Origin of the sequence: Antiquaquibacter soli (assembly GCF_030580675.1) — a bacterium.
GTDB classification, from domain to species: domain Bacteria; phylum Actinomycetota; class Actinomycetes; order Actinomycetales; family Microbacteriaceae; genus Rhodoglobus; species Rhodoglobus soli.
Genome location: NZ_JAUQUB010000001.1, coordinates 1,236,792 through 1,464,167, shown reverse-complemented (window position 1 = coordinate 1,464,167; position 227,376 = coordinate 1,236,792). Strand labels below are relative to the sequence as shown.

Sequence of the window (227,376 nt, the reverse complement as noted above, 5' to 3'; positions counted from 1 at the left end):
GCCGAGTAGTCGCCGGTCTCGGAACTCCCGGACATGAACATCGTCGTCGGTATCACCGGCGGCATCGCGGCGTACAAGGCGGTCGGGGTCGTCCGTGCCCTCGTTCTCGCCGGGCACGACGTGCACGTCGTCGCGACGGAGAACGCCCTGCGTTTCGTTGGGCGTCCTACACTCGAGGCGATCAGCCGCAACCCGGTGCACAGCGACCTCTATGAGGGTGTCGCAGAGGTGCGCCACGTCGCGATCGGCCAGGCCGCCGACCTCATCGTGGTCGCCCCGGCGACGGCGAACTCGATCGCCAAGCTCGCTGCCGGGCTCGCCGACGACTTGCTCGGGAACACCATCCTCGCGAGCACGGCTCCCGTGGTCATCGCCCCCGCCATGCACACCGAGATGTGGCAGAACCCCGCGACGGTCGCGAACATCGCTACTCTGCGCAGCCGCGGCGTCACGATCGTCGGTCCCGCCGTGGGCCAGCTGACGGGCAAGGATGCTGGGCCGGGCCGCATGTCGGAGCCCGAGGAGATCGCGGCGGCGGCACTGGCCGCGGTCGCTCCTGTTCGCGACCTCGAGGGACGTCGCATCCTCATCAGCGCGGGCGGTACGCGGGAACCTCTCGATCCGGTGCGATTCATCGGCAATCGATCGAGCGGCAAGCAGGGAGTCGCTCTCGCGCTAGCGGCGGCGACCCGCGGCGCCGAAGTGGTGCTTGTCGCTGCCAACCTCGAGGTGGATGCCCCGGCTCATGTCTCGGTCGTGCCGGTCTCCACGACTCTCGAACTCGAGGCCGCCATGTCGGTCGCGGCCCCCGATGCCGACACTGTGATCATGGCGGCGGCCGTCGCGGATTACCGGCCCGAGTCCGTCGCGGAGAGCAAGATCAAGAAGGAGACGCAGGGCGACAGACTCACCCTGTCACTCGTGAAGAATCCGGACATCCTCCGTGGCCTGGTGGATGCTCGCCGCCCCGGTCAAGTCGTCATCGGCTTCGCCGCGGAGACCGAGCCGGACGACGAGAAGCTCCTCGCGGTCGGGCGGGCGAAGGTCGCCCGCAAGGGCTGCGACTACCTCGTCCTCAACAGGGTGGGCTGGACCGAGGGTTTCGCCGCAGAGCGCAACACGGTCCTGATCCTCGATTCGGCCGGGGATATAGTGGGCGAAGCCACCGGCCCGAAGCGGGCCGTGGCCGACCGTGTTCTGGATCTGCTGGCCGATCGGCCCTGATCCGCCCGACGTGCCTGGAGCCCCCTTGAGCAACTCGCTGCGCCTGTTCACCTCCGAGTCGGTCACGGAGGGGCACCCGGACAAGATCTGCGATCAGATCAGCGACAGCATCCTCGACGCGCTCCTCGCGGTCGACCCTCAGGCACGCGTCGCTGTGGAAACCCTCGTCACCACGGGGCTCGTCCATGTCGCCGGAGAGGTGACGACGAGCGGGTACGTCGACATCCCGTCGATCGTGCGCAAGCGCATCTCGGACATCGGCTACAACTCGTCCGACGTCTGGTTCGACGGTCGCTCGTGCGGCGTCTCCATCTCCATCGGGGGCCAGTCGCCGGACATCGCGCAGGGCGTCGACTCCGCCTTCGAGACCCGGGAGGGGTCGAGCTCGGACGCCGACGACCTTCAGGGCGCCGGCGACCAGGGCATCATGTTCGGCTACGCGACGACCGAGACCCCCGAGCTCATGCCTCTGCCCATCTGGCTCGCGCATCGCATGGCCGAGCGTCTCGCCGAGGTGCGCCACGACGGGGTCGTGGACTACCTGCGACCCGATGGCAAGACTCAGGTCACGATCGGGTACGACGGGTCCGCTCCGCGAACCGTGAACACCGTGGTGCTCTCCACGCAGCACTCCCCGCGCGTGAGCACCGAGCAGCTGCGCGCGGAGATCGAGGAGCTCGTCATCCGGCCCACCCTCGCCCGCACCGACCTCGACACTGCGGGGCTCCGCGTCCTCATCAACCCCACGGGCCGCTTCGAGATCGGCGGACCCCAGGGCGACGCCGGGCTCACCGGGCGCAAGATCATCGTCGACACCTACGGTGGCGCATCCCGGCACGGCGGCGGCGCCTTCTCGGGCAAGGACCCGTCGAAGGTCGATCGCTCGGCCGCGTACGCGATGCGCTGGGTCGCCAAGAACGCCGTGGCCGCCGGTCTCGCCGACCGGCTCGAGGTCCAGGTCGCCTATGCGATCGGCACGGCGCACCCGGTGGGCCTGTACGTCGAGACGTTCGGCACCGCTCACGTGGCCGAGGAGCAGATCATCGCGGCGATCGACGAGGTCTTCGACCTGCGACCGGGAGCGATCATCCGCGAGCTCGACCTTCTCCGGCCGATCTACGCACAGACCGCGACCTACGGGCACTTCGGTCGTGAGCTCCCCGACTTCACGTGGGAGCGAACGGATCGCGTGGAGGCCCTGCGCAGCGCAGCCGGACTGTAGCCGTGGTCCCCGCGCTCATCGCCCGGGTGCTCGTCGACTCGCCCCTGCCGCAACTGGACCGGCTCTTCGACTACGCGGTGCCCGAGCGCCTTCGGGAGAGCGCGGTTCCCGGCGTGCGAGTCCGGGTTCCCCTGCGCTCGGCGGGGCGGATCGCGGACGGCTTCATCGTCGAGCTCGTGGACTCGGCCGACTTCCCGGGAGTGCTGAGCGAGCTCGACGAGGTGCTCTCGCCGATCCCCGTGCTCGCCCCCGAGGTGTGGGCGCTCGCGCGGCGCGCCGCCGACCGCGCCGCCGGGTCCGCCATCGACATCGTGCGACTGGCGGTGCCCCATCGACAGGTTCGGGTGGAGAAGGCGTTCCTTGCTGCCGTGGAGTCGGAGCCGATCCCCGTCGTCGACCGGCCCGAGATCGATGGCTACCCGGCAACGCTCGGCGAGAGCCTCGCGGCAGGAAGTCGGATCGCGCTCGACGCGATCCCCCTGGTCACGGAGCTTCCGGGCGGGGGATGGGTCGGCTCGTGGGCCCTGTCGTTCGCGCAGGCCGCCGCGCGTGCCGTGGCATCCGGTCGTTCCGCGATCTTGTGCGTCCCCGACTATCGCGACCAGGACCAGGTGGAGGCCGCCCTCGCGACGCTCTTGCCGCCCGATCGCATCGTGCGCCTCGACGCTCGGCAATCGAACCCCGATCGGTACCGCGCCTTCCTGAAGTGCCTCGGGGACGCGCCGCTCGCGATCGTCGGCAACAGGTCGGTCGTCTACGCTCCCGCGCGGGACCTCGGGCTCCTCGCGCTATGGGACGACGGTGACCCGCTGCACAGCGAGCCGCTCGCTCCCTACGTCCACTCGAGGGATGCCGCCCTCCTCCGTCAGGAGCAGCAGGGGTGCGCGCTCCTGATCGCCGGGCACTCCCGATCCACCGAGGTGGAGCGGCTCGTCGAGGTCGGCTGGTTCACGTCCGTGTCGCCGTCGCCGGGAATCCGGCCCCGGATCGTGCCGACCGCCCAGCAGGTCGGGGGAGACCGGCTCGCGGAGCAGGCCCGAATCCCGTCGTCGGCGTGGCGCGAGGCAAGGGCGGCCCTCGAGACCGGGCCTGTCCTCATCCAAGTCGCTCGACCGGGATATGCCCCTCGACTCGCGTGCGCCGACTGCGGTCAAACCGCTCGCTGCCTGAGGTGCGAGGGGCCGCTCACGAAGCGATCGGCGTCGAGCACCCCGGCGTGCTCGTGGTGCGGCGCCCTCGCCGTCGGCTGGCGCTGCTCCCACTGCGAGGGGGAGCGCCTGAAGTCCGTCGGCGCAGCAGGAGCAACCCGAACGGCTGAAGACCTCGGGCGGGCCTTCCCCGGCGTGCGGGTCGTGATCGCCGACGGCGAGCGGCAGGTGCAGCACGTGGATGCCCGACCCGCACTCGTCATCGCGACGCGGGGTGCCGAACCCATTGCCGCAGGGGGTTACCGCGCTGTGCTCCTCCTCGACGGTGAGCAGATGGTGGCGCGAGAGTCCCTGCGGGTGGCGGAGGACTGCCTGCGCTGGTGGTCGAACGCCGTCGCCCTCGCGGCGCCGGGGGCGCCGAGCATCCTCGTCGGTGTGGGGGGAGCACTCGCATCAGCACTCGTGACCTGGCGGCACGCCGCCTTTGCGGCCGCCGAGCTCGCCGATCGACGCCGATTGCGGTTTCCGCCGGCTGTGCGGGTCGCCACCCTCACGGGGGCCGTGGAGGCGGTATCGCGCGCGGTGTCGGAGAGCGGTATCGACGCGGCGGATGTGCTCGGCCCGGTCGACGTCGGTCCCGCTGCGGTTCGCACCATCCTTCGATTCGACTATGCCGCGGGAGCGGAGATGGCATCGACGCTGCGATCGGAGGTCATCCGGGCAGCGACCAACCGCCGGCGTCCCACCGTCGGCGCCGGCCCGCGCCGTGCTCCGGCCCCGACGCTCAAGGTGCGGTTCGACGATGTCGAGCCGTTCCTCGAGCAGTAGCGTGCTCGGAGCAACCTCCGCGTCGGGGAGAATAGTCGCATGAGGATCGTCTTCGCGGGGAGTCCCGCCGCCGCGGTCCCGAGCCTGCGGGCCCTCGCCTCCAGCGATCACCGGGTCGTCGCGGTCGTCACCCGCGAGGACTCGCCCCAGGGCCGCCGGAGAGTGCTGACGCCCACTCCCGTCGCCGTGGCCGCCGCCGAGCTCAGTATCCCGGTACTGCGCGCGAACCGACTCACGGACTCCATCTCGAGCGAGATCGCCGCGCTCGACGCCGACCTCGGGGTGATCGTCGCCTACGGGGCACTCGTTCGGGAGCCGTTGCTCTCCACTCCTCGCCTCGGGTGGATCAATCTGCACTTCTCCCTGCTTCCGCGTTGGAGGGGAGCCGCCCCTGTGCAGCACGCGATCATCGCCGGCGACGAGCACACCGGGGCGACCGTGTTCCAACTGGTTCCCGAACTGGATGCGGGCGACATCCTCGGTCAGCTCGGCGAGACGATCGGCGGCATGCAGACCGCCGGGGCACTGCTCGAGGAGCTCGCCGTATCCGGAGCGGACCTCGTGGTTCGGGTCGTCGACGCCCTGGAGAGCGGCGCCGCACGACCGGTTCCCCAAGTCGGCGAGGTCACTCTCGCCCCGAAGCTCTCGCTCGAGGACGGGCGGATCGACTGGTCCGAGCCCGCCTCGTCGGTCCACAACCGCGTGCGCGGCGTGACACCGGAGCCCGGCGCCTTCACCATGGTGGGCGACGACCGGGTCAAGGTGCTCGCCACCGCGATCGCCCGGGACGCGCTCCCGCTGCCCGCTGGCGAGATCGAACTGCGGGGTAAGACCGTGCACATCGGCACCGGTACCGAGCCGATCGAGCTTCTCACGGTGCAGCCCGCGGGACGGACAGCGATGGATGCCGCGGCCTGGTGGCGGGGACGCCCGCCCGGCTCAGTGACGAGTGCCTCGTGAGCCGCGCCACACCCGCGCGACGGGTCGCCCTCGACGTCATTCGTGCGGTTCGCGAGTCGGACGCCTACGCGAACCTGCTCCTGCCCGTCCGCATCGGCCGTGCAAAGCTCTCCGACGCCGACGCGGGGCTCGCCACCGAGCTCACCTACGGCACTCTGCGCATGCAGGGCTATTACGACGCCGTCATCGCGATCGCCTCGGGCCGGTCGGTCGACCGGATCGACCCTCCGATTCTCGACGTGCTCCGATTGGCGTGCCACCAGTTGCTGTCCTTGCGTGTCGCGACTCATGCCGCCGTCGACGAGTCGGTGGAGCTCGCGAAGGAGGTGGGCTCGCGCTCCGCAGTGGGCTTCACCAACGGAGTGCTCAGGACGATCTCCCGGTCCAACCCGGAGGAGTGGCGCGAGCGGGTGCTCGCCACCGCCCGCTCGGGCGAGGAGGCTCTCGCTCTCGAGCACTCGCATCCGCTGTGGGTGACTCGGGCGATCCGGCAGGTCCTCGTCGCCGAGGGCCGCGAGTCCGAGCTCGAGGCCGCGCTGATCGCCGACAACGTAGCGCCCCGCGTGAGCCTCGCCGTGCTCCCGGGCCTCGCGCACCGCGTCGAGCTCCCCGGCACCCCGGCTCCTTACTCACCCCTCGGCGTCCGGCTCTCGGGCGGCGACCCGCTCCGCGTCCCCGCAGTCACAGAAGGCCGCGCTCGTGTCCAGGACGAGGGATCACAGCTCGCCGCACTCGTTCTGTCGCGCGCGCGGCCCGTCGAACCCGGCGAGCTGTGGCTCGATCTGTGCGCGGGCCCCGGCGGCAAGGCCGCACTCCTCGCCGCCGAAGCGGCTGGCGGCGGGGCGACCCTCATCGCCAACGAGGTGGTCCCGGCCCGCGCCGAACTCGTGCGCTCCGCCGTCGCCGCGATCTCCCCGGCCCCCGAGGTGCGGGTCGGGGACGGCACGACAGTCGGCTCGGAGCATCCCGCGCACTTCGACCGCATCCTGCTCGACGCGCCGTGCACGGGACTCGGCGCGCTTCGTCGCCGACCGGAGGCCCGCTGGCGGAAGCAGCCGGGGGATGTCGCGGGCCTCGGGCCCCTGCAGTCGGCGCTCCTCGAGTCGGCGATCGCCGCGCTCAAGCCGGGCGGGCTCCTCGCCTACGTCACGTGCTCGCCCCACGCGGCGGAGACCAAGTCCATCGTCGCGTCCGTGCTGCGCAAGCACCCGGAGGTCTCCCGGCTCGACACGCCGGCCGTCCTCCAGGCTATCGCGAGCGAGCCCCTCGACCTCGCGCCCGGCGATCACGTTCAGCTGTGGCCCCACCGCCACGGCACCGACGCCATGTTCATCCAGCTACTCACGAAGGCCTGATCCCTATGGTCCGCATCAATCCGAGCATCCTTGCCGCCGACTTCGTCAATCTGCAGCGCGATCTGGCCCGCATCCCGAGCGCCGACTTCGTTCACGTGGACGTCATGGACAACCACTTCGTCCCCAACCTCACGTTCGGACTCCAGATGGTCGGGCGCATCCAGGACGTCTCGTCGCTCCCGCTCGATGTGCACCTCATGATCGACGACGTCGACCGCTGGGCGCCGGAGTACGCCAAGCTCGGGGCGTTCTCGGTGACGTTCCACGCGGAGGCGACGGATGCCCCAGTCGATCTCGCCCGGAGACTGCGGAGCCTTGGCTCCCGCGCGGGTATCGCGCTCAAGCCGGGTACGCCCGCCGAGCCGTATCTCGACGACCTGGCCGAGTTCGACCAGGTGCTGGTGATGACGGTGGAGCCAGGGTTCGGGGGGCAGGGCTTCCTGGCGGAGACGATGCCGAAGCTCCAGCAGGTGCGCGACGCCGTCGACGCCGCCGGCGTCGACGTCTGGCTGCAGGTCGATGGCGGAATCGATCTGTCCACCATCGCGGTGGCACGGGATGCCGGTGCCGACACTTTCGTCGCGGGTTCAGCCGTCTACGGCGCGGCCGACCCGGACCTGCGCGTCTCGGCATTGCGTGAGGCGGCCCTGCGCCACGGCGAGCAAGGGCACACCCACTAGGTCTGGTTGACTGGACGTATGACAGACACACCCAAGACCAAGCCCGAGGTGGACTTCTACGAGGGCCCCGAGCCGACCGAGCTCGTCATCATCGACCTCGAGGAAGGAACGGGCGCCGAGGCGTACCCGGGCGCGACCGTCGAGGTGCACTACCTCGGCGTCGACTTCGAGACCGGCGAGGAGTTCGACTCCTCGTGGAACCGCGGCCAGTCCATCGAGTTCCCGCTCAGCGGGCTCATCAAGGGCTGGCAGGACGGGATCCCCGGCATGAAGGTCGGGGGACGCCGGCAGCTCATCTGCCCGCCGCACCTGGCCTACGGACCCGCCGGGGGCGGCCACCGCCTCTCGGGCCGCACGCTCACGTTCGTGATCGACCTGCTCGGCGTCAATTAGTCAGGAGTCGGCTGGCCGGGGCACCCCCGGCCAGCCGATATCGTTAAGCCGTGAAGACCTTCGACGAGCTGTACTCCGAGCTCCAGCAGAAGGCCGCGGCGCGCCCTGACGGCTCGCGCACGGTCGAGCTGCTGGACGGCGGGGTGCACGCGATCGGCAAGAAGATCGTCGAAGAGGCCGCCGAGGTGTGGATGGCGGCGGAGTACCAGTCCGACGAGGAGACGGCCGAGGAGATCTCGCAGCTCGTCTACCACCTCCAGGTGCTCATGGTCGCGAAGGGGCTGGCGCCCGCAGATGTCTGGCGACATCTGTAGGAGAGCCGCAGCATCCCCTTTCCCTCCGACCCAAAGGATCCCTTCGCCATGCTGAGAGTCGCCGTTCCCAACAAGGGCTCGCTGAGCGAGACCGCCGCCGAGATGCTCGCCGAGGCCGGATACGCCGGCCGTCGCGACCCGCGAGCCCTGAGCGCCCTCGACTCGCGCAACGACGTCGAGTTCTTCTATCTCCGTCCCCGCGACATCGCCACCTATGTCGGCTCCGGCGCCCTCGACGTGGGCATCACCGGGCGCGACCTGCTGCTCGACTCGCGCAGTGAGGCACGGGAGATCGCGACGCTCGACTTCGCCCAGTCCACTTTCCGCTTCGCGGCCCCTCCGGGGCGCTTCGCGGAGCTCTCCGATCTCGCCGGGGTGCGCATCGCCACGAGCTATCCGGCGCTCGTCGGCGACTTCCTCGCTCGCAATGGCGTCCAGGTGACCATGGTCGGGCTGGATGGCGCAGTCGAGTCCGCGGTCAAGCTCGGAGTCGCGGATGCCGTCGCCGATGTCGTGGAGACCGGGTCGACGCTGCGCGCCCAGGGCCTGGAGATCTTCGGACCGGTCATCCTCGACTCGACGGCCGTCCTCGTGAGCGCGAAGCCCGACCTCCCCGGCATCGCCACGCTCCAGCGACGGCTGCAGGGCGTGCTCGTGGCTCGCCAGTACGTTCTCCTCGACTACGACGTGCCGCTCGATCACCTCGAGGCCGCGACCAAGATCACTCCCGGCCTCGAGAGCCCGACCCTGTCGCCCCTGCACGACCCCCAGTGGGTCGCGGTCCGCGCGATGGTGCCGCGGGCCGAGACGAACCACGTCATGGACGAGTTGTACGAGGTCGGCGCGCGCGCGATCCTCGTGAGCGCGATCCACGCGGCCCGGATCTGACATGGGCGTCGCAGTCCGCGTGATCCCGTGCCTCGACGTCGCGGACGGGCGCGTCGTCAAGGGCGTCAACTTCCTCAACCTGCGGGATGCGGGCGACCCGGTCGAGCTGGCCCGCAAGTACTACGAGCAGGGTGCCGACGAGATCACCTTCCTCGACGTGACGGCGACGGTCGACAACCGCGCGACGACCTATGACGTCGTGCGCGCGACGGCCGAGCAGGTGTTCATCCCGCTCACGGTCGGGGGAGGCGTGCGGTCGGCCGAGGATGTTGCGCGACTGCTCGCGAGCGGCGCGGACAAGGTCGGGGTCAACAGCGCCGCGATTGCGCGCCCCGACCTCGTCGGCGAGATTGCCGACCGATTCGGTGCCCAGGTGCTGGTGCTGAGCCTCGACGTCAAGCGGTCTGGGGGACGGTTCGTCGTGACGACGCACGGCGGCCGGACGGAGACAGATCTGGATGCGCTGCAGTGGGCGCGCGAGGCGATCGAGCGTGGCGCGGGGGAGCTCCTCGTGAACTCCATCGACGCCGACGGCACGAAGCGGGGATTCGACCTCGAGCTCATCGAGGCGATGCGCGACGTGAGTTCGGTTCCAGTGATCGCCAGCGGCGGTGCCGGAGCGGTGGGGGACTTCGCCCCGGCGATCGGCGCGGGCGCTGATGCCGTGCTCGCGGCATCCGTGTTCCACAATGGGGAGCTCACGGTGGGCGACGTCAAACACGCCCTCGACGCGGCGGGAGTGGTGACTCGATGACGGCGATCACGGCGGACACGGTCGGCGAGGTGCTTGCGCGCACCCGGTTCGGAGAGGGCGGCTTGCTTCCCGCGATCATCCAGCAGGAGGGTACGAAGGACGTCCTCATGCTCGGGTACATGGATGCGGAGGCGCTGCGCCGAACCCTCACGGAGGGCCGGGTCACGTTCTGGAGCCGCAGCCGCCAGGAGTACTGGCGCAAGGGCGACACGAGCGGCAATCGCCAATTCGTGCGCGGCGCCGCTCTCGACTGCGACGGCGATGCCCTGCTCGTCACCGTCGTGCAGCACGGCCCCGCGTGCCACACCGGCGCCCACTCCTGTTTCGACGTCGATTCCCTCGAACCCCAGCTCGGAGAAGCCGATGACTAGCACGACGACCCGCGAGGACTTCCAGTCGAGACTGGCGGCCGGCCACCGCGTTGTCCCCGTCCTGCGCGAGCTGTTCGCGGACGGGGAGACCCCGGTCGGCATCTACCGCAAGCTCGCCGCGGGCAAGCCGGGGAGCTTCCTGCTGGAGTCGGCCGAGCAGGGCGGTATCTGGTCGCGGTTCTCCTTCGTGGGGGTCTCGAGCTTCGGGGTGCTGACCCAGGACGGCGACACCGCGGCGTGGCTCGACTACGGTCTCGGGGCCGACCGCGCGCTGGGGGAGTCGCCGACCGCGCCCCTCGAGGCGCTCGCTCACCTCTACGAGCGATGGAGCACGCCGCGTGTCGACGGGCACCCGCCCCTCACCGGCGGCCTCGTGGGGTTCATCGGGTGGGAGGCGATCCGCCAGATCGAGCGCCTGCCCCACGTCCCGCGCGCGGACTTCTCAGTTCCGGGACAGGCCCTTTCCTTCGTCTCCGAGCTCGTCGTCATCGATCACCGCTTTGGTACGGTGCTCCTGATCGCCAGCGCGCTCGGCGACGGCGTGCAGTCCGAGGAGGAGCTCTGGCTGGATGCCCAGTCCCGGCTCGACTCGATGCAGGCGGGACTCGGCGAACCGAGCGAGGCCTGGTTGGCGGAAGTCGACCTGTCGATCGCTCCGAAGCCGATCCCGCGCGTGCCGAAGTCTGACTTCGTGGCGGCGATCGAGCGCTCGAAGGAGTACATCCGCGACGGCGACGTCTTCCAGGTGGTGGTCTCGCAGCGGTTCGATCACGAGATAACGGCCGAGCCGATCGACGTCTATCGAGTGCTTCGGACGCTGAACCCCTCTCCGTACATGTACCTCTTGACTCTCGTCGATCCCGCGGGGGAGCCGTACTCGATTGTCGGCTCGAGCCCCGAGGCGCTCGTGAAGGTGTCGACGGGCCGCGTCTACATGCACCCGATCGCAGGATCTCGGCCGCGCGGCGCGGCTCCCGAGGAGGACCTCGACCTCGCCGAGGAGCTCCTCGCCGACGACAAGGAGCGTGCCGAGCACCTCATGCTCGTGGACCTCGCCCGCAACGACCTCCAGAAGGTCTGCCTGCCCGGCACTGTCGAGGTGACCGAGTTCATGCAGGTGGAGCGGTTCAGCCACATCATGCACCTGGTCTCGTCGGTTGAGGGCGATTTGCGACCCGATGCGAGTGCGGTGGATGTCTTCCGCGCCACGTTCCCCGCAGGCACTCTCTCGGGCGCGCCGAAGCCGAGAGCGCTCGAGATCATCGACGAGCTGGAGCCAGCACAGCGCGGCGTCTACGGTGGGGTGGTCGGCTACCTCGACTTCGCGGGCGACGCCGACCTCGCCATCGCGATCCGCACGGCGACGATCGTCGGCGGTCTCGCGCGCGTTCAAGCCGGAGCCGGTCTGGTGGCCGATTCCGACCCGGACGCCGAGCACCTCGAGTCCCAGAACAAGGCCGCAGCGCCCTTGCGGGCCGTCGCGGTCGCGAACGCGATGCGCCGCATATCGTGACCGGTCAGCGCGTCAAGCTCGCGATCCTCCTCGGAGGACTGATCGCGAGCGGTCTCGTGCTCGTCGGGTGGACGCAGTCGTGGTTCGCTCTCGAGCTGTCGTCCGGCCCGTCACTCGCTGTCACGGGAGATGTCGCTGCCGGGGGCCTCGCCGCGCTCGCCCTCAGCGGCCTCGCCCTCGGCGCCGCCCTCGCGATCGCGGGACCGGTGTTCCGGGTCATCCTCGGCGCGCTCGAGGTGGCGATCGGCGGTCTCGTCACGCTCTCGGCGGCTCTCGCGATCACCGACCCCGTGCGGGCGTCTCTCACCGCGATCACCGCCGCGACGGGGGAGAGCGGCGAGGAGTCGGCGAGACAGCTCGTGTCGGAGGTGACGGCCACGCCGTGGCCGGCCCTCGCTCTCGCGCTCGGCGTCGTCCTCGCGCTCCTCGGACTCCTCGTCGTCATCACCTCGCGGCGCTGGCCCCTGTCGTCGCGCAAGTATCAGGCCGCTCGGCTCGAGCCCGCCGAGAGCGAGCGCTCAGCGGTGGGGGATTGGGATGCGCTCAGTGACGGTCGCGATCCGACATGAGCGCGACCGAGCATCCCGCTAGAATCGACGCAAGCCTCAACGAACGGAGATCGATGAACGAGTCAGACCCCGGCCACGGAAACTCGCCGGCCGCCTGGACCGCCGTCATCATCATGCTGCTCGGCTTCGCGGTCGGCACCGTCGCCTTCTTCCTGGACGTGGCGTGGCTCGTCGTCGCCTCCGCAGGTCTCGTCGTCGTCGGCGCCCTCGTGGGCTGGATCCTGGCCAAGCTCGGCTACGGCGTGGGCGGGTCCCGACTGACTCCCAAGGCGCACCACTAGAGTGCTCGCCGACCTCGTAGCCGGAGCTCTCCACGACGCTTCGGAGCGTCGTGCTGCTCGCAGTCTCGCCGACGTCGAGACGGATGCCCTCGCGCGCCCCGCGGCCCTCGACGCGCTCTCGGCGCTCGCGCCCCGCGACACAGTCCGCGTCATCGCGGAGGTGAAGCGCGCGAGCCCCTCTCGCGGTTCGCTCGCGGACATCCCCGATCCTGCCGCTCTCGCCGCCGCCTATGAGACGGGCGGGGCGAGCGCGATCAGCGTGCTCACCGAGGGTCGCAAGTTCAAGGGCTCTCTCGCCGACCTCGAGGCGGTCCGGGCGTCGGTGGCGGTCCCGGTTCTCCGCAAGGATTTCATCGCCGACCCGTACCAGGTCTTCGAAGCCCGCGCCGCCGGAGCCGACCTCGTCCTCCTGATCGTCGCGGCCCTCGAGCAACCCCTCCTCACGGAGCTGTTCGACCTCGTCAACCAGCTCGGCATGACACCGCTCGTGGAGACGCACTCGGCCGACGAGGTCGAGCGCGCACTCGATCTGGGTGCTGATCTCGTGGGAGTGAACGCCCGCGACCTCAGTACTTTCGAGCTCGATCAAGACCTGTTCGGCCGACTCGTCGACCGCATCCCCTCGGGCGTCATCCGCGTCGCGGAATCGGCCGTGAAGACCCCGGCGGACGTCGCCCACTACCGGAGGGCGGGCGCCGACGTGGTCCTCGTCGGCGAAGCCCTCGTCACCGGCGACCCCGTCGCCACTCTCACGGAATTCCTGGCGGTCTGATGGCACTGCGCGAAGAACTCGGTCCCTACTTCGGCGAGTACGGCGGCCGCTTCGTCCCCGAATCGCTCATCGCGGCGCTCGACGAGTTGGACGCCGCCTACCAGGAGGCGAAGACGGACCCCGCCTTCCAGGCCGAGCTCGCCGCCCTGCACCAGTCGTACACGGGTCGGCCGTCGATCATCACCGAGGCTCCGCGATTCGCGGAGCACGCGGGCGGCGCGCGGACCATCCTCAAGCGCGAGGATCTCAACCACACGGGCTCGCACAAGATCAACAACGTGCTCGGCCAGGCGCTCCTCGCGAAGCGGCTCGGCAAGACGCGGCTCATCGCCGAGACCGGAGCCGGCCAGCACGGCGTCGCGAGCGCGACGGCGGCAGCGCTCTTCGGCATGGAGTGCGTCGTCTACATGGGCGAGGTGGACACGCAGCGTCAGGCCCTCAACGTCGCGCGCATGCGGCTGCTGGGAGCCGAGGTCGTTCCCGTGAAAACGGGCTCACGCACCCTCAAGGACGCGATCAACGACGCGCTGCGCGACTGGGTCGCCAACGTGGACTCGACCCACTACCTGCTCGGCACGGTTGCCGGGCCGCATCCGTTCCCGGTCATGGTGCGCGACTTCCACAAGATCATCGGGGAGGAGGCGCGGCAGCAGGTGCTCGACCTCACCGGTCGTCTGCCCGACGCCGTGACGGCATGCGTCGGCGGCGGCAGCAACGCAATGGGCATCTTCCACGCCTTCCTGGACGACCCGGACGTTGCCCTGTACGGGTTCGAGGCAGCGGGCGAGGGACACCTCACCGAGAAGCACGCCGCGACGATCACGCGCGGTCGGCCGGGTGTGCTGCACGGCGCCCGCAGCTACATGTTGCAGGACGAGGACGGCCAGACGATCGAATCGCACTCGATCTCGGCGGGCCTCGACTATCCGGGAGTCGGTCCGGAGCACGCGTGGCTCAATGACATCGGTCGAGCCAGCTACCTGCCCGTCACGGACGCCGAGGCGATGGATGCCCTGCGCCTGCTCGCGCGGACGGAGGGCATCATCCCCGCGATCGAGTCCGCCCACGCTCTCGCCGGTACCCTGCGGCTCGGTCGCGAGCTCGGTCCGGATGCGATCATCCTCGTGAACCTGTCCGGCCGCGGCGACAAGGACATGGAGACCGCGGGAGCCTACTTCGAGCTCTTCGACGCGAACGGAGCCGCCGAGTGAGCGCCGTCGAGTCGGTCATCGCCGCGCGCAAGGCCGCAGGCTCCGGCGCCCTCGTGGGGTACCTGCCCGTAGGGTTCCCGACCTTCGACTCGAGCGTCGACGCTGCGGTCGCTCTCGCGGACAACGGCGTCGACGTCATCGAGCTCGGTCTGCCGTACTCCGATCCGGTGATGGACGGCACGGTCATCCAGGAGGCCACTCAGACGGCACTCGCCGGCGGCTTCCGCCTTCGCGACGGTTTTGAGGCAGTCCGCCGGATCACGAGCCGCACGGACGTGCCCGTCCTGGTAATGACCTACTGGAACCCCGTGGTGCAGTACGGGGTCGACCGCTTTGCGGACGATCTCCTTGCCGCCGGGGGAGCGGGGCTCATCACCCCCGACCTCATCCCGGACGAAGCAGGCGACTGGCTGTCCGCCTCGGATCGGACGGGTCTCGACCGCGTCTTCCTCGCGGCGCCCTCGTCGACGGATGCCCGACTCGCGCAGTCCGTCGAGTCGAGCCGGGGCTTCGTCTACGCCGTCTCCACCATGGGCATCACGGGCGCACGGTCGGACGTCGACTCGGCCGCCCGATCGCTCGTCGCGAGACTTCGTGCGGCCGGCGCGACGTCGACGTGTGTGGGGCTCGGCATCTCGACCGCGGACCAGGTGCGCGAAGTCCTGGAGTACGCGGACGGCGCGATCGTCGGGTCCGCGCTCGTTCGCGCTCTCGCCGACGGCGGCGTCGACGCCGTCGCCCGCACGGCGGCCCAGCTCGCAACCGGTACTAGACTCGCGTAGTTCCCCTCCCTAGAAAGGTGATCGGCTTGTCGATCGTGCCGCTCAGCATCCCGAGCCCTCCCGATGACTGGAAGGAGCTCAACATCACGTCGTGGTTGGAGAGCACCTTCGGGTGGGATCTGCCCTTCACCTTCCGAATCACGACGTACGCGCTGATCATCCTCTTCGGCATCATCGTCGCGACGTTCTGGACGAACCGGCGCCTGCGCGCCAAGGGCGCCGAGCCGTGGATCGTGCTCGACGTCATCATCTGGGCGGTGCCGCTCGGGCTCGTCGGAGCGCGCGCCTACCACGTGCTCACTCACCTGAGCGACTACTTCTATGAGGGCTCCGACCCGTGGAGCCTGTTCAACGAGAGCGGGCTCAACCCGAACAGCGTGTGGGCGATCTGGAGCGGCGGCAACGCCATCATCGGGTCGCTCATCGGCGGCGCGGTCGGCGCATGGATCGGCTGCCGGCTGACGGGCTTGCGCTTCTGGACCTTCGCGGATGCCCTGGCCCCCGCCATCCTCCTGGCCCAGGTATTCGGGCGCCTCGGCAACTACTTCAACCACGAGCTCTTCGGCCTGCCCACCGACCTTCCGTGGGGCCTCGAGATCGAGGCATCCAACCCGGCGTTCCCCGTCGGTCTGCCGGAGGGAACGCTCTTCCACCCGACGTTCCTCTACGAGATGATCTGGAACACCGTCGGCATCGTGTTCCTGCTCACGATGGAACGCCAGTTCCGGCTCGTGAAGCGCACGGTGCTCGGGCTGACCGTGCCCGTTCCGGTGGGCGACGCGAAGCCGCGCCTGCAGTGGGGCACGCTCTGGGCGCTCTACATGGTCTGGTACGGCGTCGGCCGCATCTGGTTCGAATCCATCCGGGTCGACCCGAGCCAGGTCTTCCTCGGCATTCGCGCGAACGTGTGGGGCGCCATCGCGCTCGTCGTTGCGGGCATCATCCTGTTCCTCGTTCAGCGCCGACGCCACCCGGGTGTTGAGCCGAGCCCGTATCGGCCGGGTCGCGAGTGGACTCCCGAGGGTGCTGTAGACTCCGAAGCGACCTATTCGGACACCGACGATGACAGCGATGAGGCTGCGACGGGGTCTGAACTGGCCGCCACAAGCGGAGCCAAATCCTCGCCCTCATAAATCAGGGGGTCGTTTCCCACTTGGGCCGCCGACGTCCCGCAGTTCCAGCACCATCGTGAGGACGGTAGCCATGGCTCTCACGCCAGTATTCGAGCGGTTCAGCTCCACCCCGGAGGCGACGGGTCTCTATGACCCGCGCAATGAGCGCGACGCCTGCGGCCTCGCCATGGTTGCGACGCTGCGCGGAAGCGCGGGGCACGACATCATTCAGACAGCCCTGAGCTCGCTGCGCAACCTCGAGCACCGCGGTGCCGTCGGGTCCGATGCGGGGACCGGCGACGGCGCCGGAATCGTCACGCAGATCCCCGACGGCTTCCTCCGCGAGGTCGTCGACTTCGCCCTGCCACCGGTCGGCCGCTATGCCGTCGGAATGGCGTTCCTGCCGACGGACGACTCCGAGCGCGCCGCCATCAAGTCCGGCGTCGCCGAGCTCGCTGCCGCGGAGGGCCTCACTGTGCTCGGCTGGCGCGCAGTGCCCGTGGAGCCGAGCAATCTCGGGAACCTCGCCCGCGGAGCCATGCCCGCGTTCGAGCAGCTCTTCCTCCAGTCGCTGCGCACCGATGAGAAGGGGCCGATTGGCGGCCTCGACCTCGAGCGCCAGGCATTCCGGCTGCGCAAGCGCGCCGAGCACACCCTTCACGTCTACTTCCCGTCGCTCTCGTCGCGCACGCTCGTCTACAAGGGCATGGTCACGACCCTCCAGCTCGAGCCGTTCTACCCGGACCTCTCGGACGAGCGCTTCGTATCGAAGCTCGCCCTCGTGCACTCCCGGTACTCGACGAACACCTTCCCGTCCTGGCCGCTCGCCCAGCCGTTCCGGATGATCGCCCACAACGGTGAGATCAACACCGTGCAGGGTAACCGGAACTGGATGCGCGCCCGTCAGTCCCAGCTCGAGAGCGAGCTGCTCGGCGACATCCGGTCGATCCTGCCGATCAACACGCCGGGCGCGTCCGACTCCGCCTCCTTCGACGAGGTCGTGGAGCTTCTGAACCTCGCGGGGCGCAGCCTCCCGCACGCGATGATGATGATGGTTCCGGAGGCCTACGAGAACCAGGTCGACATCGACCCGGCTCGTCGCGCCTTCTACGAGTACCACTCGACCCTCATGGAGCCGTGGGACGGCCCCGCCGCGCTCGTCTTCACCGACGGGTCGCTCGTGGGGGCCACGCTCGACCGAAACGGATTGCGCCCGGGGCGGTACCTGGTGACCGACGACGGTCTCGTGGTCCTCGGCAGCGAGATCGGTGTTCACGACGTCGAGCCGAGCAAGATCGTGCGCAAGGGCCGACTGCGCCCGGGCAAGATGTTCCTCGTCGACACGGCCGAGGGCCGCATCATCGAGGACGACGAGGTGAAGTCCCAGCTCGCCGCCGCCCAGCCGTGGGGAGAGTGGCTGGAGACCAACCGGATCGCCCTCAAGGATCTCCCGGAGCGCGAGCACATCGTGCACACCCCGGCCTCCGTCGTCCGCCGGCAGCGCACCTTCGGGTACACCGAGGAAGAGGTGCGCATCCTCGTGTCCCCGATGGCCCAGAACGGCGCTGAGCCGCTCGGCGCCATGGGGTCGGACACCCCGATCGCGGTCCTCTCGGAGCGGCCGCGCCTGATCTTCGACTACTTCACGCAGCAGTTCGCTCAGGTCACCAACCCGCCGCTGGACTCGATCCGTGAAGAGGTCGTCACCTCGATGCGCCTCGGCCTCGGCCCGGAGCGCAACCTGCTCGCGGCCACCCCCGAGCATGCTCGGCAGGTCGCCCTCGACTTCCCCGTGATCGACAACGACGAACTCGCGAAGATCCAGCACATCGACGCTCACTCGGGCGCGCGGCGGGCGGTCACCATCAAGGGGCTCTACCGCGTCGACAAGGGCCCGAAGGCGATGGAGAAGCGGCTCGCGAAGATGTGCGAGGAAGTCGACGACGCCATCCGGCAGGGTGCGGAGTTCATCGTGCTGTCGGACCGCGACTCCAACAAGGACTACGCTCCGATCCCGTCGCTGCTCATGCTCGCGGCGGTGCACCATCACCTCATCCGCGAGGAGACCCGGATGCGGGTGGGCCTCATCGTCGAGGCCGGGGACGTGCGCGAGGTGCACCATGTCGCGCTCCTCGTCGGCTACGGGGCATCCGCGATCAACCCGTACCTGGCGATGGAGACCGCAGAGGAGCTCGTCCGCTCCGGGATGATTCAGGGCATCACCCCCGAGAAGGCCGTCAAGAATCTCATCAAGGCTCTCGGCAAGGGCGTTCTCAAGATCATGTCCAAGATGGGCATCTCCGTCGTCGGCTCGTACGCCGGCGCGCAGGCATTCGAGGCGGTCGGTCTGTCCCAGGAGTTCGTGGACCAGTACTTCACCGGCACCTCGAGCCTCTTGGGCGGAGTGGGAATCGACGTGATCGCCCGCGAGAACGCGGAGCGCCACGCGGCGGCCTACCCCGAGGACGGCGCGACGAGTGCCCACGAGCGACTCGCAACCGGAGGCGAGTACCAGTGGCGTCGCGAGGGACCGCCGCACCTGTTCAACCCGGACACCGTGTTCCGGCTCCAGCACGCGACGCGGTCCAAGCGCTACGACATCTTCCGCGACTACACCCGGCTCGTCGACGAGCAGGCCGAGAACCTCATGACGATGCGCGGGCTCTTCAAACTTCGCACCGGGGTCCGACCTGCCGTGCCGATCGACGAGGTCGAGCCGATCGAGTCCATCGTCTCGCGCTTCAACACGGGCGCGATGAGCTACGGCTCGATCAGCAAGGAGGCGCACGAGACGCTCGCGATCGCCATGAACCGCCTCGGCGGCCGGTCGAACACCGGGGAGGGCGGCGAGGACGTGGAGCGACTGCTCGACCCCGAGCGCCGCTCGGCGATCAAGCAGGTGGCGTCGGGGCGCTTCGGCGTCACGAGCATGTACCTCACGCACGCGACCGACATCCAGATCAAGATGGCCCAGGGTGCGAAGCCGGGCGAGGGCGGGCAGCTGCCCGCCGGCAAGGTGTATCCGTGGATCGCGCGGACGCGCCACGGGACGGCGGGCGTCGGTCTGATCTCGCCGCCGCCTCACCACGACATCTACTCGATCGAGGACCTCAAGCAGCTGATCTTCGACGTCAAGCGCGCCAACCCGCAAGCCAGAGTTCACGTGAAGCTCGTGAGCCAGAACGGCATCGGTGCGGTAGCGGCCGGTGTCACGAAGGCGAAGGCCGATGTCGTGCTGGTCTCCGGCCACGACGGGGGCACGGGCGCTAGCCCGCTGAACTCCCTCAAGCACGCGGGAACGCCGTGGGAGATCGGCCTCGCGGAGACGCAGCAGACCCTCATGCTCAACGGGATGCGCGACCGCGTCGTCGTGCAGGTCGACGGCCAGATGAAGACGGGCCGCGACGTCATCGTCGCCGCGCTCCTGGGCGCCGAGGAGTACGGCTTCGCGACCGCGCCGCTCGTCGTCTCGGGCTGCATCTTGATGCGCGTCTGCCATCTCGACACGTGCCCTGTGGGTGTGGCCACCCAGAACCCCGAGCTGCGCTCGCGCTTCACCGGAAAGCCGGAGTTCGTCGTCAATTTCTTCGAATTCCTCGCACAGGAGGTGCGCGAGTACCTGTCGGAGCTGGGATTCCGGTCGCTCGACGAGGCGATCGGCCACGCCGAGCTGCTCGACGTGGACCGCGCGGTCGAGCACTGGAAGGCCGACGGCCTCAACCTGGAACCCATCCTCGTAGGCCCCGAGTTCGATGAGGACGAGCCTCGCTCGAACCGGGTCGGCCAGGACCACGAGCTCGATGAGCACTTCGACCGCCACATCATCGCCCAGGCGCAGGGGGCTCTCGAGAGCGGTACCCCGGTCGTCGTCGAGCTCCCGATCCGCAATACGGAGCGTGCGGTCGGCACAATGCTCGGTCACGAAGTCACCCTGCGTCACGGCGAGAACGGACTGCCGTCCGGCACGATCGATGTCCGGCTGACGGGCACGGCCGGTCAGTCGCTCGGGGCCTTCATGCCCTCCGGAATCACCCTGCGTCTCGAGGGGGACTCTAACGACTACGTCGGCAAGGGCCTGTGCGGAGGGGAGATCGTCATCCGTCCGCACCGCGACAGCGTCTTCCCCGCCGAGCGCAACGTCATCGCCGGCAACGTGATCGGCTACGGCGCCACGCAGGGCAGCATGTTCCTGCGCGGCATCGTGGGCGAGCGGTTCCTCGTGCGCAACTCGGGCGCGACGGCCGTCGTCGAGGGGGTGGGGGACCATGCCCTCGAGTACATGACGGGAGGACTCGCCGTCATCCTCGGCGGGACGGGCCGCAACCTCGGAGCGGGTATGTCGGGCGGAACCGCCTACATCTACGACCTGCGACCCGAGCGCGTGAACCCCGACTCGATCGCCTCGGGCGAGCTCGAACTGCTCCCGCTCGGCAGCGGGGACATCGAGATCCTCCGCGACCTGCTCCAGCGGCACGTCGACGAGACCGACTCCGCCGTCGCGGCGAGGATGCTCGAGAACCTCGAGGAGTCCGCTCAGCGGTTCACGAAGGTTCTGCCTCGCGACTACGCGGCGGTCATGCAGACGCGACAGACCGCAATCGACGAAGGACTTGACCCCGACGGTGACATCGTCTGGGGACGCATTATGGAGGTGACCGGTGGCTGACCCGAAGGGCTTCCTCAAGGTCCAGGAGCGGGAGCTTCCCGCTCGACGCCCCGTCGCGCTGCGGCTGATGGACTGGAAAGAGGTCTACGAGCAGCAGGACCCGTCGCAGCTTCGGCGACAGGCCGGCCGCTGCATGGACTGCGGAGTGCCGTTCTGCCACCAGGGCTGCCCGCTCGGCAACCTGATCCCCGAGTGGAACGACCTCATGTGGCGTGGCGAGAGCGCCCAGGCGATCGAGCGGCTCCACGCGACGAACAACTTCCCGGAGTTCACCGGTCGCCTCTGCCCGGCTCCGTGCGAGAGCTCGTGCGTGCTGGGGATCAACCAGCCACCGGTGACGATCAAGCAGGTCGAGGTCTCGATCATCGACCAGGCGTTTGCGAACGGGAACGTCACACCGCACCCGCCGGAGCGCCTCACGGGCAAGACCGTGGCGGTCGTGGGGTCCGGTCCCGCGGGTCTCGCAGCCGCCCAGCAGCTGACGCGCGCGGGTCACACGGTCGCGGTGTTCGAGCGGGATGACCGCATCGGCGGTCTGCTGCGGTACGGCATCCCGGACTTCAAGATGGAGAAGAAGCACATCGAGGCGCGGCTCGCCCAGATGCAGGCCGAGGGCACCCGCTTCCGAGCCGGTGTCGAGATCGGTGTGGACATCTCCTGGTCGGACCTGAAGGCGCGCTACGACGCGGTCGTCATCGCCACCGGAGCCATGGTGCCGCGCGACCTGCCGATCCCGGGGCGCGACCTCCTCGGCGTCCACTTCGCGATGGAGTACCTCGTCCAGGCGAATCGCGTCGGCGCCGGAGACTCCGTTCCGGACCAGATCACGGCCGAGGGCAAGCACGTCGTCGTCCTCGGCGGTGGCGACACCGGAGCCGACTGCATCGGCACCGCGCACCGTCAGGGCGCCCTCTCCGTCACGAACCTCGCGATCGGCAAGCAGCCTCCGTCAGAGCGACCCGAGCACCAGCCGTGGCCGATGTCGCCGACGCTCTTCGAGGTCTCGAGTGCGCACGAGGAGGGCGGCGAGCGGGTGTACCTCGCGTCGACCGTCGAGTTCCTGCGCAATGACGCCGGGGAGGTTCGAGCGATCCGCGTGGCCGAGACCGAGTACCTCGACGGCCGCCGTGTGCCGAAGTCGGGAACCGAGCGAGAGATCCCCGCCGACCTCGTCCTCCTGGCCCTCGGGTTCACGGGACCGGAGCAGGAGAGCATCGCCGAGCAGCTCGCTCTCCCGTTCGAGGCGACCGGCACCGTCGAGCGCGACGCCGACTACCAGACGAGCGAGTCCGGCGTCTTCGTCGCCGGCGATGCGGGTCGCGGTCAGTCGCTCATCGTCTGGGCGATCGCCGAGGGGCGCGCTGCCGCCGCCGCGGTCGACCGGTACCTTGAGGGGCACACGCAGCTGCCGTCGCCGGTGCGCCCCACCGATCGGGCAATCGCTCTCTAGACCAGCACCACCCCACCACCACACAGCAGTACCACCACCACAGAAGGAAGTCATGAGACGAGCCAAGATCGTCGCGACCCTCGGGCCCGCGACATCGAGCTACGAGAACATCCGGGCCATCATCGATGCAGGTGTCGATGTCGCTCGCATGAACCTCAGCCACGGGTCCTACGCCGTGCACGAGGAGGTCTACGCGAATGTGCGCAAGGCCGCTGACGACTCGGGCCGCGCGGTCGCCGTGATGGTCGACCTCCAGGGCCCGAAGATCCGCCTCGGCAAGTTCGAGAACGGCCCCCACGAGCTCGCCGTCGGCGACATCTTCAAGATCACGACCGAGGACATCCTCGGGACGAAGGAGATCGTCGGCACGACCTTCAAGGGGCTTCCGCAGGACGTCGCCCCCGGGGACTTCCTCCTGATCGACGACGGCAAGGTCAAGGTCCGGGTCGTTGAGACCGACGGCGTCGTCGTGACCACCGAGGTCATCGTCGCCGGACCCGTCTCGAACAACAAGGGCATCAACCTTCCCGGCGTCGCCGTGAACGTCCCGGCCCTCTCCGAGAAGGACGAGGATGACCTGCGCTGGGGCCTCAAGCTCGGAGCCGACCTCATCGCTCTCTCGTTCGTCCGCAACGCCGACGACGTGACCCGTGTTCACGAGATCATGGCCGAGGAGGGCCGCCGCGTCCCCGTCATCGCGAAGATCGAGAAGCCGCAAGCGGTCGACCACCTCGAGGGGATCATCGACGCGTTCGACGCGATCATGGTCGCGCGAGGCGACCTCGGCGTCGAGCTGCCTCTCGAGGCCGTCCCGATCGTGCAAAAGCGCACCGTCGAGCTCGCCCGCCGCATGGCCAAGCCGGTCATCGTGGCCACGCAGATGCTCGAATCGATGATCGGCAGCCCGGTTCCCACGCGCGCCGAGACATCCGACGTCGCTAACGCGATCCTCGACGGCGCTGACGCCGTGATGCTGTCGGGCGAGACGAGCGTCGGCGAGTACCCCGTGATCACCGTGCAGACGATGGCGCGAATCGTCGCCTCGACCGAGGACCACGGGCTCGAGCGCATCCCGCCGCTCGGGACGAAGCCCCGCACCCAGGGTGGAGCGATCACCCTCGCCGCCGCGGAGGTCGCCGACTTCGTCGATGCCAAATACGTGTGCGTCTTCACCGAGTCGGGCGACTCCGCCCGCCGCATGTCGCGGCTGCGGTTCCGTATCCCGATGAAGGCGTTCACGCCCGACGAGGCCATCCGTCGGCGCATGGCGCTCATCTGGGGTATCGAGTCGTTCATCGTCGACCGTGTCACGCACACCGACGAGATGTACGCACAGGTGGACTCCGTGCTGCTGGAGCAGGGCCTCGCCGAGATCGGCGACAAGGTCGTCGTGATCTCCGGTTCCCCTCCCGGCATTCCCGGCTCGACCAACGACCTCCGCGTTCACGTCGTGGGCGACGCGATCAACGCGGTCGCTCCCGCGTGGGAGTCGGGCGAGCACGCCGACTAGCTGTAGGGCATCACCAGGGCCGGGGCATCGCTGGATGCTCCGGCCCTCGTGTATCAGCGCGAGGCAGCGATCGCGTCTGCGGCACGGACGAGCGCGAGGTGGGACAGCGCCTGGGGAGTGTTTCCCATGTGGTCGCCGGTCGCGACGTCGACCTCCTCCGACAGCAGGCCGACGTCGTTGGCGAAGCCGACCAGGCGATCCATGAGAGCCTCCGCATCCGCCAGTCGACCGGAGCGCGCGTACTGCTCGACGAGCCAGAACGAGCACGCGAGGAAGGGATGCTCGCTGCCCTCCAAGCCGTCAACGCCGGATTCGGCGCGGTATCGCATCAGCAGCCCGTCACGCATGAGTTCGCGCTCGATCTGCGCGACCGTTCCGAGCATCCGTGGATCGTCCGCCGCGACGAATCCCACCTGAGCGATCTGGAGGAGCGACGCGTCGACGGCGGGGGAGCCGTAGGACTGCACGAATGAGCCGAGGCCTTCGTCATAGCCGTGGGCCCAGATCTCCTCCCGCAGCTGATCGCGGCAGTGGCGCCAGTGCTCGGCAGGGGCCTCGAAGCCGAAGCGCTCGACCGCCCGTATTCCGCTATCGAAGGCCGCCCACATCATCACGCGGGAGTGGGTGAACTTGCGCTCGGGGCCGCGGATCTCCCAGATGCCGTGGTCCGGGTCATCCATCGTCTCCTCCAACCGACCGAGAAGGGCGACCTGCAGGGCCCACGAGAAGGAGTCCTCAGCGACGCCGAGGTCGCGGGCCTGCTCGAGGGCTCGCATGACCTCGCCGAACACATCGCCCTGGTACTGGGTCGACGCGGCGTTGCCGATGCGAACGGGCGTGGAGCCGCGGTAGCCCGGAAGCGAATCGAGTTCCCACTCGGCAAGACGCCGCTCACCCGCGAGGCCGTACATGATCTGCATGTCCGCGGGGTCGCCCGCGATGGCCCGGAGCAACCAGGAGCGCCACTCCTGGGCCTCCTGCTCGTAGCCGTGGGTCATGAGTGCCTCGAGGGTGAGTGCGGCATCCCGCAGCCAGACATAGCGGTAGTCCCAGTTCCGCTCGCCGCCGATGAGCTCGGGCAGGCTCGTCGTCGGAGCCGCGACGATGCCCCCGGTGTCCTCGTGGGTGAGGGCGCGGAGCACGAGCAGCGACCGCAGGACGTGCTCGTCGTATCGACCGGTGGGCTCGAAGTGGGTCGCCCACTCGTGCCACCACGTTTCGGTCGCGGCGATCTGCGCATCGACGTCGAGCGCCGGCGGCGGCGGTCGGTGCGCGGGATGCCAGGTGAGCACGATGTCGACCACCTCTCCCTGACGGACGACGAACTCACCGCGGTGCACATGGTCGGCGGCTGTCAGCCGGGGGCCGCGAACGATGACCGCGTCCGGACCCGCGACGGCGAGCAGCGCGTGGCGTCCGGGTTCGGCGTGCTCGGGGACCTGCCGCATCCAGGGGATCGAGTCCGCGTAGTCGAACCTGACCCTGAGAACCTGCTCGACGGCGACCTCGCCCGAGATTCCCCGTACGCGGCGCACCACATCCGCGCGGCGATCGCCGTGGGGCATCAGATCGACCACCTCGATGACGCCGCTCGGAGTCTCCCACCGCGACTCCAGGATGAACGTGCCCTCGCGATACCGCCGCGACGTGCACACCCCGCCGCCGGCCGGCGCAACGCTCCAGTGGCCGTGGCTCTCGTCGCCGAGCAGCGCACCGAACGTGGACGCCGAGTCGAACCGCGGCAGGCAGAGCCAGTCGATGCTGCCGTCCCTGGCGACGAGGGCGGCGGTGTGGCAGTCGCCGATGAGGGCGTAGTCCTGGATGGGGCGGGGCACCGCTCCATCTTCGCAGCCGCACCGGCCGGCGACGGTGTCACCGTGCCCCTCGCCGCGACTAGCCCTGCGGAGTGCGCGGCGGCTCCGTCTCGCGGACGGCATCATCGTCGGGCGCAGCGTTCGCAACTCGCCGTCGCAGGATCAGCACGACCGCGAGAGCCACTCCCAGCACAACGGCGAGGGCAATGAGGAGCACGATCAACGGACCTGTGTTCCCTGCGTCGCCCGAACTCGACGCGAGCGTCGCGTCGTCGTCATCCGTCGCCCTGGGGCTGGGTGTCGGGGCGGGGCTCGCGGTGGGGGAGGGTGTGCGTGTGGACGTCGGCGCAGCGCCGGCGCTCGGTGGAGTCCCGCTGGAGACGAACGTCGTCGAGTAGGTGGTGGCTCTGACGGACGACGAGAGCGGCCGCCAGACCACGGTGAGCTCGAACTCCGTACCGGGGAGGGTGGGGTACCACTCGACTGTCACCGGTCCCGTCTCGAGGCCGACGCGCGAGAGCGATTCGACCACTTCGCCGTCGACGGCAAACGAGATGAGCCACGAGCCGGCATCGGCGACGTGCGGGATGAGACCGGGGATTCCTGCGGTGACTACTACGGCGTCGCCTGACTTCTCGACCCGAACGTCGGGATCGACGGTGACGGCGAGTACGGTGATTTGCACCGAGTTGGCCGATTCGAGCGTTACACTGGCTCCGGTCGCATCTGTCCCCTGCACGCTCACCCGCACACTCCACGTCCCGATCGGAAGGGTGTACTCGGGCGTGAGCTGCAGGGCGACGTCAGTACCGCCTGTCGGTGTCGCGACGATCTGAGCCCACTGATCTTCCACTCCTTCGGCCGACACCGTGGCCCACTGGCCGACTGTGACGTCGCCCGTGACGACAGCACCGATCGTCCACGGTGTGCCATACGACATCGTGCTCGGAGCACTGACGATCGTGAGGGCTCCGGAATCCGCTGCGGCCGCTGAGACAGGGACGGCGAGCGAGGTCAGAGCCGCTACCAGCAATGTCGGGACAGCGAGGGACCGAATCGTGAGCACAGCACAATTATCGTGCACGCGCCCTCGGTCGCGCAGTAGCCTCAACGGGTGACCCACGTGCTCACTCGCGAGGATGCCCGGCGCATCGCGGTGCGCGCTCAGCTCCTCGATGCGAATCGGCCATCCGACGTCGTCGGCGTCGCCGAGCAGCTCGGCGCCATCAAGATCGACCCCACGGCAACGATCGCGCCAGCGGAGCTCACCATCCTCTGGTCGCGCATCGGCTCGTCCTTCGAGAGCCTGCAACTGACCAAGGCTGTGGAGATGGATCACCAGCTCTTCGAGTTCGACGGGGCGTTTCGTCCGCTCAGCCTCCTTCCGCTCATGCGCCCGGCCATGCGACGCTGGCCCACTCGCGAGAGCTCGAGGCGGTGGCTGAAAGCCAATGCCGTGTTCCGCGGCGAGGTGCTGGCGCGCCTGCGGGCGGAGGGGCCGCTCACGGCCTCGGAGATTCCCGATACGGCGGAGGTGAGCATCCCGCCCGATGGGTGGTACGGGTCGAACCAAGTCGTTCACATGCTCGACTTCCTTCAGCGTCAGGGGGAGGTCGCAGTCGTGGGTCGCGAGGGACGCACCCGCCGCTGGGACCTGGCGGAGCGCGTCTACCCCACGGACCTCCCCGAGTACTCGGACGAGGAGGCGGAGCACCTGCTGAACGAGCGCCGACTTCACGCGGCCGGTATCGCGAAGCAGAAGTCGCCGTGGACGCCGGTCGGCGAGGCGGGCGAGCCCGCGGTGGTCGAGGGCCTCAAGCAGAAGTACCGAGTGGACCCGGAGGCGGTCGCCGCCCTCGACCACGACGACGGGGGCCGAGTTGCGCTCCTGAACCCGTATGACGGGATGCTCTTCGACCGTCCCCGCCTCAAGGAGCTCTTCGAGTTCGATTATGTTCTCGAGCAGTTCAAGCCGAAACCTCAGCGCCGATTCGGCTACTTCGCACACCCGATCCTGATGGGGGACCGATTCGTCGGGATGCTCGATGCCAAGGTCGACCGAACCGCGGAGCGCCTGGTCATCAACGCCGTGCACGAGTTCCTCTCCTTCGACGAGGAGGAGACGGAGATGCTGCGGGCGGAGGTCGACGACCTCGCTGCCTGGCTAGGGGTCGACCTGGGGGAGTGGTGAGCAGGGACGCGTCCCCACGCGTCCCTGCATCGGTGCCGGATGTGGGACTTGAACCCACACACCCTTCCGGGCGGAGCATTTTGAGTGCCCTGCGTCTGCCATTCCGCCAATCCGGCGACGCCTCCCAAGATACCGTAGGCTTTTCCCGTGACTGACCAGGATGCCGCACCCACCACGCCTCGGCGCGTCGTGGTCGCCGAAGACGAATCGCTGATCCGGATGGACATCGTGGAGATCCTCCGCGACAACGGCTACGAGGTCGTCGGCGAGGCGGCGGACGGCGAGTCCGCTGTGGCCCTCGCCACGGAGCTGCGTCCCGATCTCGTCATCATGGACGTCAAGATGCCCCAGCTGGACGGCATCTCCGCGGCCGAGCGGCTCAGCAAGAACCACATCGCCCCGGTCGTGCTGCTCACGGCGTTCAGCCAGAAGGAGCTCGTGGAGCGGGCGTCCGAGGCGGGCGCCCTCGCCTATGTCGTGAAGCCCTTCACACCCAACGACCTGCTGCCCGCGATCGAGATCGCCCTCAGCCGCTACACCCAGATCATCACGCTCGAGGCCGAGGTCGCCGACCTCGTCGAGCGATTCGAGACCCGCAAGCTCGTCGACCGGGCCAAGGGCCTGCTCAACGAGAAGATGGGCCTCACCGAGCCCGAGGCGTTCCGCTGGATCCAGAAGGCGTCCATGGACCGCCGCCTCACGATGCACGACGTCGCTCAGGCGATCATCGAGCAGCTCAGCGCGAAGAAGTAGCGCCCTAGCCCTGTCGGTCGCGCAGGATGTTCGTCATCCGCACCGTCGAGAGGCGCCTGCCCTCTTCGTCGCGCACGACGATCTCGTGGGTGGCGAGCGTGCGGCCGAGAACGAGGGCGTCACACGTCGCGACCACCCACCCCTCGGAGATCGACCGGCTGTGCGTCGCGTTGATCTCGATGCCCATCGCGACGCGACCGGGGCCGGCGTGGATGGCCGAGGAGATGGAGCCGAGCGACTCCCCGAGCACGACGTGCGCGCCGCCGTGCAGGATGCCGACCACCTGCCGATTGCCCTCGACGGGCATCCGCGCCACCGAGTGCTCAGCGGACAGCTCGAGGTACTCGACGCCCATCTTGGTCGTCAACTCCCCGCCGTTCGTGTCCACGAGGCGCTGGTAGAGCTCGGGGTCAAGGTTGTCGGGCAGCTTCAGCATCGCATCCTCGTCGTCTGATTCGCTGTCGGTCGCCGCAGCTAGGCTGGCAGGCGTGTCGGACTCCGAAAAGCCTACCCTCCTCGTCGTCGACGGCCACTCGCTCGCGTTCCGGGCCTTCTACGCCCTCCCGGTCGACAGCTTCGTCAACCGCGACGGGCAGCACACGAACGCCATCCACGGCTTCCTGTCGATGCTCATCCTGCTGCTTCAGAACGAGAAGCCGACGCACCTCGCCGTCGCGTTCGACATCTCCCGCTACTCGTTCCGCACCCGCGAGTACGCGGAGTACAAGGGCACGCGCGGCGAGACCCCGCCGGAGTTCGTCGGCCAGGTGCCCCTGCTCGAGGAGGCGCTCAAGGCCATGGGTGTGCAGACGCTCAGCAAGGAGGACTTCGAGGCCGACGACATCCTCGCGACCCTCGCGACCCGCGGGGCGGCGGAGGGCTTCAACGTCCTCGTCGTCTCCGGCGACCGCGACACGATCCAGCTCGTGCAGCCCGGCGTGACCCTGTTGTACCCCAACGCCCGTGGCGTCTCCGAGCTCAAGCGGTACGACCGCGACGCGGTGGTCGAGCGCTACGGCATCGAGCCGGAGCAGTACCCCGACATTGCGGCGCTCGTGGGCGAGACATCCGACAACCTCATCGGCGTCGACAAGGTGGGGGAGAAGACCGCGGTCAAGTGGCTCAAGCAGTACGGCAGCCTCGACGGCATCCTCGAGCACGCCGACGAGATCACCGGGGTGGTCGGGCAGAACCTGCGCGATCAGAAGGATCGGGCCATCCGCAACCGCCGGCTCAACCGGCTGGTGACCGACGTCGAGCTTCCCGTCGGCCCCGCAGACCTCGCCCGGCGCCCGATCGACGAGCGCGCGGTGCGCGACGTCTTCGACAAGCTCCAGTTCAAGACGCTCCTCGAGCGAGTGCTCAAGATCGCCGCGGCGGAGCGTGGGGATGCCCCCGCGGCCGTCGCCGACACGCCCACGGGGCACGACATCCCGGTCATCCACACGATGATCGACGAGGAGCTCGCGAAGTGGATCCGGACGCAGTCCGCGGACGGCACGAAACCGCTGGGCCTCCGCGTCGCCACGCAGGGCGGGGAGGTGACCGGCTTCGGGCTGGCCTCGCTGAGCGAGACTGCATTCGTGCCGTGGGCGGCGGGCCGACCGGACTACGCCGCGCTCGAGGCGTGGCTCGCGAGCGACGCCCCCAAATACCTCTACGGCTCGAAGGCCCAGCTCAAGGCGCTCGCGTCGGCGGGCATCCCGCTCGGCGGCATCGCGTTCGACACCGTCCTGGGCGCCTGGCTGCTCCGTCCGGGAGCGAAGCCCGAGAGCCTCGAGTCCCAGGTCTACGACTACCTCGGCGAGACCCTGCAGGTGTCCGACCCCAACCAGCTCGTCCCCGAGAACGAGGGCGCGAGTCCCGCGACCGAAGCGTGGTACGTCCTGCGCATCGCCGAGTACCTCGCCGATAAGCTCGACGCTGGCTCGCGGAGCGTTCTGGACGACATCGAGCTTCCGCTCGTCCCCGTGCTGGCCGGGATGGAGCGGACCGGTATCACCGTCAACAGTGGGATCCTCGGCGACCTGACGAGCCAGCTGGGGCAGACGGCCGCGGAGGTCGCCTCACGTGCTTTCGCTGAAATCGGTCGCGAGATCAATCTGGGGAGCCCCAAGCAGCTGCAGGAGGTGCTCTTCGATCAGCTCGGGATGCCCAAGACCCGGTCGAACAAGACCGGGTTCTCGACGGATGCCGCGAGCCTCGCCGACCTCCAGGAGCAGAACCCCCACCCGTTCCTCGATCTGCTCCTCCAGCATCGTGATGCGACGAAGCTCATGCAGATCATCGCGTCGATCGACAAGGCGGTTGATGCGACGGGCCGGGTCCACACCACCTACGAGCAGGCCGGCTCGGCCACGGGCCGCATCGCCTCCAACGATCCAAACCTCCAGAACGTGCCGATCAAGACAGAGATCGGCCGACGCATCCGGTCGGCGTTCGAGCCCAGCCCCGGCTTCGAGACGCTCCTCACCGCGGACTACTCGCAGATCGAGATGCGCATCATGGCGCACCTCTCAGGCGACCCGGGCCTCATCGAGGCCTTCAACGAGGGGGAGGACCTGCACCGTTTCGTGGGCGCCCGGATCTTCTCGGTCGCACCCGAGGACGTCACGCCGACGATGCGCACGAAGGTCAAGGCCATGTCGTACGGCCTCGCCTACGGGCTCAGCGCGTTCGGGCTGAGCAAGCAGCTGCGCATCGAGACGAGCGAGGCCAAGGAGCTCATGGCGGACTACTTCGCCCGCTTCGGGGCTGTCCGTGACTACTTGCGCGACGTGGTCGAGCAGGCGAAGGTCGACGGCTACACGACGACGATCTTCGGACGACGTCGTCCCTTCGGCGACCTGCACTCGTCCAACCGCGTCCTCCGCGAGAACGCCCAGCGCCAGGCGCTCAACTCGCCGATTCAGGGCTCGGCTGCCGACATCATCAAGCGCGCCATGCTGACGATCGCCGCCGACATCGACGGCATGGAGTCGCGGATGCTCCTGCAGGTGCACGACGAACTCGTCTTCGAGGTGGCCCCCGGCGAGCTCGACGCCCTCACGGAGATCGTGCGACACCGGATGGGCACGGCTGCCGACCTGACCGTGCCCCTCGAGGTGCAGGTGGGCACAGGCCCGAACTGGGACGCCGCCGCGCACTGACCATCGCACCCATGAACCCCGAGCCCCCGGAGGCGGCGGGGTTCAACCGCACGCCTGCGACACGCCAAGCTGAAGATTCGCCGTGAGTTGACAATCGGACACAAACGGACTTACATAAACCCAGAACCACATTTGGTTTGTCCGTTTGAGAGTGACAACGAGGTCGGGATTGTACGCACCGGAGCGGCACCAGCAGATCCTGGAGACTGCTCGTGCTCAGGGCCGCGTCGATGTCGCAGGGCTCGCGAAGGAGCTCGCGGTGACGCCCGAGACCGTTCGTCGCGACCTCACGGCTCTCGAGCGGCGCGGAGTCCTGCGGCGCGTGCACGGCGGCGCGATCCCGGTCGAACGTCTCGGGATCGAACCGGGCGTCGCCGATCGCGAGAGCCACGCCTCCGGACAGAAGGAGCGCATCGCCCGAGCTGCCCTCGATGAGCTGCCCGATGGCGGCTCGGTCATCCTCGATGCCGGCACGACCACCGTGCGACTCGCGGAGCTTCTCCCCATGGACCGGGAGCTCACGGTCGTCACGCACTCGATCCCCGTGGCGAGCATCCTCGTCTCGCGACCGAACATCAGCCTGCACCTGCTCGGGGGCGTCGTCCGCGGTCGAACCCTCGCCGCCGTGGGCGACTGGACGAAGGCCCAGATCGCCGATGTCTTTGCCGATGTGGCGTTCATGGGCACCAACGGCATCAGCGTCGAGCGCGGACTGACGACTCCCGATCTCGCGGAGGCCACGGTCAAGCGCGCCCTGATCGACGCGGCCCGCCGCACGGTCGTCCTCGCCGACCACTCCAAGTTCGGCCGCGAGGACTTCGCTCGAGTGGCCCCGCTGAGCGACGTAGACACGGTGATCACCGATGTCGAGCTCGATGTCGAGCTCGCGGAGGACATCGAGAACGCCGGACCGCGGATGGTGATCGTGTGATCGTCACGGTGACCCTCAACCCGAGCCTCGACCGCACTCTCGAGGTCGAGAGCCTCGATGTCGGCTCCGTGGTCCGGACGTCGCCTCCGACGCTGCAGGCCGGGGGAAAGGGCGTCAATGTCACTCGGGCGCTCACCGCCAACGGAGTGCCGAGCGTCGCTATCCTCCCGACGGGAGGGGCCGAGGGCGCCGAGCTCGGCCGCCAGCTCGACGAGGCTGGCGTCGCGACGAGGCTCGTCCCTGTTTCGGGGCGCACCCGGTCGAACATCACCATCGCGGAGTCCGACGGCAGCGTGACGAAGCTCAACGAGCCGGGCGAGCCGCTGAGCGCACTCGAGCTCTCGGCCATCTCGTCCGCCGTCGCGACTGCGGTCTCCACCGACGACTGGGTCGTCATCAGCGGGAGCGTCCCGCCCGAGTTCACCCCCGAGCAGATGGGCGCCCTCGCCGGCGATGTCGCCTCGCTCGGCGCGAATCTCGCCATAGACACGAGCGGCGATGCGCTAGTTGCCTCGCTCGCCGCTCGGCCCCGCCTCATCAAGCCCAACCGTGCCGAGCTCGCCGAGGTCACCGGTCGCCCGCTCGGCTCCATCTCGGAGGTCATCGCCGCAGCGAAGGACGTGCGCGACCGAGGGGTGGAGCTCGTGCTCGTGAGCCTCGGCGCGGATGGGGCGGTCCTCGTCGGATCGGCCGGAGTGCTCGTGGGGGAGTCGCGCGTGCCGCGACCCCGGAGCACGGTCGGTGCAGGGGACTGCTTCCTCGCCGGGTTCCTCTCGAGGTTCTCGGTCGACGAGGCCGATGTGGAGGGCGCGATGCTCGAAGCCCTCGCGTGGGGTGCTGCCGCGGCATCACTCCCCGGGACGTCGGTGCCCGGTCCCGACGACATCGACCACTCACACGTCCAGCTGGTGTGGCAGCCAGACCTGGATCGGCCCCTGGTGGCCAGTTGAACACCCAACCCTCATCCGTACGAAGGAGTACCCACAGAAATGTCTGATTACACCCCCGCCGCCACCGGAACCGGTGTGCGCGCTCGCATCCAGCGGGGCGGTGCGTTCCTCGCGGGCATGGTGATGCCGAACCTGGGCGCATTCATCGCCTTCGGTCTCATCACCGCGCTGTTCATCCCCACCGGCTGGATCAACACCATCGCCGGGACGACGGATGACCCGCTGCCCATCACCACCCAGATCGGCTCGATCGTCGGACCGCTTATCTGCATCCTGATCCCGATCCTCATCGGGTACACCGGAGGCAAGATGGTGCACGGCACGCGAGGTGCGGTCGTCGGTGCGGTCGCGACGGTCGGAGCAATGATGGCCCCCGTCGCGCTGCAGCTCGTCGGTCTCGCCCTCAATGCGGACGAGCCGGCTCCCGCGCCGGCGTCGATCGCCGAGATCGCGCCGAACATCCTCGCCGCGCTGTTCATGGGTCCGTTCACGGCCCTGCTGCTGAAGTGGTGGGACCGCTTCATCGACGGCAAGGTCAAGGGCGGATTCGAGATGCTCGTCGACAACTTCTCCGCCGGCATCATCGGAGGCGCTCTCGCGGTCTTCGGCATCTACGTGATCGGCCCGATCACGTTCTGGATCGCCCAGGGTCTCGGTTGGCTTGTCAACACGCTCGTCTCGACGGGGCTGCTCCCGCTCGCCTCGATCCTCATCGAGCCCGCGAAGGTGCTGTTCCTCAACAATGCGCTCAACCACGGCGTGCTGACCCCGCTCGGTGCGGCCGAGGCCGCCGAGACCGGCAAGTCGATCATGTTCATGCTCGAGTCGAACCCCGGCCCCGGTATGGGCATCCTCATCGCGATGCTCCTCTTCGGCCCCCGCGCCATCCGTCCGACGGTCCCCGCCGCGATGGTGGTTCACTTCCTCGGCGGCATCCACGAGATCTACTTCCCGTACGTGCTCCTCAAGCCGATCCTCGTGATCGCCGCGATCCTCGGCGGTGCGACGGGCGTGCTCTGGGAGACGCTCTTCGGGCTCGGGCTCGTGGCCCCGGCGTCACCGGGATCGATCTTCGCGTGGATCCTGGTGTCTCCGCCGGACAACCTCCTGCTGAACATGGTCGGAATCGTCCTCGCTGCCGCGGTGTCGGCGGTCGTGGGCTCGGTGCTCCTCGGCTTCGGCCGCAAGGAGTCGGCGACCGACGCGGCCATCGACCTCGAGGCCGCGCAGGAGCGCAGCGCCGAGAACAAGAAGGCCTCGAAGGGCCAGCCCGCTTCGGCGTAGCGTGGTCAGTACCTACTGAAGGGAACGAAACTATGGCAACCATCGACGGATCCAGCATCAAGAAGCTCATCGTCGCGTGCGACGCGGGTATGGGGTCGAGCGTGATGCTCGCGTCCCAGCTCAAGAAGCAGCTCGCGAAGAGCGGCGTGACCGTGGAGCACTCCCCGGTCGCGACCATCCCTGGCGACGCCGATGTCGTGGTCACCCAGGCCGGGTTGGCCGATCGGGCTCGCGGCGTCGTGCCGGATGTCCCGGTCGTGCCGTTCCAGCTCTTCCTGGGCGACCCCGCCGTAGCGAAGGTGGTCAAGGCCATCCTCGACGGCGACACGATCGAGGTCTGATTGTGTCGGAGGAGACCACACCCCTCACCGAGCTGCTCGCCGAGGCGTCGATCGATCTCGACGCCTCGGCGGCCAGCCGCGACGAGGCCATCCGCCTTGCGGGAGCAGGGCTGCTGGCCGTCGGCGCTATCGACGAGTCCTACGTCGACGCGATGATCGACCGCGAGAACTCCGTCTCGACCTTCATGGGCGAGGGCGTGGCGATTCCTCACGGCACTCTCGCGGCCAAGGACTCCGTCAAGTCGGACGCGCTCTCACTAGTCCGCTTCCCCGCAGGAGTGGACTGGGACGGCAACGATGTGCGCATCGCCTTCGGGATCGCGGCGAAGGGCAACGGCCACATCGCGCTGCTCTCGCAGCTCGCGACAGTGCTCATGGACCCCGAGAAGGCGGCCGCGCTCCGTGCCGCGGAGACGACCGAGCAGGTCTACGCGCTGCTCGAGTCGGACGAGGACGAGTAGCAGTCCCGCAGTGAAGGCAGCCACGTTCTACGCCCCGGGAGACATCCGCCTCGAGGACGTCGAGGAGCCGCGGGTCTCGGCCGGCGAGGTCAAGATCCGCGTCCGCAACTGCTCGACGTGCGGCACGGATGTCAAGATCGCCCACTCCGGGCATCCCAACATGTCGCCGCCCCAGGTGATGGGGCACGAGATCGCGGGCGAGATCACCGAGGTGGGGGATGGCGTCGAGGGCTGGGCCGCGGGCGACCGTGTGCAGGTCATCGCCGCCATCCCCGACGGAACGTGCGAGGACTGCCTCGCGGGTCGTCTCACGGTTTGTCCTCACCAGAAGTCGATGGGCTACCAGTTCCCCGGCGGGTTCGCGGAGTTCATGATCGTGCCGCGGGAGGTGCTCGCCGTCGACGGTCTCAACCGCATCCCGGACGGGCTCAGCTTCGCGGAGGCATCCATTGCCGAGCCTCTTGCGTGCGTGCTCAACGGCCAGGAGCTCGCTCGGGTGGGGGAGGGCGACACGGTCGTCGTGGTGGGATCGGGGCCGATCGGCTGCCTCCACGTGCGACTTGCGCGGTCACGAGGCGCCGCCCGTGTCATCCTCGTCGACCTGAACCCCCAGCGGCTCGCGCAGGCGGCTGCTCTCGTGCATCCTGACATCACGATCGCGTCGTCCGAGACCGATCCCGTGCAGGCCGTGCTCGACGCTACGGGCGGACGCGGTGCGGACGTCGTCATCACTGCGGCCGCGTCGGGCGCCGCGCAGGAGCAGGGCCTGCGGATGCTCGCCCGCCAGGGCCGCATCAGCCTCTTCGGCGGCCTGCCGAAGGACAACCCCACCATCACCGTGGACGCGAACCTCGTGCACTACCGCGAGCTCAGCATCATCGGCGTCAACGGCTCCAGCCCGGAGCACAACAAGCGCGCCCTCGACCTCATCGCCTCGGGCGCCGTGCCCGTGGCCGATCTCATCACGCACCGGCTCCCGCTCGACCGCGTCCTCGACGCGATCGATATCGTGGGTCGGGGCGAAGCCATCAAGGTAACAATCGAGCCCTAGGCACGAGAAGGAGCACCACATGTCCGAGAGAACTGTCACCGTCGCCTCGAGCGTGGGCCTGCACGCGCGTCCCGCCTCGCTCTTCGCCCAAGCAGCCGCCAAGGTCGGAGTGCCCGTGACCCTCACCAACGCGGCGGGCAAGAGCGTCAACGCCGCGAGCATCCTCGGAGTCCTCTCGCTGGGCATCGGCCACGGCGAGACCGTCACGATCGCCGCGGAGGGCGACGGAGCGGATGCCGCGCTCGACACGCTCGCCGAGGTGCTGAACACCGACCTCGACAAAGAGGAGTAGGCCCGTAGGCTCGATGCATGAGCACTGACGCTGACACGGCCCACGAGGCCCGCACCCCGACCGAGATCGACCAGATCGCCGAGGACTGGGTCACCACCCTCGCCGACCTCGACCCGTCCATTGCGACGTGGATCGGAATCCCCGGTCGAGTGGACGACTACGAGGACCTCTCGCCGGCGGGCCACTCAAAACTCGTCTCCGAGGCGAAGGCCGTCCTCGCGAAGATCCAGGCCGCGACTCCCGTCGACGATGTCGACCGCGTCACGCAGACGGACCTCGCCAACGACCTCCAGCTCGCCCTCGAGCAGGACGAGGCAGGGCTGTGGATGCGCGACGTCAACGTGATCGCGAGCCCGGCCCAGGGCATCCGCGACGTCCTCGACCTCATGCCGACCGACACCGAGCAGAACTGGCGCGACATCGCCGGCCGCCTCGGCAATCTGCCGAAGGCGATCGACGGCTACATCGAGACCCTGCGCCTCGGCATCTCCGAGGGGGTCACTCCGGCGAAGCGACAGGTGCGGGAGGTCGCTGACCAGGCGCGCAAGCACGCCGCCTCGGACGGATTCTTCGCCTCCTTCACCTCGGGCGCCTCCCTCGCCGACGGCGACCTGCCCGACTCGCTCGCCTCCGACCTCGCGCGCGGAGCCCAGGTCTCGGCTGCCGCCTATGCGAAGCTCGAGCGGTTCCTGACCGATGAGCTGCTCCCGGCTGCACAGGAGCAGGACGGCGTCGGGCGCGAGCTGTACGCCCTCCAGTCCCGTCGATTCCTCGGGGCGAAGATCGACCTCGACGAGACCTACGAGTGGGGCATCGAAGAGCTCGCGCGCATGGTCGAGGAGCAGGAGTCGATCGCTCATGAGATCAAGGCCGGGGCATCCGTCGAGGAGGCCATCGCCGTTCTCGACGCCGACCCCGCCCGCAAGCTTGAGGGAACGAAGGCGCTGCAGGAGTGGATGCAGCAGCTCAGCGACCGCGCGGTCGAGGAGCTCTCGCGCTCGCACTTCGACATCCCCGACCCGATCAAGCGCCTCGAGTGCATGATCGCTCCCACGCAGGAGGGCGGCATCTACTACACGAGCCCGAGCGACGACTTCTCGCGCCCGGGCCGGATGTGGTGGTCGGTGCCGGAGGGCGTGACGGAATTCAACACCTGGCGCGAGACGACGACGGTGTACCACGAGGGCGTCCCCGGGCACCATCTGCAGCTCGGCCAGGCGGTCTACAACCGTGCCAAGCTCAACACCTACCGCCGGCAGCTCGCGGGAACATCGGGGCACGCGGAGGGCTGGGCGCTGTACGCGGAGCGGCTCATGCAGGAGCTCGGCTACCTCGACGATCCGGGCGACCGACTCGGGATGCTCGACGGCCAGCGCATGCGCGCCGCCCGCGTCGTCCTCGACATCGGCGTGCACCTCGGCAAGCAGCGACTCGACGGCCAGGGCGTCTGGGACTGGGACTACGCGCTCGACTTCATGGGTAAGAACGTGAACATGTCGAAGGAGTTCGTGCGCTTCGAGGTGAACCGCTACTTCGGGTGGCCGGGGCAGGCGCCGTCCTACAAGGTCGGCCAGCGCATCTGGGAGCAGATCCGCGACGCCTACAAGGCCGCCGAGGGACCGGACTTCTCGATCAAGGAGTTCCACCGCAAGGCGCTCGACCTCGGCGGAGTCGGACTCGACACACTTCGCTCGGCGCTGCTCTCGTAGTGCGGGAGTCGCCGTGGGTAGAGGCGCTCGGGAGCGATCTCGAGCGCCTCCACCCACGGTTACGCGCCTATTTCGGCACGATCCCCGAGGGGTCGATCGGCCACGGTAGGGGAGTGTTCGACGTCGTCGGCACACCGCGGCGCTGGCTGTGGCCGCTGGTGGCGCTGCTATCGCTCGACGCGGTGCTCTTCCCCGTCTGGGAGCGGGACGTGCCCTTCCGGGTGCGCAATGCCCCGGTCGACGGTCGGGTGGACGCGCTCCGACGGTTCGAATTCGCGCGCGGCGCCCGCACGATGGTCGACTCGACGTCGTTCGAGGGCGCACTCGTCGACCGGCTGGGCAGGCGCGGCCTCATCTCCGCTCAGCTCGTCGCGAGGGTGCGCGACGGGATGCTCGTGCTCGAGTCGTCGCGCACGCGGGTTCTGGGCATCCCGGTCCCCGTGGCGCTGTCGCCGCGCATCACCCTCATCGAGCGGTGGGATGACGCGGCCGAGCGCCAGCACGTCTCCCTCGTACTCGACGCGCCTCTGATCGGGCGCCTGTACGAGTACTCCGGACACTTCGACTATCGGGTGGTGGCTCATGACTGACCGCATCGTGATCACGGGAGCGTCGGGCTTCATCGGCTCGTACCTCTCCCGGGAGTTCCGTCGGAGTGGCGCCGAGGTCGTGACGATCGGTCGATCGGGGCATGCGACGTGGAGCGATCCTGCGGCGATCGCCGCCCTCGTCGACGGGGCGTCGCTCGTGATCGGGCTTGCCGGCAAGAGCGTGAACTGCCGGTACACGCCCGAGAACCGCGCGGAGATCCTCCGCTCCCGTGTCGAGACGACGCGCGCGATCTCCACCGCGATCGCCGCGGCCGCGAACCCGCCCGCGCTCTGGATCAACTCGTCGACCGCGACCATCTACCGGCACGCCGAGGACCGTCCCATGACCGAGTCGACGGGGCAGCTGGGGGAGGGCTTCTCGGTCTCGATCGCGCGAGCTTGGGAGGAGGCACTGTTCGAGGCAGAGTTGCCGGCCACCCGGCGCGTCGCCCTCCGCACCGCGATCGTGCTGGGGGACGGCAGCGCTCTCGCGCCCCTCGCGATGCTCGCCCGATTCGGTCTGGGCGGACCGCAGTGGGACGGCCGCTGGCCAGCGACCCGGGCACGCCTTGCCGCGGGCACCTACCACCGCTTCGGGGCGCGCTGGGGTCGGCAGAAGTTCAGCTGGATCCACCTCGAGGACGTGCTGCGGATCATCCTGTTCCTCCGCGAGCATCCCGAGCTGGAGGGAGTGGTCAACGCGAGCTCACCGAACCCGAGCGACAATGCGACGGTCATGCGCAGCATCCGGCGCGTCCTCGGCGTTCCCGTCGGCATTCCGCTTCCACGATTCGCGCTCGAAATCGGCTCGGCGGCTATCCGCACCGAGACAGAACTCGTGCTCAAGAGCAGGTGGGTGGTGCCGGAGCGGCTGACTGCCGCGGGCTTCGAGTTCACCCACCCCCAGTTGGAACCCGCGCTTCGAGACATCCTGCGTTCATAGCCGGCCCACAGGACGCGTCCAGCGTCGGCTTGCCGCCCGCTTAGACCGGCTCCGTAAACAGGGGGCATGACTCAGAAACGACCCTGGAGCCGTCGGCGCCGAATCGTTGTCGCCGCAACATGCGCCGTGACGCTGCTCGCGGTATCCGGCAGCGCGTGGGCGGTCGACCGGTATCTGGTACCGCACGTCCAGATCAGCGATGTGTCCGAATACGAGGCGGAGAACTCGACCGTCGCCGCGACCGATGACGAGCCCGCTCGTGACGCGGTCACGACCGCGACGAGCTACACGTCCGACGACGCGGCGATCAGCATCTCGACCGTCACGACCGGCTCGGGGAGCAGCACCGTCACCTACTACGTCGCCGACGTCGTGCTGTCGGATGCCACCGCGCTGAGGTCGGCGTTCGCGAACGACAGTTTCGGCGAGAACATCATCCAGACGACCTCCGAGATCGCCGCCGCGAACGACGCCGTCTTTGCGATCAACGGCGACTACTACGGGTTCCGCGATACGGGAATCGTGATCCGCAATGGGGTCGTCTACCGCGACGAGGGCGCGCGCGAGGGGCTGGTGTTCTACTTGGACGGTACGGTCGAGGTGTACGACGAGACGAGCACGAACGCCGACGAACTGCTCGCCGCGGGCGCCTGGAACACTCTGTCGTTCGGGCCCGCGATTCTCGAAGGCGGCGAGGTGGTCGACGGAATCGAGAGCGTCGAGGTCGATACCAACTTCGGCAACCACTCGATCCAGGGCGACCAGCCGCGCACCGCCGTCGGCGTCATCGACTCGAACCACCTCGTGTTCGTTGTCGTCGACGGTCGTTCGCCCGGGTACAGCGAGGGAGTGACGCTCACCGAGCTCGCCGGGATCCTGCAGGAGCTGGGCGCGACGACCGCCTACAACCTCGACGGTGGCGGCTCGTCGACCATGGTGTTCGACGGCGAGCTCGTCAACAACCCGCTCGGCAAGGGCACTGAGCGGGGCACTTCGGACATCCTCTACGTGGCGGGGTGAGCAGGATGATCGTGCTGATCCCGTCCTTCGAGCCGAGCACCGCGCTTCCGGACTTGGTGCGCGCTCTTGTCGCGCACGACATCGACGTGCTCGTCGTGGACGACGGGAGCGGCCCCGACTACGCCGCTCGCTTTTCCGAGTCGATCGACGCTGGCGCACTTGTCGTTCGACACGACCGAAATCTCGGCAAGGGCCGGGCGCTGAAGACCGGGTTCGCCGTCGCCTCGGAGGTGTGGCCGGGGCAGCCGGTCGTGACCGCGGATGGGGACGGTCAGCACCGCGTCCGTGACATCCTGCGCGTCGCCGCGCTCACGGCCCCCGACGGCGGACTCGTGCTGGGGGTCCGGGATTTCGCGGGCGACGTTCCTGCTCGCAGTCGTCTCGGCAACCGTGTGTCACGGCTCCTGTTCCGGGTGGTGACCGGCGCGCGCCTGCGGGACACCCAAACGGGTCTGCGCGGGCATCCCGCTCGGCTCCTCGACTGGCTCACCAGTCTCCCGGGCGAGCGGTTCGACTTCGAACTCATCGTCCTCATGGAGGCCACGGCGCAGCGCGTTCCACTCGTGGAAACGACGATCGAGACGGTCTACCTCGACCACAACGCGTCCTCGCACTTCCGGCCGGTCGTGGACTCGCTCCGAGTCTTGTGGCCGCTCCTCGGATTCGCGCTCTCCTCCTTCGGAGCATTCCTCCTCGACACCCTCGCCCTCCAGGTCCTCGTCAGCGCGTCGGGATCGCTCCCGCTGGCGGTCCTCGGCGCACGACTCATCAGCGGCAGCGCGAACTTCCTCGTGAACCGGTACGCCGTCTTCCGGCTCCGCAGCCGTCGCGGCATGGTGCGGGATGCCGTCCGCTACGCACTCCTCGCCCTCGCCCTCGCCGCGGGGAGCTACGCCGGACTCGCCCTTCTCACAAGCATCGGGGTGCCCCTGCTCGCGGCGAAGGTGCTGACGGAGGTCACCCTCTATGTCCTGAGCTTCCAAGTGCAGCGCCTGGTCGTCTTCGCGAGAGGCCGACGCGGGAGCGCGTCAGCTGTCGGCGGGGCCTCCGCCGCGTGCGTTGTAGACGGTGGCTTCCGACTTTCCGTACTCGGCGAAAATGCCGATCGCCTCGTCGCGCAGGATGCCGTCGACCACACCGATGCCGCGGGCCTCGAGCTCCTCCGCCCACGCCTCGTGCAGGGGACCCTCGTCGAAGCCCGTGAGGTCCTCGCACTCGGGCCCCGAGCCGGCGATGAGCAGGTGGCGCACCCCCGACCAGATCAGCGCGCCGTAGCACATGGCGCACGGCCGCCAGTTGACGACGAGTTGAAGATGAAGCGTCGAGCCCAGATCCCAGTCGCCCGCCCTGACCTGAGCGAGTGACAGGGCCACGACCTCGGCGTGCGTGGACGACAGACCGCTCGAGAGCACGACGTTTACGCCGACCGAGACCACCTTGCCGGACTCGGTGTCGACGACGGCGGAGGCGAACGGACCCCCGTTCCCCTCGCGCCAGTTCCGGTCGGCGAGGCGGTTTACGAAGGAGACGCGGTCCTCGGCAGTCGGCAGGAAGTCCGGGATGCTGTCGGCCTCGGCGAGGAGCCAGTCGGGCAGTGAGGCGGAGAATCCGGTGGCGAGACGGTCGGTCATCCGCCCACCCTAGCCGCCCCGCTGGCATCGCTGGCCGCCAGACGCTAAGCTGGAATGTCACATTCGTGACGTTCTATTCGCTTGCCACGGCGAACCACACACCAGCACCACCTCGTCGTGGCCCGACCATGTCCCATCCGGAGCAACTACTACATGACTATCGTAACGACCGCCAAGGCACCCAAGCAGGTCGCCGTCAACGACATCGGATCTGCTGACGACTTTCTCGCCGCGGTCGAGAAGACGCTGAAGTTCTTCAACGACGGAGACCTCATCGAGGGCACCGTCGTCAAGATCGACCGTGACGAGGTCCTCCTCGACGTCGGTTACAAGACGGAGGGCGTCATCCCCTCCCGCGAGCTTTCCATCAAGCACGACGTGGACCCCACCGAGGTCGTCCAGGTCGGCGACTCGGTCGAGGCGCTCGTTCTCCAGAAGGAGGACAAGGAGGGCCGCCTCATCCTGTCGAAGAAGCGCGCCCAGTACGAGCGCGCGTGGGGCGACGTGGAGAAGATCAAGGACGCCGACGGCGTCGTGACCGGTTCGGTCATCGAGGTCGTCAAGGGCGGCCTCATCGTCGACATCGGCCTCCGGGGCTTCCTCCCCGCGTCGCTCATCGAGCTGCGCCGTGTCCGCGACCTCACGCCGTACCTCGGCCAGGAGATCGAGGCCAAGATCCTCGAGCTCGACAAGAACCGCAACAACGTGGTCCTCTCGCGTCGCGCGCTCCTCGAGCAGACCCAGTCCGAGAGCCGCACGACTTTCCTCAACAACCTCGCCAAGGGCCAGGTCCGCAAGGGTGTCGTCTCCTCGATCGTCAACTTCGGTGCGTTCGTGGACCTCGGCGGCGTCGACGGCCTCGTGCACGTCTCCGAGCTGTCCTGGAAGCACATCGAGCACGCCTCCGAGGTCGTCGAGGTGGGCCAGGAGGTCACCGTGGAGATCCTCGAGGTCGACCTCGAGCGCGAGCGCGTGTCGCTGTCGCTCAAGGCGACGCAGGAGGACCCGTGGCAGGTCTTCGCCCGCACCCACGCCATCGGCCAGGTCGCGCCCGGAAAGGTCACCAAGCTCGTCCCGTTCGGCGCGTTCGTGCGTGTCGCGGAGGGCATCGAGGGACTCGTCCACATCTCCGAGCTCTCCGGCAAGCACGTCGAGCTCGCGGAGCAGGTCGTGTCGGTCGGCGACGAGGTGTTCGTCAAGGTCATCGACATCGACCTCGAGCGCCGCCGCATCTCGCTGAGCCTCAAGCAGGCCAACGAGGGCGTCGACCCCGAGGGCACCGAGTTCGACCCGGCGCTCTACGGCATGCTCACCGAGTACGACGAGCAGGGCAACTACAAGTACCCGGACGGCTTCGACCCGGAGACGAACGAGTGGAAGGAAGGCTTCGAGGAGCAGCGCGCGAAGTGGGAGGCCGACTACGCGGCCGCCCAGGCGCGCTGGGAGCAGCACAAGAAGCAGGTCGCTGCTGCTGCCCTCGAGGAGGACAACTTCAGCTCGGTTCCCGCCGGCGCCTCGTCGTTCGGCGGAGACGACTCGTCGAGCGGCGGCGGAACCCTCGCCGACGACGAGTCCCTCGCGGCGCTCCGCGAGAAGCTCTCGAGCAACTCCTAAGCAGTACGGCGAACGGCCGGTCCTCTCGCGGGGGCCGGCCGTTCGGCGTTTAAGCGAGTACCCGGTCGGTCGCTCAGAGCACCGGCTCGTCGAGGGCGGCCTTACGCCGGCGTCGCCGGAACAGCACCACCAAGCCGGCGATGAGGCCGACGATCGCCAGGAGCACCAGGATGGGCAGCAACAGGGCGAGGATGCTGAGCGTCACGCTGCTGATGTCCTCAGCGGTGCTCACGACCGGTGCGCCCGTTCCGACGGTCGCCGCGTTGATGACGGGACGCGCCAGCATCTTCGCGCCGTGAGTGGCGAGCGCAAGGAGAACGCCGATGGCGATGGGGATCCACGAGCCGGAGGTGAAGAACTCGGCCGGGTCCGTCACGACCGCCGTGCCGGACGCGGCGCCGGACCCGAAGGCGATGCCTCCCGACACCGGACGGACGATCGTCTGGATCCAGTCGTTGATCGAGTCGACGACGGGAATCTTGTCGGCGATGATCTCGATGACGAGCAGGACGCCGAGAATCCCGAGCACCCAGGGATTCTCGAGCCAGGCCCAGTTCGAGGGGAGATCGACGAAGTCCAGGAATCGACCGGCGAGGCCGAGCACGAGAAGGGGGATGTAGGCGTTCAGTCCGGCCGCGAGTGCGAGGCCGGTTCCGGTGAGGAACTCCATCGTCGGTCCTTTCCGCGCTCGGGAGCGCCGGCGGTCGCTGTCACCGCCGAGGCTAGCATTGGCGTCATGTACCTCATCGGGCTCACGGGCGGAATCGCCTCCGGCAAGTCCGTCGTCACCCAGCGGCTGGCGTCCCACGGCGCCGTCGTCGTCGACGCGGATGTCCTCGCCCGAGAGGTCGTCCAACCCGGACAACCGGCGCTCGAGGACATCGTCCGCGCATTCGGGCCCGGGATGCTGCAGCCCGACGGCACCCTCGACCGCGCCGCCCTCGGTGCCCTCATCTTCACCGATCCGGATCGCCGCGCCGAGCTCAACCGCATCACGCATCCCCGGATCCGCGAGCGGGCGGGCGAGCTCATCCGCGAGGCGGCCGTCCGCGATCCGGACGCGGTGATCGTGCACGACGTGCCGCTCCTGGCGGAGACTGTCGGCCACTGGCCCTTCGAGTACGACCTCGTGGTCGTCGTCGAGGCGAGCACGGAGACCAGACTGCGCCGACTCGTCGAGTTGCGCGGGATGACTCGGCAGGAAGCCCAGCACCGCGTCGGGTCGCAGGCGACCGACGCCGAGCGGCTCGCGATCGCCGACGTCGTGATCGACAGCGACGGCGCGCTCGACGACACGCTGAGGCAGGCCGATGAGCTATGGGCGATGGCGGCCGCGTCCGCTGTGAGCAAACGGCCCGAATAGTGTCAGCGGCCCTGCCTAAGCTTTAAGCCATGGATGCCAGACGCTCGGTGCGCCCCTTCGAGGTGGTGAGCGAGTACGCGCCCGGCGGCGATCAGCCGCAGGCCATCAAGGAGCTCGCGCACCGCATCAACGCGGGGGAGACCGACGTCGTCCTCCTGGGAGCGACGGGAACGGGTAAGTCCGCGACAACCGCGTGGCTCATCGAGCAAGTGCAGCGTCCCACCCTCGTGCTCTCGCACAACAAGACGCTCGCCGCGCAGCTCGCCAACGAGTTCCGCGAACTCATGCCGAACAACGCGGTCGAGTACTTCGTCTCGTACTACGACTACTACCAGCCCGAGGCCTACGTCCCCCAGACGGACACCTTCATCGAGAAGGATTCGTCCATCAACGCCGAGGTCGAGCGCTTGCGCCACTCGACGACGAACTCGCTGCTCAGCCGCCGCGACGTCGTCGTGGTGTCCACCGTCTCCTGCATCTACGGACTCGGTGCCGCGGAGGACTACCTCGACGCGATGATGGCGCTCCAGGTCGGGATGCGGATCGATCGCGAGACACTCATCCGCAAGTTCGTCTCGATGCAGTACCAGCGCAATGACTACGACTTCTCCCGCGGCACGTTCCGCGTCCGGGGCGACACCATCGAGATCATCCCGGTGTACGAGGAGCTCGCGATCCGCATCGAGATGTTCGGCGACGAGATCGAGGCGATCTACGCGCTGCACCCTCTCACCGGCGATGTCGTGCGGGCGATGGACGCGGTATCCGTGTTCCCCGGCACGCACTACGCTGCGAGTCCTCAGACCATCCAGCGGGCGATCGGATCCATCCAGGAGGAGCTCGCCGAGCGCCTGCAGGAGCTCGAGCGGCAGGGCAAGCTGCTCGAGGCTCAGCGGCTGAGGATGCGCACGACCTTCGACATCGAGATGATGGAGCAGCTCGGCTTCTGCAACGGCATCGAGAACTACTCCCGGCACATGGACGGGCGCGCCCCGGGCGAAGCCCCGCACTGCCTTCTCGACTACTTCCCCGAGGACTTCCTCGTCGTGATCGACGAGTCGCATGTCACCGTTCCGCAGATCGGCGCCATGTACGAGGGGGATGCATCGCGCAAGCGCACCCTCGTCGAGCACGGCTTCCGGTTGCCGAGCGCCCTCGACAACCGCCCCCTCAAGTGGGAGGAGTTCCTCGAGCGCACCGGGCAGAAGGTGTACCTCTCCGCGACGCCCGGCCGGTACGAGCTCGGTATCACGGACTCGGTGGTGGAGCAGGTCATCCGGCCGACCGGCCTCGTCGACCCGCAGATCGTCGTCAAGCCCTCCAAGGGCCAGATCGACGACCTGCTGGAGCAGATCCGCACCCGCGTGGAGCGTGACGAGCGGGTGCTCGTGACGACGCTCACCAAGAAGATGGCGGAGGAGCTCACCGAGTTCCTGGGCGAGCACGGGGTTCGCGTGCGGTACCTGCACTCGGACGTCGACACGCTGCGCCGCATCGAGCTGCTCACGGAGCTGCGCCAGGGCGTCTTCGACGTGCTCGTCGGCATCAACCTGCTGCGAGAAGGCCTCGACCTTCCGGAGGTGTCCCTCGTCGCGATCCTCGACGCGGACAAGGAGGGCTTCCTCCGGTCGGGCACGTCGCTCATTCAGACCATCGGTCGCGCGGCACGCAATGTGTCGGGCGAGGTGCACATGTACGCCGATGTGATGACGGACTCGATGGCGCAGGCGATCGAGGAGACCAACCGTCGGCGCGAGAAGCAGATCGCCTACAACGCGGAGCGCGGGATCGACCCGCAGCCGCTGCGGAAGAAGATCGCCGACATCACCGACCAGATCATGCGGGAGGCCGGGGACACCGCCGCAGTACTCGCGGGCAAGAGCGATCCGAGCCGCAAGCGCGCACCCACCCCCAACCTCAAGCGAGAGGGCCTCGCGGCCGCAGGCGGAAACGATCTTGAGAAGATCATCGCCGACCTCAACGAGCAGATGCTCCAAGCCGCCGCGGAGCTCAAGTTCGAGCTCGCCGGCAGGCTTCGCGACGAGGTCGCCGACCTCAAGAAGGAGCTTCGGCAGATGGAGCAAGCCGGTCACTTGCGCTGACGGTGGCGTGATCGCGCTCGGCGGACACCGAGCCCCCGAGTAATGTCGGTGGCTTCCGTAGAATGGATGGAGTGTCAATCACAGAAGTCGGTGCGAGTGACGATCTCGACGAGAAGGCCATGCTCGACGCCCTCGAGAGGCGGCAGATGACCTCCGGAAAGCTCAGTGTCCGCGGAGCGCGCGTTCACAACCTTCACAACGTCGACCTCGAGATCCCGCGTGACTCGCTAGTGGTCTTCACGGGGCTGTCGGGCTCCGGCAAGTCATCCCTCGCCTTCGACACGATCTTCGCGGAGGGTCAGCGCCGCTACGTCGAGTCGCTGTCCGCGTACGCGCGCCAGTTCCTGGGGCAGGTCGACCGCCCCGACGTCGACTTCATCGAGGGGCTCAGCCCCGCGGTCTCCATCGACCAGAAGTCCACCAACCGCAACCCGCGATCCACTGTCGGCACGATCACCGAGATCTACGACTACATGAGGCTCTTGTGGGCGAGGATCGGCGTGCCGCACTGCGCGGTCTGCGGAGAACTCATCTCGCGCCAGTCGGTGCAGCAGATCGCCGACCAGCTCATGACGCTCCCCGAAGGCACCCGCTACCAGGTGGTGAGCCCGGTGATCTCGCAGAAGAAGGGCGAGTTCGTCGACCTCTTCAAGGAGCTCGCCTCGAGCGGGTATTCGCGTGCCATCGTGGATGGCGAGCAGGTGCAGCTGAGCGACCCCCCGAAGCTCAAGAAGCAGTTCAAGCACGACATCTCCGTCATCATCGACCGGCTCGTGGCGAAGGATGACATCCTCACGAGGCTCACCGACTCTCTTGAGACGGCGCTGCGCCTGACGGACGGACTGGTGTCCATCAACTTCGTCGACGAGACCGGGGATGCCGCGTGGCGGACGTTCTCGGAGAAGCTCTCGTGCCCCAACAACCACCCCGTCCAGCTCACCGAGATCGAGCCGCGCACCTTCTCCTTCAACGCGCCCTTCGGTGCCTGCCCGGAGTGCTCCGGCCTGGGAACCCGGATGTCGGTCGACCCGGAGCTGCTCATCGCGGACGACTCCGTGAGCATCGCCGACGGCGCGATCCTGCCGTGGACGAGCGCAGGCAAGGGGCTCTTCAACTACTTCGAGAAGCTCTTGATGGGGCTCGCCGGCGACCTCGGCTTCTCCCTCGACACCCCGTGGGGCGAGCTGAGCGACGACGTGCGCGAGGCGATCCTCCGCGGCAACAACTTCCAGGTCACTGTGCGGTGGAAGAACCGGTACGGGCGCGAGATGAAGTACTCGACCGGCTTCGAGGGCGTCATCCCGTACATGGAGCGCAAGTACCTCGAGGCCGAGACCGATACCCAGCGCCAGCGCGTGGCCGAGTACCTCCGCGAGATCCCGTGTCCCGTATGCGACGGTAAGCGCCTCAAGCCCGAGGTCCTCGCTGTCACGGTCAACGACCACAGCATCGCGGACGTCTGCGAGCTCAGCCTCGTCGACGCCCACGCCTTCATGCAGCAGCTCGTACTCTCCGAGCGCGATGCCCGGATCGCGTCGCAAGTGCTCCGCGAGATCCGGCTGCGCCTCGAGTTCCTCATCGAGGTGGGGCTCAGCTACCTCGACCTGATGCGCGCGGCCGCGACCCTGAGCGGCGGCGAGGCCCAGCGCATCCGGTTGGCGACGCAGATCGGCTCGGGTCTCACTGGCGTGCTCTACGTGCTCGACGAGCCCAGCATCGGCCTGCACCAGCGTGACAACCGCCGGCTCATCGACACGCTCGTCAAGCTCAAAAACCTGGGCAACACGCTCATCGTCGTCGAGCACGACGAGGACACCATCCGCACCGCCGACTGGGTCGTCGACATCGGTCCGGGCGCGGGCGAGCACGGCGGCACAGTGGTGCACTCGGGCTCGTACGACGCGCTCCTCGAGAACACCAAGTCGATCACGGGCGACTACCTCGCGGGCCGTCGCGCGATCGAGACCCCGAAGAAGCGTCGACCGGTCGACCCCAAGCGGCAGATCGTCGTCGAGGGCGCTCGAGCGAACAACCTCAAGAACGTGACCGCGAGCTTCCCGCTCAGCACCTTCACCGCAGTGACGGGCGTGAGCGGCTCAGGCAAGTCGAGCCTCGTCAACGACATCCTCTACAAGGTCCTCGCGAACGAGCTCAACGGAGCCCGGCAGATCCCGGGTCGGCACACCCGCGTTACCGGCCTCGACGATCTCGACAAGGTCGTGCACGTCGACCAGGCGCCGATCGGCCGCACCCCGCGATCGAACCCGGCGACCTACACCGGCGTCTTCGACAAGATCCGCACGCTCTTCTCGGAGACGGCGGATGCGAAGGCGCGCGGCTACCAACCGGGGCGGTTCAGCTTCAACGTCAAGGGCGGTCGCTGCGAGAACTGCTCGGGTGACGGCACGATCAAGATCGAGATGAACTTCCTGCCCGACGTCTATGTCGCGTGCGAGGTGTGCGGGGGAGCGCGGTACAACCGCGACACGCTCGCAGTGAAATACAAGGGCAAGAACATCGCCGAGGTACTCGACATGCCGATCAGCGAGGCCGTCGAGTTCTTCGAGGCGATCTCGTCGATCCACCGCTATCTGAAGACGCTCGAGGAGGTCGGTCTCGGCTACGTGCGACTCGGCCAGAGCGCGACGACGCTCTCCGGTGGTGAGGCGCAGCGCGTCAAGCTCGCCACCGAACTGCAGCGTCGTTCGATGGGGCGCAGCGTCTACGTGCTCGACGAGCCCACGACGGGTCTGCACTTCGAAGACGTCCGCAAGCTCCTGCTCGTCCTCAACGGTCTCGTTGACAAGGGCAACACCGTCATCGTGATCGAGCACAACCTCGACGTCATCAAGTCGGCGGACTGGCTCATCGACCTCGGTCCCGAGGGCGGCGCCGGAGGCGGCACGATCATCGCCACCGGCACCCCGGAGGATCTCGCGCGCACTCCCGGCAGCCACACGGGCGTCTTCCTCGCGGAGACGCTCGAGGGCGTCCGCGTATAGCGCGAGCTAGGCTGCGGTAATGGCGACCGACCTGAGTTGGCGGCCGAAGGCGGGGGACATCCCTCAGCAGCCCGGCGTCTACCGATTCCGGGACGCGACCTCACGCGTTCTGTACGTCGGCAAGGCGCGCAACCTCCGTCAGCGCCTCAGCAACTACTTCGCGCCGCTCGCGACCCTGCACGACCGCACTCGCAAGATGGTGCAGACCGCCGCATCCGTCGAGTGGACAGTCGTCGCGAACGACTTCGAGGCACTCCAACTCGAGTACACGTGGATCAAGGAGTTCGATCCGCCGTTCAACGTTCAGTACAAGGACGACAAGTCCTACCCGTACCTCGCGATCACGCTCGGCGACGCCGTGCCCCGCGTGTTCGTGACCCGCAACAAGGGCATCCCGAAAGCGCGCTACTTCGGGCCGTACTCCCGGGCGTGGGCGATCCGCGACACCGTGGACGTGCTCCTCAAGGCCTTCCCCATGCGCAGCTGCTCCGATGCGACCTACAAGCGGGCAGCGCAGACCGGCCGACCGTGTCTGCTCGGTGACATCGGCAAGTGCGCGGCACCCTGCGTGGGCCGCGTCACCCCCGAGCAGCACAAGTCGATCGCGGTCGATTTCGCGTCGTTCATGGGTGGCAACGACACGGGGTTCGTCGCCTCCATCACCAAGAAGATGCGGGATGCGGCCGCGGTTCAGGACTACGAGTCCGCCGCGCGCTACCGCGACCAGGTCCAGGCGATGGAGACAGCCCTCGAGAAGAACGTCGTCGTGCTGGATGACGGGGTCGACGCCGACCTGTTCGGTATCGCGCACGACGAGCTCGCCGCCGCCGTGCAGCAGTTCATCGTGCGCGGTGGGCGCATCCGAGGCGTTCGGGGTTGGGTGGTCGACAAGGAGCTCGACCTCGAGCTGCCCGAGCTCGTCGAGTCGGTGCTCCAGAACGCCTACGACGAGGAAGTGCCTCCGCGAGACGTGTTCGTGCCCGCCCTGCCCGAAGACACCCCCGAACTCGAGAAGTGGTTGGGGGAGCGACGGGGGCCGGGGCACCGCGTCGAGCTGCGCGTGGCCAAGCGCGGAGACAAGGCGGCACTCGCCCAGACCGTCGCGACGAACGCGGTCAACGCCCTCATCCTCTACAAGTCGAAGCGGTCGGCGGACTTCGTCGCCCGGTCTCAGGCGCTGTCCGACATCCAGGAGGCCCTCGGCATGGCCGAGGCGCCGTTGCGCATGGAGTGCTTCGACGTCTCGCACTTGAGCGGCACGAACATCGTCGCCTCGATGGTCGTCTTCGAGGACGGTCTGCCCAGGAAGGACCAGTACCGGCGCTTCAGCATCCCCGAATCCGCGGACGACACGGAGTCGATCTACCAGGTGCTCACCCGTCGGCTCGCCTACCTGACGCCGTCCGCGCAGGACGAGTCGGATGACCCAGCGCTCGACGGCCGTCGCCGCAAGTTCGCCTATCCGCCGCAACTGCTCATCGTCGACGGCGGTCAGCCGCAGGTCGCCGCCGCGCAGCGTGCGCTCGAGGAGATGGGGGTGTCGGGCATCCAGCTCTGCGGGATCGCGAAGCGGCTGGAGGAGATCTGGCTCCCGGACTCCGACTTCCCGGTCATCCTGCCCCGCAACAGCGACGCGCTGTTCCTCATCCAGCGCATCCGCGACGAGGCGCACCGCTTCGCGATCAGCTACCAGCGCCAGAAGCGGCGGGGCGACATCCAGTCCGTGCTGGGGGAGATCCCGGGGCTCGGCCCGAGTCGGGTGAAGGAGCTGCTCAAGCACTTCGGCTCTGTCGCCCGGCTGAAGGCCGCCGATGAGGCCGCAGTGGCGGAGGTGCGCGGAATAGGCCCGTCGCTCGCCTCGACGATCGTCGAGCGCCTGCGGGGGTGACCCGCGGCGGGTACGCTGGAAGCACGATGCCAGAGAGCAAGTCCCAGGAGCTGCTGATCGTCACCGGCATGTCCGGCGCCGGTCGCTCGACAGTCGGCAACGCGCTCGAAGACCTCGGCTGGTACGTCGTCGACAACCTTCCGCCCCAGATGCTCATGCCGCTCGTCGAGCTCGCGGAGCGCGCGGGCAACGCGCTCCCGAGGATCGCGGCGGTCGTCGACGTGCGGGGCGGCAAGCTCTTCTCGGACGTCCAGGCCGCGATCGAATCGCTCCGGGAGGGCAACGCGGCGGTCCGTGTCCTCTTCCTCGACGCGACGGATGCCGCGCTCGTGCGCCGCTTCGAGCAAGTGCGTCGCCCGCACCCGCTGCAGGGCGATGGAACCCTCCTGGACGGCATCGCCGCGGAGCGCGCGCGGATGGCGGAGATCCGCGAGTCGAGCGACATCGTCATCGACACGTCCGAGCTCAATATCCACCAGCTCGCAACCCAGGTCACGGAGCAGTTCTCGGAGGAGAACGCCGCTGGCGTCCGAGTCACGATCCTCAGCTTCGGCTTCAAGTACGGACTCCCGACTGACGCCGACCTGGTCGCCGACGCGAGATTCCTGCCGAACCCGTTCTGGGTGCCGGAGCTCAAGTCGCTCACCGGGCGGGACGAGGCCGTGCGCGAGTACGTCCTCGGGCAGCCGGGGGCGATCGACTTCGTCGATGCCTACGGCGCAGCGCTCGCCCCCGTGCTCGCGGGCTATCAGCGTGAGAACAAGCGCCACGCTACGATCGCGGTGGGATGCACGGGCGGCAAGCACCGCTCCGTGGCCATCGCCGAGGCACTCGCCGATCGACTGGCCGCCGTACCCGGAGTCGCCGTGAGCGTCCGACATCGGGATCTCGGGCGCGAGTAGCAGTCCCGCGCCGACATCCCACTGAAACCGCACGAAGGAGACGGCCCGTGGCACTTACCGCCGAGGTCAAGGAAGAGCTGGCGCTGATCCAGTCCGGCAAGACGACCGTCCGCGCGGCGGAGCTCGCGACCATCCTGCGCTTCTCCGGGGGACTGCACCTCATCTCGGGGCGGATCGCCGTGGAATCGGAGCTCGAGTCCGAGCTCCTCGCCAAGCGCGTGCGCCGGGACATCGCCGAGCTGTACGGCGTCCGAGCGGACATCTCGGTCGTCTCGGCGTCGGGCGCCCGCAGGACTCCGCATTACCTCGTGCGCGTCGTCGACGGGGGAGAGACCCTCGCGCGCCAGACCGGTCTGCTGGATGCTCGGCGCCGCCCGATCCGCGGACTGCCTAACCGTCTCACGACCGGCAACCGGGAGGACCTGGCGGCCGTCTGGCGCGGAGCGTTCCTCGCCGCCGGCGCGCTGAGCGATCCGGGACGCTCTGCCGCCCTCGAGGTGACGTGCCCCGGCAATGAAGCGGCGATGGCCCTCGTCGGTGCAGCAGGACGCCTCCAGATTCCGGCGAAGGCGCGCGAGGTGCGGGGCGTGCATCGCGTCGTGGTCCGCGACGGGGAGGCCATCGGGGCGATGCTCGAGCTCATGGGCGGGCGCAAGTCCGTCGCGGCGTGGAGCGAGCTGCGGCAGCGCCGCGAGGTGCGCGCCACGGCGAATCGCCTCGTCAACTTCGACGACGCGAATCTGCGACGCTCTGCTCAGGCGGCCGTCGCCGCGTGCGCCCGGGTCGAGCGGGCGCTCGAGATTCTGGGTCCCGAGGTGCCGGAGCACTTGCGCTACGCCGGAGAGCTGCGGCTGCGCTTCCGCGACTCGAGCCTCGACGAGCTCGGCCACCACGCCGACCCGCCCATGACGAAGGACGCCGTGGCCGGCCGCATCCGCCGACTCCTCGCCATGGCCGACAAGAAGGCCGTCGACGAGGGAATCCCGGGCACCGACGCGAACCTGCCGCCGGACTTCGAGGACGAGTGATCGGGCGCGGGAATCCTCCCGCAGTGCCCGCAGTTGTCGTGACTAGACTGGAAAAGTCACCCCGAGAGCAGGCCCGAGTGGACTGCCGGGGCCTATCTGCTAGGAGAACACCGATGGCTGATTACACCCTCCCCGAGCTCGCCTACGACTACTCGGCACTCGAGCCGAGCATCAGCGGCGCGATCATGGAGCTGCATCACAGCAAGCACCACCAGGCCTACGTGACGGGCGCCAACACCGCCCTCGCCGCTCTCGCCGAGGCGCGCGACTCCGGCAATCTCGCGAACGTGAACAAGCTCGAGAAGGACCTCGCGTTCAACCTCGGCGGGCACGTGAACCACTCGATCTTCTGGACCAACATGTCCCCTGACGGCGGTGACAAGCCCGTCGGCGACATCGCGAGCGCGATCGACGACCAGTTCGGCTCCTTCGACAAGTTCACCGCCCACTTCACGGCTGCCGCGCTCGGCGTGCAGGGCTCGGGCTGGGCGGCGCTCATGTACGACTCGATCGGCCAGAACCTGCTCATCAACCAGTTCTTCGACCAGCAGTCCAACTTCGCGGCGGGGACGGTGCCGCTTCTGCTGCTGGATGTCTGGGAGCACGCCTACTACCTCGACTACAAGAACGTGCGTGCCGACTACGTGAAGGCTTTCTGGAACATCGCCAACTGGTCCAACGTCGAGGCCCGCTTCGCCGCCGCGCGCGAAAAGACCGACGGCCTGCTGGTACTGTCATAGCGGCATCGTGGCCGGGGCGAGAGCCCCGGCCACTCTTTTCCACCACCACAATCGCCAATGAAGCGTCGAGCGACGCGTGAGCAACAACGGAGCCACAGTGACCGTCAAGATCGGTATCAACGGATTTGGCCGCATCGGCCGTAACTTCTTCCGGGCCGCACTCGCCAAGGGCAGCGACCTCGAGATCGTCGCGGTCAACGACCTCACCGACAACAAGACTCTCGCGCACCTCCTCAAGTACGACACGACCACGGGTCGTCTCGACGAGACGGTCGACTACGACGGCGAGCAGATCGTCGTGGGCGGCAAGGCGATCCGCGTCTTCGAGGAGCGCGACCCCGCGAACCTGCCCTGGGGCGACCTCGGCGTCGACATCGTCATCGAGTCGACCGGTCGCTTCACGAAGTCCGACGACGCGCGCAAGCACATCCAGGCCGGCGCGAAGAAGGTCATCGTCTCCGCGCCCGCGAGCGGATCGGATGTCGCGACCCTCGTCCTCGGCGTCAACGAGGGCACGTACGACCCCGCCACCCACGACATCATCTCCAACGCATCCTGCACGACCAACTGCCTTGCGCCTCTCGCGAAGGTGTTCATGGAGAACTTCGGCATCGAGCGCGGCCTCATGACCACCGTGCACGCCTACACCGCCGACCAGAACCTGCAGGACGGCCCGCACAGCGACCTCCGACGCGCTCGCGCCGCCGCCGCCAACATCATCCCGACGTCGACGGGTGCCGCCAAGGCGCTCGGCCTCGTCATCCCGGAGCTCGTCGGCAAGCTCGACGGCTACGCGCTGCGCGTGCCCGTCATCACCGGTTCGATCACCGACCTGACGGTGACCGCCTCGAAGTCGGTCACGATCGAGGAGATCAACGCCGCCTACAAGGCCGCCGCCGAGGGCCCGCTCAAGGGCATCCTCAAGTACACCGAGGACGAGATCGTCTCGAGCGACATCGCGGGCGACCCGCACTCGTCGATCTTCGACGCCGGCCTGACCAACGTCATCGGCAACCAGGTCAAGGTCGCGTCGTGGTACGACAACGAGTGGGGCTACTCGAACCGCCTCGTCGACATCACCGAGTACGTCGGCGCGCGCCTCTAGTCGCGCACGGCCATGTCGATCCGCACCCTCGCCTCGCTCGGGGATCTGCGCGGAAAGCGGGTCATCGTCCGGTGCGATCTGAACGTCCCCCTCAAGGACGGTCAGATCACCGACGATGGCCGCATCCGCGCGTCCCTGCCGACGCTCAACGCCCTCATCCACGCCGGCGCGCGCGTCATCATCGTGTCGCACCTCGGCCGGCCCGACGGCGAGCCGGATGCCCGGTACAGCCTCGAGCCCGTCGCCCAGAGGCTGTGCGAGCTCCTCGGCAAGCCTGTCGTGTTCGCGCACGACACGGTCGGATCCGCCGCTGAGGAGGCCGTCGACGGCCTCGAGGACGGGGGAGTCGCCCTCCTGGAGAACCTGCGCTTCAACTCCCCGGAGACGTCCAAGGATGCCGAGCAGCGCGCCGCCTTCGCCGCGAAGCTCGCACGATTCGGCGACGCCTTCGTCTCGGACGGTTTCGGCGTGGTTCATCGGAAGCAGGCGAGCGTGTTCGAGCTCGCGGAGGCGCTGCCGAGCGCGGCGGGACTGCTGATCGAGCAGGAGCTCGGGGTGCTCGAGCGCCTCACGGTGTCGCCGGAGAAGCCCTACACGGTCGTCCTGGGCGGCTCCAAGGTCTCCGACAAGCTCAGCGTCATCGACGCGCTCCTACCCCGCGTGGACGCCCTGCTCGTCGGCGGGGGGATGCTCTTCACCTTCCTGTACGCGCAGGGCCACGCCGTGGCATCCAGCCTGCTGGAGGCCGACCAGGTCGACACGGTGAAGGGCTACCTGGCCCGGGCTGAGGAACTCGGCGTCGACCTCGTCCTGCCCACGGACGTCGTCGTCGCGTCGAAGTTCGGCGCGGACGCGGAGCACGTGGTCGCCCAGGCCGACGCGATCGAGCAGACCCCGTTCGGGGAGTCCGGGCTCGGTCTCGACATCGGTCCCCAGTCCGCCGCTGCTTTCGCCGAGCGCATCCGGTCGTCGAAGACGGTCTTCTGGAACGGCCCGATGGGCGTGTTCGAGCTCGCCCCCTTCGCCGCGGGAACGCGCGCTGTCGCTCAGGCGCTCACGGAGTTCGACGGCTTCGGCGTGGTCGGCGGCGGCGACTCCGCAGCGGCGGTACGCGCACTAGGGTTCTCGGACGACGAGTTCGGCCACATCTCAACCGGCGGCGGCGCGAGCCTCGAGTTCCTCGAGGGCAAGCGGCTGCCTGGACTGGAGGTCCTTGGATGGCAGTGAAGCACTCCCGTGTCCCGCTCATCGCGGGCAACTGGAAGATGAACCTCGACCACCTGCAGGCGATCGCGACGGTGCAGAAGCTCGCGTGGACCCTGAAGGACGCCAACCACGACTTCGACGCCAAGGGCGCCGAGGTTGCGGTGTTCCCGCCGTTCACCGACCTGCGCTCGGTGCAGACCCTCGTCTCCGCCGACAAGCTCGACGTCGTCTACGGAGCCCAGGATGTCTCGGAGCACGACTCCGGCGCCTACACGGGTGAGATCTCCGGCGCCTTCCTCAAGGCGTTGGAGTGCACCTACGTGATCATCGGCCACTCCGAGCGGCGCACGTTGCACGGCGAGACCGACGAGCAGCTCGCGCGCAAGGTGGCCGCCGCCATCCGCCACGGTCTCGTGCCCGTCCTGTGCGTCGGAGAGACGGCGGAGGACCTCGAGCAGCACGGCCCCAGCGCGGTCCCCGTCGCCCAGTTGAGGGCCGCCCTCGAGGGTCTGTCCGGGTCTCCCGAGATCGTGGTGGCCTACGAGCCCGTCTGGGCGATCGGATCGGGCCAGGCGGCGACTCCGGAGCAGGCCGAGCAGGTCGCGGTGAAGCTTCGTGAGACGCTCGCGGAGCTCTTCGGGCAGGAGACGGCGGATGCGACCCGCATCCTCTACGGGGGTTCGGTCAAGGCGAACAACATCGCGTCCCTCATGCGGGAGCCCAACGTCGATGGTGCGCTCGTCGGCGGCGCGAGCCTCGATGTCGCCGAGTTCGCGAGCATCGCGCGCTTCCAGAAGCACGTCGGCACCTGACATATACTTGTCGCTGGCCTTGCCGGGCCGCATCGAAAGGTTTCCCGTGGAAATTCTCCAGGTAGTGCTGCAGGTCATCCTGGGCATCACGTCCCTGCTGCTGACCCTGCTCATCCTGCTGCACCGCGGCCGCGGAGGCGGTCTGTCCGACATGTTCGGCGGCGGCGTGACCTCCAACCTGGGCGCGTCGGGCGTCGCTGAGCGCAATCTCAACCGCATCACGGTCATCCTCGCGGTCGTCTGGATCGCGTGCATCGTGGTCCTCGGCCTCATCACCAAGTTCAGCGCGTAGTCGCTCAGCGAAAGGACACCAATGGCTTCGGGAGGCAGCGCAATCCGAGGGTCCCGCGTCGGCGCGGGTCCGATGGGCGAGCAGGACCGCGGGTATCACGCGGACCGGATCGCCGTCTCCTACTGGGATGAACTCGGCAACGAGACCGTCCGCTACTTCGCGGCGAACCTCCCGGACGAGGAGATCCCCGACATCATCGACTCCCCGTCCACCGGTCTGCCGGCCGGGCGCGATAAGGACAACCCTCCGTCGGTGGCGAAGCTCGAGCCGTACAAGACCCACCTCGCCTACGTGAAGGAGCGCCGCTCCGAGTCGGAGGCGGAGCAGCTCCTCGAGGAGGCGCTCACCCAGCTGCGCGAGCGCCGCGGCACCGCGGGCTGACGTCCCTTTCGTCTATCCCTCGTCGGCCCCGGTCCAGAATTGACCGGGGTCGATCAGGTTCTCGGGAACCTCGGCCGCGGCCTCTCCGTCGACGAAGAACAGGGTGCGACGACGGCCCTCGACGCCGGCAGCGGGAACCTCGTTGATGCTCGCTCCCGCGAGAGTAAGTCCCAACGCCGCAGCCTTGTCCTGGCCCGCGACGACGAGCCAGATGCGCGCGGAGGAGTTGATCACCGGCAGAGTGAGGCTGAGCCGCTCCGGCGGCGGCTTGGGGGAGTTGCGGACCGCGAGGACGGTGGCCTCCCGCTCACGGATGCCCGACCGCTCTGGGAAGAGCGACGCGATGTGGCCGTCGGGGCCCATCCCGAGGAACGTGATGTCGAAGTGGGGCTGGCGCGAGTCGCGGGCGGCGTGCTCGGCGAGCTCCTCCGCATACGCCGCGGCCGCAGCATCCAGGTCGATACCCGCGTCGGATCGGGCGAACGGGTGGACCCGAGCGGGGTCGAGCGGCACGTGGTCGAGGAGAGCCTCGCGCGCCTGGGTCTCGTTCCGCTCGGGATCGCCCTCGGGGAGAAATCGCTCGTCACCCCACCACACGTTCACTCGCGACCAGTCGACGCTGTCGCGTGCCGGAGAGGCGTTGATCGCGGCGAGGACCGCGATTCCCATGGACCCTCCCGTGAGCACCACGGTCGCCTCGTCGAACTCGGCGATGAGGTCCACGACCTTGGTGAGGAATCGGGCGGCGACGGAGCCCGCGAGGGTCTCCTTGTCCGGGTGCACGATCACCCGGCGTTCGTTGCTCATACCTTCGACCTTACGCGACCGGGTGCGAGAGAGCGGGAACGCCCCGGCGGATGACCTCGCCGTACAGGTCATCCGGGTCGAGGCGGCGCAGCTCCTCGGCGAGGCAGTCACGCAGGTTGCGTCGGGGCAGCGAGATGTCGTGCGTCGGCTGGTCGGGCTGAACGAGGGTGGCGATGTTGACCGCCGTCCGGTCGAGGCGGATCTGGCCGTTGGACCGGGTGAGATGCACTCCGACGATCCCCGTCGAGCCGCGGGATGCCTCGCCCATGACAAGCTCGACCTCCACACCGAGCTGGAGCTGCAGCCACGCGGCGAGCAGCACCGTGGAGGGGGAGTCCGACGCGCCGTGGACTTCGATCGCCGTGACGGGAACGTACGGAGGCTGGTCGAGCACAGCGGCGAGCTGGGCGCGCCACAGCGTCAACCGGGTCCAGGCGAAGTCGGTGTCACCGGGCCGGTACGCGCCGGCGAGCCGGTCCAGCGCGGCAAGCGGGTCATCGCTCGCCGCGGCATCCGTGATCCGGCGCTGGGCGATGCGTCCGATCGCCGATTCGGAGACGCGATCCGGGGCCTCGCCGGGCCACCACGCCACCACAGGGGCGTCGGGGAGCAGGAGACCCATGACGAGGCTCTCCTCGTCGAGAGCGGCGTCTCCGGTCGCGCGGACGACGATGACCTCACTCGCTCCGGCGTCGCCGCCGACGCGGATCTGGGCATCGACACGGGAGTCGGACGATCCGACATCTCCGCGGGAGACCACGATGACGCGCATCGGGTGCTCGCGGGAGGCGTCGTTGGCGGCCTCGATCGCCTCCTCCTCGTTGCCCGGCTTGGTCGAGATGATGAGCGTCAGCACTCGACCGAGGGCGACTGCGCCACCCTCTTCGCGGATCTTCACGAGCGTCTTCGAGATCGCGCTCGTCGTCGTGTTGGGCAGGTCGACGATCATGGACGCCTCCAGGTACGGCCGTCGCGAGCCATGAGGTCGTCGGCGGATGCCGGTCCCCACGTTCCCGGACGGTACTGCTCGGGCTGACCCTGCGTCGCCCAGAACTCCTCGATCGGGTCGAGGATCTTCCAACTGAGCTCGACCTCCTCGTGCCGCGGGAAGAGCGGCGGGTCGCCGAGCAGGACGTCGAGGATGAGCCGCTCGTATGCCTCGGGGCTCGCCTCGGTGAAGGCGTGCCCATACCCGAAGTCCATCGTCACGTCGCGCACCTGCATCCCGGCTCCCGGCACCTTCGAGCCGAAGCGGATGGTCACACCCTCGTCGGGCTGGACGCGGATGACGAGCGCGTTCTGACCGAGAGCAGCGGTCTGGCTCTCCTCGAACAAGTACTGCGGGGCACGCTTGAAGACGACGGCGATCTCGGTGACACGGCGGCCGAGTCGCTTGCCCGTGCGCAGGTAGAACGGCACGCCTGCCCACCGGCGGGTGTCGATGTCGAGCCGCATCGCGGCATATGTCTCCGTGGTCGACTGGGGGTTCATCCCCTCCTCGTCGAGGAAGCCGATGACCTTCTCGCCTCCGGCCCAACCGCCGGAGTACTGGCCGCGGGCGGTGTGGGCGGCGAGGTCCTTCGGCAGTCGCACCGCCGAGAGCACCTTCTCCTTCTCGGCCCGCAGGTGCGAGGCCTCGAAGGAGACCGGCTCCTCCATCGCCGTGAGAGCGAGGAGCTGAAGCAGGTGGTTCTGGATGACGTCGCGCGCCGCGCCGATGCCGTCGTAGTAGCCGGCACGACCGCCGACGCCCACGTCCTCGGCCATCGTGATCTGCACGTGGTCGACGTAGTTGGCGTTCCAGATGGGTTCGTAGAGCTGGTTCGCGAAGCGCAGCGCGAGGATGTTCTGGACCGTCTCCTTGCCGAGGTAGTGGTCGATGCGGAAGACGCTGTCCGGCGGGAAGACCGACTCGACGACGTCGTTGAGCTCGCGCGCGGTGACGAGGTCGCTCCCGAAGGGCTTCTCGATGACCACCCTGCGCCACTGCCCGTCTTTCTGCTCAGCGAGTCCCGAGTTGCGCAGCTGCTCGGTGACCTGAGGGAACGACTTCGGCGGGATCGAGAGGTAGAAGGCGTGATTGCCCATCGTCCCGCGATCCCGGTCGAGCTCGTCGATCGTCTCCTTGAGCCGGCCGAAGGCTGCCGCGTCGTCGAACTCGCCCTGGACGAAGCGGATGCCCGTCGCGAGCTGGTTCCAGACGTCCTCATCGAACGGGGTGCGCGAGTACTGCTTGACCGCGTCGTGGACGACCTGGGCGAAGTCCTGGTCCTCCCACTCTCGGCGGGCGAATCCCACCAGAGCGAACCCGGGCGGGAGGAGTCCGCGGTTGGCGAGGTCGTAGACGGCCGGCATGAGCTTCTTGCGCGACAGGTCGCCCGTCACTCCGAAGATGATGAGGCCGCTCGGGCCGGCGATCCGGTTCAGCCGCCGGTCCGACGGGAGCCGCAGTGGGTTGAAGCCGGCCGTGATCTGCACGGGTGACATGGAACTCCTGGCCCCGCGCTACGCGAGCGCGTCGAAGACGAGCGGGATGGATGCCGCGGGGTTGCGCAGCGTCAGGCTGAGCACGGGCCGGCCGTGGTCGGCGAGCACGCTCGCGTCGCCATCGGCCTGCGCCCGGATGAGCTGGCCGAAGGTGAACGGGCGGTCCGGGATCTGCAGGTCCTCGTCCTCCACCGTCGTGATCTGGAGGAACACACCGACAGCAGGACCACCCTTGTGGAACTGACCCGTGGAGTGCAGGAATCGCGGCCCCCAGCCGAAGGTCACCGGTCGGTGAGCGCGCGCTGCGAGCTCGTCGCGCAGGGCGGCAAGCCCGGGGTGGGCGACGCGGTCGACGTAGGCCTGGATCGCCACGTAGCCGTCCTCGGTCAGGTGCGACAGGAGGGCCGAGACGGCCCCCGCAAGATCGGTCGCGTCGGAGACGACGTCAGCCGTGCCGCGCACCTCGATGTCGCCCACGACGAAGGCGGGCGCCGGGGGAGCGGAGGGGTGGTCGATGAGGGCTCGCGTCGCAATCTTCGCCGACTCGACGTCGGGCTGGTCGAACGGGTTGATCCCGAGCAGTCGGCCGGCGACCGCGGTCGCGTACTCCCAGGTCAGGAGCTGAGCGCCCAGCGTGCCCGTGATCTCGATCTCGCCCTCGGCGACCTCGCGCGTGTCATCCCAGTCTCCGACCAGGCGGACGATCTGCAGGTCGGCGAGGTTCTCCGAGAGCTCGGGCGAGTCGACGTCGAGGACGACGGGCAGGATGCCCGTGCCGAGCTTGCCCGTCGACTCCGCGATGAGCTGTTCCGCCCAGTCGCCGAAACCGAGGATGTGGGTGCCGTCAGGCACGATGCCGAGCTTGTCCTTGAGCGGCTTGGTGCCCGCAATGGCAGCCCCGAGCACAAGTCCGGGGTTCGTGGGGGAGTCGATCGCGAGCTCGATGGACATGGCCTCGGCCTCGTCGAGTAGCTCCTCGAGGTCGACGCCGGCGAGACCCGAGGGGACGAGCCCGAAGGCGGTGAGAGCCGAGTAGCGGCCTCCGACGGTCGGGTCGGCGTTGAACACCCGGTACCCGGTCTCCCGAGCGGCGACGTCGAGCGGGGAACCGGGGTCGGTAACGACGACGATGCGCTCCAGGGGGTCGATGCCGGCCTCGGAGAAGTACTTCTCGTAGATGCGCTTCTGGCTGTCGGTCTCGACGGTGGAGCCCGACTTAGAGGAGATGACGACGGCGGTCGTCGCGATACGGTCGCCGAGCGCGGAGAGCACCTGGGCGGGGTCCGTCGAGTCGAGGACCGTGAGGTCGACACCGGCGGTGCGGGTGATGACCTCGGGTGCGAGGGACGATCCCCCCATTCCCCCGAGGACGATGTGGTCCACTCCCGACTCGCGCAGCTTGTCCCGCAGCGCGTAGATGTCGTCGACGAGGGGACGGGAGACAGAGACGGCCTCGACCCAGCCGAGCCGCTTCGACGACTCGTCCTCGGCGTCGGGTCCCCACAGGGTCGCGTCACCGCCGGTGATCCGGCTCGCGACGAGGTCGCTCACGAGCTGGGGGACGACCCGGTCGACCGCCTCCGCCGCGGCGCCGGAGACCGCGATCTTGACGCTCACTTGGCGGCCTCGAGGGCCGCAGAAACGGTGTCCAGTAGCTCATTCCAGGAGACGATGAACTTCTCGACGCCCTCCTTCTCGAGCAGCGCCGTGACCTCGTCGTAGGAGATGCCGATCGCCGAGAGGGCCTCGAGTGTCGCACCCGCCTTCTCGTACGAGCCGGTGACCGCGTCGCCTTCGACCACGGCGTGGTCGAAGGTCGCCTCGAGCGTCTTCTCGGGCATGGTGTTGACGGTCTCGCGAACGGCGAGCTCGGTCACATAGAGGGTGTCGGGCAGCGCCGGGTCCTTGACGCCGGTCGACGCCCACAGCGGACGCTGCTTGTTGGCGCCCGCCGCGAGCAGCGCGGAGGCGCGCTCGGTGGCGAAGGCCTCCTCGTAGACCTGGTAGGCGAGCTGCGCGTTCGCGACGCCCGCCTTGCTCTTGAGCGCGAGTGCCTCGTCCGTGCCGATCGCCTCGAGGCGCTTGTCGATCTCCGTGTCGACGCGCGACACGAAGAACGAGGCGACCGAGTGGATCGTCGAGAGGTCGATGCCCGCGGCCTTCGCCTGCTCGAGTCCGGCGAGGTAGGCGTCGATGACCTCGCGGTGCCGCTCGAGGCTGAAGATCAGGGTCACGTTGACGCTGATCCCGGCCCCGATCACGGCGGTGATGGCCTCGAGTCCCTCGACGGTGGCGGGAATCTTGATCATGGCGTTGGGGCGGTCGACCTTAGCCCACAGCTCCTTCGCCTGCTGGATCGTCCCCGCGGCGTCGTGCGCGAGACCCGGCTCGACCTCGATCGACACGCGGCCGTCGAATCCGTCCGTCGAGTCGAAGATGGGACGGAAGATGTCGCTCGCCGCCGCCACGTCGTCCGTGGTGATCTCGAAGACCGCCTCGGTGACGCTCTTGCCCGCGGCGGCGAGCTCGGCGACCTGCGCGTCGTAGGTCGTGCCCTTGGCGAGCGCCGTCGCGAAGATCGTCGGGTTCGTGGTGACGCCGACGACATTGCGCTCGGCGATCAGCGACTGAAGGCCGCCGGACTGGATCCGGTCGCGCGACAGGTCGTCGAGCCAGATGCTGACGCCGAGCGCGGAGAGAGCGGCGGTGGGGGACTCGGTGCTCATGGTGCTTCTTTCCTCTGACGTCACTGACCGCGAACGGCGGCGAGCGACTCCTTGGCTGCGGCCACGGTGGCCTCGGTGGTGATTCCGAACTCACGGAACAGGGTCTTGTAGTCGGCCGACGCACCGAAGTGCTCGATCGACACGCTGCGGCCGGCGTCGCCGATGTACTTCGACCAGCCGAGCGAGAGCCCCGCCTCGACCGACACGCGTGCCTTCACCGTGGCGGGGAGGACCGACTCGCGGTAGTCGGCATCCTGCTCCTCGAACCATTCGAGGCTCGGCGCCGACACGACGCGGGCGTTGATGCCCTCGGCCTGGAGGGCCGAGCGCGCCTCGACGGCGAGCTGGACCTCGGATCCCGTCGCGATGAGGATCACGTCGGGCGTGCCGCCGGGGGCCTCGGCGAGCACGTAGGCGCCCTTCGCGGTGTTCGAGGCGGCAGCGAAGGTGTCGCCGGATGCCGCGCCATCACCGCGCTCGAAGACCGGGAGGTTCTGACGCGAGAGAGCGATGCCCGCCGGTCCCTGCCTGCGCTCGAGGATCGTCTTCCAGGCGTACGCGACCTCGTTGGCGTCGGCCGGGCGGACGATGTCGAGACCCGGGATCGCGCGCAGCGTCGAGAGCTGCTCGATCGGCTGGTGGGTGGGTCCGTCCTCGCCGAGCGCGACGGAGTCGTGCGTCCACACGAAGATCGACGGGACCTTCATGAGTGCCGCGAGTCGAACCGCAGGTCGCATGTAGTCGCTGAAGATGAGGAACGTGCCGCCGTACGCGCGGGTGTTTCCGTGGAGCACGATGCCGTTGATGATCGCGCCCATCGCGTGCTCGCGAATGCCGAAGTGCAGGACCCGGCCGTACGGTGTGCCCGTCCACTCGTGCGTCGAGTGCTCGGCGGGGATGAACGACGCGGCTCCCTCGATTGTCGTGAGGTTCGACTCGGCGAGGTCGGCAGAGCCGCCCCAGAGCTCGGGGATGACGGCGCCAAGCGCCCCGAGCACCTTGCCGGACGCGGCGCGGGTCGAGACATCCTTGCCGGCCTCGAAGACGGGGAGGGCTTCCTCGACGCCGTCGGGCAGGGCGCCCGACAGAATCCGGTCGAGGAGCGCCTTGCGCTCGGGGTTGGCCGCAGCCCACGCCTCGAACTGCTCATTCCATTCGGCGTGCGCCTGCGCACCGCGCTCGAGCGCCTTGCGAGTGTGAGCGATGACCTCGTCGGCGACCTCGAAGGTCTGCTCGGGGTCGAAGCCGAGCACCTCCTTGACGCCCGCGAGCTCCTCGGCACCGAGAGCGGAGCCGTGGATCTTCCCGGTGTTCTGCTTCTTCGGGCTCGGCCAGCCGATGATCGTCTTGAGGATGATGAGCGACGGCTTGTCGGTCACGGCCTTGGCCGCTTCGATCGCGTCGAACAGGGCCTGGACGTCTTCGACGTACTCGCCGGTCTTCTTCCAGTCGACGACCTGGACGTGCCAGTGATAGGCCTCGTAGCGCCCCTTCACGTCCTCGGTGAAGGCGATGTTGGTGTCGTCCTCGATCGAGATCTGGTTGGAGTCGTAGATCGCGATGAGGTTGCCGAGCTGCTGGTGGCCGGCGAGCGACGAGGCTTCGGCGGACACCCCCTCCTGCAGGTCGCCATCGCCGGCGATGACGTAGACGAAGTGGTCGAAGGGGCTCGATCCCGCCGGGGCGTCCGGGTCGAAGAGCCCGCGCTCGAAGCGGCTCGCGTAAGCGAAGCCGACTGCGGACGAGATGCCCTGGCCGAGGGGGCCCGTGGTGATCTCGACGCCGTCGGTGTGACCGTACTCGGGGTGGCCGGGGGTCTTCGAACCCCACGTGCGCAAGGCCTTGAGGTCGTCGAGCTCGAGGCCGTAGCCGCCGAAGTAGAGCTGGACGTACTGCGTGAGCGAGCTGTGGCCCGCGGAGAGGATGAAGCGGTCGCGACCCAGCCAGTGCTGGTCCGCAGGGTCGCGGCGCATGACCTTCTGGAAGAGCAGGTACGCCGCGGGGGCGAGGCTCATCGCCGTTCCCGGGTGACCGTTGCCGACCTTCTCCACGGCGTCGGCGGCGAGGATCCTCGCGGTGTCGACGGCCTTGTTGTCAATGGGATCCCATTGGAGAGCTGCCACGGTGTTGATGACCCTTCTGCAAGCGGCGCCGCCCGGAAGGCTGGTGCACGGCGATACGAAAGCCCGCCGCGGACATCATCGGCGCTGCCGACGGCAGTCGCATCCGGAACAGTGGTGGGGGATGGGCCGCGTGGTGGTGTCGGCGGGCAGGCGCTATCAGTATAGGGAGTCACCGGGGTGGGATGCGGTCGTGTGACGGGGCCTTGACGCGGGAGCGCCAGCCTGCGTCGCCTATCATCGTGACTATGGATGTCGCGCTCGAGAACCGCCCGGAGACCGGTCGGATCGGCGTCGTCCGCAAGATCAGGGCCTACGTCGCCCTCACGAAGCCTCGCGTCATCGAGCTGCTGCTCGTGACGACCGCCCCCGTGATGATTCTCGCGGCGCAGGGCATCCCGAATCTCTGGCTCGTGCTCGGCACGCTCATCGGCGGCTCGCTCTCCGCGGGCTCGGCCAACGCCTTCAACTGCTACATCGACCGCGACATCGACCGGGTGATGAACCGCACGCAGAAGCGTCCGCTCGTCACGGGAGAGCTGAGCGATCGCGAGGCCCTCGCCTTCGCGTGGATCACCGGGATCGCCTCCGTGCTGTGGCTCGGCTTCCTCGTCAACTGGCTCGCGGCCGCACTGTCGCTCGCCGCCATCCTCTTCTACGTCCTCGTCTACACGCTCGTCCTCAAGCGCCGCACGCCGCAGAACATCATCTGGGGCGGAGCGGCAGGATGCATGCCCGTCCTCATCGGCTGGGCCGCCGTCACCGGGTCACTGAGCTGGACCCCGGTCATCCTCTTCGGGATCGTCTTCCTCTGGACGCCGCCGCACTACTGGCCGCTCTCGATGAAGTACCGCGCGGACTACCAGTCGGTGAACGTGCCGATGCTCGCGGTCGTGCGCGGCCGCACCGTCGTCGGCCTCCAGGTCGTCCTGTACGCGTGGGCGACCGTCGCGTGCTCGCTCCTGCTGATCCCGGTCGCGCCGATGGGCGTGTTCTACTCGGTCGTGGCGATCGCCAGCGGCGCGTGGTTCATCGTCGAGTCGCACCGCCTGTACAACACGGCGATCCGGCACGGAGAGGTGCGACCGATGCGGGTCTTCCACTCCTCGATCACGTACCTGACGCTCGTCTTCCTCGCGGTCGGCGTCGACCCGCTCCTGCCCTTCTAGGCCGAAGGAGCCGCGGACTCGGGGCTCGATTCGCGCAACGCGCACACCACCGCAGTCATCGCCGCGGCGAGGCAGCAGGCGAGCACCATGTGGATGCCCACGAGGATCTCGGGGAGGCCGAGGTTGGCCTGGGCGAGTCCGACGACGATCTGCGCACCCTCGACACCGAACAGCGCGACCGTCAGGGCGAGGAGCCGGCGCGAGCGAAGGCGCCATGCCCCGACGACGAGGGCAAGGGTGGCGGCGAAGGTGGCGTAGGCGGGCCAGCTGTGCACGTGCTGCAGGAACTCCGGGTCGAGTCCGTTGCGGGCGGCGCCGCCGTCCCCGGCGTGCGGTCCTGACCCTGTGACGAGGATGCCCACGAGGATCGTCACCGCGACGAGAAACGCCGTGACGATCGCGAGAGCCCGGTACCAGCCGGGTACCGCGAGGGCCTGGCCGCGCGGGCCCACGAACACCCGGTAGACGAGCACCGCCGAGAGCGCCACGAGGACGACCGACGCCAGGAAGTGCAGGCCCACCACGTAGGGGTTGAGGTTGGTGAGCACGGTGATCCCGCCGATGATCGCCTGGATCGGCACGTAGAGGCCGATGAGCAGCGAGAGCACGAACAGGTCGCGGCGCTCGCGTCGGATGCGCAGGACCAGGACGAACATGATGATCGCGATCGCGACGAGCACGAACGTGAGGAGCCGGTTGCCGAACTCGATGATGCCGTGGATGCCCATCTCCGGGGTCGTGACGAACGACTCCGCCGTGCAGCGCGGCCACGTCGGGCAGCCGAGGCCGGATCCCGTGAGGCGGACCGCGCCACCGGTCCCGACGATGAGGATCTGCGCCACGAGGGTGGCAATCGCGAAGACGCGGATGCGGGCATCCACGCGCTGGGGCAAGCGGGCGAACACGGCTTTCACGGCCGAACCTCCTGTTATTTCCTGCCGCTGTCTGTAGAATGTTGGGGTTCTCAGAACACGCCCAAGCCGGGGAGTCAGCGTAGACACCGGAGCGACCCGCTCCTTGTCCTGGTTCAGTCTAAGCAAGCCCCAGCGTGTGCACTCGCCAGAGCCACACACTCGTCAGCCTGCAGGCCGAAGCCCGGCTCTGTGCTGTGAATGGGAATGCCGGCGCAACCACCGAGGTTGGCACCGGTGGGAAAGAGGTAACTATGGCTGACGTGCTGATCGACCGACCCGAGCTGGGCAGTCTGGGCCAGTATGAGTTCGGATGGTCCGACCCCGACGCAGCGGGCGCCTCGGCGCGGCGCGGTATCAACGAGGAGGTCGTGCGCGACATCTCGGCCCTGAAGAACGAGCCGGAGTCCATGCTCAAGACCCGCCTCGCGGGGCTGAAGAACTTCTTCCGCAAGCCCATGCCCCTCTGGGGTGCCGACCTGTCGGGCATCGACTTCGACAACATCAAGTACTTCGTGCGCTCGACGGAGAAGCAGGCCCAGAGCTGGGACGACCTGCCCGAGGACATCAAGGCGACCTACGAGAAGCTCGGCATCCCGGAGGCGGAGCGGCAGCGGCTCGTCGCGGGCGTCGCCGCCCAGTACGAGTCCGAGGTCGTGTACCACGCGATCAACGAGGAGCTCGAGCGCCAGGGCGTCATCTTCATGGACACCGACACGGCGCTGCGCGAGCACCCCGAGTTCTTCGAGGAGTACTTCGGCACGGTCATCCCGGCCGGCGACAACAAGTTCGCGGCGCTCAACACGGCCGTGTGGTCCGGGGGATCGTTCGTCTACGTCCCCAAGGGTGTCCACGTCGAGATCCCGCTGCAGGCGTACTTCCGCATCAACACGGAGAACATGGGCCAGTTCGAGCGGACCCTGATCATCGCCGACGAGGGCTCGTACGTCCACTACATCGAGGGATGCACCGCCCCGATCTACAAGTCCGACTCCCTGCACTCGGCCGTCGTGGAGATCATCGTCAAGAAGAACGCCCGCGTGCGCTACACGACGATCCAGAACTGGTCGAACAACGTCTACAACCTCGTCACCAAGCGCGCCATCGCCCACGAGGGCGCGACGATGGAGTGGATCGACGGCAACATCGGCTCGAAGGTGACGATGAAGTACCCGTCGATCTTCCTCGCCGGCGAGCACGCGAAGGGCGAGACGCTGTCCGTCGCCTTCGCCGGGCCCGGCCAGCACCAGGACGCCGGCGCGAAGATGATCCACATGGCGCCGTACACCACCTCCTCGATCGTCTCCAAGTCGATCGCCCGGGGCGGTGGCCGCGCCGGCTATCGCGGCGAGGTGCGCGTCGATGAGAAGGCGCACCACTCCGCCAATACGGTGCGCTGCGATGCCCTGCTCGTGGACACGATCTCGCGGTCGGACACCTACCCCGCCATCGACATCCGCGTCGACGACGTCCAACTCGGGCACGAGGCGACGGTGTCCCGGGTCAGCGAGGAGCAGCTCTTCTACCTGCAGTCGCGGGGTCTTCCCGAGGACGAGGCGATGGCGATGATCGTGCGCGGCTTCATCGAGCCGATCGCTCGCGAGCTGCCCATGGAGTACGCACTCGAACTCAACAAGCTCATCGAGATGAGCATGGAAGGCTCCGTCGGCTAAATGAGTATCGCCACTACCCAGACGTCCGCAGCGGGGTCCGAGCAGCACGGCGCGCGAGCGCACAGCGACGGCGGTTGGGGCGCCGCGACGGTGCCCGTCCAGACCCGTTCCGAGCGCTTCAGCTCGACTCGCCACGAGGACTTCGCTCCCGTTCTCGGCGTCGAGATCGACTGGAAGCTCACACCGGTCTCCCGCGTGAAGACCCTCATCGACGATGAGCTCGACGGCTCCGCCTACGACCTCGCCGACCGGGGCAGCTCATCGGGGGCCGCCGTCGAGTGGATCGGTATGGACGACCCGCGCGTGGGCTCCGCCGGAACCCCCGAGGACCGTGCCGCCGCCAACGCCTGGTCGAGCACCCAGAAGGCCCTCTCGGTCACCGTCTCCGGCGACGAGCGGATCGCTGTCGGTCTCGACCGGTCCGGTTTCGGCAGCGCGCCCCGAGCGGCGCACACGGTCATCACCGCGAAGCCGAACAGCCAGGGTCACGTCGTGCTGCGCAGTTCCGGCCCCGGCGTTCTCGCAGAGAACGTCGAGATCGTCGTCGAGGACGGCGCACGCCTCACCGTCGTCTCCCTTCAGGAGTGGGACGACTACGCGCTCCATCTCGCGAGCCACTTCGCGCGCGTCGGCCGGGATGCCTCGCTCACGCACATCGTCGTCTCCCTCGGCGGTGCCATCGTTCGGGTGAATCCCTCCGTGCACCTGAGCGGGGAGGGCGCTAACGGCGACCTCTATGGCCTCTACTTCGCCGACGCGGGCCAGCACCTCGAGCAGCGCGTCTACCTCCACCACGAGGCGGCCCACACCGTGGGCCGCGTCAACTACAAGGGCGCGCTCCAGGGCGATGGCGCCCGCACGGTGTGGGTGGGCGACGTCCTCATCGGTCGGGACGCGACCGGCACCGACTCGTACGAGCAGAACCGCAACCTCGTGCTGAGCGAGGGTACCCGGGCGGACAGCATCCCGAACCTGGAGATCGAGACGGGCGACATCCTCGGCGCCGGCCACGCGAGCGCGACCGGCCGGTTCGACGACGAGCAGCTCTTCTACCTGCAGGCACGCGGGATCAGCGAGGCGGAGGCCCGCCGCCTCGTCGTGATCGGCTTCCTCAACGAGATCGTGCAGAAGGTCGGCGACCCGGAGCTCGAGTCCTACCTCGCCGGTCGCATCGTCGACGAGCTGGGAGCGGCGTCATGAGCGCCGAACGCGTCTGCACCCTCGACGAGCTCGAGGTGAACAAGGCCTTCCGGGTCGTGCTCGACGGAACGGCCATCGTCGTGGTGAAGGACTCCGCCGGCGACGTTCATGCGATCGGCGACACGTGCACCCACGGCGACATCTCGCTCGCCGAAGGCTTCGTCGAGGATGACGCGATCGAGTGCTGGGCGCACGGCTCCACCTTCTCGCTGCGCACCGGAAAGCCCCAGAACCTCCCCGCCTACGAGCCCGTCCCGGTGTTCGTGGTGAACGTCGACGCCGACGGCGTCGTCTCCATCGACCCCCACGAGATCGTCTCGGTCTGAGCATCCGGCCGACGAAGGAATAGAGCAATGTCAGTACTTGAAGTCAAGGACCTCCACGTCAGCGTCGAGACCGAGCAGGGCACGAAGCAGATCCTCAAGGGCGTCGACCTCACGGTCAAGCAGGGCGAGATCCACGCGATCATGGGCCCCAACGGCTCGGGTAAGTCGACCCTCGCGTACTCGATCGCGGGTCACCCGAAGTACCACGTCGAGAGCGGGTCGATCCTGCTCGACGGCGCCGAGGTGCTCGAGATGAGCGTCGACGAGCGTGCCCGCGCCGGCATCTTCCTCGCGATGCAGTACCCGGTCGAGATCCCCGGCGTGCGGATGACTGACTTCCTGCGCACCGCGAAGACGGCGATCGACGGCGAGGCCCCCGCGATCCGCGGCTGGGTCAAGGAGGTCGGCGAGGCCATGGGCGCGCTGCGCATGGACAAGTCGTTCGGTGAGCGCAACGTCAACGAGGGATTCTCGGGAGGCGAGAAGAAGCGGCACGAGATCCTCCAGCTGGAGCTCCTCAAGCCGAAGTTCGCCGTGCTCGACGAGACCGACTCCGGTCTCGACGTCGACGCGCTCAAGATCGTGTCCGAAGGAGTCAACCGCGCCCACGCGGCCACCGACCTCGGAGTGCTCCTCATCACGCACTACACGCGCATCCTGCGCTACATCAAGCCCGACTTCGTGCACGTCTTCGTCGACGGCAAGGTCGCCGAGGAGGGCGGCCCGGAGCTCGCCGAGCGACTCGAGAACGAGGGCTACGATCGATTCCTCCAGCCCTCGGGCGTAGCGTAGAGCCATGGCTACAGCGCTCGCACCCGCGCTCTTCGACCAGGTCGAGGAGGCGCTCAAGGACGTCGTCGACCCCGAGCTCGGGGTCAACATCGTCGACCTGGGTCTCATCTACGACCTCAGCTGGGACGACGAGAACAACGCGCTCATCATCAGCATGACCCTCACGTCGGCGGGCTGCCCGCTCACCGACGTCATCGAGGAGCAGACGGCGCAGGCCCTCGACGGGATCGTCGAGGCGTTCCGCATCAACTGGGTGTGGATGCCGCCGTGGGGCCCCGAGAAGATCACCGAGGACGGCCGCGACATGATGCGCGCCCTCGGCTTCTCGATCTAGACCGCACAGCGAAAGGCCCGGACGGAGGTTCTCCGTCCGGGCCTTCGTCGTTCGAGGAGCGCTACTCGGCGCTCGACTCGGCACGGGCATCCCGGCGACGCACTCCGAACCACGCGAGCGAGATGATCCCCGCACCGAGCGCGGCCTTGATCACGCCGCCCAGGATGAACGGGTAGAGCCCGCTCTGGAGGACCGCGCCGAGGGAGTTGTCGAGGCCGAGGTTGCCGAGGGCCGCCGCGAGCCACGGCAGGCCGAAGGCGAAGGGGATGACCGAGCCGACGAGGAAGGCGAGGAAGGCCCACACCGGCTTCCGGTCCCACTCCCGCTGCGCGAGCCAGCCGGTGAATGCCGCCGCGAAGACGAAGCCGATGATGTACCCGCCGGTGGGTCCCGCAACGACGTGCCAGCCCGAGGACGCGTCGCTGAACACCGGCAGGCCGACGATACCGAGCACGGCGTAGAGCGCGAGCGACGCGGCGCCGCGCGTGGCGCCGAGGAACACACCGACGAGCAGCACGGCGAGCGTCTGGCCCGTGATCGGAACCGGCCAGAGGGGCACGGCGATCTGCGCGGCGACCGCGGTGAGCGCCGCTCCCGCGGCGATGAGGACGAGGTCGGTGGCGATGCTGCGGCTGAAGACTTTGTCGGCAAGGGTCGGGCGGCCGACGGCCAGGGTCAGTGAGCTCAAGGGGTCTCCTCGGGGTCGGGCGGGCCGGGCGGTGTGCCTCGGCGCACGAAGTAGACTATCTGGCTGACCCCCCTGACTTGCGTTGTATTACCGCGCCCAAAGAACTGGACTATCGCTGTGCTTTCTGTGCACGACCTCGAGCTGCGCGTGGGAGCACGACTCCTCATGGAGGACGTGTCCTTCCGCGTGGACCGGGGCGACAAGATCGGGCTCGTCGGCCGCAACGGCGCCGGCAAGACGACGCTCACCAAGGTCCTCGCGGGCGAGCTGCCGCCGACGGACGGCAAGATAGAGCGCGGGGGAGAGATCGGCTACCTGCCGCAGGACCCGCGGTCGGGCGATCCCGAGGAGCTCGCGCGCACGCGCATCCTGAATGCCCGCGGTCTCGGCGACCTCGTCGCCGGCATGCAGAAGGCGACAGCCGAGATGGCGAGCGACGACGCGGCCGTCGCGGACGCCGCGATGAAGAAGTACGCGCGGCTGACCGACCGCTTCGACGCCCTCGGCGGGTACGCGGCGGAGGCGGAGGCGGCGTCCATCGCGAGCAATCTGAGCCTGCCCGACCGCATCCTCGACCAACCTCTCAAGACCCTTTCGGGCGGTCAGCGGCGCCGCATCGAGCTCGCGCGCATCCTCTTCTCCGACGCCGAGGTGATGATCCTCGACGAGCCGACGAACCACCTCGATGCGGATTCGGTCGTCTGGCTGCGCGAGTTCCTCAAGAGCTACCAGGGCGGATTCATCGTCATCAGCCACGACGTCGACCTCGTCGGCGAGACCGTCAACAAAGTCTTCTATCTCGACGCCAACCGCCAGGTGATCGACGTCTACAACATGGGATGGAAGCACTACCTGCGGCAGCGGGAGGCGGACGAGGAGCGGCGGAAGAAGGAGCGCGTCAACGTCGAGAAGAAGGCGACGCAGCTCCAGCTGCAGGCTGCGCGATTCGGGGCGAAGGCGTCAAAGGCCGCCGCGGCGCACCAGATGGTCGCGCGCGCCGAGAAGATGCTCTCAGGACTCGAGGAGGTGCGTACCGTCGACCGTGTCGCCAAGCTGCGCTTCCCGGAGCCCGCTCCGTGCGGTCGCACCCCGCTCACCGCCAACAACCTTTCCAAGAGCTACGGCTCGCTCGAGATCTTCACCGCCGTCGACCTCGCGATCGACCGCGGTTCGAAGGTCGTTGTGCTGGGGCTCAACGGAGCGGGGAAGACGACTCTGCTGCGCATGCTCGCGGGCGTCGACGAGCCCGATACGGGCGAGGTCGTCCCCGGTCACGGCTTGCGGATCGGATACTACGCACAGGAGCACGAGACGATCGACGTCAAGCGGTCGGTGCTGGAGAACATGGTGTCCGCGAGCCCGAACCTCACCGAGACGGAGGCGCGGCGGGTGCTCGGCTCGTTCCTGTTCACCGGGGATGACACGGCCAAGCCCGCCGGAGTCCTGAGCGGCGGCGAGAAGACTCGACTCGCCCTCGCCATGATCGTCGTGAGCGGTGCCAACGTGCTGCTGCTCGACGAACCGACGAACAACCTCGACCCGGCGAGCCGCGAGGAGATCCTCGGGGCACTCGCGGGCTACACCGGAGCCGTCGTGCTCGTCAGCCACGACGAAGGGGCCGTGGAGGCCCTCAACCCGGAGCGGGTGCTCATTCTGCCGGACGGCGTCGAGGACCACTGGAACAAGGACTACGCCGACCTCATCGCGCTCGCCTAGCACTCCTGCGGCTGGTCAGCGGTCGAGGAGGGCATCCTCTTCCTCGTTGTCACTGGGCCTGCGTGCTGCAGCCTTCTGCCGGCGGCGCTCCGCCCGCTCCTGCTCCGCCGGATCGTCGCTGTTGCGATAGCGGTACTCCTGGCGGATCGCCCAGCCGAGGGCGACGAAGGCGAGCAAGCCGAACACGAACCACTGGAACGCGTACGAGAGGTGGGGGCCTTCATCGGGTTCCGGCCGCACCGTCGCCGTGGGCCGCGTGGAGGGGGCGGGGGACTCGCTCGCGAGGAGTCCGTAGGCACCCGTGTAGACCGGCATCCCGAGCCGTTCCTGGATGTCGGGGAGGTTGATGGTGGCGATCTGCCCCTCGGGAGCCGAGCGCCCCGCAACGACTGGCTCGCCAGCCTTCAGGCGCGCCACCACGGTGACCTCTCCCGTCGGCGGCGCGGGAACGGCATCCGGCTCGTCCTGCTCATTGCCGGCGGGCACCCAGCCCCGATCGACGATGAAGACGGAGCCGTCCTCGAGGAGGAGCGGCACGAGCACCTCGAATCCTGCCGCGCCGCCGAGCGGCCGACCGCGCACGAGCAACTGCTCGTCGGTCAGGTACGTTCCCGTCACCTCGACGGGGATCCACTTGTCGTCGGCGTCGAAGGACTCGCGATCAGGCAGCGCCTCGGCCAGGGAGACGGGAGCGGAGTCCCAGTTCTGCTCCACTCGTTCGATCTCCTGACGCGCCTCCTCGCGGCGGGCCAGCTGCCACATGGCCAGGAACGAGCACGCGACCGCGAAGACGACGACGAGGGCCAGGTAGCCGAGCCAGCGCCGGGACAGGGCGAAGCGCCACCCCACGCCCGTCACGACCGGGATCCGTCCGGCACGACGTCGATCACCGTGCCCGCCGGGACCACGACGACCGGGAAGCCCCGGGTCTCGAGGTAGTCGTGCAGGAACGGTCGATGCTCGTCGCACGCGGCCCACAGCTTCACGCGGTCGGCGGAGTGGATGCGGGGATTGCGCCAGCCGATCGACCAGGCGGCGTCCGCGCGGCACCCGGCCCGCGAGCAGTGCGCTGCAGCCTCGTCCTCCATCACCGGTCGGCGTCACCTCGATCGGGAGCGGGCAGCGAGAACCGCACCGACTCCACGGCTCCTGTCGTCGGACGCGAGCTCGCATTGGCGATCACGACGGCGACGTACGGGAGCACGATGGCCCCGAGGATCGGGAGCACGAGCCACCAGCCCTGCACGAAGAAGCACAGGATGACGCACACCGTGCGGATCCCCATGGCGATGGCGTACCGCAGCATCCTGCGGTTGCGCTCCTCCTCAGGGGACTCCCCGAGGGTGGTGATGGACTGCGGCGTGTTCATGGGCTCGATTCGACCGTCGGACGGGGCTCCGGCAGGCCACCGGGGCGCCCTCTATACCAGCCTACGTCGGGATCGGCTCGACTATAGGCTGGGCGCATGACCACACCCAGGACCGTTCTCGTCACCGGAGGCAACCGCGGCATCGGCCGCGCGATCGCGGAGGAGTTCGTGGCGCAAGGCCACCGGGTCGCCGTCACGGCACGGTCCGGCTCCGGTCCCGAGGGAACGCTCACGGTGATCGCCGACGTCACCGACGCCGCGAGCGTCGATGCCGCGTTCACCGAGGTGGAGGAGAAGCTCGGCCCCGTCGAGGTCGTCGTCGCCAACGCCGGCATCACGCGCGACACGCTCCTGCTGCGCATGAGCGAGGAGGACTTCACCGACGTCATCGATACCAACCTGACGGGTTCGTTCCGCGTCGTCAAGCGCGCCTCCAAGGGGATGCTCAAGGCGCGCTTCGGCCGTGTCATCCTCGTCTCGAGCGTCGTGGGACTGCTCGGCTCGGCGGGCCAGATCAACTACTCCGCCTCCAAGAGCGGCCTCATCGGCATCGCACGGTCGCTCACTCGCGAGCTCGGCGGTCGCGGCATCACGGCGAACGTCGTCGCGCCCGGCTTCATCGAGACAGACATGACGGCGGAGCTGCCGCAGGAGCAGCAGGACGCCTACAAACAGCAGATCCCGGCCGGACGGTTCGCGAGCCCCGAGGAGGTCGCCAAGGTGATCGCGTGGCTCGCGAGCGACGACGCCGCCTACATTTCCGGCGCGGTCATCCCCGTCGACGGCGGACTCGGGATGGGGCACTAGCCCCGCAGGCCGAGCAGCGGCAGGATCTGGCTGAGGTCCCGGTCGTCGATCAGGACGCCCGCGAGGTCGCGCACCGGCGCCTTCGCGTCGAAGCCGACCGCGAGTCCCGCGATCGCCATCATCGGCAGGTCGTTGGCGCCGTCCCCGACCGCGACGGTGCTCGAGAGCGGGAGGGATGCCTCGGCGGCCCACTCCCGCAGGGTGCTCGCTTTGGCTTCCGCATCGATGACCGGTCCTTCGAGAGACCCCGTCAGCGCCCCGCCGACGACCTCCAGGCGGTTCGCTCGCCAGTGATCGAGCCCCAGTGATCGCGCAACAGGGTCGAGCACCTCGTGGAAGCCGCCCGACACGACGCCCACGCGCCCTCCCGCGGCGCGCACCCCCGCGATCATCTCCGGGACCCCGCGGGTGACGCGCACGCGCTCACCGACGGTCGCGAACACCGACTCGGGGAGTCCGGCGAGCGTCGCCACTCGAGCGCGGAGACTCTCCTCGAAGTCGATCTCGCCGTTCATCGCGCGGAAGGTGATCTCCTCGACCTGCTCGAGCGAGCCGGCTTCGGCGGCGAGCAGTTCGATGACCTCGTTCTCGATGAGGGTCGAGTCGACGTCGAGCACGACGAGGAATCGGGACATGGGGGAGAGCGGCCTTTCCTGCGTGCGGAGAGGAGGCCCGGCTCAGCTGACGATGACGCCCTTGCCGACGACGGTGATGCCCGTCTCGGTGACCGTGAACCCGCGGGCCCGGTCGGCGTCGTGGTCGACTCCGACGGATGCCCCGGCCTCGACCACAACCTCCTTGTCCAGGATAGCCTTGCGCACGACGGCGTTCGGCATGATCCGGGCGCGCTCGAAGACCACCGAGTCGACGACCATGGCCCCCGACTCCACGACCGTCCACGGCCCGAGGACGCTGCGCTCGATGTGCGCGCCGGAGAGCAGCGAGCCGAGCGAGACGATCGAGTCGATCATCGTGCCGAGGTAGCCGCGCGCATCCCGCACGAACTTCGCCGGGGGCGAGTTGAGCTGCTGGCTGAAGATCGGCCACTCGCGGTTGTACAGGTTGAACACGGGGAGCGCCGAGATCAGGTCCTGGTGCGCGTCGAAGAACGACTCGATCGTCCCCACATCGCGCCAGTAGAAACGGTCACGATCGGTCGAGCCGGGCACATTGTTGCGATTCAGGTCGTAGACGCCGGCGAGCCCCCGCGACACGAAGTCGGGCACGATGTCGCCGCCCATGTCGTGGTTCGAGTCGCTTCGCTCGCCATCGCGGATGACCGCGTCGATGAGGACGTCGGCGTCGAAGACGTAGTTGCCCATCGACGCGAGGACCTCACCGGGCGAGTCAGCGAGCCCCACCGGCTTCTCGGGCTTCTCGTGGAACGCGGCGATCCGGTTGGGGTCGTTCGCGTCGAGCTCGATGACGCCGAACTGGTTGGCGAGCGCGATCGGCTGCCGGATGGCGGCGACGGTCAGCCCGAGACCGGACTCGATGTGCGCATCGATCATCTGACTGAAGTCCATGCGGTACACGTGGTCGGCGCCGACGACGACCACGATGTCGGGCTTCTCGTCGCGCAACAGGTTGAGGCTCTGGAGGATCGCGTCGGCCGAGCCGCTGAACCAGCGCTTGCCGAGGCGCTGCTGGGCGGGCACCGACGCCACATACGCGTCGAGGAGCCCCGACAGGCGCCACGTCTGGGACACGTGGCGATCGAGGCTGTGCGACTTGTACTGCGTGAGGACGACGATCTGGCGCAGCCCCGAGTTGATCAGGTTGGAGAGGGCGAAATCGATGAGCCGGTAGCCGCCCCCGAACGGGACGGCCGGCTTGGCGCGATCCGCGGTGAGGGGCATGAGCCGCTTGCCCTCGCCGCCGGCGAGGACGATGCCGAAGATCTTGGGAGACGCCATGTGCCAAGACTAGGGGAGGGGCTTGCCCGCGACCAGCGACACGGTGGAGTACCGTCGGAGGATGCGAGTCGATCTGATCAGCCGAGAGTATCCGCCGGAGGTCTACGGGGGTGCCGGCGTCCACGTCGCGGAGCTCGTGCGGGCGCTCCGCGGCGACATCGACGTCGTGGTGCGCTGCTTCGGGATGCCCCGCGACGAGCCCGACGTGCACTCCTACCTCGTCCCGTCCGACCTGGCGGGCGCCAACCCGGCCCTCGCCACGCTCGGCGTGGACCTCCAAATCGCGCAGGACGTGGCGGGAGCCGACCTCGTGCACTCGCACACCTGGTACGCGAACGCCGCGGGTCACCTCGCGAGCATGCTGCACGGCATCCCGCACGTCGTCACAGCCCACAGCCTCGAGCCACTGCGGCCGTGGAAGGCGGAGCAGCTCGGCGGCGGGTACCGCGTCTCGAGCTGGATCGAGAAGACAGCGTTCGAAGCCGCTGCCGCGGTCATCGCGGTCAGCGAGGGCATGCGCCGGGACATCCTGCGCTCCTATCCCGCCCTCGACGAGGCTCGCGTCCAGGTCGTGCACAACGGCATCGACCTCGAGCGGTGGGTGCCGCTCGACGAGCCCGAGCTCCTCCGCGGCCTGGGAATCGACCCCGACCGGCCGTCCGTCGTGTTCGTCGGCCGGATCACCCGCCAGAAGGGGCTGCCGTATCTGCTGCGGGCGGCACGGCTCCTGCCCCCCGACGTGCAGCTCATCCTGTGCGCGGGAGCTCCCGACACGCCGGAGATCCTCGCGGAGGTGCAGGCGGGCGTCGCCGCGCTCCAGCAGGAGCGCTCCGGGGTGATCTGGCTCGAGCGCCTTCTGAGCCAGGCGGAGCTGTCGGCGGTGCTCACTCGCGCCACGACGTTCGTCTGCCCGTCGGTCTACGAGCCGCTCGGCATCGTGAACCTCGAAGCGATGGCGTGCGCCGCGCCCGTCGTCGGCACGGCGACCGGCGGCATCCCCGAGGTCGTGGAGGACGGGGTGACCGGTCGACTGGTGCCGATCGAGCAAGTCCAGGATGGCACGGGCACACCCATCGACCCCGACCGCTTCGTCGCCGATCTCGCCGCCGCCCTCACCGAGGTCGTCTCCGACCCGGAGGCCGCTCGGGCGATGGGCCGCGCGGGCCGGGAACGGGCGGAGCGCGAGTTCAGCTGGTCGAGCATCGCGCGTCGCACCACCGAGATCTACGCGAGCGTGACCTAGGCTGGAAGCCATCATGACCAGCGTTCTGCAGCTCTCCGACGTCTCCGTGGTCCGCGACCGCACCACCATCCTCGACTCCGTCTCCTGGACGGTCGACGAGTCGGAGCGGTGGGTGGTCCTCGGCCCGAACGGTGCCGGGAAGACCACGCTCCTGCAGCTCGCGGCGGCGCAGATGCATCCCACTTCCGGCAGGGTGACCGTGCTCGACGACACCCTCGGCCGGACCGACGTGTTCGAGCTGCGGCCCCGCATCGGGTTCGCGTCCTCGGCGATGGCCCGCCGGGTCCCGCGCGACGAGCAGGTCGTCGACGTCGTGCTCACGGCGGCCTACTCGGTGACCGGCCGCTGGAACGAGAGCTACGACGACGTCGACGTGCGCCGCGCACGGCGGGTGCTGTCCGAGTGGAAGCTCGACCACCTCGCGGAGCGCCGCTTCGGCGCCCTCAGCGACGGCGAGCAGAAGCGCGTCCAGATCGCCCGCGCCGTAATGACCGACCCCGAGCTCCTCCTGCTCGACGAGCCTGCCGCGAGCCTCGACCTCGGGTCGCGCGAAGAGCTCGTGCAACTGCTCGGCGGCTTTGCGAGCGCCGCGGAGGCCCCGGCGATCGTCATGGTGACCCACCACGTCGAGGAGATTCCGGCGGGCTTCACCCACGCGCTCCTGCTCTCGGGAGGGACCGTGCACGCGGCCGGCCTGATCGACGAGGTCATCACGTCGGAGAACCTCAGCGGGGCGTTCGGACTGCCCCTCGCGGTGACGAAGGACGCGGGCCGCTTCACCGCCCGAGCGGCGTGAGTTTCGCCCCCGTCTGCTAAACTAGGTAGCTGGCCCGCGCCCTGTCGCGCGCGGCACTCGACTTTACAGCTCGTCTCTCCATCCACACATCACAGGGAATCACCATGAAGACCGACATCCACCCCACGTACGCGGCCGTCGTGTTCCGCGACCTCGCGTCGGGAGCGACGTTCCTCACGCGCTCGACCGTATCGAGCGACAAGACGATCGAGTGGGAGGACGGCAACACCTACCCCGTGATCGACGTCGAGATCTCGAGCGAGTCGCACCCGTTCTACACGGGCAAGCAGCGCATCCTCGACTCGGCGGGTCGCGTCGAGAAGTTCAACTCGCGCTACGCCAAGTTCGGCGCCAAGCCCGCGAGCAACTAGTCGCCTAGAGCACACGCCGAAACGGCCGGTCCCTCACGGGGCCGGCCGTTTCGCGTTGCTGCGTGGCGCCGCGCTCAGAACAGCGCGGAGCGGCGCTCGATCCACAGCGGCAGGATCGTGTCGCGCGTGAGGGGCGCCAATTCCACGCCGTCCAGGTCGACCACCTCGAGCCAGCGCAACTCCTCGATCTCGCCGGCGGCAGCGAGCATCCCGTCGCTCACGAGCGCGAACACCTCGGCGCGGATGACGGTGTCGGGCTCATTGGCAGCCTCCGCCCGGAAGCTGCCCAGATACTCGGTCGTGTCGGGGTCGAGGATGAGGCCGACCTCCTCGAGCAGCTCGCGAGTCAGGGCTTCGAGGGCGCTCTCGCCGGGCTCGATCTTGCCGCCGGCCTGCATGAACGCCGTCGTACCGCGCTTGCGGACGACGAGAGTGCGACCCTCCGGGTCGGTGATGATCCCGGCGGCTACGCGCAGTACCGTCGGCTTCCGCGCGGCGGACGCCGGGGCGGCGGGTGCAGGCGCAATCGATGCGGGGGCGACCGCGGACTCCTGCGCGCTCGGGACCGGTACCGCCGAGGGCTGCGACAGTGAGCCGATCGGAGCGGGTGGGGGAGCGGTCGCGTACGCCGACGCGGGTGCGGCCGCGAGTGCCTCGAGAGACAGGACGCCCGTTCCGTACAGGTCGATCACCGGGACCGTGAGCGACGGGCGCGGGGCGGGCGCGGGGATGGGCTGGGTGTCGAGGAACGACAGCGGGCTCTCCGCCGTGCGCACTGGCCACTCGGTGTCGGCGACATACGTCTCGTCACCCTTCGACTGGCGGATGTACTGCTGAAAGCTCTCCGCCTGCTCGCGGTACCAGATCTCCTGCCTGCCGTGGAGGTCCGCAGCGCCGAGTGCGAGTTCCTCGGGGTAGGCACGAGCGAGGGCTAGCGCGACGCGGCCCGCGGCGATCGCGTCGGAACCGGCGTCGTGCGCCTCGTCGAGAGCGACACCGTAGAGCTCCGCCGTCACCTCGAGAGTGCGCTTGCCCTTGCGGTAGCGGTCGACGGCCTTGTCCATGACGAGCGGGTCGATGACTGCCGCGAACTCCGCGAGCGGCTCGACGGCGTGCCGTCGGCACTCGCGGTCGAGCAGGCTCAAGTCATAGGGGGCGTTGTACACGACGAGGGGCATCCCGAGCCCCTGCAGCACCCGCAGCGTCTGCGCGATCTCGGCGACGACTACCACCGCAGCGCGCCCCTCGGCGCGCGCCCGCTCGGTCGTGATGCCGTGCACTCGCGCCGCGCCCTCGGGAATCTCGATGCCGGGGTCCGCGAGCCAGTCCCACCGATCGATGACCGCGCCGTCCTCGTCGAGCACGGCGATGCACGCCGAGACGATCCGGCTCGTGTCGACGTCGACACCCGTCGTCTCGAGGTCGAAGACCCCGATCCGGCCCCAGTTGCTCATGCAACCAGGGTAGGGCTCCACACCGACACGGTGCGGGAGCCTATCCGCGAGCCGCGGGCGTGAGCCGCAGCCAGTAGAAGTCCTGCGAGCCCAGGGTGAGCCGCAGCGAGCCGGACTCGTCGACCTCGGGGAACGCCGAGCCGCCGAAGAGGTCCCACGTCGCCGCCCCCTCGAAGCCCGGGACCGTGATCGTCGTCGACACCGGCGTGTGGGCGAAGCTGAACACGCACAGCACGGTCTCCGCCGGATCGCCGAACTGGGACTCGCTGCCGGGGTACTCCCGAACGAAGGCGATCACCGAGTCGTGGTCCGTCGGCACCACGCGGAGCGACCCGAGACCGAATACCGGGTGCTGCTTGCGCAAGTGGATCATGGTGCGCACCCAGTGCAGGAGCGACCGGGACTGGGCCAACTGCGACTCGACGTTGATGAGCGAGTAGTTGTAGACGAGGGACTGCACGACCGGGAGGAAGAGCTTCCCGGGGTCCGCCGTCGAGAACCCCGCGTTGCGGTCGGGTGTCCACTGCATCGGGGTACGGCTCGAGTCGCGGTCGGGGAGCCAGATGTTGTCGCCCATGCCGAGCTCGTCCCCGTAGTACAGGAACGGGCTGCCGCGCAGCGAGAAGAGCAGCGCGTGCGCGAGCTCGAGCTCCGCGCGCGAGTTGTCGAGGAGCGGGGCCAGGCGCCGACGGATGCCGACGTTCGAGCGCATCCGGGGGTCGTAGGCGTACCAGCCGTACATCGCCTGCCGGTACTCCTCGCTCACCATCTCGAGGGTGAGCTCGTCGTGGTTGCGGAGGAAGACGCCCCACGCGGCGCCCTCGGGCTCATCGGGCACCTCGGAGAGAACCCGCTTGAGCTCCCCGGCGTGCTGGGAGCGCAGCGAGTAGAAGATTCGCGGCATGACGGGGAAGTCGAAGGCCATGTGGCACTCCGGCTCCTCGGCCGTGCCGAAGAAGTCGACGACCTCGTTGGGCCACTGGTTCGCCTCGGCGATGAGCATCCGGCCCGGGTACTCCCGGTCGACCATCGCGCGGATCTCCTTGATGAACTCGTGCGTCTTGGGCTCGCCCTCGCCGTTTCCCTCGTCGGACTCGAAGAGGTAGGGGATCGCATCCAGTCGGATGCCGTCGACGCCCATGTCCATCCAGTGCCGGATGATGTCGAGGACCTCCTGGCGCACCGCCGGGTTTTCGAAGTTCAAATCGGGCTGGTGCGAGAAGAATCGGTGGAAGTAGTACTGGCGACGGACCGGGTCGAAGGCCCAGTTCGAATCCTCGGTGTCGACGAAGATGATGCGGATGTTGGGGTACTTCTCGTCGGTGTCGCTCCAGACGTAGTAGTCGCCGTACGGGCCATCCGGGTCCTGGCGCGACTGCTGGAACCACTCGTGCTGGTCGGAGGTGTGATTGAGCGGGTAGTCGATGACGATGCGCATGTTGCGCTCGTGGGCCTTCGTGACGAGCTCGCGGAACTCGTCGACCGTGCCGAACTCGGGCAGTACCGATCGGAAGTCGGAGACGTCGTAGCCGCCGTCCCGCAGCGGAGAGCCGAAGAACGGCGGGATCCACAGGGCGTCGACGCCGAGCCACTGCAGGTAGTCGAGCTTCGAGATGAGACCGGCGAGATCGCCCGATCCATCGCCGTTCGAGTCGAAGTACGAGCGGACCATGACCTCGTAGAAGACGGCTCGGCGGTACCACTGCGGATCCAGGGCGAGTCCGGGCAACTGGATCGGGGCGGTGAAGGTCATGGAGCTCCTCGACAGAACAGCAGGTCGATCGAGTCTAGAGCCCCGAGTGCAAGCGCTTGTAGTCCGCAGCGCTGCCTAGGATGGACTGGTGCCCGCCCCGTCGCCGTATGCCGCCCTCCTCGAGGCGATGCCGGTGCACTCCGATTCGGTCGAGGTGCTCGGTAGCACGACGCGGTACTGGGTCTACGGCGCCGACGACGCGCCCGTGACGCTCGTCGTGGTGCACGGGTACCGCGGCGAGCACCACGGGCTCGAGCCGATCGTGGCACAGCTGGAGGGCATCCGAGTCGTGAGCCCCGATCTGCCCGGTTTCGGCGAGTCGGCGCCGCTCGTCGGTCGACGACACGACATCGCCGGATACTCCGCCTGGCTCTCGGGGTTCATCGCTGCCCTCGGCCTCGAGGGCGCTCCGGTGCTGGGCCACTCGTTCGGATCGATCGTCGTCTCGCACGCCGTCGCGGGCGGACTCGCGCCCTCGCGCGTCATCCTGGTCAACCCGATCGCCGCGCCGGCGCTCTCCGGCCCGAACGGATTCCTCAGCCGATTGACGCTGCTGTACTACCGTCTCGGCCGCGCGCTGCCCGAACGTCTCGGGAGCGCACTGCTCAGCAATTGGCTCATCGTGCGGTTCATGAGCCTCGTGCTGGTGCAGTCGCGCGATCCCGAGGTGCGCCACTTCGTCCACGACCAGCACCACGCGTACTTCAGCCGGTATGCGAACCGCGACTCCGTGGTGGAGGGGTTCGAGGCATCCATCTCGTCGGACGTGAGCATGGTGGCGTCGCGCATCGAGGTGCCGACGCTGCTCGTGGGCGCCGACCGCGACCCGATCACGACCGTCGCCGCCCAGCAGCGCCTGGTCGAGCTGTTCCCGGATGCCCGACTCGAGATCATCCCCGGAGTCGGCCACCTCATCCACTATGAGAAGCCGCGCGAGGCCGCTCGCGCGATCGTCGACTTCCTCGGCGCAGGTCGCGTCGTCGGCGAGGCCCGGTCGTGAAGATCGTCTTCGACTGCCGCTACACGCGGCTCGGCCGCCACGACGGCATCTCGCGGTACGGCGCTCGACTCGTGGAGGAGCTCTCCAAGCTCCACCCCGTGACGATGCTCATCTCCGACGAGCGCCAGCTCGAGATGCTCCCCGACCTGCCGTGGATCCTCGGGCCCGACCCGACGAAGGCGACCGAGCCATGGGTCTCCCGCTGGGTGAACCCGCATGAGCCCGATGTCGTCTTCACCCCCATGCAGACCATGGGTCCGGGCGGCCGCCGGTACGCGCTCGTCACGACCGTGCACGACCTCATCTACTACAAGCACCGCACTCCGCCGCGGGACCTCAACCCGGCGCTCCGCCTGCTGTGGCGCGGATACCACTTGTGGGTGGGCTTCCAACGTGCGGTGCTCAATCGGGCGGACGCGCACCTCGTCGATTCCGAGACGACCCGGGACCTCATGGTGAAGTACCGGATGACACGCAATCCGATGCACGTCGTACTCCTCGGCACGGAGCAGCCCGACCCGACCCCCCTCCGCTCCGCCCCGGAGCAGCGCACCCTTGTGTACATGGGCTCCTTCATGCCCTACAAGAACGTCGATCTGCTCGTGCGCTCGATGGCGGCCCTTCCCGGGTACCGGCTCCAGCTCATGAGCCGCGTCTCCGACGCGGAGCGCGCCCGGCTGACGGCGCTCGCCCCGGAGGGCGCGGTCGAGTTCTTCAACGGCGCGAGCGACGAGCAGTACGTGGCCGCACTCAGAGCGGCCACGGCGCTCGTCTCCGCGTCACGTGACGAGGGGTTCGGCCTGCCCGTGGTGGAAGCACAAGCGCTCGGCACGCCGGCGCTCCTCGCGGACACGGCGATCTTCCGGGAGATCGGCGGCGAACCGGCCGGGTACTTCGATCCGGACAGCATCGAGTCGTTCGTCGCCGCCGTCCGAGCCCTCGAGGCGCCCGGCGAGTGGGCACGGCGGTCGGCCGCCTCGACCGGGTGGGCGAAGCGCTACAACTGGCCGGACGCGGCGAGGCAGCTGCTCGGGGTTCTCGAGGAGGCCGTCGCCCGTCGGTCGGGGGAGCGCCCCGGGCGCTAGGGTCGTCAGGGTGATCCCCGCTGTCGCCCGCCCCGCCCCACTCGTCAGCACCGAGGGGACCACGGGCCGCGAGGAGTGGGCTCTCGATCCGGCACAGCGCCACATCAACCACGGCTCGTACGGCGCGGTTCCCCGACGGACCCTCGCGTTCCAGCAGGCTCTCAAGAACGAGCTCGAGGCCAACCCCCTCCAGTGGTTCGACACGCTGCCCGACCGGATGGCCGCCGAACGCGCGGCCCTCGCCGCCTTCCTCGGCGCCGAGCCGCACGAGATCGCGGCCGTGCCCAATGCGAGCGCCGCGGCGAGCGTCATGTTCGGGAGTCTCCGCTTGAACGCCGGCGACGAGGTGCTCATCACCGACCACGTCTACGGCGCGGTCGCGCTCGGGGCCCGGCGCTTCGCCGACCGCTGGGGTGCGGTCGTGCGCGTCGCGGCGGTGCCGTTGGCGGCGGGTGCCGAGGAGAGTCTCGACGCGATCGCCTCGGCCGTGACATCCCGCACTCGCGTGGCGATCGTCGACCACATCTCGTCCGCGACGGCGCGCGGCTTCCCGATCGCGGAGATCGTCGAGCTCGCTCAGCAGCACGGATTCACCCTCCTCGTCGACGGGGCGCACGCGGCAGGCATCCTGGAGTCAGCCGCGGAGGTCGCCGCCGGCACCGAGAACGTCGTCTGGTTCGGGAATCTTCACAAGTTCCCGGCGGCGCCCCGCCCGGCGGCGGTACTCGTGGCGCGCGGCGCCCTCGCCGACGCCACCCACCCGCTCATCGACTCGTGGGGGGCCGGGCTGCCGTATCCGGATCGCTTCGACCAGCAGGGCACGATCGACACGACGGGGTTCCTCAGCGCCTCGTTCGGCATCGGAGAGATCGAGCGGCTCTTCGGATGGGCGGAGCTTCGCCGGTACGGTGCCGAGCTCGGCGCCTACGCGGTCTCGATTCTCGCGCCCGCGCTGGGGGAGTGGGTGGACGACCCCGTCGTCGAGCTCGGGATGCCCGAGCCCCTGCAGCCCCTCCTGCGACTTCCGGAGGGCGTAGCGGCGGACGCCGCGGGACAGCGAGCGCTGAAGAACGCGCTGTCGCGCGAGGCGGGCGTCGAGGCAGGCGTCATGACGTGGAACGGCGGCGGCTACCTGCGGTTGTCGGCCCACGCCTACAACGAGGCCGAGGACTACGAGCGGCTCCTCGAGCGCGGGATTCCCGTTATCGCCCGAATCGCCGCAGAGCACTCGCGAGCACACTGAACCCCTCCGCGAGCTGGCCCTCGTAACCGCTCGGTGTGCCGTCCCACATGCGCCAGTCGACACCCGAACCGAGGCCGCCGAACGAGGAGTCATCGGCGATGGACGTGGCGAGCGCCACGAGCAGCTCGTCGGCCTCGGCGCGCATTCCGACGCGGTCGAAGGCGTCGACGATGACGCGGGCGCCGTGGTGGGAGCAGCCGCCCTGCTGATAGCCGCCCATCGGAAGTCCGAACACGACGCCGCCGATGTCGGACTCGGGGATGCGCCAGAGGTTCAGCGGGACACCATTGCGCAGGTCGGGCACGCCGACCGCATCCCAGTGCTCTCGGAGCCGGGTCATGATCGCTCGCGCGATATCGGCGGGAAGCAGCTCGGTGCTGCACGCGGCACCGTTCACGAGGGAGAACCCGTAGTCGTGGAGCTCGCCGTCGCGCGAGCGCCATCCGGCGATGAGGCCGGTCGTCTCGGAGTAGAACGCCGGCAGGTACGCCTCCTGGATGCGCCGTGCCGCTTCGCTCACTCGGTCCGAGAGAGCCTGCTCCCCCCGGTCCCGCAGTACCGGCGCAAGCTCGGTCCACGCCTCGAAGAGGACGGCGTTCGCCCACGCGTCCTTCCAGCCGAAGGAGATGACGTCGGACCACGCCGTGCTCCACTGGTGCTCGCCGCTGTTGCCGAGGCGGATGGTGGACTCGACGAGGCCGTCACCGTCGACGTCGCGGGCGAGCATGTCCTCGATCTCGGCGAGCACCCGGTCGCGATGCCGGGCGAACCAGGCGGAGTCGTTCGTCGCCCCGAGGTACCGGCCGACGGCCACGAGGGTGTTCGCGGCCATGTGGACGTACTCGTCCTCCAGTCGGTGGGGGCCGTGCGAGGTGGAACCGCTGCCGTAGCTCGGGGCGCCGTCGAGCCAGCGACTGAGCGAGGCTCCCACGAGGCCCAGGGGAGACACTCCAGGGAGCAGGTCGCCGAGACCGGTCGCGATCGCCGAGATGTCGTTGAGCGTCGTGGTGCAGTGCATGGACGCGCCGTTGTTCGAATAGGTAGCGGTGTCCGCCCGGAAGGGCAGAGCGGTGAGGGCGTGCCGGTCGAGCATCCGGCGGACGGGGGCCGGGGCATCCGGCGCCACCGACGCGAGCCGCGGGGTGCGCGCGGCGAACACGATTCGAGCGCGGTAGTCGCCGGCGGGCAGCAGGTAGTCGCCGAAGGGCGTCGGAGTCTCGCCGAGCTTGAACTCGAGCGTGTTGGTGTCGAGTGCACGGACGGAATCGCTGCGCATGAGGAGGTCGGGGGAGTCGCTCGAGATCTCGAACGTGCCGAAGCGCGGGAAGTGCCAGAGCACGTCGCCGCGCAGGAGGCCCGTCTCGCCCGTGGTCACGAGCTCGCCGATCGCTGTCGAGGGGGTCACGCGGTTGTCGGTCGCGATGTGCCAGGCCGAGCTCGTCCACGCGCGGTAGTCCTCTGCCGCGGTCCGGCGCAGGTCGAGTTCGATCCGATCGGCGAGGACGGTGAAGCGGTAGCGGTAGCGCTGCCCCGCGCTCGGAACCGACACGTCGTAGGTGACGACGTTGCCGCGCACCGTCGTCACTCCCTCGTAGTCACTGGCGAGGAAGCCCACCGGGCGATCGCCGTCCGCACGAGTGACCCGCGGCCCCTGCGCGAGGTACTCGGCGTTCTGGTCGCGGAGGACCGGGTAGACGCCGGACGGGTACACGCCGCTGCGGACGATGTCCATCGACCGGGGCTGCTGGAGCAGGGAGCGGTCGGTGCGACCCGTGCCGTCGTCGTCGACGGACAGGTGCGACCACGCGGGGGAGCGCAAGCGGAACCCGACCGAGAGCCGCGGAGTCCGGTACCGCACTTCGACCCCGCGGTGCTCGGCGGAGACGCCGTCCGGCAGGCCCGACAAGTCGAGGTCGTCGACCTCGAGGCGTCCTTCACGGCGAGGCTGCCACTCAGCAGGAGCCTCGCCGATGAGCTCCAGTCCGGTCGCGGCGAGGTTCCAGCCCGGCCACCAGCGATCGGTGCTCGCCTGCCTGATCTCGACGACGAGTGCCCGCGATGCCGCGCCGCCGAGGTCGAGGCTGCTGCCCGCGCCGCCCACGCGGCCGAGCTGCGTCCACCCGTGCACCGCGGGCTCCCACACCCGGGCGTCGACGACCTCGTCCGACTCTTGTCCGCTCGCGCACTTGTGGTAGCCCGCGCCGGGCACGACGCGCACCGATTCGAGCGACATCGGCGCGTCGGAGAAGATCGCTCGGAGATGGATGATCCGCTGGTGCGGAGCGGTGCTCTCGCCCGTTTCGCGAGACGCCCACACCGATCGGGTGTGGATTCTCGTGGTCGCCGCCGGCAGCGATTCCCACTGCGATGTGGCGAGGGGATGCACGAACAAGTTGGTGGACATGCTTCAGCTTTCGAGGGTCGTTGACGAGTGATCTGACGCTGTTTTACACTGGCCGAACCGTCGGTGCAAAAACGATTGCGCAAATCCGACCGGGGTGCTTGACTACCGTTCAACCGATTCTTGAATTGGTTAGTCCAAATACCAATTGTGACCCCCGCAATTGTGTATCTCAAAGAAGAGATTAGGAAGACACAGTGTTCATAGGACGTTCTGCCTATCAAGCCGCAGCGGCCTTCGGCCTCGCCGGGGCTGTCGCCCTCTCGCTCGCCGCGTGCGCGCCCAGCGCCCCCGTCGAGGAGGGCCCGGTCGAGATCCGTATCTCCTGGTGGGGCGGCGACTCGCGCCACGAGGTCACCAACGCCGCGATTGACGAGTTCGAAGCCGAGCACCCCAACATCACCGTCGTCCGCGACTTCGGCGGCTTCGAGGGATACCTCGACAAGATCACCACGCAATACGCGGGCAAGAACTCGCCCGACGTGATTCAGCTGTACAACGACGTGCTGCGGGAGTTCTCGTCGCGCGGGCAGCTCTTCGACCTCAACGAGGCCGTCGAGGCGGGGAACCTCTCCCTCGAGGGCTGGCCGCAGGACGTCATCGACATGAACACGATCGACGGCTCGCTCAATGCGCTGACCTTCGGCGTGAGCACCCACGCGTTCGTCTTCGACGAGGTCAAGTCTGCGGAACTCGGCGTCGAGATCCCCGAACCCGGCTACACGTGGGACGACCTCGCCGACTACGCGACGGCCATCACGGCCGCCTCGGGTGGTGCGACCTACGGCGTGACGGACCTGTCCCAGGGATTCCAGGTCTTCGAGGTCTGGGCCAAGCAGCGCGGCGAGGAGTTCATGGATGCCGATGGCCTCGCGTTCTCGCAGGACACCCTCGAGGACTTCTGGCAGTACTGGGCCGACCTGCGCGCGTCGGGCGGAGCGACCACCCCGGACGTGACCACCGAGTACTTCGGCACCCCGTACGACGCCGTGATCGCGGGCGTCGCCACGTCGACGTTCATGTTCGCGAACCAGTACGCCGGGGTTCAGGCCAGCATGCCGAACACGCTTGCGATCGACCGCATGCCCTCCGAGGCGGACGACCCCGGGCAGTACCTCCGGGCCGCCATGAACCTCACCGTGTCGAGCCAGTCGGAGCACCCGCAGGAGGCGGCCATGCTCATCGACTTCCTCCTCAACAGCGAGGCGGCCAACGAGATCCTCGGCATCGACCGCGGTCTGCCGAGCAACGGGAACGTCGTCGCCGCAGCGACCGGCAACGTCGACGAGATCACCGCGAAGGCGAACGCGATCATCGAGTCCGTGCGCGAGAACGGCTCGCCCGCTCCCGTCCCGGCCCCGACCGGTGCCGCCGCGGTGAACACCCTCTTCCAGGAGTTCGCTCAGCAGATCCAGTTCGGACAGAAGAGCGTCGCTGACGCCGCGGCCGAGTTCATGGCCCAGGCAGCATCCGAGCTCGGCTAACGAAAGAAGCGCATGTCTCTCACGCACGCACGCGATACCTCCGGTGTCGAAGCGGGCAGTGAAGCACGGCAGGGGCGGGGTGCCGTCACGGCTCCCCGCCCCCGTCCTTCACGGTCTCTCCGGTCGGCGGTATGGAAGGACAGGGTCGCCCCCTACCTCTTCCTCGCTCCGTGGCTCGTCGGGTTCTTCGTCATCACGCTCGGCCCGATGCTCTACTCGCTCTACCTGTCGTTCACCAACTTCAGCCTCCTCGGCGACCCGAGCTGGGTCGGTCTCGACAACTACATCAAGCTCTTCACCAACGACCCCAAGTACCTCGACTCGGTGCGGGTCACCCTCGTCTACGTCTTCGTGTCGGTGCCGCTCCAGCTCGCGTTCGCGCTCGCGCTCGCGCTGCTGCTGAACAGGGGACTGCGCGGGCTGCCGATCTACCGCTCCGTGTACTACCTGCCCTCGCTCATCGGAGCGAGTGTCGCAGTCGCCGTCCTGTGGCGGCAGATGTTCGGGCGGGGCGGCCTCATCAACCAGATCCTCGAGGCCTTCGGCATCCAGGGCCAGAGCTGGATCGGAAACCCGGACACCGCGCTCGGCACCCTCATCATCCTCAACGTCTGGACGTTCGGCTCGCCCATGGTGATCTTCCTCGCAGCCTTGCGGCAGATCCCGGGCTACCTCTACGAGGCCGCGGCCGTCGACGGCATCAACCGCCGGCAGGCGTTCGTGCACATCACGCTGCCGATGCTCACGCCCGTCGTGCTCTTCAACCTCATCCTGCAGCTCATCGGAGCGTTCCAGGCGTTCACGCCCGCCTTCGTCGTGAGCGGCGGCACGGGCGGCCCGGTCAACTCGACCCTGTTCTACACGCTGTACCTGTACCAGAAGGGGTTCGCCAACTTCCAGATGGGCTACGCGAGCGCGATGGCGTGGGTGCTCTTCATCGGCATCGCCCTGGTCACGGCCATCAACTTCTGGTTCTCGAAGTATTGGGTTCACTATGACGACTAATCACGACACCTCGACGGGAGTCCGCTTCGGGCGCGCGCGGTCGGGCCGTCGCACCGCGCTCAGCCACTTCCTGCTGGTGGGCTTCGGCGTGCTCATGCTCTACCCGCTGATCTGGATGCTCGGCGCCTCGTTCAAGGAGAGCGAGGACATCTTCACCCAGATCGCACCCTGGCCCGACCCGGCGACGCTCGAGAACTACGTGCGCGGCTGGCAGGGCTCGGGAGTCGGCTTCGGCACCTTCTTCCTCAACTCGACGCTGATCGCGGCGCTCTCGGTCGTGGGCAACCTCATCTCGTGCTCCCTGGCCGCGTACGCGTTCGCGCGGATGCGGTTCCGGTTCAGGGCGATCTTCTTCGCCTGCATGATGGCGACGCTCATGATGCCCCACCACGTGCTGCTCGTGCCGCAGTACATCCTCTTCTCCAACCTCGGCTGGGTGAACAGCATCCTGCCGCTCGTGACGCCGAAGTTCCTCGCCGTCGACGCCTTCTTCATCTTCCTGATGGTCCAGTTCATGCGCGGACTGCCGAGCGAGCTCGACCAGGCGGCGAAGATCGATGGGGCGGGGCCGTGGCAGACCTACTGGCGGATCATCCTGCCGCTCACGGTCCCGGCGCTCGCGACCTCGGCGATCTTCACGTTCATCTGGACGTGGAACGACTTCCTGTCCCCGATGCTCTACCTGCAGGACCCGAGCAAGTACACCGTGCCGCTCGGCCTCAACGCCTTCCTCGATGCGAGCGGCGAGAGCGCGTGGGGCCCGATGTTCGCGATGGCTGTGCTCTCGCTGGGCCCGCTGTTCGGATTCTTCCTCGCCGGTCAGAAGTACTTGACGACCGGCATCGCTACTACTGGCCTGAAGGGCTGACACACACCCATGAAGAAAGCACGAATCGGCGTCGTCGGCGCCGGAGGCATCGGCGCGGCCGCACACCTTCCTGCCGTCACCGGACTGCCGGATGACGCGGAGCTCGTCGCGATCGTCGATCTCGACGAGCAGCGCCGGACGGACGCCGGCGAGAAGTTCGGCTGCAGCAACCTCTACGCGGACCTCGGGGTCATGCTCGAGGAGCAGAAGCCGGACATCGTCGTCATCGCGACGCCGCCCCACCTCCACGAGCCGCTGGCCATCCAGGCCCTGCGCGGGGGAGCTCTCGTGTTCTGCGAGAAGCCGCTCACGGGCTCGCTCGAGTCCGCCGACCGCATCCGAGCCGCCGAGGTGGAGACGGGCCAGTGGTGCGTGACGGTCTCCCAGTTCCGCTACGCGGGAGGGTCGCGGCAGGTGCGGGACTCGCTGCGCTCCGGTCGCTGGGGCCGGCCGCTCATCGGGGTCGCGCACACGTCCTGGTACCGCGGTCCGGAGTACTGGGACATCCCGTGGCGCGGCAAGTTCGCGACCGAGTTCGCGGGTGCCACCACGACCCAGGCCCACCACGCCATCGACCTGCTGCTGTGGCTGATGGGCGGGGAGTGGTCGAGCGTCTCTGCGATCGCCGATACGCTCTCCCGGCCGATCGAGGTCGAGGATGCGAGCGTCGCGACCGTGCGCTTCGCCGACGGCGCCCTCGCGACGCTCCTGTCGACCGTGCTCAGCCACCACCAGGAGACGAAGCTCCAGGTGATGGCGGAGCGCGCGACGGTCGACCTCGACACGCTCTACATGCCGCTCCTCGAGGAGTGGTCGGTGCGCCAGGTCGACGCCGAGGGGACGACCCAGGTCGTCGCCGACTGGGCAGAACCCGAGGAACCCGTGCAAGCGCACCGCGCCCAGCTCGCCGACATCATCGCGCACTGGCGCGCCGGGGAGCAGCCGGAGCTCACGATCGCGGAGGCGAGGTCGACGCTCGAGTTCCTCACCGCGCTCTACAAGTCGTCCCACACGGGCGTCCCGGTCTCCCGTGGGGAGATCGTCGCGGGCGACCCGTTCTACTCCGTTCTCGACGCCGGCGGGCCGACACGGAAGGCGTCACGATGACCGACCTCTCCCTCGAGCGATCGGATGCCGGGCTCGAGGTCTCGGTCGGCGGAGCGCCGGTCCTCGACTACCGGGTCGACAGCGACGTGCTCCCCGTCAACACCCCCAAGCCCTACTTCCACCCGCTCCGATCGCTCGCCGGCACGATCGTCACGGGCTTCGCCCCCGACGACCACCCGTGGCACCACGGACTGCAGTTCGCGTTCCCGCGAGTGGGCGACCACAACCTGTGGGGCGGCGGCACGTACTTCGGGCCCGACGAGGGCTACCGCGTGGTCGAGGACCAGGGCAGCATCCGCCACGACGGGTGGGACTCGGTCGAGGCGCACGCGGCCACGGCGAGGGCCATGGAGCGGCTGAGCTGGCTCGGACACGGCGGCGACCTCCTCCTGACCGAAGAGCGCTCGATGACCGTCACGGCCCGCGCGGACGACGAGTCGCCGTCGTGGGTGCTCGAGCTGCACTGCTCGCTCACGAATGCGACCGACGACCGCATCGCCCTCGAGACCCCCGCGCAGCGCGGCCGCCCGGACGGCGGGTACGGCGGCCTCTTCCTCCGGCTCGCCGAGAACGTCCAGGCCGATCGCCTCGTCGGCGAGTCCGGGGACCTGGACGCCTCGGGCGGAGCATCCCGGACCCTCGTGATCCACGCCCACACCCCCGCTGGGGAGCAGCTCACCCTCGGCCTGTCGTTCCTCGAGGGCGAGTCGCCGGGAGCGCAGAAGTGGCTGTACCGGTTCGCCCCGGAGCCGTTCTCCGCCGTCGGCTGGGCGGGCGCCTACGACGACGGCTTCGAGCTCGGCAGCGGGGAGTCGATCCGCTTCGGCTACCGACTCGCCGTGCTCGACGGGACGGTGCCGCCGGAGACCGTGCGGGCGCTGCTCTAGCGGCGCGGGGCGCTCGTCGAGCTCCGCACCACGAGCCGCGGTGCGGGAGAGGTGATGACCTCGTCGCGCAGCGGCGAGCCCGAGAGGTGGTCGAGCACCATCGACGCGGCCCACTGGCCCGCGGCGTGCATCGGCATGGCGACGGTCGTGATCGAGGGCGTGACGTACTCGGCCTGCCACGTGTCGTGGATGGTCACGATGGAGAGCTCCTCGGGAACCCGGACGCCGGCCGCGAGCGCGGCGCTGAGAGCGCCGATCGACGCGTTGACGCTCGCGACGAGGACCGCCGTGGGCCGCTCGGGCAGTTCGAGGAGCGACCGCATCGCCTCCGCGCCGGCAGGGGCCTCCCAGCCCGCGGGCACGATCCACTCGTCCCGGACCGGAGCCCCCGACGCGCCGAGGAGCTCACGGAAGGCGACGAGACGACGCGCGGCGGCGTCGTGCTGCGCGGCTCCCGCGATGAACGCGATGTCGGTGTGCCCGAGTCCGCGCAAGTGCTCGAGGGCGACGTTGACGCTGCCTGCGTCATCCATCGCCACCGAGCCGACGTGGCCCTCGAGCGTCGAGTTGAACAGCACGACGGGGATGTCCAGCTGGATGGCCCGGCGCAGCGCCTCGTCGCTGTACTGCTCGCTGCGCTGCAGGATCACTCCGTCGACCCGCCCGTTTCCGATGATGCGGGCGAGCGAGCGGGAGTCGTCCTCCGGCGGGTCGAGCTGGGCGACGAAGACGGCCGTCGAGCTCTCGTGGCAGATCTCCTGGACCCCGGCGTGGAGGTTCGCGAAGATCGCGTTGTTGACCTCGGGGACGACGAGCGCGATGGCCCCCGCCCGGGCCAGCCGGAGCGCCCGGGCGCGGTGGTCCGGCACGTAGGCGAGCTGCTCGGCCGCCTCGAAGACGCGCTTGCGCGTGTCGGCGTTGATGCGGGCACCCTCGTCGTTGTTCAGCACGCGCGACGCGACGGAGACCGACACCTGCGCGAGCTGGGCAACATCCTTGAGTCGGGCCACGACGCCGATGCTACTCGACGTGCGCCGGTCCTCCTCAGAGGGCACTGCCGCCCGCGATCATCCGGGCGCGGATCTCACGGGCATCCACGTCGCGGTAGCGCGCGCCCGTCGACAGCGACAGGACCGTCGCGACCGCCGCCGCGTGACCGTACTCGAAGCACTGCGCGGTGACCCGCGCCGAGGCGAGTGCCTCGTGCTGGGCGCCGAGGCATCGCCCCGCGACGATGACTCCCTCACCGCGCTCCGGCACGAGGGAGAGGTAGGGCACCTCGTAGTAGTCGTCGAGGAGCCAGTGCAGCTTGGGCCGGGCGCCGTCGTGCAGCTCGATGGGCCAAGGCGAGCGGACGATGCCGTCCGCGGGCTTGGCGCACTGGACCACGTGCTCGTTGGTGAGCATCTCGGCGGCCACGATGCTCCGCGTCTGGCGAACCCCCGCCTCGACCCCGGTGTCGACGACGAAGCTCGAGTCGAGTCCGCCCACCGTGCGCTGAAGGAAGTCGGCGTAGCTGCGCACCTGCTTGCGGCCGAGGAGCTCCGCGATCGTGAAGTCCTCGGGGTCGATGACGTTGAGCATGCGGCCGTCGCTGTCCGCCAGGCGGGTCGCGTTCACAAGCAGCTCCCCGCTGCGCGGAGTGCGGAAGATCCAGATCTTGTCGCGCGGGAGGTCGTACCCGGCGGCGCGCTCGGCGACGATGCGCTCGCTCAACCACGGCGGGCAGATCGTGTCGTCGCCGTACTCGCGCCAGAAGGCCTCCTCGTCGACGCTGCCGAGACGGAAGAACATCGTGGGGTTCTGGATGCGGCCGTTGTCCCCGAAGAAGTACGGCCACCCGGCGCGGGCGACGGCCGCGGCATCCCCCGAGGCATCGATCGTGCGCCGGGCGTGGATCGCGATGCTCCCCGCATTGGACTCGACGACGACGCCGCGGTGCTCGTCGCCGGCCATGATCACGCCCGTGAGCGCCGTGTGGAACAGGATGCGCACTCCCGCGGCGTACATGAGGTCGTCCGCTACCTCGCGCCAGCGCTGCGGGTCGTGCGCGACGGTGAAGGTCTTCCCGTAGCGCTGGGGAGCGGTGAGACCGCCGCGGGCCTCGAGGCCGGCGCGGAAGCGCTCGGTGAACCCGAAGACGACCTGCTCGGGGGAGCCGGCGGACTCGCTCGCGAGGTACAGCCCGCAGATCGTCCCGCTCATCCCCGCGACCGCGGCGCCGCCCGCGAACCCGTAGCGCTCCACGACGATCACGCTGAGGCCCTGCTCCGCGCACACGGTCGCCGCCGCGACGCCGGCGGCCCCCGCGCCCACGACGACGACGTCGACCTCGGCGAGCACGGGCAGGCCGTGTTCGACGGGGTAGACGCTTGAGAGCTTCCAGCGGTCGAGTCCAGCGGTGGTCGTCACGGCGTGCTCCTATCGTCCGGTGAAGATCGGCGGGCGCTTCTCGACGAACGCCGCCACGCCCTCCTGGCCATCGGCACTAGCGAACAAGCGCAGGAGGTGCTCGGTCTCCAGGCCGCTACCCGTGTCGGCGCCGTGCTCCGGGTCGTAGGCCGCCGTGACGGCAGCCTTGGCCGCGGCGAGAGCGAGGGGGGCCCGGGCGGCGAGGGAGCGGGCGAGGTCGAGCGCCGCGGCATCCAACTCGTCCACCGCGACGACCCGAGAGACGATGCCGCCCTCTCGAGCCTGCTGCGCGTCGAGCGGGGTCGCGGTCAGCACCGCCTCCTTCGTGCGGTTGGGGCCGAGGAATCGTGTGAGGCGCTGCGTACCTCCCCAGCCGGGGATGAGACCGAGGGTGATCTCCGGGAGGCCGAAGCGGCTGCGGTCGGTCGCGAGAACGAGGTCGGCGGAGAGCACTAGCTCGAACCCCCCGCCCATGGCCACACCGTCGACCGCCGCGATGACGATCGCGGGGGAGGTCGTGAGCGACGTGCACAGCGCCTTGGCTCGGGCCGTGAAGTCGGCGAGCGAGGCGGCATCGCCGCGGGCGTCCGCGTAGCCTGCGATGTCCGCCCCGGCACTGAAGAAGCCAGGGGCGCCGCGCAGCACGATGACGGCGACGCCCTCCTTCTCGGCGGCCGCGACCGCGGCGGCCAGGGCGTCGATCATCTCGGAGGTGATCGCGTTGCGCTTCTGATGCCGGGCGAGCTCGATGATCAGGATGCCCGGCTCCCGGCTCAGCAGCACCGAGTCGCTCACGCGAGAGCCTTCGACTCGATGAGCGCGTCGATCGCGTGGTCTGAGTACCCGAGCCCCGCGAGCACCTCTCGGGTCTGCTCTCCGAGCTCCGGCGGGGGAGTGCGGATGCCCGGCCGCACTCCGTCATAGGTGACGGCGTGCTTGAGCACCCGCAGGGTGCCCGCGCGCGGGTGCTGGTACTCGTCGAAGCTGTCGTTGTGGAGCACCTGGGGGTCCGCGATCACGGCGTCGTAGTCCTGAACCGGCGCGAACCACATCTTCTCGGTGGTGAAGTGCGCCTCCCACTCGGCGGTCGAGCGGCGCCGCACATGATCGGCGACGCGGGCGTTGATGGTGTCGCGCTGCTCCCATTCGTCTGCGGGCGCGATCGTCGCGAACCACTCGTCGTCGAACACCCGCGCGAGGGCGGCGGTTGTCGTCAGCGAGATGCACAGGTGGCCGTCGGCCGTCGCGAAGACCCCGTAGGGTGCCTTGTAGAAGGCGGACGAGATCCCCTCCGCCGATCGCTCCGGCTCGAAGCCGTTGAGGGCATAGGTGAGTGGCTCGATCTGGAGGTCGAGAGCCGCGTTGAGCAGGTTGCTCTCGACCTTGACGCCGCGACCGGTGCGCTCCCGTCCGTGGAGGGCCGCGAGGATGCCGAGGGCTCCGAGCACGGCGGCGTGCTGGTCGACGACGCACGCGCCGACCGGAGTCGGGTCCTGCCCCGCCCGACCCGTCGCGGCCGCGAGTCCGGACAGCGCCTGCAGCAGCACGTCCTGTCCCGGTCGGTCGACGTAGGGCCCCGAGGTTCCGTATCCCGAGAGCGACGCGTAGACGAGCCGCGGATTCAGCTCGTGCAGCACGTCGAAGCCGAGCCCGAGCCGATCGAGCGTGCCGGGGCGGAAGCTCTCGATGAGCACATCCGCGTCGGCGAGGAGGTCGCGGAGGACCTCCGCGGACTGCTCGTGCTTGAGGTCGATCACGATGCTGCGGACGTTGCGGTTGCCGAGCGCGAAGAACGGGCTCTCGCCCTCGATGAAGCGCCCTGGCGCGGTCCAGTTGCGCTCGAAGGCGCCGCCGTGGGGCTCGACCTTGATGACGTCGGCGCCGAGGTCCGCGAGGATCTGGCTCGCCGACGGGCCCTGGAGGAAGTGGGTGAAGCTGATGACCCGGATGCCGGAGAGCACGAGCGTGTCCTTTCGAGGTGGTGCGACGGTGATGGTCAGAAGATCCCGGTTCGCACCTGGAACTTGCTCGGCTTGCCGTACAGGGGCTTGCCTGCGGCCACCCAGTCCGCGACCCAGCGGATCATGGTCGCCACGGGGACGGTCGGATTGCCGAGTAGCTCGGCGGCAGCGTCGCAGTTGACGAACAGCGCGTGATCGCTCTCCTCGCCCTCGAAGACCGGCTCGACGCCGAGGAGCTTGCCGAACTCGATCGCGACGTGCCGCACGCTCACGCACTCGGGTCCACCGATGTTGATCGGCGTCGAGGGGGTCTCGCAGTGCAGCAGCAGTCGGGCGAAGTGGTTGATCGCGTCGCCCTGCCACTGGATGTTGACGTTGCCGGTGGCGAGAGGGATGGGCACGCCGTCCCGAACCCACGTCGCGATCTCCTGGAGCACCCCGTAGCGCATGTCGATCGCGTAGACGAATCGCACGATCCGCCCCGGCGTCCCGTGCAGGCCGGAGAAGTACTGGAAGGTGCGCTCCCGGCCGACGACCGAGTTGGCATACTCCCCGGGTCGGGCCAGAGGCGGCTCATCCTCGGTTACGCCGCCCCTGCGGGGGTCGGACCAGGGATAGACGTGGATGGTCGAGAGAGCGACGATTCGGCTGTCGCGGTAGGCGTCGGCGACGTGGGCGGGCACGAGGGTGTTCATCGCCCACAGGAAGTCCTCGCGGCCGCGGAAGTCGAACTTCAGTCCCGCCATGTAGATCACGTTGGGGACCTTCGGCAGCGCCTGGACCGCCTCGCGGTCGAGCAGGTCTGCCCTGATCGTCTCGACGCCGAACCGGTTCAGCCACTCCGCGGAGCCCTCGTCGGAGAAGCGCGCGACGCCGATGACGCGCTTGCCGGGTGCGGCGCGCTTGATCATCCTCGCGAGTCCCATTCCCATCTTGCCGGCGACGCCGAGGATGATGACGTCGCCCTCGAGCTCGGCGAGGTCTCGCACCGTCTCCGGGGTGGGCCGGCTCATGAACTCGTCGAGCGAGTCCACGTCGGCAAAGGTCTCGGGAAGGTCGTCCCGCGTGAGCAGGGCGGTCTCGGTCGTCATGGGGTGCAGTTCCTTCGCTTCGGTGGTCTAGTCGGCGAGCCAGCGCTCGAGGTGGCGGGCGACGAAGCCGTCGTCATTGAGGTCGGGATGCACGGAGTACACCCGATCGATCTCCTCGAGCTGGCCGGGGGAGAGCACTTCGGCCTCGTCGAGGCACCACGTGCCCTCGACGAGGCCCTGCCGTCGGAGCACCTCGAGGCAGCCGGGGATGCACCCGGCGAAATCGTTGAGGGCGTCGTAGATCGCCTCGTTGCAGTCGGTCACGCGCGAGTCGAGGCCGAGCAGCTCCGCGCTCACGGCCTGGCCGCGAGCCGCTCGGATGCGCTCGAACTGCTCCACCGCAGCCCGGGTCCAGACGCTCCAGTGGCCGAGGAGCCCGCCCACGATGGAGACGGGGACGAGCTCGCCGTCACGAGGGATGACGAAGGGTTGCAGGAGGTCCAGCACGATGTGGTCGTCATTGCCGGTGTACAGGGCGATGCGGTCCTCGGCTCGGGCCGCGACGACGGCGCGCACGATGTCGAGGGTGCGGTACCGGTTGAAGGGCGCGAGCTTGATGGCGACGACGTTCTCGATCTGCGCGAACCGGTACCAGAACTCGTAGCTCAGGTGGAAGCCGCCGACTTCGGGCAGGAGGGCGAATCCGACGACGGGCATCTCGGCGGCGACCGCGCGGCAGTGCTCGAGGATGTCGGACTCCGGGCGCCCCTTCCACGCGGCGACATTGAGGATGACCGCGGTGTACCCGAAGCTGCGCGCGAGTCGGGCCTCGGTCACCGCTTGCTCGGTGTCTCCCACGACGCCCGCGACGAGGGCGATGGGCCGGTCGGTCCAGTCCGCGGCTACCCCGGCGGAGATCTCGAGTACGGGCTCGAAGAGTCCGTGCTCCCGGATCGCGAACTGGGTGGTGTGCACTCCGACCGCGAGGCCGCCGGCACCCGCATCCAGGTAGTACCGGCTGAGGGCCCGCTGCCGGGCACCGTCGAGACGGCGCTCGGCGGTCAGGGCGAGCGGGTGGGCGGGGATGACCGTGCCCTCGTGAAGGACCGCCAGGGCGGCCGACCGAGTGTCGGTGGTGTTCGTCATCGAAGGCTGGTCCTCTCTCGCCGAGAGCGATTACAGCACAGAACGCACTAGTAGCGCAACCGATTGTGCACAACCCGCCGTCCGGGGCGTCCGCACTCCCGATCGGAGCCGATCAGCGGGTCGCGACGTGCCGATCGACGTGCCCGGCCATGAGCTCGCGCGCGCGAGGGAGGTCGCCGCCGACGAGGGCGTCGAGGATCAGCCGGTGCTCGCCGAGGAGGGCGACCGGGTCCCCGGGAGCCATCCCGACGGCGCCCCAGGCCTCGACCCACAGCTCGTGCACCGACTTCTGGAGCTCGATGAGCAGGGGATTGGCCGTGAGTCGACCGAGCATCGCCTCGAACCGGACATCGAGGCTGCCGGCGTCGAGATCGACCGCGTCGAAACCGTGCTCGATCGTGTCGAGGAGTGCCGCGAGGAGCGAGTAGTCGGGTGCCGCCCGGTGCGCGAGCACCAGCACACGGTCCTCGACGGCCGCGCGCACCTCGACCAGGTGGTTGAGGAAGTCCTCGCCGACCGGCTCGAGCTCCTTGAGCCACGCCGTGATCGGGCTCGACTCCGGGTTGACGACGAAGCTGCCGGCGCCGCGTCGGATCTCGATGCGACCCATGCTCTCGAGGGAGCGCAGGGCCGTCCGCAAGGAGACGCGGCTGACCCCGAACTGCTCGGCGAGGTCTCGCTCGGCAGGGAGTCGGTCGCCCTTGCGCGATTGTGCGACGAGTTGCTTGAGCTGCTCGAGCACCGCCTCGTGCACATCGACGTGGGGGATCGGGACGATGGTGAACGCCCGCCGTTCAGTGTCCTCGCTCACGACGGCCTCACATCCCCCGGGTTGCCGCGGCCACCGAGAGAGGTTCGAGCCCGGAGACATCGAGCTCTCCGGAGAAGCCGAACGGAGACTCCAGGAGGGTGCCGAGCGCAACGGAGCCGTGGGCGATGCGCAGCCGCACCCGGCCGCCGTCGGATCGCTCGTAGAGGTCGGGGTGCGCCGCGAGCGCGGTCTCCTCGACCTCATCCCCGAGCGGCGCGAGCCGACCGAAGTAGTGGTGGCCGTTGCGCTCGATATGGGTGAGGCCCATGGCGTGCGCAACGACGAGATCCTGCGCGACCGTGAGCGGGGGGACCGTCGACAGGTCCTCGGCGGTGAGCACCGCTCCGCCCCCACGGGACCCCGCGAGCGCGGCGTTCGCGAGACCACGGAACACTCCCTTGCAGCCCTTGTAGGTTCCGCCCGCGTAGCCGAGGTCCATGCCGGCGCGAACCGTCGTCACGGCGTCATCCGATTCGTCGATGATGACCGCGACCTCACCGCGGAGCGCCTCAAGCGCAGCGGCGGCTTCCACGCCGAGCGCGATCGAGCGGTGGAAGGGCTGCTCGACGGCCACGAGACGGTCACGCACGACCGGGGCGAGCCGATCGTCGGCGAGGAGCCCCCGCGCCCACTCGACGAGATGCTCGGCGGTGCGCATCGACTCGTTGCCGTCGATGGTGAGCACCGGGTCGATGCCGGCGGCCCCCATCACGTCGAGGATGCGATGCAGCCGCGGGATGTCGTCGTCGAGCCGTCCCGCCGTCTTGATCTTGAGGTGTGTGACACCGTAGCGAGCGAGCACGGAATCGAGGCTCACCGGGAGCCCGTCGGCGGGAGCATCCACGACCTCATCGTCGGTGAGCGCGTCGGACAGGCCCACCGTGTGCCGGATCGCGATCTCCGGAGCTCCCGGTCGAGGCAGGAGGTCGGCCGCCGGCCGGCCCGCGAGTTCGGGATGCAGGACCGCCGGCTCCCAGCCGAGCGCTCCGGACCGCAGCGCCTCGCCGAAAGGCACCCCCTCGAGGCGGCACACCGCGTCGATGAGGGCACGCTCCACGAGCGCCGTGCCGAGACCGGCGAGGAGGCCGGGGATGCCCTCGTCCGCAGCCCACGACTGCTGCGACTCATCGATGACACGCCACACCTCGAACGCCGACCCGCCCGACCTGCCGCGCGACGCGTCGACGGCGTGCAGGATCACCCCGACCATGTCGGCGATCTCGTCGACGAAGAGACTGTCGGGGTCCTTCGTGAACCACTTCGGGGGCAGGTGCTCCGACGCCCAGCCCCGAGCGACGCGATCCCCGTCGCTCACGCTGAGCTCGACGACGACGTGCGGAGCGGCGACCATCTCGGCGATGCCGTAACGGAAGGGGATCCGGGTGGACACGTGCGTCACGCGGGCGTCGACAGAGGCAACAGTGATCACGAGTTCAACTCCATCGTTGTGGTAGGTGGTCCTACCAATACCGTAGCATCAGCTGACTCGCGCAACCTCGGCTGCGGTGAGCTCGGCGAGGCGGTGGGGCTCGATGCCGAACACCGAGCGGGCACTCGCCGCCGCAGCCCACACCACGGGCTGGTCGAGCAGCGACTCGTCCATGATCGTGCGCAGGGGAGCGGGATGCCCGAGCGGCGGAACCCCGCCGATGCTCGACCCCGTCGCTCGCTTGACCGTGTCGGCGTCGGCCATCGCGACGGGCGCGCCGACGTGCTGGCCCACGCGATCGAGGTCGACGCGGTTGGGCCCGGAGGCGAGCACGAGGAGCGGCTCCCCGTCGGCGACGAGCACGAGGCTCTTGACGATCGCGGCGACCGAGCATCCGATCGCGTCCGCCGCCTGCTTCGCCGTGTGCGTCGACTCGTCCATCTCCCGCGGCTCGATGACCACGCCGAGGCCGGCGAGCCGCTCCGCGAAGGCCGCTGCGCGCGCGTCGCTCACGCGCTCGCTCCCGCCGGGTCGCGGCGCTCGATCGGGTTCTGGTCGTCGAGCGGGTCCGATCCGTTCGCGAGCGACTCCGCGTCGAGCGGATCGTTGAAGGCGATCAGCCGGAACGAGCCGTCCTCGTGCCGCAGGCTGTGAACCGAACCGTTCGTGATCGGTCCATGCCGGCCCTCCGGGTCGACGGTCGCGAGAATCGAGCGGATGACGCCGCCATGGCTCACCACGAGGATCGCCTCCCCGCTGTGACGCTCGGCGAGCTCCATGAGCGCGGGGAAGACCCGGGCGACGACCTCGTCGCGCGACTCCCGACCGGGGACCGGTGCATCCCCCGGGAAGCGCGCCGACAGCTCCGGGTCGGCCAGCCCCTCGGCGTCGCCGTAGGCGCGCTCCACGAGGGCATCCACGGCGGTGGGGCCGGGCAGACCGAGCTCCTCGGCGATGATCGCTCCGGTCTCGAAGGCCCTCGACAGCGGGCTCGAGTAGATCGCGTCCCACGGGCGACGGGCGAGCAGTCGAGCCGTGGCGCGGGCCTGCTCGCGACCGGTGTCGTTGAGCGGGATGTCGGTACTGCCCTGGATGCGTCGCTGGAGGTTCCAGTCGGTCTCGCCGTGGCGCACGAGGTAGAGGAGCACGGTTCCCTTCCGGGAACGCGGGGCTAGGCCAGCCGCTCGAGCAGCTCCACGAGCGTCTCGGACGTTCCCGCCTCGATCTTAACGCTCGCCCGCGGATCGCCCTTCGTGACGCCGCGGTTGATGATCACGACGGGCAGCTTGCGGCGGGTCGCCTGGTCGAGCAGCCGGATTCCGGAGTTCACCACAAGGGACGACCCCGCGATCACGAGAGCGCCGGCTCGGTGGACGAGAGCCCGCGCCTCCTCGAACTTCTCGCGGGGCACGAACTCGCCGAAGAACACGACGTCGGGCTTGAGCACGCCGCCGCACACGCTGCAGTCGGGCACCACGACGGCGTCGACGTCATCGATCTGCACGTCGCCGTCGGGGGAGAGGGTGATGTTCTCGCCCGCCTCGAGCCACGGGTTGTCCGCCGCGAGTCGGTCGGCGATGCTGGCGCGGGCGTAGAACTGGCCGCACGTCAGGCACCGGACCCGATCCATGGTTCCGTGGAGGTCGACGACGTGCCGCGAGCCCGCGCGGAGGTGCAATCCGTCGACGTTCTGCGTGATGACGCCGTCGACGAAGCCCGCCGCCTCCATGTCGGCGAGCGCGCGGTGACCGGCGTTCGGCTCGGCGGAGTCGAAGCGCTTCCAGCCGAGGTGGCTGCCCGCCCAGTACCGCTTGCGGTAGTCGGAGTCGCCGAGGAACTGCTGGAAGGTCATCGGGGTCCGCACCGGAGCGCCCTCCCCGCGGTAGTCGGGGATGCCCGAGTCGGTGCTCACGCCCGCCCCCGTCAGCACGGCGACCGTTCGCCCCCGGAGCACCTCGACGGCGGCCTCGACCTGGGGCGATGCCTCCGTCGCGAGCGACTGCGTCGTCATGGGTACTCCTTCCGTGCCCCTCCAGCCTAGGCACCGAAGTTTTCCGGTATGTTTCCACTCGCTGGCAGTCCGGCATCGGAAGGGGGCGCGGCGGATGCACGTCGAGCGCATCGCGGACCCCGCAGACCCCCGGCTCCGCGACTACCGCGACCTCACCGACGTCGTGCTGCGTCGACTGTCAGAACCGGCGGGCGGGCTCTACATCGCCGAGTCGACCAAGGTGCTCGCGCGCGCCCTCGCGGCGGGGCACCGGCCGCGATCGGCGCTCGTCCTGGAGCAATGGGTCGACGACGTGGCACCCCTGCTCGAGCCCTACGACGTGCCCGTGTTCGTGGGGGAGCCGGGCATCCTCGAGTCGCTCATCGGGTTCACGCTGCACCGCGGAGTGCTTGCGGCGATGCACCGCCCGCCGCTGCCCGCCGCGGCCGAGGTGCTGCGCGACGCCCGTCGCGTCGTCGTCATCGAAGACGTCGTCGATCACACCAACGTCGGCGCGATCTTCCGGTCGGTCGCAGGACTCGGCGCGGATGCCGTGCTCATCACCCCGCGCTGCGCCGACCCGCTCTACCGCCGCAGCGTTCGAGTGAGCATGGGCACCGTGCTGCAGGTTCCGTGGACCCGCCTCGACGACTGGCCGCTCGGTGCGGAGCAGCTGCACGAGGCAGGGTTCCACATCGCCGCCCTCGCTCTCGCAGACGATGCCGTGACGCTCGACGAGTTCGCCGCGGACCCACCCGATCGCGTCGCCCTCCTGCTCGGGACGGAGGGCGACGGCCTCTCCCGAGCGGCCCTAGCGGCAGCGGACAGTGTCGTGACGATCCCCATGGCGCACGGAGTCGACTCGCTCAACGTCGCGTCGGCGAGCGCCGTCGCGCTGTTCGCGCTCAGGACGCGCTGAGCTCTCTCCACGTCATGAGTCGGCGGGCGGCCGCCGTCGCGGACGTGGCGTTGCCGTCGCCCCACGCCCACACCACGTCGAGAGCCGACCGCACCACGGCCCACCTCAGTGCGCGCGATCGATCGGAGCCGGTCGCGGCCACGAGCGAGTCCAGGTGATGCCGCGCCACCGGCGCCGGGTCGACGTGCGCCCACGGATCGCCGATCTGCTCGGCCGCGGGGGCGAGGTCGAACTCCGCGTCACCGACCATCGGCTTCGGGTCGATCGCCTGCCAGACTCCGCGCGTCGAGAGCAGGAGATTGCCGGGGTTCGCGTCCCCGTGGAGGAACGCGCTGGCGCGGTCGGAGTGCAGGAGTTCCACGGCGTCGGCGAGCGCGGCGCGCACCGCCGCGACGAGGTCTGCCGGGGCATCCGTCCGCGCCACGACGGGCTCCGCGTTGTCGAGCCAGATTCCCACCACGTCGGCGATCGCCGGGACGCCCTCCGGCACCGAATGAGTGTGCAGCCGAGCCAGTAGTCCTCCTGCGACCGCGATCGCGTCGGCCGCGGGTAGCCCGGCGCGGGAGAGAGGCGTACCCGGATGCACGCGCTCGAGCAGCATCGACCACGTCCACGCGTCCTGCCGGAGCACCCGCGGTGCGAGCCCGGGCGACCACGCCTCGAGTGCGAGCGCCTCGCCGACGGCCTCGTGATGGGGGAAGCCGACCTTGAGCACCGCGTCCCGCCCGTCCGCGGTCGTCACCGCGAGCACCGCGCCCGCCTCGCCGCCCGTGAACGCCGCGCCGGGCGTGAGCCTCCAGCGCTCGAGCATCGTGGCGACGAGCCCCGCCGCCTCGGCCTCCCACGCCGCCTTCGCCTCGCCGTACCGCTCGATCGGAGCGCGCTCGAAGAGGGAGACCGGCATGGGACGACCCTACGACGACCTGGCGCCGCGACCGCGGCGACCGGGCTAGGCTCGCGGTATCCCCGACGATGAGGAGGCCGCATGAGCCAGTCCACCCCCACCGAGACGGCCCCGGGCAAGGGCCTCGCCACGGGCACGCTCGGCCTCGTCGGCTCCACAGTCATCGGTCTCGCGTCCACTGCACCGGTGTACTCGCTCGCCGCGACGCTCGGCTTCGTCGTGCTCGCGGTCGGCGCGCAGGCTCCGATCGCCTTCATCCTCGCCTTCGTCCCCATGCTCCTCGTGGCCTTCGCCTACCGCGAGCTCAACCGCGACGTCCCCGACTGCGGCACGACGTTCACGTGGGCGACCAAGGCGTTCGGGCCGTGGGTCGGCTGGATGGGCGGCTGGGGCGTCGCCGTCGCGGGGATGGTCGTGCTCGCGAACCTCGCCCAGATCGGCGGCAAGTACTTCTGGCTGCTGATCAACGAGGACATCGCGCAGAACACCGTCGTCGTCACCGCGACGGGCGTCGTCTTCATCGCGCTCATGACCTTCATCAGCTACCGCGGCACCGAGATCGGGGAGAAGCTGCAGAACGTGCTTCTCGGCATCCAGTACCTCGCTCTCGCGGTCTTCGTCATCGCGGCGGTCGTCTCCATCGCCACCGGCACCGCCCCCGAAGAAGCCACGACGCCGACCCTCGACTGGTTCAACCCGTTCGCGTTCGAATCGGCCTCCGGGTTCGTCCAGGCCATCCTTCTCGCCCTCTTCATCTACTGGGGCTGGGACACGTGCCTCGCTCTCAACGAGGAGACGAAGGACCCCGAGCGCACCCCCGGTCGCGCGGCGATCCTCTCGACGGTGATCCTCCTCGTCACCTACGTCGGCGTCACCGTCGCAGCGATGGCGTACGCGGGGCTCGGCGACACCGGACTCGGGCTCGGCAACGAGGGCAACGCCGACGACGTGTTCTTCGCGCTCAAGGACGTGCTCTTCGGCCCGTGGGCGTGGTTGCTCGTCATCGCGGTCATGGTGTCGGCCGTGTCATCCACGCAGACCACGATCCTGCCGACCGCGCGCGGGACGCTCGCGATGGCGGCCTACCGGGCCCTGCCGAAGCGGTTCGGGATGGTCCACCCGAAGTACCTGACGCCCGCGTTCTCGACGATCGTCATGGGCATCGTCGCGACTGTGTTCTACGTCGGCATGACCATCATCAGCGAGGACTTCCTCCAGGACACGATCCTGTCGCTCGGCCTCGCGATCGCGTTCTACTACGCAATCACGGGCTTCGCTTGCGTGTGGTACTTCCGACGCTCGCTCTTCGACTCGGCCCGTAACGTCGTCTTCCGCCTCGTCTTCCCGCTCGCCGGCGCGCTCATGCTCACGGCGGCCTTCGTGTTCTCCGCCATCGACATGGCGAGCCCCGAGTACGGATATACGGTGCTCTTCGGCATCGGCGGAGTGTTCGTCGTCGGCATCGGCTCGCTCGCCCTCGGCGTCGTGCTCATGGTCGTGTGGTCGTTCTTCCCGCGCGCGAAGCCGTTCTTCCGGGGCGAGACGCTCAACGAGTCGACAGCGGTGCTCGTGCCGGAGGAGGTCACGCCGCCGCGCCGGTCCGTCGACGGAGGGCGCGCCTAGGCTCCTCGGTTAGCATGGCCCGATGCCGCTGACCCGACGACAGATCTACCGTCGCCGCCGGATCGCGGTGTTCGGAGGAGCCGGCCTGGTGCTCGCGGCGGGCTTCTACCTGCCGCTCACCCTGCTCGCGCCTCTTCACGAGACCACTCCGACGGTCTCCGCGATCGAGGTCCAGCAGCCGACGGTGCCTGTCATCGACTTCCCGCCCTACGGGGCCGCGGGCTTCGGCGCCGTCGGGTACGACGGCGTGCTCGCGAGCGCGGGAACCGCCGATCCGCTCCCGATCGCCTCCATCACGAAGGTCGTCACCGCTCTCGTCGTGCTCGAAGCGCACCCGCTCGCCCCGGGGGAGCAGGGGCCCACCGCGACCCTCGCCGAGCGGGACGTGCAGTTCTACGCCGACATGCTCGCCCAGGACGGCATCGTGGCCCCCGTCTCCGTGGGCCTGCAGGTGACCCAGCGCGGGATGATGCAGCTCGCCCTCATGGCCTCCGCGAACAACTACGCGCAGTCCCTCGCGGCGTGGGCGTTCGGCAGCGAGGCCGCGTACGTGGATGCCGCGCGCGACTGGCTCGGCCGGAACGGGCTCACCGGCACGACGATCGTCGATGCGACGGGCATCCAGCCGTCCAACTCGAGCACGGTCTCCGACCTCATCGCGATCGCTAAGCTCGCCGTCGCCAACCCCGTCGTCGCGGAGATCGTCGCGACACCGACGACCGAGGTGCCCGGCGTGGGGCCGGTGGTCAACCGCAACGGCCTCCTCGGCGTCGATGGCGTCGACGGCATCAAGACCGGCACCCTCGACGAATCGGGTGCGTGCCTGCTGTTCGCCCAGGACATCGTCGTCGCCGACGAGCCCATCACCATCGTCGGTGTCGTGCTCGGCGGACCGGACCACGACACCATCAACGCGGCGATCCGCGGGATGCTCGCCCAGGCCGATTCGGGGTTCCAATCGATCCCGCTCGCCGTGCCCGACGAGGTCGCCGGCACGTACGAGACCGAGTGGGGCGACCGAGCGAACGCCGTCCCCGCGGAGCCGGCGAGCGTCGTGGCGTGGACGGGCAGCTCCGTCTCTGCGGCACCGACGCTCGACCCCGTGCACCTCGCCGAGGATGGCGAGGAGGTCGGTTCGATCACCTTCACGGTCGGCCCGAAGACGGTCGTCGTGCCGCTCGAGCTCGACGGCGACATCTCCGACCCCGGGCCGTGGTGGCGGCTCACTCATCCGGCTCTGCTGTTCTAGCCCTCCCTTCGTGGGAAGCACCTGGGAATGACCCGACGCGGTCGGGCCGGCTCCGCGCCCCGGGATAGGCTCGCACTATCTGAGCACTCCGCTCGCTCCCTGTGGCTGTGAAGTCATTCGAACTTCTGAGGTCACGTGACTGCTGCTTCGTCCCCGTCCACCCGAATCATCCGTACCGGACCGCGCGGGGTCGGCAACCCCGTCTCCGAGTTCTCCGCGCTCCTGAACACCGTCCGCGACGCGGGCCTGCTGCGCCGCAACCGGGTCTTCTACCTCGTCGTGGTGCTCGCGATCACGACCGGCATGGTCGCCGCCTGGTTCGGGGTAGTGATGCTGAGGGACACCTGGTTCACCCTGCTCGTCGCTGCGGCCATGGGCATCCTCTTCACGCAGTTCGCGTTCGTCACGCACGAGTTCGCGCACCGGCAGGTGTTCTCGTCCGGTCGCGCCAATGACACCGGAGGGCGCATCCTGTCCGACCTCGTCGTGGGCATCAGCTACTCGTGGTGGATGGCTAAGCACACCCGCCACCACGCCAACCCCAACACGGTCGGCAAGGACCCCGACATCCTGCCGGACTTCATCGTCTTCCAGGAGTCGGATGCCACCGCCCGCACGCGACTCGGCCGGTTCCTGCAGACCCGGCAGGGGTGGTTGTTCTTCCCGGCCCTGCTCCTGGAGGGCGTGAACCTGCACCGTCATGCGTTCCTCACCGTCTTCTCGCCGGGCAAGGTCGACAAGCGGGCCCTCGAGATCACCCTCCTGCTCACCCGAAACGTGCTCTACGTGGGGGCGGTCTTCGCGATCCTGCCACTCGGCATGGCCTTCGCCTTCCTGGGCGTCCAACTGGCCGTGTTCGGCCTGTACATGGGCGCGTCCTTTGCTCCCAACCACAAGGGGATGCCCATCCTCCCGCGAGACTCGAAGGTCGACTTCCTCCGCCGCCAGGTGCTCACGAGCCGCAACATCGGGGGAGGAGCGTGGGTCACCCAGTTCATGGGAGGGCTCAACTTCCAGGTCGAGCACCACCTGTTCCCGAGCATGCCGAGACCGCACCTGCGACGGGCGGGGGAGATCGTGCGCGAGTTCTGCGAGAGCCGCGGCATCCCGTACACCGAGGTATCGATCCTGCGGTCGTACGCGATAGTCATCCGGCACCTCAACGCTGTCGGGCTCGGCGCGGACCGCGACCCGTTCGCGTGCCCCGCCGCCGGTCGAGTCGGGTACAGCGGCCTCGCGTGACTAGAAGCCCGGTCGCTTCGCCGTGACGTTGTCGCCCGAGGACTGGTGGCGGACGCGGCGCAGCACCCACGGCACGAGGTACTCGCGGGCCCAGCCGACGTCCTCGACGCGCGCCTGACGCCACGAGACCTTCGGCAGCGGCTCGGGCTTGTAGGGCTCGAGATCGTTGTCGACGTTGAGCGAGCGCAGCACCATCCTCGCGATGGTGTGGTGGCCGACGGGGGAGAAGTGCAACCGGTCCGGCGCCCACATGCGGGGATCGGAGAGCTCCCGGAGCGCCCACATGTCGGCGACGATCGCATCGTGGCGCTGCGCGATCGCGCGGAGGTTCTCGTTGTAGATCGCGACCTTACCGCGAACGCGCCTCAGCACGGGCGTCATGCCGATGTCGGGGCCGTTGAACATGACGACCGTCGCGCCATCGCTGCGGAGCCGCTCGATGAGGGACTCGAACCGATCGGCGACATCGTCGGGGTCCGTGCCGGGGCGGATGATGTCGTTGCCACCGGCCGACACGCTGATGAGGTCGGGCTTGAGCTCGAGCGCGGCATCGGCCTGCTCGTCGGCGATCTGCTGGAGCAGTCGGCCTCGGATGGCGAGGTTGGCGTAGGCGAAGTCATCGGTCTTCTCGCTGAGAACTTCCGCGACGCGGTCCGCCCAGCCACGGTGACCGCCGGGGCTCTGGGGCTCGGGATCGCCGATGCCCTCGGTGAAGGAGTCGCCGATCGCGACGTACCTGCTCCACGGGTGCTGCTGAGTCATGAGTCCAGCATTACTCACTAAGCGCGCCGATCGCCACCAGAGGTTGTCGCCGGATCGCCCGGGCTGCCAAGCTGATCGCGCGGGGTCCGATCCGGCCCCGCAGAACTCACGTTTTGGGAGTCATGTCATGGGTTGGTTTTCCGTCCTCATCCTCGGCATCATTGCCGCCGTCATCGCCAAGCTCATCCTGCGCCAGCGCGTCGGGTGGTTCCTGACGATCGTGCTCGGCGTCATCGGAGCACTCCTGGGCGGGTGGATCTCGCAGCTGTTCTTCGGGCAGAACCTCCTCGACGCGAACGGCTTCTGGTCGCTCGTCTCCTGGTTCTGGGCGGTCGTCGGCGCGCTCATCGTGCTCGCGATCTTCGGCGCTCTCTCGGGACGCCGTCGATAGCAACGCTGCAGGAAGGGGGCGGGCGCTTCGGCACCCGCCCCCTTCCTCATGCCGTCGTCGGCGGCCCCTGAGACAATGACCCCATGGGCAAGCAGGACGGCAGGGACCGCCAGGTCACCGCTGACGACGTCGACTCGACGAGCGCGCCCATCCTTCACGTCGACATGGACGCGTTCTTCGCCTCCGTGGAGCTCCTCGACCACCCCGAGCTCGTCGGCAAACCCGTCATCGTGGGCCACGACTCGCCGAGGTCGATCGTCACGGCGGCGACCTACGAGGCCCGCAAGTTCGGGGTCAACTCGGCGCTGCCCATGGCGATCGCTCTCCGCCGGTGCCCCCAGGCGATCATCCTCGAACCGCACTACGACCGCTACCAGCACTACTCGAAGCAGGTCTTCGCAATCTGCGACGAGCTCACGCCGGCCGTCGAGAGGCTGGGCATCGACGAGGCGTTCCTCGATGTCTCCGGAGCCCGCACCGTCTTCGGCTCGCCCCTCCAGGTCGCGCAGCTCCTGAGGCGCCGGGTGCGCGCCGAGACAGGTCTCATCTGCTCCGTCGGCGCAGCGGCGACGAAGTTCGTGGCGAAGGTGGCCTCCGGCATGTCCAAGCCCGACGGGCTCCTCGTCATCCCCGCTGAGGGTACTGTCGACTTCCTCCACCCGCTCCCGATCGCGAAGCTCTGGGGAGTCGGGGCCAAGTCTGAGGAGCTCCTGCGCTCCCGCGGCTTCCACACCATCGGCGACCTCGCAAGCACGCCGGTCGAGCAGCTCGTCCGCCTGCTCGGCGACTCGGCGGGCCGGCGGCTGTTCGAACTCGCGTGGGGCCGCGACCCCCGCCGCGTCGAGGGCGGTGCCGAGGAAAAGAGCGTCGGCCACGAGATGACTTTCTCGACGGACGTCACGGACGCGTCGGTCATCCATCGCGAACTCCTGCGCATGGCGAACATGGTGGCGGTACGACTGCGTCGGCACGGCGTGCGCGCGCGCACCGTCGTGCTCAAGCTGCGCTTCGAGGACTTCACGACCATCACCCGATCCCGCACCATCGCCGAACCCACCGACCTCGGCCGGCAGATCTATGACGAGGTGCGCGACATCTACGACTCGCTGCGCACCGACCGCCCGGTGCGGCTCGTCGGCGTGCGCGCGGAGCATCTCCTCGATCCCGACGGGCTGCTGCCCGCCCTCTGGGACGAGAGCGAGGGCTGGCGCGACGCAGAGAACGTCATGGATGCCGCGAGCGAGCGGTTCGGCCGCGGTGCCGTCACCCCCGCCCGACTTCTCGGGCACCGCCCCCACGAGCGGCCGCGACTCGGGCAGCGGGATTGAGACCTTCACCCCTCCCGCTCGCGATCGGTGTCACCGGGCTCGGGTAACGTCTTATCAAGTGAGCACTCCCTCCCTGCCCGGCCCCACGGTCGGAACCTTCGCGGCGGAGCACCTCTCACCCTCATACCCCGAGCGGGCCGCCCGCGGCACCGCGTCGAAGCTCCGCGCATGGCAGGCCGAGGCCCTCGACCTGTACTTCGAGCGCGAACCGCGCGACTTCCTCGCCGCCGCGACACCGGGCGCCGGCAAGACGACGTTCGCGCTGAGACTCGCGGTCGAGCTCATCGCGCGGCGCGTTGTCGACCGGGTCACCGTCGTCGCCCCCACCGATCACCTCAAGCGGCAGTGGGCCGACGCGGCGCACCGCGTGGGCCTCCGGCTCGATCCGGGTTACTCCAACGGAGACGCGTGGGGCGGCCGGCGGTACCACGGCATGGCCGTCACCTACGCGCAAGTGGCGGTGCGGGCATCCCTCCATCGGGAGATCACCGAGTCGGGTCGCACGCTCGTGATCCTCGACGAGGTCCACCACGGCGGTGACGCGCTCAGCTGGGGCGATGCGATCCGGGAGGCGTTCGATCCGGCGACCCGCCGCCTCTCGCTCACGGGCACGCCGTTCCGCAGCGACACTGCCCCCATCCCGTTCGTCAGCTACGTGCGCGACGAGAAAGGCATCCGCACGTCCCAGACCGACTACAACTACGGCTACGGGCGGGCACTCGCCGACGGCGTCGTGCGACCGGTGATGTTCATGGCCTACGCGGGCAAGATGCGCTGGCGCACCCGCATGGGCGACGAGATGGAGGCCCGGCTCGGGGAAGGGGACACCAAGGACGTCACCGCCCAGGCGTGGCGAACGGCGCTGGACCCCGGCGGAGAGTGGATCCAGGCGGTGTTGAGGGCCGCGGACGTGCGGCTCACCGAGGTGCGGCACTCGATTCCGGATGCCGGTGGCCTCGTCATCGCGACCGACCAGCGGGCCGCGCGCGCCTACGCCGCCCTGCTGCAGGGCATCACCGGGGAGCAGGCGACCGTCGTGCTCTCCGACGAGAAGGAGTCCTCGGCGCGCATCGAGGAGTTCGCGGGCAACACACGGCGGTGGATGGTCGCGGTTCGAATGGTGTCGGAGGGCGTCGACGTGCCGCGGCTCGCGGTCGGGGTGTACGCGACGTCGGCCTCGACGCCGCTCTACTTCGCGCAAGCGATCGGGCGGTTCGTCCGGGCCCGCCGCCGCGGCGAGACGGCGTCCGTGTTCATCCCCACCGTCCCCTCGCTGCTCTCGCTCGCCTCCCAGCTCGAGCTCGAGCGCGACCACGCCCTCGATCGGGAGCGCGCCGACGACCAGCTCCTCGACGACGACCTGCTGGATCGGGAGAACCGGGAGCAGGACTCGAAGGACCAGCTCGCGGAGGAGTTCACGTGGGAGGCGATCGAGTCCGACGCCAACTTCGACAAGGTGCTCTTCGACGGCGACGAGTTCGGTGCCGCCGCATTCACCGGCAGTGACGAGGAGCTGGACTTCCTCGGGCTGCCGGGCATCCTCGAACCTGATCAGGTGCGCGAACTCTTGAGGCAGCGCCACCGGCGGCAGCAGCGTCGGGCTGCCTTCGTGACGGAGGAGGAGAAGGCGCAGCAGCCCGAGCAGCCACCGCCGCTGTATCGCACACTGCGGGAGCAGCGCACGCTGCTGAACTCGCTCGTCGGCATGCGGGCGAAGCTCTCCGGCGAGCCGCACGCCCTCATCCACGCCGAGCTGCGGCGCATCTGCGGGGGACCGGCGGTCGCCCAGGCATCCGTCACCCAACTGCAGGCGCGCATCGACTTCCTGCGGCGCGGTCTCCGCTCCTGACGCGCCTTGAGGGCGCACCCCGCCGGAGAGCTCCGGAGAAATGAAGAACGCCCCGGATCTCTCCGAGGCGTTCTCCTTACTGAACTGATACCCAGAACCGCCGATCCGCGACATTGCGGGGCAATGATGCGGCGGTGCGGGTGGGAAGCAAGATCAGAGGGGGCGGATGTTCTCCGCCTGGGGACCCTTGGGTCCCTGGGTGATGTCGAACTCGACCTTCTGGTTCTCGTCGAGCGACCGGTAGCCGTTCGACTGGATGGCCGAGTAGTGGGCGAACACGTCAGGACTTCCGTCCTCAGGGGCGATGAAACCAAAGCCCTTTTCCGCGTTGAACCACTTGACGGTACCTAGTGCCATGTAACTCCTCCAGGAGCGTTCCTACGGCCCCGACAGTCGAGGCCACACCCGCGCACCCGGAAGCGAGCGGACGTGAGCCAAGGTTATAGCAGGACCACCCCCAGTCCGCCATAGTTTCCCAAACCGGTAACTAAACGTCATCTATCGGAAATCCCGCGAGCGGGTCCGCGGGACCATCCCGAGGTGCTCCACGTGGTCGGCGACGATGTTGGTGACCCCCTCAGCGGAGCGCTCGAGCATCCCGCGCACGACGAGGGCGGGGGCTTCGCGGAAGACCCGACGATGACGGCCCCAGACCCCCGTGCTGCAGATGATGTTCATGAAGCCGGTCTCGTCCTCGAGGTTGATGAACGTGATACCGCTCGCTGTCGCGGGCCGCTGGCGGTGGGTGACCACTCCCGCGACGCGCACCCGGCGCCCGGGCTCCGCCGTCGCGAGCTCTGCAGCGGACAGGATGCCCTCCTCCCGCAGCGACGATCGCAGGTGCGCCACGGGGTGGCTGTCTGTGGAGATCCCCGTCGACCACAGATCGCTCATCACTTCCTCGACCTCGCTCGGCATCGCGAACAGCGGCGGCTGCACCGCGACGATGGAGCCCTCGAGGAACTCGGGACGGTCCTGCGCGGCATTACCCGCGTTCCACAGCGCTTCGCGACGCGAGAGTCCGAAGCCGTCGAAGGCGCCCGCTGCCGCGAGCGACTCGAGCTGAGCGGTCGTCAGCCCGGTCCGGCGGACGAGATCGTTCATGTCCCGGTAGGCGCCTCCCCGCTCCCGCTCCTCGACGATGCGCGTCGCGACGGCGGTGCTGATGCCCCCGACCTCGTCGAGGCCGAGCCGGACGGCGAAGGCGCCATCCCGACGGTGGTCGTCGGTGTCGAAGGGAGCGCTGCGGTCAAAGGGCCCGACGGGGGGCTGCTCCCTGTCCAGGCAGTGCGGGTCGCCCGTCGCGACGGGTCTCTGCACCGTCGGCTCGAGGCCGGCCTGGGCACCGGAGAGCTGGATGTCGGGCCGCAGCACGTCGACACCGTGGCGGCGGGCATCCGCGACGAGGCTCTGCGGAGAATAGAAGCCCATCGGCTGGGCCCGGAGCAGCGCCGCGAGGAACGCCCCCGGGTAGTGCAGGCGCATCCAGGCGCTCGCGTAGACGAGCAGGCCGAAGCTGAGCGCGTGGCTCTCGGCGAACCCGAAACCCGCGAAAGCCTGGATGCGCGCATAGATCGAGTCGGCGTCGGCACCCGTGATGCCGTTGGCGGCCATGCCCTCGTACAGCTTCTCCTTGAGCTTGGAGATCTTCTCGACGCCGCGCTTGGAGCCCATCGCCCGCCGGAGGTGGTCGGCGTCGTCGGGGGTGCAACCGCCCACCGCGACGGCGATCTGCATGAGCTGCTCCTGGAAGATCGGCACACCGAGGGTGCGCTCGAGCGGCTCGACGAGGTTCGGATGCAGGTAGGTGATCGGCTCCTCGCCCATCTTGCGCCGCACGTAGGGATGCACGGCACCGCCCTGGATGGGACCGGGTCGCACGAGGGCGATCTCCACGACGAGGTGGTAGAACTCGCGCGGCTGCAGTCGCGGCAGCAGTCCTAGTTGCGCGCGACTCTCCACCTGGAAGACGCCGATCGCGTCAGCACGGCAGAGCTGGTCGTAGACGCCCTGCTCCTCCTTGGGGATCGAGTCGAGGTCGAGCTCCTCGCCGAGGGCGTCGCGGACGATGTCGAACGAGTACTGCAGGGCGGAGAGCATCCCGAGTCCCAGGAGGTCGAACTTGACGAGTCCCATCCACGCGCAGTCGTCCTTGTCCCACTGCACGACCGTGCGGCCGTCCCTGCGCGCGTGCTCGATCGGCACCACCTCGCCGACCGGGCGCTGGGTGAGGACCATGCCGCCCGAGTGGATGCCGAGGTGACGGGGGAAGGTCATGACCTCCATCGCGAGGTCGACGACCTGCTCGGGGATGTCGTGATCCTGGCTCGAGACGAGAGCGCCCCAGCGCTCGACCTGCTTCGACCAGGCGTCCTGCTGGCCGGGCGAGTGGCCGAGCGCTTTGGCCATGTCGCGCACCGCGAACTTCGGCCGGTACTGGATGACGTTGCACACTTGCGCCGCGTTGCGCCTGCCGTACTTCTCGAAGACGTACTGGATGACCTCCTCGCGCCGATCGGAGTCGAAGTCGACGTCGATGTCGGGCTCCTCCTCGCGCATGGTCGAGATGAAGCGCTCGAAGGGCAGCTTGTAGCGGATCGGGTCGACGGCGGTGATCTCCAGCAGGTAGCAGACGACGGAGCTCGCGGCCGAACCGCGCCCCTGGCACAGGATGCCCCGCTCCCGAGCGAAGCGGACGATGTCCCACACGATCAGGAAGTACCCGGGGAAGCCCTTCTCCTCGATGATGTCGAGCTCGCGCTCGATGCGCGCCCGCACGTCGTCGGTGAGCGCGGGGAGCCGCTTCGGTGCCCCCGCCCAGACGAGCTCGCGCAGGTAGCTCGCCGGGGTGTGCCCCTCGGGAACCTCCTGGTCGGGCAGGGCGGGCTTGGCGCGCCGTAGCTCGAACGCGAGCTCGCGGGCGATCTCGACGGTGTTCTCGACCGCTCCCGGGTAGCGCGCGAATCGCGCGGCCATCTCGGCGCCGGAGCGCAAGTGCGCTTGTCCGGCGGCAGGCAGCCAGCCGTCCATCTCGTCGAGGCTGCGCCGCGCGCGGACAGCGGCGAGGGCGGTGTGCAGCCGGTGCTGCTCGGGGGAGGCGTAGTGGGCATTGCTCGTCGCGACGACGCGCAGACCGCGGTCGGAGGCGAGGGAGGCCAGGGAGTCGTTGTGCGCGCTGTCGAGCGGGTTGCCGTGGTCGAAGAGCTCGACGGCGACGTTCTCGGGGCCGAACAGCCCGAGGAGACGGTCGAGCTCGAGGCCCGCGGCATCCGGTCCGCTCTCGAGCGCTTGCCGCACAGCACCCTTGCGACAGCCGGTGAGGACGAGCCAGTGGCCCTCCGCCAGGGCGGCGAGCTCTTCCAGGTCGTAGACCGGTCGGCCCTTCTCGCCGCCGGCGAGCTGGCCCGCGGTGATCGCTGAGGCGAGTCGGTGGTAGCCCTCCTCCTGGCGCGCGAGCACGAGCAGGTGCGAGCCCTCCGGGTCGGGGACGCCGTTCTGCGGCCCCCCGAGCCCGAGCGAGAGCTCCGCGCCGATGATGGTGGCGACGCCCAGCTCGGCGGCGGCCTCGGCCATGCGCACAGTGCCGTACAGTCCGTCGTGGTCGGTGAGCGCGAGGGCGGTGAGCCCGAGTCGGGCGGCTTCCTCGGCCATCTTCTCCGGCATCGTGGCACCGTCGAGGAAGCTGAAGCTCGAGTGCGCGTGCAGCTCCGCGTAGGGCACGACGTCGGCAGCGGCGGTGAAACCCTCGGGCGGCCGGTACGCCTTGCGCTTGGGCGACCAGGCAGGGCTGTCGCCGCCATCGGCGCCCAGCGGGGGTGCCGTGCCGGGTCGAGAGAGATCGGAGAGCCCCTTCTCGAACTCCGACCACGGGATCGGCGGGTTACTCCAGCCCATGACGATCATCCCTAGTCATAGCGCGCCTCCACCCACCAGCCCGCTTCGTCGAGCACGAGCAGCCACGCGCATCCCGTCGAGTCGACCGCCTGGAAGCGCCACGCGCGGCTGGCCTGCCCCGGAGCCCACCAGCGCTCGTCGAGCGGCCAGGGCCCCGCCCAGGCCCCGAGCTCGAGGGTGCGCGTACCCGAGGTGAGCCGGGCGGGGGCACTCGAGGGCATGCCGCGCGAGCCCACGATCACGGGTTCGCCCGCGGCATCGACGACGGCGACCGGGTGACGCGGAGTGAAGACGCTCGCCGGCAGCGGCGCCGGCAGCTGACCCGGCCACGGCTCGCGCACGGTGGCGGTGCCCGCGGGGTCGCCCCACGCGACGAGTCGCTGCCGGTCGGCGAGGGTGCGACCGCCGCCGACGCGGGGCATGAGCACGGCGCCGTGACCGAGCATGCTCTGCACGCGCGACAGCGAGTGGTGGATGCGCTCATCCGGCCCCGAGCCCCACAGCCCGGACTCGTGGTGGGAGATCGCATCGACGGCCTCTGGAGCGATCGCGACGCGGGTGATGCCGGCGCTCAACTGCGCCGAGGAGGCCTGCCAGCGCACGCGGTCGACGATGTCACCGGGGGAAAAGGACCGGGGATGCTGCCACGTGCGCTCCGCCGTCTCGCCCGAGTCGGAGCGCAGCACGACGCGAATCGCGGTCACCACGAGTCGGCGCGCGACGAGTTCGTCGACGAAGCGCTCGGCGGCGGTGCGGATCCCGAACGCGACCTGCTCGACGAGTTCGAGGGCCGGCTCGAAGTCGACGACCGCCTCGAGGTCGTCCGGGGGAGTGCGGGGGACGAGCGGCCAGCTGTCGCTGCCCGCCGCGAGCGCGTGCAGCCGAGCGCCCTGCACCCCGAAGCGAGTGCGCACGTCCGAGGGCGGGAGCGCCGCGAACTGCCCGAGCGTACGGATGCCCAGCCGCCGCAACAGGGTGACGGTGCTCGTAGCGGGTTCCGCTCCCGCTTCCTCGAGGAGCCCCACATCGAGCGGGTCGAGGAACTGCCGAGCCGAGCCCGCGGGCACGATCCCGACGCGCTCGGCGGCGCGCCGCGCCGACTGCTCGGCGGTGAAGATGCCGTCGGCGACTCCCGCCCGTGCTCCGCCCGCGCCAAGCTCGTCGAGCCGCGACACGAGTGCGAGGGCCGCGGCGCGCTCGCCCCCGTAGTAGCGCGCCGCGCCGCGCACGCGCACGGCGCACATCCCCGGGCGCAGCACCTGGACTCCGGGCGTGAGCTCCTCGATGGCGGCGACGAGCGGCTCGAAGGCCCGCGCGTCGAGGGCCGCGTCGTACTCGAGGACGACGAGGTCGGGGCAGTGCGCCTGGGCTTCCCGAACCCGGATGCCGCGGCGCACCGACTCCGCCCGAGCGGCGGGCGATGACGCGAGCACACGGCCTTTGTCGACGAGGGCGACCGGTGCTTCGGGTCCGAGCCCGGCGGCGGTGCGCGCTGCCGTGACCGGCCAGTCGGGGCACCAGAGCACGATGACCCGGGGCGGCTCGAGCGGGGGAGCGGTCATCCCGCCACCCGGAGAGGCGGGACGGGAACTGCGACAGGTCTCGAGGCCGACGTCACGCGGCTCACCGTCGCATCGGCCGCAGGTAGCCACACCCGTGCGCTGCGGGGGCGGCCCGCGGTGCGGCTCGATACCGTGACGGTGGCCTCACGGGCGGAGAGGTGGCCGTGCCCCTCTCCGATGCCGTGCCATCGCGTGTCGCTCAGGGAGAGCATGGCCTCGGTCTGGGGCCAGGCGCCGAGCACGAGCAGGGTCGTACCGTTCTGGCGCAGCCGAGCCGTGAGCCGGGCCACGCTCGAGTCGCTCGACCGGGCGGGGGGACGAGTCACCACGACGCCCATGACGTCGGCGACAGCGGCCGTGACCGCGAGCCACTGGTCGCCGGGATGCGGGATCAGCACGAGCCGCTCGAGGTCGATGCCGAATTGGGCCGCCGCCTCGACGCCGAACTCGGGAACCCCGACGACCGCGCACCAGAGCCCCGCAGCCGACGGCGCGGCGAGGAGGGTCATGAGCAGCATCGCCGAGCGGTCAACCGAGTAGGCGGCACCCTGCTTGAGCCCGCCGCCGGGCAGCAGTTCGGCGATCGCGGGGTGAGTGGGGATGCCCCGGCTCTCGAGCTTCGTCGACTGCATCTGCCGGATGCGCGCCCGCAACTCCTCCACCTGAGCAGCGGACTGCCCGGGCGGGGTCGGCGAAGCGAGGGCGGTGGACACCCTTCCATGGTCGAACATAGCTTCGATGGTGTCAATCGCCACCGACAGTGGTCGGCGTGTCGAGCCGCTCGACGCCTACACGAGCGAGAAGCCGCTCGCGATGCCCGAGGTGATCACCCAGACCACGAGCACGATCGCCCCGACGACAATCAGAAGTGCGAGGCTGCCCATGACCTTGCCCGCTGCACGATTGGCCGCGAGGGCGGCGATGCCGAGCCCGACGGCGACCAGTCCCGAGCCGGGAATCACCAAAAAGCCGAGAAAGAAGAGGGCAGTGGCAGCCCACCCCACGGCGTCCGGGCCGCTGAAGGCGGCAACGAAGAGCACCCCGGTGAGCGCCAGCCAGAGCGGGCCGAGGATCGCGAGCACGAGGGCCCAGCCGCCGAGCCGGGCGCCCCGCCGCGGAGCGGGAGAGACTGTCACCCGCCCACCGTAGCGGCTGAGGGACCCGACCTGAAGAGAACACAGCTTCGATGGACGTGTCGTACTCTCCCCACGCATCGCGCCCGGCGATCGTCCCACCGCCTGGCCAAGCCCTTGATCCGCCGACGCCACTTCGCCACAGTGGGGCGATGGCAGAGTTGTGGGTCCATACCGTGACCATCGAGGCTCGAGACCCCGCCCGGCTGTCTCGTTTCTGGGCGGAACTGCTCGACTACGTCGTGATGCCCAATCACACCGATTCAGTAGAGATCGGGGACCCCACCGGATCGGGCCCGCGCCTGCTGTTCGCACCCGGCGACACAGCCGGGACGGGGCGAGACCGCTTTCATCTGGACCTGCGTCCGGATGACCGGGACGACAGTGTTCGCCGCGCTCTCGACCTCGGCGCTACCGAGCTTCCGACACCCACGGGCACTTCGTGGGTCAGGCTGGCCGATCCGGAAGGCAACCGTTTCTGCATCCTCCAGTCACAGGGCGACTTCGACGCCTACGTAAGCGAGCACGGGGAGGGGACACCATCCGGCTGAGCCGGTCTGTTCCGGCGGGCATGCCGCGCGCTACCCTGGCGCCATCGAACACAAGGAGGTGCTTCATGGTCCCCGAGATCAACTGGCTCGCGGTCGTCCTCGCGACAGTCTCCAGCATGGTGGTCGGCTCGATCTGGTACGCGAAAGCGGTCTTCGGACGCCGCTGGATGCGACTGGCGAAGATCGACGAGTCCACGATGGGCAACGGAGTGGGCGCGATCATCGTGACCGTCATCGTGAGCTTCGTCACGGCACTCGTCCTCGCCGGGGCAGCCGCGATCGCCCAGAACTTCTACGGCGGCAACTTCCTCGTCAACACGCTCGTCACGGCGACGATCCTGTGGGCGGGGTTCACGGCCGCCCGCGTGATCACGCACGACGCCTTCGAGCGCCGACCCGCCAGCCTCACGACGCTCACCATCGGCCACGAGCTCGTCACGATCCTCGTGATGGGCCTCATCATCGGGCTCTTCGGGATCAGCGCCCCTTAGGTCGTTTGGGTCGCTTTCCCCGCGGAGTCGGCGTGACCTTCGACGTGCGCCCCGGCTTCGTCGCTCGGCGCGGCGTCGGGTCCCTCCGGGGAGGCGGTTCCGCAGATGCCTCCTTCGCCGACCCGCGCGAGCTGTTGGCCGTGCGGCCGCGCACGATGCCGATGAACTCCTCGGTGAGGAGGGTCGCGGCATCCGTCCGCCAGACGAGCGCAACGCGCGTGGTCGGCGCCTCGACGGCGGGACGGGTCACGACATCCCGCCGACTCAGCGCGCGGGCCACCGACTGGGGCATGGTCGCGACCCCGACGTTCGCTGCGACGAGTTCGATCGTCTCCGTCCACTCGCCGTCGAGCAGAGTCTCGTCGGAGAGGTCGGCAGGGGAGACCGCATCCAGCACCGAGAGAACGTGGTCCTTCGGCATGACGACGACCGGCTGCTCCTCGTAGAGGGGGATCGAACTCAATTCGGCGTCGTCCACGGGCAATCTGACGAACGCCGCGTGCACAGTGCCTGCCTCGATTCCGGCGAGCGCGTCGCCGGGCGCGAGCGGCTCGAGGAAGAGCGGATGCTCCGGCAGCCGCTCCTCCCAGATGCGCGCCCACTTGCCGGGGGTGACCCCCAGCACGAACGCGACGACGAAGGGCTCTGCCACGCGATCAGGCTACCCTTGAGGCGTGCCGGAACAGACCATGAAGCCCGCGACCGCGGCGAAGAAGCTCGGGATCTACCTGCCCGCCACCCCCGAGAGCTTCCGCGAGGGGGAGATCACTCGCGCCCAGCTCGCCGAGCTCCTGGAGTCGCCGCCCGAGTGGCTCGACGAGCTCCGACGCAACGGTCCGCACCCGAAGCAGGTCGTCGCCCAGAAGCTCGGGATCTCCACGTCGGGGCTCGCCCGCGCAGGCGCCCCTGACGTCATGACTACTGCCGAGATCAAAGCGCTCCTCGAGCACAAGCCCGAGTGGCTCGTCGCGGAGCGCGCCACCCACGCCGGGGTTCAGGAGGAGAACGCGCGCGTCAAATCGGAGCGAGCGGCGAAGCGCGAGTTGCGCGGCGGGGGCGGCGGGCGTTGAAACGCGCTCGGGCGCCGGAGCGAAGCCCCGACGCCCGAGCATCCGATGAGTCGGATCAGCTGATCCGCATCAGACCGACTGCACCGTGAGGTTCTTCTTGCCGCTCGCGCGAGCAGTGATCGCGGCAACGGCGAGCATCACGCCGAAGACGATCGCGTAGATGCCGACAGCGAAGATGAGGCCGAGGATGGCCGCACCGGGCGTCACGAACGTCAGGATCGCGAGGATGACGCCGAACGCGATGCTCGCGACTCCCGCGAAGATCGCCCAGCCCCTGCCCTTCGCCTCGGCACCCGAGGCGGAGCCGATGACCGTTGCGCCGTGCATGACGTTGTAGAAGACGATCGTCCAGATGAGGAAGAGGGCGCCGAACGCCGCCGCGAGCCCGGGCAGCACGAGGGCCGCGATGCCCGCCAGGACCGAGACGATTCCGGCGAACAGCAGCCAGCCCCAGCGCTTGAGCGTCTTGCGCACGTGCACGGCGTGCGCGATCTCGGTGATCCCGTCGACGATCGCGTAGGCGCCGAACACGATGGCGATCGCCCAGAGGGCCGCACCCGGCGAGAACAGGGCGATGACCCCGAAGGCGACGGCCAGGATGCCGCGGATGAGCACCCACCACCACGGGCCGATGCTGAGCTCCGCGAGGGGCTCGGAGAGCTCCTCGGAGATCTCCTCGGCGGGGTCGGTGACGGGAGACGAAGGCGAGCTGGAATCAGTCATGGCATTACCGTATCGGAGCCGGTGCGAGGATGGGAGGGTGAGTCCCACCGCCAGCCCCCGCCCTGACCGCTCTCCCGCCTCCTCGGCTCGGGCACAGCGATGAGCGAGTGCATCCACGGCCTGGAGGGCACGATGTGCGACGTGTGCTTCCCGAAGGAGAAGCCGCAGCCCGCACGCCGCGCAGCGCCCGTCCGAGCACCGCGGTCCACCGCTGACTCGCCACGATCGTCGAGCGCGTCGAGGTCCTCGGCCTCGTCGCGGCCGGCGATGCTGAGGACGGGGGAGCTGCGCGTCTACCACGTCACGCACCTCCGTAACCTGCCCGCGATCCTCGAGTCGGGTGCTCTCGTGGCGGGTGCCGAGCCGGTCGTCGACGTGAGCTCTGATCTTGCCCGCGAGTTGCGCGCCACAGCGGAGGTGGCGCCCGGCTCCCGGGTCGACCGATTCGTCGCCTTCAGCCTCGCACCCGACTCGGACACGTGGGCGCAGTTGCGCGGGGGAGCGGCGGAGCCCCGCTGGTCGGCGGCGGCACGGGCATCCGTGCCCGCCGACTTCGTCGTGCTCGTCTCGACGGTGGCCGCGCTCGGCCCGGACGCGGTCATCGCCGACGGGGACGCCGCCGGCACCTACACCCGCTTCGCCAGCGGGGCGGAGGCCGAACGGATGCTCGTGCGGCTGCACGACGACCCGGAAGCCCGCGCCGCCGCCGAGGCGCTCGCCCCCGACCGCGTCGAGCTCTCGGCGATCCAGCTCATCGGGGTCGCCCACGAGCCCGCGCGCGATGACGTGCGAGGGATGCTGGCCGGGTCGCCGTTCCGACCGAAGGTCGCGGTCTATCCCCCGTGGTTCGCGCACGAGTAGGTTGTAGGCCATGGCTGCTCTCTCCCGATCCCGCCGCGCCACTGCCGGCATCGCCTTCATCGTCGCGGGAGCTGCGCTCCTGCTCGCCGCCCTGCTGCCGTTCGTCGGCGTCTCTGTTCCGTGGCTCTACCCGATCGCCTACGCGGCGATCACGGTGGGCCTGGTGATCCTCGCCCTCGGTGCCGTCACCAGCGCCGTGACCAAGGTCGCCCTCTTCGCCGGTGCGCTCGGCTGGGCGATCCTCGTCCTGACCAACGTGGGCATCGCGGTTCCGGGGGTAGTGGGAACCATCGGGATCGTTCTCGCCGCGCTCGGCACTCTCGTCGGGGCGATCGTGCTCTACACCGGGCGGGAGATCGTCAACCGCTCAGCGATCGCGTTCGTCGTGACGGCCATCATCGCCGCGCTGTTCCTCCTGTCGCGCGCGGGCCTGTTCTCGCTCGGCCAGTTCGGCGAGATCGTCACGATCGCACTCGGTGCGGGCTTCCTCATCACCGGGGTCCTGTTCCGGCAGACCGAGCGCAAGCGCTAGGGCTCACTCCTCGTCGAGGGCGTCGTCGATCGACTCGCCGGTCGGGTCGGCGGCGTCCTCGTCGATGAGGTCGGAACCGCCCACGGGCGTTCCCTGCCACGACAGCAGGGTCCAGCCTGCGTCGCTCGATCCGTCGAGCTCGACGACACCGGTGTTCTGGATGTCGTGCTCTGCGGCGAACGACGGCGGCACATTGATGGCGCGACCGGCGACCCAGACACGGATGGCCGCCCCGTGGCTGACCACGACCGCGGCGCCGGCACCACTGGCCTCTACCCGAGCGATGGACGAGTCGAACCGCTCGAAGAATTCGTGCCCGTCCTCGCCTCCGGGCATGCGGACGTCGAGTCCGCCCAGTCCCCACGAGAACACCGTCTCGAGGTAGACGCGTACCGCCTCATGATCCCGACGCAGCTCGAGCTCGCCGGCGGCGATCTCGTGGATGCCGGGGAGTTCGATCGCCTCGAGGCCACGATCGGCGGCGAGCGGTGCCGCGGTGAGGTGCGTCCGCCGGAGAGAGCTCACCCAGACGCCGTCGACGGGATCGGAGCGCAGAGCATCCGGGATCTCCGCCGCCTGGCGATGACCGAGCTCGGTGAGGCCCGGTCCTGGCGCTGCCGTGTCGAGGAGACCGGCGACGTTGCTCGGCGTCTGCCCGTGCCTGACCAGGAGCAGCCTCATCAGCGGGTCAGCAGGCCCGCGCGCTCAGGATGCTCGTCGAACCAGTCGGCGACGTACCAGCACATCGGAACCACGCGCCGGGTGGAATTCTTCTCTACGTCGTCCATGGCGAACGACACGACCTCGCCCGCGAGACCTCGACCGCGGAGGTTCGGCTGGGTGTAGGTGTGGTGGAAGGAGATGGAGTTGCCGTTGACCCGGTAGTCGGCGATGGCCGCGACGCGCCCGTCGAGACGGAGCGTGTAGCGCTGCTCGTCGGGCTCGTGGCTGAGTTCTCGAGCGGTCACGGCAGGTTCTCCTCGATCACCGACACGATCGCGGGGTCGTCGGGGAGCACATCGGGGCGGAAACGGTGCACGTCGCCCGACGGGGTGATGACGAACTTCTCGAAGTTCCACTTCACCCTGCCCGCCTTCCCGGCGGCGTCGGGGGTGCGGGTGAGCTCCTGGTAGAGGGGGTGCGCCTTCTTGCCGTTGAGCCGCACCTTCTCGAACATCGGGAACGTGACGCCCCACGTCGTCGAGCAGTACTCCTTGATGGCGTCCTCGGTCGACAGCTCCTGCAGGAACTGGTTGCTGGGGAACCCGAGCACCGTGAAGCCGCGCTCCCCGTAGGTGCGCTGAAGCTCCTCGAGCTGCTCGTACTGGGGCGCGAGGCCGCAGCGGGAGGCGACGTTGACGATGAGGAGCACCTTGTCGCGGTACTCGGCGAGAGTCGTCGTCTCGCCGTCGATCGTGGTGAGGGGGATCTCGTTGATCGTGGTCACGTCACCAATCTACGTCCCCAGGCTGGAGAATGGCTCAGCACGAATTGGGTATCCTGAGCCGATGCCCGAGAGCCCGCTGAACTCGAGCCCCTACGAGGTGCTCGGGGTCGCGGCATCCGCGTCCCAGGAGGAGCTGCGGCGGGCCTTCCGGAAGGCGCTGCGGGAGACCCACCCGGACACCGGGGGCGATCCCGCGCGCTTCACGGCGGTGCAGCTCGCGTGGGAGCGAGTGGGCACCGTCGAGGACCGCGCCGCCTACGACGCCGGTCGCTCCGGCACCGAGGGGCACCCCGTCTATACCGCCAACCCCACTGCTCCGCGCCAGGACACCCGCCCGCGCGCACGATCGTACGGGCATCCGGGCGGCTGGCGGCGCGAGCGCTACCTCGAGCAGTTGCGGGAGTGGGTCGGCCGGGGCGTCGACATCGACGACCCCTACGATCCGGCACTCGTGCGCTCGGCACCGCGGGAGATCCGTCGCACCCTCGCCGACGCTCTCGCCGAGGAGGCGACGGCTCGCATCCTCGGCGGCCTCGGCATCGGATTCACCATCTGGCACGACGTGGCGACGGGCCACCCCGAGGACAAGCTCGACCACGTCGTGCTGGGCCCGACGGGTCTGTGGGCCCTGCTCTCGGAGGACTTCGGCGGACCGGTACGGGTGCGCCGCGGGGAGCTCATCGGCGAGGCGGTCGGTCATGAGCGCCCGGTGCACGACCTCGCCGCGCGCGCGAAGGCTCTCTCGCGTCAGGCGCGGGTGAAGGTCACCGGACTCGTCGTCGTGCTTCCGGATGACTCGCTCGACGAGCCGATCGCCTCCCTCGGCTCGGTGCGGGGCGCCGCCGTCGTCGCGGTCCGTCGATCCGTTCTCGGGACCCTCCTTCGTGGCGGGATCGCCGGCGCGGCCCCCATCGGCGGGAACGAGCTCTTCGACGTGCGCACGAGGCTCGCGTCGAGCATCCGATTCGTCTAGCGACCGCGCCTCGCCTCAGCTGGCGAGCTCGGTGTCGGGATTCTCCCCGAACTCCGTGATGTCCGGCTCTCGGACGCCGTCGACCGGCACGTCGTCGCGGCGGTGGCGGGGGTGGTGCGAGGCGTCGCGCGTGCTGCGCTCCGGGACCGGGGCTGTCGTGTCGCTCATGGTTCCTCCTCCGGGTTTGCGATCCACGCTACCCCCGAACGGGGGAGGGCGACAGCGGGTCGGGCCGTTCACCAACGGTTCGCCCGCACCGGGTAGGGTGCGCGTGTGACCTCCCCGCCCGCTCTGAGCCGACGCCTGGGTCTCACGGACGCGACCCTCATCGGATTGGGTTCGATGATCGGCGCGGGGGTCTTCGCCGCGTTCTCGCCCGCTGCGCAAGCCGCGGGCAACGGACTGCTCATCGGTCTCGCGATCGCCGCGGTCGTCGCCCTCGGCAATGCCACCTCTACCGCGCAGCTCGCGGCGGTCTACCCCGTCGCCGGGGGCGCGTACGTCTACGGTCGAGAGCGGCTCGGTCCGTGGTGGGGATTTCTCGCGGGGTGGGGGTTCGTCATCGGAAAGACGGCGAGCTGCGCCGCGATGGCCATGACGTTCGCCGCCTATGCGGCTCCGGCGGGCTGGGAGCGGCCTGTCGCGATCGTCGCTGTCCTCGGTCTCGCAGGAGTCAATCTTCTCGGCATCACGCGAACCGCCCTCGCCACCCGGATCCTCGTCGCCATCGTGCTCGTGGTCCTCGCCGGCGTCGTGGCAGCCGGGGCGGCGTCGGGGTTGCCTGCGCTGTCCGCACCGCTCGACCTCGTCGCGAGCGGACCGTACGGCATCCTGCAGTCGGCCGGACTGCTGTTCTTCGCGTTCGCCGGCTACGCGCGCGTCGCGACGCTCGGGGAGGAGGTCGTCGACCCGGCCCGGACGATCCCGCGCGCCGTCGTCCTCGCTCTCGGGCTCGCGGTCGTGGTCTACGCCGCCGTTGCCGTCGCGGTGCTCGGGATGCTCGGCTCGGCCGGCACCGCGGCGAGCGCGACCCCGCTCGAGGACGCCGTCGAGGCCGCGGGGTGGGGCTGGGCGGGTCCCGTCGTGCGGCTCGGGGCCGCCGCCGCCTCGCTCGGGGCGCTGCTCGCGCTCATCGCCGGGATCGGCAGGACGACGCTGGCGATGGCGCGCGAGGGGGACCTGCCGCGCTGGTTGGCGGCGGTGCATCCGAGATACTCGGTGCCGCACCGCGCCGAGATCGTGCTGGCGGTCGTGGTGTGCGCCGTCATCGCGGTTGTGGATCTGCGCGGGGCGATCGGCTTCTCCTCGTTCGGGGTCCTCGTCTACTACCTCGTCGCGAACGCGGCCGCGCTCACCCAGCCGTCCGTCCAGCGTCGCTTCCCGCGCGTGCTCGCGGTCACGGGTGGGGCCGGGTGCCTCGCGCTCGTCGCGACGCTCCCGTGGGGCTCGATCGCGGTCGGGGCCGCCGTGCTCGTGATCGGGGTCGCCTACCGTTTCCTATCCCGCGGGCGCTCCGCACCGAACACCCATCCGGAGACTTAGGCTGGAGTCTTCGTTTCGAGAAGAGAGAATCGGTTCAGTGATCCGGGTCATCAGTTACAACCTCCGAAAGCACCGCGCGATCGGCGAGCTCGCCGCTCTCTCCGAGACGGCGGATCTCGATGCGATTTGCTTGCAAGAGGCGTTCTCGAGCGACCTGCCGACGGAGATCGGCGGGCTCCACCTGGCGGGGTCGACCCAGAACAACCGCCTGGGTCTGGCGGTCTACTACCGCAAGGAGCGCTACGAGCACCTCGAGACCCGCTCCTACCAGCTGAAGAAGTCGCTCCACGACCTCATCTTCTCGCCGACGCCCGAGCGACTCGTCGGCTCCCGCCTCGTCGACCGCGAGAGCGGTCACGAGCTCGTGCTCGCGTCATTCCACGCGGCCCCCCTGACGGCGCTCAACTCGCTCCGACGCGAGCAGATCACGGCGGCGCACGAGCTCCTCCAGCAGCTCGGCTCCGGCGCACCCATCATCATGGTGGGCGACTACAACTACCCGCTGTTCAAGGACGACCTCGGCGAGCGCGTCGCGAAGACGGGGTACGACCTCTCGCTGAGCGACCGGAGGACGTACACGGCGTACAAGTTCTTCCGCGGACACTTCGACTTCGTGACGTCGCAGGGCTTCACGATCGAGAGCGTCGAGACGCTCGCCCGCGGGTCGAGCGACCACATCCCGATCCTCGTGACCGCCTCCTACGGCGACCCCGACTACAAGCGCGCGGGGAAAGAGTAGGGCGGCGACCCGAGGCCTCCAGCGGTCCGTCCTGGATCGCGAAACGACGGAAGGCGCCACCCTAGGGTGACGCCTTCAGTCGTGTGTGCGCGAAGGGGGACTTGAACCCCCACGCCCTATACGGGCACTAGCACCTCAAGCTAGCGCGTCTGCCAATTCCGCCATCCGCGCGCAGTGGATCGTCCTTCATCAGGACTACCGAAGAAAGAGAATAGCACGCTGATAGCGTGGTCGAATGCCACCCCGTGACGAGTTGGACTCGACCGCCCGAATCGCCCAGGAGCTCATCCGCTTCGATACCACGAACTACGGCGAGGGGCGCTCGAATGGCGAGACCGACGCCGCCGAGTACTTGGGCGCGCTCCTCGAGGACCTCGGCCTGACGACGGAATACGTGGATGCCGCGACCGGTCGCACGAGCGTTCTCGCGCGCGTACCGGGTCGCAACCCGTCCAAGCCGGCGCTCGTCGTGCACGGCCACACCGACGTCGTCCCGGCCGACCCGACGAACTGGACGGTGGACCCGTTCGGGGGCACCGTTCGGGACGGGATGCTGTGGGGGCGCGGCGCCGTCGACATGAAGAACATGGACGCGATGATCGTCGCCGCGCTGCAGGACATCCTCGGGAGCGGTCGGCAGCCCGAGCGCGACCTGGTCGTCGCGTTCTTCTCCGACGAGGAGAACGGGGGAGTGTTCGGCTCGCACTACGTCGTCGATCACCGCCCCGACCTCTTCGAGGGGGCTATCGAGGCCATCAGCGAGGTCGGCGGCTACTCGGTTCACCTGAACGGACGGCGCTCCTACCTGCTGCAGACGGGGGAGAAGGCCCTCGTCTGGATCAAGCTCGTGGCTCGCGGCACCGCCGCTCACGGCAGCCGCGTCATCCGCGACAACGCCGTCACGAAGCTCGCTCACGCGATCGCCGCGATCGGCTCCCGGGAGTGGCCGGTTCAGCTCACGGCGACGACCGAGCAGCTCCTGGGGGAGCTCGCGCGGATCATGGGCGTCGACCCCGAGCGAGTGGGTCCGGACGAGCTCGTGCTGTCGACGGGGACGGCGGCGGGGTTCATCCAGGCGACACTGCGGACGACGAGCAACCCGACGCTGCTGAAGGCCGGCTACAAGCACAACGTCATCCCGGATACCGCGGAGGCGCTCGTCGACATCCGCACGCTCGCCGGAGACGAGGATGCGGTTCTCGAGGAGATCCGCGGCCTCGTCGGCGACGACATCGAGATCGTCGTGCTGCACCGGGACATCGGCCTGGAGAACACGTTCGACGGCCCCCTCGTCGACGCGATGGTCTCCGCGCTCGGAGTCCACGACCCGGGCGCCCCGGTGCTGCCCTACCTCCTGTCGGGGGGCACCGACAACAAGGCGCTCGCGAAGCTCGGCATCCGCGGCTACGGCTTCGCGCCCCTGCAGCTCCCGCCCGAGCTCGACTTCCCCGCGATGTTCCACGGGGTGGACGAGCGGGTCCCGCTCGACGCACTAGTCTTTGGCAGGCGGGTTCTGACCGACCTGCTGCTGACCTACTAGGAGATCCGTTCCATGGGCTTCATCGAGGCGATCATCCTCGGCCTCATCCAGGGCCTCACGGAGTTCCTGCCGATCTCCTCCAGCGCGCACCTGCGCATCGCGGGCGAGTTCCTGCCCTCCGCGCAGGACCCGGGGGCGACCTTCACCGCGATCACCCAGCTCGGCACCGAGCTCGCGGTCCTGCTGTACTTCCGCCGGGACATCGTGCGCATCATCACGCGGTGGTTCCAGCAGTTCGGTGGGCAGAAGGGGGCCCACGCCGAGGTCATCGACCGGTCGCACCCCGACGTGCGCCTCGGCTGGTTGATCATCATCGGCACAATCCCGATCGTGCTCGTCGGCTACTTCGCGCAGGACTACATCCGCTCGGTCTTCCGGTCCCTGTGGCTCGTCGCGATCGTACTCATCGTCTTCGGCATCATCCTCGGAGTCGTCGACCTGCTCGCGAAGCGCGAGAAGTCGATCCTCGACCTGAGCTACCGCGACGGCGTCATCATCGGCGTGGCGCAGATGCTCGCGCTCATCCCCGGCGTCTCCCGCTCCGGCGCGACGATGACCGCGGGTCGGGCGCTCGGCTACACGCGACCCGCCGCTGCGCGCTACGGCTTCCTGCTCGCCATCCCGGCGGTGTTCGGCAGCGGTCTCTACGAGCTCGTGCACAGCTTCGGCGAACCCGAGGGCGCCTACGGCTACGCCGAGACCGGCGTCGCGACCGTGGTCGCGTTCGTCGTGGGCTACGCGGTCATCGCCTTCCTGATGCGCTACATCGAGAAGCGGTCGTTCCTGCCGTTCGTGATCTACCGGATCCTGCTCGGGGCGACGCTCCTCGTGCTGCTGTCGCTCGGCATCCTGAACCCGCTGTAGCGAAGGACTAGGGCGCCGGTCGCCAGGGCTCGTCGCCCGCCGCGCCGCCCTCGGGCTTGTCGCCGCCGCGGCGCAGGTACTTCTCGAACTCCTGCGCGATCGCCTCGCCGCTCGCCTCGGGGGAGTCGACGGTGTCGCGGGCCTGCTCGAGCTGCTCGATGTAGGAGGCCATGTCGTCGTCGTCGCCCGCGAGCGCGTCGATGCCGGATTCCCAGGCGGCCGCCTCGCTCACGAGGTCGCCGCGGGGGATCACGACGTCGATGATCTCCTCGAGCTTGTCCACGATCGCGAGGGTCGCCTTGGGGGAGGGCGCGTTGTGCACGTAGTGCGGCACCGAGGCCCAGACCGAGAGCGTGGGGATGCCCGCGCGCTCCGCCGCGTCGGCGAGCACGGAGAGGATGCCGACCGGCCCCTCGTACATACTGCGCTCCATGCCGAACTCGGCGCGCACGTCGGCGTTCTCACTGCTCGTGAAGAGGGAGATGGGCCTCGAGTGCGGGACATCCGCGAGCATCGCACCGAGGAAGACGATGCCGCCGATCTCATTCGCCTCGACAGTCTCGAGCACCTCGCGCGTGAAGGTCTTCCAGCCCCGCGACGGCTCGGTGCCGAGCAGGAGGTAGATGTTGGCGCCGTTGTCGCCGCTCACGTCGAGCTGCGCGTCCTCCGCGAGGGGAGCGCCGCGGCCGGCATTCGGTCGCGAGGGGCCGTAGATGGTCACCCCGGGCCACACGATCGCGCGGTTGCCGGATTCGTCCGTGACGACCGAGGGCCGGTTGAACTGGTAGTCGAAGTAGTCCTCGGGGTCCACCTCGGCGATGGGGTAGAGGTCGAGGGCGTCCTTGAGGGTGCGCACCGCGCCGCTCGCCGCCTCGCCCGCGTCGTTCCAGCCCTCGAAGGCGACGACGAGGAGCCGCCTCTGCGCGAAGGTCTCATGATCGGGCATCCTCCAAGGATAGAACTACGATTGTCGGTTGTGACTCCTCCCCACCCGCCCGCCGCAGTCTTCTGGGACATGGACGGCACCCTCGTCGACACCGAGCCCTATTGGATCGCTGCCGAGACTGCCCTGATCGAGGAGTTCGGCGGCTCGTGGACGCACGAGGAGGCGATGCAGCTCGTCGGGTCGGGACTGTTCCACTCGGCGCGCATCATCCAGGCGAAGGGCGTCACGCTCTCAGAGACGGAGATCATCGACCGCCTCACCGACCGCGTGCTCGAGCAGCTCGTCGAGAAGGGCGTGCCGTGGCGGCCGGGAGCGCGGGAGCTGCTCGTGGCGCTGCGGGAGCAGGGCATCCCGACGGGGCTCGTCACGATGTCGATCGGCCGCATGGCCCACCACGTCGCCGACCAGCTCGGCTTCGTGGGATTCGACGCCGTCGTCTCCGGCGACGACGTGACCCACTCGAAGCCGCACCCGGAGCCGTACTTGCGGGCTGCGGAGCTGCTCGGAGTCGACCCGGCCCGCTCCGTGGCGCTCGAGGACTCGCCCCCCGGTGTCTCCTCCGCCGCCGCCGCGGGGATGGTCGCGATCGGCGTCCCGTTCCTCATCGACCTGTCGGATGCCCCGGCCCACCACCTCTGGGACACTCTCGCCGGCCGCACCGTCGCCGACCTCTCCGCCGTCGTGGGAGCGCCGTGAGCGGCGCCGTGCGCCGGCAGAGCGGTCCCTTCCGCGCGGGGGACCGCGTCCAGCTCACCGGCCCGAAGGGCCGCCTCAACACCGTGACGCTCGAGCAGGGCGGCGAGTTCCACACGCATCAGGGAGTGCTCAGCCACGACGTCGTGATCGGAGCCCCGGATGGCTCGGTCGTCGTGTCGAGCAACGGTATCGAGTACCTCGCCCTGCGCCCCCTGCTCACCGACTTCGTGATGTCGATGCCGCGCGGCGCCGCGATCATCTACCCCAAGGACGCGGCTCAGATCCTCGCGCACGCCGACATCTTCCCCGGCGCGACGGTCGTCGAGGCCGGAGTGGGGTCGGGGGCGCTCTCTCTATGGCTGCTGCGCGCCGTCGGCCCCGACGGGCGCCTCCTGTCGTTCGAGCGCCGCGACGAGTTCGCCGACGTCGCGCGCGGCAACGTCGGCGCATTCCTCGGGGCGGTACCCGAGAACTGGTCCGTCACGGTCGGCGATCTGCAGGAGACGCTCCCGGGCGCGGTGGAGCCGGGAACCGTCGACCGCGTCGTGCTCGACATGCTCGCCCCGTGGGAGTGCCTCGACGTCGTCGCAGACGCGCTCACGCCCGGGGGAGTGCTCCTCTGCTATATCGCCACAGTGACGCAGCTCTCCCGCGTCGCGGAGGCGATCCGCGCGACGGGGGCGTTCACCGACCCGGACCCGACCGAGACGATGGTGCGCGGCTGGCACGTCGAGGGACTGGCCGTGCGCCCGGACCACAGGATGGTCGCCCACACGGGGTTCCTGATCACCGCGCGACGCCTTGCGCCCGGGGCCGTGCTTCCGGCGCTCAAGCGGCGAGCATCCAAGTCCGACTACTCCGACGAGGACGTCGAGCTGTGGACTCCCGGCTCCCTCGGGCAGCGTCCGGGGAGCGACAAGAGCCTGCGTCGAGCGGCTCGGGAGGCGCAGGCGGCGGCCCGCGCCGCCGGGGCCGAGCCGGGCCCGGACGGGCAGTAGAGTGTTTGCGGTGCCGAACCCCACCGCGCCGAACCCCTCAAGGAGAACCGTGTCAGTGCGCAAGCTCGCCAGCATCGTCGTGTCCGCCGGTGTGCTCGTTTCCCTGTCGGCGTGCGCGTCGAGCCCGTCGACGTTCGCCGACTGCGGGCCGAGCGGCAACGCCGCGCTCGTGACGGCCGAAGGCAGCTTCGGCAAGGACCCCGCCGCCGAGTTCCCGACGCCGCTCGTGTCGACGAAGGCGGAGACCGCGCAGATCCGCGAGGGAGACGGCAAGGATGTCCCGCCCGGCGGCATCGCGTACGGCACCGTGAGCGTCTACGACGGTGAGACCGGGGAGGCCCTCGGCGGCGATTCCCCGCTCGTTGCCGTTCCCCTGCTCGCGAGCTCGACCGACTTCGTGCTCCCGTTCGCGGACGCCCTCGCGTGCGCCGAGGTGGGCTCGCGCGTCGTCATGACCGGCACCAACCAGCAGCTCTTCGGCGAGGAGGGCATCGGCGGCAGCATCGCCCCGGATGCCACGCTCGTCGTCGTCACCGACGTCACCGACGCCTTCCTCGGTCGGGCCAACGGGGCCGACCAGATCGCTCAGGACGGGATGCCCGCGATCGTGCTCGCGCCGAACGGCCAGCCGGGATTCACCTTCCCCGACACCCCGCTCACCGACTTCCGCGCTGACTTCCTCAAGCGGGGTTCCGGTACCGTCGTCGAGGACGGCGACTCCGTCGTGATCCACTACTCCACGGTGGCGTGGGGAGCCGCATCAGTGACCGAGTCGACGTGGACCGCTTCGCCGAAGATCGTCCCGCTCGACGGCGCCGACTCGACCGGCACGACGATCACCGGGGCCGTCAAGGACGCCATTGTCGGCGCCCCGGTCGGATCGCAATTGCTCATTGTCGCCCCGGGGGACTCGACGCTCGTCTACGTTATTGACGTGCTCGGCATCGCGGAGTAGCACCACCAGACAGCACGACACAGGCCGGGTGTCAGACAACACTTTAGGATTGACCGTGGCCAGTTCATCGCAGAGGATCCCCGTCGAGGAGAGGCTGTTCAGCCTCGTCCTCGCGCTGCTCGCGACCGATGCGGGGCTCACCAAGACCGAGATACTGTCGACCGTTCAGGGCTACCGGCAGAAGTACTCGGCCTCCGGCGACAACTCCAACCTCGAGCGCCAGTTCGAGCGCGACAAGGACGACATCCGAGAGCTCGGAGTGCCGTTGGAGACGATCGAAGCCCCCGGTCAGTCGGGCAACAATCAGAACCTCCGGTACCGCATCCCGCGGGGGGCCTACCAGCTGCCGAGCGACGTGCGCTTCTCCCCGGAGGAGACGACGCTGCTCAACCTCGCGGCGATGGTGTGGCGCGAGGGCTCCCTGTCGGGCCAGTCCCGTCGTGCGATCATGAAGCTGCGCTCGCTCGGCGTGACGACGACGGAGCCGGTGCTCGGCTACGCCCCCCGGGTGCGCGTGCGCGAGGCGGCCTTCGAGCCGCTCAGCGACGCCCTCGAGCGGCACCTGCAGGTGCGCTTCTCCTACCTCAAGCCGGGTGAGGAGGCGCCCCGCGTGCGCACCGTCAACCCCCTCGCCCTCGTCCAGCACCAGGGGCGGTGGCACCTCTACGCGGACGAGCCGGAGTCCGGGACCACCCGCACGTTCCTGCTCCGTCGCATCGTGAGTCCGGTGGAGACCACGACCCGCTCGTTCGTCGCCCCCGAGCTCGACCCCTCGGCCGAGGCTCTCGCCGGCCTGGAAGCGGTCTGGGAGGAGCGTCTCGCCGTCGTCGAAGTCGAGCCGGGCAGCGATGCCGCGACCCGACTCGGCAAGCGGCGTGGAACCCGATCGGTCGACGACAACTCGCTCGAGCTGCACTACACCGACGAGAACATCCTCGCGGACGAGCTCGCGGCGTTTGGGCCGGAGGTCCTCGTGCTCTCCCCGCCCTCCCTCCGCGACGCGGTCCGCTCGCGACTCGACAGAACGGCGGCCGACCATGGCTGATCGCCCCCAGCCCCAGCGCGCGCAGGACAAGCTCGCGTTCCTGCTCTCTCTCGTGCCCTACCTCATGGACCACGACCGCGTGAGCGTCACCGAGGTCGCCGAGCACTTCGGAGTCCCGGCGGAGCAGATCCGGGATGCTGTGCGCCTGATCGGCGTGTCGGGCATCCCCGGAGAGACGGCGATGTACCAGCACGGCGATCTCTTCGATATCGCGTGGGACGACTTCGAGGACAACGACCAGATCGTGCTCACCAACATGGTGGCGATCGACGACTCCCCGCGGTTCTCGGCCCGGGAGGCCGCTGCGCTCATCGCGGGGCTCCAGTACCTCTCGGCGCTGCCAGAGCACTCCGACCGCACCGCGATCGCGACGCTCATGTCGAAGCTCTCGCGAGGAGCATCGGCGGTGCCGAGCCCGGTCGCCGTGGAGGCCTCGGAGTCCGACGAGACCCTGGCGCTCGCTCGAGAGTCCGTCGAGCGCGGCGTCCAGCTCGAGTTCGACTACCTCAACTCCAGAGGGGAGTCGGAGCACCGGCTCGTCGATCCGCTGCGCGTGGAGTCGGTCGACGCCGACTGGTACCTCCGGGGCTGGTGCCACTTGCGCGAGGCCGTCCGCACGTTCCGCCTCGACCGCATCTCCAGCCCGCGGATCACCGAGAAGCCCATCGCCCACGGAGCGACCGACGTCACCCTTCCGGACACCCTGTTCGAGGGCTCGGCCGACGACCTCACGGTCACGATCGACATCGCCGCCGGCGCCGTAGCCCTGCTGGCGGACTACATCCCCGAGGGCGCCGAGCGCACCGACGTGGGAGATCGCGTGCGCACGAGCATCCGGGTCTCGCACTATCACGGCCTCAAGCGGCTCATGGCCGGGATGTCCGGGGTCGCGACAGTGGTCGCACCGCCGGAGGCGCGAGCGGTCGTGGCCGAGTGGGCCGCGGCCGGTGCGGCGCGGTACTCGAGCCGACCGTGATCGATTGGTGGGGCTGGGTGCTGCTGTGGTCGGGGCTCGTCCTAGTTCTGGTGGTCGTTCTCGCCACACTCGCATGGTGGCTGTTCCGCAAGTTCTTGCGCCTGCTCGGCGATGTCGCCGATCTCGCGGAACGCGGGGCCATCCTGGATGCGGCGGATGCGGAGCTCGTGCGGCCGCAGCTCGCCGTCCTCGCCGCGGTGAGCGATGCGCGCGCGCGCGAGGACGCCCGCCGCTGTGCTCGACGGGAGCGCCGCCGCGTCCGTCGTGAGCGTCGGCTCGACCGCGCCCGCCGCATCACCGGCCCGGAGGCGGCTGCCGGTCCGTGGCCCGCCGATTGGTACGATAAGGCGTAACACCATTCCGTCCTCTCCGAGAAAGCGGTCAGAGCATGCTGGGAAACCTCACCGGATGGCACCTCGTCGTCATCCTCGTCATCGTGCTTCTGCTGTTCGGAGCGCCGAAGCTCCCCGGTCTCGCGCGCAGCATCGGTCAGTCGATGCGCATCTTCCGCAGCGAGGTCAAGACGATGAAGGACGAGAACGGCGACGCAACCGTGGTCGAGGATGCCGCGGCCGACGCTGAGGCCGCTCCCGGCGTCATCTCGACCAAGAGCACGCCCAAGCCGAAGTCCTGACCCGCGTGGCCACCCGATCCGGGCGGTGGCGCAACAAGAGCGACGAGCGGATGTCGCTCGGCGAGCACCTCCGCGAGCTGCGCAAGCGACTTGTCATCTCGGCGATCGCGATCCTCCTCGCCGCCGTCGCGGGCTTTTTGCTCGCACCCTTCGTCATCGACGCCATCCGGGTGCCCATCAACCAGATCGCGGAGGAGCGCAACGCGACGATCGTCTACACGACGGTGACGGGCGCCTTCGATCTGCGCATCTCGATCGCCGTGACGATCGCCATCGTGATCGCGAGCCCGATCTGGCTCTACCAGGTCTTCGCCTTCCTCGTGCCGGGCCTGACCCAGAAGGAGAAGCGCTACACGTTCGGCTTTTTCTTCAGCGCAGTTCCGCTCTTCTTCGCCGGAGCGTTCGCGGGGTGGCTCGTCTTTCCGCACATGGTCCTGCTGCTCACCTCGTTCTCGGCCGAGCAGGAGGCGACCTACCTCGACGCGCGCGTCTACTACGACTTCGTGATCAAGCTCGTCCTCGCCGTGGGCATCGGCTTCGTGCTCCCGGTATTCCTCGTGCTCCTGAACTTCGTCGGCGTCCTCTCAGCGGCCTCGATCATCAAGGGCTGGCGCGTCGCCGTGCTCGTGATCACCCTCTTCACCGCCCTCGCGACGCCGGCCGCCGACGTGATCTCGATGTTCCTCCTCGCCATCCCGATGGTCCTGCTGTACTTCAGCGCCTGGGGCGTTGCCTGGTTCCACGATCGGAGGGTGGCGCGCCGGGCGACAGAGCTCGAGGAGTCCCTCGCCGCTTAGGCTGGAGCCAATGACCGACCAGCTTTCGCCCGCGGAGCGGTACGCGGCATCCCGCCGACGCAGCGGGCACCCGGTGCTCGAGGCGTTCCGCGCGCGCTTGAGGTTCGACATGGATCCCTTCCAGATCGAGGCCTGCGCCCAGTTGGAGGACGGCAAGAGCGTTCTCGTCGCCGCACCGACCGGCGCCGGCAAGACGATCGTCGCGGAGTTCGCCGTCTTCCAGGCGATGCAGGGGGAGCGGGGCAAGGTCTTCTACACCGCCCCGATGAAGGCGCTCAGCAACCAGAAGTTCCAGGAGCTCGTCGCCGAGTACGGCGCCGAGTCGGTGGGGCTGCTCACGGGCGACACGAACGTCAACTCGTCGGCTCGGATCGTCGTGATGACGACCGAGGTTCTCCGCAACATGCTGTACGCCGACTCCGACCTGCTTCGCGACCTGGAGTACGTCGTCATGGACGAGGTGCACTTCCTCGCCGACCGGTTCCGAGGGGCGGTGTGGGAGGAGGTCATCATCCACCTGCCCCTCCGCGTCCGCATGGTGTCGCTGAGCGCGACGGTCTCGAACGCCGAGGAGTTCGGCGACTGGCTCCAGGCGGTCCGCGGCGACACCGCGGTGATCGTCTCCGAGGAGCGCCCCGTGCCCCTCGACCAGCACATCCTCATGCGGACCAAGCTCATCGACCTGTTCGACTCGTCGGGCCTCGCCGCCACCAACCGAGTGAACCCCGAACTCGTGCAGATGGCCCGGTACGGGGGGCGGACGCTGAACTCCCGCCAGATGAAGGACGTGGGGCGCTACCACTCGCGCGGCGGCCGGCCCGAGAATCAGCGGATGCCCCGGCAGGAGGTCGTCCGACTGCTCGAGTCGAAGAACCTCCTGCCCGCGATCTTCTTCATCTTCAGTCGGGCTGGATGCGACCAGGCGGTCTCGCAGGTGCTGCGAGCGGGCATCCGGCTCACCACGACCGCGGAGCGGGACGAGATCCGCGAGATCGTCGAGGAGCGGTGCCGCACACTGCTCGACGAGGACCTCGCGGTCCTGGGCTACTGGGACTGGCTCTCCGGCCTCGAGCGCGGGGTCGCGGCGCACCACGCGGGCCTGCTGCCCGCGTTCAAGGAGGTCGTGGAGGAGCTGTTCCAGAAGAAGCTCGTCAAGGCGGTGTTCGCAACAGAGACGCTCGCGCTCGGGATCAACATGCCTGCGCGGACCGTCGTGCTCGAGAAGCTCGAGAAGTTCAACGGCGAAGCTCGAGTGCCGATCACCCCGGGGGAGTACACGCAGCTGACAGGTCGCGCGGGACGTCGGGGCATCGACGTGGAGGGGCACTCGGTCATCCAGTGGGTCGACGGCCTCGATCCGCAGGCGGTCGCATCGCTCGCCTCGCGGCGCACGTATCCCCTCAATTCGAGCTTCGTCCCGACGTACAACATGGCGGTGAATCTCATCTCGCAGTTCGGCCGCTCCCGCACCCGGGAGATCCTCGAGTCGAGCTTCGCGCAGTTCCAGGCCGACCGCGCCGTTGTCGACCTCGCCCGCAAGGTCCGGTCGCAGGAGGAGTCGCTCGCCGGCTACGCGAAGTCGATGACATGCCACCTCGGAGACTTCGCGGAGTACTCGTCGATCCGGCGCGAGCTCACGGATCTCGAGCGGAAGGGCATTCCGAGCACCGCGAGCCGGGGGGAGCGCGACCGGCGGCAGCGCCATCTCGCGGAGCTGCGTCGTCGGATGAAGCAGCACCCCTGCCACGCGTGCCCCGAGCGCGAGTCGCATGCGCGGTGGGCCGAGCGCTGGTTCCGTCTCAAGCGGGAGACGGACCAGATCGCTGCGCAGATCCGCACCCGCACGGGCGCGGTCGCGAAGATCTTCGACCGAGTCTCCGAGGTGCTCACCGAGCTCGGCTATCTGGTGGTGGCCAAGACCGGCGAGCTTGCGCTCAGTCCTGATGGCCGGATGCTGCGGCGGATCTACGGCGAGCGAGACCTTCTCGTCGCGGAGTCGCTGCGCCGGGGCTACTGGGACGGCCTCGACGCCCCCTCCGTCGCCGCTCTCGCGACGACGTTCGTGTATGATCCGAGGCGCGAGGAGGGCCAGCTGGGGGACCGCCACCTGCCGCGAGGTCGGTTCCGCGAGGCCTTCGATCGCACGGGCACGCTGTGGGCCGAGCTGGACGATCTGGAGCGCCGCCACCGCCTGCCGGGCAGCCAGCCGCTCGCGACGGGTCTCGCACTCGCCATGTACCGCTGGGCGAACGGCACCTCCCTCGACCACGTGCTCCAGGAGGCCGATCTGGCGGCGGGCGACTTCGTCCGGTGGACGAAGCAGACGATCGACCTGCTCGACCAGCTCTCGGTGGTCGCCGACGGCGAGGTAGGACGAACCGCTCGCACCGCCCTCGACGCGATCCGCCGGGGAATCGTGGCGTACAGTTCCGTCGCATGAGCGCGGAATATCCTCGGGTCGTGAAGCCGATCCTGCCGCTGTGGGCCGCCGTGCTCGTCGCCGCTGCCTCGGGGCCGATCCTCGATGCCGGCTTCCCCGACAAGGACGTCTGGCCGCTCACCCTCGTCGGAATCGCGCTCGTGCTCGTGAGTCTCGTCGGCCGACGGATCGCGTCGGCGATCCTCGTCGGCTTTCTTGCGGGAGCCGCGTTCTACTTCACCCACATCCAGTGGGCGGCCCTGTTCCTCGGGCCCCTTCCGATGTCGGCCCTCGCCGTCCTGGAGTCGTTGTTCTTCGCGGGCGGTGCCGTCGCGATCAGTCTCGCCTACCGCTGGATCCCGATCGCCTTCCCCTCGACGGCGGGACGCCTCGGGCTCCTCCCCGTCGCGCTGGCCGGTGTCTGGACCGCACGGGAGGCGTGGGCGAGCGTGTGGCCGTACGGCGGCTTCGCGTGGGGGAGGGTCGCGCTCTCGCAGTCGGAGGGCCCGTTCGCCCCGCTGTTCAGCTGGGTGGGCGTCTCGGGAGTGAGCTTCCTCATGGTGCTCCTCGTCGCGATCGCCATCGAGTCGGTCCGGATGACCGGACTGCCCGTCATCTCGAGGATCGCCGCTCCCGTAGGACTCGCGACCGCCGTGCTCGTCGCCCCCCTGTACCCGGTCGCCTCGTCGGGCACGATGACGGTCGCCGCAGTTCAGGGCAACGGTCGAGCCGGCTACTTCGACGGCGCCGACGCGGGCGAGCTGCTCCAGGCTCAGCTCGACGCGACCGAGCCGCTCTTCGGCACCCCGGTCGATGTGGTCGTGTGGCCGGAGGGCACCACCTACCGAGACCCGCTGCGGGATCCCACGACGACCGCGGTCTTCGAGTTCGTGTCCGAGCAGATGGATGCCCCGCTCGTCGCCCAGGGAGTCAGCGAGCGTGACGGCCGCTTCTACAACACGGCCGTGCTGTGGCAGTCGGGGGAGGGCGCCCTCGACTACTACGACAAGAAGCACCCGGTCCCGTTCGGCGAGTACATCCCGGATCGGTCCTTCTGGCGACCGTTTGCGCCCGACCTCATCGACCTCATCCAGCGGGAGTACACGCCGGGGACGACGGACAACGTGGTCGACATCGGAGGCGTGATCGCGGGGATCAACATCTGCTTCGACATCGTCGACGATCAGATCCTCACCGAGTCGGTCGAGCAGGGAGCCGAGATCATCTTCGCGTCCTCCAACAACGCGGACTTCGGCCGCACCGACGAGAGCGTTCAGCAGCTCGCCACGGCGCGCATCCGGGCGATCGAGCTGGGACGAACGGTCGTGAACATCTCGACGGTGGGCATCAGCGCGATGATCGCGCCCGATGGCAGCACGATCTCTCGACTACCGTGGTTCGAGCCTGGCTCGATGGTCGAGGAGGTCCCGCTCTCCACCACGACGACACCGGCAGTGCTCCTCGGTCGTCAGGTCGAGTGGTTCGTCGCGGGGCTCGGACTCGGCGCCATCGTCGTGGCCGGCCTCTCGGCCCGGGCAACGAGAACGCCCCGCCGCCGAGAGGGCGACGAGGCGTTGACGTAAGGGGCTTTCAGGCTCCGATGGCGTCCGACTTGTCCTGTCCGCGCCGAGCGCGGAGGTAGTCGAGCCGCTCCTGGAGGAGCTCCTCGAGCTCCGCTCGCGTGCGCCGCTCGAGCAGCATGTCCCAGTGGCTGCGGGGCGCCTTCACGTCCGCCTGCTCGAGCTCGACGGGCTTGCCTTCGCTCGTGAGCAGCACGCCCTCCTGGCCCGTCTTGGGCGACTCCCATACGGGCGGGATCTCTGCGTCTGCGGCGAACACCACCTCGAAGGTGGTCCCGTCTGCGGCGCGGTAAACACTCTTCACTCGCGGGGAGAACTCCACACCCTCTTCGCTCTGTAAGCTCTGGGTTCCGAGTCTCATCCCGCGCAAGCTCCGGTCTGCCATTGTGTGGCCTCCTTCTGTCGCGGTCAGCTCACAGTTATAAACCACCTAGCTGGGCATAACCTTTCAACCCCTCCGGGTTGACAGCGAGCTCACAGCGAACAAGGGTCCGCGCGTCAGTTCACGACCGCGATCGGACGACCTCGAGCGCGAGATCGGCGCGGTCGGTGACGATTCCGTCGACCCCGAGATCGAGCAGTTCGCGCATCCGGATCGGGTCGTTGACGGTCCAGATGTGCACCTCGACGCCCGCGTCGTGAAGCCGCTCGATGATTCGCGGGGTCGTGACCCGGATGCCCGCCGCCCGTTCGGGCACCTGCACCGCGACGAGCCCGCGCAGGGCCCGCGCCGTCGCGAGCCGCGCTCCGGACCGTGCGGACAGCAGTGCGGCAAGGAAGCGGGACGCCGAGGCACTCGACGCCACTCCGGGCAGGAGGGCGACGCCCGCCTGCCGGCGCGCCTCGCTGAACGACGTCACGAGGACGCGGTCGAGCGCGCCGAGATCGCGAATCGCCTTCGCAGCCGGCGCGACGGCGCCTATCGCCTTGAGGTCGATGTTGAACCGGGTCTCGGGGAACGCGTCGAGCGCCTCCGCGAGCGAGCAGAACGACTGGCCCTCGCCCAGGTCGATGCGGCGCAGCTCGGCGAGCGTCAGCTGCTCGACCCGGATGTCGCGACCAGCGACTCGCTTGAGGTCCTGGTCGTGGCATACCACCGCGACGCCGTCGAGGCTCGCCTGGATGTCCGTCTCCACGTACTCCGCTCCGGCCCCAATCGCGTGCGCGAACGCGAGCAACGTGTTCTCGGGTGCGTCGACGGCGAGGCCGCGGTGCGCGAGCACCCGGGGTCGGGCGGGGGAGAGGTAGTGCGAGCCGGCGCTACTTGGGCGCCGGACCCTTGCCACCGAAGAATCCTTCGCTGATCCCCTTGAGCGCCTCGGTGAGCTCCGACGGGATGATCCAGAGCTTGTTCGACTCTCCCTCCGCGAGCTTCGGGAGCGTCTGGAGGTACTGGTAGGCGAGCAGCTTGCTGTCGGGGTCGCCGGTGTGGATGGCGTTGAAGACCGTGGTGATGGCCTCGGCCTCACCCTGCGCCCGCAGCACCTGGGCCTTCGCGTCGCCCTCCGCCCGGAGGATCTCGGCCTGCCGGGCGCCCTCGGCCTGGAGGATCTCCGACTGCTTGAGTCCCTCGGCGGTGAGGATGGCGGCGCGGCGGTCCCGCTCGGCGCGCATCTGCTTCTCCATCGAGTCCTGGATGGACACCGGCGGATCGATCGCCTTGAGCTCGACGCGGCTGACCCGGATGCCCCACTTGCCGGTCGCCTCATCGAGCACGACGCGCAACTGGCCGTTGATGTTGTCGCGGCTCGTGAGCGCCTCTTCGAGGTTGAGGCCACCGACGACGTTACGCAGCGTGGTAGTCGTGAGCTGCTCGACGGCGCCGAGATAGTTCGCGATCTCGTAGGTCGCGGCACGGGCATCCGTGACCTGGAAGTAGACGACGGTGTCGATCGAGACGACCAGGTTGTCCTCGGTGATCACCGGCTGGGGTGGGAAGGACACCACCTGCTCGCGCATGTCGATGAGCGGACGGAGCCGGTCGATGAACGGCACGAGCAGGTTGAGGCCGGGCATGAGCGTCTTGTGGTACTTGCCGAGGCGCTCGACGATCCCGGCGTTGGCCTGCGGGATGATCCGGATGGAGCGGAACAGGATCACCAGCACGAAGATCGCGACGATCGCGATCAGGATGATGAGGATCAACTGGCCGAAGATCTGGCCGGCGTCGGTCATGAGGCGGTCCTTTCCACTGGGGCGACCACGGCGGTCGCTCCGTCGATGGCGGTCACGGTGATGCGCTGTCCCTCGACGAGGGGTTCGTGGTCGTCACGGCGAGCGGTCCAGGTGTCGCCGTTCGAGAGCTTCACGTGGCTCGCGTTCCCGGAGTAGTCATTGGTGACGACACCGGTCAGGCCGATGAGGGCCTCGACGTTGCTCTTGGCCGGGTCGGCGCCGCGCTTGAGGGCTCGCAGCAAGGCCGGCCGGACGACGAAGAGCAGAAGGATCGAGAGTACACCGGCAATGATGACCTGCAGCCACCAGGGAGCGTTCAGCAGCCCGGAGACCAGCCCGCCCAGGCTGCCGACGGCGAGCATGAGGAAAGTGAACTCGAGAGTGGTCACCTCGATGATCACGAAAACCAGGATGAGTGCCAGCCAGACGATCCAGGCGTAGGTCGTCAGGAAGTCCAGAAGCATGAGCGGCACCTCTCGCGTGTCGGTTCGCTATTGAAACTAGCACCTGCCGAGAGCGCGGTGCACGGGGGCTCCTTGCTAGTCTCGACTGCTGTGAGCGACTCCGCAGTGAATCCCCTGGCCCCTGGCTCCCTCGAGGGCAAGCGCGTGCTCGTCACGGGCTCGTCCCGTGGCATCGGCGCCGATACCATCAGCTACTTCTCCGAGGCGGGCGCGCGCGTCGCGATCAACTACCGCAACAAGGAGGCACGTGCTCTCAAGCTCGTCGAGCGGCTGAGCGGCAACGGCGGTGAGGCGATCGCCGTGGGTGCCGACCTCACCGACCCGGAATCGGTGGCCGCGCTCGTGCAGACCATCCGATCCGCCTTCGGCGGCCTCGACATCCTCGTGCTGAACGCCTCCGGCGGCATGGAGAGCGGCATGGCCGAGGACTACGCGATGAAGCTCAACCGCGACGCGCAGGTCGACTTCCTGCAGGCGGTTCGCCCGCTCCTCGACAGCGGGTCGCGCATCGTGTTCGTGACGAGCCACCAGGCCCACTTCATCAAGACGGTGGAGACGATGCCCGAGTACCTGCCGGTCGCCCTCAGCAAGCGGGCGGGGGAGGACGCGCTTCGGGAGCTCATCCCGGGGCTCGAGGCCGACGGGATCGAGTTCGTCGTCGTCTCCGGCGACATGATCGAGGGCACGATCACCGCGACGTTGCTGCAGCGGGCGAACCCCGGTGCCATCGAGGCGCGCAAGGAGGCGGCCGGCCGCCTCTACAACGTGGGGGAGTTCGCGGCCGAGGTCGCCCTCGCCGCGGTCGAGCCGATTCCCGCACACCACACTCGGTACGTCGGCGACATCTCGGACTTCCAGCGCTGATGAAGGCGGTCGGAGTGCACCGGCTCACGAGCCGCGTGCTGCTCTTCGACCGGGACGACCGGATCCTGCTGTTCCTGACGACGGCGCCCGATTCGAGCGGAATGGCTCGCTGGATCACGCCGGGCGGGGGAGTGGACCCGGGGGAGTCTCACCATGAGGCCGCCGTGCGCGAGCTGTTCGAGGAGACCGGCTTGCGCATCGACGAACTGGGCGCGCCCGTCTGGGCCCACGACTTCGATGTCGAGTGGGATGACGCGGACCACGACACCGGCCACGCCGAGTTCTACACGGCGGTCGTCGACGCCTTCGACCCATCCTCCGAGCACTGGACGGATGAGGAGCGGATCGACGTGCTCGCACACCGCTGGTGGAGCCTCGCCGAGCTCATCTCGACTGACGAGCCCTTCGAGCCGAAGGAGCTGGTGAGCCTCGTGCGCCGCCAGTTGCCGTCCTGCTGATGACCGACCTTCCCGATTTCACCATCGAGGAGCTCGAGGAGCTCACCCGCATCGACCTCGGCCTGTTCGGTAATGAGGAGGCGGTCGATCTGGGCCTGAGCGCCGTCGAGGTCATCACGGAGCGCGAGCTCAACCTTTCGGTCGACGTCGTCGTTCGGGACGACCTCGCTTTCCGCGCGCGCCTCGGCTCCACGGGACCGGACAACGATCCGTGGCTCCAGGGCAAGGCCGCGGTAGCCCGTCACTTCGAGGAACCCTCGCTTTTGGTGCGACGGCGCCTCGAGGCATCCGGGCAATCCGTGCAGGACTTCGGACTGAACCCCGACGTGTATCGCGCCCACGGCGGTTCGATCCCGCTGCGGGCCGGGGGACTGGTGATCGGCACGATCACGGTGTCGGGGGAGCCCGATGTCGTGGACCACGAGGTGGCCGCGGAAGCGCTGCGCAGGTTCTTGGACCGCTGATGGCGACGCTGTCGGATCTCGCGCTGCTCCGGAAGGTTCGCGATCGTATCGACCGTGAGTACGCGATGCCGCTCGACGTCGAGTCGCTCGCGCGCGGCGTCGGCATGTCCGCGGGCCACCTGAGCCGCCAGTTCAAGCTCGCGTATGGAGAATCCCCGTACTCGTACCTCATGACGCGACGGATCGAGCGGGCGATGACGCTACTGCGCCGCGGTGAGCTCAGTGTCACCGAGGTGTGCTTCGCGGTGGGATGCTCGTCGCTCGGCACCTTCAGCACGAGGTTCACTGAACTCGTGGGCGTGCCTCCGAGCGTCTACCGGCGGGAGGCGGCGTCCCTGGCGGGCATTCCCGGGTGCACGACGCGCGTCATCACGCGGCCGGTCAGGAATCGAGAAGCGCGATCGGATGCCGCCGCTCTAGCATGACCGGCATGGAACTCACGATCTCGGCCAGTTTCCTCCCGCACACCGACCCGGAGGCCTCGCTCGCGTTCTACCGCGACCTGCTGGGCTTCGAGGTGCGACTCGATGTCGGATACCAGGACATGCGGTGGATCACCGTCGGCCCGCCCGGACAGCCGGGCACGTCCATCGTCCTGCAACCGCCGACGGCCGACCCGAATCTCAGCGACGACGAGCGGCGGACCATCCTCGAGATGATGGCCAAGGGCACGTACGCGGGGATCCAATTGCGAACTCCTGACCTTCAATCACTTTTTGAGGTCCTGGAGTCCGGTGGCGCGGACATCGTCCAGGAACCGACGGATCAGGACTGGGGCAAGCGGGACTGCGCCGTGCGGGATCCCGCCGGAAATCTGCTGCGCATCGAGCAAGCCTGAGGTTGCCCGGGGCGCCGGCGCGATCCGGCCGGGGTCGAAACGCGGTTCTCGCAGCATCCTGCTTCACCCGATAATGCACATTATGTCAAGTGGCGTATGTCGGAGCCCCGTGGCCCCTCCTGGCTGCCACTCCCCAGCACCGCGCGCATGGCCAGCGATGTCGAGGGCTGACCGACGTACGCGGTGAGCAGGATCATGAGTTCGGTCAGGCCGTCATCGTCCAGGCCCTCTCGACGCGCCACCCGCAGGTAGACGGCGAGTCGATCGTCGGTGACCCCCTGGGCCACGAGGGCGGCGATCGTGGCCACGCTTCGGTCGCGGTCGGTCAAGTGCACTCCCGACCAGCCGGGTCCGCCGGCAGCGACGTAACTCTCCGCCACGAAGGCCGAACCCGCCCGGCTCTCCATCAGGCGCTGGGCGGTGGCGTCGTCAACACCGAAGTTGCGAGCATAGACGGCGCGACCAGCGGTGAGGCGATCCTGATCGCTCAACGAAGTGCCTCGCCGCTCAACGCCGGCACCGACTGGAACGCTCGAGCGTCGTGGGCAGGGATCACGTGGTAGCGGTCCGCCAGCCCGGAGATGCGCTGGAGGTCCTCGCGGATGCGCGCCGGGTCGCTGTCGGCCAGGCGCCTCATGAGCCAGGGACGATCCACCGTGCGCTCGACCGCCTCGAGCTGCCAGGCGAGGTCGCCGATGAAGGCGAACCGCTCCCCCGCCGAGGTACGCACGAAGACGATGACTGAACCGGACGTGTGCCCCACCGCCGGCACAACGACGAGGGAGCCGTCACCGTAGTGGTCGTAGCTGGCAGAGAACCCCTCAAAGGGGCCTTCATCGAAGGCGTAGGTCACGAGGCGCCGGTCGCGGGATACCTCGCTGAAGACTCGGTCACCCGCTGCGCGGCCGGCGTAGGCGATCTCCTCTCTGGTGATCAGCACCGGCACGTCAAGGTCAGCGATGCCGCTCACGTGATCCCAGTGCGAGTGGGTCAGGAGAATCGCCGTCAATCGACCCGGGTCATACCCCGCGTCGATCAGCTGGTCGACGACGGGGGCACCCACCGTGTGCGCAGATCGACGGAAGGCCGGGAGTATTTCGAGATGCCGCTCGAAATCCCGGCCGAATCCGGCGTCGATCAGCAGATCCCCCGACGGATGCCGAACGAGAACAGCAGTAGCGGCGAACTGACGACGGTCGAAGAACGAACCCCCGCGGAAGGCAAACGCTGCGCGAGCGGAGTAGCTCCCCGTGGGAAGCGCGAAAACCTCGATCCCGCTGCTGTGAACACTGGAGTAGTTATTGGACATGTTGTCTATTAACAGCACAACTGTCCTATTTTGTCTAGACTGTGGGAATGGCCGGCACAGCGGAAGTCTCAGACCCCCGGGTCGCGCGCACGCGGCGAGACGTCGTCGCCGCCGCAGCGGAGGTACTCCTCGCCGATGGATGGGAGCACGTGACCCACGCCGAGATCGCCCGACGCTCGGGCTACGCCAGGGGAACGATCTACACCTACTGGCCGCAGCGTCTCGACCTCGTCCGTGATGCGGTGGACTTGATCTGTGATGAGGCGCACCATCCGCAACCGACCGGCGACCTCCGAGCCGACCTCCTCGTCGCCCTCGAGGACTTCGCCGCCGACCTCTCCACCGGTCGCCTTGCGCGCATACTCGGAGGGGTCATCGAACGAACCGGGTCAGACCCCGTTGTCGATCAGCTTCGCCGGCGTCTCTACGACACCGGCACCGCCGGGCTGCGCCGAGCGCTCGAGGTGCACCTCTCCCCCGGCGACGTCGACGTGCCCTTGGCAGTCATGACCGGCGCCGTCCTGGTGCGAGTGGCATTCGACGCCCAGTCGGCGAGCCGCCCGTTCCTCTCGGATGTGGTGGACCGCGCGCTCGCTGGCGTCGCTCGCCCCGAAGAATCGCCAACCCGCTGAAGGCTCAGCGGCCGAGCTGCGCTGCCCTGTCAGTCGGTGCCGAGGTCGAACGCCGAGCCCTCGTTCGCAGCATCCGTCGCGGCCTCGAGCTCCGTCTCGACCGGACCTGCCGTGATGGCGGCGCTCTCCCCTGCCTCGAGGCGACCGATGAGGTCTGCCGTCGGGCCGCCGAGGAGCCCTGCCGCGGCGTACTGCTCAAGGCGCGACCGCGAATCGGCGATGTCGAGGTTGCGCATGGTGAGCTGACCGATGCGGTCGGCGGGACCGAACGCGGCATCCCCAACCCGCTCCATCGACAGCTTCTCCGGGTGGTAGCTCAGGTGCGGCCCCGTCGTGTCGAGGATCGTGTAGTCGTCCCCGCGACGCAGTCGCAGAGTCACCTCGCCCGTGATGGCCGAGCCGACCCAGCGCTGCAGCGACTCGCGCAACATGAGCGACTGGGGGTCGAGCCAGCGCCCCTCGTACATGAGGCGGCCCAGCCGACGACCCTCCGCGTGGTAGTTCGCGACGGTGTCCTCGTTGTGGATCGCGTTGACGAGGCGCTCGTAGGTGACGTGCAGCAGTGCCATCCCGGGAGCCTCGTAGATGCCGCGGCTCTTCGCCTCGATGATGCGGTTCTCGATCTGGTCCGACACGCCGAGTCCGTGGCGGCCACCGATCGCGTTCGCCTCGAGCACGAGGGCGACCGGGTCGGTGAACTCGACCCCGTTGATCGCCACGGGCCGCCCGGCCTCGAAGCGCACCGAGACGACCTCGGTCTCGACCTCGACGTCGTCGCGCCACGCCGCAACGCCCATGATGGGGTCGACGATGTCGAGGCCCGAGCTGAGCTCCTCGAGGTTCTTGGCCTCGTGGGTCGCGCCCCAGATGTTCGCGTCCGTGCTGTACGCCTTCTCCGTGGAATCCCGGTACGGGAAGCCGCGAGCCACGAGCCACTCGCTCATCTCGGTGCGGCCGCCGAGCTCCCCCACGAAGGCGGAGTCCAGCCACGGCTTGTAGATGCGCAGTCGCGGGTTCGCCATGAGCCCGTAGCGGTAGAAGCGCTCGATGTCGTTGCCCTTGTAGGTGGAACCGTCGCCCCAGATGTCGACACCGTCCTCCTTCATGGCCCGCACGAGCATCGTGCCCGTGGCGACGCGACCGAGGGGCGTCGTATTGAAGTAGGTCTTGCCGCCCGACCGGATGTGGAACGCGCCGCACTGCAGCGCGACGAGCCCCTCCTCGACAAGGGCGGTCTTGGCGTCGACGAGACGAGCGATCTCGGCGCCGTACTCGAGCGCCCGCGCCGGGACCTCGCCGATGTTCGGCTCGTCGTACTGGCCGATGTCCGCGGTGTAGGTGCAGGGCACGGCGCCCTTCTCACGCATCCAGGCCACCGCGCACGAGGTGTCGAGACCACCGGAGAACGCGATGCCGACGCGCTCGCCGACGGGAAGACTGCTGAGGACCTTGGACATGCTCTCCAGCCTAGGGCTCGCGCGTGGCCCCCTCGGTACGCTGGCCGGATGCGCTGCCCCTGCGGAACCGGACTGCCCTACGACGAGTGCTGCGGGCCGATCCACCGTCACGAGACGACCGCGGCGAGCGCCGAGCGGCTCATGCGATCGCGGTTCTCGGCGTTCGCGGTCGGCGACGCCTCATGGCTGCTCGAGTCGTGGCATCCGTCGACCCGGCCCGACTCCCTCGAGCTGGACGCCGGACTGCGCTGGTACCGCCTCGACATCCTGTCCCGATCGCGCGGCGGGATGCTCGACAGCGAGGGCGTCGTCGAGTTCGAAGCCCACTACCGCTCCCCCGACGGCGCGGGGTCGCAGCACGAGGCCAGCCGTTTCGTGAGGGAGGGCGGACGCTGGCTCTATGTGTCCGGCGCCTGACGGCGGCTAGTCTCGAACCACTCGATGGTGAGGAGAGCTCTGTGAACGTCGGCCGCGACACCCAGTCCGCGATCTACCGGGCGGGTGCCCAGGGCGGGATGCCCGTGGTCCCCGCCTCCTGGGAGGCGCTCGAGGCAGCCGCCCACCGTGCCATGTCGCCCGCAGCCTGGGCGTACGTGGCGGGATCGAGCGGAGCCGAGGTCACGGCGGCGAACAACCGCGCCGCCTTCGACGCGGTGCACCTCGTTCCCCGCGTGCTGCGGGATGTCTCGACCCGCGACCTCTCCGTGGAGCTCTTCGGGCACCGCTACCCCTCCCCCGTTCTCGCCGCCCCCGTCGGAGTGCTCGAGCTCGTGCATCCGGACGCCGACCTCGCGATCGCCGCTGCCGCTCGGGCGCTCGGGATCCCCTACGTGCTCTCGAGCCAGGCGTCCGTGCCGATGGAGACGGTGGCCACGAGCATGGACGGCTCGCCGCACTGGTTCCAGCTGTACTGGAGCAGCAACGACGAGCTGGTGGAGAGCTTCGTGTCGCGGGCGGAGCGCACCGGTGCGCAAGCGATCGTCGTGACCCTCGATACCCACATGCTCGGCTGGCGGCCCCGCGACCTCGACGTCGCCTACCTGCCGTTCATCCGGGCCCAAGGGATCGCCCAGTACACGAGCGACCCGGTGTTCGCCCGTCTCGTGTCCGAGCGCCTGGCCGCTCCCCCGGCGGCGGGCCCGAAGCCCAGAATCACGCCGACCACTATCCGCACACTTGTCGAGATGTCTCGCAATCACCCCGGCCGATTCGGCAGCAACCTGCGCTCCCCCGCGCCCCGCGCCGCCGTCGAGACGTTCCTGGACGTCTTCTCGCGGCCGAGCCTCACCTGGAACGACCTCGCGTTCCTGCGCGGACGCACGACCCTGCCGATCCTGCTCAAAGGCATCCAGCACCCGGATGACGCATCCCTCGCCCTCGACTACGGCGTCGACGGGATCGTCGTGAGCAACCACGCCGGCCGCCAGATCGACGGCGCGATCGGCTCGTTCGCGGCACTGCCCGCGATCGCCGATCGCGTGAACGGTCGGATGCCGGTGCTCCTCGACAGCGGAGTGCGGTCGGGCAGCGATGTCGCCAAGGCCCTCGCACGAGGAGCCAACGCAGTACTCGTGGGCCGCCCCTACGTGTACGGAATGGCGGTGGCCGGCGCGGCCGGCGCGGAGGCGGTGCTGCGCAACATCATCGCCGAGTTCGACCTCGTCCTGGGGCTCTCCGGGCATCGGTCGGCTTCGGAGCTCGGTCCGGACAGCCTCGCGTGAGTACATTCGTCTCGCCTGGCGCAACGATGCCGCAGCCGACACACCTGCTGGGTACCCTCGAGCCATGAGCACCTTCGTCCTCGCGATCGACCAGGGCACGACGAGCACGCGGGCCATCGTCTTCGACCACTCGGGCAGCGTCGTGTCGGTCGGCCAGCTCGAGCACCGCCAGATCTTCCCCCGCGCCGGGTGGGTGGAGCACGACCCGGTCGAGATCTGGAACAACACCCGCGAGGTCATCGGCACCGCGCTCGCTAAGGCCGACATCACCCGCCACGACATCGCCGCCGTCGGCATCACCAACCAGCGGGAGACGGCCGTCGTCTGGGATCGCCACACGGGCGAGCCCGTGTACAACGCGATCGTCTGGCAGGACACCCGCACCCAGCCGATCGTCGACCGGCTGGCCCGCGGCGACGTCGATCGTTTCAAGGACCGCGTCGGCCTTCCCCTGGCGACCTACTTCTCGGCCACGAAGATCGTGTGGATCCTCGAGAACGTCGACGGGGCGCGGGAGCGCGCGGAGGCCGGCGACCTGCTCTTCGGCACGACCGACTCGTGGCTGCTCTGGAACCTCACCGGCGGCACGCAGGACGGCGTGCACGCGACGGATGTCACGAACGCGAGCCGCACCCTCCTCATGGACCTCGGCTCCTGCGAGTGGGACGAGCAGATCGCAGCCGAGTTCGGGATCCCCCTCTCGATGCTCCCCGCGATCCGCAGCTCCTCGGATGCGTTCGGGGTGATCGAGAAGAGCTCGCTGCTGCGGGATGTGCCCATCACGGGCATCCTCGGCGACCAGCAGGCGGCGACGTTCGGCCAGGCGGCTTTCGACGCCGGAGAGTCGAAGAACACCTACGGCACCGGGAATTTCCTCATCGTCAACACGGGTGAGGAGATCGTGCGGTCGGGCAACGGGCTTCTCACGACCGTCGCCTACCGGCTCGAGGACGAGCCCCCGCGCTACGCCCTCGAGGGGTCGATCGCGGTGACGGGATCCCTCGTCCAGTGGCTCCGCGACAATCTCGGCATCATCTCGAGCGCCGCCGAGGTCGAGGAGCTCGCCTCGAGCGTCGACGATAACGGCGGGGTGTACTTCGTCCCCGCCTTCTCCGGTCTCTTCGCGCCCCACTGGCGGCCGGATGCCCGGGGAGCCATCCTCGGCCTGACGAGATTCGCGAACAAGGGCCACATCGCGCGCGCCGCCCTCGAGGCCACGGCATTCCAGACGCGCGAGGTCCTGGACGCCGCGGACGCCGATTTCGGCGTGCCGCTGACCGAGCTCAAAGTGGACGGGGGGATGGTCGCGAACGAGAGGCTCATGCAGTTCCAAGCCGACATCCTCGGCGTCCCTGTCGTGCGCCCCGTCGTGCCCGAGACGACGGCCCTCGGGGCGGCGTACGCCGCGGGACTCTCGGTCGGATTCTGGGCGGGTCTCGACGAACTGCGGGCGAACTGGCAGGAGGACCGCCGGTGGGAGCCCGCGATGTCCGACGACGACCGCGAGAGACTGCTCCGCGAGTGGCGCAAGGCGATCTCGAAGACCCTCGACTGGGTCGAGGACTAGCGGTTCGTCGCGGCGACCCAGGCCTCGAGCTTCTCCGCGGCCGCGCCCGAGTCGACGACGGAGGCGGCGCGATCGAACTGTGCCCGCAGCCGGTCGAGGATCGGCTCCTGGAGCTGGTCGGGATCCCGCGAGAGCTCCCACGAGACGAGCCCCGCGGCCGCGTTGAGCAGCACGATGTCGCGGACCGGCCCCGGCTCCCCCGAGAGCACTCCGCGCGCGACGCCGGCGTTATAGGCCGGGTCCTTGCCGAGGAGCGCCTCGATCGGCGCGCGCGGGATGCCGAGTTCCGCAGGATCGAGGTCGTGTTCGGTCACCGCTCCCCGCGTGACCTCCCAGATGTGGCTATGCCCGGTCGTCGTGAGTTTGTCGATGCCGTCATCCCCGCGGTAGACGAGTGCGGTCGCACCGCGCGTCTGGAAGACGCCCACCACGAGTGGAACGCGCTCGAGGCTCGCCACGCCGACCGCCGAGGCGTTCGGTCGCGCCGGGTTGCACAGGGGTCCGAGCACGTTGAACAGCGTCGAGATGCCGAGCTCCTTGCGCGTGGGCCCCGCGTGGCGGAACCCCGGGTGGAAGAGCGCCGCGAACACGAAGGTGACCCCCACCTCGTCGAGCACTTGCGCCGTGCGCTCGGGCGAGAGGTCGAGGTTGAGGCCGAGCGCGGAGAGCACGTCGGACGCGCCCGACGCGGAGCTCGCCCCGCGGTTGCCGTGCTTGACGACCGGGATGCCCGCTGCCGCTGCGATCACGGACGCGACAGACGAGATGTTCAGGACGGCGCCGTACGGGTCGCCGCCGGTGCCGACGATGTCGAGTACATCGGGTGAGACGGCCAGCGGCTGGGCGTTTGCGAGCACGGCATCCCGGAATCCGACGATCTCGTCGACCGTCTCGCCTTTGACGCGCAGGGCGACCAGAAGGCCGGCCAGCTGGGCGGACGTCGCCTCGCCCGCCATGACGGACTGCATGGCCCACTCGGCCTCGCTGATCGAGAGATCGCGCCCATCGACGAGCGTTGCGAGGATGTCGGGCCAGGTTCTCTCGATCGCCATGGCCAAATCCTAACGAGGCTGCGCGACTGGCCTGGCGAATGACAAAACGCCGTCTGGGAAATCGACCATAATGGGAGGGTGACCACAGCTTCTCTCCCGCGTTCGACCGGAGTACCCGCAGTCCAGCGCCCCAACACCGTGGCGGTCGGAACGATCGTGTGGCTCGGCAGCGAGGTGATGTTCTTCGCGGGCCTCTTCGCCATCTACTTCACGCTCAAGGCGACGTCGCCGGAGCTGTGGGCGGACCAGACGGCGAAGCTCAACATCACGTTCGCCGCCATCAACACCACGATCCTCGTGCTGTCGTCCTTCACCGCGCAGGCCGGCGTCTTCGCCGCCGAGCGCATGCAGCCTCGCCGCACCGGTTCGCTCCTCCAGTTCCGCCAGTGGGGCATGGTCGAGTGGTTCTTCCTCACCTACGCCATGGGCGCGACCTTCGTCGTCGGCCAGATCTACGAGTACGCGCTCCTCGTGAGCGAGCACGTGAGCCTGTCGAGTGACTCTTACGGATCGGCGTTCTACATCACGACCGGATTCCACGGTCTCCACGTCACGGGCGGACTCATCGCCTTCCTCCTGGTCATCGGCCGGGCCTTCGCCGTGACGCGCTTCGGCCACAAGGAGGCCACGACTGCTGTCGTCGTTTCCTACTACTGGCACTTCGTCGATGTGGTGTGGATCGGCCTGTTCCTCGTCATCTACATCCTGAGATAAGAATCGGACCCCTACGCATCATGGCGAAGAATAAGAAAGCGACCGGCCGCCGTCATCCTCTGGCGAGCGTCGCCCTCCTGCTCATCGGCCTCATGGCCTCCGGCGGCGCGTACGCGCTCTTCACGTCGAGCGCGACGGCGGAGACTCAAGCCGCCCAGGACGCGCTCGTGGAGGAGGGCGGCAAGCTCTTCGCCGCGAACTGCGCGACGTGCCACGGCATGGCCCTGCAGGGTACGTCGCAGGCCCCCAGCCTGGTCGGCGTCGGTGCTGCCGCTGTCGACTTCCAGGTCGGAACGGGCCGCATGCCGATGGCCGCGACAGGACCGCAGGCCGAGCAGAAGCCCCCGCAGTTCACTGAGGAGCAGATCGCCGCCCTCGCCGCCTACGTGGCTTCCCGCGGCCCGGGCCCGAGCATCCCCGACGAGAAGTACCTCCAGGGCGACGGCGACGCCGCGATCGGTGCCGAGCTCTTCCGCATCAACTGCGCGATGTGCCACAACGTCGCGGGTGCGGGCGGCGCTCTCACGGAGGGCAAGTTCGCTCCCCCGCTGACCGACGTCGAGGCCGTCTACGTCTATGAGGCGATGCTCACCGGCCCGCAGAACATGCCGGTGTTCAACGACCACAACATCTCGCCCGAGGACAAGGCGAACATCATCACGTACCTCAAGTTCCTCGACGAAGAGCCCTCCGTGGGCGGATTCGGACTCGGCAACCTGGGCCCCGTGTCGGAGGGCCTATTCATCTGGATCTTCGGACTCGGTGCGATCGTCGCGATCACCGTGTGGCTCACGGCCAAGTCCAACTAGCAGCGCCGCTCGACGGTTGAAGGGATAAGAATGGCGAAGGACCACGACCCGACTGACGGCGCCGCCGTCGGCTCGACAGTCGAGAAGCACGGCGCGAACCCGCCGTCCCACGGCACTGCCGTGGTGGTCGCCGACGAGGTGCAGAACCCGGGCTTCCCGCCCTTCCGCCCGCGCGTCACCGACCTCTCCCCGGAGAAGGAGAAGCAGGCCGAGCGCCGCGTTTCCGCGTGGTTCTTCGTCTCGATCATCGGAAGCGTGCTCGCGATCGTCGCGTACATCGTGTTCCCGATCCACGAGGGCGACCTGCTCTCGGTCCGCCTGAACAACCTGTTCCTCGGCCTCGGAATCACCCTGGGGCTTCTCGGTATCGGAATCGGCGCGGTTCACTGGTCCAAGGCCCTCATGGACGGCCACGACCTCGTGGAACTCCGCCACGGCACACGCGGCACCGACGAGACGCGTGCCAAGGCGGTCGAGGTATTCCAGCTCGGCAACAAGGAGTCCGGCTTCACCCGGCGCAAGCTCATCCGCAACTCCCTCATCGGTGCTCTCGCGGTGAGCCCGCTCCCGGCGGTCGTGCTCTTCCGTGATCTGGCGCCCGCCGAAGACCCGGTGGCGCTCCTCAAGCACACGATGTGGGACAAGGGTGTGCGCCTCACCCGCGATCCCTCGGGAACCCCGATCCGCGCTTCGGAGGTCACTCTCGGCTCCGCCTTCCACGTGATCCCCGAGGGTCTCCTCGAGTCCGACCACAAGCTCGAGGAGAAGGCCAAGGCTGCCGTTCTTCTCGTCCGCCTCAAGCCGGAGGACCTGCACGTCTCCCCCGGACGTGAGGACTGGAGCTACGCCGGCATCGTCGCGTATTCCAAGATCTGCACCCACGTCGGATGCCCGGTCGCGCTGTACGAGCAGCAGACGCACCACCTCCTCTGCCCGTGCCACCAGTCGCAGTTCGACATCTCGCACGAGGCGAAGGTCATCTTCGGACCGGCCAAGCGCCCCCTTCCTCAGCTGCCCATCACCGTCGACGAGGAGGGCTACCTCGTCGCACGCAGCGACTTCACCGAGCCCGTCGGCCCGAGCTTCTGGGAGCGTGAGCTGTGACCACGACCGCACCGACCACCGAGACCAAGCCGGAAACGGGGCGCGGCATGCGCTTCGTCGGCTGGGCGTCGAACTACATCGACGAGCGCACGAGCATCTCCGGTCTCGTCCGCGAACTCGGCCGGAAGATCTTCCCCGACCACTGGTCGTTCATGCTCGGCGAGGTCGCGCTCTACAGCTTCATCGTCATCCTGCTGTCCGGAACGTTCCTGACGTTCTTCTTCCAGGCGTCGATGGTCCCGGTGATCTACGACGGATCGTATGTGCCCCTCAAGGGCATCGAGATGTCGGTCGCGATGCAGTCCACTCTCGACATCTCGTTCGATATCCGCGGCGGACTGCTCATGCGCCAGGTCCACCACTGGGCAGCCCTGCTCTTCGTGGCGTCGATCGGTCTGCACATGCTGCGGGTGTTCTTCACCGGTGCGTTCCGCAAGCCGCGAGAGATCAACTGGGTCATCGGCTTCGTGCTCTTCATCCTCGCGATGGCCGAGGGTTTCACGGGCTACTCGCTCCCCGACGACCTGCTGTCGGGTAACGGACTTCGCATCATCGACGGGATGGTCAAGGGAGTTCCGATCGTGGGCACGTGGATCTCCTACCTGCTCTTCGGCGGCGAGTTCCCGGGCTTCGACATCGTCGGACGTCTCTACGTGCTCCACATCCTGCTGCTGCCGGCAATCCTCATCGCCGCGCTCGGTGTGCACATGGTGCTCCTCGTCATCAACAAGCACACCCAGTTCGCTGCTCCGGGGCGCACCAACGACAACGTCGTCGGCGTGCCGATCATGCCGGTGTTCGCCGCGAAGGCCGGTGGCTTCTTCTTCATCATCTTCGGCGTGATCGTCCTCATTGCCTCGCTCTTCCAGATCAACCCGATCTGGGCGTACGGGCCCTACGACCCCTCCCCCGTCTCTGCGGGAACCCAGCCGGACTGGTACATCGGGTTCGCGGACGGCGCACTGCGCCTCGTTCCCCCGGGCTGGGAGGTCGTGATCTTCGGCTTCACCCTGTCGCTCAACATCCTGATCCCGCTGCTCGTTCTGCCGCTGTTCCTCGCGATCGTCGCCTTCTACCCCTTCCTCGAGGGGTGGATCACGGGTGATAAGCGCGAGCACCACATGGCGGACCGCCCTCGCAACGCGCCGACCCGGACGGCGATCGGAGCCGCGGGTGTCACCTTCTACGCAGTCCTCTGGGCTGCTGCGAGCTCCGACCTCATCGCGACCCACTTCAAGCTGACCATCGAGGGCGTCATCAATGCGCTCCAGGCGCTGCTGTTCGTGGCACCGGTGGTGGCGTACTTCGTGGCCAAGCGGGTCTGTCTGGCCCTCCAGAAGAAGGACCGGGAGATCGCCCTGCACGGCTTCGAGTCCGGCCGAATCGTGCGCCTTCCGGGCGGCGAGTACATCGAGGTCCACGAGCAGCTCGACGAGTACGAGCGCTGGAAGCTCGTGAGCTACACCGACTACAAGCCGCTCATGATCCGCCCCGACGAGCGTGGACGCATCACCGTGCGCCAGCGCATCCGTGCCGGATTCTCGCGCTGGTTCTTTGAGGACCGCATTGAGCCGGTCAAGCAGACTGAGCTCGAGGCGGGCCACGGCGAGCACCACTAGCCGGCGTCGCGTCGTGAGGCCCCGGGACCTCCCGGGGCCTCACCGCGTTAACCCCGCTCCCGGGACCGCGAGAGCAGCTCCGAGACGATCGCGGCCTTGCCCTCGGTGTAGGCCGCCCGGTCGTGGGGCAGCAGGTGCGCCAGCGAGCGCTTGACATCGGAGTACCGGACGGCGTCCTCGGTTGAGGCACGCAGATGGTCGCGGAGGTCGGTGTGGTCGCGGTGCGGCGCGCTGCCGCGCACGACGCGGTAGAGATGATGAGGCGGCAGATCCGGGCGGGACTCGAAGGCCTCACGCCCGGGAATCCCTCCATCTCCCTCATGAGCCCATCCTGCGGCCCCGAGAAGCGCCAGAACCCCCGCCACGGAGTCCGCGGACTCGATGACGACATCGACGTCGACGATCGGCTTCGCGAGGAGACGGGGCACGCTCGTGCTCCCGACATGCTCGGCCACGAGCCCCTCCGGAAGCGCGTGGCGAATGCGCTCGAACCAGCTCGGCCAGCGCTCGTCGTACTCGCTCAGATGCACGTGCACCGTCCGAGGCTACTGGGGAACGGCAAGGGCCGCTCCCCCCGTCGCAACGACGGCGGAGCGGCCCGTGCACGACGCTCTAGCGGGCGAAATATCCGCGGTAGTACTCGTAGACCCACCCGACGATCGCGACGAGGAGGAGGCCCACACCGATGAACGAGATCCAAGGTCCGACCGCCAGGCCGAGCACGACGATCGCCGAGGAGAAGGCCAGCACGATCGGCCACCAACTCCACGGGCTGAAGTGACCCTGCTCGGCCTCCCCGTCGTCGACGTCTGCGTCGAGGCGGTCCTCCGGCAGCTCTCCGCCCTGCGAGCGGAGCACGAGGCCGAGGTAGAAGGCGATGAGCACGGCGAGGATGCCGGTCAGGAGGATCGCGACAGAACCCACCCACTCGATCCGGAGCCACCAGTGCTCCTGGTCCGGGTGCGAGAGGAAATACCAGACCGTGTAGACGATGTCCGCGAAGAAGAAGAATCCGGCCAGGATCCAGAACATCCGGAAATTGGTGCGCATGTGAGCTACTTCACCTTCTCATCGCTGAGGTCGTAGACCGGGGCCTCGGGAGCATCCTTGAGCGGGCCGACGCCCACCGGGATGCCCGCCTCCGGGTGGTTGAGGTCGAACGCGGGCGACTCCGAGCGGATGCGCGGGATCGACGTGAAGTTGTGTCGCGGCGGCGGGCAGCTCGTGGCCCACTCGAGCGAGCGGGAGTAGCCCCACGGGTCGTTGACCGTCACCTTGGGCGCCTTCCGCGCGGTGATGAACACGTTGTAGAAGAACGGCAGCATCGAGATGGCGAGGATCGCCGCGCCGATCGTGGAGAGCTGGTTCATCCAGGTCACGCCGTCCTCCGCGAGGTACGTGCGGTAACGACGCGGCAGGCCGACGACTCCGATCCAGTGCTGGATGAGGAACGTCGTGTGGAAGCCGATGAAGAGCAGCCAGAAGTGGATCTTGCCGAGTCGGTCGTTGAGCATCTTGCCCGTCCACTTCGGCCACCAGAAGTAGAAGCCGCTGAACATCGCGAAGACGACGGTACCGAACACGACGTAGTGGAAGTGAGCCACGACGAAGTACGTGTCGGAGACGTGGAAGTCGAGCGGCGGCGAGGCCAGGATGACACCCGTCAGTCCACCGAAGGTGAAGGTGATCAGGAAGCCGATCGCCCAGAGCATAGGCGCTTCGAACGTCACCGAACCCCGCCACATCGTGCCGATCCAGTTGAAGATCTTGACCCCTGTCGGCACCGCGATGAGCATCGTGAGCAGGGCGAAGAACGGCAGCAGGACGGAACCGGTGACGTACATGTGGTGCGCCCACACCGTCACAGACAGGGCCGCGATCGCGATCGTCGCGTAGATGAGCGTCTTGTACCCGAAGATCGGCTTGCGGCTGAAGACCGGGAGGACCTCGGAGATGATGCCGAAGAACGGCAGCGCGATGATGTAGACCTCGGGGTGCCCGAAGAACCAGAACAAGTGCTGCCACAAGATGACACCGCCGTTGGCGGGGTCGTAGATGTGGGCGTCGAAGACGCGGTCCGCACCGAGCCCGAAGAGGGCCGCGGCGAGCACGGGGAACGCCATGAGCACGAGCAGCGAGGTCACGAGCGTGTTCCAGCTGAAGATCGGCATGCGCCACATCGTCATGCCGGGAGCGCGCATCGTGATGATGGTCGTGATGAAGTTCACGGCGCCGAGGATGGTGCCGAAGCCGGAGAGCGCCAGACCGAACACCCAGAGGTTTCCGCCGTAGCCGGGCGAGAACGTCGTGCTCGACAGCGGGGCGTAGGCGAACCAGCCAAAGGAGGCCGCGCCCTGCGGCGTGAGGAAGCCGGCGACGGCGATCGTGCTGCCGAAGATGAACAGCCAGAACGCGAAGGCGTTGAGTCGCGGGAACGCGACATCGGGCGCACCGATCTGGAGGGGCATCAGCACGTTCGCGAAGCCCGCGAAGAGCGGCGTCGCGAACATGAGCAGCATGATCGTGCCGTGCATCGTGAAGAGCTGGTTGTACTGCTCCCCCGTCGCCACGATGTTGAGACCCGGCTGGAACAGCTGGGCGCGGATGACGAGGGCCATCACCCCGCCGAGGAGGAAGAAGAAGAACGACGAGATCAGGTACATGTACCCGATGGTCTTGTGGTCGGTCGACGTGATCCAGTTGACGAGGACGTTGCCCTTGCGCTGGGCGGCCGTCGAGATGCCCGGGGTCTGCAGGGTTGCTGTGGTCATCGTGTTCAGTCCTCGGTGCTGCTGCCGTTGCCGGGCAGGTTCTGGTTCACGTTGAAGTCGGCGCCGATCTGCCCTTCGCCGCCGTACGGCGCGTACTCGCCGGCCTTGAGGGACTCGATGTACGCGTCGTAGTCCTCCTGCGAGACCACCTCGACGGTGAAGAGCATGAGGGAGTGGTACTCGCCGCAGAGCTCGGCGCACTTGCCGGCGTAGGTGCCGATCTTGGTCGGCGTGAAGTACATGTAATTGCTCTTGCCCGGGATCATGTCCTTCTTGTAGAGGAAGTCCACGACCCAGAACGAGTGGATGACGTCGCGCGACTCGATCTTGATCTCGACCGTCTTGTCGACCGGGAGCACGAGCACGGGGAGGTTGTCGGTGTCGATCGAGCCGTCGGGGTTGAAGTCCGCCTGCACGCCCGAGTAGTACGCGTCATCCGTGACGTAGTTGAAGTCCCACGCCCAGCGCTTGCCGAACACCTCGATCTGAACGTCGGGATTGGCCGTGGGCTCCTCGATCGCGGCCTGGTCGCGAGCGGTGAAGGCGAAGAAGCCGAGCACGAGGATGAGCGGGACGATCGTGTAGAAGATCTCAACGGGGAGGTTGTAGCGCAGCTGCACCGGCAGGCCCGACTGGCCCTTGCGGCGCCGGTACACGACGGCTGCCCAGATGATGAGGCCCCACGTCACGAGACCGACGGCGAGAAGCACGATCCACGAGGTGACCCAGAGGCCGATGATGCGCGACGTGTGGTTCGTGGTCTCCGCGTCGCCCGGGAGCCAGCCCTGCAGCTGCTCCTGCGTGCATCCCGCGAGGATGATCGCGACTGCTAGACCGATCGGAATAACAGCCCATCTTTTAAGGCGGTTAGAGCGCACCTGTGACCTCTCGCAGAACATGGACTTCAATCCCGCCCAGTCTATAACCCGACGGGGGCTCCCCCGGTCGCACCACGGCCCCCGTGAAACGAAAAACGCGCCCCCGAGGGGACGCGTTCTTCGGAAACCGCCGGTCGATCAGTGGAAGCTGTCGCCGCACGCGCACGAGCCCTGCGCGTTGGGGTTGTCGATCGTGAAGCCCTGCTTCTGGATGGTGTCCTCGAAGTCGATCGTGGCGCCATCGAGATACGGCACGCTCATCTTGTCGACGACGACCTCGACGCCCTCGCCGAACTCCGCCAGCGCGTCTCCCTCGAGCATCCGCTCGTCGAAGTAGAGCTGGTAGATGAGCCCCGAGCACCCGCCGGGCTGGACAGCGAGGCGAAGGCGGAGGTCGTCGCGACCCTCCTGCTCGAGCAGCGTGCGGACCTTGGTCGCCGCGGCGTCGGTGAGGCCCACGCCGTGCGTTGCGATGGCGGTATCTGTCATGTCATCCATATTACGCCCGCCCCTCGAGCTTTGCGAGGAGGACGGCCTCGGTGAGGATCGCGCGGTGGAACACGCCGAGGTGGAGGGACTCATTGGGGCTGTGGGCCCGCGAATCCGGGTCCTCGACGCCCGTGATGAGGATCTGCGCGTCGGGGAACACCTCCACGAGGTCCGCGATGAACGGGATCGAGCCACCGATCCCCGTCTGGACCGCCTCCCGGCCCCAGGCCTCGCGCATCGCGTCGGTGGCCTCGGCCACGGCCCAACCGCTCGTGTCGACGAGGAACGGATTTCCCTTGTCCACGTCGGAGATCGTCAGGTGCGCGCCGAAGGGAGCGTGCTCGCGCAAGTGGGCCTCGAGCGCGCGGAACGCGTCATCCGCCGACTGCCCGGGCGCGATGCGAGCGCTCACCTTCACGGTGACGCTCGGGACAAGGGTGTTCGACGCGATCACGACCGTGGGCGCATCGATTCCGGTGATCGTGATGGCGGGCTGGTCCCACAGCCGGCTGAGGACCGGACCGTGGCCGATCGGATGCACGCCCTCGAGCAGCGCGGCCTCCTCGGCCAGTCGCGCCTCCGAATAGTCGGGAGTCGTCGCCTCGCGCGACGTCAGCCCCGCGACCGCGACGGAGCCGTCGGCTGCGTGCAGACTCGCAAGCAAGCGGATGGTCGCGAGCATGGCGTCGGGAGCCGCTCCCCCGAACATCCCCGAGTGGCTCGCGTGCTCGAGCGTCGCGACGGTCAGCTTGAACGTGACGTTGCCCCGCAGACCGACCGTGAGAGCCGGCGTCTCGGTGTCCCAGTTGTCGGAGTCGGCGACGACGATGACGTCCGCGGCGAGCTCGTCGCGATGCTGGACGATGAAGTTCGAGAACGAGCGCGAGCCGAACTCCTCCTCCCCCTCGATGAAAGCCACGAGGCCGAGGTCGAAGTCGCTGCCGACGACCTGAGTGAAGGCGCGGATGGCGGCAACGTGGGCCATGACCCCGGCCTTGTCATCCGCCGCACCTCGGCCGTACAGCCGGTCACCGCGCACTGTCGGCTCGAACGGTGCGGACTGCCAGTCATCCGCGTTCCCGGGCGGTTGAACGTCGTGGTGCGCGTACAGCAGGATCGTCGGCTTGCCGTTTCGTGCCGCCCGGGTCGCCAGAACCGCGGGCTGACCGGTGCGATCGGCGTCGATCGGGGCCGTGGAGACCACCACCGAGTCGAACACGCCAAGACCTTCCAGCAGCCCCCGCACCGCGTCCGCGCTCGCGGCGACGTGGGCCGGGTCGAATCCATCCCACGACACGGAAGGGATGCGCACGAGGCCCCCGAGATCGGAGATCGCTGTCGGGAGACCGGACTGGACGGCCTCCGACAGCTCGGGCAGGAGGGGGTGCGACTGCGGCGTGTGGGTCATGCGAGTAATCTTAAGCAGACCCCGACATCAAGGACTTCCGTGGCCAAGACAACGCCGAGCACCCCCACCCCTGCCGAGCCGACCGCTGAGGAGTCCGCCGTCGGCAAGGGACGGCCGACGCCGACGCGTCGCGAGAAGGAGGAGGCCCGCAAGCGCCCCCTCGTCTCGAACGACCGCGCCGAGGCCCGCCGGCGTGCCCGCGCCCAGGCCCAGGAGCAGCGCGACAAGGCGCGGATCGGCCTGGCCAACGGCGACGAGAAGTACCTGCCGATGCGCGACCGCGGGCCCCAGAAGAAGTTCGTCCGCGACTACGTCGATGCGCGGTTCAGCTTCGGCGAACTGCTCATCCCGCTGATGTTCCTCGTCATCATCCTGACCTTCTTCCCCCAGCCCGAGGTGCAGTACATCGCCATCATCGCGCTGTGGGCCTTCTTCATCCTTGCGGCGGCCGACGCGATCCTTCTCGGCTTCCTCGTCCGCCGTCGGCTCGCGGCGAAGTTCGGGGCCGACCGCGTGGAGAAGGTGCGCTGGTACGCCGCCATGCGAGCGCTCCAGCTGCGGATGATGCGGCTGCCGAAGCCGCAGGTCAAGCGCGGGCAGTACCCGGTCTGATCCCCCGCGCCTCGAGGCTCCGGTTGATCTCGCGGGCCCACAGAGGCCCGCGGTAGAGGAACGCGGTGTAGCCCTGGACGAGCGTCGCCCCCGCACCCAGGCGCTCGATCACGTCGTCGGCCGACTCGACGCCGCCGACGGAGATCACACAGAAGTCGCCGGGCACGCTCGATCGGATGAGTCGCAGCAGCTCCAGAGACCGCGCCGCGACCGGCGGGCCCGACAGCCCGCCGGCGCCCGCCGCCGCGACAACAGCGGGATCGGTGCGCAGACGCTCCCGCGACAGCGTCGTATTCGTGGCGATGATGCCGTCGAGCTCCGCGACCGCGAGGGCCGCGATGACGCGCACCTCGTCGTCCGTGAGGTCCGGGGCGATCTTGACGAGGACCGGCGTGCCACCCGCCTCGTGCTTGACGGCCCGGAGCAGCGGCGCGAGCCTCTCGAGCTCCTGGAGCCCCCGCAACCCGGGGGTGTTCGGCGAGCTGACGTTGACGACGAGGTAGTCGGCGGCGGGCGCCAGGATACGAGTGCTCTCGACGTAGTCGGCGATCGCGTCATCCACGTCCACCACTCGGGACTTGCCGATGTTGACGCCGATCACCGGCCGCGCACGTCGTGCCGCGGCGCGCTCGAGGATGCGGCGGGCCGCTGCGGCCCCGTGATTGTTGAAGCCCATGCGGTTGATGACTGCGCGGTCCGGCACGAGCCGGAACAGGCGCGGCTTCTCGTTGCCCGGTTGCGCGATCGCGGTGATCGTGCCCACCTCGATGTGGCCGAAGCCGAGCTGACCGAGACCGCGGATGGCGAGACCCTCCTTGTCGAATCCTGCCGCCACGCCGAACGGCGACGGGAAATCCAGGCCCAGCGTGCGGACGCGCAAGGAGGGATCGGGCCGAGTCGCTCGCGAGACGAGCGCGCCGATACCGAACGTCGGCATCAGGCGGATGACGGCGTACGCGAGCCGATGGGCGCGCTCCGGATCGAGTCGGGAGAGGACGAGGTGGAAGAGGAGGCGATACATGCTCCAGCCAGGCTAGGGCATCGAACGCGCTCAGGCCGTCGGGGTCTCGCTCGAGTGGTGATCGACGCGCAGGAGGGTGATGGCCGCCTCGAAGTCCTCGAGGGAGTCGAAGGCCTGGTAGACGCTCGCGAAGCGGAGATAGGCGACCTCGTCGAGCTCGCGCAAGGGGCTGAGGATGGCGAGGCCGATGTCGTTCGCGTCGATCTGCGCTGCGCCCGTCGCGCGGATGGTCTCCTCGACCTTCTGGGCGAGCACCGCGAGATCGGTGTCGGTGACCGGGCGTCCCTGGCAGGCCTTCCGCACCCCCGCAACGATCTTCTCGCGGCTGAACGGCTCGATGACGCCGTTGCGCTTGATCACGCTGAGGCTCGCGGTCTCCGTCGTCGAGAAGCGGCGACCGCACTCCGGGCACTGGCGACGACGACGGATGGACAGCCCGTCGTCACTCGTGCGCGAGTCGATCACGCGACTGTCTGGGTGCCGGCAGAAGGGACAGAACATGGTCCCTCCAGGCTACCGCCTACTGCTCGAAGCGTGCCGAGACGGCGGCACCGTGTGCGGGGAGGTCCTCGGCTGTGGAGAGGGCGACGATGCGGCCCGCGACCGCCTCGAGCGCACCTCGGTCGTAGCTCACGATCTGCTGCGGGCGCAAGAAGGTGAACGCACCGAGGCCCGAGGAGAACCGCGACTGCCCACCCGTCGGCAGCACATGGTTCGACCCGGCGAGGTAGTCCCCCAGGCTCACCGGCGAGTAGGCACCGAGGAACACTGCTCCCGCGTTGTCGATGAGGTCGAGCACGGCGCCGGGCTCCGCGGTCTGGATCTCGAGGTGCTCAGGACCATAGGCGTTGCTGAAGGCCGCGGCATCCTCGAGATCCCGGGTCAGGACGATCGCCGACTGCGGGCCAGCGAGCGAGGTCCCAACCCGATCGCGGTGCGTCGTGAGCGCGGCGAGGCGCTCGACCTCGACCGCGACGGCCTCGGCCAGCTCGGGCGAGTCGGTCACGAGAACGGCGGCCGCGAGCTCGTCGTGCTCGGCCTGGCTGATGAGGTCCGCGGCGACGAGCCGGGCATTCGCGCTCCCGTCGGCGATGACGAGGATCTCGGTGGGGCCGGCCTCGGAGTCGATGCCGGTCGTTGCGCGGACGATGCGCTTCGCCGCGGCGACGAAGACGTTCCCGGGCCCCGTGATGACGTCGACGGGATCGAGATCGAGGTCCGGGACACCGAACGCGAAGGCGCCGATGGCTCCCGCCCCGCCCATCGCGTAGACCTCCTCGATGCCGAGCAATCCCGCCGCCCCCAAGATCGTGGGGTGCACACCGCCGTCGAACGCCCGCTGGGGCGGTGAGGCAAGGGCAACCGACGAGACGCCCGCGACCTGGGCGGGCACGACGTTCATGACGACGCTCGACGGATAGACCGCCTTGCCGCCCGGCACGTAGAGTCCTACTCTGCCGACGGGCTGCCAGCGCTGGATGACGCGCGCCCCCGCCCCGAGATCGGTGACGGTACCCGCGGGCACCTGCGCGTGGGTCGCCGCTCGCACTCGGTCGATGGCCTCCTCGAGCGCGTCCCGGACCTCGGGCCGCAGTCGCGCGACGGCGGCGGAGATCTCATCGGCGTGGACGCGAACGTGCTCCGGCCGCACGCCGTCGAGCCGCTCGGCCTGCTCCAGGAGCGCCACGGCGCCGCGCGAGCAGACGTCGTCGATGAGCTCGGCGGCCGTCGCGCTCGCAGCCGAGACATCGACGCTCGCGCGCGGAACGAGACGCGCGAGCTCGCTTCGGGTGGGCTGAACGGCGCGGAGGTCGATCGATCGCATCATCGTGACCATGCTAGTTCGTCGTCGCGCGCGGGCCGGCCGGATACCCTACGCGAGACAGCTCGGACCGAGCAGGCTCTTGAGCTCGCCATACAGGTCCGCCGACACCGTCACGGGGTAGGGAACCTCGAAGACTCGCGCGCTGTCGCCGCGCAGCAGTCGGAGTCGCACCTCGTTGTCGCCGGCGTGGCGGATGAGGACGTCGTTGAGCGCGGAGATCACGTCCGTGGTCGCCCGCTGCTCCTGGACCGAGATCACGAGGGGGCCGGAGCCCAGGCCCGGCCCGGTGTCGGGGGTGAACATGCTCACGGCGTGGAGGTTCATTCCGTCGTCGCGCACACTCACCCGACCACGGACCACCACGATCGAGTCGTTGACGAGAGCCGGAGAGAACTCCTGGTACGTCTTACCCAGGAACATGACGCTGATCTCGCCCGCGAAATCCTCGACCGTCACGATCCCGTACTGGTTGCCGCTGTTGCGGGCGACGCGGTGCTGGACGCTCGTGACGAGACCCGCGATCGTGACGTGCTCGCCATCCTGGGCGACGTCGCCGCCGAGGATGTCGTTGATCGACGCGCTCGCGTGCTTCGCGAGTTGGATCTCGAGACCAGCGAGCGGGTGATCGGACACGTAGAGCCCCAGCATCTCCCGCTCGAACGCGAGCTTGTCGCGCTTGGCCCACTCGGGGCGATCGGGCACGTGGTCGACGGCCTCCGGCTCATCCCAGAGGCTGTCGAAGTCGAAGCCCACCTGGCCGTTGGCCTCGTTCCGCTTGACGCTCACCGCGGAGTCGACCGCGTCCTCGTGGATCTCGAGGAGGGCCCGGCGGGTCGCTCCGAGCGAGTCGAACGCGCCCGCCTTGATGAGCGACTCGATCGTGCGCTTGTTCGCGACGGGGATCGGGACCTTGCGGAGGAAGTCGTGGAAGGACGTGAAGCGTCCCTTCTCCTCGCGCGCCTTCGAGATGAGGTCGACGACGGCCGCGCCCACGTTGCGGACCGCCCCCAGACCGAACCGCACGTCGGCACCCACGGCGCTGAAGTCCACCCGCGACTCGTTGACGTCCGGCGGCAGCACCTTGATTCCCATGCGTCGGCACTCGCTCAAGTACATGCCCAGCTTGTCCTTCGAGTCGCCCACGCTCGTCAAGAGCGCCGCCATGTACTCGGCGGGATAGTTCGCCTTGAGATAGGCGGTCCAGTAGCTGAGCACGCCGTAGCCGGCGCTGTGCGCCTTGTTGAACGCGTAGTCGGCGAACGGCATGAGGGTGTCCCAGAGGACCTTGACCGCGTCCTTGCTGTACCCGTTGCCGAGCATCCCGGCCTCGAAGTCGGCAAACTGCTTGTCGAGCTCGGCTTTCTTCTTCTTGCCCATCGCTCGCCGCAGAACGTCGGCCTGGCCGAGCGTGAAGCCCGCGACCTTCTGGGCCACGCTCATCACCTGCTCCTGGTAGACGATGAGGCCGAACGTCGTGTCGAGGATGTCCTTGAGCGGCTCCGCGAGCTCCGGGTGGATCGACTCGACTTGCTGGAGCCCGTTCTTTCGCAGCGCGTAGTTTGTGTGCGAGTTCATGCCCATCGGACCCGGGCGGTAGAGCGCGATGACAGCCGAGATGTCTTCGAAGTTCGTCGGCTTGAGCTGCTTGAGCAGGGCGCGCATGGGCCCGCCATCGAGCTGGAACACGCCGAGGGTGTCGCCTCGCGCAAGGAGGTCGTAGGTGGGCTGATCGGCGTCGAGGTCGAGCTCCTCGATCTTCAGCGGGGAGCCCGTGTTCTCCTCGATCATGCGCAAGGCGTCGCCGATGACGGTGAGGTTCCGCAAGCCGAGGAAGTCCATCTTGAGGAGGCCGAGGTCCTCGAGCGGGGGCTGGTCGAACTGGGTGATGATCGCGCCGTCGTCTTCGCGCTTCATCACGGGCAGGACGTCGAGCAGGGGTTCGGCAGACATCAGGACCCCCGCCGCGTGCACCCCCCACTGCCGCTTCAGGTTCTCGATGCCGAGAGCGGTGTCGAAGACCCGCTTGGCCTCCGCGTCGGTCTCCACGAGACCCCGGAGGTCGGCCGCCTCCTTGTAGCGCTCCGCCTCCTTGTTGAACACGTCGCCGAGCGCGATGTCCTTGCCCATGATCGCCGGCGGCATCGCCTTGGTGAGCTTCTCCCCCACCGAGAACGGCATTCCGAGCACTCGCGCCGAGTCCTTGAGCGCCTGCTTCGCCTTGATCGTGCCGTACGTCACGATCTGCGCGACCCGGTCGTCGCCGTATTTCTCGGTGACGTACTTGATGACCTCCGGTCGGCGACGGTCGTCGAAGTCGACGTCGACATCGGGCATGGAGACGCGCTCGGGGTTGAGAAAGCGCTCGAAGATGAGCCCGTGAGCGAGCGGGTCGAGCTCCGTGATGCCCATCGCGTACGCGGCCATCGAGCCCGCGGCCGAGCCGCGGCCAGGGCCCACGCGGATGCCCTGGCTCTTCGCCCACGAGATGAAGTCGGCCACCACCAGGAAGTAGCCGGGGAAGCCCATCTGCGTGATGACGGATACCTCGTAGTCGGCTTGCGCCTTGTGCGCCTCATCCACGCCGCCCGGGAATCGGCGCTCCATGCCCGCTGCGACCTCCTTGGCGAACCACGTCGCCTCGGTCTCGCCCTCCGGCACCGGGAAGCGCGGCATGAGGTCGCGCTTCTCGAAGCCGATCTCGCAGCGCTCGGCGATGAGGAGCGTGTTGTCGCACGCCTCCGGGTGGTCGCGGAAGATCGCGCGCATCTCGGCCGCGGACTTCAAGTAGTACTCGTCGCCCTCGAGCCGGAAGCGCTTGGGGTCGTCCATCGTCGACCCGGTGCCGACGCACAGCAGAACCTGCTGCGCGTGGGTGTCCTCGCGGTGGACGAAGTGGAGGTCGTTCGTGCCCACGAGCGGCATCCCGAGCTCCTTGGCGAGCTTCAGGAGGTCGCCCATCGTGCGCCGCTCGATCTCGATGCCGTGGTCGGCGATCTCGGCGTAGAAGTTCTCCTTGCCGAAGATGTCCTGGAACTCGGCCGCGGCCTTGCGCGCCTCCTCGTACTGCCCGAGGCGGAGCCGGGTCTGAACCTCGCCGCCGACGCACCCTGTCGTGGCGATGATCCCCTTCGAATACCGCGACAGGAGCTCGCGGTCCATGCGGGGCTTGAAGTAGTAGCCCTCGATCGAGGCGAGCGACGACAACCGGAACAGGTTGTACATGCCCTCGTTGTTCTCCGCGAGGAGCGTCATGTGGGTATACGCGCCGGAGCCTCCCACGTCATCGTCGGACTGGGCGGCCGTACCCCATCGCACGCGCGTCTTGTCGCTGCGGTGCGTGCCCGGAGTGATGTAGGCCTCGGTGCCGAGGATCGGCTTGATGCCGCGCGCCGTCGCGTTCTTCCAGAAGTCGTAGGCGCCGAACATGTTGCCGTGGTCGGTGATCGCGATGGCGGGCATCCCCTCCTCGACCGCTTTGTCGAGCATGGGGGCGACCCGCGCGGCGCCGTCGAGCATGGAGTACTCGCTGTGTACGTGCAGGTGCACGAAGGAGTCGCCTGATGCCACTGTCGCTCTTCCGGTCCGTCGGGAGTACCAGCGTAATCGGCACCGCTGACGGCATCCCAGTCGACTCGCCCTAGTCGGCCCGAAGCACCTCAAGCGCCGCTTGAAGGTCGGCCGGATAGGGCGACTCGAACTCGACGTAGCCGCCTCCGGTGGGATGCTCGAACCCCAATCGATGGGCGTGCAACCACTGGCGGGACAGCCCCAGACGGGCCGACAGCGTGGGGTCGGCGCCGTACATCGCGTCGCCGACGCACGGGTGCCGTTGAGCGGCCATGTGCACTCGGATCTGGTGGGTGCGCCCCGTCTCGAGTTCGATCTCCAGGAGCGAGGCAGCTCGGAACGCCTCGAGGGTTTCGTAGTGGGTCACGCTCGGCTTGCCGTCGGCGACGACCGCGAACTTCCAGCTCGAGCCCGGGTGGCGGCCGAGGGGGGCGTCGATCGTGCCGACGAGAGGATCGGGATGCCCCTGCACGACGGCGTGGTAGATCTTGTGCACCTCGCGGTCGTGGAAGGCCCGCTTGAGCGCGGAGTACGCCCTCTCGCTCTTGGCGACCACCATCAGCCCGCTCGTGCCGACATCCAGTCGATGAACGATTCCCGCACGCTCGGCGGCACCGGATGTCGCGATCCGGAAGCCGGCGCCGGCGAGGGCTCCGAGGACGGTGGGTCCGTCCCAGCCGATGCTCGGATGGGCGGCCACGCCGGCGGGCTTGTCGACGACGACGATGTCGTCATCGTCGTAGACGATTCCGAGATCGTCGACCACGACCGGGATGATCGTCGGCTCGGCGCGCGACTGCCAGTGCACCTCGAGCCAGCCGCCCGCCTCCAACCGATCCGACTTGCCGAGGCTCCGGCCGTCGAGAAAGACGCCGCCGCTCTCGGCGACCTCCGCGGCGAACGTGCGGGAGAAGCCCAGCAGCTTGGCGAGTCCGGCGTCGACGCGCTGGCCGGCGAGGCCATCGGGCACGGGGAGGCTGCGGGATTCCATGGTCATCGAGTGGTCAGGACATGACAGCGGCGAGGAGACCCGGTGGGGCCCCCTCGCCGCTGCACGAGGTGTCAGTTGCCGGCGAAGCCGCCAGTGAAGTCGCCGGGCTGAGGCGCCGGAGCCGAGCTGTACTGCGGCGCTGCCGGAGACGGCGCGGTGTACTGAGCCGGAGCGGGGTACTGCGGCGAGGCGGGGGCGGCGTACTGCGGCGACGGCGCAGAGGGAGCAGCGGCGGCCGACGGAGCCGCCGCGGACGGAGCGGCCGCGGAGACGGCAGCGGCACTCGGTGCGGCCGTCAGCTCGTTCGAGCTCTCGAGCTCGCGCAGCTGGCCCTCGATGTACCCCTTGAGCTTCTGGCGGTACTCCCGCTCGAAGTTGCGCAGCTCCTCGATGCGCCGCTCGAGCCCCGAGCGCTCCTGCTCGAGGGAGCTGAGCTCTGCGCGCTGGCGCGACTCCGCCTCGGCGACGACACGGGCGGCCGTGGCGTGACCCTCCGCGATGAGCGCGTCGCGCTTCTCCACGCCCTCGCGGACATGCTCCTCGTGGAGGCGGCGCGCGAGCTGCAGGAGGTTGTTGGTGTTACCCGGGTCCATCGCGTTGGCGTCGGCCTGCGGCATGCCGACGGGCGCAACCGCCGGCGCGGGCACGGGAGCGGCAATGACCGGCTCGGGCTGCTGCTGCACGAAACCGCCGCCCTGCTGGGCCTGGCGCTGCAGTTCGTTGATGCGCGAGTCGCTCGCGATGAGGCGCTGACGCAGCTCCTCGTTCTCCTGGTTGAGGCGACGCAGCTCGACGACGACCTCGTCGAGGAAGTCATCCACCTCGTCCTGGTCGTAGCCCTCGCGGAACTTCGTCGGCTGGAACCGCTTGTTGACTACATCTTCCGGAGTCAGGGCCATTTTCGTCACCTCTAAGACTTTCTTTAAACGTCAACATGACGTTTAGTTATCGCCACATAATACTCGGGGCCGGTCGAACCGCTCCCCCCGTCGTCGTTCCACAGTACCGCCACCGCGGTCAGTTCATGAAGCCCAACGTCACCGAGATCAGGATGATGACCACGAGCATCACGATGCTCCAGGCGAAGTCGAGCGCGGCACCGCCGACGCGGAGCGGAGGGATGACTCGGCGCACGAGCTTGATCGGCGGATCGGTGACGGTGTAGACCGCCTCCGCGAGCACGAGCCCGAACCCGCGCGGTCGCCACCTTCGGGCGAGCATCCTCGCGAAGTCCAGGATCAGTCGCGCCCACATCGCCAGGAAGTACAGGATCAGGGCGACATACACGACGGTCGCAACGACCGAGACGAGGGAGGGCACCTCGACAGACTAGCGAACGGGCGCTGGGCTACTGCTGGGGGAAGAACGAGGCGTCGACGTCCGACTCGACCTCGGCCGCCTCACCACTGACGGCGACGTGGGCCGGCGAGAGCAGGAACACCTTGTTGGTGACCCGCTCGATCTTGCCGTAAAGACCCTCGGAGAGCCCGCACGCGAAGTCGATCAGGCGACGCGCATCCTGCTCGCTCATCTGCGACAGGTTGATGATGACCGGGATGCCCTCGCGGAAGTTCTCGGCGATGACCTGTGCGTCCTTGTACTGCCGGGGGTGCACCGTGAGGATCTCGTTCATCTCCGCGCCCGACGGGCGGGACGCCGCACGACGCAGCGGCGTGACGGGAGCCCGAGTGGCGGCCGGCGCGTGCGCTACGGGGGCCGCGGGCGCGGCAGGCGCGGCCTGCTCGTACTCGTAGTCCTCGTCCGCGAGGCCCAGGTAGACCATGGTCTTGCGCAGCGGGTTAGCCATCGTGATCCTCCGAATGCTTCAGTTCTCTTTGAGATTAACCGGGCGTCGGACGATTTCCGGTGATTGCCGTGCCGATGCGAAGGTGTGTCGCGCCCTCTCGGATCGCGTCGGCGAAGTCGCCTGACATCCCCATCGAGAGCGCGGTCGCCTCGGGCGCCGTGCGGCGGACGAGCTCGGAGGCGAGCCGCACGCGTTCGAAGGCGCGGCGCGGCTCCTCTCCGAGCGGCGCGACGGCCATGAGCCCGCGGAGGGAGAGCCCCGGAGTCGCGAGCACGCGCTCCGCGAGCACGGGAAGGTCGCTCTCCCGCGCGCCGCCCCGCGCCAGGTCGTCCGTGAGGTTGAGCTGCAGGAACACGTCGACGGGTCGCCCGGCGCCACCGAGCGCCGCAACGAGCGACTCGCGATCGAGGGTATGGATGAAGTCGGCATACTCTCGGACCTGCCGCGCCTTATTGGACTGCAGCTGGCCGACGAAGTGCCAGGTCGCGTCGATGTCGGTGAGGCTCGCCGCCTTCGGCCGCGCCTCCTGGTGCCGGTTCTCGCCGAAGTCGCGCTGACCGAGCGCAGCGAGCTCCCGCACGAGGCTCGCGGGGTGGAACTTGGTGACGACGATGAGAGTGATGCCGTCCGGGTCGCGACCGGCGTCGCGAGATGCATCCGCGATGGCGTCCCGGACGCCGGCCAGGCGCTCGGCGAGACCGGGCGGTGGTGCGTCGGACACTACTTCATGAATTCAGGAAGGTCGAGGTCCGAGTCGTCGTCATCGAAACCGCCCCGGTCGATCGGCGCGGTGTGCACGAGGCTCGGCTCGCTCGAGGTCCAGTTGGCATCGTCGCTCGAGGCCGCCGCGGTGGGCGCCTGCACCGACTCCTCGGGGACGACATAGTTGCTCCGGCGGTTGTCGCGCGCCTTGGGCGTGGGCTCTCCCCCGTCGAAGCCCGCGGCGATGACAGTCACGCGGACCTCGTCGCCGAGGGTGTCGTCGATGACCGCGCCGAAGATGATGTTGGCCTCGGGATGCACTGCCTCCTGCACGAGGCGCGCGGCGTCGTTGATCTCGAAGATGCCGAGATTCGACCCGCCCTGAATGGAGAGCAGAACGCCGTGGGCCCCGTCGATCGACGCCTCCAGCAGAGGCGAGGCGACCGCGAGCTCGGCGGCCTTGATCGCGCGATCCGCCCCCCTCGCCGACCCGATGCCCATGAGCGCCGATCCAGCGCCCTGCATGACCGACTTCACGTCGGCGAAGTCGAGGTTGATGAGGCCAGGCGTCGTGATGAGGTCGGTGATGCCCTGGACACCCGCGAGGAGGACCTGGTCGGCCGTGGAGAACGCCTCGAGCATGCTGATCCCCCGGTCGGAGATCTCGAGGAGCCGGTCGTTGGGAACCACAATGAGGGTGTCGACCTCGTTCTTGAGGTTGGAGACGCCGAGCTCGGCCTGCGCCTGGCGACGCTTGCCCTCGAAGCCGAAGGGCTTCGTGACGACACCGATCGTGAGCGCCCCGATCGACTTGGCGATGCGGGCCACGACGGGGGCGCCGCCCGTGCCGGTGCCGCCGCCCTCGCCCGCCGTGACGAAGACCATGTCGGCACCCGCGAGGGCCTCTTCGATCTCCTCCGCGTGATCCTCGGCGGCGCGGCGACCGACCTCGGGGTCCGCCCCCGCTCCGAGCCCGCGCGTGAGCTCGCGACCGACGTCGAGCTTGACGTCGGCGTCGCTCATGAGCAGCGCCTGGGCATCGGTGTTGATGGCGATGAATTCGACGCCGCGCAGGCCGAGCTCGATCATCCTGTTGACGGCGTTGACACCGCCACCACCGATGCCCACCACCTTGATGACTGCTAGGTAGTTCTGGTTTGACGTCACGATCCCGGCCTCCGCTGCCTTACTGCTCGGCGTCGCTTGCTTAACCTTCAACCTTTACTTTAGGATTAAAGTTTTGCTCACGAGCTTGTCCTGAGTCGAGGGTAGGTCGGTCGGCCCCGGCTCCCCGCACGACGCGCCCGCGTGTCGCGAATGGACGACTATGCCGGGCGGAACACCCCGTTGGATGGCGCGGAGACATCGAACTCCCCCGCCTGAGCCGGATCCGTCACAGCGATGAGCGCCGCGAGGAGGGCAGCCTTCCGGGCGGAGTCGTCAGCGCTCCCCCACGCGACGCGCTGCCCCACCCCTGTGAGAACCAGGGCCACGTCGTCCTGGGTGTGAGCCGACACCGTGTCGACCTGCGCGAGCAGTGCCGGCGGGAGAGCGAGGAGCACCTCGACGGCGGCGGCGAAGGCCGGATCCGAGACGGAGCCTCCCGCGAGGTCGATGAGCGGCACACCCGGGAAGCGTTGCGGCGACTCCTCGAGCACGATACCCGCGGGGTCGACGAGCTGGAATCCACCGCCGGGGGCGGCGATCGCCCCGACCGGCTGGCGCTCGACGATCTGGATGACGAGCGTGTCGGGAGGAAGCGTCTGGGTGACGTAGCTGCGAATGAGCGGGAAGGCGCCGAGTTCCTTCTCGATCGCCGCGAAGTCGAGCAGCGCGAGCGGGGTGCCGAGCTGCCCGTCGATCGCCGCAACGACCTCCTCGGCGCTGACCCGGGATGCGCCATCCACGCGCACCTGGCGCAGCGCGAGGATCGGCGAGTAGACGGCGGTGAGCACGAGCCCCACGAGGGTCAGGATCGTCCCGAGGACGGCGGCGACGGCCACACGGCGGTTCCGCGCACGCCGGGTGAAGCGGCGCACTTCTGCGCGCTCGGCACGTCGGCGCTCACGCGCGGCCCGACGCAGTTCCGCTCGACCGCCCGCATCGGGAGCGGGCTGCCGGGCCGGTCGGGGCACGCGGGACGCGGCGTCGGTCCGCTCGCGCTCTCGAGGGGACGCGGCGGGCGTGGGCGCCGTCCGCGGACGCCGGGTGTGGCTGACAGCCTCGTCCGCCGGTCGCTGCGGGGCCTGCCGAGCCGGCGCGGGCTTTGCCTCGCGCGCCGGTCGCTGCTTCGCCGCCCTGGGCGGTGTCGCTCCGCGGCCCGGCGGCGGAGCGCTCGCCGGCGGGTCGAAGCCCTCGGGCCGCTTCACGCTAGCTCCTCGGGCTCGCGCTCAGAGCATCCAGCACTTGGGGCACGATGCGGTACACGTCCCCGCAGGAGAGGGTCATGATGATGTCCCCCTCCCGTGCGACGGCGGCGGCCCGATCGGCGGCCTGCTGCCAGTCGGGGAGGAAGTCCACGCGGGACGGGTCCGCGAAACGGTCGGCGACGAGGGCCCCGGTCACCCCCGGCACGGGGTCCTCCCGGGCGCCGTACACGTCGAGCACGATCGTGTGGTCGGCGAGGCTCTCGTAGGTCGCCGCGAACTCCCCCGCCATCGCTTGGGTTCGGCTGTAGAGGTGCGGCTGGTGGATCGCGATGATGCGGCCCTCCCCGACCACGGTGCGGGCCGACGCGAGAGCGGCGGCGACCTCGGTCGGGTGGTGCGCGTAGTCGTCGTAGACGCTCACACCGCGCACGACACCGTGGAGCTCGAATCGCCGCTCGGTGCCGCCGAACTCGGAGATCGCCTCGAGCGAGCGAGCGGGGTCGTGGCCGAGACCCACGAGCACCGCGAACGCACCCGCGGCATTGATGGCGTTGTGCCGACCGGGCACCCTCAACCGCGTCGAGTAGGAGCAGCCGTCGACTGAGACCGTGAAGGCCACCGGCCCCTCGGCGACGATGTCGGACACGCGGACATCCGCGTCCTCTGCCACGCCGAACGAGAGCACCCGGGGGTGGTCCAGTCGGGCGCGCACTCGCTGCGCCCCGGCGTCATCGCTCGAGATCACGACGAACTCCGACGCCGCGGAGGCGAAGCTCACGAAGGCGGCATCGAACGCGTCGTGGTCGCCGTAGTGGTCGAGGTGGTCGGCGTCGACGTTCGTGATGAGGGCGACGGCGGTGTCGTAGAGGAGGAAGGAGCCATCCGATTCGTCCGCCTCGACGACGAAGAGGCCGTCCGAGCCGAACGCGGAGCTCACGCCGAGCGACTGGATGACTCCCCCGTTCACGAAGCTCGGGTCGGCACCGAGCCCGAGCAGCCCGGTGATGATCATGCCGGTGGAGGTCGTCTTGCCATGGGCCCCGGCCACGGCGACGAGACGCGAGCGGTTGATGAGCCAGGCGAGCGCCTGCGAGCGATGCAGGACGGGGATGCCGCGCTCGACCGCGGCCAGGTATTCCGGATTGTCCGGCCACAGCGCGCCCGTGTACACCAGTGCGTCGGCGTCGGCCACCCCCGGGTTGTCGGCAGAGTGGCCGATCGAGACGGTCGCGCCCGCCTCACGCAACTGCTCGGTGTTGTGGTTCTCCGACCGGTCGGAGCCCGTCACTCGATGGCCCGCGGCGAGGAAGAGCCGCGCGATGCCGCTCATCCCGGATCCGCCGATGCCGGTGAAGTGCACGGCCCCCAGCTCGACGGGCAGGGGCAGGGAGAGGTCGGGCTTGATCATCGCAGTCGATGCTACCCGGCGGTTCGGGACGGACCGGCGGCGAGGGCCGCGTCGATCAGTCCGATCATCCGGTCGGTTCCGTCGATCGCGCCCACCGTCGCGATCCGGGCGGCCATGTCGGCGATTCGAGCGCGGCTGCTGAGGAGCGGAACCAGTTCGGTCGACACCCACGCGGGGGTGAACTCCGAATCGGCGACGACGATCGCGCCGCCCGCCTCGACGGCCTCTCGCGCGTTGAGTCGCTGCTCGCCGTTGCCGGAGGCATAGGGCACGAAGACGGCGGGGACACCGAGAGCGGTGAGCTCCGCCACCGTGGACGTGCCCGCCCTCGAGAGGGAGAGGTCCGCGACCGCGAGGGCGAGGTCCATCCGGTCGCAGTACTTCAGCAGCAGGTACCCGGGCAGTCGCGGGTCGTCGATCGCGTCCCGGTACTCCCCCGTCACGTGGATGACCTGCCAGCCGACCCCGAGGATGTCCACGATCGACCGCGAGACGGTGTCGTTGATGCGCAGGGCGCCCGACGACCCTCCCGTGACGAGCAGGGTGGGCCGGTCCGCCGCGAGGCCGAAGACGCGCTGGGCCTCCTGGCGGGCGGCGAAGCGGTCGAGTCGCTCGATCTCGGGGCGCAGGGGCATCCCGACCCACGTCGCGCCGCGCAGTCGCGTCCCTCGGAAGGCGACTCCGACGAACCGGGTGAACCGCGCCCCGAGCCGGTTCGCGATGCCCGGTCGGGCGTTCGCCTCGTGAAGGGCGAGCGGCACCCCCTCGCGCTGCGCGGCGACGTAGGCGGGCGCCGCCGCGTAGCCGCCGAAGCCGACGACGACATCGACGGATCGGTCGCGGATGATCGCCCGCACGGTCTCTACAGAGGCCTTGAGTCCCGCGGGGAACCGCAGCGCCGCCCGGTTCGGGCGCCGCGGGAACGGCAGGCGGGCGATGGTGAGCAGCTCGTACCCGCGCTCCGGGACGAGTCGCGACTCCAATCCCTCGGCGGTGCCGAGGACGAGGACCTCGGCGCTCGGATCCCGCTCGCGGAGTCGGTCCGCGACGGCGAGCAACGGGTTCACATGGCCGGCGGTGCCCCCGCCGGCGAGCAAGTAGGTCGTCACTGCCGCCGCATCCCCTCGGACGGCATCAGCCGCGCCCCGAAGGCGGGCTGGACGACCTCGCTGGTGTCCCGGTCGCTGCGGCGCGCCAGGGACAGCACGACGCCGATGCCCAGGAGGTTGGCGATGAGGGCCGACCCGCCCGCCGAGATGAGCGGGAGGGGAACGCCGAGGACGGGCAGCACACCCAGCACGACTGCGATGTTGACGAATGCCTGTCCGATCACCCACACCATGACGCCGGCCGTCGTGATGCGGGCGAAGGGGTCGCCCGTCGAACGGATGATCCGGATGAACGCGATCGCGAGGATCACGAACAGGATGAGCACGACCGTCGCGCCGACGAGGCCGAGCTCCTCGCCGATGATCGCGAAGATGAAGTCGCTCTCGGCGTGCGGCAGCCAGTTCCAGGCCGCCTTCGAGTTGCCGAGTCCCACGCCGAAGATCCCGCCGTTCGCGAGCGCCCACGTGCCGTGGAGGACCTGCCAGCACGTGCCCGAGTAGTCCTGCTCCGTGCATCCGTTCAGCCAGGTGGAGATTCGCGAGCTCCGTGACGAGCTCGCCATCGCGAACATCGCGCCCAGGATCGCGATACCTATTACGGCAACGCCGAGGAAGCGCAGCCGGACCCCCGCGAAGAACAGGCACCCGAGCACGATGAGGATCATGATCATCGCCGTGCCCAGGTCGTTCCCGATGAGGACGAACAGGATCGCGATCCCCGCGACCGGGGCGATGGGCAGGGCCACGTGCTTCCAGTCGCCGAGAAGGTCCTGCTTGGCTGAGAGCACCCACGCGATCCAGACGATGAGTGCGATCTTCACGAACTCCGAGGGCTGAGCGTTGACGCCGCCGATCTGGATCCAGTTCTGGTTGCCGCCGTAGCCCCAGCCGATGCCGGGGATGAAGACGAGCAGCTGCAGCGCCCCGCCGACGAGCAGCGCCGGCCACGCCCACCGCTTCCAGAAGCGCGAGGGCATCCTCGAGGCGACGAGCATGAGCGGGATGCCGATGATCGCGTAGAGCGACTGGCGCACGAATACCCCGAACGGGCTCGCATCAGCGGAGATCTCCGTCACGAACGAGGAGGAGAGCACCATGACGAGCCCGAACGCGACGAGGAAGAGCGTCACTCCCATGAGGAGGTAGTAGTTGCGGTTCTCCGCGGTGAACAGGCGGGCGAGCGGGATGCGCGCGCCCGCTGGTCGCCCGGTGTCCGGCTGTGGCCTAGGCGCCCGGCGTGCCGCCGAGGGGTGTCGGGTCGTGGTCATCCCCCGCACCTCCGAGATGGTCTCTCACCGCGTTCGCGAAGCTCGCGCCCCGGTCCGCGTAGTCCGTGAACTGGTCCATGGATGCCGCCGCCGGGGCGAGCAGGACGACATCCCCTGCCTGCGCGACAGCAGCGGCCAAGCGCACCGCCTCTGGCATCACTCGACCAGTCTCAGCCTCGTCGACTTCGAAGAGCGGAACGTCGGGCGCGTGTCGTGCGAATGCCGCGACGACGCCGGCGCGGTCACGGCCGATCACGACGGCGGCACGCAAGCGGGACGAGTGGGCTGCCACGAGGGGTCCGACATCGACGCCCTTGAGGAGGCCGCCGACGAGCCAGACCACCGAGGGGAACGACGACAGCGACGCGCTCGCGGCGTGCGGGTTGGTCGCCTTCGAATCGTCGACCCACAGGATGTCGGCCGCGAACGCCACGGACTCGGTGCGGTGGTGATCGACGCGGAAGCTCGCCAGCCCGTCGTGGACATCGTCGGCGGTCACGCCGGCGGCGCGCACGAGGGCGGCCGCGGCCACCACGTTGGCGGCCATGTGCGGGGAGCCGAGCCCCACGGCGCGCAACTCGTCGAGGGTTGCGAGCTCTACGGCGAAGTGGTGCCGGTCGTCGTGGAACGCCCGGTCGATCACGAGCCCGTCCACGACGCCGAGGTCGCTCGGTCCCGGGGCCCCGAGGCCGAAGCCCACTGCGCGGCATCCCTCCTCGACCTCCGCCTCCTCGACGAGGTGCATCGTCGTCGCGTCGGCGAGGTTGTAGACGCACGCGACGCGGGTGTTCTCATAGACGGTGCCCTTAGCGGCGGCGTACGCCTCGCGCGAGCCGTGCCAGTCCAGGTGGTCGTCGGCGATGTTGAGGCAGACGGACGCCAACGGATGCACGGCGCCGGGGCCGGAGCGCGGCATCCAGTGCAGCTGGAAGCTCGAGAGCTCCACGACGAGCACGTCGAAGCCCTCGGGTCGCCGCACCGCGTCGAGCACCGGAATGCCGATGTTGCCGACCGCGGCTGTGCGGCGGCCGGCGTGGGCGAGCAGGTGCGCGGCGAGCTGCGTCGTCGTCGTCTTGCCGTTCGTGCCCGTCACGACGATCCACTCGGCGGCGGGCTCCACCTTGTCACGCACGCGCCAGGCGAGCTCGATGTCGCCCCAGATCGGGATGCCCGACGCCCGCGCCCACTCGAGGATGACGTGGTCCGGTCGATACCCCGGCGAGACGACGACGAGGTCGGGATCGAAGTCCACGAGCTCCGAGGGCAGAACCGTGGCATCCGGTTCCACGACGAGTCGGCCGCCGATGACACCGAGCAGGTCGACTCGTTCGCCGGTGCCCGTCGACGACACCACGACGACGTCAGCGCCGAGCTCGAGGAGCGTGTCGGCGACGGAGAAGCCGGTGACTCCGATGCCGAGCACGGCGACTTTGAGGCCGGCCCAGTCGGAGTACCAGCTGGCGAGGGTGCTGACGTCGCGCACGACTACTGGTTGATCCATTCGAGGTAGAAGAGCCCGACGCCGACGGCGACAAACAGAGCGGAGATGAGCCAGAAGCGTACGACGACGGTGATCTCGGCCCAGCCCTTGAGCTCGAAGTGGTGGTGCAGAGGGCTCATCAGGAAGATCCGCTTGCCCTTGGTGATCTTGAAATACGCGCGCTGGAGGATCACCGATCCCGTGACGACGAGGAACAGTCCCCCAATCAGCACCAGGAGCAGCTCGGTGCGGCTGAGGATGGCCAGACCCGCGAGGGCGCCGCCGAGCCCGAGAGAGCCTGTGTCGCCCATGAAGATCTGCGCCGGGGACGTGTTCCACCACAGGAAGCCGATGAGTGCTCCCGCGATCGCCGCCGCGACGACGGCCAGATCGAGCGGGTCGCGCACGTCATAGCACTTGTACAGCACATCGGGATCGATCGTGGGGTTCGTGCACGACTGGTTGAACTGCCAGAAGCCGATGAAGATATACGACGAGATCGCGAAGATCGCGGCGCCCGATGCGAGTCCGTCGAGGCCATCGGCGACATTCACTCCGTTCGAGGCGCTGACGATGATGAAGGTCGACCACAGCGCGAAGAGGATGACCGCGATCACCGGTCCGAAGACGGCGAAATCCAACCAGTGGATGTCGCGCACGGCGGAGATCATCGTCGACGCCGGCGTCAACCCGTCCTCGTCCGGGAAGTTCAGCGCGAGCGCGGCGAATCCGGCAGCGACGATGACTTGGCCGAGAACCTTCGACCAGCCGCCGAGGCCGAGGCTGCGCTGATTGCGCGTCTTGAGGAAGTCGTCGATGAATCCGATGAGCCCTAGCCCCACCATCAGGTAGAGCACGAGGAGGCCCGAGATGCCTGGCGCTTCGCCCAGCACCCAGTGACCCACGAAGTAGCCGAGTGTCGCTCCGGTGATGAAGACGATCCCGCCCATGGTGGGCGTCCCGCGCTTGGTGTGATGCGATTGCGGGCCGTCGTCGCGGATGAACTGACCCCACTTGAGTCGGACGAAGAGCTTCACGAACACCGGCGTGAGGAAGAGCGTGAAGGCAAGGGCGAAGGCGCCCGCGATGAGCAGCGCGATCACTCGCTCACCCCCGCGATCCTGTCACCGAGGAATCGGAGGCCGGCCGAACCGGAGGACTTCACGAGCACGACATCGCCCGGCCGGAGTTCATCACGCAGCACATCGTAAGCCTCGTCGGCATCGGCGACGAGCACCGACTCTCCGTCCCACGAGCCTTCGAGCCCCGCTGCGTTGTGGATGTGGCGGGCCGCGTGCCCCACCACGACGAGCTTGCGGATGTTGAGCCGAACGGCGAGACGTCCGATGCGGTCGTGCTCCTCGTCGGCGAGGTCCCCGAGCTCGGCCATCTCGCCGAGGACGGCGACGGAGCGCTGATCGGGGCGCACGATCTGGGCGAGGGTCTTAAGGGCGGCGGCCATGGAATCGGGGCTCGCGTTGTAGGCGTCGTTGAGCACGATGACGCCGTCCTCGCGGGGCTGAACCTCCATCCGCCAGCGAGCCGCGCGCGCCAGCGACTCGAGGGCGTCCGCGGCACGCTCCGCGTCCACGCCGAGCGCACGAGCGGCCGTGATGGCGGCGAGGGCGTTCATGACGTGGTGCTCGCCGAGGATGCGCAGCCGGATGCGCCGTTCCGCTCCGTCGACGTGGAGGGTGAACGCCGTGCCCTCGGCTGTCGCCTCGATGTCGCTGCCCCGGACCTCCGCGCCCTCGCCGAGGCCGAACCATGAGACTCGAGCGCGGGTCTTGCCCGCCATCCGCGCCACGCGCGGGTCGTCGACGTTGAGCGCGGCCACCGCGCTCTCCGGGAGATCCGTCACCATCTCCGACTTCGCCGTCTCGACGGCGTCCGGCCCACCGAACTCGCCGACGTGGGCGAGTCCCACCTTGAGCACGATGCCGACATCGGGGGTGACGATCGAGATGAGCGACGCGATCTCGCCGATCGCGCTCGCCCCCATTTCCACGACGAGGTACCGGGTCTGCTCGTCGACGGCGAGCATCGAGATGGGTGCTCCGACGTGGTTGTTGAACGAGCCGAACGGCGCGACGGTCGGCCCCTCGCGCTCGAGGATCGCGCGCAGCATGTTCTTCGTCGTCGTCTTGCCGTTCGACCCTGTCACGGCGACCACGCGCAGGGACCCGAGAGCGCGCACCCGCGCGACGACCTCGCGCGCGAGGTCGGCGAGTGCGGCGACCCCGTCGGGCACGACGATCTGGGCGACGGGGAGGTCGAGCATCCGCTCGACGATCGCAAGCACGGCACCGTTCTCCACCGCCGAAGACGCGAAGAGGTGACCGTCGGTGACCTCGCCGGGCAGGGCGAAGAAGATCGACCCGGGCCCCGCCTTCCGGGAATCGGTGTGCACCTCGCCGGAGACCGTGGTGCTCTCGACGTCGGAGCCCGCGAGCACGAGCTCCCCGCCGACGGTGTCCGCCACCTCGCGCAGCGTCAGTGCGATCATTCCCAGCCTGCCTCTCGGAGCGCCTGCCGCGCCTCCTCGCGTGCGTCGAACGGGATCTTCTGCCCCTGCACGTCGATGTAGTCCTCGTGCCCCGGCCCCGCCCAGAGGATGCCGTCGCCCTCGCGCGCGATCGACACGGCCAGTCGGATCGCGTCGCGCTGCTGCGCGACCTCATGGATCTCCGCGGGATGCGCGGCACTCGCCGCGCCCTCGAGCAGCGCGGCGCGGATGCCGGCGGGCTCCTCGAAGCGCGGGTTGTAGTCGGTGATGATGACGACGTCGGCACCCTCGGACGCGATCCTGCCCATCTCCCCGCGCTTGCCGGTATCGCGGTCGCCGTCTGCTCCGAACACCATGATGAGGCGCCCGGGCACGACGTGCCGCACGGCGTCGAGCGTCACGAGGAAGGCGTCGGGGCTGTGCCCGTAGTCGACGTAGAGGACGGGACCTCGATCTCCCGAGACCCGCTCGACTCGACCCGGGAGGCGGGCGATGAGCTCCCCGTCGCGATCGAGGACGTGCCCGATCGCCTCGAGCTCGAAGCCGGCCTCGACGAGCATCACGATCGCGAGTCCCGCGTTGGCCGCCATGTGCCGGCCGATGATGCCGACGCGCGACGCGACGGAGCGCCCGTCCGGCCCCGTCAGTTCGAACGCGGTGTACTCGACCGTCTCCTCCGTGACGCGGACGTTCCAGTCCGCCGCGACGCCGTCGCGCGACGAGATGGTCGTCACGGGGATGTGGCAGGAGTCCACGACTCTCTGTCCCCACTCCGTGTCGAGCGAGACGACGGCGCGCCGGGCGCGGTCCGGAGAGAACAGGGGAAGCTTCGCCTCGAAGTACTCGTCCATGTCGGCGTAGTCGTCGAAGTGGTCGCGACTCAGGTTGAGGAAGGCCACCACGTCGAAGACCAGCCCGTCGACCCGCCGCCTCGAGAGCGCTTGAGCGCTGACCTCCAGAGTGACGGCGCGCACCTCGCTCTCGCGCATGCGGGCGAGCAACCCGTGGATCTCGGTGGCCTCGGGCGTCGTCAGCTCGCTCGTGACCGCGAGGTCGCCGATGGCGCGCTCGGCGGTCGTGCTGAGCCCGGCGACGAGGCCGAGCTGGGTGAGCATCCCGTGCAGCAGGTAGGACACGCTCGTCTTGCCGTTCGTGCCCGTCACGCCGAGCATGAGCGGCGCGTGCTCGCGGGTGCGGTACACCCACGCGGAGATGTCGCCGAGCGCGTCCCGCGGGGATTCCACGACGACGACGGGGAGTCCGGATGCGGCGACCTCCTCGAGCGCGGCGCCCTCCGCATCGGTCAGGACGGCGACGGCGCCGGCGTCGCGAGCAGCGACGGCCAGGGCGGCGCCGTGACGGTGAGCGCCGCGCAGACCGACGAAGAGGTCGCCCGGCAGAACTCCGCGGCTATCGAGCGTGATCCCCGTGATCTCCACTCCCTCGACCGGCCCCCGCGATTCGAGCCCGAACTCGGCGACGAGGGTCGCGAGGGGTCGCGCGGCGGGATGCTCGGGGCGGAGGATCGAACTGTCGCCGTCCCGCACTCGTCCTCCTGGGGGTAGGGCCCGCTTGCTACCAGCGCAGGGGGAGCGCCGGAGAGGGCTGTCCCGACGGCAGGACCCGGTAGGTGGTCAGGGTCTGCGCCATGACGTCGTGGAACGTCGTGGCAATGTCGGTCGAGCTAACCATGCTAGTCGGCACACCCGCGGCGACGACAACCACGTATTGCGGGTCCTCGGCGGGTGCGAGTCCTGCGAAGGAGATGACCGACTTGTCGACATAGACGCCGTTCTCCGCGACCTCGGCGGTTCCCGACTTGGCCGCCATCCGGTAGCCGGGGATCTGCAGGTTCGGACCGTTCGCACCGACCGACACGACGTTCTCCATCATGTCGAGGGTCGTTCGCGCTGCCTCCGCGGAGATCACCCGCGTGCCCTCCGTCGGCGGCTGGTCGGTGACGGTGCCGTCCGGGTGCTCGCAGCCCTCCACCAGCGCGACGGGGGTTCGCACTCCCCCGTTGCCGAGCGCCTGGTAGGCGCTCGCGAGCTGCACCGCGGTGAGGGTCAGGCCCTGCCCGAAGCCCACGGCGTAGTTCGTGCGCTCGTCCCAGTCGGAGGTCTCGTGCACCGTCCCCTCGGCCTCGCTGTAGAAGTGGACCGCGGTCTCCTCGTTGAGGCCGAACTTGAGCATGTAGTCGCGACGGGTGTCCGCATCGAGCCCCGCCGACAGGAGCGAGAATGCCGTGTTGGACGAGTCGACGAGCGCGCCGGTGAGCGTGTAGGGCGTGTCGTCGTGCGCCCACGCGTCCTTGATGTAGCCGCCGTCGGAGAGATAGATCCGGCCGGGGGCCATTACCGGCGTGCTGGGGTTCGCGACGCCGGCATCGACGAGGGACGCCGCGGTGAGCGCCTTCATCGTCGACCCGGGCTCATACGGCCAGCTGAAGGCCCGCGAGCCGAGCGCGTCTCGACGGGCGAGGCTGGGATCGTTGGGGTCGACGGTGGGATAGTCCACGACGGCGAGAAGATGCCCGTCGCTCACGCGCATGACGACGGCGGTGACCCACTCGGCCCCGAGCTCGCTGTAGGTCTGCGCCATCCTCTGCTGGATGTAGAACTGGAGGTCGCGGTCGATCGTCAAGTGAAGCGTGCCGCCGTTCTTGGGCTCCTGAGTGGTGACGAAGCTGCCGGGGATTCGCGTCCCGTCCTCGCCCTTCTCGTAGATCGCGCTGCCGTTGGTCGCGGCGAGGCACTCGTCCTCGCTGATCTCCAGTCCGGCCTGCGGACCATCGGTGCCGATGAACCCGATGAGGTTTCCCGCGAGCTCGCCGTTCGGGTAGACGCGGCTCGGCCGCAGGTCGAAGTAGACCCAGGGGATGTCGAGGTCCCGCACCGCCTGGAACACCTCGAGCGTCACGCCCTTCGTCAGGTAGGCGAAGTCCGATTCCGGGTCGGCGGTGAGGACCGCCATGAGCTCGGCGGGGTTCTGGCCGGTGATGGCGGTGATCTTCGCGAGCTCCTCGGCGACGGCGGTCGTCGCATCCTGGCGTCCGAGGGCGCTGCGAGGCGACGCCGTGATGTCGTAGCGCTCCACGCTCGCCGCGAGGACCGCGCCGTTCGTATCGACGATGTCGCCGCGCACCCCGTACGTCGTGAGCTCCTGGGCGCGCTTCTCGAGCGCGTCGGCGTTGAGCTCGTCGGCCTGCACGATCTGGATGTCGATGAGCCGGACGACGAACACCGCGACGACCGCGAAAATCGCCAGCACGGCCAGCGTGATCCGCGCTCGGCTGCGTCGCGTCCTCATCGTTGGTCCTCCGTCAGTGGGTCACGGGCGCCGGCAGGGCGTCGACCGGAGCGGTCGGCGCGGCTGGCGGAGTGGTTCCGGTGGTCTGGTTCGTCGTGGTCGTCGTCGTGGTCGTCGTGCCCTGCGGACCCAGTCTGTCCTGGGCGGGTGCCGTGGTGACGAGTGGCATGCCGGTGAGCAGAGAGTTCAGGACGAGGTTGCAGGTGCCACCGCATCCCACCCGATCGATGGTGCCCGGGGCTGGGGCGATCCCCCCGGAGCTGACATCCAGGAAGAGCGGCGACGAGCCGGGCACCATGCCGAGAGCGGCGGCGTTGGCCGCGAGGTGCTGGCTGGAACCCAACAGGTCGAGCTGCTCGCTGAGTGCGTCCTGCTCGCGCAAGAGCTCCTTCTGCTGGGACTGGAGCGCGCTGATCTGGTATGCGCCATCCGAGACGACGATGCTCAGCAGGAGCTGCGCGGCGAAGATCGCAAAGAGGCTCGCCACCGTCACGACGGCGTAGGCAACCCGCGGGCGCGCTCGCTTCTGGGCGCGGCTGGGCACGATCTCGATGTGGCGCGGATGCTCCGGCTCGCGCTCGACCGGGCGGCGGTTCGGCGCCGCGTAGGCGAGGTTGCTCATGCTGCTCTCCTGATGCGTTCTGCCGCTCGCAGCCGCACAGGCGCGGATCGCGGATTGCGGGCCTTCTCCTCCTCGGTCGCGAGCTCGGCTCCGCGGACGAGAAGCGAGAACTCCGGCCGGTGCTGCGGGAGCTCCACGGGCAGGCCGGCGGGCGCCGTCGACGACGATCGGGCCTGCAGCGCCCGCTTCACGATGCGGTCCTCGAGCGACTGGTACGACAGCACCACGATCCGCCCGCCGACGGCGAGCGAATCGAGTGCGGCGGGGATGGTCCGCTCGAGCACAGCGAGCTCCTGGTTCACCTCGATGCGCAGCGCCTGGAACACCCGCTTGGCCGGATGCCCCGCACGCTGAGCCGCTGCGGGCGTCGCGGCGGCGATGAGTTCGACGAGCTCGGCGGACGTCGTCAGAGGGCGCTCCTCGCGCCGCTGGACGATGCGGCTCGCGAATCGCGGCGCGAGCTTCTCGTCCCCGTACTCGTAGAAGATCCGTCGCAGCTCGCCTTCGCTGTACGTGGCGAGGATGGCCGCGGCGGTACGGTCGCTCGAGGCATCCATCCTCATATCGAGGGGGGCGTCCTGGGAGTACGAGAAGCCGCGCTCGGCTCGGTCGAGCTGGAGGGATGACACACCCAGGTCGTAGAGGATGCCGTCCACACTCTCCACCCCGAGGCCGTCGAGGATCTCCTCGAGGCGATCGGACACCGCGTGGACCAACGTGACGCGGTCGCCGAAAGGGGCGAGTCTCTCGCGCGCGATCGCGATCGCGTCGGTGTCGCGGTCGATTCCGATGAGGCGCAGGCCGGGGAATCGTTCGAGAAGAGCCGCGGAGTGACCGCCCATGCCGAGCGTGCCGTCGACGAAGACCGCCCCGTCGCGCTCGAGGGCGGGGGCCAGCAGCTCGATGCAGCGCTCGAGCATCACGGGGACGTGGATCTGGTCTGTCATGGCGGTTTCGGCTCGGTCCCGGGTGCTGATCCCCATCCGGTACGACCTGGCGTCGGGGAAGTACGTCAGGGCTTGCCGGCTGGGAGTCAGCGCCAGGGAATGTCAGAAGAGCCCGGGGATCACCTCCTCCGTGGTGTTGACGAAGTCGGATTCGGCGCTCTCGTAGTAGGAGTTCCACGACTCGGTGTCCCAGATCTCGGCGCGGTTGCCGGCGCCGATGACGGTGAGCTCGCGATCGAGCCCCGCGTAGTCGCGGAGACCCTGGGGAATCGTGACGCGGTGCTGCTTGTCGGGCGTCTCCTGGTTGGCGCCCGACAGGAAGAGGCGCAGGAAGTCTCGGGCCTGCTTGCTCGTGACGGGAGCCTGACGGATCTTCTCGTGCAGCGACTCGAACTCGCGCTGGCTGAACACGTACAGGCAGCGCTCCTGACCGCGGGTGATGACGACGCCGGACGCGAGCTCATCCCAGAACTTGGCCGGAAGGATGATGCGCCCCTTGTCGTCGAGCTTCGGGGAATAGGTGCCGAGGAACACGGCGACCACCCCCTCACTCTCCGGCCCGGATTCAGGTGCCCTCCACTTTACTCCACTTCACACCACAAAACCAGCAAAATCCGGCTGACAATCGCCGTCAACGCAAAACAGCCCAGTAATCTACTGGGCTCCAGTGGTGGAGGGAAATGGAGGCATTTCCCACATCTTGGGCAAAATCCGGGCACGAAAAAGGCCAGCCCGGAGGCTGGCCTGGTCGCGAGGGCTGCCGGCGGAGGCGGGCGGGCTACTCCCGCCCGTCCTGACGGCGATCCCAGCGCTCGTTGAGACTGTCCATGAAGCTCGAGGAGCTCGACGTGGAGGAGCGGCCCCGACCGCGCGAGGATGCCGGTGCCCCGGAAGCCGATTCGGCCCGGCGCGGCGGGGCGATCGCGAGGAGCACTCCGGCGAACATGATGGCGAACCCGAGGACGCCGACGAGCGGCTGACGGATGATGACACCGGCGATGAGGGTGGCGATGCCGAGCACGGCGACGAGTACTCCGACTACGACGAAGGTGTAGTTCGTCCGACCTCGACGAGACGCCGTCGCAACGAAGTCGGCGTCGTTCTGGTAGAGGCTCCGCTCCATCTCTTCCAGAAGGCGCTGTTCCTGCTCGGACAGAGGCATCCTCGTTCCCTTCTTCCGGAGTGGACGGCTAGGGAGTCCATAGTACGCCCGGGTGCCTGGCTAGGCTAGACGGGTGGCTGAGAGTACCCGGTTAGTTGACCTCATTCAACGGAGAATCGACGACTTCCTCGCCGAGCGCCGCGTTGAGTTGACCACCGTCGCCCCCGAGCTCTCGGATGTCATGTCCCTCGCGGCCGGGTATCTCTCCGGCGGCAAGCGATTCCGCGGACTCTTCTGCTACTGGGGCTGGCAGTCGGTTGCGGGGATGCTCGACCCCGCCTCCCTCGAGTCGCCCGAGCCGGCCGAGCTCGACGCCATCGTCGACGCCGCGGCCGCTCTCGAGGTATTCCACGCAGCCGCGCTCGTCCACGACGACATCATGGACAACTCCGACACCCGGCGCGGGTCACCGTCCGCTCACCGGCTGTTCGAGGGCATCCACCGCGACTCGGGTTGGCACGGCGACGGATCCGCATACGGGCGATCCGCGGCGCTTCTTCTCGGCGACCTGCTCCTCGGCTGGAGCGACGAGCTCTTCGACCTCGCGGGTTCCCGCCTTCCGCTCCCGACCGCCCGTGCCGGTCGCTCCGAGTTCGTGCGGATGCGCACCGAGGTCACCGCCGGACAGTATCTGGACATCCTCGAGGAGAACGCCTGGGCGACCTATCCGGAGTCGACGGCGCTCAGTCGCGCGCACCGGGTCATCGTCTACAAGTCGGCGAAGTACACGGCGGAGGCCCCTTTGGCCATCGGCGGCGCGCTCGGCGGCGCCACCGAGGCCCAGCTGGCGGCGCTGCGGTCGTTCGGCCTTCCCCTCGGCGTCGCCTACCAGCTGCGCGACGACCTTCTCGGCGTCTTCGGTGATCCGGCCATCACGGGCAAGCCCGCGGGCGACGACCTGCGCGAGGGCAAGAGGACCGTACTGATCGCTCTCGCTCGACCCCGGCTCCCCTCCCCCGTGCGGAATCTGCTGGACGAGCTCCTCGGTGATCCCGCGCTCGACGCTGAACAGGTTCAGATGATCCGGACTGCGCTCGTCGACTGCGGCGCGGTCGACGAGGTCGAGCGGATCATCACGCACAACGTCGGTCTCGCGACGGCGGCGATCCGGGATGCTCCGCTCACGAGCTCGTCTCGGCAGCAGCTCCTCCAGCTCGCCGAGACGGTGACGCGCCGCGCGTCCTAGAACCCGAGAGCCTGCGCGACCCGGCGGACCTCCGCTTTGCGTCCGGCAAGGAGCGCCAGGACGGGGCTGGTCCCCAGACTCTCCTCCTCGGTCAGCAGCCAGTGCATGGCCTCGTCGTCGGTGAATCCCGCGTCGCCGAGGACGACGAGGGTGCCCTTGAGCTCGTGCATGGGCTCGCCGTTGACGATGAACAGCTCGGGCACGCGCCAGATGCCATCAACGCGCGTCGCCAGGAGTGAGCGATCCTCGATCAGGCGGCGAACCTGGCTCACCTTGAGGCCGAGGATCTCAGTCAGGTCAGGGATGGTCAACCAAGTGATGTCGGGCGTGTCCGTCACCCCTCAAGCGTGCCATGGCGCACGAGGGTGATCGCCCGTGACGACCCGAGACCCATTGTTTCGTGCAGGTAAATTCAAATCACACCAGTCACGATAATTGACACTGTTTATCTTTTGTGACACGTTGGGACGGGCGCATCCCACGACGGCGCCGACCTCCTCGGCCGGGAGAAGGGCACCATGACCGACACCACCGCACGCCACGCCGAATCCGCCGCGCACCGCGTGTTCGAGGGACTCGCCCCCGAGTTCGCCGAACCCGTCGAACGGGAGCGTTCTCACCGCGCGATGCGGGGCACCGTGCCCATCATCCTCGTGGGGTCCATGGCCGCTATGACGCTCAACCTCACCGGCTCGGTGGAGCCCGTCGCCGCCAAGCCACCGCTCAAGCCCCGCGGCGCGACCGCGCAGCTCGGCGCGAGCATCAAGGACGCTGTCGCAGCCGCGGCGAACGCCGTGCGCAGCTCGACTGCCGCGATCGTGAGCTCGACGACGGCGGCTCCCCCCACTTACACCGTGGCGGCGGGCGACACCGTGAGCGACATCGCCACGCGGTTCGGCCTCTCCACCGCCTCCGTCCTCGCGCTCAACGGCCTCAGCTGGTCGTCTCTCATCTTCCCGGGACAGAAGCTCACGCTGACGAACGGCTCAGCACTTCCAGCAGTTCCCCAGCCGGAGAGCCCGGCCCCCTCCGCGGGTCGATACACGATCGTGTCGGGCGACACGATCAGCGCGATCGCCGATCGCTTCGGCGTCTCGACCCTGTCGCTCCTCACCGCGAACGGACTCGGCTGGTCGAGCATCATCTATCCCGGCCAGACGCTCGCGATCCCCGGAGTACTCGACGTGGACGAGGCCGCCGCGGTCATCCCCGAAGCCGCCGTTCCCGAGGTCGCACCGGCTCCGGACCAGGAGCCTGCGCCGGAGCCCGCCCCGCCGAGCGAGCCGCCTGCCGCGGAGCCCGTCTACGGCCGCTACACCGTGGTGGCCGGCGATACGCTCTCCGGAATCGCTGCCCGTCACGGCATAGATACGCAGTCTCTTCTCGACGCCAACGGCCTCGCCTGGGACAGCCTCATCTTCACGGGCGACGTCCTGCTCATCCCGGGCGGTGCAACACCAACCGTCCCCGCGAGCAGCGGGGGGTCGGTCACCGTGCTCGACGAGGAGATGCGCGCGAACGCCGCGGTCATCATTCAGGTCGGCCGCGAACTCGGGGTTCCGGACTACGGAATCGTCATCGCGCTCGCGACAGCCATGCAGGAGTCGAGCATGCGCAACCTGAACTGGGGAGACCGGGACTCGGTGGGCCTGTTCCAGCAGCGCCCGAGTTCGGGCTGGGGCACGGTCGAGCAGCTCACGACCCCCGCCTACGCCGCTCGCCTGTTCTACGGCGGACCCTCCAACCCCAATGCCGGTTCGACGCGGGGCCTCCTCGACATCTCCGGCTGGGAGTCGATGCCCTTGACCGTCGCCGCCCAGGCCGTCCAGATCTCCGCGTTCCCGGATGCCTACGCGAAGTGGGAGGAATCGGCCCGTGCCTGGTTCGCCGAACTCGGCTGAGAGCCCGTGTCTAGCGGCTTTCTCGCAGGGCGCCAACTTTAGAATTGGGCGGTGAGCGTTCACAGCACCGACCCGATGATCGGTCGTCTCCTCGACGGCCGGTATCAGGTCCGCTCACGAATCGCCCGCGGGGGCATGGCCACCGTCTACCTCGCGACCGACCTGCGCCTCGAGCGACGGGTCGCGATCAAGATCATGCACGGCCACCTGGCCGACGACAGCCAGTTCAAGGAACGGTTCATCCAGGAGGCGCGGTCCGCCGCGCGACTCGCGCACCCCAACGTCGTCAACGTGTTCGATCAGGGCCAGGACAGCGACATGGCGTACCTCGTCATGGAGTACCTCCCCGGCATCACGCTTCGCGAGCTGCTCCAGGAGCACCGCATCCTGACGACCGAGCAGACGCTCGACATCATGGAAGCCGTGCTCTCCGGCCTCGCGGCGGCCCACAAGGCCGGGATCGTCCACCGCGATCTCAAGCCGGAGAACATCCTTCTGGCCGACGACGGGCGCATCAAGATCAGCGACTTCGGCCTCGCCCGCGCGGCGACCGCTAACACGGCCACCGGTGCGGCACTCCTCGGCACGATCGCCTACCTCTCCCCCGAACTCGTCACGCGCGGGGTGGCCGACACCCGCAGCGACATCTACGCACTCGGCATCATGATGTTCGAGATGCTCGTGGGCGAGCAGCCCTTCAAGGGCGAGCAGCCCATGCAGATCGCCTACCAGCACGCGAACGACTCCGTTCCCGCGCCGAGTTCGCGTAACCCGCGAGTCCCGGTCGAACTCGACGAACTGGTGCTGTGGGCGACTGCCCGCGACCCCGAGGATCGCCCGAAGGATGCCCGTGCCCTGCTCGACCGGCTCTTCGAGACGCACTCCGCGCTCATGACCGCGTCGCCCACGGCGGCGACCACGGTGCAGCGGACGATGGTCATGCCGAGTGCGACGCCCGCCGTCCACACGACAGCGGAGACCCAGGTGCTCGGCTCTCGACGGGCCTCGACGGCACCCGTTCTAGAAGCGCCGGCGGCCGCCGCGCTCGCGAGCACCGCCAGTTCGCGCCGCAAGCGGGGGTGGTGGATCTTCGGCGCCGTCGCCGTCCTCGCCGTCCTCGCCGCCCTCCTCGGCTGGTGGTTCGGCGCCGGGCCCGGCTCCCGGGTGACGCTCCCCGAGGACCTGGCGGGGATGACCCCCGCAGAAGCCACTCAAGCGCTGACCGAGCTCGGCCTGACCGTGAACCCGCAGCAGGGCCAGGCATCCTCTCCCACCGTCGAGGCGGGGCTCGTCGCCGACACCGATCCCCCGATCGGCACGGCGGTGGGTCGGGGCACCGAGGTGCAGCTCCTCATCTCGACCGGCCCGAAGCCCTTGCCTGTCCCGGCCTTTGCGGGGATGACCGAGGCCGATGCCCAGGCGGCGATCGAGGCCGCACCCTTCACCCTCGCGGACCCCATCATCCGCCAGTTCGACGGCACGGTGGCCCAGGGGCTGGTGATCGACGCGCTCGCTGCTGATGGGACGAGCTTGACCGGAGTAGCCGAGTACGGCGAGCTGCAGGCCGTGACGCTCATCGTGTCCGCCGGCCCCCTCCCCGACGTGACCGGGATGAGCCCGGAGGAGGCCACCCAGGTGCTCGCGGGAGTGGGCCTCACCGCGTCGACCGGGCCGGAGGAGTTCAGCGACGTTCCCGCGGGCGCGGTCTCCCGGATCGACCCCGAGCTCAACGCTGACGGTGTCGGACGGGTCTTCCGAGTGAACGATTCGGTGACCCTCATCGTCTCTCGCGGTCCCGACCTGGTCCAGGTGCCCGATGTGATCGGCGACAACATCGCCGCGGCGAAGGCTGAGCTCGAGGCCGCGGGATTCGTGGTGGAGGTCAACAGCCTCATCCCCGAGGCATCCTGGGACAACAATCTGGCCGTTGTCGCGAGCACGAACCCGGGCCCTGGGGAGATGGCCAAGCGAGGCTCCACCGTGACGATCACGGGGCAGATCTAGCTCGCTGACGCGCCCGGGTCTCCGCTCACAGAGCGGTGAGCTCCTCCGCGACCAGGAATGCGAGCTCGAGCGACTGCATGTGGTTGAGGCGCGGGTCGCACAGCGACTCGTAGCGCGTCGCGAGCGTCTTCTCGTCGATCTGCTCGGACCCGCCCAGGCACTCGGTGACATCGTCGCCCGTGAGCTCCACGTGGATACCCCCCGGGTAGGTGCCCGCCGCCTTGTGCGCCTCGAAGAAACCCTTGACCTCGTCGACCACGTCGTCGAAACGTCGCGTCTTGTAGCCGTTCGGCGTCGTGAGCCCGTTGCCGTGCATGGGGTCGGTGACCCACAGCGGCGTGGCGTCGACCGACTTGATCGCTTCGAGCAGAGGAGGCAGGGCATCCCGGACCTTGCCCGCACCCATGCGAGTGATGAAGGTGAGACGACCCGGCTCGCGCTCGGGGTCCAGCTTGTCGATGAGCTGCTTCATCGTGTCGGGCGTCGTCGAGGGCCCGAGCTTGACGCCGATCGGGTTGCGGACACGGGAGAAGTAATCGACGTGCGCCCCATCGAGGTCTCGCGTCCGCTCGCCGATCCACAGGAAGTGCGCGCTCGTGTTGTAGGCGGTGCCCGTACGGGAGTCGATCCGCGTCATGGGGCGCTCGTAGTCCATGAGGAGCCCCTCGTGACCGGTGTAGAACTCGACGCGCTTGAGCTCATCGAAGTCCGCGCCGGCGGCCTCCATGAACTTGATCGCGCGGTCGATCTCTGCGGCCACCTGCTCGTACCGCCGGTTCGCCGGGTTCGACGCGAAGCCCTTGTTCCAGGAGTGCACCTGGCGGAGGTCCGCGAAGCCCCCCTGCGTGAAGGCGCGCACCAAGTTCAGCGTCGACGCCGCGGTGTGGTAACCCTCGACGAGCCGGGCCGGATCGGCCTGACGGGACTCCGGGGTGAAGTCGTACCCGTTGACGATGTCGCCCCGGTAGGCGGGCAGGGTCACCTCGCCGCGCGTCTCCGTGTCGCTCGAGCGCGGCTTGGCGAACTGCCCCGCCATTCGCCCCATCTTGACGATCGGCTTGGAAGCGCCATAGGTGAGGACTACGGCCATCTGAAGGATCGTCTTGACGCGGTCGCGGATCTGCTGAGCGGTCGCTCCGGCGAAGGTCTCGGCGCAGTCACCCCCCTGCAGGAGGAAAGCGTCGCCCTGGGCGGCCTTGGCCAGCCGCTCGCGGAGGATGTCGACCTCGCCGGCGAAGACGAGCGGCGGGAGGGTCGCGATCTTGGCGGAGGCTTCCCCCACGGCATCGGAGTCCGGCCACTCGGGCTGCTGTTTGATCGGCAGAGTCCGCCAGTGGTCGAGCCCGGCGATCACAGCAGGGTCAGCGAGCACGACGGGTTCGGTCGGATCAACCACGGGAATTCCTTAGCGCGAGAGTCGGGGTCGGGAAGCGCCCCGAGGATCGAGCTTAGCGGCAGCCGCTGGTGCCATCTCGCGGTCGCAGTTCAGCGGCGGCCGAGCTTCTCCCGCACGGACGACGCATACACGTCGACGTACTCCTGACCGCTGATGCGGCTGAGCTCGTACATGATCTCGTCGGTGATCGACCGGAGAATGAACCGGTCGCCCTCCAGCCCCTCGAACCTCGAGAAGTCGAGCGGCTCGCCGAACACGATCCCGATCCGGCGCACCTTCGGAAGCTTGCTGCCGATCGGCATGACCTTCTCGGTGTCGATCATCGCCACAGGGACGACGGGCACGTGCGCCTCGAGGATCATGCGAGCTACGCCGGTGCGGCCGCGGTAGAGCTTCGCGTCGGGACTCCGAGTGCCCTCCGGATAGATGCCGAGGACGTCGCCCTTGGCGAGCACGTCGAGCCCGGTGTTGAGGGATGCTTCGGACGCCTTCCCGCCGGACCGATCGATCGGCAGCATGCCCGTGCCGAGCAGGAAGTGCTTGACGAGCCACCCCTTGAGGTCCTTGCCCACGAAGTAGTCGCTCTTGGCGAGGAAGTAGATGCGGCGGTCGATCACCAGCGGAAGGAAGATCGAGTCGATCACCGACAGGTGGTTGGATGCGAGGATCACTCCCCCGGTCTTCGGGATGTTCTCCGCCCCGGTCACCCACGGCCGGAACACCGTCTTCAGCAGCGGTCCCGCGACGAGGTTCTTCATGAACCAGTAGAACATCGCACCACTCCCTGTCGCCGACGCCGAACGACTGACTACTCTACCGCGCCCTACATCGCGCGAGCGTGGATGCGGGCGAGGTCCGCCGCCCCCACGACCCCCGCGTCGTTGACGAGCTCGGCGATCACGAAGTCGGGCTCGGGGTGATAGCCGCGCGCGGGCAGATGCTGGCGGTAGGCCTCCCGAACGGGGTCGAGAAGGAGATCGCCGGCGACGGCGACACCGCCGCCGAAGACGAAGACCTCGGGGTCAAGAATGGCGCTGAGGCTTGCGCAGGCCTGCCCGAGCCAGTGACCGAGTTGTTCGAGCGCGTGCACAGCGCCCGGGTCGCCCGCCGCGATGAGCTCGCCGACGATGCGGCCGTCGAGCGCGCCGTGCTCGCGCCGGGCATCCGCGAGGGCGAGCCCGATCCCGCCCACGTCGGCGATCTCGTTGGCGAGTCGCAGGAGAGCTCGGCCGGAACCGTACTGCTCGATGCAGCCGCGGGCGCCGCACCCGCACGGCAGCCCCTCGGGGATCAGTCGCATGTGGCCGAGCTCGGCACCGGCGCCGAAACCACCGCGGAACAAGCGCCCCTCACTGACGATCGCCCCGCCGACGCCCGTCCCGATCGTCAGCATCGTCATGTCCTTCACCGTTCGGCCCGCGCCGAAGCGGTACTCCGCCCAGCCCGCGGCGTTCGCGTCGTTGTCGATCGTCACGTCGATGCCGAGCCGGCGAGTCAGCCGATCGCGCAGGGGCTCGTTGCGCCAGCTGATGTTCGGCGTGTAGTAGACCGTCGACTGCGCGCTGTCGATGAATCCCGGTGCGGCGACGCCGGCCGCGACGATGGTCTGCCCGATCGAGAGCTTCGTGACCATCGATACGACGGCCTCGATGATCGCCTCGGAATCGCCCGCCTCCGTCGCGACCCGATCCTCGGCGACGATGCGCCCGTCCTCGGTGACGACCGCTCCCGCGATCTTGGTCCCGCCGATGTCGATTCCGATGGCATGCACGGGTCACGAGCTTACCGGCCTCAGCGCGCGTGGTTTCGCGAGGATAGCCCGGTTAGAGTAGGTAAAACGACCCCGACCGGTACCAAAGGAGTTGCCGTGAAACAGTTCGACGTACCAGCCCTCGTCGCCGCCGATCCGGAGGCAAACGCCACCGACTTGCTGATCGACCGGGTCGCCGCCACCCCGGACCGGCCCCTGTTCTCCCTCCCGACCTCCGATGGCGGATGGTCGGATGTCACCGCCTCGGAGTTCCTCGCGCAGGTGCGGTCTCTGGCCAAGGGACTCGTCGCCGCCGGCGTCGAACCGGGCGACAAGATCGGCCTGATGTGCAAGACCCGCTACGAGTGGACGCTCATCGACTTCGCGACGTGGTTCGCGGGCGCGGTGCTCGTGCCGATCTACGAGACGAGCGCCCCCGCACAGATCCTCTGGAACCTCACCGACTCCGGTGCGACCGGCATCATCACGGAGACTCCGGAGCACTTCGCGCGCTTCGACGAGATCCGGGCCGATGTGCCGGCACTCCGCAACGTCTGGCAGATCGACCTCGGCGACCTCGACAAGCTCGCGGCCTCGGGCGGCGACGTCACCGACGAGGAGATCGAGCGCAGGCGCAATCTCGCGAAGGGTTCCGACCTCGCAACCCTCATCTACACCTCGGGGACGACCGGCAAGCCGAAGGGCTGCATCATCACGCACTCGAACTTCGTCGAGTTGAGCCGCAACGCTCAAGCGCGTATCCCGGAGGTCGTGAACCCCGACTCGAGCACGCTGCTGTTCATCACGCTCGCCCACATCTTCGCCCGCTTCATCTCGGTGCTCGCGGTGCACGGCGGGGTCAAGGTCGGCCACCAGGCTGACACGAAGCAGCTCGTGCCGTCGATGGGATCGTTCAAGCCGACGTTCCTGCTCGCGGTTCCGCGCGTCTTCGAGAAGGTGTACAACTCGTCGGAGCAGAAGGCCGAGGCCGGCGGCAAGGGCAAGATCTTCCGGAAGGCCGCGGATGTCGCGATCGCGCACTCGAAGGCTGTCGACGCCGGACATGTGCCGCTCGGGCTGAAGCTGCAGTTCGCCCTGTTCGACCGCCTCGTCCTCAGCAAGATCCGCGCGGCCCTCGGCGGTCGTGCCGCGTACGCGGTGTCCGGCTCCGCGCCCCTGGGCCTGCGGCTCGGGCACTTCTACCGCAGCCTCGGGCTCACGATCCTCGAGGGCTACGGCCTCACGGAGACGACGGCGCCGGTGTCGGTCAACGTGCCCTCGAACTTCAAGATCGGCAAGGTCGGACCGCCGCTGCCCGGCAACTCCGTGCGCATCGCCGACGACGGAGAGATCCAGGTCAAGGGCGTCTGCGTCTTCGACGGCTACTGGAACAACGAGGCCGCGACGAAGGACACCTTCGAGGACGGGTGGTTCAAGACCGGCGACATCGGCGAGATCGACGAGGACGGCTACCTCCAGATCACGGGACGCAAGAAGGAGATCATCGTCACGGCGGGCGGCAAGAACGTCGCTCCGGCCGCGCTCGAGGACCCGATCCGCGCGAACCCGATCATCGGCCAGGTGATCGTCGTCGGCGATCAGAAGCCCTTCGTCTCGGCTCTCGTCACGCTCGACGAGGAGATGCTTCCGACCTGGCTCGGCAACAACGAGCTCGACTCGTCAATGAGCGTGACCGACGCAGCGAAGCACCCGGCGGTCCTCGCCGAGATCCAACGGGCCGTCGATGCCGCGAACGCGACCGTCTCGCGCGCCGAGTCGATCCGCAAGTTCCACGTGCTCGATGCGGACCTGACGGAGGCGAGCGGTCACCTCACACCGAAGCTCAGCATCAAGCGCAACGTCATCCTCACCGACTTCGCCGACGTGATCGAGGACATGTACGCGGGTGCCCCCACCGAGGGGATCTCGATCCCGCGCTAGCGTCGAGCCGGCGGGCGCCCGGTCAGTACCAGGGCGCCTGCCGGATCGAGCGCATGGCCTCGCGCTTGGTCTCCGGCTCGAGACCCTCGATGTAGAGGTGACCGTCGAGGTGATCGACCTCGTGCTGGAGCGCCTGGGCCATGAGGCCCTCTCCGCTGAGCTCGACCGGATTGCCCTCGAGGTCTACCCCGCGCACGCGAGCGAACGGGTAGCGGCGCCGGGGGAAGTAGAAGCCCGGCACAGAGAGACATCCCTCGTCGACGAGCTCCGGCTCCCCCGAGACCTCGACGAGCTCCGGGTTGATGATGTAGCCCACCTCGTCATCGACGTTGTAGCTGAAGGCACGCAAGCCGACGCCGATCTGGTTCGCCGCGACGCCGGCGCGCCCGGGCACGCGCACCGTGTCCAGGAGATCGGCGACGAGGGCGGCAGCCCGCGGATCGCCGGGACGCACCGGGTCGCACACCGACCGGAGGACCGGATCTCCGAAGATGCGGATCTCGCGTTCGGCCACTAGATGACCCGCTGCTCGGGCAGGCCGTCGACGACGAGGGCGGCGAGTTCCCGCGCCGCGTCGCGCGTGATCGGCTTGAGGTCGGCGTAGCGGATGAGGGACCCGGTCGCGAGCGAGGGGTCGTACGGGATGCGGACGATGTCCCGAACCCGGGACTGGAAGTGCGCCTCGATCTCCTCGAGCTTGACGAGGTTGGTTCCCTGGGTCGCCGTGTTCAATGCGACGACCGCGTTCTGGACGAGATCGGCGTATCCGTTCGACTCGAGCCACGTGAGGGTCTCGGACGCCAGCCGCGCCTCGTCCACACTGCCCCCGGACACGACGACGATCGAGTCGGCGCGCTGCAGGGTCGCCCGCATGACCGAGTGGACGATTCCCGTTCCGCAGTCGGTGATCGCGACCGAGTAGAACCGCTCCGCGACGTCGGCGACGACGTTGTAGCCGTTCTCGTCGAACGCCTCCGACACGAGGGGATCCGAGTCCGACGCGAGCACGTCGAGCCGAGTCTGGTCGCGGGAGATGAGCGTCTGGAACTCGCTGAACGCCTGGATCGAGGGCGCACGCGTGACCACGTCGCGCACGGTGGCGCGGGTCTGCTTGGCCACGCGCTCGGCCAGGGTACCGCGGTCAGGGTTCGCGTCGATGGCGATCACCCGGTCCTCGCGCACGTCGGCCATGGCCATGCCGAGAAGGGTGCTGATCGTCGTCTTACCGACGCCGCCCTTGCGCGTCACGACGGCGACGAAACGGGTACCGCCCTCGAAGTGCTTGCCGATGCGAGCATCCAGGGCCTTGCGCTGGCGGGCGGCGAGCGAGTCGCCGACGTTCACGAGTCCGAAGGTGGCGCGGTAGAGGAGCGCCTGCAGGAAGCCCTCGGGGGCGGGCTTGCGACCGCGCTTGGGAGGCGTGACGAGCCTCTCGGCGGTCAGCATCGCCGCCGGTTCCGGCGTCGGGGAGACGGCACCGCGCGCTCGACCCCGCCGGGTGTAGACCTGGTCGGGCTCGGGGAGCGCCGGGATGACCGGCTCCTCCTCGACGGGCTCCTCGGGCACCACAGCGACCTCCTCGGCGACGAGCGTGATGGTCGTCGTCGTGGGGCCGTCCGCGGTGAGGGTGACGGGCGTGATGGCGACCTCGTCGATCGCCACTGCCGCCTCGTCCTCGGGCGCCTCGTGGGGCACGACGGGCAGCGATACCGTGAACGTCACGTCCTCGGTCAGAGCCAGCCCGTCCGACGTCGACGGCGCGGCATCCGGGCTCCCGGAGTCGCCGCCCTTCTTGCTAGTCGTGGCCACAGCCGAATCTCCTTCAGTGCAAAAACACCCCAGTTTACCGTGTCGGGCGGGTGCGTTGCCCTGAGCTGCTGGGCTACGGCTCGATCTCCAGCAGGAGATCGCCGGCGTCGACCTGCTGAGTCGCCGGAACGGCGAGCCGCTTGACCGTTCCCGAGATGCCGGCGGTGATCGCCGCCTCCATCTTCATGGCCTCGATGGATGCCACGCTCTGCCCGGCCGTGACCGTGTCCCCCTCGGCGACCTGGAGTGTCACCACCCCGGAGAAGGGCGCCGGGACGTGCCCGGGCTTGGAGGCATCCGCCTTCTCCGCCGACTTCGTGTCGACCGTGATGCTGAGGTCGCGCACGAAAACGGGGCGCAGCTGCCCGTTGAGCGTCGCCATGACGGTGCGCATGCCCTTGTCATCCGCTTCGCCGATCGCCTCGAGGCCGACGTACAGGCTCACGCCCTTCTCAATCTCGGCGACGTGCTCGAAGCCCTGACGCAATCCGTACAGGTAGTCGGTCGTGTCGAGAACCGACAGGTCGCCGTAGGTCTCGCGCACCTGTTCGAAGATCTTCGTGGGAGCGGGGAATAGCAGGCGGTTGAGGGCCGCACGGCGTTCCGTCGAGTCGCCCTCGAGAGCGGCCGCGTCCTCTGCCGAGAGGGGCTCGACCCCGATCTTCACGGTGCGCCCGGCGAGAACCTTGGTACGGAACGGCTCGGGCCAGCCGCCCGGCAGCTCGCCGAGCTCTCCTGCCATGAAACCGACGACCGAGTCGGGGATGTCGTACTTCTCCGGGTTCTGCTCGAAGTCGTCCGGGTCGGCGTTGGCCGCCGCGAGTGCGAGGGCCAGATCGCCGACGACCTTGGACGACGGCGTCACCTTCGGCGGGCGGCCGAGGATGCGGTTGGCAGCCGCGTACCAGTCCTCCACCTTCTCGAACTGGTCGCCCAGTCCGAGCGCGATCGCCTGCTGGCGAAGGTTCGACAACTGACCGCCGGGGATCTCGTGCTTGTACACGCGACCCGTCGGTCCGGGCAGTCCCGACTCGAAGGGCTTGTAGACGTGGCGCACCGCCTCCCAGTACGGCTCCAGGTCGGAGACCGCCTGCAGCGAGATCCCGGTGTCGCGCTCGGTGTGCGCGAGAGCGGCGACGAGAGCGGACGCAGAGGGCTGGCTCGTCGTACCCGCCATCGGCGCGCTCGCGACGTCCACGGCATCCGCACCGGCGCGCGAGGCCGCGAGGAGCGTGGCGAGCTGCCCGCCCGCGGTGTCATGCGTGTGGACGTGCACGGGCAGGTCGAAGCGAGACCTCAGGGCCGACACGAGCTCGAAGGCCGCCTCGGCCCGGAGAAGGCCGGCCATGTCCTTGACAGCCAGGATGTGCGCACCGGCGTCGACGATCTGCTCCGCGAGGCGCAGGTAGTAGTCGAGGGTGTAGAGCTTCTCGTTGGGGTCCAGCAGGTCGCCGGTGTAGCAGACCGCGACCTCGGCTACGGATGTGCCGGTCGCGAGCACGGCGTCGATGGCCGGCCTCATCTGCGACACGTCGTTGAGCGCGTCGAAGATCCGGAAGATGTCGACCCCGCTCGCGGCGGCCTCACGAACGAAGGCGTCGGTGACCTCGGTGGGGTACGGCGTATAGCCGACAGTGTTGCGACCGCGCAGGAGCATCTGGATGGCGATGTTGGGGAGTGCCTCGCGCATCGCGACGAGGCGCTCCCACGGGTCCTCGCCGAGGAACCGGAGTGCGACGTCGTAGGTCGCGCCGCCCCAGGCCTCCACAGAAAGCAGCTGAGGGGTGAGCCGGGCGACATGCGGGAGGACCGCGACGAGGTCGCGCGTGCGCACCCGGGTGGCGAGGAGGGACTGATGGGCGTCGCGGAAGGTCGTCTCCGTCACGGCGAGGGCGGTCTGCTGGCGCAGCGCCTCGGCGAAGCCCTGAGGCCCGAGCTCGAGAAGCCGCTGACGCGATCCCGCGGGCGCGGGCTGCTCGAGATCGACGGCCGGGAGTTTGAGGATCGGGCTGATGACTCCCGCGCCGTCGCCGTTGGGCTGGTTGACCGTGACATCCGCGAGCCAGTTGAGCACCTTCGTGCCGCGGTCCTTCGACGAGCGACCGCGCACGAGCCAGGGGCGCTCCTCGATGAACGAGGTGCTGAGGTCGCCGGCGACGAAGTCGGGGTCGTCGAGCACGGCCTGGAGGAACGGGATGTTCGTCGTCACGCCCCGCAGGCGGAACTCCGCGAGTCCGCGGCGGGCCCGGAGAACCGCGGCGCGGAAGTCACGCCCACGGCACGTCATCTTCACGAGCATCGAGTCGAAGTGCGGCGAGATCTGGGCTCCCGCGGCGACGGTTCCGCCGTCGAGCCGGATTCCCGCGCCCCCGGGCGAGCGGTAGGTGGTGATCTTGCCGGTGTCCGGGCGGAACCCGGACGCCGGGTCCTCCGTCGTGATGCGGCACTGGAGGGCAGCGCCCCGCAGGTGCAGGTCCTCCTGCTCCAGACCGAGCTCCTTGAGCGTCATACCGTAGGCGATGCGCATCTGCGACTGGACGAGGTCGACGTCCGTGACCTCCTCGGTCACGGTGTGCTCGACCTGGATGCGCGGGTTCATCTCGATGAAGACATGCTGGCCCTTGCGCTCCCCCGCCGTGTCGAGGAGGAACTCGACCGTGCCGGCGTTGACGTAGCCGATGGACTTCGCAAACGCGATCGCGTCGCGGTACATCGCCTGGCGGGTGGACTCGTCGAGGTTCGGCGCCGGAGCGATCTCGATGACCTTCTGGTGTCGGCGCTGGACGGAGCAGTCTCGCTCGAAGAGGTGCACGGTCTCCCCCGTCGCGTCCGCGAGGATCTGGACCTCGATGTGCCGCGGCCGGACGACTGCCTGCTCGAGGAACATCGTCGGGTCGCCGAACGCGCTGTCGGCCTCGCGCATGGCCTCTTCGAGCGCCGGGCGGAGCTCTTCGCGGGTGTTCACGCGGCGCATCCCGCGACCCCCACCGCCCGCGACGGCCTTCGCGAAGATCGGGAACCCGATCTCGTCGGCTCCGCGCAGCAGTTCCTCGATGTCGCGCGACGCGGGGGTCGACTTGAGCACGGGCACGCCCGAGGCGATCGCGTGCTCCTTCGCGGTGACCTTGTTGCCCGCCATCTCGAGCACCTTCGTCGGCGGGCCGATGAACGTGATGCCGGCGTCGGCAGCGGCCTGCGCGAGGTCGGGGTTCTCGGAGAGGAAGCCGTACCCGGGGTAGATCGCATCCGCACCCGACTCCTTGGCGACGCGGATGATCTCCGAGACATCGAGGTAGGCGCGAACGGGATGCCCGGGCTCCCCGATCTGGTAGGCCTCGTCGGCCTTCAACCGGTGCATGGAGTTCCGGTCCTCGTACGGGAAGACCGCGACGGTCTTCGCTCCCAGCTCGAATGCGGCGCGGAACGCGCGGATCGCAATCTCGCCACGGTTCGCTACGAGGATCTTCTTGAACATCCGGTCCCTTCCCTTGACCTCTCAAGCCTAGGGCGTGAGAACGCTGGCAATTGACCTTGATGAGCCCGAAACGGGGGTCACGATTTAGGTTCTTTAAGACGAGTGAAGGTATCGTCGTTACTCGTGCACGTACTCAGCGTCAGCTCCCTCAAGGGGGGCGTGGGAAAGACCACGGTGACGCTCGGGCTCGCGTCCGCCGCATTCGCCCGCGGGCTCCGTACTCTCGTGGTCGACCTCGACCCCCAGTCGGATGTCTCGACCGGCATGGACATCGACGTCTCCGGTCACCTCAACGTCGCCGACGTGCTCGCGTCTCCCAAGGAGAAGATCGTGCGCTCCGCGATCGCGCCGAGCGGGTGGACGAAGGGGCGCCCGGGCAAGGTGGACGTCCTCATCGGCTCCCCGTCCGCAATCAACTTCGATGGCCCCCACCCGAGCATCCGCGACATCTGGAAGCTCGAGGAGGCGCTCGCCAACGTCGAGGCCGACTACGACCTCGTGCTCATCGACTGCGCACCATCCCTCAACGCACTCACCCGTACGGCGTGGGCGGCGAGCGACCGCGTGACGATCGTCACCGAACCCGGCCTGTTCTCCGTCGCGGCGGCAGATCGCGCTCTTCGCGCGATCGAGGAGATCCGCCGCGGCCTCTCTCCCCGGCTGCAGCCGCTCGGCATCATCGTGAACCGACTGCGCTCGCAGTCGCTCGAGCACCAGTTCCGCATCAAGGAGCTGCGCGACATGTTCGGCCCGCTCGTGCTCAGCCCGCAACTGCCCGAGCGGACCTCCCTCCAGCAGGCCCAGGGCGCCGCGAAGCCGCTGCACGTGTGGCCCGGCGAGAGCGCGCAGGAGATGTCCCGCAACTTCGACCAGCTCCTGGAGAGGGTCATGCGGACGGCGCGGATCGGCGACTTCGCGAACGAGACCGCTTAGCGGTTCACGTCGCGCCAAATGGCGAGCGGCTAGCTCGCGGCGCGCGCCGCTCGGCGCTTGGCGAGCTCGTCCATCGGGTCTTCAGCCGCGACGGAGTCGAGCTCGACGAGATCGTGCTCGACCTCTCGGAGGACCTTGCCGACGGCGATCCCGAAGACGCCCTGACCGCGGCTGACGAGGTCGATGACCTCGTCGTTGGAGGTGCACAGGTATACGCTCGCGCCGTCGCTCATGAGCGTGGTCTGGGCGAGGTCGTTGATGCCCGCCTCGCGGAGCTGATTGACGGCCACTCGGATCTGCTGGAGCGAGATGCCCGTGTCGAGGAGTCGCTTCACAAGCTTGAGCACGAGGATGTCGCGGAAACCGTAGAGGCGCTGAGAACCCGATCCGGCGGCGCCGCGAACAGTCGGCTCGACCAGCTGCGTGCGAGCCCAGTAGTCGAGCTGGCGGTAGCTGATGCCCGCTGCGCGGGCGGCGACCGCTCCCCGGTAGCCGGCGGCGTCATCCAGTTCCGGCATGCCGTCAGTGAAGAGAAGACCGAGGTCGTAGCGAGTCTCCTCGTTACGGCTGAGTTCAGTCATGACCGGGCCCCTTCTGACAAGCCGAACCTTCATGTTGCACTTGATAGTTAATCTTCGGTGCAACCCCACGGTAGTCTCGACGGCTACCGATCGCCGACACCGGCCGGGCGTGTCGGATTCATTCGACGCTACTACGAATCCGACCGGACCGCTCTATGAATCGAGACGAGTCAGTGCGGATCGGATGAGACTGCTCCGCACCACCTCGAGCTGCCCCGCGATCTCCCGCGCCATCTCGGCGGCTCGAGCCCGGCTCGACGCGTCCTTGCGCCGGGAGACAGGCATGAGGGCGTTCTCGATGAGTCCGAGCTCCCGCTCGGCCGCGGCGCGGAATCCGCGGAGGTGCCGCGGCTCGATTCCGGAACGCTGAAGCTCGACGAGCGATTTGAGGACGGCCAGGGCATCCTCGCCGTAAACGTCCGACGGAAGGATGAGGGACGCGGACACCGCATCACCGAGCAGCAAGGCGTTCGCCCCGGCCTCCCGAATGAGTTCATCCTTCGTGAAGCGGCGCTCGCTCGAGAGCATCGACGGCGAAGGAACGCTGCCCCCCGGGAGCTCCGGCGTGCGGCCGGCGTCCATCTCGGCGAGATAGCCGCGGATGACCTTGAGGGGCAAGTAGTGGTCGCGCTGCATGGTGAGCACGAACCGCAACCGCTCCATGTCAGCCGCCGAGAACTTGCGGTAGCCCGACTCGGTGCGCGCCGGGGAGACGAGCTGGCGCTCCTCGAGGAATCGCAGCTTAGAGGGAGTGAGATCGGGGAACTCAGGGTTCAGCTTCGCGAGTACCTGTCCGATGCTGAGAAGGCTCGGGCCCCCAGGCACTCGGGCCTGGGCTGCACTGCGGGCCACTACCGGCCAGCCAGGTGAGCGAGGTCGAGCCGCGAGGCGTAGAACGTCAGGCGGAACTTGCCCACCTGCACCTCGGCCCCGTCGCTCAGCAGGGCGGTGTCGATTCGCACGCCGTCGAAGTACGTGCCGTTGAGGGAACCGAGGTCCTTGACCTGGAAGGCCGTGCCGTGACGGAGGAACTCCGCATGGCGCCGCGACACCGTGACGTCGTCGAGGAAGATGTCGGCCTCGGGGTGCCGACCCACCGTCGTCACGTCTGCGTCAAGGAGGAACCGCGCGCCGATATTGGGCCCGCGCCGCACGACGAGCAGGGCGGAACCCGAAGGAAGCGCCGCGATCGCGTCGACCTCCTCGGTCGAGACATCACCATCGAGAGCGGCCAACTGCGCGGCGAACTCGTCGCCGTAGTGCACTGTCGTGTCGTCGCTCGAGGGAGTTCCGGCGATGCGATCCTTCTCATCGTCTGCCATAGCGACCCTCCTCTACGCTCCGGTTAGCCATCCAGCGTATCCGATCCCGAGCCGACCTCGACCCGTGGAATCTGGATCACCCGCACCGTCTCGACGAGATAGACCACGCCAGCCCACCAATAAAGGAACGCACCCCAGATCGCGAAGGCCCAACCGATCGGATCGGTGAGCCAGGAGGCCGTCGGGAAGGCCTCCCCGAGCATGAGGATCGGGAGTGCGTAGAACAGGCAGAGGGTGGCGACCTTACCGAGGTGGTGCACCGGAAGGGGACCGAAGCCGTGGTTGGCGAGCACGATCCCGAGGACGATGAGCATCGCATCGCGCGACACGATGACGACGAAGAGCCACCACGGAATGACCTCGCGCACCGCGAGACCGATGAGCGCCGCGAAGATGAACAGTCGGTCCGCCGCCGGGTCGAGCAGCTGGCCGAGGCGAGAGACCTGCCGGAAGGTCCGGGCGATCAACCCGTCCAGGAAGTCGGTCACGCTCGAGATGACGAGCACGAGGAGCGCAAGGGCGTCCTGCCCCTGGATGATGAGCGCCAGGAAGACGGGTACGAGGGCGAGGCGGAGGAAACTCAGGAGATTCGGGACGGTCAGGATGCGACTCGACACTTCGCCTGCCCGGACCGCTCCCACGAGGCGAGTCTAGCGAGAGGCGGAGGCAGGGGCATCCGGGAAGTATGATGCGGGCATGACCCCTCTCGTCGCCGTCCTCATCATCGCCGCTGTGGTGTGCGCCTTCACCTGGATCACCTCGCTCATCACGCGCGAGCACTCCTGGGTCGACCGGCTCTGGTCCATCGTTCCCGTCGTCTATGTGTGGGTGTTCGCCGCCTTCGCCGGGCTCGCGGATGCCCGCCTGAACGTCATGGCGGTGCTCGTGACGCTGTGGGGAGCCCGCCTCACCTTCAACTTCGCGCGCAAGGGCGGCTACTCCGGCACCGAGGACTACCGCTGGCCGATTCTGCGGGCCCGGATGTCGCGTCTCCAGTTCGAGGTCTTCAACCTGCTGTTCATCGTTCTCTACCAGAACGCGATCCTCGTTCTCATCACGCTCCCCGCTCTCACGGCGTTCGAGCACCGCGACACCCCCTTCGGCGTCCTCGACGCCCTCGTCACGGCGCTCTTCCTCGCGCTCCTCGTCGGCGAGACCGTGGCCGACCAGCAGCAGTGGAACTTCCAGGAGGCCAAGAAGGCCGGCGGGCCTGACTTCCGCCCCCGGTTCGTCCAGTCGGGGCTGTGGCGGCTCTCGCGCCACCCGAACTTCTTCTTCGAGCAGGCGCAGTGGTGGGCGCTCTTCCTGTTCGGCGCCATTGCCGCGGGCTCCCTCCTGCAGTGGACCGTGCTCGGCGCCGTCCTGCTCACGGGCCTCTTCATCGGCTCGACGATCTTCACCGAGTCGATCACGAAGTCGAAGTATCCCGAATACGCGGACTACCAGGCGACGACGTCTCCGATCATCCCCTGGTTCCCGAAGCGCGCCGACAAGGCCGTCACCGCGTGACCCGAGTGTCGCGGTGCGGTCGTCGCGCGCGACGGTTAGCGTGAGCGACATGTCGTGCATCCGGTTCAACACCCCCGCCCAGCGCGCGCAGTTGCGGGCCCTCGCCCCGGCGATGCTCACGGCCGAGCAGGCCGCGGCCCTGCATCCCGCCCCGGCGATGACCGAGTCCAAGATCGCCCGCCTGCGATTGCTCGCTCGCGATGAGACCTCGAAGATCCGCGAGCGAGCCGCGCTCGACCCGCACCTGCCCACCGAGGACTTCGAGCTCCTGGCGCGGGATGCCGATGCCGAGGTCCGCGCGTGCGTGGCGCGGAACGAAGCCACCCCCTGCGACGTGCTCCGCTCTCTCGTCGACGATCCGTCCGAGCGTGTGCGCGGCTTCCTCGCCGTCAACTTCTTCGTCCCGGCCGATGCGATGGAGCGTCTCGCGAACGACCCGAGCCCGATCGTCCGTGATCTGGTGCGCTGGAAGGCCGAACTCGCGACGGCCTGATCCCCGGATCACACCAGTCACACCATTCACATCCGCCCCACGCGCGTCTACCCTGGAAGGGTGCGAATGCGGGCAGGACGATCCGCCGCGCTCTGCGGAGCGCTGGCGCTCGTCGTCGCGCTCGGGGTGATCTCCCCTGCCACAGCCGCAGACTATCCCTCGTGGGACGACGTCGAGGCCGCCCGCGGCAACGAGGCTGCCACGGCCGAGACCATCGCGACGATCTCCGGCCTGCTCGACGGTCTGCAGACGGAGGCGGCTCGGCTCGGAGATGCGGCTGTCGCGGCGACCGCGACTGCCGATCGCGCGCGCGCCGAGCTCGATCGCGCCACGGCGGCTGAGGAATCCCTGAGCCGGCGAGCGGATGCCGCAGCCGACGCCGCCGCGTCCTCCGCCCTCCAGGCAGCCCAGCTCGCCGCCGCGCTCTACCGGTCCGGTGGCGCCGACCTGACCTCGACTCTCCTGGTGTCGAGCGCCGAAGCATCCGATGACCTGCTCTACCGCTTGGGCTCTCTCGGCCGGCTCGGCGAGCAGGTGGGTATCGCGCTCCAGGTCGCCGAGCAGGAGCGCAATCTCGCCCAGTCCCTCGCCGAGCAGGCTGAGGCGGCCCGCGGAGAACAGGAGCGCCTGTCGGCGGAGGCGGAAGCGGCCCGCAGTGCCGCCGAGGCGGCGGCGGCAGCGGCAGATGCGGCCGTCGACGAGCAGCAGTCCCGGCTCACGGTGCTCTACGAGCAGCTGGCGACTCTTAAGAACACGACCGTACTGATCGAGCAGCAATACCGGATCGGCCTCGAGTCCACCGGCGGGGGTGGAGGCGGAGGCGGTACCGAGGGCGGGTTCTCGGTTCCCGGCAACGAGGTCAACAACGTCGCCGCGGCCCAGCAGTTCGCGATGACGCAGATCTCCACCTCCTTCGGGTGGGGGGCTGATCAGGGCCCCTGCCTGATCTGGTTGTGGAACCGCGAATCCGGCTGGCGGACCAACGCGTATAACGCCTCGAGCGGAGCGTACGGCATCCCGCAGGCCCTGCCCGGCAGCAAGATGGCCAACTACGCGGCGGACTGGCGGACGAACTACCAGACGCAGATCATGTGGGGCCTCATCTACATCAGCGGCCGGTACGGCAGTCCGTGCGCAGCGTGGGCTCACTCGGAAGCGGTGGGCTGGTACTAGTGGCCGAGTCGGGCGTCCGGGTCGACAGCTGGCTGTGGGCGGTGCGCGTGTTCAAGACGCGGTCTGCCGCGACCACCGGCTGCCGCGCCGGTCACGTGCGCGTCAACGGCGAGCGGGCCAAGGCGGCGCAGACGGTCAGGCCGGGTGACGAGGTCCGCGTACGCATCGCCGGCTTCGACCGCGTGCTCGTCGTCGTCCAGCCGATCGTCAAGCGCGTGTCAGCCCCCCTCGCCGCAGCAGCGTTCGTCGACAACTCTCCCCCGCTGCCGACACCCGAGGAGGTCGGCTTCGCGCCGATGCGCGACCGCGGTGCGGGTCGGCCGACCAAGCGCGAGCGGCGCGAGATCGACCGGCTCCGCGGTCGCGACCTCCCGGACGACTAGGACTCAGGCTTGGGAGCTGGCTTCGTCGCGGTTCGCTTGCCCGTCGGGGAGCCCGTGATGCCCTCACCTATCGCCTGCCCGGTCACTCGACCTGTCACGATCTCGCTGATGTCGATGCCGACGGTGTCCTTGAGGATCTGGCGCACGGTGGTGAGCTGAGCGGCGACGTTCTGACCGACCTGCTCGGTGCCGGACCCATCGCTCGAGATCACGGTCATCGCGCCGATGGACCCGAGGGGTTCGGATGCTGCGCGCACGATCTCGGGAAGCTGGGCGATGATCTCCTGCCTGAGCAGATCCCCGGCCCGCTCCGCGAGCGCCTCGGCCTTGAGCTTCGTCGCCTCCGCCTCGGCGTTTCCCCGGACGCGGATGGCGACCGCCTCGGCCTCGCCCTCCGCCTGGAGCGCTTCGGCTGCGGCGATGCGCCGGTTCTTCTCCGCGACGCCCTCGGCCTCGAGCGCCTCGGCTGCGCTGCGGCGGCGGTTACGCTCGGCGATGCCCTCGGCCTCGATGGCTTCTGCAGCCGCGCGGCGCGCGTCGCGATCGGCGGCCGCTGCGGCGACGTTCGCGGCAGCCGTCGCCTGCGCGTTCTTCTCGACGGCGTACGCCTCGGCATCCGCAACCGCGCGGATCTCCGCGTCGAGCTCCTGCTTGCGCAGCCCCACCCGCTTCGCGGCGGTGACCTCCTGCTGCGCGACGACCTCCTGCTGGGCGATCGCTTCGGCCAGCGGTGCCGCGGCGGCCGCCTCGGCACGAGCCTTGTCGGTCTCCTTCTGGATCTCGGCGTTGCGCAGGTCGAGCTTGCGCTGCGACTCGGCGACAGCCTGGTCGGCGGCGATTCGCGCCTCCTCCGACGCCTGACGGGCCACCGACTCGGCGATCTCGGCGACCTGCTTCACTCGGGCAGCCTCGGCGCGACCGAGGTCCTTGATGTAGCCGTTGTCGTCATCGATCTCCTTGATCTGGAGGGTGTCGATGGTGAGCCCCTGCACGTCGAGGGACTCGCGCACCGCCTCGAGGACCTGACCCTGGAGAGCACTGCGGTTCGTGATGATCTCGGTGACCGTCAGCTGGCCGACGATGGAGCGCACCGATCCGCTCAGCACCTCCTCGGTGGAGGTCTCGATCTGATCCTGCTGGTTGAGGAAGCGCTGGGCCGCCGCGCGCACCATCGACTCGGAACCGCCCACCTTCACGACCGCGACCGCGTTGACGCGGATCGTGATCGCGTCACGGGTCTGCGCTGTCGCCTGGACATTGAGCTGGCGGCTGCGGAGGCTCAGCTTGAAGTAGGCCTCGACGATCGGCTTGACGAAGACACGCGACCCGAACACGACTCGCTGCCCGGCGTTCTCCTCCTCCGGGCCGCCCTTCGCGGTCTTCTGGCGCGAGGTGACGATGATCGCCTCGTCGGGCTTGGCGACCTTGATGCTGCGCAGGAGCACCACGAGCGCGATGATGAGGACGACGATCACCGCCGCCCAGATCACGAGGTTGGTCAACGGATCAAGGATGAACGAGAACATGCCTCAAGACTAGCGGGGAGCATCCCCCGCCCGACTAGCGCTGCGTGAACCAGCCGCGGCGCGACAGCCAGATCACGCCCGCGGCGACGAGTCCGATGACCGCCGCGATCAGGACGATGTAGAAGGCCACCGAGAAGTAGCCGTTGTGCGAGATGTACGGATTCAGGAAGGGGTAGGGGTACCAGTACGACGCGCCCGTCAGCTCGTTGGGGGTGAACGGCCCCCGGATCATCGTGTAGACCGCCCACACGATCGGGAAGACGAGCATCCTCCAGAGCTGGTTCCACTCGATCGGCTGGCGCCCCGGAGTGAACAGCCAGTCGAGGAGAGCGAGGATCGGCACGACGACGTGGAGGATCTCGTTGGACCACTCGAGCGTCGAGCCCTGGGGCAGCTCGATTCCGCGCAGCAGAAGGTTGTAGACGATCCCGGTGACGATCATGTACGTCGCCACCGAGGCGCGGAACAGCGTGAACCACCGGGGGTCGCTGCCCGAGCGGGTGAAGAGCAGGAACGCACCGAACAGGAAGACGACGACCGCGCCGACGTTCGAGAGGATCGTGAAGAAGCTGAAGAAGTTCGTGATCGCCAAGGGGATGTTCTGGACGTTGTGGCTCGACCAGTAGCCGAGGCTGGTGAGCAGTTGACCGACGATGGCGGCGATTCCCGCTCCTGCCGCGGCCAGACGGCCGATCCCGAATGCGATCCTCATGTGCTCCTCTACTCTGCGGATGAACTGCTCGACATGCTATCGGCGCCCGCCTCTCCCCGGTTCAACACCGCATCCGCGCGCCGCAGCCTGCGGGAGTGCACCACATGGATGACCGCCACCGCGACGGTGCCGACAGCGACAACACCGAGAACGGTCACGAGGTAGGGCTCCGAGAGCGGGACGAACTGCAAGAAGTCGGCGGCGAACGGGACAGCGACGACGAGCGCCAGTCCCAGGACCATCGCCGCGACGATTCCCGCCTTGATCGCGGTGAACGGCACCGACCGGGACACCAGGATCGACAGCCCGAGGAGCGCGAGCGCGATCGTGGTCCCGGTGCGGGTCTCCTCGAGGCCCGTGCCGAGGGAGCGCGAGGCGAGCGTCAGCGCGGTGATCGACGCGGCCACGACGACGCCGGCCGGGACCGCGAACGAGAGCGACCGTCGGAGGAATCCCGGTCGGTAGCGGCGAGCACTCGGAAGCAGCGCGAGGAAGAACGCGGGGATGCCGATCGTGAGGCCGTCGGTGACCGAGAGCTGCCGGGGCAGGAAAGGGAACTCCACCATGAGCACGGCGAACACGAGTGCGAGTGAGACGGCGTAGGCCGTCTTCGACAGGAAGAGCATCGAGACGCGCTCGACGTTCGCGATCACCTGCCGCCCCTCGGCGACGACGCCCGGCAGGTGGGAGAAGCGCCCGTCGAGCAGGATGAGCCGGGCGACCGCTTTCGTCGCGGCCGAGCCCGACTCCATCGCGATCCCGATGTCCGCGTCCTTGATCGCGAGGGCGTCATTGACCCCGTCGCCGGTCATCGCGACCGTGTGACCGGCCGCCTTCAGCGCGAGCACGATGGCCTTCTTCTGCTCGGGAGTGACGCGCCCGAACACCTGGTTGGCCTCGAGCACCGCGGCGAGCTCTTTTTCGTCCTCCGGGAGCTCCCGCGCATCGAAGCCGCTCGGGGCCTCGATGCCCACGTCGCGCGCGATCGCCGCGACCGTGTGCGGGTTGTCTCCGGAGATGATGCGCACCGCGACGCCTTGGGCCTCGAAATAGTCGAGCGTGTCCCGCGCGTCGGGCCGGATGCTCTCGCGGAAGGTCAGCAGCGCGACGGGCACGAGGCCGTCGGGGCGCCGCTCGTGCTCGACGTCCTCCGCCGACAGATCCGTGGGCGCCTGCGCAAGGACGAGGGTGCGGCGGCCGGAGCCGGCGAGTTTCGCGGCTCGGTCCAGGAGCGGGGTGTGCGCCGGATCATCCCCGAACACCATCTCCGGCCCGCCGAGCACCCACGTGCCCGCCGGCCCCGTCGCGAACGAGACGGCACTCCACTTGCGGGACGAGGAGAACGGGATGCGCTGCGCCACCGTGAGCGGCGACTCGACCGCAAACCGCGGGGCGAGACAGCGTGCCGTCGCATTCGCGTCGGGGTCGGCCCCGTTCCAGGCGAGGACGTCGCGCCAGTCGTCGCCAGCCTCCTCGACGAGTGGGTGGACGTCGTCGAACACGATGTCCCCCGCGGTGAGCGTGCCGGTCTTGTCGAGGCAGATGATGTCGACGCGGGCTAAGCCCTCGACGGCGGCGAGCTCCTGGACCAGCACCTTGCGTCGCGAGAGCTTCACCGCGCCGACCGCGAAGGCGATGCTCGTCATGAGCACGAGGCCGAGCGGGATCATGGCGACGACGGACGCGATCGTGTCGACGACTGCGCCGCGCCATCGGCCCGACTCGATCGCGGGACCCCACCCGCCTGCCGCGACCATCTGGCCGTTCAGCACCAGCAGCGCGAGCGGTCCCACCAGCCACGTCAACCAGCGCAGCACGCGATTGATCGACGACCGCAGTTCCGACGTGACGAGGGAGAATCGCTTTGCCTCGCTCGCGAGCTGGTTCGCGAACGAGTCTGCTCCCACGCGGTCCACTCGGGCAGCGCCCTCCCCCGCGACGACGATCGAACCGGACAGCACCCGGTCGCCTGCCGTCTTGTCGATGGGGTCGGACTCCCCCGTGAGCAGGGACTCATCGAGCTCGAGGCCCGCCGAGATGATGACGACCGCGTCCGCGGGCACCTGGTCGCCGGGTCGCAGCTCGAGGAGATCGTCGAGCACCACTTCCGCGACGGCGACCTGCAGTTCTGCCCCGTCGCGGCGCACGCGCGCCGCCGGCGCGTTGAGGAGCGCGAGCTGATCGAGGGAGCGCTTGGCCCGGTACTCCTGAACGGTGCCGATCACCGCGTTGGCGAGGGCGCTCAGTCCGAACAAGGCGTCCTGCCACCGCCCGAGCAGCAGCAGAAGCAGGAAGCAGCCGGCGATGATCGCGTTGAAGAGGGTCAGGATGTTCGACCGGAGGATCATCCCGAGACTGCGGCTCGACGGGGGCGAGTAGTCGTTCGACCGGCCGTCGGCGCGGCGCTCCGCGACCTCGGCGGCGGTGAGCCCGGTCTCGGTCCCGGTGGGCATGGGTCGATCCTAGCGGCGAGCCCTCGCGTCTAGGCGTCGGCCGCCGCGAGCTGACCGCAGGCGCCGTCGATCTCCTTGCCGCGCGTGTCGCGGAGCGTCGTCGGGATGCCCGCTTCCTCGAGCCGTCGGACGAACTCCTTCATCACCGCGGGTTCCGACGAGGTCCAGATCGACCCGGGAGTCGGATTGAGCGGGATGGGGTTCACGTGCACCCACCCCCGGCCGCGCTCGTTGAGCTTCGAGGCGAGGAGGTCGGCGCGCCACGCGTGGTCGTTCATGTCCTTGATGAGGGCGTACTCGATCGAGACTCGACGGCCCGTCGCCTCGAAGTAGGCTCGCGCGGCATCCAGCGCCTCGTCCACCTTCCAGCGCGAGTTCACCGGGATGAGCTCATCGCGGAGCTCGTCGTCGGGGGCGTGCAGCGACAGCGCGAACGTCACGGGGATCTTCTCGTTCGCGAGCTTCTGGATCGCGGGAACGAGGCCGACCGTCGAGACGGTGATGTGGCGGGCGGACATCCCGAGCCCGTCGGGCTGGGGGGCGACCATCGTGCGCACGGCATCCATCACTCGCGCGTAGTTGGCGAGCGGCTCCCCCATGCCCATGAACACGATGTTCGTGACCCGTTCATTGTCGTGCTCCGCGGGACCGAGCTGTCCCTCCGAGATCGCCCGATTGGCTCGCACCACCTGGTCGACGATCTCCGCGGTCGACATGTTGCGCGTGAGACCCGCCTGGCCGGTCGCGCAGAACGGGCAGTTCATTCCGCACCCTGCCTGCGAAGAGACGCACAGCGTGATGCGCCCGGGGTAGCGCATGAGCACCGACTCGACGAGGGCGCCGTCGTGCAGCCGCCAGAGGAACTTGATGGTGTCGCCGTTGTCGGTGGCGAGACGCCGCACCTCGGTGAGCAGGGGCGGGAGCATCCCCGCGACGAGCTCGTCCCGACCGGCCGCCGGCAGGTCCGTCATGTGAGCGGGGTCGGCGGTGTAGTGCGTGAAGTAATGGGTGGAGAGCTGCGCCGCCCGGAAGGCGGGCAACCCGAGCTCGGTCATCCGCGCCCGGCGCTCCTCGACCGTGAGGTCGGCGAGGTGCACGGGCGGCTTGCCGCGCTTCGGCGACGCGAACTGCAGCGACGGGCGGCCGTCCGGGCCGAGCTTCTGAGTCCAGCCCTCGGCAGCGGGACGCACCTGGGGGCGGGTGTTCTCCATCCCCCCAGAGTACCGGGGAGGCGGCGGAGTACCGCGACTACCAGGTCGAGTCGCCGCGGATGACGGCGTCCGAGCCGCCGTCGATGAAGACGATCTGACCGCACAGGTGGGCGTTCTCCTCACTCGTCAGCCACGCGAGCAGGTACGCGACGTCGCGCGGCTCGAAGATGCCGTTGAGCGGCATCGGCACCTGCTGGAGGATCGCCTCGCGCGCCTCCGCGGTCCCCGTGAAGGCCGCCGTCATCGGCGTGGCGACGACCCCGGGTGCGATGCCGTTGAGCGGGATGCCCGCCCCCGCCCACTCCGGGGTCGGGGCCGCACGGCGGATCCAGCGCGCCAGAGCCTGCTTCGTGGTGCCGTAGATCTGCGAGGCCGGCTGCTCCCCTGCCGCCACCAGTTCGCCCGCTCGGTGCAGCGCTGCCGCTTCGTCGGCGGCGAGCAGCGCCGCGAGCAGTTCCTCGTCCGGCGGGAAGAGGGACGCCATCGAGCACGTCGCCACGGCACGCGGCGCAGCCGAACCGGCGAGCAGAGGCCGGAGGCCGTCGAGAGTGGCGACGGCGCCGAAGAAGTTGACGGCGACGGTCGCGGCGGTCGAGCTCGCGAGACCGGCGTTGGCGATGATCGCGTCGATCGTTCCCCCCGAGAGCTCGCGCACCCGCTCGACGAGGGTCGACCGGCCCTCCGCGGTGGAGAGGTCGGCGACGACGTCCGCTCCGGCGATGTCGACCCCGATGACGCGATGACCGCGCTCCTGCAGGAGTTCAGCGGTCGACTTGCCGATCCCGCTCGCCGCTCCGGTCACGACGTAGGTTCTAGACATGGTTCCCGCCCTCCGTGGTGGTGATCTCTCGATCACATCGTCGCGCGGCATCACCCCGAACGACAGGGGCCAAGGTCCTAGAGGTAGGGCTCCAGCTCCCGCTCGAGAGCCGCGCGGGGCTTCGCGCCGATGATCGTGCGCTCCAGTCGGCCGTCGACGAAGACCTTCAGGGTCGGCAGCGACAGCGCGCCGTACTCGAGCGAGCGCTCGGGGTTGGCGTCGGCATCCATCTTAAGGATCGTCAGGCCCGGATGCTCGGCCGCCAGCTGCTCCAGATGCGGCTCGAGCAACCGGCACGGCGGGCACCAGTCCGCCCAGAAGTCGACGACGACCGTACCGCTCGACCGCAGCACGTCTCGCTCGAATGACTCGTCGGTGACGGCAGCCAGGGCGCCCACTAGTCCGTCCTCCCGCACTCGACGCAGCCGCCGGCGCTCTCCAGGAGTGTCGCGAGCGCGGCGCGGCGCGCGCTGAGCTCGCCGATGCGCTCGTCGAGCTCCGCGATCGCGTCGCGGTAGGCCGTCACGGAATCGGGACAGTCGTGGCCGCGCTCGTTGCCCGCGACGAGGCACTCCACGAAAGGTCGGGCCTGCTCCGCGCGTACCCCGAGTGCGACGAGTCCACTGATCTCGCGCACGAGACGCACGTCCCGCTCGTCGAAGTCGCGGTAGCCGTTGGTCAGCCGCGGTGCGTCGAGCAGCCCAACCGATTCGTAGTACCGCACTGCCTTGGTGGTCACCCCGGCCCGCCGGGCGAGTTCGCCGATCCTCATGCGACCACGGTAGAGCCTGCCCCCGGGGTCAAGGTCAAGTGCCCTCTCGACAGAGGTCGCGTCTATGCTCGCGGCATGGTCATCGAGCTCAGCCGACAGGATGCCCGGCGCATCGCGGTGACAGCGCAACTGCTCGACGACCATCGGCCTGACGACCTCGTCGAGACCGTGGGCCGACTCGGTTTCGTCCAGGTCGAGCCCACGGCCGCCGTCGCCCCCACGGCGGACCTCGTGCTGTGGAGCAGGCTCGGGAGCGGGTTCGAGCCGTCTCAGGTCACGGAGGGACTCGAGCGGGATGGAACCCTGTTCGAGCTCGACCTGCTGGTGCGTCCGATGGCCGACCTCCCGCTGTTTCTCGCCGAGATGGCCGCGTGGCCCGAGCGCGAGTCCACGCGACGCTGGCTCGACGACAACGAGGAGTTCATCGACGATGTGCTCGATCGGCTCGAGCTCGAGGGGCCGCTCACGGCACGCGACATCCCCGACACCTCTCTGGTGTCGTGGCCCTCGTCGGGCTGGAACAACAATCGCAATGTCATGATGGTGCTCGAGTGCCTCATGCGACAGGGCCGGATCGCCGTGTGCGGTCGGCGCGGCCGGGACCGCCTGTGGGACCTGGCCGAGCGGGTTTACCACGCCGACACCCCGACCGTCCCGATGGACCAGGCACTCCGCATCCGGGCGGAGCGGCGCCTCGCCGCTCAGGGACTCGTGCCGGACCGCACCCCCGACCTGCCCGTCGAGACGACCCGTGTCGGAGACGCCGGCATCCCCGCCGCGGTGGAGGGAGTCCGCGGGTCGTGGCGGCTGGACCCCGCGGCGCTCGACCGCGACTTCGCGCCGCGGACGGCGCTGCTCTCCCCCTTCGACGGGCTCATCCGCGACCGTAAGCGGATGGCACTGCTGTTCGAGTTCGACTATGCGCTGGAGATGTACAAACCGGCCGCGAAGCGACGCTGGGGGTATTACGCCCTCCCGGTTCTCCACGGCGACCGGCTGATCGGCAAGCTCGATGCGACCGCTGACCGCGATCGCGGCATCCTCGTCGTCCACGCCCTCCATGAGGATGAGCCGTTCGCGCCCGCCGTTCGTCGCGCTGTCATCAACGAGATCGAGTCGCTGGCCGACTGGCTCGGGCTCCGGGTGGGGTGACTTCGCAATCGGACTCGCCGTGCGGTGGTCGGGCCACCGAACCGCGACGCCAGAGCAGCCAGGCGCTGAGCACTC

General features: G+C 68.9%; 221 protein-coding genes, 2 tRNA genes and 1 pseudogene (2 of these 224 running past the window's edge). 120 read left to right on the top strand and 104 right to left on the bottom strand.

Translation table 11 applies throughout. From position 1 onward, the window contains the following. From rpoZ to pyk, 22 genes are all read left to right on the top strand, one after another. Positions 1-9 carry the final stretch of a DNA-directed RNA polymerase subunit omega gene (gene rpoZ / locus Q5716_RS07200; protein WP_305002399.1) on the top strand. The gene continues 252 nt to the left of window position 1, outside the view, so the window shows 9 of its 261 coding nt (coding positions 253-261); its start codon lies beyond the left edge, outside the window; its stop codon occupies positions 7-9. Between the two features lie 24 nt (positions 10-33). Then, positions 34-1,224: a bifunctional phosphopantothenoylcysteine decarboxylase/phosphopantothenate--cysteine ligase CoaBC gene (coaBC, locus tag Q5716_RS07195; RefSeq protein ID WP_305002398.1), complete on the top strand. Its 1,191-nt coding sequence runs from the start codon at positions 34-36 to the stop codon at positions 1,222-1,224. A 25-nt stretch (positions 1,225-1,249) separates the two neighbouring features. Beyond that, positions 1,250-2,446 carry a methionine adenosyltransferase gene (gene metK / locus Q5716_RS07190; RefSeq protein ID WP_305002397.1) on the top strand — a complete coding sequence of 399 codons (1,197 nt, stop codon included), beginning with the start codon at positions 1,250-1,252 and terminating at the stop codon, positions 2,444-2,446. 2 nt (positions 2,447-2,448) lie between these two features. Beyond that, positions 2,449-4,422 carry a primosomal protein N' family DNA-binding protein gene (locus Q5716_RS07185; RefSeq protein WP_305002396.1) on the top strand — a complete coding sequence of 658 codons (1,974 nt, stop codon included), beginning with the start codon at positions 2,449-2,451 and terminating at the stop codon, positions 4,420-4,422. 39 nt (positions 4,423-4,461) lie between these two features. Beyond that, positions 4,462-5,382, top strand: coding sequence for a methionyl-tRNA formyltransferase (gene fmt / locus Q5716_RS07180; RefSeq protein ID WP_305002395.1), 921 nt, complete (start codon positions 4,462-4,464; stop codon positions 5,380-5,382). Next, positions 5,379-6,737, top strand: coding sequence for an RsmB/NOP family class I SAM-dependent RNA methyltransferase (locus Q5716_RS07175; protein WP_305002394.1), 1,359 nt, complete (start codon positions 5,379-5,381; stop codon positions 6,735-6,737). The genes fmt and Q5716_RS07175 overlap by 4 nt, the downstream gene beginning before the upstream one ends. Before the next feature lie 5 nt (positions 6,738-6,742). After that, complete coding sequence (rpe, locus tag Q5716_RS07170) at positions 6,743-7,417, top strand: ribulose-phosphate 3-epimerase (RefSeq protein WP_305002393.1); 675 nt, start codon at positions 6,743-6,745, stop codon at positions 7,415-7,417. Positions 7,418-7,435: 18 nt separating this feature from the next. Further along, positions 7,436-7,810: an FKBP-type peptidyl-prolyl cis-trans isomerase gene (locus tag Q5716_RS07165; RefSeq protein ID WP_305002392.1), complete on the top strand. Its 375-nt coding sequence runs from the start codon at positions 7,436-7,438 to the stop codon at positions 7,808-7,810. Between the two features lie 50 nt (positions 7,811-7,860). Beyond that, a complete protein-coding gene (locus Q5716_RS07160; RefSeq protein WP_305002391.1) occupies positions 7,861-8,124 on the top strand; it encodes a phosphoribosyl-ATP diphosphatase in 264 nt (87 codons plus the stop codon). Between the two features lie 48 nt (positions 8,125-8,172). Next, entirely contained in the window at positions 8,173-9,012 is an 840-nt protein-coding gene (gene hisG, locus Q5716_RS07155) for an ATP phosphoribosyltransferase (protein ID WP_305002390.1), read from the top strand. 1 nt (position 9,013) lies between these two features. Next, a complete protein-coding gene (gene hisF / locus Q5716_RS07150; RefSeq protein ID WP_305002389.1) occupies positions 9,014-9,766 on the top strand; it encodes an imidazole glycerol phosphate synthase subunit HisF in 753 nt (250 codons plus the stop codon). Beyond that, a complete protein-coding gene (gene hisI, locus Q5716_RS07145; RefSeq protein WP_305002388.1) occupies positions 9,763-10,137 on the top strand; it encodes a phosphoribosyl-AMP cyclohydrolase in 375 nt (124 codons plus the stop codon). Before hisF ends, hisI begins: the two co-directional genes overlap by 4 nt. Beyond that, a complete protein-coding gene (locus Q5716_RS07140) occupies positions 10,130-11,650 on the top strand; it encodes an anthranilate synthase component I (protein ID WP_305002387.1) in 1,521 nt (506 codons plus the stop codon). Before hisI ends, Q5716_RS07140 begins: the two co-directional genes overlap by 8 nt. Continuing rightward, complete coding sequence (locus Q5716_RS07135; protein WP_305002386.1) at positions 11,647-12,219, top strand: Trp biosynthesis-associated membrane protein; 573 nt, start codon at positions 11,647-11,649, stop codon at positions 12,217-12,219. Before Q5716_RS07140 ends, Q5716_RS07135 begins: the two co-directional genes overlap by 4 nt. Before the next feature lie 53 nt (positions 12,220-12,272). Then, complete coding sequence (locus Q5716_RS07130) at positions 12,273-12,500, top strand: DUF6704 family protein (protein ID WP_305002385.1); 228 nt, start codon at positions 12,273-12,275, stop codon at positions 12,498-12,500. A 1-nt stretch (position 12,501) separates the two neighbouring features. Then, positions 12,502-13,272: an indole-3-glycerol phosphate synthase TrpC gene (gene trpC, locus Q5716_RS07125; protein WP_305002384.1), complete on the top strand. Its 771-nt coding sequence runs from the start codon at positions 12,502-12,504 to the stop codon at positions 13,270-13,272. Further along, on the top strand, positions 13,272-14,483 hold the full coding sequence (gene trpB / locus Q5716_RS07120; RefSeq protein WP_305002383.1) for a tryptophan synthase subunit beta: 1,212 nt from the start codon (positions 13,272-13,274) through the stop codon (positions 14,481-14,483). Before trpC ends, trpB begins: the two co-directional genes overlap by 1 nt. Next, complete coding sequence (gene trpA, locus Q5716_RS07115; RefSeq protein ID WP_305002382.1) at positions 14,480-15,265, top strand: tryptophan synthase subunit alpha; 786 nt, start codon at positions 14,480-14,482, stop codon at positions 15,263-15,265. Before trpB ends, trpA begins: the two co-directional genes overlap by 4 nt. A gap of 26 nt (positions 15,266-15,291) precedes the next feature. Next, positions 15,292-16,398: a prolipoprotein diacylglyceryl transferase gene (gene lgt, locus Q5716_RS07110; protein WP_434056593.1), complete on the top strand. Its 1,107-nt coding sequence runs from the start codon at positions 15,292-15,294 to the stop codon at positions 16,396-16,398. A gap of 70 nt (positions 16,399-16,468) precedes the next feature. After that, positions 16,469-21,043: a glutamate synthase large subunit gene (gene gltB, locus Q5716_RS07105; protein ID WP_305002381.1), complete on the top strand. Its 4,575-nt coding sequence runs from the start codon at positions 16,469-16,471 to the stop codon at positions 21,041-21,043. Continuing rightward, entirely contained in the window at positions 21,036-22,493 is a 1,458-nt protein-coding gene (locus Q5716_RS07100) for a glutamate synthase subunit beta (RefSeq protein WP_305002380.1), read from the top strand. Before gltB ends, Q5716_RS07100 begins: the two co-directional genes overlap by 8 nt. A gap of 52 nt (positions 22,494-22,545) precedes the next feature. Further along, complete coding sequence (pyk, locus tag Q5716_RS07095; RefSeq protein WP_305002379.1) at positions 22,546-24,003, top strand: pyruvate kinase; 1,458 nt, start codon at positions 22,546-22,548, stop codon at positions 24,001-24,003. 53 nt (positions 24,004-24,056) lie between these two features. On the opposite strand, the gene Q5716_RS07090 is transcribed toward pyk, so the two are convergent. Then, entirely contained in the window at positions 24,057-25,838 is a 1,782-nt protein-coding gene (locus Q5716_RS07090; RefSeq protein WP_305002378.1) for a glycoside hydrolase family 15 protein, read from the bottom strand. Between the two features lie 58 nt (positions 25,839-25,896). Beyond that, positions 25,897-26,757, bottom strand: a complete 861-nt coding sequence (locus Q5716_RS07085; protein WP_305002377.1) for a hypothetical protein — start codon at positions 26,755-26,757, stop codon at positions 25,897-25,899. A gap of 174 nt (positions 26,758-26,931) precedes the next feature. Here Q5716_RS07085 and Q5716_RS07080 point away from each other — a divergent pair, with 174 nt between their 5' ends. Then, the gene (locus Q5716_RS07080; protein WP_305002376.1) at positions 26,932-28,008 is read left to right on the top strand and encodes a DNA glycosylase AlkZ-like family protein; all 1,077 of its coding nucleotides are present in this window, start codon (positions 26,932-26,934) and stop codon (positions 28,006-28,008) included. A 33-nt stretch (positions 28,009-28,041) separates the two neighbouring features. On the opposite strand, the gene Q5716_RS07075 is transcribed toward Q5716_RS07080, so the two are convergent. Continuing rightward, positions 28,042-28,124, bottom strand: a tRNA-Leu gene (locus Q5716_RS07075). 31 nt (positions 28,125-28,155) lie between these two features. Here Q5716_RS07075 and Q5716_RS07070 point away from each other — a divergent pair. After that, the gene (locus Q5716_RS07070) at positions 28,156-28,761 is read left to right on the top strand and encodes an ANTAR domain-containing response regulator (RefSeq protein ID WP_305002375.1); all 606 of its coding nucleotides are present in this window, start codon (positions 28,156-28,158) and stop codon (positions 28,759-28,761) included. Positions 28,762-28,765: 4 nt separating this feature from the next. Here the strand turns inward: Q5716_RS07070 and Q5716_RS07065 are convergent, their stop codons facing one another. Further along, positions 28,766-29,194 carry a PaaI family thioesterase gene (locus tag Q5716_RS07065; protein ID WP_305002986.1) on the bottom strand — a complete coding sequence of 143 codons (429 nt, stop codon included), beginning with the start codon at positions 29,192-29,194 and terminating at the stop codon, positions 28,766-28,768. Positions 29,195-29,249: 55 nt separating this feature from the next. On the opposite strand from Q5716_RS07065, the gene polA reads away from it, so the two are divergent. The 13 genes and pseudogenes from polA to Q5716_RS07000 form a co-directional block, all read left to right on the top strand. Continuing rightward, entirely contained in the window at positions 29,250-31,910 is a 2,661-nt protein-coding gene (gene polA / locus Q5716_RS07060) for a DNA polymerase I (RefSeq protein ID WP_305002374.1), read from the top strand. A 169-nt stretch (positions 31,911-32,079) separates the two neighbouring features. Next, positions 32,080-32,841, top strand: a complete 762-nt coding sequence (locus Q5716_RS07055; RefSeq protein ID WP_305002373.1) for a DeoR/GlpR family DNA-binding transcription regulator — start codon at positions 32,080-32,082, stop codon at positions 32,839-32,841. Next, complete coding sequence (gene pfkB, locus Q5716_RS07050) at positions 32,838-33,791, top strand: 1-phosphofructokinase (RefSeq protein WP_305002372.1); 954 nt, start codon at positions 32,838-32,840, stop codon at positions 33,789-33,791. Before Q5716_RS07055 ends, pfkB begins: the two co-directional genes overlap by 4 nt. 39 nt (positions 33,792-33,830) lie before the next feature. Continuing rightward, on the top strand, positions 33,831-35,075 hold the full coding sequence (locus tag Q5716_RS07045) for a PTS transporter subunit EIIC (RefSeq protein ID WP_305002371.1): 1,245 nt from the start codon (positions 33,831-33,833) through the stop codon (positions 35,073-35,075). 32 nt (positions 35,076-35,107) lie between these two features. Further along, the gene (locus tag Q5716_RS07040; RefSeq protein WP_305002370.1) at positions 35,108-35,416 is read left to right on the top strand and encodes a PTS lactose transporter subunit IIB; all 309 of its coding nucleotides are present in this window, start codon (positions 35,108-35,110) and stop codon (positions 35,414-35,416) included. 2 nt (positions 35,417-35,418) lie between these two features. Next, on the top strand, positions 35,419-35,877 hold the full coding sequence (locus Q5716_RS07035; RefSeq protein ID WP_305002369.1) for a PTS mannitol transporter subunit IIA: 459 nt from the start codon (positions 35,419-35,421) through the stop codon (positions 35,875-35,877). Between the two features lie 10 nt (positions 35,878-35,887). Further along, on the top strand, positions 35,888-36,928 hold the full coding sequence (locus Q5716_RS07030; protein ID WP_305002368.1) for a zinc-dependent dehydrogenase: 1,041 nt from the start codon (positions 35,888-35,890) through the stop codon (positions 36,926-36,928). 19 nt (positions 36,929-36,947) lie between these two features. Next, positions 36,948-37,220: an HPr family phosphocarrier protein gene (locus Q5716_RS07025; protein WP_305002367.1), complete on the top strand. Its 273-nt coding sequence runs from the start codon at positions 36,948-36,950 to the stop codon at positions 37,218-37,220. Positions 37,221-37,237: 17 nt separating this feature from the next. Then, on the top strand, positions 37,238-38,929 hold the full coding sequence (locus Q5716_RS07020; protein WP_305002366.1) for a DUF885 domain-containing protein: 1,692 nt from the start codon (positions 37,238-37,240) through the stop codon (positions 38,927-38,929). Further along, a complete protein-coding gene (locus Q5716_RS07015; RefSeq protein WP_305002365.1) occupies positions 38,929-39,519 on the top strand; it encodes a DUF4166 domain-containing protein in 591 nt (196 codons plus the stop codon). Before Q5716_RS07020 ends, Q5716_RS07015 begins: the two co-directional genes overlap by 1 nt. Further along, on the top strand, positions 39,512-40,462 hold the full coding sequence (locus tag Q5716_RS07010; protein ID WP_305002364.1) for an epimerase: 951 nt from the start codon (positions 39,512-39,514) through the stop codon (positions 40,460-40,462). Before Q5716_RS07015 ends, Q5716_RS07010 begins: the two co-directional genes overlap by 8 nt. 66 nt (positions 40,463-40,528) lie before the next feature. Next, the gene (locus tag Q5716_RS07005; protein WP_305002363.1) at positions 40,529-41,482 is read left to right on the top strand and encodes a phosphodiester glycosidase family protein; all 954 of its coding nucleotides are present in this window, start codon (positions 40,529-40,531) and stop codon (positions 41,480-41,482) included. Positions 41,483-41,487: 5 nt separating this feature from the next. Further along, positions 41,488-42,474, top strand: a pseudogene (locus tag Q5716_RS07000) (glycosyltransferase); the annotation flags it as partial. A gap of 36 nt (positions 42,475-42,510) precedes the next feature. Here Q5716_RS07000 and Q5716_RS15935 read toward each other — a convergent pair. Next, entirely contained in the window at positions 42,511-43,113 is a 603-nt protein-coding gene (locus Q5716_RS15935) for a deaminase (RefSeq protein WP_369523972.1), read from the bottom strand. A gap of 153 nt (positions 43,114-43,266) precedes the next feature. Between Q5716_RS15935 and rpsA the strand changes: the two genes are divergently transcribed. After that, positions 43,267-44,727, top strand: coding sequence for a 30S ribosomal protein S1 (gene rpsA / locus Q5716_RS06995; protein WP_305002362.1), 1,461 nt, complete (start codon positions 43,267-43,269; stop codon positions 44,725-44,727). 73 nt (positions 44,728-44,800) lie between these two features. On the opposite strand, the gene Q5716_RS06990 is transcribed toward rpsA, so the two are convergent. Further along, positions 44,801-45,397 carry a DUF4126 domain-containing protein gene (locus Q5716_RS06990; protein ID WP_305002361.1) on the bottom strand — a complete coding sequence of 199 codons (597 nt, stop codon included), beginning with the start codon at positions 45,395-45,397 and terminating at the stop codon, positions 44,801-44,803. Between the two features lie 66 nt (positions 45,398-45,463). Here Q5716_RS06990 and coaE point away from each other — a divergent pair, with 66 nt between their 5' ends. From coaE to Q5716_RS06930, 12 genes are all read left to right on the top strand, one after another. Continuing rightward, positions 45,464-46,090 (top strand): dephospho-CoA kinase, encoded by a 627-nt coding sequence (gene coaE / locus Q5716_RS06985; RefSeq protein ID WP_305002360.1) that lies wholly within the window; start codon positions 45,464-45,466, stop codon positions 46,088-46,090. A 29-nt stretch (positions 46,091-46,119) separates the two neighbouring features. Continuing rightward, the gene (gene uvrB / locus Q5716_RS06980; RefSeq protein WP_305002359.1) at positions 46,120-48,192 is read left to right on the top strand and encodes an excinuclease ABC subunit UvrB; all 2,073 of its coding nucleotides are present in this window, start codon (positions 46,120-46,122) and stop codon (positions 48,190-48,192) included. A 119-nt stretch (positions 48,193-48,311) separates the two neighbouring features. Next, a complete protein-coding gene (gene uvrA, locus Q5716_RS06975; RefSeq protein WP_305002984.1) occupies positions 48,312-51,194 on the top strand; it encodes an excinuclease ABC subunit UvrA in 2,883 nt (960 codons plus the stop codon). A gap of 19 nt (positions 51,195-51,213) precedes the next feature. Continuing rightward, positions 51,214-53,082, top strand: a complete 1,869-nt coding sequence (gene uvrC, locus Q5716_RS06970; protein ID WP_305002358.1) for an excinuclease ABC subunit UvrC — start codon at positions 51,214-51,216, stop codon at positions 53,080-53,082. A gap of 26 nt (positions 53,083-53,108) precedes the next feature. Beyond that, on the top strand, positions 53,109-53,984 hold the full coding sequence (gene rapZ / locus Q5716_RS06965) for an RNase adapter RapZ (RefSeq protein WP_305002357.1): 876 nt from the start codon (positions 53,109-53,111) through the stop codon (positions 53,982-53,984). A 47-nt stretch (positions 53,985-54,031) separates the two neighbouring features. Continuing rightward, entirely contained in the window at positions 54,032-55,012 is a 981-nt protein-coding gene (whiA, locus tag Q5716_RS06960) for a DNA-binding protein WhiA (protein ID WP_305002356.1), read from the top strand. Positions 55,013-55,125: 113 nt separating this feature from the next. Continuing rightward, positions 55,126-55,752, top strand: a complete 627-nt coding sequence (locus tag Q5716_RS06955; RefSeq protein ID WP_305002355.1) for a superoxide dismutase — start codon at positions 55,126-55,128, stop codon at positions 55,750-55,752. Between the two features lie 97 nt (positions 55,753-55,849). Continuing rightward, positions 55,850-56,857, top strand: a complete 1,008-nt coding sequence (gap, locus tag Q5716_RS06950; RefSeq protein WP_305002354.1) for a type I glyceraldehyde-3-phosphate dehydrogenase — start codon at positions 55,850-55,852, stop codon at positions 56,855-56,857. A gap of 12 nt (positions 56,858-56,869) precedes the next feature. After that, a complete protein-coding gene (locus tag Q5716_RS06945) occupies positions 56,870-58,084 on the top strand; it encodes a phosphoglycerate kinase (RefSeq protein ID WP_305002353.1) in 1,215 nt (404 codons plus the stop codon). Then, on the top strand, positions 58,075-58,875 hold the full coding sequence (gene tpiA / locus Q5716_RS06940) for a triose-phosphate isomerase (RefSeq protein ID WP_305002352.1): 801 nt from the start codon (positions 58,075-58,077) through the stop codon (positions 58,873-58,875). The genes Q5716_RS06945 and tpiA overlap by 10 nt, the downstream gene beginning before the upstream one ends. A 46-nt stretch (positions 58,876-58,921) precedes the next feature. Then, a complete protein-coding gene (secG, locus tag Q5716_RS06935; RefSeq protein WP_305002351.1) occupies positions 58,922-59,167 on the top strand; it encodes a preprotein translocase subunit SecG in 246 nt (81 codons plus the stop codon). Between the two features lie 21 nt (positions 59,168-59,188). Further along, positions 59,189-59,548: an RNA polymerase-binding protein RbpA gene (locus Q5716_RS06930; protein WP_305002350.1), complete on the top strand. Its 360-nt coding sequence runs from the start codon at positions 59,189-59,191 to the stop codon at positions 59,546-59,548. A gap of 12 nt (positions 59,549-59,560) precedes the next feature. On the opposite strand, the gene pgl is transcribed toward Q5716_RS06930, so the two are convergent. Genes pgl through tkt form a run of 6 tightly spaced genes read right to left on the bottom strand, consistent with a single transcriptional unit; the run spans position 59,561 to position 67,691 of the window. After that, positions 59,561-60,355 carry a 6-phosphogluconolactonase gene (gene pgl / locus Q5716_RS06925; RefSeq protein ID WP_305002349.1) on the bottom strand — a complete coding sequence of 265 codons (795 nt, stop codon included), beginning with the start codon at positions 60,353-60,355 and terminating at the stop codon, positions 59,561-59,563. Between the two features lie 10 nt (positions 60,356-60,365). Continuing rightward, a complete protein-coding gene (locus Q5716_RS06920) occupies positions 60,366-61,304 on the bottom strand; it encodes a glucose-6-phosphate dehydrogenase assembly protein OpcA (protein ID WP_305002348.1) in 939 nt (312 codons plus the stop codon). Next, positions 61,301-62,842, bottom strand: a complete 1,542-nt coding sequence (gene zwf / locus Q5716_RS06915) for a glucose-6-phosphate dehydrogenase (protein ID WP_305002347.1) — start codon at positions 62,840-62,842, stop codon at positions 61,301-61,303. The genes Q5716_RS06920 and zwf overlap by 4 nt, the downstream gene beginning before the upstream one ends. Before the next feature lie 18 nt (positions 62,843-62,860). Further along, positions 62,861-64,459, bottom strand: coding sequence for a glucose-6-phosphate isomerase (locus Q5716_RS06910; RefSeq protein ID WP_305002346.1), 1,599 nt, complete (start codon positions 64,457-64,459; stop codon positions 62,861-62,863). Beyond that, positions 64,456-65,568: a transaldolase gene (gene tal / locus Q5716_RS06905; protein WP_305002345.1), complete on the bottom strand. Its 1,113-nt coding sequence runs from the start codon at positions 65,566-65,568 to the stop codon at positions 64,456-64,458. Before tal ends, Q5716_RS06910 begins: the two co-directional genes overlap by 4 nt. A 20-nt stretch (positions 65,569-65,588) precedes the next feature. Next, positions 65,589-67,691: a transketolase gene (gene tkt, locus Q5716_RS06900; protein ID WP_305002344.1), complete on the bottom strand. Its 2,103-nt coding sequence runs from the start codon at positions 67,689-67,691 to the stop codon at positions 65,589-65,591. A 245-nt stretch (positions 67,692-67,936) separates the two neighbouring features. Here tkt and Q5716_RS06895 point away from each other — a divergent pair, with 245 nt between their 5' ends. Continuing rightward, on the top strand, positions 67,937-68,857 hold the full coding sequence (locus Q5716_RS06895) for a heme o synthase (protein ID WP_305002343.1): 921 nt from the start codon (positions 67,937-67,939) through the stop codon (positions 68,855-68,857). Here the strand turns inward: Q5716_RS06895 and Q5716_RS06890 are convergent. Then, a complete protein-coding gene (locus tag Q5716_RS06890; RefSeq protein ID WP_305002342.1) occupies positions 68,854-69,771 on the bottom strand; it encodes a COX15/CtaA family protein in 918 nt (305 codons plus the stop codon). The genes Q5716_RS06895 and Q5716_RS06890 overlap by 4 nt on opposite strands. A gap of 251 nt (positions 69,772-70,022) precedes the next feature. On the opposite strand from Q5716_RS06890, the gene sufB reads away from it, so the two are divergent. Genes sufB through Q5716_RS06865 form a run of 5 tightly spaced genes read left to right on the top strand, consistent with a single transcriptional unit; the run spans position 70,023 to position 74,093 of the window. Then, the gene (gene sufB, locus Q5716_RS06885) at positions 70,023-71,441 is read left to right on the top strand and encodes a Fe-S cluster assembly protein SufB (RefSeq protein ID WP_305002341.1); all 1,419 of its coding nucleotides are present in this window, start codon (positions 70,023-70,025) and stop codon (positions 71,439-71,441) included. Continuing rightward, positions 71,442-72,641, top strand: a complete 1,200-nt coding sequence (gene sufD, locus Q5716_RS06880; protein WP_305002340.1) for a Fe-S cluster assembly protein SufD — start codon at positions 71,442-71,444, stop codon at positions 72,639-72,641. Further along, positions 72,638-72,967, top strand: coding sequence for a non-heme iron oxygenase ferredoxin subunit (locus Q5716_RS06875; protein WP_305002339.1), 330 nt, complete (start codon positions 72,638-72,640; stop codon positions 72,965-72,967). Before sufD ends, Q5716_RS06875 begins: the two co-directional genes overlap by 4 nt. Positions 72,968-72,994: 27 nt before the next feature. Next, positions 72,995-73,759 (top strand): Fe-S cluster assembly ATPase SufC, encoded by a 765-nt coding sequence (gene sufC, locus Q5716_RS06870; RefSeq protein WP_305002338.1) that lies wholly within the window; start codon positions 72,995-72,997, stop codon positions 73,757-73,759. Between the two features lie 4 nt (positions 73,760-73,763). Continuing rightward, a complete protein-coding gene (locus Q5716_RS06865; RefSeq protein WP_305002337.1) occupies positions 73,764-74,093 on the top strand; it encodes a metal-sulfur cluster assembly factor in 330 nt (109 codons plus the stop codon). Positions 74,094-74,154: 61 nt separating this feature from the next. Here Q5716_RS06865 and Q5716_RS06860 read toward each other — a convergent pair whose 3' ends face one another. After that, complete coding sequence (locus Q5716_RS06860; protein WP_305002336.1) at positions 74,155-74,781, bottom strand: biotin transporter BioY; 627 nt, start codon at positions 74,779-74,781, stop codon at positions 74,155-74,157. A gap of 117 nt (positions 74,782-74,898) precedes the next feature. Here Q5716_RS06860 and Q5716_RS06855 point away from each other — a divergent pair, with 117 nt between their 5' ends. After that, a complete protein-coding gene (locus Q5716_RS06855) occupies positions 74,899-76,497 on the top strand; it encodes an ABC-F family ATP-binding cassette domain-containing protein (protein WP_305002335.1) in 1,599 nt (532 codons plus the stop codon). 15 nt (positions 76,498-76,512) lie between these two features. On the opposite strand, the gene Q5716_RS06850 is transcribed toward Q5716_RS06855, so the two are convergent. The 3 genes from Q5716_RS06850 to Q5716_RS06840 are packed head-to-tail and all read right to left on the bottom strand — an operon-like array spanning position 76,513 to position 77,866. Then, positions 76,513-77,355: an SURF1 family cytochrome oxidase biogenesis protein gene (locus Q5716_RS06850; RefSeq protein WP_305002334.1), complete on the bottom strand. Its 843-nt coding sequence runs from the start codon at positions 77,353-77,355 to the stop codon at positions 76,513-76,515. Then, positions 77,352-77,585 (bottom strand): hypothetical protein, encoded by a 234-nt coding sequence (locus Q5716_RS06845; RefSeq protein WP_305002333.1) that lies wholly within the window; start codon positions 77,583-77,585, stop codon positions 77,352-77,354. The genes Q5716_RS06850 and Q5716_RS06845 overlap by 4 nt, the downstream gene beginning before the upstream one ends. Next, the gene (locus tag Q5716_RS06840) at positions 77,585-77,866 is read right to left on the bottom strand and encodes a DUF3099 domain-containing protein (RefSeq protein ID WP_305002332.1); all 282 of its coding nucleotides are present in this window, start codon (positions 77,864-77,866) and stop codon (positions 77,585-77,587) included. The genes Q5716_RS06845 and Q5716_RS06840 overlap by 1 nt, the downstream gene beginning before the upstream one ends. Before the next feature lie 96 nt (positions 77,867-77,962). Between Q5716_RS06840 and Q5716_RS06835 the strand changes: the two genes are divergently transcribed. After that, positions 77,963-78,673 carry a beta-ketoacyl-ACP reductase gene (locus tag Q5716_RS06835; protein WP_305002331.1) on the top strand — a complete coding sequence of 237 codons (711 nt, stop codon included), beginning with the start codon at positions 77,963-77,965 and terminating at the stop codon, positions 78,671-78,673. Here Q5716_RS06835 and serB read toward each other — a convergent pair. Next, the gene (gene serB, locus Q5716_RS06830; RefSeq protein ID WP_305002330.1) at positions 78,670-79,308 is read right to left on the bottom strand and encodes a phosphoserine phosphatase SerB; all 639 of its coding nucleotides are present in this window, start codon (positions 79,306-79,308) and stop codon (positions 78,670-78,672) included. The genes Q5716_RS06835 and serB overlap by 4 nt on opposite strands. 42 nt (positions 79,309-79,350) lie before the next feature. Further along, positions 79,351-80,589 (bottom strand): glucose-1-phosphate adenylyltransferase, encoded by a 1,239-nt coding sequence (locus tag Q5716_RS06825; protein ID WP_305002329.1) that lies wholly within the window; start codon positions 80,587-80,589, stop codon positions 79,351-79,353. Positions 80,590-80,650: 61 nt separating this feature from the next. On the opposite strand from Q5716_RS06825, the gene glgA reads away from it, so the two are divergent. From glgA to Q5716_RS06810, 3 genes are all read left to right on the top strand, one after another. Further along, positions 80,651-81,832 carry a glycogen synthase gene (glgA, locus tag Q5716_RS06820; protein ID WP_305002983.1) on the top strand — a complete coding sequence of 394 codons (1,182 nt, stop codon included), beginning with the start codon at positions 80,651-80,653 and terminating at the stop codon, positions 81,830-81,832. 13 nt (positions 81,833-81,845) lie between these two features. Next, positions 81,846-82,628: an ABC transporter ATP-binding protein gene (locus tag Q5716_RS06815; protein ID WP_305002328.1), complete on the top strand. Its 783-nt coding sequence runs from the start codon at positions 81,846-81,848 to the stop codon at positions 82,626-82,628. Between the two features lie 104 nt (positions 82,629-82,732). Then, positions 82,733-82,999 (top strand): type B 50S ribosomal protein L31, encoded by a 267-nt coding sequence (locus Q5716_RS06810; RefSeq protein ID WP_305002327.1) that lies wholly within the window; start codon positions 82,733-82,735, stop codon positions 82,997-82,999. A gap of 74 nt (positions 83,000-83,073) precedes the next feature. On the opposite strand, the gene Q5716_RS15930 is transcribed toward Q5716_RS06810, so the two are convergent. Together Q5716_RS15930 and treS are read right to left on the bottom strand one after the other, a co-directional pair. Beyond that, positions 83,074-84,453 carry an NUDIX domain-containing protein gene (locus Q5716_RS15930; RefSeq protein WP_369523971.1) on the bottom strand — a complete coding sequence of 460 codons (1,380 nt, stop codon included), beginning with the start codon at positions 84,451-84,453 and terminating at the stop codon, positions 83,074-83,076. Between the two features lie 40 nt (positions 84,454-84,493). Beyond that, entirely contained in the window at positions 84,494-86,206 is a 1,713-nt protein-coding gene (gene treS / locus Q5716_RS06795; protein WP_305002326.1) for a maltose alpha-D-glucosyltransferase, read from the bottom strand. Between the two features lie 88 nt (positions 86,207-86,294). Here treS and Q5716_RS06790 point away from each other — a divergent pair, with 88 nt between their 5' ends. From Q5716_RS06790 to Q5716_RS06780, 3 genes are read left to right on the top strand one after another with little or no spacing between them, the layout of a single operon-like run. Further along, positions 86,295-87,206 (top strand): alpha/beta fold hydrolase, encoded by a 912-nt coding sequence (locus tag Q5716_RS06790; protein WP_305002325.1) that lies wholly within the window; start codon positions 86,295-86,297, stop codon positions 87,204-87,206. Next, positions 87,203-88,291, top strand: coding sequence for a glycosyltransferase family 4 protein (locus Q5716_RS06785; RefSeq protein ID WP_305002324.1), 1,089 nt, complete (start codon positions 87,203-87,205; stop codon positions 88,289-88,291). Before Q5716_RS06790 ends, Q5716_RS06785 begins: the two co-directional genes overlap by 4 nt. 10 nt (positions 88,292-88,301) lie before the next feature. Then, positions 88,302-89,534, top strand: coding sequence for an aminotransferase class V-fold PLP-dependent enzyme (locus Q5716_RS06780; protein WP_305002323.1), 1,233 nt, complete (start codon positions 88,302-88,304; stop codon positions 89,532-89,534). On the opposite strand, the gene Q5716_RS06775 is transcribed toward Q5716_RS06780, so the two are convergent. Further along, positions 89,494-91,938 (bottom strand): glucosidase family protein, encoded by a 2,445-nt coding sequence (locus tag Q5716_RS06775; RefSeq protein WP_305002322.1) that lies wholly within the window; start codon positions 91,936-91,938, stop codon positions 89,494-89,496. The two genes, Q5716_RS06780 and Q5716_RS06775, sit on opposite strands and share 41 nt — an antisense overlap. Positions 91,939-92,132: 194 nt before the next feature. On the opposite strand from Q5716_RS06775, the gene Q5716_RS06770 reads away from it, so the two are divergent. The 5 genes from Q5716_RS06770 to Q5716_RS06750 are packed head-to-tail and all read left to right on the top strand — an operon-like array spanning position 92,133 to position 97,286. Next, positions 92,133-93,419: an ABC transporter substrate-binding protein gene (locus Q5716_RS06770; RefSeq protein ID WP_305002321.1), complete on the top strand. Its 1,287-nt coding sequence runs from the start codon at positions 92,133-92,135 to the stop codon at positions 93,417-93,419. A 12-nt stretch (positions 93,420-93,431) separates the two neighbouring features. Then, a complete protein-coding gene (locus Q5716_RS06765) occupies positions 93,432-94,424 on the top strand; it encodes a carbohydrate ABC transporter permease (RefSeq protein WP_305002320.1) in 993 nt (330 codons plus the stop codon). Further along, positions 94,414-95,292, top strand: coding sequence for a carbohydrate ABC transporter permease (locus Q5716_RS06760; protein WP_305002319.1), 879 nt, complete (start codon positions 94,414-94,416; stop codon positions 95,290-95,292). The genes Q5716_RS06765 and Q5716_RS06760 overlap by 11 nt, the downstream gene beginning before the upstream one ends. A 9-nt stretch (positions 95,293-95,301) precedes the next feature. Then, entirely contained in the window at positions 95,302-96,399 is a 1,098-nt protein-coding gene (locus Q5716_RS06755) for a Gfo/Idh/MocA family protein (protein WP_305002318.1), read from the top strand. Next, complete coding sequence (locus Q5716_RS06750; RefSeq protein ID WP_305002317.1) at positions 96,396-97,286, top strand: DUF6807 family protein; 891 nt, start codon at positions 96,396-96,398, stop codon at positions 97,284-97,286. Before Q5716_RS06755 ends, Q5716_RS06750 begins: the two co-directional genes overlap by 4 nt. Here the strand turns inward: Q5716_RS06750 and Q5716_RS06745 are convergent. The 11 genes from Q5716_RS06745 to Q5716_RS06695 all read right to left on the bottom strand — a co-directional run bounded on the left by Q5716_RS06745 (position 97,283) and on the right by Q5716_RS06695 (position 108,087). Further along, positions 97,283-98,296, bottom strand: coding sequence for a LacI family DNA-binding transcriptional regulator (locus Q5716_RS06745; RefSeq protein WP_305002316.1), 1,014 nt, complete (start codon positions 98,294-98,296; stop codon positions 97,283-97,285). The two genes, Q5716_RS06750 and Q5716_RS06745, sit on opposite strands and share 4 nt — an antisense overlap. A gap of 34 nt (positions 98,297-98,330) precedes the next feature. Then, complete coding sequence (locus tag Q5716_RS06740) at positions 98,331-99,698, bottom strand: FAD-dependent oxidoreductase (protein WP_305002315.1); 1,368 nt, start codon at positions 99,696-99,698, stop codon at positions 98,331-98,333. A gap of 9 nt (positions 99,699-99,707) precedes the next feature. Further along, a complete protein-coding gene (locus Q5716_RS06735; protein ID WP_305002314.1) occupies positions 99,708-100,493 on the bottom strand; it encodes an enoyl-CoA hydratase/isomerase family protein in 786 nt (261 codons plus the stop codon). After that, a complete protein-coding gene (locus Q5716_RS06730) occupies positions 100,490-101,659 on the bottom strand; it encodes a CaiB/BaiF CoA transferase family protein (protein WP_305002313.1) in 1,170 nt (389 codons plus the stop codon). Before Q5716_RS06730 ends, Q5716_RS06735 begins: the two co-directional genes overlap by 4 nt. Positions 101,660-101,694: 35 nt before the next feature. Further along, complete coding sequence (locus Q5716_RS06725) at positions 101,695-102,750, bottom strand: NAD-dependent epimerase/dehydratase family protein (protein ID WP_305002312.1); 1,056 nt, start codon at positions 102,748-102,750, stop codon at positions 101,695-101,697. A gap of 27 nt (positions 102,751-102,777) precedes the next feature. Continuing rightward, a complete protein-coding gene (locus Q5716_RS06720) occupies positions 102,778-103,836 on the bottom strand; it encodes a dihydrodipicolinate synthase family protein (RefSeq protein ID WP_305002311.1) in 1,059 nt (352 codons plus the stop codon). 112 nt (positions 103,837-103,948) lie between these two features. Further along, a complete protein-coding gene (locus Q5716_RS06715) occupies positions 103,949-104,647 on the bottom strand; it encodes a FadR/GntR family transcriptional regulator (RefSeq protein WP_305002310.1) in 699 nt (232 codons plus the stop codon). Positions 104,648-104,654: 7 nt separating this feature from the next. Then, positions 104,655-106,076 (bottom strand): enolase-like domain-containing protein, encoded by a 1,422-nt coding sequence (locus Q5716_RS06710; RefSeq protein ID WP_305002309.1) that lies wholly within the window; start codon positions 106,074-106,076, stop codon positions 104,655-104,657. Positions 106,077-106,124: 48 nt separating this feature from the next. Beyond that, entirely contained in the window at positions 106,125-106,589 is a 465-nt protein-coding gene (locus tag Q5716_RS06705) for a YbaK/EbsC family protein (protein WP_305002308.1), read from the bottom strand. Beyond that, entirely contained in the window at positions 106,586-107,224 is a 639-nt protein-coding gene (locus Q5716_RS06700; protein WP_305002307.1) for a histidine phosphatase family protein, read from the bottom strand. The genes Q5716_RS06705 and Q5716_RS06700 overlap by 4 nt, the downstream gene beginning before the upstream one ends. Before the next feature lie 23 nt (positions 107,225-107,247). Further along, entirely contained in the window at positions 107,248-108,087 is an 840-nt protein-coding gene (locus Q5716_RS06695; RefSeq protein WP_305002306.1) for a Sir2 family NAD-dependent protein deacetylase, read from the bottom strand. 94 nt (positions 108,088-108,181) lie between these two features. On the opposite strand from Q5716_RS06695, the gene Q5716_RS06690 reads away from it, so the two are divergent. Beyond that, complete coding sequence (locus tag Q5716_RS06690) at positions 108,182-108,985, top strand: TrmH family RNA methyltransferase (RefSeq protein WP_305002305.1); 804 nt, start codon at positions 108,182-108,184, stop codon at positions 108,983-108,985. Here Q5716_RS06690 and Q5716_RS06685 read toward each other — a convergent pair. Continuing rightward, complete coding sequence (locus Q5716_RS06685) at positions 108,972-109,889, bottom strand: aminoglycoside phosphotransferase family protein (protein ID WP_305002304.1); 918 nt, start codon at positions 109,887-109,889, stop codon at positions 108,972-108,974. The genes Q5716_RS06690 and Q5716_RS06685 overlap by 14 nt on opposite strands. Before the next feature lie 81 nt (positions 109,890-109,970). Between Q5716_RS06685 and Q5716_RS06680 the strand changes: the two genes are divergently transcribed. The 3 genes from Q5716_RS06680 to Q5716_RS06670 all read left to right on the top strand — a co-directional run bounded on the left by Q5716_RS06680 (position 109,971) and on the right by Q5716_RS06670 (position 114,003). Further along, positions 109,971-111,512, top strand: coding sequence for an APC family permease (locus tag Q5716_RS06680; RefSeq protein WP_305002303.1), 1,542 nt, complete (start codon positions 109,971-109,973; stop codon positions 111,510-111,512). A 22-nt stretch (positions 111,513-111,534) separates the two neighbouring features. After that, positions 111,535-112,761, top strand: a complete 1,227-nt coding sequence (locus Q5716_RS06675; protein WP_305002302.1) for a D-alanyl-D-alanine carboxypeptidase family protein — start codon at positions 111,535-111,537, stop codon at positions 112,759-112,761. 135 nt (positions 112,762-112,896) lie between these two features. Beyond that, positions 112,897-114,003, top strand: coding sequence for a fatty acid desaturase family protein (locus Q5716_RS06670; protein WP_305002301.1), 1,107 nt, complete (start codon positions 112,897-112,899; stop codon positions 114,001-114,003). Here Q5716_RS06670 and Q5716_RS06665 read toward each other — a convergent pair whose 3' ends face one another. Then, the gene (locus tag Q5716_RS06665) at positions 114,004-114,765 is read right to left on the bottom strand and encodes an SGNH/GDSL hydrolase family protein (protein WP_305002300.1); all 762 of its coding nucleotides are present in this window, start codon (positions 114,763-114,765) and stop codon (positions 114,004-114,006) included. A gap of 127 nt (positions 114,766-114,892) precedes the next feature. On the opposite strand from Q5716_RS06665, the gene Q5716_RS06660 reads away from it, so the two are divergent. From Q5716_RS06660 to Q5716_RS06650, 3 genes are all read left to right on the top strand, one after another. Then, entirely contained in the window at positions 114,893-115,156 is a 264-nt protein-coding gene (locus Q5716_RS06660; protein WP_305002299.1) for a GlsB/YeaQ/YmgE family stress response membrane protein, read from the top strand. An 83-nt stretch (positions 115,157-115,239) separates the two neighbouring features. Continuing rightward, complete coding sequence (gene dinB, locus Q5716_RS06655) at positions 115,240-116,484, top strand: DNA polymerase IV (RefSeq protein WP_305002298.1); 1,245 nt, start codon at positions 115,240-115,242, stop codon at positions 116,482-116,484. A 58-nt stretch (positions 116,485-116,542) separates the two neighbouring features. Next, positions 116,543-118,333, top strand: a complete 1,791-nt coding sequence (locus Q5716_RS06650) for a DEAD/DEAH box helicase (RefSeq protein WP_305002296.1) — start codon at positions 116,543-116,545, stop codon at positions 118,331-118,333. A gap of 153 nt (positions 118,334-118,486) precedes the next feature. Here Q5716_RS06650 and Q5716_RS06645 read toward each other — a convergent pair whose 3' ends face one another. The 5 genes from Q5716_RS06645 to Q5716_RS06625 form a co-directional block, all read right to left on the bottom strand. Then, positions 118,487-118,690, bottom strand: a complete 204-nt coding sequence (locus Q5716_RS06645) for a cold-shock protein (RefSeq protein ID WP_305002295.1) — start codon at positions 118,688-118,690, stop codon at positions 118,487-118,489. Positions 118,691-118,831: 141 nt separating this feature from the next. Beyond that, entirely contained in the window at positions 118,832-122,227 is a 3,396-nt protein-coding gene (locus Q5716_RS06640) for an error-prone DNA polymerase (protein WP_305002294.1), read from the bottom strand. An 11-nt stretch (positions 122,228-122,238) separates the two neighbouring features. Then, complete coding sequence (locus Q5716_RS06635) at positions 122,239-123,789, bottom strand: DNA polymerase Y family protein (protein ID WP_305002293.1); 1,551 nt, start codon at positions 123,787-123,789, stop codon at positions 122,239-122,241. Continuing rightward, positions 123,786-124,502, bottom strand: a complete 717-nt coding sequence (gene imuA', locus Q5716_RS06630) for a DnaE2-dependent mutagenesis accessory factor ImuA' (protein ID WP_305002292.1) — start codon at positions 124,500-124,502, stop codon at positions 123,786-123,788. The genes Q5716_RS06635 and imuA' overlap by 4 nt, the downstream gene beginning before the upstream one ends. A gap of 75 nt (positions 124,503-124,577) precedes the next feature. Then, positions 124,578-124,925 (bottom strand): hypothetical protein, encoded by a 348-nt coding sequence (locus Q5716_RS06625; protein ID WP_305002291.1) that lies wholly within the window; start codon positions 124,923-124,925, stop codon positions 124,578-124,580. 149 nt (positions 124,926-125,074) lie between these two features. On the opposite strand from Q5716_RS06625, the gene Q5716_RS06620 reads away from it, so the two are divergent. Then, positions 125,075-125,473 carry a VOC family protein gene (locus Q5716_RS06620; RefSeq protein WP_305002290.1) on the top strand — a complete coding sequence of 133 codons (399 nt, stop codon included), beginning with the start codon at positions 125,075-125,077 and terminating at the stop codon, positions 125,471-125,473. Between the two features lie 65 nt (positions 125,474-125,538). After that, on the top strand, positions 125,539-125,964 hold the full coding sequence (locus Q5716_RS06615; protein ID WP_305002289.1) for a DUF1761 domain-containing protein: 426 nt from the start codon (positions 125,539-125,541) through the stop codon (positions 125,962-125,964). Here Q5716_RS06615 and Q5716_RS06610 read toward each other — a convergent pair. Then, positions 125,951-126,616 carry a LysR family substrate-binding domain-containing protein gene (locus Q5716_RS06610; protein ID WP_305002288.1) on the bottom strand — a complete coding sequence of 222 codons (666 nt, stop codon included), beginning with the start codon at positions 126,614-126,616 and terminating at the stop codon, positions 125,951-125,953. The genes Q5716_RS06615 and Q5716_RS06610 overlap by 14 nt on opposite strands. Before the next feature lie 37 nt (positions 126,617-126,653). On the opposite strand from Q5716_RS06610, the gene Q5716_RS06605 reads away from it, so the two are divergent. Then, positions 126,654-127,034 carry a DUF5997 family protein gene (locus tag Q5716_RS06605; RefSeq protein ID WP_305002981.1) on the top strand — a complete coding sequence of 127 codons (381 nt, stop codon included), beginning with the start codon at positions 126,654-126,656 and terminating at the stop codon, positions 127,032-127,034. A 69-nt stretch (positions 127,035-127,103) separates the two neighbouring features. On the opposite strand, the gene Q5716_RS06600 is transcribed toward Q5716_RS06605, so the two are convergent. Then, positions 127,104-127,757, bottom strand: coding sequence for an HdeD family acid-resistance protein (locus Q5716_RS06600; RefSeq protein WP_305002287.1), 654 nt, complete (start codon positions 127,755-127,757; stop codon positions 127,104-127,106). Between the two features lie 99 nt (positions 127,758-127,856). On the opposite strand from Q5716_RS06600, the gene Q5716_RS06595 reads away from it, so the two are divergent. Continuing rightward, a complete protein-coding gene (locus tag Q5716_RS06595) occupies positions 127,857-128,618 on the top strand; it encodes a DarT ssDNA thymidine ADP-ribosyltransferase family protein (RefSeq protein ID WP_305002286.1) in 762 nt (253 codons plus the stop codon). A 10-nt stretch (positions 128,619-128,628) separates the two neighbouring features. Beyond that, positions 128,629-129,150: a hypothetical protein gene (locus Q5716_RS06590; RefSeq protein ID WP_305002285.1), complete on the top strand. Its 522-nt coding sequence runs from the start codon at positions 128,629-128,631 to the stop codon at positions 129,148-129,150. A 3-nt stretch (positions 129,151-129,153) separates the two neighbouring features. Here Q5716_RS06590 and Q5716_RS06585 read toward each other — a convergent pair whose 3' ends face one another. From Q5716_RS06585 to Q5716_RS06575, 3 genes are read right to left on the bottom strand one after another with little or no spacing between them, the layout of a single operon-like run. Next, complete coding sequence (locus tag Q5716_RS06585) at positions 129,154-129,831, bottom strand: histidine phosphatase family protein (RefSeq protein ID WP_305002284.1); 678 nt, start codon at positions 129,829-129,831, stop codon at positions 129,154-129,156. Continuing rightward, a complete protein-coding gene (locus Q5716_RS06580) occupies positions 129,831-130,118 on the bottom strand; it encodes a GNAT family N-acetyltransferase (RefSeq protein WP_305002283.1) in 288 nt (95 codons plus the stop codon). Before Q5716_RS06580 ends, Q5716_RS06585 begins: the two co-directional genes overlap by 1 nt. Beyond that, positions 130,115-130,597: a glutathione peroxidase gene (locus Q5716_RS06575; RefSeq protein ID WP_305002282.1), complete on the bottom strand. Its 483-nt coding sequence runs from the start codon at positions 130,595-130,597 to the stop codon at positions 130,115-130,117. The genes Q5716_RS06580 and Q5716_RS06575 overlap by 4 nt, the downstream gene beginning before the upstream one ends. 61 nt (positions 130,598-130,658) lie before the next feature. On the opposite strand from Q5716_RS06575, the gene Q5716_RS06570 reads away from it, so the two are divergent. Beyond that, positions 130,659-131,570 carry a J domain-containing protein gene (locus Q5716_RS06570; RefSeq protein ID WP_305002281.1) on the top strand — a complete coding sequence of 304 codons (912 nt, stop codon included), beginning with the start codon at positions 130,659-130,661 and terminating at the stop codon, positions 131,568-131,570. Between the two features lie 15 nt (positions 131,571-131,585). Here the strand turns inward: Q5716_RS06570 and Q5716_RS06565 are convergent, their stop codons facing one another. Beyond that, on the bottom strand, positions 131,586-131,738 hold the full coding sequence (locus tag Q5716_RS06565; protein WP_305002280.1) for a hypothetical protein: 153 nt from the start codon (positions 131,736-131,738) through the stop codon (positions 131,586-131,588). Positions 131,739-131,843: 105 nt separating this feature from the next. On the opposite strand from Q5716_RS06565, the gene Q5716_RS06560 reads away from it, so the two are divergent. Continuing rightward, entirely contained in the window at positions 131,844-133,112 is a 1,269-nt protein-coding gene (locus Q5716_RS06560) for an APC family permease (RefSeq protein WP_305002279.1), read from the top strand. A gap of 40 nt (positions 133,113-133,152) precedes the next feature. Beyond that, entirely contained in the window at positions 133,153-133,851 is a 699-nt protein-coding gene (locus tag Q5716_RS06555; protein ID WP_305002980.1) for an endonuclease/exonuclease/phosphatase family protein, read from the top strand. An 86-nt stretch (positions 133,852-133,937) separates the two neighbouring features. On the opposite strand, the gene Q5716_RS06550 is transcribed toward Q5716_RS06555, so the two are convergent. Further along, positions 133,938-134,022 (bottom strand) — tRNA-Leu (locus tag Q5716_RS06550). Positions 134,023-134,086: 64 nt separating this feature from the next. Here Q5716_RS06550 and Q5716_RS06545 point away from each other — a divergent pair. Next, the gene (locus Q5716_RS06545; protein WP_305002278.1) at positions 134,087-135,391 is read left to right on the top strand and encodes a M20/M25/M40 family metallo-hydrolase; all 1,305 of its coding nucleotides are present in this window, start codon (positions 134,087-134,089) and stop codon (positions 135,389-135,391) included. Between the two features lie 12 nt (positions 135,392-135,403). After that, positions 135,404-136,255: an undecaprenyl-diphosphate phosphatase gene (locus Q5716_RS06540; RefSeq protein ID WP_305002277.1), complete on the top strand. Its 852-nt coding sequence runs from the start codon at positions 135,404-135,406 to the stop codon at positions 136,253-136,255. Between the two features lie 7 nt (positions 136,256-136,262). On the opposite strand, the gene Q5716_RS06535 is transcribed toward Q5716_RS06540, so the two are convergent. Further along, positions 136,263-137,201, bottom strand: coding sequence for a proteasome assembly chaperone family protein (locus Q5716_RS06535; RefSeq protein WP_305002276.1), 939 nt, complete (start codon positions 137,199-137,201; stop codon positions 136,263-136,265). Between Q5716_RS06535 and Q5716_RS06530 the strand changes: the two genes are divergently transcribed. Genes Q5716_RS06530 through lnt form a run of 10 tightly spaced genes read left to right on the top strand, consistent with a single transcriptional unit; the run spans position 137,190 to position 147,304 of the window. Then, positions 137,190-137,897, top strand: a complete 708-nt coding sequence (locus Q5716_RS06530) for an HAD family hydrolase (protein ID WP_305002275.1) — start codon at positions 137,190-137,192, stop codon at positions 137,895-137,897. The genes Q5716_RS06535 and Q5716_RS06530 overlap by 12 nt on opposite strands. Further along, the gene (locus tag Q5716_RS06525; RefSeq protein WP_305002274.1) at positions 137,894-138,895 is read left to right on the top strand and encodes a tRNA (adenine-N1)-methyltransferase; all 1,002 of its coding nucleotides are present in this window, start codon (positions 137,894-137,896) and stop codon (positions 138,893-138,895) included. Before Q5716_RS06530 ends, Q5716_RS06525 begins: the two co-directional genes overlap by 4 nt. Positions 138,896-138,944: 49 nt before the next feature. Then, complete coding sequence (locus Q5716_RS06520; RefSeq protein ID WP_305002273.1) at positions 138,945-139,850, top strand: FKBP-type peptidyl-prolyl cis-trans isomerase; 906 nt, start codon at positions 138,945-138,947, stop codon at positions 139,848-139,850. 49 nt (positions 139,851-139,899) lie between these two features. After that, entirely contained in the window at positions 139,900-140,895 is a 996-nt protein-coding gene (locus tag Q5716_RS06515; RefSeq protein ID WP_305002272.1) for a helix-turn-helix transcriptional regulator, read from the top strand. Next, positions 140,888-141,871 carry a helix-turn-helix transcriptional regulator gene (locus Q5716_RS06510; protein ID WP_305002271.1) on the top strand — a complete coding sequence of 328 codons (984 nt, stop codon included), beginning with the start codon at positions 140,888-140,890 and terminating at the stop codon, positions 141,869-141,871. Before Q5716_RS06515 ends, Q5716_RS06510 begins: the two co-directional genes overlap by 8 nt. Further along, entirely contained in the window at positions 141,868-142,224 is a 357-nt protein-coding gene (locus tag Q5716_RS06505; RefSeq protein ID WP_305002270.1) for a hypothetical protein, read from the top strand. Before Q5716_RS06510 ends, Q5716_RS06505 begins: the two co-directional genes overlap by 4 nt. A gap of 35 nt (positions 142,225-142,259) precedes the next feature. Next, positions 142,260-142,505: a Sec-independent protein translocase subunit TatA gene (gene tatA / locus Q5716_RS06500; protein WP_305002269.1), complete on the top strand. Its 246-nt coding sequence runs from the start codon at positions 142,260-142,262 to the stop codon at positions 142,503-142,505. A 50-nt stretch (positions 142,506-142,555) separates the two neighbouring features. After that, a complete protein-coding gene (tatC, locus tag Q5716_RS06495; RefSeq protein ID WP_305002979.1) occupies positions 142,556-143,302 on the top strand; it encodes a twin-arginine translocase subunit TatC in 747 nt (248 codons plus the stop codon). A gap of 10 nt (positions 143,303-143,312) precedes the next feature. Continuing rightward, on the top strand, positions 143,313-145,742 hold the full coding sequence (locus tag Q5716_RS06490; protein ID WP_305002268.1) for a DEAD/DEAH box helicase: 2,430 nt from the start codon (positions 143,313-143,315) through the stop codon (positions 145,740-145,742). After that, positions 145,739-147,304 carry an apolipoprotein N-acyltransferase gene (gene lnt / locus Q5716_RS06485; RefSeq protein WP_305002267.1) on the top strand — a complete coding sequence of 522 codons (1,566 nt, stop codon included), beginning with the start codon at positions 145,739-145,741 and terminating at the stop codon, positions 147,302-147,304. The genes Q5716_RS06490 and lnt overlap by 4 nt, the downstream gene beginning before the upstream one ends. A 7-nt stretch (positions 147,305-147,311) precedes the next feature. Here lnt and Q5716_RS06480 read toward each other — a convergent pair whose 3' ends face one another. The 4 genes from Q5716_RS06480 to Q5716_RS06465 all read right to left on the bottom strand — a co-directional run bounded on the left by Q5716_RS06480 (position 147,312) and on the right by Q5716_RS06465 (position 149,940). Then, complete coding sequence (locus Q5716_RS06480) at positions 147,312-147,686, bottom strand: RNA polymerase-binding protein RbpA (protein ID WP_305002266.1); 375 nt, start codon at positions 147,684-147,686, stop codon at positions 147,312-147,314. Between the two features lie 118 nt (positions 147,687-147,804). Continuing rightward, positions 147,805-148,587, bottom strand: a complete 783-nt coding sequence (locus Q5716_RS06475) for a glycerophosphodiester phosphodiesterase family protein (protein WP_305002265.1) — start codon at positions 148,585-148,587, stop codon at positions 147,805-147,807. Next, positions 148,562-149,476, bottom strand: a complete 915-nt coding sequence (locus Q5716_RS06470; protein WP_305002264.1) for an SPFH domain-containing protein — start codon at positions 149,474-149,476, stop codon at positions 148,562-148,564. The genes Q5716_RS06475 and Q5716_RS06470 overlap by 26 nt, the downstream gene beginning before the upstream one ends. Further along, complete coding sequence (locus Q5716_RS06465) at positions 149,473-149,940, bottom strand: NfeD family protein (RefSeq protein WP_305002263.1); 468 nt, start codon at positions 149,938-149,940, stop codon at positions 149,473-149,475. The genes Q5716_RS06470 and Q5716_RS06465 overlap by 4 nt, the downstream gene beginning before the upstream one ends. Positions 149,941-150,030: 90 nt before the next feature. On the opposite strand from Q5716_RS06465, the gene Q5716_RS06460 reads away from it, so the two are divergent. The 5 genes from Q5716_RS06460 to Q5716_RS06440 are packed head-to-tail and all read left to right on the top strand — an operon-like array spanning position 150,031 to position 152,564. After that, positions 150,031-150,804, top strand: a complete 774-nt coding sequence (locus tag Q5716_RS06460) for an SDR family oxidoreductase (protein ID WP_305002262.1) — start codon at positions 150,031-150,033, stop codon at positions 150,802-150,804. After that, positions 150,804-151,262, top strand: coding sequence for an NUDIX hydrolase (locus tag Q5716_RS06455; protein WP_305002261.1), 459 nt, complete (start codon positions 150,804-150,806; stop codon positions 151,260-151,262). Before Q5716_RS06460 ends, Q5716_RS06455 begins: the two co-directional genes overlap by 1 nt. Next, positions 151,262-151,726, top strand: coding sequence for a heme-binding protein (locus tag Q5716_RS06450; RefSeq protein WP_305002260.1), 465 nt, complete (start codon positions 151,262-151,264; stop codon positions 151,724-151,726). Before Q5716_RS06455 ends, Q5716_RS06450 begins: the two co-directional genes overlap by 1 nt. Then, positions 151,726-152,151, top strand: coding sequence for a helix-turn-helix transcriptional regulator (locus Q5716_RS06445; RefSeq protein ID WP_305002259.1), 426 nt, complete (start codon positions 151,726-151,728; stop codon positions 152,149-152,151). Before Q5716_RS06450 ends, Q5716_RS06445 begins: the two co-directional genes overlap by 1 nt. After that, entirely contained in the window at positions 152,148-152,564 is a 417-nt protein-coding gene (locus Q5716_RS06440; RefSeq protein WP_434056592.1) for a VOC family protein, read from the top strand. The genes Q5716_RS06445 and Q5716_RS06440 overlap by 4 nt, the downstream gene beginning before the upstream one ends. A gap of 80 nt (positions 152,565-152,644) precedes the next feature. On the opposite strand, the gene Q5716_RS06435 is transcribed toward Q5716_RS06440, so the two are convergent. Next, positions 152,645-153,055: a carboxymuconolactone decarboxylase family protein gene (locus Q5716_RS06435; RefSeq protein ID WP_305002257.1), complete on the bottom strand. Its 411-nt coding sequence runs from the start codon at positions 153,053-153,055 to the stop codon at positions 152,645-152,647. After that, positions 153,052-153,873, bottom strand: a complete 822-nt coding sequence (locus Q5716_RS06430) for an MBL fold metallo-hydrolase (RefSeq protein WP_305002256.1) — start codon at positions 153,871-153,873, stop codon at positions 153,052-153,054. The genes Q5716_RS06435 and Q5716_RS06430 overlap by 4 nt, the downstream gene beginning before the upstream one ends. Before the next feature lie 47 nt (positions 153,874-153,920). Between Q5716_RS06430 and Q5716_RS06425 the strand changes: the two genes are divergently transcribed. After that, positions 153,921-154,505, top strand: coding sequence for a TetR/AcrR family transcriptional regulator (locus tag Q5716_RS06425; protein WP_305002255.1), 585 nt, complete (start codon positions 153,921-153,923; stop codon positions 154,503-154,505). A gap of 29 nt (positions 154,506-154,534) precedes the next feature. Here Q5716_RS06425 and argG read toward each other — a convergent pair whose 3' ends face one another. Then, the gene (argG, locus tag Q5716_RS06420) at positions 154,535-155,962 is read right to left on the bottom strand and encodes an argininosuccinate synthase (protein WP_305002254.1); all 1,428 of its coding nucleotides are present in this window, start codon (positions 155,960-155,962) and stop codon (positions 154,535-154,537) included. A 48-nt stretch (positions 155,963-156,010) separates the two neighbouring features. Here argG and Q5716_RS06415 point away from each other — a divergent pair, with 48 nt between their 5' ends. The 3 genes from Q5716_RS06415 to glpK all read left to right on the top strand — a co-directional run bounded on the left by Q5716_RS06415 (position 156,011) and on the right by glpK (position 159,250). Continuing rightward, positions 156,011-156,379, top strand: coding sequence for a YchJ family protein (locus tag Q5716_RS06415; protein WP_305002253.1), 369 nt, complete (start codon positions 156,011-156,013; stop codon positions 156,377-156,379). A gap of 41 nt (positions 156,380-156,420) precedes the next feature. Further along, the gene (locus Q5716_RS06410; RefSeq protein ID WP_305002252.1) at positions 156,421-157,683 is read left to right on the top strand and encodes an alpha-hydroxy-acid oxidizing protein; all 1,263 of its coding nucleotides are present in this window, start codon (positions 156,421-156,423) and stop codon (positions 157,681-157,683) included. A 64-nt stretch (positions 157,684-157,747) separates the two neighbouring features. Further along, positions 157,748-159,250, top strand: coding sequence for a glycerol kinase GlpK (gene glpK, locus Q5716_RS06405; RefSeq protein ID WP_305002251.1), 1,503 nt, complete (start codon positions 157,748-157,750; stop codon positions 159,248-159,250). Here the strand turns inward: glpK and trpD are convergent. Next, a complete protein-coding gene (trpD, locus tag Q5716_RS06400) occupies positions 159,247-160,302 on the bottom strand; it encodes an anthranilate phosphoribosyltransferase (RefSeq protein ID WP_305002250.1) in 1,056 nt (351 codons plus the stop codon). The genes glpK and trpD overlap by 4 nt on opposite strands. A gap of 78 nt (positions 160,303-160,380) precedes the next feature. Here trpD and ctaE point away from each other — a divergent pair, with 78 nt between their 5' ends. Genes ctaE through qcrB form a run of 4 tightly spaced genes read left to right on the top strand, consistent with a single transcriptional unit; the run spans position 160,381 to position 164,548 of the window. Further along, the gene (gene ctaE, locus Q5716_RS06395) at positions 160,381-161,016 is read left to right on the top strand and encodes an aa3-type cytochrome oxidase subunit III (RefSeq protein ID WP_305002249.1); all 636 of its coding nucleotides are present in this window, start codon (positions 160,381-160,383) and stop codon (positions 161,014-161,016) included. Positions 161,017-161,036: 20 nt separating this feature from the next. Further along, positions 161,037-161,825, top strand: coding sequence for a cytochrome bc1 complex diheme cytochrome c subunit (gene qcrC / locus Q5716_RS06390; protein WP_305002248.1), 789 nt, complete (start codon positions 161,037-161,039; stop codon positions 161,823-161,825). A 30-nt stretch (positions 161,826-161,855) separates the two neighbouring features. After that, on the top strand, positions 161,856-162,929 hold the full coding sequence (gene qcrA, locus Q5716_RS06385) for a cytochrome bc1 complex Rieske iron-sulfur subunit (protein WP_305002247.1): 1,074 nt from the start codon (positions 161,856-161,858) through the stop codon (positions 162,927-162,929). Positions 162,930-162,976: 47 nt separating this feature from the next. Next, positions 162,977-164,548 (top strand): cytochrome bc1 complex cytochrome b subunit, encoded by a 1,572-nt coding sequence (gene qcrB / locus Q5716_RS06380; RefSeq protein WP_305002978.1) that lies wholly within the window; start codon positions 162,977-162,979, stop codon positions 164,546-164,548. Between the two features lie 47 nt (positions 164,549-164,595). On the opposite strand, the gene Q5716_RS06375 is transcribed toward qcrB, so the two are convergent. From Q5716_RS06375 to Q5716_RS06350, 6 genes are all read right to left on the bottom strand, one after another. Further along, positions 164,596-165,084, bottom strand: a complete 489-nt coding sequence (locus Q5716_RS06375; RefSeq protein WP_305002246.1) for a GrpB family protein — start codon at positions 165,082-165,084, stop codon at positions 164,596-164,598. A gap of 76 nt (positions 165,085-165,160) precedes the next feature. After that, the gene (locus Q5716_RS06370; RefSeq protein ID WP_305002245.1) at positions 165,161-165,598 is read right to left on the bottom strand and encodes a cytochrome c oxidase subunit 4; all 438 of its coding nucleotides are present in this window, start codon (positions 165,596-165,598) and stop codon (positions 165,161-165,163) included. Positions 165,599-165,603: 5 nt separating this feature from the next. Then, the gene (ctaD, locus tag Q5716_RS06365) at positions 165,604-167,319 is read right to left on the bottom strand and encodes an aa3-type cytochrome oxidase subunit I (RefSeq protein ID WP_305002244.1); all 1,716 of its coding nucleotides are present in this window, start codon (positions 167,317-167,319) and stop codon (positions 165,604-165,606) included. A 5-nt stretch (positions 167,320-167,324) separates the two neighbouring features. Then, complete coding sequence (gene ctaC / locus Q5716_RS06360; protein WP_434056591.1) at positions 167,325-168,197, bottom strand: aa3-type cytochrome oxidase subunit II; 873 nt, start codon at positions 168,195-168,197, stop codon at positions 167,325-167,327. Between the two features lie 138 nt (positions 168,198-168,335). Beyond that, on the bottom strand, positions 168,336-168,686 hold the full coding sequence (locus Q5716_RS06355; protein WP_305002243.1) for a HesB/IscA family protein: 351 nt from the start codon (positions 168,684-168,686) through the stop codon (positions 168,336-168,338). Between the two features lie 10 nt (positions 168,687-168,696). After that, complete coding sequence (locus tag Q5716_RS06350) at positions 168,697-170,094, bottom strand: dipeptidase (RefSeq protein WP_305002242.1); 1,398 nt, start codon at positions 170,092-170,094, stop codon at positions 168,697-168,699. Positions 170,095-170,133: 39 nt separating this feature from the next. Between Q5716_RS06350 and Q5716_RS06345 the strand changes: the two genes are divergently transcribed. Next, positions 170,134-170,706 carry a DUF3043 domain-containing protein gene (locus Q5716_RS06345; protein WP_305002241.1) on the top strand — a complete coding sequence of 191 codons (573 nt, stop codon included), beginning with the start codon at positions 170,134-170,136 and terminating at the stop codon, positions 170,704-170,706. Here Q5716_RS06345 and Q5716_RS06340 read toward each other — a convergent pair. The 23 genes from Q5716_RS06340 to Q5716_RS06230 all read right to left on the bottom strand — a co-directional run bounded on the left by Q5716_RS06340 (position 170,681) and on the right by Q5716_RS06230 (position 196,799). Next, positions 170,681-171,727, bottom strand: a complete 1,047-nt coding sequence (locus Q5716_RS06340) for a quinone-dependent dihydroorotate dehydrogenase (RefSeq protein WP_305002240.1) — start codon at positions 171,725-171,727, stop codon at positions 170,681-170,683. The genes Q5716_RS06345 and Q5716_RS06340 overlap by 26 nt on opposite strands. A gap of 30 nt (positions 171,728-171,757) precedes the next feature. Continuing rightward, positions 171,758-172,228, bottom strand: coding sequence for a transcriptional regulator NrdR (gene nrdR / locus Q5716_RS06335; RefSeq protein ID WP_305002239.1), 471 nt, complete (start codon positions 172,226-172,228; stop codon positions 171,758-171,760). Between the two features lie 19 nt (positions 172,229-172,247). Further along, positions 172,248-173,555 (bottom strand): histidinol dehydrogenase, encoded by a 1,308-nt coding sequence (gene hisD / locus Q5716_RS06330; RefSeq protein ID WP_305002238.1) that lies wholly within the window; start codon positions 173,553-173,555, stop codon positions 172,248-172,250. Between the two features lie 45 nt (positions 173,556-173,600). Beyond that, positions 173,601-177,119 carry a DNA polymerase III subunit alpha gene (gene dnaE / locus Q5716_RS06325; protein WP_305002237.1) on the bottom strand — a complete coding sequence of 1,173 codons (3,519 nt, stop codon included), beginning with the start codon at positions 177,117-177,119 and terminating at the stop codon, positions 173,601-173,603. 70 nt (positions 177,120-177,189) lie between these two features. Next, positions 177,190-178,110, bottom strand: coding sequence for an RluA family pseudouridine synthase (locus tag Q5716_RS06320; RefSeq protein WP_305002236.1), 921 nt, complete (start codon positions 178,108-178,110; stop codon positions 177,190-177,192). A 71-nt stretch (positions 178,111-178,181) separates the two neighbouring features. Then, complete coding sequence (locus tag Q5716_RS06315) at positions 178,182-179,009, bottom strand: DivIVA domain-containing protein (protein ID WP_369523970.1); 828 nt, start codon at positions 179,007-179,009, stop codon at positions 178,182-178,184. A 118-nt stretch (positions 179,010-179,127) separates the two neighbouring features. After that, positions 179,128-179,430 (bottom strand): YggT family protein, encoded by a 303-nt coding sequence (locus Q5716_RS06310; RefSeq protein ID WP_305002235.1) that lies wholly within the window; start codon positions 179,428-179,430, stop codon positions 179,128-179,130. Positions 179,431-179,458: 28 nt separating this feature from the next. Next, complete coding sequence (locus tag Q5716_RS06305; RefSeq protein ID WP_305002234.1) at positions 179,459-179,917, bottom strand: cell division protein SepF; 459 nt, start codon at positions 179,915-179,917, stop codon at positions 179,459-179,461. 34 nt (positions 179,918-179,951) lie between these two features. Then, on the bottom strand, positions 179,952-180,638 hold the full coding sequence (locus tag Q5716_RS06300; protein WP_305002233.1) for a YggS family pyridoxal phosphate-dependent enzyme: 687 nt from the start codon (positions 180,636-180,638) through the stop codon (positions 179,952-179,954). Then, the gene (gene ftsZ / locus Q5716_RS06295; protein WP_305002232.1) at positions 180,638-181,786 is read right to left on the bottom strand and encodes a cell division protein FtsZ; all 1,149 of its coding nucleotides are present in this window, start codon (positions 181,784-181,786) and stop codon (positions 180,638-180,640) included. The genes Q5716_RS06300 and ftsZ overlap by 1 nt, the downstream gene beginning before the upstream one ends. A gap of 158 nt (positions 181,787-181,944) precedes the next feature. After that, on the bottom strand, positions 181,945-182,988 hold the full coding sequence (locus tag Q5716_RS06290) for a cell division protein FtsQ/DivIB (RefSeq protein WP_305002231.1): 1,044 nt from the start codon (positions 182,986-182,988) through the stop codon (positions 181,945-181,947). Position 182,989: 1 nt separating this feature from the next. Beyond that, positions 182,990-184,396 carry a UDP-N-acetylmuramate--L-alanine ligase gene (murC, locus tag Q5716_RS06285; RefSeq protein WP_305002230.1) on the bottom strand — a complete coding sequence of 469 codons (1,407 nt, stop codon included), beginning with the start codon at positions 184,394-184,396 and terminating at the stop codon, positions 182,990-182,992. 11 nt (positions 184,397-184,407) lie between these two features. Beyond that, positions 184,408-185,505, bottom strand: coding sequence for a UDP-N-acetylglucosamine--N-acetylmuramyl-(pentapeptide) pyrophosphoryl-undecaprenol N-acetylglucosamine transferase (locus tag Q5716_RS06280; protein ID WP_305002229.1), 1,098 nt, complete (start codon positions 185,503-185,505; stop codon positions 184,408-184,410). Further along, a complete protein-coding gene (ftsW, locus tag Q5716_RS06275; protein WP_305002228.1) occupies positions 185,502-186,773 on the bottom strand; it encodes a putative lipid II flippase FtsW in 1,272 nt (423 codons plus the stop codon). Before ftsW ends, Q5716_RS06280 begins: the two co-directional genes overlap by 4 nt. Further along, complete coding sequence (gene murD / locus Q5716_RS06270) at positions 186,730-188,274, bottom strand: UDP-N-acetylmuramoyl-L-alanine--D-glutamate ligase (protein ID WP_305002227.1); 1,545 nt, start codon at positions 188,272-188,274, stop codon at positions 186,730-186,732. The genes ftsW and murD overlap by 44 nt, the downstream gene beginning before the upstream one ends. After that, positions 188,259-189,356: a phospho-N-acetylmuramoyl-pentapeptide-transferase gene (gene mraY, locus Q5716_RS06265; RefSeq protein ID WP_305002226.1), complete on the bottom strand. Its 1,098-nt coding sequence runs from the start codon at positions 189,354-189,356 to the stop codon at positions 188,259-188,261. Before mraY ends, murD begins: the two co-directional genes overlap by 16 nt. Continuing rightward, positions 189,353-190,759, bottom strand: a complete 1,407-nt coding sequence (locus Q5716_RS06260; RefSeq protein ID WP_305002225.1) for a UDP-N-acetylmuramoyl-tripeptide--D-alanyl-D-alanine ligase — start codon at positions 190,757-190,759, stop codon at positions 189,353-189,355. The genes mraY and Q5716_RS06260 overlap by 4 nt, the downstream gene beginning before the upstream one ends. Beyond that, entirely contained in the window at positions 190,756-192,306 is a 1,551-nt protein-coding gene (locus tag Q5716_RS06255) for a Mur ligase family protein (protein WP_305002224.1), read from the bottom strand. Before Q5716_RS06255 ends, Q5716_RS06260 begins: the two co-directional genes overlap by 4 nt. A gap of 28 nt (positions 192,307-192,334) precedes the next feature. Next, positions 192,335-194,068 carry a peptidoglycan D,D-transpeptidase FtsI family protein gene (locus Q5716_RS06250; RefSeq protein ID WP_305002223.1) on the bottom strand — a complete coding sequence of 578 codons (1,734 nt, stop codon included), beginning with the start codon at positions 194,066-194,068 and terminating at the stop codon, positions 192,335-192,337. A gap of 13 nt (positions 194,069-194,081) precedes the next feature. Next, positions 194,082-194,690: a cell division protein FtsL gene (gene ftsL, locus Q5716_RS06245; RefSeq protein WP_305002222.1), complete on the bottom strand. Its 609-nt coding sequence runs from the start codon at positions 194,688-194,690 to the stop codon at positions 194,082-194,084. After that, entirely contained in the window at positions 194,687-195,637 is a 951-nt protein-coding gene (rsmH, locus tag Q5716_RS06240; protein WP_305002221.1) for a 16S rRNA (cytosine(1402)-N(4))-methyltransferase RsmH, read from the bottom strand. Before rsmH ends, ftsL begins: the two co-directional genes overlap by 4 nt. 102 nt (positions 195,638-195,739) lie before the next feature. Further along, positions 195,740-196,171, bottom strand: a complete 432-nt coding sequence (gene mraZ / locus Q5716_RS06235; RefSeq protein ID WP_305002976.1) for a division/cell wall cluster transcriptional repressor MraZ — start codon at positions 196,169-196,171, stop codon at positions 195,740-195,742. 244 nt (positions 196,172-196,415) lie between these two features. Then, a complete protein-coding gene (locus Q5716_RS06230) occupies positions 196,416-196,799 on the bottom strand; it encodes an SCO2097 family morphological protein (protein ID WP_305002220.1) in 384 nt (127 codons plus the stop codon). A gap of 73 nt (positions 196,800-196,872) precedes the next feature. Here Q5716_RS06230 and Q5716_RS06225 point away from each other — a divergent pair, with 73 nt between their 5' ends. Continuing rightward, complete coding sequence (locus Q5716_RS06225; RefSeq protein ID WP_305002219.1) at positions 196,873-197,985, top strand: polyprenyl synthetase family protein; 1,113 nt, start codon at positions 196,873-196,875, stop codon at positions 197,983-197,985. Here Q5716_RS06225 and Q5716_RS06220 read toward each other — a convergent pair. Beyond that, a complete protein-coding gene (locus Q5716_RS06220; RefSeq protein WP_305002218.1) occupies positions 197,982-198,323 on the bottom strand; it encodes an Rv2175c family DNA-binding protein in 342 nt (113 codons plus the stop codon). The two genes, Q5716_RS06225 and Q5716_RS06220, sit on opposite strands and share 4 nt — an antisense overlap. Positions 198,324-198,623: 300 nt before the next feature. Here Q5716_RS06220 and Q5716_RS06215 point away from each other — a divergent pair, with 300 nt between their 5' ends. Beyond that, entirely contained in the window at positions 198,624-199,886 is a 1,263-nt protein-coding gene (locus Q5716_RS06215; protein WP_434056606.1) for a LysM peptidoglycan-binding domain-containing protein, read from the top strand. Positions 199,887-199,937: 51 nt separating this feature from the next. Continuing rightward, entirely contained in the window at positions 199,938-201,890 is a 1,953-nt protein-coding gene (pknB, locus tag Q5716_RS06210; RefSeq protein WP_305002216.1) for a Stk1 family PASTA domain-containing Ser/Thr kinase, read from the top strand. Positions 201,891-201,915: 25 nt separating this feature from the next. On the opposite strand, the gene Q5716_RS06205 is transcribed toward pknB, so the two are convergent. The 3 genes from Q5716_RS06205 to Q5716_RS06195 form a co-directional block, all read right to left on the bottom strand. Beyond that, positions 201,916-203,286, bottom strand: coding sequence for a class II 3-deoxy-7-phosphoheptulonate synthase (locus Q5716_RS06205; protein WP_434056590.1), 1,371 nt, complete (start codon positions 203,284-203,286; stop codon positions 201,916-201,918). A gap of 89 nt (positions 203,287-203,375) precedes the next feature. Then, positions 203,376-204,059 carry a lysophospholipid acyltransferase family protein gene (locus Q5716_RS06200; protein WP_305002215.1) on the bottom strand — a complete coding sequence of 228 codons (684 nt, stop codon included), beginning with the start codon at positions 204,057-204,059 and terminating at the stop codon, positions 203,376-203,378. Positions 204,060-204,109: 50 nt separating this feature from the next. Beyond that, complete coding sequence (locus tag Q5716_RS06195; protein WP_305002214.1) at positions 204,110-205,057, bottom strand: ROK family glucokinase; 948 nt, start codon at positions 205,055-205,057, stop codon at positions 204,110-204,112. Positions 205,058-205,153: 96 nt separating this feature from the next. Here Q5716_RS06195 and Q5716_RS06190 point away from each other — a divergent pair, with 96 nt between their 5' ends. After that, positions 205,154-206,977, top strand: a complete 1,824-nt coding sequence (locus Q5716_RS06190) for an AMP-dependent synthetase/ligase (RefSeq protein WP_305002213.1) — start codon at positions 205,154-205,156, stop codon at positions 206,975-206,977. 22 nt (positions 206,978-206,999) lie between these two features. Here Q5716_RS06190 and def read toward each other — a convergent pair whose 3' ends face one another. The 3 genes from def to Q5716_RS06175 form a co-directional block, all read right to left on the bottom strand. Next, positions 207,000-207,491 (bottom strand): peptide deformylase, encoded by a 492-nt coding sequence (gene def / locus Q5716_RS06185; protein WP_305002212.1) that lies wholly within the window; start codon positions 207,489-207,491, stop codon positions 207,000-207,002. Next, a complete protein-coding gene (locus Q5716_RS06180; RefSeq protein ID WP_305002211.1) occupies positions 207,491-208,786 on the bottom strand; it encodes a MinD/ParA family ATP-binding protein in 1,296 nt (431 codons plus the stop codon). The genes def and Q5716_RS06180 overlap by 1 nt, the downstream gene beginning before the upstream one ends. A 73-nt stretch (positions 208,787-208,859) precedes the next feature. Next, positions 208,860-212,261, bottom strand: coding sequence for a pyruvate carboxylase (locus Q5716_RS06175; protein WP_305002210.1), 3,402 nt, complete (start codon positions 212,259-212,261; stop codon positions 208,860-208,862). A gap of 123 nt (positions 212,262-212,384) precedes the next feature. Between Q5716_RS06175 and Q5716_RS06170 the strand changes: the two genes are divergently transcribed. After that, positions 212,385-213,194: a ParA family protein gene (locus tag Q5716_RS06170; protein WP_305002209.1), complete on the top strand. Its 810-nt coding sequence runs from the start codon at positions 212,385-212,387 to the stop codon at positions 213,192-213,194. 29 nt (positions 213,195-213,223) lie between these two features. Here Q5716_RS06170 and Q5716_RS06165 read toward each other — a convergent pair whose 3' ends face one another. From Q5716_RS06165 to Q5716_RS06150, 4 genes are all read right to left on the bottom strand, one after another. Then, a complete protein-coding gene (locus Q5716_RS06165; RefSeq protein WP_305002208.1) occupies positions 213,224-213,775 on the bottom strand; it encodes a MerR family transcriptional regulator in 552 nt (183 codons plus the stop codon). A gap of 153 nt (positions 213,776-213,928) precedes the next feature. After that, positions 213,929-214,627: a transcriptional regulator FtsR gene (ftsR, locus tag Q5716_RS06160; protein ID WP_305002207.1), complete on the bottom strand. Its 699-nt coding sequence runs from the start codon at positions 214,625-214,627 to the stop codon at positions 213,929-213,931. Continuing rightward, entirely contained in the window at positions 214,627-215,097 is a 471-nt protein-coding gene (locus Q5716_RS06155; RefSeq protein WP_305002206.1) for an FHA domain-containing protein, read from the bottom strand. The genes ftsR and Q5716_RS06155 overlap by 1 nt, the downstream gene beginning before the upstream one ends. Before the next feature lie 23 nt (positions 215,098-215,120). Then, positions 215,121-215,714 (bottom strand): CDP-alcohol phosphatidyltransferase family protein, encoded by a 594-nt coding sequence (locus tag Q5716_RS06150; RefSeq protein WP_305002205.1) that lies wholly within the window; start codon positions 215,712-215,714, stop codon positions 215,121-215,123. Positions 215,715-215,793: 79 nt separating this feature from the next. On the opposite strand from Q5716_RS06150, the gene Q5716_RS06145 reads away from it, so the two are divergent. The 4 genes from Q5716_RS06145 to Q5716_RS06130 all read left to right on the top strand — a co-directional run bounded on the left by Q5716_RS06145 (position 215,794) and on the right by Q5716_RS06130 (position 218,655). After that, positions 215,794-216,606: a DUF1295 domain-containing protein gene (locus Q5716_RS06145; RefSeq protein ID WP_305002204.1), complete on the top strand. Its 813-nt coding sequence runs from the start codon at positions 215,794-215,796 to the stop codon at positions 216,604-216,606. A 49-nt stretch (positions 216,607-216,655) separates the two neighbouring features. Beyond that, complete coding sequence (locus Q5716_RS06140) at positions 216,656-217,099, top strand: hypothetical protein (protein WP_305002974.1); 444 nt, start codon at positions 216,656-216,658, stop codon at positions 217,097-217,099. Between the two features lie 66 nt (positions 217,100-217,165). After that, positions 217,166-218,272, top strand: coding sequence for an aggregation-promoting factor C-terminal-like domain-containing protein (locus Q5716_RS06135; RefSeq protein WP_305002203.1), 1,107 nt, complete (start codon positions 217,166-217,168; stop codon positions 218,270-218,272). Next, positions 218,272-218,655: an RNA-binding S4 domain-containing protein gene (locus tag Q5716_RS06130; protein ID WP_305002202.1), complete on the top strand. Its 384-nt coding sequence runs from the start codon at positions 218,272-218,274 to the stop codon at positions 218,653-218,655. Before Q5716_RS06135 ends, Q5716_RS06130 begins: the two co-directional genes overlap by 1 nt. Here Q5716_RS06130 and Q5716_RS06125 read toward each other — a convergent pair. The 7 genes from Q5716_RS06125 to Q5716_RS06095 all read right to left on the bottom strand — a co-directional run bounded on the left by Q5716_RS06125 (position 218,652) and on the right by Q5716_RS06095 (position 226,149). Next, positions 218,652-220,181 carry a flotillin family protein gene (locus Q5716_RS06125; protein WP_305002201.1) on the bottom strand — a complete coding sequence of 510 codons (1,530 nt, stop codon included), beginning with the start codon at positions 220,179-220,181 and terminating at the stop codon, positions 218,652-218,654. The genes Q5716_RS06130 and Q5716_RS06125 overlap by 4 nt on opposite strands. Positions 220,182-220,215: 34 nt before the next feature. Next, a complete protein-coding gene (locus Q5716_RS06120) occupies positions 220,216-220,893 on the bottom strand; it encodes a Pr6Pr family membrane protein (RefSeq protein ID WP_305002200.1) in 678 nt (225 codons plus the stop codon). Positions 220,894-220,901: 8 nt separating this feature from the next. Further along, positions 220,902-223,346 (bottom strand): HAD-IC family P-type ATPase, encoded by a 2,445-nt coding sequence (locus Q5716_RS06115; protein ID WP_305002199.1) that lies wholly within the window; start codon positions 223,344-223,346, stop codon positions 220,902-220,904. Between the two features lie 29 nt (positions 223,347-223,375). Then, the gene (gene rlmN, locus Q5716_RS06110; RefSeq protein ID WP_305002198.1) at positions 223,376-224,557 is read right to left on the bottom strand and encodes a dual-specificity RNA methyltransferase RlmN; all 1,182 of its coding nucleotides are present in this window, start codon (positions 224,555-224,557) and stop codon (positions 223,376-223,378) included. Positions 224,558-224,594: 37 nt separating this feature from the next. Then, the gene (locus Q5716_RS06105; RefSeq protein ID WP_305002197.1) at positions 224,595-225,377 is read right to left on the bottom strand and encodes an SDR family oxidoreductase; all 783 of its coding nucleotides are present in this window, start codon (positions 225,375-225,377) and stop codon (positions 224,595-224,597) included. Between the two features lie 77 nt (positions 225,378-225,454). Next, the gene (locus Q5716_RS06100) at positions 225,455-225,775 is read right to left on the bottom strand and encodes a thioredoxin family protein (protein ID WP_305002196.1); all 321 of its coding nucleotides are present in this window, start codon (positions 225,773-225,775) and stop codon (positions 225,455-225,457) included. Next, positions 225,775-226,149: a MerR family transcriptional regulator gene (locus Q5716_RS06095; RefSeq protein WP_305002195.1), complete on the bottom strand. Its 375-nt coding sequence runs from the start codon at positions 226,147-226,149 to the stop codon at positions 225,775-225,777. Before Q5716_RS06095 ends, Q5716_RS06100 begins: the two co-directional genes overlap by 1 nt. 75 nt (positions 226,150-226,224) lie before the next feature. Here Q5716_RS06095 and Q5716_RS06090 point away from each other — a divergent pair, with 75 nt between their 5' ends. Then, positions 226,225-227,301 (top strand): DNA glycosylase AlkZ-like family protein, encoded by a 1,077-nt coding sequence (locus Q5716_RS06090; protein WP_305002194.1) that lies wholly within the window; start codon positions 226,225-226,227, stop codon positions 227,299-227,301. Here Q5716_RS06090 and Q5716_RS06085 read toward each other — a convergent pair. Continuing rightward, positions 227,252-227,376: the 3' portion of a CPBP family intramembrane glutamic endopeptidase gene (locus tag Q5716_RS06085; RefSeq protein ID WP_305002193.1), read on the bottom strand. The gene runs 772 nt beyond the window's last position; only the last 125 of its 897 coding nucleotides appear in the window; the start codon falls outside the window, past its right edge — the gene reads right to left on this strand; the stop codon is at positions 227,252-227,254. The two genes, Q5716_RS06090 and Q5716_RS06085, sit on opposite strands and share 50 nt — an antisense overlap.

What these genes read in the sequence shown, in the direction of transcription:
- lnt (WP_305002267.1), top strand. Translation starts at nt 145,739, where the DNA reads ATGAGCGCGGAATATCCTCGGGTCGTGAAGCCGATCCTGCCGCTGTGG.
- Q5716_RS06455 (WP_305002261.1), top strand. Translation starts at nt 150,804, where the DNA reads ATGAAGGCGGTCGGAGTGCACCGGCTCACGAGCCGCGTGCTGCTCTTC.
- Q5716_RS06305 (WP_305002234.1), bottom strand. Translation starts at nt 179,917, where the DNA reads ATGGCTAACCCGCTGCGCAAGACCATGGTCTACCTGGGCCTCGCGGAC.
- tal (WP_305002345.1), bottom strand. Translation starts at nt 65,568, where the DNA reads ATGAGCACCGAGTCCCCCACCGCCGCTCTCTCCGCGCTCGGCGTCAGC.
- rlmN (WP_305002198.1), bottom strand. Translation starts at nt 224,557, where the DNA reads ATGGAGAACACCCGCCCCCAGGTGCGTCCCGCTGCCGAGGGCTGGACT.
- Q5716_RS06620 (WP_305002290.1), top strand. Translation starts at nt 125,075, where the DNA reads ATGGCAGAGTTGTGGGTCCATACCGTGACCATCGAGGCTCGAGACCCC.
- Q5716_RS06645 (WP_305002295.1), bottom strand. Translation starts at nt 118,690, where the DNA reads ATGGCACTAGGTACCGTCAAGTGGTTCAACGCGGAAAAGGGCTTTGGT.
- Q5716_RS06415 (WP_305002253.1), top strand. Translation starts at nt 156,011, where the DNA reads ATGCGCTGCCCCTGCGGAACCGGACTGCCCTACGACGAGTGCTGCGGG.
- Q5716_RS06125 (WP_305002201.1), bottom strand. Translation starts at nt 220,181, where the DNA reads ATGTTCTCGTTCATCCTTGATCCGTTGACCAACCTCGTGATCTGGGCG.
- coaBC (WP_305002398.1), top strand. Translation starts at nt 34, where the DNA reads ATGAACATCGTCGTCGGTATCACCGGCGGCATCGCGGCGTACAAGGCG.
- Q5716_RS06140 (WP_305002974.1), top strand. Translation starts at nt 216,656, where the DNA reads ATGTCGTGCATCCGGTTCAACACCCCCGCCCAGCGCGCGCAGTTGCGG.
- Q5716_RS07010 (WP_305002364.1), top strand. Translation starts at nt 39,512, where the DNA reads ATGACTGACCGCATCGTGATCACGGGAGCGTCGGGCTTCATCGGCTCG.
- Q5716_RS06720 (WP_305002311.1), bottom strand. Translation starts at nt 103,836, where the DNA reads ATGACGAACACCACCGACACTCGGTCGGCCGCCCTGGCGGTCCTTCAC.
- sufC (WP_305002338.1), top strand. Translation starts at nt 72,995, where the DNA reads ATGTCAGTACTTGAAGTCAAGGACCTCCACGTCAGCGTCGAGACCGAG.
- Q5716_RS06425 (WP_305002255.1), top strand. Translation starts at nt 153,921, where the DNA reads ATGGCCGGCACAGCGGAAGTCTCAGACCCCCGGGTCGCGCGCACGCGG.
- sufB (WP_305002341.1), top strand. Translation starts at nt 70,023, where the DNA reads ATGGCTGACGTGCTGATCGACCGACCCGAGCTGGGCAGTCTGGGCCAG.
- Q5716_RS06665 (WP_305002300.1), bottom strand. Translation starts at nt 114,765, where the DNA reads ATGACTCAGCAGCACCCGTGGAGCAGGTACGTCGCGATCGGCGACTCC.
- Q5716_RS06750 (WP_305002317.1), top strand. Translation starts at nt 96,396, where the DNA reads ATGACCGACCTCTCCCTCGAGCGATCGGATGCCGGGCTCGAGGTCTCG.
- Q5716_RS06315 (WP_369523970.1), bottom strand. Translation starts at nt 179,009, where the DNA reads ATGGCCCTGACTCCGGAAGATGTAGTCAACAAGCGGTTCCAGCCGACG.
- Q5716_RS06440 (WP_434056592.1), top strand. Translation starts at nt 152,148, where the DNA reads ATGACCGGCATGGAACTCACGATCTCGGCCAGTTTCCTCCCGCACACC.
- argG (WP_305002254.1), bottom strand. Translation starts at nt 155,962, where the DNA reads ATGTCCAAGGTCCTCAGCAGTCTTCCCGTCGGCGAGCGCGTCGGCATC.
- Q5716_RS06760 (WP_305002319.1), top strand. Translation starts at nt 94,414, where the DNA reads ATGACGACTAATCACGACACCTCGACGGGAGTCCGCTTCGGGCGCGCG.
- Q5716_RS06930 (WP_305002350.1), top strand. Translation starts at nt 59,189, where the DNA reads ATGGCTTCGGGAGGCAGCGCAATCCGAGGGTCCCGCGTCGGCGCGGGT.
- Q5716_RS07165 (WP_305002392.1), top strand. Translation starts at nt 7,436, where the DNA reads ATGACAGACACACCCAAGACCAAGCCCGAGGTGGACTTCTACGAGGGC.
- Q5716_RS06635 (WP_305002293.1), bottom strand. Translation starts at nt 123,789, where the DNA reads ATGACCGCTCCCCCGCTCGAGCCGCCCCGGGTCATCGTGCTCTGGTGC.
- Q5716_RS06095 (WP_305002195.1), bottom strand. Translation starts at nt 226,149, where the DNA reads ATGAGGATCGGCGAACTCGCCCGGCGGGCCGGGGTGACCACCAAGGCA.
- fmt (WP_305002395.1), top strand. Translation starts at nt 4,462, where the DNA reads ATGAGGATCGTCTTCGCGGGGAGTCCCGCCGCCGCGGTCCCGAGCCTG.
- Q5716_RS06350 (WP_305002242.1), bottom strand. Translation starts at nt 170,094, where the DNA reads ATGACCCACACGCCGCAGTCGCACCCCCTCCTGCCCGAGCTGTCGGAG.
- Q5716_RS06570 (WP_305002281.1), top strand. Translation starts at nt 130,659, where the DNA reads ATGCCCGAGAGCCCGCTGAACTCGAGCCCCTACGAGGTGCTCGGGGTC.
- Q5716_RS06990 (WP_305002361.1), bottom strand. Translation starts at nt 45,397, where the DNA reads ATGGAGTTCCTCACCGGAACCGGCCTCGCACTCGCGGCCGGACTGAAC.
- rpe (WP_305002393.1), top strand. Translation starts at nt 6,743, where the DNA reads ATGGTCCGCATCAATCCGAGCATCCTTGCCGCCGACTTCGTCAATCTG.
- Q5716_RS06775 (WP_305002322.1), bottom strand. Translation starts at nt 91,938, where the DNA reads ATGTCCACCAACTTGTTCGTGCATCCCCTCGCCACATCGCAGTGGGAA.
- Q5716_RS06895 (WP_305002343.1), top strand. Translation starts at nt 67,937, where the DNA reads ATGGATGTCGCGCTCGAGAACCGCCCGGAGACCGGTCGGATCGGCGTC.
- Q5716_RS06690 (WP_305002305.1), top strand. Translation starts at nt 108,182, where the DNA reads ATGCACGTCGAGCGCATCGCGGACCCCGCAGACCCCCGGCTCCGCGAC.
- Q5716_RS06810 (WP_305002327.1), top strand. Translation starts at nt 82,733, where the DNA reads ATGAAGACCGACATCCACCCCACGTACGCGGCCGTCGTGTTCCGCGAC.
- Q5716_RS06845 (WP_305002333.1), bottom strand. Translation starts at nt 77,585, where the DNA reads ATGGAGGACGAGGCTGCAGCGCACTGCTCGCGGGCCGGGTGCCGCGCG.
- Q5716_RS06675 (WP_305002302.1), top strand. Translation starts at nt 111,535, where the DNA reads ATGCCGCTGACCCGACGACAGATCTACCGTCGCCGCCGGATCGCGGTG.
- Q5716_RS06695 (WP_305002306.1), bottom strand. Translation starts at nt 108,087, where the DNA reads ATGACGACGCAGTCGCTCGCGACGGAGGCATCGCCCCAGGTCGAGGCC.
- pgl (WP_305002349.1), bottom strand. Translation starts at nt 60,355, where the DNA reads ATGAGCAACGAACGCCGGGTGATCGTGCACCCGGACAAGGAGACCCTC.
- Q5716_RS06755 (WP_305002318.1), top strand. Translation starts at nt 95,302, where the DNA reads ATGAAGAAAGCACGAATCGGCGTCGTCGGCGCCGGAGGCATCGGCGCG.
- rsmH (WP_305002221.1), bottom strand. Translation starts at nt 195,637, where the DNA reads ATGACAGACCAGATCCACGTCCCCGTGATGCTCGAGCGCTGCATCGAG.
- Q5716_RS06685 (WP_305002304.1), bottom strand. Translation starts at nt 109,889, where the DNA reads ATGCCGGTCTCCCTCTTCGAGCGCGCTCCGATCGAGCGGTACGGCGAG.
- hisF (WP_305002389.1), top strand. Translation starts at nt 9,014, where the DNA reads ATGGGCGTCGCAGTCCGCGTGATCCCGTGCCTCGACGTCGCGGACGGG.
- Q5716_RS06595 (WP_305002286.1), top strand. Translation starts at nt 127,857, where the DNA reads ATGAGCGAGTGCATCCACGGCCTGGAGGGCACGATGTGCGACGTGTGC.
- Q5716_RS06955 (WP_305002355.1), top strand. Translation starts at nt 55,126, where the DNA reads ATGGCTGATTACACCCTCCCCGAGCTCGCCTACGACTACTCGGCACTC.
- glpK (WP_305002251.1), top strand. Translation starts at nt 157,748, where the DNA reads ATGAGCACCTTCGTCCTCGCGATCGACCAGGGCACGACGAGCACGCGG.
- ftsL (WP_305002222.1), bottom strand. Translation starts at nt 194,690, where the DNA reads ATGAGCAACCTCGCCTACGCGGCGCCGAACCGCCGCCCGGTCGAGCGC.
- treS (WP_305002326.1), bottom strand. Translation starts at nt 86,206, where the DNA reads ATGACCTTCACCGCCCCGATCCAGTTGCCCGGACTCGCCCTGGATCCG.
- Q5716_RS06340 (WP_305002240.1), bottom strand. Translation starts at nt 171,727, where the DNA reads ATGTATCGCCTCCTCTTCCACCTCGTCCTCTCCCGACTCGATCCGGAG.
- trpD (WP_305002250.1), bottom strand. Translation starts at nt 160,302, where the DNA reads ATGGCGATCGAGAGAACCTGGCCCGACATCCTCGCAACGCTCGTCGAT.
- Q5716_RS06865 (WP_305002337.1), top strand. Translation starts at nt 73,764, where the DNA reads ATGGCTACAGCGCTCGCACCCGCGCTCTTCGACCAGGTCGAGGAGGCG.
- Q5716_RS06615 (WP_305002289.1), top strand. Translation starts at nt 125,539, where the DNA reads ATGGTCCCCGAGATCAACTGGCTCGCGGTCGTCCTCGCGACAGTCTCC.
- uvrB (WP_305002359.1), top strand. Translation starts at nt 46,120, where the DNA reads ATGGATGCCAGACGCTCGGTGCGCCCCTTCGAGGTGGTGAGCGAGTAC.
- qcrB (WP_305002978.1), top strand. Translation starts at nt 162,977, where the DNA reads ATGCGCTTCGTCGGCTGGGCGTCGAACTACATCGACGAGCGCACGAGC.
- zwf (WP_305002347.1), bottom strand. Translation starts at nt 62,842, where the DNA reads ATGTCACCCGTGCAGATCACGGCCGGCTTCAACCCACTGCGGCTCCCG.
- Q5716_RS06320 (WP_305002236.1), bottom strand. Translation starts at nt 178,110, where the DNA reads ATGGAATCCCGCAGCCTCCCCGTGCCCGATGGCCTCGCCGGCCAGCGC.
- Q5716_RS06530 (WP_305002275.1), top strand. Translation starts at nt 137,190, where the DNA reads ATGATCGGGCATCCTCCAAGGATAGAACTACGATTGTCGGTTGTGACT.
- Q5716_RS06835 (WP_305002331.1), top strand. Translation starts at nt 77,963, where the DNA reads ATGACCACACCCAGGACCGTTCTCGTCACCGGAGGCAACCGCGGCATC.
- Q5716_RS06535 (WP_305002276.1), bottom strand. Translation starts at nt 137,201, where the DNA reads ATGCCCGATCATGAGACCTTCGCGCAGAGGCGGCTCCTCGTCGTCGCC.
- Q5716_RS06200 (WP_305002215.1), bottom strand. Translation starts at nt 204,059, where the DNA reads ATGTTCTACTGGTTCATGAAGAACCTCGTCGCGGGACCGCTGCTGAAG.
- hisD (WP_305002238.1), bottom strand. Translation starts at nt 173,555, where the DNA reads ATGATGCGATCGATCGACCTCCGCGCCGTTCAGCCCACCCGAAGCGAG.
- Q5716_RS06565 (WP_305002280.1), bottom strand. Translation starts at nt 131,738, where the DNA reads ATGAGCGACACGACAGCCCCGGTCCCGGAGCGCAGCACGCGCGACGCC.
- tatC (WP_305002979.1), top strand. Translation starts at nt 142,556, where the DNA reads ATGTCGCTCGGCGAGCACCTCCGCGAGCTGCGCAAGCGACTTGTCATC.
- Q5716_RS06840 (WP_305002332.1), bottom strand. Translation starts at nt 77,866, where the DNA reads ATGAACACGCCGCAGTCCATCACCACCCTCGGGGAGTCCCCTGAGGAG.
- Q5716_RS06470 (WP_305002264.1), bottom strand. Translation starts at nt 149,476, where the DNA reads ATGACCGACGCCGGCCAGATCTTCGGCCAGTTGATCCTCATCATCCTG.
- Q5716_RS06640 (WP_305002294.1), bottom strand. Translation starts at nt 122,227, where the DNA reads ATGGGCTGGAGTAACCCGCCGATCCCGTGGTCGGAGTTCGAGAAGGGG.
- Q5716_RS07130 (WP_305002385.1), top strand. Translation starts at nt 12,273, where the DNA reads ATGAACGAGTCAGACCCCGGCCACGGAAACTCGCCGGCCGCCTGGACC.
- Q5716_RS06105 (WP_305002197.1), bottom strand. Translation starts at nt 225,377, where the DNA reads ATGTCTAGAACCTACGTCGTGACCGGAGCGGCGAGCGGGATCGGCAAG.
- uvrA (WP_305002984.1), top strand. Translation starts at nt 48,312, where the DNA reads ATGCTCGACGCCCTCGAGAGGCGGCAGATGACCTCCGGAAAGCTCAGT.
- serB (WP_305002330.1), bottom strand. Translation starts at nt 79,308, where the DNA reads ATGTCCCGATTCCTCGTCGTGCTCGACGTCGACTCGACCCTCATCGAG.
- glgA (WP_305002983.1), top strand. Translation starts at nt 80,651, where the DNA reads ATGCGAGTCGATCTGATCAGCCGAGAGTATCCGCCGGAGGTCTACGGG.
- Q5716_RS06445 (WP_305002259.1), top strand. Translation starts at nt 151,726, where the DNA reads ATGGCGACGCTGTCGGATCTCGCGCTGCTCCGGAAGGTTCGCGATCGT.
- Q5716_RS06765 (WP_305002320.1), top strand. Translation starts at nt 93,432, where the DNA reads ATGTCTCTCACGCACGCACGCGATACCTCCGGTGTCGAAGCGGGCAGT.
- Q5716_RS06590 (WP_305002285.1), top strand. Translation starts at nt 128,629, where the DNA reads ATGGCTGCTCTCTCCCGATCCCGCCGCGCCACTGCCGGCATCGCCTTC.
- Q5716_RS06660 (WP_305002299.1), top strand. Translation starts at nt 114,893, where the DNA reads ATGGGTTGGTTTTCCGTCCTCATCCTCGGCATCATTGCCGCCGTCATC.
- Q5716_RS07040 (WP_305002370.1), top strand. Translation starts at nt 35,108, where the DNA reads ATGGCAACCATCGACGGATCCAGCATCAAGAAGCTCATCGTCGCGTGC.
- Q5716_RS06230 (WP_305002220.1), bottom strand. Translation starts at nt 196,799, where the DNA reads ATGCCTCTGTCCGAGCAGGAACAGCGCCTTCTGGAAGAGATGGAGCGG.
- Q5716_RS06430 (WP_305002256.1), bottom strand. Translation starts at nt 153,873, where the DNA reads ATGTCCAATAACTACTCCAGTGTTCACAGCAGCGGGATCGAGGTTTTC.
- Q5716_RS06490 (WP_305002268.1), top strand. Translation starts at nt 143,313, where the DNA reads ATGACCGACCAGCTTTCGCCCGCGGAGCGGTACGCGGCATCCCGCCGA.
- rapZ (WP_305002357.1), top strand. Translation starts at nt 53,109, where the DNA reads ATGCCAGAGAGCAAGTCCCAGGAGCTGCTGATCGTCACCGGCATGTCC.
- Q5716_RS06465 (WP_305002263.1), bottom strand. Translation starts at nt 149,940, where the DNA reads ATGCTTCTGGACTTCCTGACGACCTACGCCTGGATCGTCTGGCTGGCA.
- uvrC (WP_305002358.1), top strand. Translation starts at nt 51,214, where the DNA reads ATGGCGACCGACCTGAGTTGGCGGCCGAAGGCGGGGGACATCCCTCAG.
- hisG (WP_305002390.1), top strand. Translation starts at nt 8,173, where the DNA reads ATGCTGAGAGTCGCCGTTCCCAACAAGGGCTCGCTGAGCGAGACCGCC.
- coaE (WP_305002360.1), top strand. Translation starts at nt 45,464, where the DNA reads ATGTACCTCATCGGGCTCACGGGCGGAATCGCCTCCGGCAAGTCCGTC.
- Q5716_RS06605 (WP_305002981.1), top strand. Translation starts at nt 126,654, where the DNA reads ATGAAGCCCGCGACCGCGGCGAAGAAGCTCGGGATCTACCTGCCCGCC.
- Q5716_RS06825 (WP_305002329.1), bottom strand. Translation starts at nt 80,589, where the DNA reads ATGGCGTCTCCCAAGATCTTCGGCATCGTCCTCGCCGGCGGCGAGGGC.
- ctaD (WP_305002244.1), bottom strand. Translation starts at nt 167,319, where the DNA reads ATGACCACAGCAACCCTGCAGACCCCGGGCATCTCGACGGCCGCCCAG.
- tpiA (WP_305002352.1), top strand. Translation starts at nt 58,075, where the DNA reads ATGGCAGTGAAGCACTCCCGTGTCCCGCTCATCGCGGGCAACTGGAAG.
- rpsA (WP_305002362.1), top strand. Translation starts at nt 43,267, where the DNA reads ATGACTATCGTAACGACCGCCAAGGCACCCAAGCAGGTCGCCGTCAAC.
- Q5716_RS15935 (WP_369523972.1), bottom strand. Translation starts at nt 43,113, where the DNA reads ATGACCGACCGTCTCGCCACCGGATTCTCCGCCTCACTGCCCGACTGG.
- Q5716_RS06450 (WP_305002260.1), top strand. Translation starts at nt 151,262, where the DNA reads ATGACCGACCTTCCCGATTTCACCATCGAGGAGCTCGAGGAGCTCACC.
- Q5716_RS06815 (WP_305002328.1), top strand. Translation starts at nt 81,846, where the DNA reads ATGACCAGCGTTCTGCAGCTCTCCGACGTCTCCGTGGTCCGCGACCGC.
- ftsW (WP_305002228.1), bottom strand. Translation starts at nt 186,773, where the DNA reads ATGACCACGACCCGACACCCCTCGGCGGCACGCCGGGCGCCTAGGCCA.
- Q5716_RS06135 (WP_305002203.1), top strand. Translation starts at nt 217,166, where the DNA reads ATGCGGGCAGGACGATCCGCCGCGCTCTGCGGAGCGCTGGCGCTCGTC.
- Q5716_RS07020 (WP_305002366.1), top strand. Translation starts at nt 37,238, where the DNA reads ATGAGCACTGACGCTGACACGGCCCACGAGGCCCGCACCCCGACCGAG.
- dinB (WP_305002298.1), top strand. Translation starts at nt 115,240, where the DNA reads ATGGGCAAGCAGGACGGCAGGGACCGCCAGGTCACCGCTGACGACGTC.
- murC (WP_305002230.1), bottom strand. Translation starts at nt 184,396, where the DNA reads ATGATCAAGCCCGACCTCTCCCTGCCCCTGCCCGTCGAGCTGGGGGCC.
- Q5716_RS06115 (WP_305002199.1), bottom strand. Translation starts at nt 223,346, where the DNA reads ATGCCCACCGGGACCGAGACCGGGCTCACCGCCGCCGAGGTCGCGGAG.
- Q5716_RS06920 (WP_305002348.1), bottom strand. Translation starts at nt 61,304, where the DNA reads ATGATCGTCGACCTGCCCAACACGACGACGAGCGCGATCTCGAAGACG.
- sufD (WP_305002340.1), top strand. Translation starts at nt 71,442, where the DNA reads ATGAGTATCGCCACTACCCAGACGTCCGCAGCGGGGTCCGAGCAGCAC.
- Q5716_RS06600 (WP_305002287.1), bottom strand. Translation starts at nt 127,757, where the DNA reads ATGACTGATTCCAGCTCGCCTTCGTCTCCCGTCACCGACCCCGCCGAG.
- pyk (WP_305002379.1), top strand. Translation starts at nt 22,546, where the DNA reads ATGAGACGAGCCAAGATCGTCGCGACCCTCGGGCCCGCGACATCGAGC.
- Q5716_RS06875 (WP_305002339.1), top strand. Translation starts at nt 72,638, where the DNA reads ATGAGCGCCGAACGCGTCTGCACCCTCGACGAGCTCGAGGTGAACAAG.
- qcrA (WP_305002247.1), top strand. Translation starts at nt 161,856, where the DNA reads ATGGCGAAGGACCACGACCCGACTGACGGCGCCGCCGTCGGCTCGACA.
- Q5716_RS06155 (WP_305002206.1), bottom strand. Translation starts at nt 215,097, where the DNA reads ATGGCAGACGATGAGAAGGATCGCATCGCCGGAACTCCCTCGAGCGAC.
- Q5716_RS15930 (WP_369523971.1), bottom strand. Translation starts at nt 84,453, where the DNA reads ATGAGCAACTGGGGCCGGATCGGGGTCTTCGACCTCGAGACGACGGGT.
- Q5716_RS06585 (WP_305002284.1), bottom strand. Translation starts at nt 129,831, where the DNA reads ATGAGGCTGCTCCTGGTCAGGCACGGGCAGACGCCGAGCAACGTCGCC.
- Q5716_RS06145 (WP_305002204.1), top strand. Translation starts at nt 215,794, where the DNA reads ATGACCCCTCTCGTCGCCGTCCTCATCATCGCCGCTGTGGTGTGCGCC.
- Q5716_RS06260 (WP_305002225.1), bottom strand. Translation starts at nt 190,759, where the DNA reads ATGATCGCACTGACGCTGCGCGAGGTGGCGGACACCGTCGGCGGGGAG.
- Q5716_RS06945 (WP_305002353.1), top strand. Translation starts at nt 56,870, where the DNA reads ATGTCGATCCGCACCCTCGCCTCGCTCGGGGATCTGCGCGGAAAGCGG.
- Q5716_RS06355 (WP_305002243.1), bottom strand. Translation starts at nt 168,686, where the DNA reads ATGACAGATACCGCCATCGCAACGCACGGCGTGGGCCTCACCGACGCC.
- Q5716_RS07140 (WP_305002387.1), top strand. Translation starts at nt 10,130, where the DNA reads ATGACTAGCACGACGACCCGCGAGGACTTCCAGTCGAGACTGGCGGCC.
- Q5716_RS06540 (WP_305002277.1), top strand. Translation starts at nt 135,404, where the DNA reads ATGGGCTTCATCGAGGCGATCATCCTCGGCCTCATCCAGGGCCTCACG.
- murD (WP_305002227.1), bottom strand. Translation starts at nt 188,274, where the DNA reads ATGGATCAACCAGTAGTCGTGCGCGACGTCAGCACCCTCGCCAGCTGG.
- qcrC (WP_305002248.1), top strand. Translation starts at nt 161,037, where the DNA reads ATGGCGAAGAATAAGAAAGCGACCGGCCGCCGTCATCCTCTGGCGAGC.
- Q5716_RS06090 (WP_305002194.1), top strand. Translation starts at nt 226,225, where the DNA reads ATGGTCATCGAGCTCAGCCGACAGGATGCCCGGCGCATCGCGGTGACA.
- Q5716_RS06120 (WP_305002200.1), bottom strand. Translation starts at nt 220,893, where the DNA reads ATGAGGATCGCATTCGGGATCGGCCGTCTGGCCGCGGCAGGAGCGGGA.
- Q5716_RS06175 (WP_305002210.1), bottom strand. Translation starts at nt 212,261, where the DNA reads ATGTTCAAGAAGATCCTCGTAGCGAACCGTGGCGAGATTGCGATCCGC.
- Q5716_RS07005 (WP_305002363.1), top strand. Translation starts at nt 40,529, where the DNA reads ATGACTCAGAAACGACCCTGGAGCCGTCGGCGCCGAATCGTTGTCGCC.
- Q5716_RS06480 (WP_305002266.1), bottom strand. Translation starts at nt 147,686, where the DNA reads ATGGCAGACCGGAGCTTGCGCGGGATGAGACTCGGAACCCAGAGCTTA.
- nrdR (WP_305002239.1), bottom strand. Translation starts at nt 172,228, where the DNA reads ATGTTCTGTCCCTTCTGCCGGCACCCAGACAGTCGCGTGATCGACTCG.
- Q5716_RS06370 (WP_305002245.1), bottom strand. Translation starts at nt 165,598, where the DNA reads ATGCGCACCAATTTCCGGATGTTCTGGATCCTGGCCGGATTCTTCTTC.
- tatA (WP_305002269.1), top strand. Translation starts at nt 142,260, where the DNA reads ATGCTGGGAAACCTCACCGGATGGCACCTCGTCGTCATCCTCGTCATC.
- Q5716_RS06725 (WP_305002312.1), bottom strand. Translation starts at nt 102,750, where the DNA reads ATGACGACCGAGACCGCCCTGCTCACGCGGGACGACCTTCCCGAGACC.
- Q5716_RS07085 (WP_305002377.1), bottom strand. Translation starts at nt 26,757, where the DNA reads ATGTCGTATGGCACACCGTGGACGATCGGTGCTGTCGTCACGGGCGAC.
- Q5716_RS06165 (WP_305002208.1), bottom strand. Translation starts at nt 213,775, where the DNA reads ATGACTGAACTCAGCCGTAACGAGGAGACTCGCTACGACCTCGGTCTT.
- Q5716_RS06545 (WP_305002278.1), top strand. Translation starts at nt 134,087, where the DNA reads ATGCCACCCCGTGACGAGTTGGACTCGACCGCCCGAATCGCCCAGGAG.
- Q5716_RS06680 (WP_305002303.1), top strand. Translation starts at nt 109,971, where the DNA reads ATGAGCCAGTCCACCCCCACCGAGACGGCCCCGGGCAAGGGCCTCGCC.
- Q5716_RS07025 (WP_305002367.1), top strand. Translation starts at nt 36,948, where the DNA reads ATGTCCGAGAGAACTGTCACCGTCGCCTCGAGCGTGGGCCTGCACGCG.
- Q5716_RS06510 (WP_305002271.1), top strand. Translation starts at nt 140,888, where the DNA reads ATGGCTGATCGCCCCCAGCCCCAGCGCGCGCAGGACAAGCTCGCGTTC.
- hisI (WP_305002388.1), top strand. Translation starts at nt 9,763, where the DNA reads ATGACGGCGATCACGGCGGACACGGTCGGCGAGGTGCTTGCGCGCACC.
- gltB (WP_305002381.1), top strand. Translation starts at nt 16,469, where the DNA reads ATGGCTCTCACGCCAGTATTCGAGCGGTTCAGCTCCACCCCGGAGGCG.
- trpB (WP_305002383.1), top strand. Translation starts at nt 13,272, where the DNA reads ATGGCACTGCGCGAAGAACTCGGTCCCTACTTCGGCGAGTACGGCGGC.
- Q5716_RS07045 (WP_305002371.1), top strand. Translation starts at nt 33,831, where the DNA reads ATGTCTGATTACACCCCCGCCGCCACCGGAACCGGTGTGCGCGCTCGC.
- Q5716_RS06250 (WP_305002223.1), bottom strand. Translation starts at nt 194,068, where the DNA reads ATGAGGACGCGACGCAGCCGAGCGCGGATCACGCTGGCCGTGCTGGCG.